The sequence below is a fragment of the Microbacterium sp. MMO-113 genome (assembly GCF_037148555.1).
Taxonomy (GTDB): Bacteria; Actinomycetota; Actinomycetes; order Actinomycetales; family Microbacteriaceae; genus Microbacterium.
Window position 1 is genome coordinate 393458 of the sequence record NZ_JBBCTD010000002.1, and the last position, 227915, is coordinate 621372.

Genomic DNA, 227915 nt, shown 5'->3' on the forward strand with positions numbered 1-227915 from the left:
GGACTACTGGCGGAACTACACCGTGATCGGCACCGAGGGGCGCATCGAGAACTTCGGCGACGTGGCCGGCAGCGAGGTGAAACTGTGGAACCGTCGGCATGCCGGGGCGGCCGACGCGGATGAGGTGTTCGTCGTGCCCGAGGTGCCGGATGCGGGGCACGACGGTGCCGATGCGCTGCTCGTGGCCGAGTTCCTCCGGTTCGTGCGGCACGGCGGTCTCACGGCGACCTCGCCCGTCGCGGCGCGGGAGGCCGTGGCCGCCGGGATCCTCGCGACCGCGTCCCTCCGAGGCGATGGCTCCGCGATCTCCGTCCCCCCGCTCGACCCCGATCTCGTCGCCTACTTCGAGCGAGGCCAGACCCCCTCCCCCTCCCCCGTCCCCTGACCCCCCCCGTCCCCCGGCAGGGTGAGTGCAAAATGGCACCCGAACCGCGGCTCCCAGGCACGTTTCTGATCCCGCAGCGAGGGGGGAGGGGGAGAGGGGCGGGGCTCTCAGGGAGTTCACACCGGAGCGAATGTACAAACGTACATGTACGGATGTCCAGGGGGTGAGCGATGGCGGAGAGCCCGCGTCGGCGGCGTGACCCCGAAGCGCGCCGCCGGGAGATCGTCACGGCTGCCGCCGAGCTGATCGTCGAGGTCGGGGCCGACGCCATCACGCACCGCATGGTCGCCGCCCGCGCCGGAGTGCCGCTCGGGGCGACCACCCAGTACTTCGACACCCTCGACGACCTGCGCGGCGCCGCCTTCCGGGCCCTCGCGGACGAGATCGAGTGCCGGCTCGACGGGGTGCGGCAGACCCTCGCCGAACGCGGGGCCGGGGCCGACGTCATCGCCGCGCTCGTCCACGACAGCATCCACGACGGACACGCGGTGCAGGCGGATCGAGCGGTGGTCACGGCGGCCGTCCACGATCCGCGTCTGCGCGAGCTCGCGCGCCACCTGTCCGACCGCCTCGTCGACCTCCTAAAGCCGACCTATGGCGCCGACCGAGCCCGAGCGGCGATGATCTTCATCGACGGCGTCATGTGGAGCACGCAGATCCGCGACGTCGATCTCGAACAGTCCTTCCTCGAATCCGCACTGACGCGGATCCTCGGAGAACCTCTCTCCCTCCCATCCGCAGCGACCGCCATCCCCTGACACCGAGGACCCCGCCTTGTCGAAACTCGCCATCCTCAGCCTGAAGAACCGCGCCCTCATCGCGCTCGTGACGATCGTCGCCGCGGTGTTCGGCGGGCTCGCGCTGACCAACCTCAAGCAGGAGCTCATCCCGTCGCTCGAGCTGCCGGCGCTCGTGGTCATGACCACGTACCCCGGCGCCTCGCCCGAGGTGGTCGAGAACGACGTCTCGACGCCGATCGAGTCGGCCATCCAGGGGGTTCCCGATCTGGAGTCGACCACCGCGACGAGCACGACCAATGCGTCCATCGTGCAGGCGATGTTCTCGTACGGCACGAACCTCGCGACCGCGGAGCAGAAGATCCAGCAGGCGATCAACCGGATCTCCTCGCAGCTGCCGGAGGACGTCACGCCGCAGGTGCTCTCGGTCTCGATCGACGACTTCCCGGTGATCCAGGTGGCGGTCACCGGCTTCGACGACGCGGACAACGCCCAGGCGCAGCTCGAGAGCGTCGCGATCCCCGATCTGGAGGACGTCGACGGGGTGAACGCGGCCGAGATCGTCGGCGGCGTCGGACAGCGCATCACCATCACCCCCGACCTCGCGAAGCTCGCCGCCGCAGGGCAGAGCAGCGAGGCGATCAGCACGGCGCTGCAGCAGAACGGCACCCTCTTCCCCGGTGGCGAGATCACCGAGGACGGCGAGACCCTCACGGTGCAGACCGGAGCGAAGATCACCTCGGTCGACGAGATCGCCGCCCTGCCGCTCGTCGGCACCGCGGTCACCATCGGCGACGTCGCGACGGTGGCGCAGGTGTCCGACCCGGTGACCTCCATCTCCCGCGTCGACGGCGAGGACGCCCTGTCGATCTCCATCACGAAGCTCCCCGCCGCCAACACGGTCGAGGTGTCGCAGGGGGTCATCGCGGCCCTCGACGAGATCGGGGAGGCGCTTCCGGACGCGGAGTTCACGGTCGTGTTCGACCAGGCGCCGTTCATCGTGCAGTCCATCGACACCCTCGCCACGGAGGGTCTGCTCGGCCTCGTGATGGCCGTGCTCGTGATCCTCGTGTTCCTCATGTCGGTGCGCTCGACCCTGGTCACCGCGATCTCGATCCCGACCTCGGTCCTCATCACCTTCATCGGGTTGCAGGCGTTCGGCTACTCCCTCAACGTGCTGACCCTCGGGGCGCTCACGATCGCGATCGGCCGCGTGGTCGACGACTCCATCGTGGTGATCGAGAACATCAAGCGCCACTACGTGGGAGATGCGGACAAGGGCGACGCGATCCGTCTCGCCGTGCGCGAGGTCGCCGCCGCCATCACCGCGTCGACCATCACGACCGTGGCGGTGTTCCTGCCGATCGTGTTCGTGGGTGACATGGTGGGCGAGCTGTTCCGCCCGTTCGCGATGACGGTCACCATCGCCATGGTCGCGTCGCTCTTCGTGGCGCTGACGATCGTGCCGGTGCTGGCCTACTGGTTCCTCAAGCCCGGCAAGCCGCTCCTCGACGACCAGGGGAACGCGATCGACCCGGAGGACCCGGCGGCCCCGCCGACGCGGCTGCAGCGCAGCTACCGCCCCATCCTCGGCTGGACGCTGAAGCACTCGGGCATCACGGTCGCGCTCGCGGTGGTGGTCCTCGCCGGGACCCTCGCCGCCGCCCCGCTGATGAAGGTGAACTTCCTCAGCGACTCCGGACAGAACACCATGACCGTGACGCAGGACCTCGGGCCGACGGCGAGCCTGCAGGCGAAGTCCGACGCCGCCGTCCCCGTCGAGGAGGCCCTCCTCGACATCGACGGCATCGAGCACGTGCAGGCCTCTATCGGGTCGAGCGGCTCCGCGCTGCGCGACGCGTTCTCCGGCGGTGCGGGCATCACCTACTCCGTGCTCACCGACGGCGACGCCGACCAGGAGAAGCTGCGCGCCGAGGTGCAGGACGCCATCGACGGTCTCGGCGACGAGGTCGGCGAGGTCACCGTCGCGGCGTCCGCCGGCTTCGGCTCCAGCGACATCGAGATCACCGTGTCGGCCGCGAGCGGCGACGACCTCGCCACCGCCACCTCCGCCGTGGTGGACGAGCTCGACGGCCGCGAGGGCATCGGTCAGGTGACTGACAACCTCGCCGAGGCGCTGCCGTACATCGCCGTGGTCGTGGACCGCGAGGCCGCCGCCCAGGTCGGGCTGTCCGAGGTCGCCGTCGGGTCGATCGTGTCGAACACGATGCGTCCCCAGCAGATCGGCTCGGTCGAGATCGACGACACCGCGCTCACCGTGTACCTCGTCAACCCCGAGCCGCCCACGACCGTCGCCGCCCTCCAGCAGCTCGCGATCCCCACCGCGGCCGGTATCGTGCCGCTGGAGGACATCGCGACCGTCGAGCAGCGCAACGGTCCCACCTCGATCACCACCGAGCAGGGACGCCGCACCGCGACCGTCACCGTGCCGCCCGCATCGGACAACCTCGCGGTCGCCACCCAGTCGGTCACCGAGGCGCTCGCCGCGGCTGACCTTCCGGACGGCGCCTCGGCCGAGGTCGGCGGCGTCGCCTCGCAGCAGGCCGACTCGTTCGCGCAGCTCGGCCTGGCCATGCTCGCCGCGATCCTCATCGTGTACGTGGTGATGGTGGCGACGTTCAAGTCGCTGCGTCAGCCGCTGCTGCTGCTGATCTCGGTGCCGTTCGCGGCGACCGGCGCCATCCTGCTGCAGATCATCACGGGCGTACCGCTCGGCGTGGCATCGCTGATCGGCGTGCTGATGCTCATCGGCATCGTGGTGACGAACGCGATCGTGCTCGTCGACCTCGTGAACCAGTACCGGGAGAAGGGACTGTCGACCGCGGAGGCGGTGATGGCGGGAGGGGAGAAGCGTCTGCGTCCGATCCTCATGACCGCGCTCGCCACCATCCTCGCCCTCACCCCGATGGCGCTCGGGATCACCGGGCACGGCGGCTTCATCTCGCAGCCGCTGGCCATCGTGGTGATCGGCGGACTCGTCTCCTCCACCGTGCTGACGCTCATCGTGCTGCCGACCCTGTACAACCTCGTCGAGGGGGCGCGGGAGCGCCGCCGGGCGCGGAAGGGCGAGCCGCACGACGATGGCGCCTCGGTCCCCGTGCACACGGACGGCACGCCGGTCAGCCGGCGCGAGCTGCGCGAGAACCACGGCGAGTAGCCGCGCGTTCACAACTCAGGAGAAAGGCCCCGGTCCCGTCCGTAGGACGAGGATCGGGGCCTTTCGGCGTCGGTTCTCCGGAGTTGTGAACCGCGGTCAGGCGAAGGTGAGGCCCCACTCCAGGGTCCAGGTCTCGCCGGGAGCGAGACGGCGCAGGCCCCGGCCGCTGTTGAACGCGTCGGCCGGCGCGGTCATCGGCTCGATCGCGACCGCGAGCGGGGTATCGGGGTAGTTCGTAGCCGTGTACACCTGCACGAAGTCGAAGCCCTCGCCCTGCCAGAGCGTGACGGTCCGGCCGTCGGGCGCGGTGAGGGTGTGCCGCACCCGGCCGTCCGCGTCGCGCTCCAGGTCCGTGAACCCGGTGTCGAGCGAGACGTCGCCGACGCGGATGCCGTCGCGCAGTTCGGGATCGGCGGGACGGGTGCCGATCGGGAGCATGCGGTCGTCCGTCTGGAAGGCGGTGCGGGCGGGCACACGGAGGACGAGGTCGTGCGGGTCGACGTCGCCGATCGTCGGGAACGGATGCGTGCCGACCGCGACGGGTGCGGGGGAGTCGGACCAGTTGGTGAGCGTGTGCGTGACCGTGATGCCGTCGGCGGTGAGGACATACGCGACGGACGTCTCGATCAGGTACGGATAGCCGGTCTGCGGGAAGACGGTCGCCCGCAGCGTCGCGGCCCCTTCCGTCTGCTCGATCGCATACGCCGTGAAGCGCAGCAGGCCGTGACTGGCGTTGTCCGTCTTGGGCTCGGTGATCGCGAGCTGGCGCACGGTGCCCTCGTCGTCCCAGCGGCCGTCGCGCACCCGGTTGGGCCAGGGCGTCAGCACGACACCCGAGCACGACGGCGTCGGGATGTCGAGCGGATACGGGGAGATGAGATCGACCTCGCCGATCCGGAGGGCACGGAGAGAGGCGCCGACTTGGGCGATCTGCGCGGTCACGTCGCCGAGGCGGAGGTGGACCTGGGTGCCGGTGGGAGAGACGGAGTTCACCTCGACATCGTAGTGCCGCGGGCCGCCGGAGTGCGGGGGTCTCCCAGGGATGCCGGGTAGACTGAGACGGTCGGCTTCGGACACCCGCGCAGGGCGCGGACGTTTTTCAGTGTGTGAAGTGTGAGTCCAGGGGCCGATGGTGCGCGTCGATCGACGCGAATCAACCATCACAGGAATGGCCCCGGCCGCAGATCGTCCGGACTCCGCTGGATCGGAGTGCTCGCGCGTGCGCGCAGCGCTGTTCTCGTGCGAGAACGCAAGAAGGACACCCGAATGCCCAAGAACCACAAGCCCCGCGGCGGTCGCGCCGCCGCGAACTTCGAGCCGCGCTACGGCGCCAAGAAGACCTCGTTTCACGACCGCCACCGTCCGGCCGGCGGTCGGGACACGGCTCGCGACGAGCGTCCCGCACGCGACGACCGCGAGGATCGCGCGACCGGCGGGTACGACCGTCGCCCCGGGAGCCGCAGCCCCGGGCACCGCGGCTACCGCCCGGAGGAGACCGAGTCCGGTGCTCCGAAGCGCCGCTGGAGCTCCCAGGAGCGCGCCGGTCGCGACGAGGCCCGCAGCATCCGCAACCGTGCGGAGTCCGGGCGTCGCGAGGCCCCGCACCGCCGCGACGACCGCGCCGGTGGCGGCCGGTTCGACGACCGCGCCGAGCGTCCGCGGTACAACGACCGGTCCGGCGCTGGACGGTTCGACGACCGCCCGCGGCGCGACGACCGCCCGCGGCGCGACGACCGCGGCGGCTCGCAGCGACAGGGGTTCCGCGGCGGCGACCGCACCCGCGGCAACGACCAGGGGACCGAGCGCTCGTACGACGCCGCCCGTGCGCGCCGTGCCTTCGACCGTGACCGCACGCAGCGCTCCTTCGAGGGCGGGCGCGAGCGTCCGTCGACCGGAGGGGCCTACCGCACCGAGCGTCCGCGTCGGGACGAGCGTCCCCGTCGCGACGAGCGTCCGACCCGCAGCGACTGGAACGCGAAGCCGAAGGCGGCGTTCGAGCAGACCGACGACGTCGTCCACGAGCGCCTCGAGGCACAGGCCGTGCAGGCCGTCGAGGTCGAGGGCGTCACGTTCGCCGACCTCGGCCTGGGCTCTAACATCACCGAGACCCTGAACAACATGGGCGCCGCGACGCCGTTCCCGATCCAGGCGGCGAGCATCCCGGCCGTCCTCGAAGGGCGCGACGTGCTCGCCCGAGGACGCACGGGTTCCGGCAAGACCATCGCCTTCGGGGCACCGCTCGTCGAGCGGGTGCTGCAGTCGCAGGCGGGCAAGCGTCGCGAGTTCGGCCGTGCGCCGCGTGCGATCATCCTCGCTCCGACGCGCGAGCTCGCGCTGCAGATCGACCGGACCATCCAGCCGATCGCCCGCAGCGTCGGCCTCTTCACGACGCAGATCTACGGCGGTGTGCCCCAGGGGCGCCAGGTGGGCGCGCTGAAGAAGGGCGTCGACATCGTCATCGGCACCCCCGGCCGTATCGAGGACCTGATGAACCAGGGCAAGCTCGACCTGTCCGACTGCCGCATCGCGGTGCTCGACGAGGCCGACCACATGTGCGAGCTCGGATTCGTCGAGCCCGTGCAGCGCATCCTCCGCCGCACGGCCGAGGGGAGCCAGAAGCTCCTGTTCTCCGCGACGCTCGACCGCGAGGTCGCGGCGCTGGTGGACGAGTTCCTCGTCGAGCCCGCCGTGTTCGAGGTCGCGGGCGAAGACCAGGGCTCCAGCACCATCGAGCACCGGGTCCTCGTCATCGAGCACCGCGACAAGGCGGACATCCTCACGTCGCTCGTCGACCGCGAGGGCAAGACGCTCGTCTTCGCTCGCACGCGCGCCTACGCCGAGATGCTGGCCGACCAGTTCGACGACGCCGGGATCCCGGCCCTCTCGCTGCACGGCGACCTCAACCAGGCCAAGCGCACGCGCAACCTGGAGAAGCTGACCTCGGGTCGGGTGAACGTGCTCGTGGCCACCGACGTCGCCGCGCGCGGCATCCACGTCGACGACATCGACCTCGTGGTCCAGGCCGACGCGCCGGACGAGTACAAGACCTACCTGCACCGCTCCGGTCGCACGGGTCGCGCCGGGCGCTCGGGCCGGGTCGTCACGCTCATCACGCGGCAGCGTCAGCGCCGGATGACTGAGCTGCTCGGTCGCGCCGAGATCGAGGCCCCGTTCGAGCAGGCCCGCCTGGACGACGACGTGATCGAGGAGATCGCCGGGCGCGTGCCGTCCGCCGCCGAGCTCACGTCCTGACCCGTTCGGGATCAGAAAGGCCCCGGAGGCTTCGGTCCCCGGGGCCTTTTCGCACTCTGCACCGGGCGGGTCAGGGGAGGGTGTGCTCGTGGAGGGACGTCGTGAGGGCGGTGCCGTTGAGGTCGAGGTAGAGGACGCGCTCGGTGACCGTGAGGGTCAGGGTGTTCCGGCGGGCGAGGTGAGGCGTGGCGGTGTCGACGAAGCCGGGATCGAAGCTGTAGACCCGGATGTCCTCGGCCCGGTGGATGCGCTTGTCGGCCCACGGCGCCATGACCTTGGCGGGATCGCGGTGCGTGTAGACCACGGTCCGGTCCGCGAGGCGGGAGGCGTGATGCAGCCGCGCGGCATCGGGAGCGCCCACCTCGATCCAGACCGTGACCCGGCCCGTGAGGTCGCGCACGAGCACGGCGGGCTCCTCCGTGTCGGAGACGCTGCCGCCGAACGCGATGCCCTCCGCGAACTCGAGTCCATACGCGAGCACCCGGGTGAGCATGTACGCGTCGGTCTCGGAGGGATGCCGGGCGGCGCGGAGCGACACGTCTTCGTAGACCCCGCGATCGGTGTCGGCGAGCTGCATCTCGAACGTGTGGACTGTCGAACCGATCGCCATGATCCTCGAGCCTACGCGGAGCTGCGCCCTCCGGCCGACCGGGTCAGAACAGCATCGGCTGCGGCGGGGTGGCGGCTGCGGCGCGACCGCTCGGCGTGAACATCACCGGCCCGGCCGCCGGGGTCTCCGTCTGCACGTGACCCTGTCCGGGGCGGAAGCCGCGCCGCGGATAGTCGTCTTCGTGCCGCCCGTCGAGCCCGTGCATCCGGATGAGCGGACGAGCGCGCTTGGCGAGCCACTGCCGATACGGCTTCGGCGCCTCGACCGACGCTCCGGGATAGAGGCCCCGATACGACGACACGAGGTCGGGACGGTTCTCGCCGAGCCACTGGAAGAACCACGGTTTGACGCCGGGGCGCAGGTGCAGGGCTCCGTAGATCACGCTCCGCGCTCCGGCGGCCTTGATGCGGCGGAGAGCGTCGTCGATCGCGGCGAGGGAGTCGGTGAGGTGCGGCATGATCGGCATGAGGAACACCGTGACGGGGAAGCCGGCGTCGGCGAGCGCGCGCACCGTGTCGAGGCGGGCCTGCGTGGTCGGGGCGCCCGGCTCGATCGCCTTCTGCAGCGCGTCGTCGTACATCGCGATCGACATCTGCACGTCGACCGGCACGCGCTGCGCCGCCTTCTTCAGCAGCGGGATGTCGCGGCGGATCAGCGTGCCCTTCGTGAGGATCGACATCGGGGTGCCCGACGCCGCGAGCGCCTCGATGATGCCGGGCATGAGGGCGTAGCGCCCCTCGGCCCGCTGGTACGGGTCGGTGTTCGTGCCGAGGGCGACCGTCTCGTGCTGCCAGCTCCCGCGGCGCAGCTCCCGTTCGAGCACCTCGACGACGTTGACCTTGACGACGATCTGGGTGTCGAAGTCGGCGCCGCCGTCGAGGTCGAGGTACTCGTGCGTGCCCCGTGCGAAGCAGTAGGTGCAGGCGTGGGAGCAGCCGCGGTAGGGGTTGATCGTCCAGGCGAAGGGCATGCGCGACGCCCCGGGGACGTGGTTGAGGGCGGACTTCGACAGCACCTCGTGGAACGTCATCCCGGCGAACTCCGGCGTGGTCACGGTGCGGATGACGCTGGACCGGTTCTCGAGACCGGGCAGCGCCGCCTCGTCGCTGTCCGCGAGCTTCTGTCCCTGCCACCGCATCGTTCTATTCGAACAAAGAATCGAATCCAAGTCAAGCGAGTATGGCATCGATGTTCGAATGGAAGAATGGGCGCATGCCCACCTCGCCGTACGCTCAGCATGCGGCGCCGCGCTCCCCGATCCTCGGCCCCGCCCTGCCGGTCGGGCTGGCGGTGACCGCGCTGGGGGTGGTGCTGTCCCTCACCGGCGCGGCCGCGACCCCCGTGGCGTCGGAACCGCTCCCGCGCCCTGTCGCGGTGATGCAGGTGCCCTCGGTGCAGAACGCGGCGACACCCGCGGCCGATCCCTGCGCCGACACCGCGGTGCAGGAGGCGATCGCCGCGGGCGACGACGCCACCACGGTGGCCGCCTTCGGCGGCGGGGTGCCCTTCCGCGAAGCCGTGGTCGCCGGGAACGCGCCCTGTGTCTCGCTCAGCGATCCCGCCCGGATCTGGGTGGTGGTGAACAAGGGGCGCCCGCTCGATCCGGCCGCCTACGAGCCCGCGGAACTGGGCCAGGTGCCGCTGCAGATGACGACGCCGTCGGGCCGCGTGCGCGCGGAGGTCGCCGACGCGGTCGGGCGCATGGCGGATGCTGCCGCCGCCGCGGGGGTCGGGCGCATCGGCGCGAACAACGGCTACCGTTCCTACGGGCTCCAGGTCGCGACCTATGGCGCCCACGTGCGGGACCAGGGGCAGGCCGACGCGGACGCCGGCTCGGCACGCCCGGGGCACAGCGAGCATCAGACCGGTCTCGCCCTGGACGTCGTGGCCTGCGATGCCGGGTGCGGCGGCCTCGACGGCTTCGGGGCGACGCGGCAGAGCGAGTGGGTGGCCGCGCACGCCTGGGAGTACGGGTTCATCGTGCGCTATGAGCAGGTCGGCACCCCCGTCACCGGGTACGCTCCGGAGCCCTGGCACCTGCGCTACGTCGGCACGGAGCTCGCGGAGGCGTACCACGAGGGGGGTTTCCACACCCTCGAGGAGTTCTTCGGCCTGCCCGCCGCCCCCGACTACGCGCACTGATCGGCGCGTCCGCGACGTCGCGCGGCGTGCTCTGAGGCATCCCACAAACGCGGTACCCAGTCCCACTCGGGATGGGATGCATTCTCACAATCGCCTGTCCTGCCCCGTGTTCCCGCCGTAGACTCGCCGGAGCAACGACGCACGACACGTTCGGGAGGACGGCATGGAACGCGACATCTACGAAGAGGATCACGAGGCCTTCCGCGACCTCGTCAAGGACTTCGTCAAGCGCCACGTCACGCACGAGGCCATCGAGAAGTGGGATGCCGCCGGCGAGGTGGACCGCGCCACGATGCGCGCCGCCGGTGAGGCCGGCATCATCGGGCTCTCCGTGCCCGAGGAGTTCGGCGGCGCCGGGATGCTGCAGGACTACCGCTTCCGCGCGATCGTGAACGAAGAGGTCATCGCGGCCGGGGCGGGCTCGCTCGCCGGGGCCTTCGGCATCCAGGACGACCTGGCGGTGCCGTACCTCGTGCACATGGGCACGCAGGAGCAGAAGGAGAAGTGGCTGCCCCGCATGGCCACCGGCGAGGTGGTCGGTGCGCTCGCCATGACCGAGCCCGGCGCGGGCTCCGACCTCCGCGGCATCAAGACCACGGCGAAGAAGGTCGACGGCGGCTACCTCGTCAACGGCGCCAAGACGTTCATCTCGTCGGGCGCGACCGCCGACCTCGTCGTGACCTTCGTCAAGACGGGCGAGGGCAACCGGCCCGACGCGTTCAGCCTCGTCCTCATCGAGAAGGGCATGGAAGGGTTCGACAACGGCAAGAAGCTCTCGAAGATGGGCTTCCACGGTCACGACACCGCCGAGCTGTCGTTCAGCGACGTGTTCGTGCCCGAGGAGAACCTCATCGGCGGCGTCGAGGGCAAGGGCTTCATCCAGCTCATGATGAACCTCCCGCTCGAGCGCCTCTCGATCGGCGTGGCCGGAGCCGCCGCCGCGCAGGCCGCGCTCGACTGGACCGTGGCCTACACCAAGGACCGCGAGGCCTTCGGGGAGCGCATCATCGACTTCCAGAACAGCCGCTTCACCATCGCCGACATGTCCGCCACGGTCGACGCGCTGTGGGCCTTCATCGACCGCGCGCTGCTGGCCTACAAGGACGGCAAGCTCTCGGCCGAAGAGGCCGCGAAGGTCAAGTTCTGGGCGACCGAGCGGGAGTGGGAGGTGCTCGACGCCGGCGTGCAGCTCCACGGCGGCTACGGTTACATCACGGAGTACCCCATCGCCCGCGCCTTCCTCGACGCCCGCGTGCACCGCATCTACGGCGGCACGAACGAGATCATGCGCGAGATCGTCGGGCGTCAGATCGCCGGCAAGCGCTGAGGTCCCCGGGCACAGCTTCGGAGATTCCCCTCGGCACGCCGGGGCGGCCTCGTCCGCCCCGGCGTGCCGTGCTGTGACTCCGAAGTCGTGCCCGGTCAGGGGATGAGCATGAGCCGGAGGGTGTCGAACCCGTCGAGCGTGACGGCGCCACCGAGCAGGGCGAGATTCTGCTCGCGGACCGCCTCGAAGCGATCCCTGGTCATCGAGTAGTTGTGGTGCGGGGTCGCCGCGTTCTCGCGGACCACCATCGTCGTGCCGTGGGGACGGTAGCCGACCCTCCGGGAGATTGCGTTCGAGGCGGCGTTGTCTGCGAAGGCGCCCGAGGTCACCTCTCGTGCCCCCAAGCCGTCGAACAGTGCGAAAAGCATCAAAGCTCTCATCCGTGTGCCGATGCCGCGGCCCTGATACTCGATACCGAGCCAGGAGCCCGTCTCCGCTCGGTGCCGCATGCCCCAATCGTCGGCGCTCACGCCCTGGACACCGACGAGGATGCCGTCCACCAGCACCCCGAGTTCGAGCATGAACCGTTCGGGAGCGATCTGGGAGCGGGCGTGCCACTGGTACGACAGGAGTCGGCGTACAACGGTGTCCGTGTCACCGCGAGTCCAGGGGACGGCGAAGGGCATCCGGCCCGGATCGTGCACGCCGCGTGCGGCGAGGTCGCCCAGGGTGACCAGCAGATCGTCATCCAGCCACCGCAGTTCGAGGTCTCCGGCACGCGCTCGCACCCCCGCGGCGGGCCAGCGGCGAACCAGGTCGGCGGCTGTCATCGCCACAGTATGGCATCGCTCCACACGCCGGTCTCCGGGCACAACTTCGGAGATTCCGGACGACATGCCGGGGCAGCCTCTTCCGCCCCGGCGTGTCGTGCCCTGTCTCCGAAGTCGTGCCCGGCCTCAGGCGAGGGGCTCGGCGGCGGCTTCGCGTGCGGCCTTCGAGGCGGGGGAGGCGGCGCCGATCTTCCAGTAGCCGCAGAAGCTGACGGCGTTCTTGTCGACGCTGCGCTCGCCGACGAGCTGCTTGCGGACGCCGGAGGCCAGGGCCTGCTCGCCGGCCGCGTACGCGTGGAACGGAGCATCGGGCAGAGCGGTGCGAGCGAGGGCGTCCAGGGCGAGAACCCCGGGCGGGATCTCGTGCGGCCGCACGATCCACACCACGTCGAGCCCCGACGGATGCGCGAACTCCAGGGCGTCCTCCGCGGACGGGACCTCGATGATCGCCGTGCCCGCGGCGTTGGCCGGCAGGGAGGCGCTGATCGACGCGATCGCAGGGAGGGCGGTCTCGTCGCCCACGAGCACCACCCGGTCGGTGCCCCGCTCGGGGTTGAACGTCAGGCCCTCGTCGATGATGAGGACGTGCTCGCCGGGGGCGCAGGTCTCCGCCCATCGGGAGGCCGGACCGGCGGTGCCGTCGGCCGCCGAGCCGTGCAGCACGAAGTCGACGTCGAGCTCGGCGCCGGTCTCGGGCGTGGCCGGGCGGTACGCGCGCACGGTGTAGTTGCGCATCACGGGGCGCTCGCCGTCGGGGATGCGGAGGAACTTCAGATACCCGAGCATCCGGTTCGCCTTGGCGGGCACCCGCTCGAGCCCGGCCTCCCCGCCGATCGGCAGGAACAGCCGGAACCACTGGTCGTAGCCCATCGGACGGAAGCGGTCGATCTCGCCGCCGCCCAGGGTCACCCGCACCCAGTGCGGCGCGAGCCGTTCGGTGCGGAGCACGGTGAGGTGCAGGAGCTCGGCCGTCTCCGGCTTGACCATCTTGCTGAATGCCATGCGGGCACCTTTCAGGGGAGCTGCCAGGGGAAGAAGACGACGAAGATCGCGGCCGACACGGCGAGCATGACCACGGTGAAGACGGTGTCCCTCGCGCGGAACGGCACGAGGTGCCGCTCCGTCCGGGTCGGATGCGCGCCGAACGCCCGGGAGTCCATCGCGAGGGCGACGCGCTCCGCGTGCCGGATGGCGCCCGCGAGCAGCGGGACGATGTAGCCCCACCCGCGCGCGATCCGGGCGAACGGGCCGCGGCCGCCGTGCGAGCCGCGCACCCGGTGCGCGGCGCGGATGACGGCGAGCTCATGGCCGAAGCGGGGCACGAAGCGGAAGGCGGCCAGGGCCGTGTAGCCGATGCGGTACGGCACGCGCAGCTGCTGCACGCTCGCACGCACGAGGTCGGAACCGCTGGTGGTGAGGCCGCCGACGAGCGCGAGCGCGACGATCGAGCCGAGTCGGAGCGCCGTGGCGGACCCGATGAGGAGGGCGCCGCCGTAGAGGGTCCAGTCGCCGATCGTCACGACGGGGGTGGTGTCGGCGACCAGGGCCGCGTCGACCCACAGCGAGAAGCCGACGCCGATCGCGACCATGCCCACGGGCAGGCCGAGCAGGAGCAGCGCGAGGAGGCGCCCCGTCACCCGCGCCCCGACGAGGATGAGGGCGTAGGCGAGCACGAGGAAGGCGGCGGGGGTGGCCAGGTCCCGCACGAAGACGAGGAGCAGCATCGCGGGGGCGAACCCGGCGACCTTCGCCAGCGGGTTGAGGCCGTAGAGGAACTGCCGCCGCGAGGTGGCCGTGAGCGGCGCATACGGATCGAGCGTGGTCATCGTCATGGCGACACCTCCCACCCGGCCGCGGTGAGCACACGCTGCAACGCGGGGACGCGCAGGCCGGCGGAGGGGAGGATCGCGGGATCGGCGAACAGTGCCGCCGTCGGACCGGCGGCCCGGACCTGCCCGTCGGCGAGGACGACCGTGTCGGTGGCGTGCTCGGCGACGAGCTGCAGGTCGTGGGTGACGATGACCACGGTCGTGCCGTCCGCCCGCAGGCTCTCCAGCAGCGCCAGGAGCTCGGCCGCCCTGGCGCGGTCCTGCCCGAAGGTGGGCTCGTCGAGGGCGAGGACACGGGGGCGGCTGATGAGGGCGGTGCCGACCGAGAGCCGTCGCTTCTCACCGCCGGAGAGGAGGAACGGGTGCACCCCGGCCTTGTGCGACAGCCCGAACCGCTCCAGCATCTCCGCCACCCGCGTGCGGACCTCGTCGTCCGGCACGTGGCGCAGGCGGAGACCGTGGGCGAGCTCGTCGAACACGGTGGCGGCGATGAACTGGTGCTCCGGGTTCTGGAACACGAAGCCGATGCGCGCCGCGAGTTCCCGAGGCGAGGCCGTCCCGGGGTCGATGCCGTCGACGGAGACCCGACCCCTCGGCGGCGGCACGACCCCGGCGAGAGCCTGGATCAGCGTCGTCTTGCCCGCCCCGTTCGCCCCGACGATCGCGGTGAGGCTCCCGGCGGCGATGTCGAGGTCGACCCCGTGCAGGATCTCGGTGCGGCGCCGTGCGACGGTGAGGCCGCGGGCCCGGATGATCGGCTCCCGGTCGGGGAGGCGAGGGGCGCCGACCGGCACCGAGGACGCGGTGCCGGGGCCCGGAGGAAGCGCGGCGGCCAGCGCCTGGGGCGTCAGCGGCAGCGGATCGAGCGCGACCCCGCGGTCGCGGAGGCGGAGGGCGGCGAGCGTCGCGGCGGGCAGCCAGACCCCCATTGCCAGGAGCTCGTCGGCATGCGCGCGGATGGTCTCGGCCGCCGGACCGTCGAGGACCACCCGGCCCTCGCGGTCGAGAACGATGGTGCGCGTGACGAAGCGCATCGCGGCATCGAGGTTGTGCTCGACGAGGAGGATGGCCCGGTCTGCGGCGGCCACGACCTCGGTCAGCGCCGCGTACACGTCGTCGATCCCCTGCGGGTCGAGATTCGCGGTCGGCTCGTCCAGCACGATGAGCGGAGAGCCCATCGCGAGGGCGCAGGCGATGGCGAGACGCTGCCGCCCCCCGCCGGACAGGTGGTCGGGGTTATCGTCGCGGCGCTCCCACAGGCCGACGCGCCGCAACGCCTCCTCCACGCGGGCGCGCACGGTCTCCACCGGGAGAAGAAGGTTCTCCGGACCGAAGGCCACCTCGTCGTACACCGTCCCCGTGACGATCTGCGCGTCCGGATCCTGGAAGACCATGGCGACGTGCGTGCTGAGCGTCGCGGTGTGCGCGGTGGTGGTGTCGATGCCGCCGGCCTCGACGGTGCCGGTCATGGTCGCGGGGAGCGCATGCGGGATGAGGCCGTTGAGAGCGAGCGTGAGCGTCGACTTCCCGGAACCGGACGGGCCGAGCAGCAGCACGACCTCGCCGGGATCGATGTCGAAGGTCACATCGCGGGGCGACGGGTGCACGGCGTCCGCGTGGGTGAGGGTCAGCTCGCGCACGCGGAGGAGGGGTGCGGATGGGCGCACGGCACGTCCCTGGTTCGACGGAGGGTGTGCCTCTAACTTAGCTGAGCCTTACCTGTGCTGCCAGCGGGCCCGGTGCGTGATCAGCGGCGCGCGACGCCGGCGGTGCGCAGCGCCGAACCGATGGCGAGGCCGATCGCCGTCCAGGCCACCGGGCCGAGCACGGAGATCGTCAGGTACAGCAGCTGGGCCCAGAGCGGCATGACCGCGAGGTTCGCTGCGAAGAACACCGCCACCGCCACGACGACGCCGATCACGACCGCCGAGACGAAGAACCGCCAGGCGCCCCAGGAGCGATAGCGGGTGAGGGCGGCGACACCCTCCTGGATGAGACCGAAGAGCAGCGCCGTGCCGATGAACCGCAGCGACCACGCCGGGTTGAAGGCGCTCGCGATGAGGGCGGCGAACACGTGCGTGATGAGCGCCACGAACGGCAGCCGCAGCACCTCCTGCGCGATGATGCCCGGCAGCACGTGCGAGCCCAGCACGAGGCCGTAGAGGAACAGCAGCGGGCTGGCCAGGAGGAGGGGAGTGACCCATCCGGCGATGCCGCCGAGGATGCCCGTGGCGACGCCGATCGCCGCGCAGATCAGCAGCACTCTGGTCGACAGGACGGAGGTTCGGGCCACGTCTCCAGCCTACTGGCGACATTCGGAGAGTCGGCCGCCGTCCATCCTGACCGATCGGCACGATCGGGGGCGACCATCGTTCAGTTCTCGATCCGGCGCCGAACGGCGGGGCTATCGTGAGCCGCGGTGCGGCGACGACGCGGCATCGGGATCATCGGATCATCAGGAGCGAGATATGGGTCGAACACCCCTTCGGATCGCAGCAGCCACCACCCTGGCGACGCTGTTCATCGCATCGACGGCAACCGCGGGCCACGCAGCGACCGGGGAGGTGACGCACCCCGTTCCGGTCGCGGGGACCCCCGGGCACTACATCGTGATCATGAAGGCCGATCCCCTCGCCAGCTACGAAGGCGACGTCAAGGGCCTGAAGGCGACGAAGCCTGACGAGGGCGAGCAGCTCGAGACGCAGTCGCAGGACGCGCGGCGCTACGTCAAGCACCTCGAGTCCGAGCAGAAGAGCCTCATCAACGACGTCGGCGTCACCCCGGACACGACCTACCAGGTGGTGCTCAACGGTTTCAGCGCCGACCTCTCGGGTGAGCAGGTGGACCAGCTCCGCGCCTCGAAGGACGTCCTCGGGGTGTATCCGGACGAGATCCGTCATCCTGATGCGCAGACCTCGACCGACTACCTCGGTCTCGGCGACGACCGCAAGGGCCGCGGCGGGGTGTGGCAGCAGACCGGAGGCGTGAAGAAGGCCGGCGAGGGCGTCGTGGTGGGTGTGATCGACACGGGCATCGCTCCCGAGCACCCCTCGTTCGAGGGCAAGAAGCTCAAGCAGCAGAAGAAGCAGAACAGCCGGCACAAGGGCACGGACCCGTACACCGACGGCACCTACGTCTACTTCGACAAGTCCGACGGCGGACAGTTCCGCGGCGCGATGGTCGATGGTCAGGACTGGGACGAGCGCGACTACTCGACGAAGCTCATCGGCGGGCAGTACTTCTTCGCGGGAGCCCAGGCGGCCGGGTTCGACTTCCAGTACGACTACCTCTCCCCGCGCGACGGCGACGGTCACGGCTCGCACACGGCGAGCACCGCCGCAGGCAACTTCGGAGTGGACGCCGCGATCGAGGGCGTCGACTTCGGAACGGTCTCCGGCGTCGCCCCCGGGGCGAAGGTCGCGGCCTACAAGGCCTGCTACGTCGGCCCGGACACGACCGTGACCACGGATGACATCTGCGCGCTGAGCGACCTCGTGGCCGCGATCGATCAGGCGGTGGCGGACGGTGTCGACGTGATCAACTACTCGATCGGCGGCGGCGCCGCGAGCACCGTGATGGCTCCCGAGGACCTCGCGTTCCTCAACGCCGCGGCCGCCGGTGTCTTCGTCGCGACCAGCGCCGGCAACGACGGCCCCGATCCGGTCACCGCCGACCACGCCTCGCCGTGGTACACCACGGTCGCCGCCTCCACCATCCCCACGTGGGAGGGCACCGTGCAGTTCGACGGCTTCGAGCAGGCCGGCGCCTCGGTGACCGTCCCGTTCGGTGAGAGCGTCTCCGGACCCTCCATCGCCGCCGTGGATGCCGCGGCGTCCGGTGCGGCGGATGCGCAGCTGTGCCTGCCGGGCACCCTCGACCCGGCGAAGGTCGCCGGACACATCGTCGTCTGCGACCGCGGCGGCAACGCCCGCGCGGAGAAGTCCCAGGTCGTGAAGGCCGCCGGGGGCATCGGGATGGTCCTGGTGAACGTGCCCGGCGGTGCGGACTCCCTCGACAACGACTTCCACGCCGTGCCCACCGTGCACCTGAACGCCGTGCACCGCGCGGCCGTGCTCGCCTACGTGCAGGGCGGTGTCGATCGGCCGATCACCCTCGTCGGCGAGAACACCACCGGTGTGACCACGCCGACCCCGCAGATCGCGGGCTTCTCGAGCCGCGGACCGATGCTCGCCGACGGCACCGACGTCCTCAAGCCGGACATCGCCGCTCCGGGAGTGGCGATCCTCGCCGCCACGCACAACGCCCCGGGTGAGGACCCGACCTTCGGCATCCTCTCCGGGACGTCGATGGCCTCCCCGCACATCGCCGGCCTCGGCGCGCTGTACCTCGGGGAGCACCCGCGGGCGACCCCGGGCGAGATCCGTTCGGCCCTGATGACGACCGCGACCGACACCGTGCTGCCCGACGGCTCGAAGAACACCAATCCGTTCGAGCAGGGAGCAGGGCAGGTCGACGCGACGCGGTTCCTGAACCCGGGTCTGCTCTACCTCAACGGCTTCAAGGACTGGGCGGCCTTCCTCGACGGGAAGGGGCTGTCGGACTTCCCCGGCATCGACCCCATCGACGGCAGCGACCTGAACCAGGCATCGATCTCGATCGGGTCCCTGGCCAGCGCGCAGACCGTCACCCGCTCGGTCACGTCGACCGAGAAGGGCGTGTTCACGGCGAAGGCCTCCGTCCCCGGCGTGAACGTCACCGTCACGCCGTCCCAGCTCGCCTTCGACAAGCCCGGGCAGACGAAGACCTTCACGGTCACGTTCGACAGCACCACCGCGCCGGTCGAGCAGTGGGCCACGGGTTCGCTCACCTGGACGAGCAAGAAGAACACGGTGCGCTCGCCGATCGCGGTGTTCCCGGTCACGGCGGATGCCCCGGCCGAGGTCACCGGCAGTGGCGTCGACGGCAGCACGACCGTCGACATCACCCCCGGCCTCGACGGAGACCTGGCGCTGGATGTCTCGGGTCTCACGCCGTTCCAGCTCCTCAGCGACCCGGACAACCCCGTCGAGGGGCACTCCGGGAACGAGAACTCGGGCGACGCGAACAAGGACGTGTCCTGGATCGTGGACGTGCCGGAGGGGGCCACCCTCTCGCGGTTCGACCTCGACTCGTCCGACGACGAGGGCAGTGACCTCGACCTCACCGTCTACCGGGTCGTGAGCCCCGACGACCTGCGCTACTACGAGCGCTGGCAGTCGGCGACGGGCTCGGCCGACGAGCAGGTGACGATCCCCGCACCGACCGCGGGCACCTACCTCGTCGTGGCGAACGTGTACTCCACGACCGGGCCGATGACGTGGGACATGACCCACGCGTCCGTGCTGCCGGACGGAGAGGGCTCGTTCACCGCGACGCCGAACCCGATCGCCGCGGTCCGCGGCGAGAAGACGAGCTATGAGCTGAGCTGGACCGGTCTGACCGCCGGGACCCGCTACCTCGGACTCGTCCAGTACGGCGACTCGGCCGTGCGCACCGTGGTGACGGTCACGACGCCCGGGGACGCCGCGCCGACGCCGACTCCCGCGCCGAAGCCGTCGCCGACTCCCGAGCCGACGCCGACGCCGGAGCCGACGCCGACCCCGGATCCGACTCCGACGCCGGGGCCGACTCCCGAGCCGACCGCGCCTCCGGAGACCGACGCCCCCGGGTGATCCGGGAACGGTTGCACGACCCGGTCACGGCCGCACGAGGTGATCCCTCGTGCGGCCGTGCCGTCGTATCCAGGTCGTGCAGACGTGCCGGGGCGAGGACGTCCGGGCATCCGTTCGTCGCACGACCCCCGCCGCTCGTCGCAGCGTCCCCGGATCCGGAAGCGACAGCGGCACGCACTCTCTACCGTGGGGAGACGCAATGATGCGCCCCCAGAGGAGAACCCCATGACCGCACCTTCGTCGCGCCGCCGCGACGGCGCCGGGCTCGTCGACGACGACCCCGTCATCGAGACCGACCCGAACCTCCCACCCGTCGCCCTCTCCGCGGAGCACGAGGCCAGGAGCCGCCGCTGGACCCTGCCGAAGATCCTGCTGTGGACGGCCATCGCCCTCCTCGGCGGCGTCGCCTGGGTGATGCTCGCCATCGTGCGCGGCGAGACCGTGAACGCGATCTGGTTCGTGTTCGCCGCCGTCTGCACCTACCTGATCGGCTACCGCTTCTACTCCAAGGTCATCGAGCGGTACATCACCCGCCCCGACGACCGCCGCGCCACGCCCGCCGAGGTGAAGCAGGACGGCAAGGACTACGTCCCCACCGACCGCCGGGTGCTCTACGGTCACCACTTCGCCGCCATCGCCGGCGCCGGACCCCTCGTCGGCCCCGTGCTCGCGGCGCAGATGGGCTACCTCCCCGGCACCATCTGGATCATCGTGGGCGTCGTGCTCGCGGGAGCCGTGCAGGACTACACGGTGCTCTTCTTCTCGATGCGGCGCGGCGGTCGGACCATCGGACAGATGGCGCGGCAGGAGCTCGGCAAGATCGGCGGCACCGCGGCGATCATCGCCTCGCTGCTCATCATGCTCATCATCGTCGCGATCCTCGCGCTCGTCGTCGTGAACGCTCTCGGCGAGAGCCCGTGGGGCGTCTTCTCCGTCGCGATGACCATCCCGATCGCCCTCTTCATGGGCGTGTACCTGCGCTACCTGCGCCCGGGCAAGGTGACCGAGGTCTCGATCATCGGCTTCGTGCTGCTCATGGCCGCGATCATCGGCGGTGGCTGGGTCGCCGGCACCGAGTGGGGTCAGGCGATCTTCCACCTCGACCGCACCACGATCGCGTGGGGCATCATCATCTACGGCTTCATCGCCGCGGTGCTGCCGGTGTGGCTGCTGCTCGCGCCGCGTGACTACCTCTCCACGTTCATGAAGATCGGCGTCATCGTGATGCTCGCCGGCGCGATCGTCCTCGTGCGTCCGGAGATCTCGGTCCCCGCGGTCAGCATCTTCGGCGAGAACGGCATGGGTCCGGTGTTCGCCGGGCCGCTCTTCCCCTTCCTGTTCGTGACGATCGCGTGCGGCGCGTTGTCCGGATTCCATGCGCTGATCGCGTCGGGCACCACACCGAAGCTCGTCGAGAAGGAGCGGCAGACCCGGTTCATCGGCTACGGCGGCATGCTCATGGAGTCGTTCGTCGCGATCATGGCCCTCGTCGCCGCGATCTCGATCGACCAGGGCATCTACTTCGCCATGAACGCCCCGGCCGCCGCGACCGGGGGCACCGTGGAGGGAGCGGTCGCCTTCGTGAACTCGCTCGGGCTGACCGGGGTGAACCTCACCCCCGACATGCTCACGGGCACGGCGGCCGCGGTCGGCGAGGAGTCGATCGTCTCGCGCACCGGAGGGGCTCCGACGCTGGCGCTCGGCCTCGCGCACATCATGCAGCAGGCCCTCGGCGGACAGGCGCTGATGGCGTTCTGGTACCACTTCGCGATCATGTTCGAGGCCCTGTTCATCCTCACGGCGGTGGACGCCGGAACCCGGGTCGCCCGCTTCATGCTGCAGGACTCGATCGGCGCCTGGTTCCCGAAGTTCCGCGACGTCTCCTGGCGCCCAGGGGTGTGGATCTGCACCGCGATCATGGTGGCCGGCTGGGGAGCGATCCTCATCCTCGGCGTCACCGACCCGCTCGGCGGCATCAACACCTTCTTCCCGCTGTTCGGCATCGCGAACCAGCTGCTCGCGGCGATCGCGCTCGCCGTGGTGCTGGCCATCGTCGCCAAGCGTGGTCGCAGCTACTTCCGGTGGCTGTGGATCATCGCGCTGCCGCTCGCCTTCACCGCGGTCGTCACCATCACGGCCTCGCTCTACAAGATCTTCTCGCCGGTGCCGGCGATCGGATACTGGGCGAATCACTTCCGATACCTGGAGGCGCTGAACTCCGGTGACACCACGCTCGGCGCGCCGGAGGTGCTGCAGGCCGTCATCCGCAACACCGCGGTGCAGGGCACGCTGTCGATCATCTTCGTGGTGCTCGCGATCATCGTCATCGTCATGGCGGTCATCGCGACCGTGAAGGCGATCCGCAACGGCGGCGGCGAGAACACCGAGGACCCGCCCGTCCCGTCGCGCCGCTTCGCCCCGGCCGGGTTCCTCCCCGACGCGGAGGAGCGCGAGCTGGAGAAGCAGTGGGAGCCGATTCTCGCCGAAGAGCGCGCGGCGGCACGGCACTGAGATGACCCACGCGATGGATCGGACGGATGCCGCGACCTCCCCGCTGCGGGCGCTGTGGAGCGCCCTCGGCCGGGTCGGCCGCGGCATCCGCTGGTACATGACGACGCTGATGGGCGACACCGCGTACGCCACGTACGTCGCCCATCACCGGCGGCATCATCCGGACGAGGAGCCGCTGACGGAGCGGCAGTTCTGGCGTCAGCGGATGGACGACCAGGACCGCAATCCCGGTGCCCGCTGCTGCTGAGCCCGCCGGCGCGTCCCTAGGCTGAGCGCATGAACGACGTCGTCCTCGCCGCGATCCTCGGCGCGCTCGGCGGCATCGCCCTCACGGCGCTGCTGCTGCTCGCCCGGCGGTTCGCCCGCGGGTCTGCCGACCTCGGCAGCGAGGCGGAGCAGGGAGCGCTGCGGGCGCTGCATCAGGCGAGCCTCGCCGCCCCGCACCTCCGCGGCGGACTGACCGGGCCGGATGCCGTCAAGGCCGCCCGGCACCTGCGCGCCCTGCTGGGCAGCGCCGCGGTCGCCATCGTCGGCGAGGACGACACGGTCACCCTCGACGGTGCCGCGGACGGGCTCGAATCCGCCGCCGTGCGCATCGCCGCCCAGGTGCGCGCGTCCGGGCGGAGGCAGGTGTTCCCCTCGCCCGCCCGGACGGACGACCTGGAGGCGGTCGGCGCGCCCATCCTCGTCGACGGGGTGACGGTCGGGGTGGTCGTCGCCTTCGCGTCCCCGGTGCGGGCCGCGCTCGTACGGGCGGCGGAGGAGGTCGCCGACTGGTGTGCGGCGCAGGTCGAGCTCGGCGGACTCGAGGCCTCCCGCACCCAGCTCGCCGAGGCGGAGCTCCGGGCTCTGCGCGCCCAGATCTCCCCGCACTTCATCTACAACGCCCTCACCGCGATCGCCTCGTTCATCACGACCGACCCGGACCGGGCCCGGGACCTCGTGCTCGAGTTCGCCGACTTCACCCGCTACTCCTTCCGCCGGCAGGGAGAGTTCACCACGCTCGCGGAAGAGCTGGGCAGCATCCACTCGTACCTCGAACTGGAGCGGGCGCGGTTCGGCGACCGCCTGCGGGTGACGCTGCAGATCGCGCCGGAGACCCTCGCGACGGTCATCCCCTTCCTCTCCGTGCAGCCGCTCGTGGAGAACGCGGTGCGGCACGGCCTGGAGCCGGGGGAGGGCGGCGGCGAGATCCGCATCACCTCCCGCGACGACGGCACGCACACCGAGATCCTCGTCGAGGACGACGGCGTGGGAATGGACCCGGACGGCCTGCGCGCGCTGCTCACGGCGCGCGAGGAGGGCGGTCACGTGGGCCTGCGGAACGTCGACACCCGGCTCCGCCAGGTCTACGGCAGCGGGGGCGGTCTGGTCGTGGAGACCAACGCCGGCGCGGGTACCCTGGTGCGCATGCGAGTCCCGAAATCGCAGCCCCTCCACGACCCGGACGACGACTGAGGAGCGGCATGATCGACGTCCTCGTCGCCGACGACGAGCAGCCGGCCCTCGACGAGCTCGTGCACCTGCTGCGCGCCGACCCGCGCATCGGCGAGATCCTCACCGCGGGCAACGGCGCCGACGCGCTGCGTCAGCTCTCCGCGCGTGCGGTGCGGATCGCCTTCCTCGACATCCACATGCCCGGCCTTCTCGGCACCGAGCTCGCCCGCGCGCTCCTCGGTCTCGCGGAACCGCCCGCGGTCGTGTTCGTCACCGCCGACGAGGCCCGCGCGGTCGAGGCGTTCGAGCTGCGCGCGGCGGACTACCTCCTCAAGCCGGTCCGGCGGGAACGGCTGCGGAGCGCGGTGGACAGAGTGGTCGCGCAGGAGGCCGCGCCGCGCGGCGAGGACGAGGTGCTGCCGGTGACCGTGGGCGCATCCGTGCGGTTCGTGCGGCGCAGCGACGTGCGCTGGGTGCAGGCGCAGGGCGACTACGCGCGGCTGCACACCGAGGACGACGGTCCCGGCCACCTCGTGCGCATCCCGCTCTCCGAGCTCGAGACGCGGTGGGCGCCGGCCGGATTCCTCCGCATCCACCGTTCCACCCTCGTCCGGATGGTCGCGGTGACCGAGGCGCGGCTGTCGGGCGGGGATCCCGTCGTGGTCGTCGGCACGACCGTGCTGCCGGTGAGCAGGAGGCTCGTCGCGGCGGTGCGGGAGGCTCTCGTGCGCGGAGAGGGGTCCGGATGACCGAGGTGCCGAAGCGGGTGCGGGTCACCGCGGACACTCCGCCCCGTCGCTCCTCCGCCGCCACCCGGGGGATCGCGCTGCCCGGAGCCCCGGTCGCGGAGGCCGACGCCGTCTACGCCCGTGCCCTGATGCGCAGTCAGCTCCGGCTCGCCCTCGGCACCGTCGCGGGCTTCGTGGTGGTCGTCGTCGCCCTGGCGCTCGGGATCGCGCTCATCCCCGAGATCGACGCCGTCGTCCTCGGCGGGCTGCCGCTGTCGTGGCTCCTCCAGGCCTTCGCGTTCTACCCGGTGATCCTCGTATTCGCGGTGCTGTACGTGCGCACGGCGGTCCGCAACGAGCGGCGGTACCGGGCCCTGCGGGACCGCGAGTGAACGCCGTGCTCGACCTCGTCGGGGTCGCGCTGGTCGTGATCGCCACCCTCCTCATCGGCGTGTACGGGCTGCGGGTGTCGCGCACGACGAGCGACTTCTTCGTGGCGTCGCGGACGGTGCGTCCGGTCTGGAACGCCTCGGCCATCAGCGGCGAGTACCTGTCGGCCGGCACCTTCCTCGGACTCTCCGGGCTGGTGCTGCTGGACGGCGCCCGCGGCTTCTGGTTCCCCATCGGGTACGCCGCGGGGTACCTGCTCGTGCTCGTCTTCGTGGCCGCGCCCCTGCGCCGGAGCGGGGCGTACACGATCCCCGATTTCGTCGAGGCCCGGCTCGACTCGACCGCCGCGCGCCGTGTCACCAGCCTCGCGGTCCTCATCATCGGCTGGCTCTACATCGTGCCGCAGCTGCACGGCGCGGGCATCACGCTCGTCGTGGTCGCCGGGCTGCCGGAGTGGGTCGGCGCCGTGACGATCGCGGTGCTCGTGGCGGCGGCGGTCGCGGCGGGCGGCATGCGTGCGATCACCTTCGTGCAGGCGTTCCAGTACTGGCTCAAGCTCACGGCACTCCTCGTGCCGGTGGTGTGCATCGCGTTCGCCCTGAGCGGCGGCCCGCACGACGTCGATCCCGCCCTCGTCTTCCCCGCCGAGGCCGGGCCGTCCGGCTTCGACGCCTACGAGACCGCGTCGCTGCTGCTCGCGCTGCTCCTCGGCACGATGGGCCTGCCGCACGTCCTGGTGCGGTTCTACACCAGCCCGACCGGAGCCTCCGCGCGGCGGACCACCGTGATCGTCATCGCCATGGTGAGCGCGTTCTACGCCGTGTCGAGCGCGATGGGGCTCCTGGCGCGGATCGCCGCGCCGGACCTCGCGCAGCCGGGGATCGCCGACACCGTGGTGCTGCAGCTCCCGTCGCGGGTGTTCCCCGGGCTCGCGGGTGAGCTGCTGACGGCGCTCATCGTCGCCGGGGCCTTCGCCGCGTTCCTGGCGACCTCGGCCGGACTCGTGGTCTCGCTCGCGGGGGTCATCAGCCAGGACGTCTTCTCCGGCTCCGTGCGCTCCTTCCGGCTGTCCGCGGTGCTGTGTGCGCTCGTGCCGCTGGGGGTCGCGCTGCTCACGGTGCCCGCGGGACTTGTGTCGAGCGTGGGGGTGGTGTTCGTCGTGGCGGCGTCGACGCTCTCGCCCGTGGTGCTGCTGGGCGTGTGGTGGCGGGGTCTCACCGCGCGCGGGGCGGTCGCGGGCATGGTGTCCGGCGGTGTCGCGACCGGGCTCGCCCTGCTCGTGCACGCCGCGGTGGACGGGGTCGGCGTCGCGGCACCGTACCTCGCGCAGCCCGCCGCCTGGACGATCCCGCTGGCGACCGGAGTCACGGTGGCCGTGTCGTTGCTCGACCCTCGAGGGCCCTCGCCCCGCACGGACCGCTTCCTCGCCCGCGTGCACACCCCCGACCGCGCCTGAGTCTGCTTCTGCTTCCTGTCCTGCTTCCTGCCCCTGCTTCCGGGAACAGGCGATCACGCGGGTTCAGGCAGGTGAAAGCCAATCGAGCCTGAGCCAGCGTGAGTGCCTGAAGAGCGGGGTCGGTGTGGTCGGGTTTGGGGGCTTCAGCGCGACGGCAGGCACTGGCGCGAGCACAGGCAGGGAGGACCAGGAGTGCTTGAACTGGCGTGGGTGCTTGAACTCGCGTGGATGCCTGTTCAGGCGCGTCAGCGGGGTTGCGCGCGAGGGCAGGCAGTGGAGTGAGAACAGGCAGGGAGAGTCATGAGTGCCTGAATCAGCGGGAGTGCCTGAATCAGCGGGAGTGCCTGAATCAGCGGGAGCGCCTGAATCAGGAGGAGTGCCTGTGCGGGAGTGGGGTCAGAGGGTGCGGCTGCGCGGCATCAGGCGCACCGGGGGGAGCGGCGGCGCGGGGATGCGCTGGTCGTGCCCCTCGACGACGCCGAACCGGGGGGATGCGGCCTCCCAGTCCTCGCGGGCGGCGGCGATCTCGTCGTGGGAGCGCCCGGCGAAGTTCCACCACATGACGATCTCGTCCTCGAACGGCTCACCCCCGAGGAGGAACAGCAGCCCGCCTTCGCTGCTGGTCACCTCGACGCCGTCGCGGGAATCGCCGAGGTAGAGCATGTCGTTGCGGGTCATCGCGTGCTCGGGGACGGCGGCGTCGCCCTCGACGAGGAGCAGCGCGTGCTCCCACTCCGGCCGCAGCGGCAGGCGCACCGTGGTTCCGGCCGGCACGACGATCTCCGCCCCGACGATCGGCGTGTGCACGGTCGCCGGCGAGTGCACGCCCGCGAACTCGCCGAGCACGACCGTGGCCGTGGCGTCCGATCCGGTCGCGGCCGGGAGGGTCGTCGTCGGCAGGTCGGTGTGCCGCTCGAAGCCGCCGTCCCCGTGGCGCGCGGACTCCGGGAGCACGACCCAGAACTGCAGCGCATCGAGCGGAACGGGGCCGTCGCCCACGGAATACTCCGAGTGCGAGATGCCGTCGCCCGCGGTCATGAGGTTGAGCTGACCGCGCCGGAGGTCGGCATCGCTGCCCAGCGAATCGCGGTGCCGGATCTCGCCGACCAGCGGCCAGGTCACCGTCTGCAGACCGATGTGCGGATGCGGCTCGACGCGCATCCGGGTCTCGGCCGGGCCGAACCGGTCGAGGAAGCACCAGGCGCCGATGGTGGGGAGGTTGCGATGCGGCAGCACCCGCAGCACCTCCATGCCGCGCACACCGCCGAGCGGCACCGCCCGGGGTTCGAGGACGAGGCGGCGCTGCCCGATCATTCCGCCCTGCCCGTGGGGTCCTCGTCCGCGCCGGCCGACTCCTTCTGCACCGGGCCGTCCGCCGTCGAGCCCGGGCGCTGCGGCCAGCGGATCTCGGCGCCGGGCACCTCGTGCGTCTGAAGGTACTTCGCGATGTACGGGCAGAGCGGCACGATCGCGTCGCCCGTCGACGCCACGTCGGTCAGCGCCGCCGCGGCGAGCTTCCCGGCCAGGCCCTGGCCCTGGAAAGCGGGGTCGATCTCGGTGTGCAGGAAGCGGATCGCGCCGGGGCGGGTGTCGAACTCGGCGAACCCGGCCAGCACGTCATCGGAACGGATCTCGTAGCGGGAGGCCTCGTCGTTGCGGGTCACGGTGATGTCGGTCATCGGATGCTCCTTCCGGCGTCTGGAACCAACCTACGCCCGGGATCGACAGTGCGGGCCTGTGGACGTCGCCGTGCCGCTGTCCGTCGGGGTGATTACGCTGGAGGGATGCCGCAGACTCCCCGAGATCCGTACGACGGATGGATCCCCGAGCCGGACGCGGCATCCGACCAGCCCTGGGACGACGGGTGGGAGCCGACCGAGCCGCCGGAGCCGATGGACTGGGAGCCGCAGGAGGCTGGCTTCGAGCCGCCCCTCGACTGGGGGCCGGGTCCGACGACTGCGGTGACCACCGCGCCGGCCGTCCGCCGCGCCGCGCCCAGCCGGTATGCGACGGCCCGCGAGGCACTGCACACCGTGTTCGGCTACGACGACTTCCGCGGCGACCAGGCGGCCATCGTCGAGCAGGTCATCGGCGGCGGCGACGCCGTCGTCCTGATGCCCACCGGCGGCGGCAAGAGCATCACGTATCAGGTGCCCGCGCTCGTGCGCGAAGGCACCGGACTGGTCATCAGCCCGCTCATCGCGCTCATGCACGACCAGGTCGATGCGCTGCGCGCCAACGGCGTGAAGGCCGCGTACCTCAACTCCACCCAGTCGATCGAGGAGCGCCGCGAGGTCGAGCGCGCCTATGTCGCCGGAGAGCTCGACCTCCTCTACGTCGCCCCGGAGCGGCTGTCGAGCTCGCAGACCACCTCCCTCCTGCAGCGCGGCACGCTCAGTGTCATCGCCATCGACGAGGCCCACTGCGTGTCGCAGTGGGGTCACGACTTCCGACCGGACTACCTCGCCCTCGGCGACCTGGGTGAGCGATTCCCCGGCGTCCCGCGCATGGCTCTGACCGCCACCGCGACGCGGGCCACGCACAAGGAACTCACCGAGCGCCTGCACCTCGATGCGGCGCAGCACTTCGTGGCGAGCTTCGACCGCCCGAACATCCAGTACCGCATCGTCCCGAAGGTCGATCCCCGCAAGCAGCTCGTGCAGTTCATCCGGTCGCAGCCGGAGGGGGCGGCGGGCATCGTCTATGCGCTCAGCCGCAAGTCCGTCGAGCAGACGGCGACCTATCTCGCCGCGCAGGGTCTCGACGCGCTGCCGTACCACGCCGGTCTCCCTGCCGAGGTGCGGGCGGCGAACCAGTCACGCTTCCTCCGTGAAGACGGCGTCGTGATGGTGGCGACCATCGCGTTCGGCATGGGCATCGACAAGCCCGACGTGCGCTTCGTCGCCCACATCGATCTGCCGAAGTCGGTCGAGGGGTACTACCAGGAGACCGGGCGTGCCGGCCGCGACGGCGAGCCGTCCGTGGCGTGGATGGCGTACGGGCTCGGCGACGTGGTGCAGCAGCGCCGTCTGATCGATCAGAGTCCCGGCGACCGCACCTTCAAGATGCGGATGGGGCAGCACCTCGACGCGATGCTCGCGCTGTGCGAGACCGTGGCGTGCCGTCGGCAGAACCTCCTCGGGTACTTCGGCCAGGACTCGCAGCCGTGCGGCAACTGCGACACGTGCCTCGACGACACGGCGACCTTCGACGGGCTCGTCCCCGCGCAGAAGCTGCTGTCCACGATCGTGCGGCTCAAGCGGGAGCGGAATCAGGCGTTCGGCGCGGGCCACCTCATCGACATCCTCCGCGGGGCCTCGACCGAGCGCATCCGCCAACAGCGGCATGACGCCCTCGCGACCTACGGCATCGGCGCCGACCTCTCCGACCAGGACTGGCGGAGCGTGGTACGCCAGCTCCTCGCCCGTGGCATCCTCGTCGCGCAGGGCGACTACGGCACGCTCGCCCCCGGAGAGGCCGCGGCGGGGGTGCTGCGCGGCGAGACCGCGGTTCCGCTCCGGAAAGACACGATCGGGCGCCCGTCGTCGCCGTCTCGCGCCCGGAAGGCGAGTGCCGCCGACGCCCTCGACGCCGGAGACCGGGAGCTGTTCGAGGCGCTGCGGGCCTGGCGGACTGAGATCGCCAGGGAACAGGGCGTCCCCGCGTACATCGTCTTCGGCGATGCCACGCTCCGTGCTCTCGCGGAGCATCGGCCCACGTCGCACGCCGACCTCGACGGCATCACCGGCATCGGTGCGAAGAAGCGCGAGGCCTACGGCGACGGCGTCCTCGCCGTGATCGCCGCCTCCTGACCCCGACCCACCCCCTTCCGCGCGAGCCACCCCTTTGCGGACGCTCGCAGGGGGCCGGGACGCACGGAAGAGGGTGGGTCGACGGAGCTACGCGGCGGAACCTGTCGCGAGCCGACAACGACGGGCGCGGACGGGGCGGCCGATGGTTGGAGGATGCGGACAGGGGACTTCGTGCCGTTTTGTCGCACACCTACCATGAGAGGCATCCACTTTCGTCTCTCCGAGAGGAACGCTCATGGTCGACGCCGCCGTCCGCCCTTCGACGACACCTGACCCGCGCGAGAGCGCGACCGCCCCGCGGATCGATGTCGCCCGCCTGAACGACGCCCTCATGGGCACCTGGGGCGACGTGCGCCGCCAGGCCCGCGAGATGATCAAGGACTCCGCGTTCTGGCGGAAGGACGAGCTCGGCAAGGACGACCACCGCGAGCGCGTGCTCAGCCAGCTCCACCTCCTCGTCGACAACAAGGCCGTGCACCGGGCGTTCCCGAAGCGCTTCGGCGGCGAGGAGAACAACGGCGGCAACATCGCCGGTTTCGAGGAGCTCGTCGCCGCCGACCCGAGCCTGCAGATCAAGTCGGGCGTGCAGTGGGGGCTCTTCGGCTCCGCGATCCTGCAGCTCGGCACGAAGGAGCACCACGACAGGTGGCTCCCCGGTGTCATGGATCTGTCGATCCCCGGCGCGTTCGCGATGACCGAGATCGGGCACGGCTCCGACGTCGCCGCAGTCGGCACCACCGCAACCTACGACCCGGAGACGGAGGAGTTCGTCATCCACACGCCGTTCCGGGGAGCTGTGAAGGAGTACCTCGGCAACGCGGCGCTGCACGGCATCGCGGCGACGGTCTTCGCCCAGCTCATCACCAACGGGGTCAACCACGGCGTGCACTGCTTCTACGTGCCCCTGCGCGGCGAGGACGGCGTGGATCTGCCGGGCATCGGGCGCGAGGACGACGGCCTCAAGGGTGGACTGAACGGCATCGACAACGGCCGGCTCTCCTTCGACCAGGTGCGCATCCCGCGCACGAACCTGTTGAACCGCTACGGCGACGTCGCCGCGGACGGCACCTACTCGAGCGCGATCGACAGCCCCGGCCGCCGCTTCTTCACGATGCTCGGCACCCTCGTGCAGGGACGCGTCTCGCTCGACGGCGCCGCCTCCTGGGCCTCCGCGCTCGGCCTGCACATCGCGATCACCTACGCCACGCAGCGTCGCCAGTTCGACGGTGCGGACGGGCAGGAGGTCGTGCTGATGGACTACGGCAAGCACCAGCGCCGTCTGCTCCCGCGCCTGGCCACGACGTATGCGCAGATCTTCGCGCACGACGAGTTCCTGCAGAAGTTCGACGGCGTCTTCTCCGGTCGCACCGACACCCCGGACGACCGGGAGGACCTGGAGACGCTCGCGGCGGCGCTCAAGCCGCTGTCGACCTGGCACGCGCTCGACACCCTGCAGGAAGCCCGCGAGGCGTGCGGCGGTGCCGGCTTCATGTTCGAGAACCGGCTCGTCGGACTCCGTGCCGACCTCGACATCTACGTCACGTTCGAGGGCGACAACAACGTCCTGCTCCAGCTCGTGGGCAAGCGGCTGCTGACCGACTACGCGAAGCAGTTCCAGGGCAAGGACGCGGCGGCGCTCGCGCGCTACGCCGTGGGGATGACCGCCGGCAAGGTGTTCCACGGCGCCGGCCTCCGTCAGCTCGGTCAGGCGGTGACCGACTTCGGTCAGGTCGCCCGGTCGGTGGAGCGCGGACTGCGCGAGGAGCAGCAGCACGACCTCCTCGCGGGCCGCGTGCAGCAGATGGTCGCCGACATCGCGACCCGGCTGCGTGCCGCCGGCAAGGACAAGGCGCTCGGGGCGCGGCTGTTCAACGAGAACCAGGCCGAGCTCATCGAGGCGGCCAGGGCGCACGGCGAGCTGCTGCAGTGGGAGGCCTTCACCGACGCCGTCCACGCGATGGACGACGCCGAGACGAAGAAGGTCATGACCTGGCTACGTGACCTCTTCGGTCTGCAGCTCATCGAGAAGCACCTCGCCTGGCACCTCATCCACGGACGGCTCTCCACCCAGCGGGCGGCGGCGGTGTCGAGCTACATCGATCGACTGTGCGCGCGGCTGCGTCCGTACGCCCTCGACCTCGTGGACGCGTTCGGCTACGAGCCCGAGCACGTGCGGGCCCCCATCGCGAGCGGCGCGGAGAAGCAGCGGCAGGACGAGGCCCGTGCGTACTACGCCGACCTCGAGGCCAGCGGTCAGGCTCCCGTCCTGGAGAAGACCCTCAAGCGGCAGAAGCGCTGAGCGGTCGGCCCGGGCTGTCCCCACGGCCCGGGCCCTCCGGACAGCGGATTCATCGGCGCGGGCGGATAGTCTCGGCGAGTACCGACCCGAGGAGCATCATGTCGACCGTCACCGCCTACGCCGCCCCCGCCGAAGCCGCCCCGCTCGAGAAGACCGTCATCGAGCGCCGGGAGCTGGGCCCGCACGACATCCTCATCGACATCGCCTTCGCCGGCATCTGCCACTCCGACATCCACACCGTGCGCGGAGACTGGGGTCCGCAGCAGTACCCGCTGGCCCCGGGACACGAGATCACCGGAACGGTCGCCGCGGTGGGGTCCGAGGTCACGAAGCATGCCCTCGGCGACCGCGTCGGTGTCGGCTGCCTGGTGAACTCGTGCCGGGAATGCGTGTACTGCCTCCGCGGCGACGAGCAGTTCTGCACGCAGGGCGCCGTCGGCACCTACGGGGCGGTCGACCGCGACGGCACGATCACCCAGGGCGGCTACTCGCAGCAGGTCGTCGTCACCGAGGACTTCGTGCTGCGGATCCCGGACGCCCTGCCCCTCGACGCGGCGGCTCCGCTGCTGTGCGCGGGCATCACCACGTACTCGCCGCTCCGGCACTGGAAGGTCGGCCCCGGCACGCGCGTGGCGGTGGTCGGACTCGGCGGCCTCGGTCACATGGGCGTGCAGATCGCGCACGCCCTCGGCGCGGAGGTGACCGTGCTGTCGCAGACCCTCGCGAAGCAGGACGACGGCCTCCGCCTCGGCGCCGACCGCTACTTCGCGACGGGCGACCGCGACACCTTCCGCGACCTGCGGGGCTCCTTCGACGTGATCCTCAACACCGTGAGCGCCGTCATCGACCTCCGCTCGTACCTCGGGCTGCTCGACGTGGACGGCACCATCGTGTGCGTCGGTGCTCCCGCGGAGGCCCTCGCCCTGAACGCGGGGTCATTGATCGCCGGACGACGCTCCATCGCCGGCTCGAACATCGGCGGCATCCGGGAGACCCAGGAGATGCTCGACTTCTGCGCGGAGCACGGCATCACCGCGCAGATCGAGGTCATCCCCGCCTCGGCCATCAACGACGCGTACGAGCGCGTCCTCGCGTCCGACGTCCGCTACCGCTTCGTCATCGACGCCGCCACCTTCGCCGACTGACCCCGCCCCCGTCCTCTCTGGTACCGGATCAAAAACGCACCTCTGGTGCTCCCCTGAGGAGCGTTTTCCGTCCCGCATCCGGTCCCCGCCGCGTCCGATCCGACGCGGGATCAAGAGCGCACCTCCGGTGCCTCGCTGGGGAGAGATATCCGTCCCGCGACCGTCAAGTCCCTGGGCCGGGACGGAAAAGTCTCCGGATGAGGGCCGCGCAGGTACGGTTCTGATTCCGCGCCGCTCCCGGCAGGGCGCCCCGCGGAGGACGAGGTGCGGCAGCGAAACCGGACGCACCAGGTCACGGCACTCCGATGCGAGAGGGTAAGGGGTCGGAAGCGCGGGTGCGGGACGGGGATGGTGCCGCTGGGGCGTTTCGGGGGATCCTTTTGATCCTGCGTCGGAGGTGTGTGTCGTGGCGGGATGGAGAACGGCCCTGGGGAGGCGAGGGGAGGGGCGGAAGTGAACTCGCACCTAAGACGAGGGGACGCGGGATGGGGGACGGGGACGCGGGGGCGGGAGCGGGGGCGTCGGTGGGGGCGGATACGGTGAGGGGATGACCTCCCTCCTCCTGGGGCCCGACTCCCGTGCGCGCTGCGCGTGGGTCGGCGACGACGCAGAATACCGGCGGTACCACGACGAAGAGTGGGGGACGCCGCTCCACGGGGACCGCGCGCTGTTCGAGAAGATGGCCCTGGAGGGGTTCCAGGCGGGACTGTCCTGGATCACGATCCTGCGCAAGCGCCCGCGGTTCCGCGAGGTGTTCGCGGGGTTCGTGCCCGAGGCGGTGGCGGCATTCGACGACGCAGACGTGGAACGCCTCCTGAGCGACACCGGCATCATCCGCAACCGCGCCAAGATCCTCGCGACGATCGGCAACGCGCGGATCGTGGAGTCGATGGCCGACGGGGAGCTGGACGCGCTGATGTGGTCGTTCGCCCCGCCGGCGACCGGAGCACGGCCACGGGAGTTCGCCGACGTCCCCGCCGTGACTGCCGAGTCGACCGCGCTGAGCAAGGAACTGCGGCGCCGCGGTTTCCGCTTCGTCGGGCCGACGACGATGTACGCCCTCATGCAGTCGGCGGGCATGGTGGACGACCACATCGAGGGCTGCTGGAAGGCCTGACCTCGCGTCGGAGAAGAACACGGGGCCATAGTCCCCCGCCCGATATACTCGGCACATCGGGGGATCCCCCGGCGCACGACGCCGGGTGGCTGCAGGCGCGCGGTCTCCCATCAGACCGTGAGGAGCAGGTGTGGCAACGCGCATGGCAGCGACACCGCCGACGCTGGCGGGGTACAGCTATGTGCGTCCGCTCGGGTCCGGTGGATTCGCCGATGTGTTCCTCTACGAGCAGGACATGCCGCGCCGCGTCGTCGCCGTCAAGGTCCTGCTCGCGGATGCCGTGAACCCCGAGGTCCTGCAGACCTTCAACGTGGAAGCCGACATCTCCGCGCGGCTGAGCGCCCACCCGTCGATCGTCACGATCTACCAGGCCTCCATCTCGGCGGACGGGCGGCCGTACTTCGCGATGGAGTACTGCCCGGACACGATGAGCGCGCGGTACAAGAAGGCTCCGCTCCCGCTCGCGGAGGTGCTCGACATCGGCGTGCGCATGGCCGGGGCTCTGGAGACCGTGCACCGGGCCGGGCTGCTGCACCGCGACATCAAGCCGTCGAACGTGCTCATCAACTCGCTCGGCGCGCCCGTGCTGGCCGACTTCGGCATCGCCGCTGCCGTCATCGAGGAGGGTGAGGGCGAGACCATCGCGATGTCCGTGCCCTGGAGCTCCCCCGAGGTGCTGCAGGAGCGCGTGTCCGGATCCATCCCCAGCGAGGTGTGGAGCCTCGGCGCGACGCTCTACACGCTGCTCGCCGGCCGCAGTCCGTTCGAGCGTGCCGACCGCGGCTCGAACTCGCGCGACCAGCTCACGGACCGCATCATCAAGGCGCGGTACACGGCGGTTCCGGTCCCCGGCATCCCGCCGATCATCGACGACATCTTCGCGAGCGCCATGCACCGCGACCCGGCGAAGCGGCCGGCGAGCATGGCGGAGTTCGCGGAGAAGCTGCGCTGGGCGCAGTACGAGCTCGGCATCTCGCCGACGGCCTTCGAGGCGGCGTCGGCGGAGTGGGCCGCGGCGGCGCCGGTGAACTTCTCCGACACGAGCGTCCGCGGGCCGGTCATCACGACGGTCGCGCCCGACTCGCGGAGAGCGGCGCGCGCCGCCCGTCCGCAGGCCGCACCCCGTGAGCGGGACGACGTCCCCGCGAGCACCCGTGGCCGAAGCCGGTCCCCCCTCGTCGTCGGCATCATCGGCGCCGTGATCGGCGCCGCCGTCATCGCGGGGCTCGGAACCGCGGTCCTGTTCCTCACGGGGATCCTCTGATGGCGGCACGCAACCGCACCGGCGCCGAGACGGCGACCCCGCCCAGGGGCAAGCTGATCGCGCTGATCTCCGGGATCATCGCGCTCGTGGTCGTCGTGGCGCTCGCGGTGACGGCACAGGGGTATCAGTCGCAGGAGGTGCCGCGTCTCGAGCCCTCGGTCTGGGTCATGCGCGACAGCGGGCAGTACGCCCGCGTCAACACCGAACTCGCCGAGATCGACACGGTCCGCGACGTCGACGACCCCGAGGCGGTCTGGCAGAGCGGCTCCAGCACCGTGCTGTTCGCGCAGGGGAACCGGCAGCGGTGGGACGTCGATCCGGCGAGCCCCGCCGATCTGCTCTCCGACAGCTCGGAGGAGGGGACGCCGCTCGCCTCGCAGCCCACGCCCGCCGGGACCCGCGACGTCCTCTCCGCCGGGGTCTACGTGGCCTACCGCACCGACACCGGACAGGTCTCGGTGTCCACCCTGGCACCGGGGGCGGGGACGGCCCTCGTCGATCCCTTCGCCGAGGTCGAGGTCGAGGAGGGGGAGGACCCGCCGACCTACACCGCCGATGCGATCGGGCTCTCGCCGGACGGCCTGCTCGTCCTCTACTCCGCGGACGAAGGGGCGGTCCGCCGGTTCGACATCGACGAGCACCGGTTCCTGGGGGATGAGTCACCCGTGGCCGATGCGCCGGAAGCCGGGGAGGGCCTGGCGATCGCGGTCGTCGGGGAGCGCTGGGCGATGCTGCAGTCGACCTCCGGCGAGCTGTGGCTCTCCGGACGCGATGCGGCGGTCACGCTCGACGTCGCCGAGGACGCACGCCTGCAGCGCGGAGCCGCCGAGGGCGACGCCGTGCTCGTCGCCGACTCGGACGGCCTCGTCTCCGTCGACCTCGCGTCCGGAGAGGCCGACCGGGTGGCGGAGGCCTCCGGCGTCCCCGCCGCACCGGTCACGGTCCGCGGGGACACCTACGCGGCGTGGCTCGACAGCGGCGGCGGAACCCTGTGGAGCGCGGGAGAGACCACCCCGCTGCAGGTCCCGGACGAGACGCTGGATGCGGCCGCCATCGACCCCGTCTTCCAGGGGAACGGCGACCGCGCGGTGCTCGTCGAGACCGGGACGGGCCTCATCTGGACGGCGCCGGACGGCGTGCTGATCCCGCTCGAGCAGTGGAAGATCGAGGACGACACGGAGCAGCAGGAGGGCACGATCGTCGTCGAGGACGTGGCGGAGCAGCTTCCGCCGGTGGCCGTCGACGATGCGTTCGGCGTGCGTGCGGGGGAGCAGGTCCTCCTGCCGGTCCTCCTGAACGATCACGACCCGAACAAGAAGGACGTCCTCACGATCGACCCCGAGTCCGTCGCGGCCGGGCTGAGCGATCCCGCATTCGGGGAACTGGCGCTCGTGGCGGACGGGCAGTCGCTGGTCGTCGATGTGAAGGCGGGCTCCGGTCAAGCGAGCTTCACGTACGCCGTGACGGACGGTGCGGCCGTCTCGCCGCCGGCGACCGTGACGCTGACGGTCGTCGATCCCGGAGTCAACTCCGCCCCGGTCTGGTGCGGCGTCGACGCCTGCAAGCAGGAGTGGCCGACGCCGCAGATCCTCGCCGGCGGCAGCACGATCGTCTCCGCGCTCTCCGGCTGGGTCGACCCCGAGGGCGATGCCTTCATCCTGAGCGACGCCTACGAGACGGATCCCTCGGCACCGGTGATGGTGGCGCCGACGGACGACGGCCGCGTCGCCATCCGGCACACCGACCCGAACGCCGCGGATGCCGTGATCCCGGTCACGGTGGTGGTGCAGGACGTGCACGGTGCGACCGCGGAGAAGACCCTCGAGGTCCAGGTCAGCGGCAGCCCCGCCCTCCAGGCATCGGCCGTCGCGGTGACCGCGCGCGTCGGTGAGCGGCAGTCCCTCCGCATCTCCGATCATCTGTCCGGGGGCTCCGGGTCGTATCGCCTCGTCGACGCCGTCCAGACCGCCGCGACCGCGCAGGGCTTCGAGGTCACGCCCAACGCGGCGGCCGGCACGGTGGAGCTGACCGCGGCAGAGCCCGGCCAGTACGTGGTCACGTACACCGCGCAGGACGCCACGACCCAGGCCGAGCAGTCCGCGGTTATCCGCGTCACGGCGGTCGACGGGTCCGCTGCGCTCGCGATGGCGCCGTTGACGGCGTTCGTGCGCGAGGGCGAGGACACGACCGTCGATGTGCTCCGTGCGGTGCAGAACACCAGCGGACGGGTGCTGCTGCTGTCCGACGCCGTGAGCTCGACGCCCCAGCTCAACGTGCGCGTGGTCGGGAACGAGAGCCTGCGGGTGAACGGGACGACGGAGGACGGCGAGCCCGGCCTGATCGGGAAGGCCACCGTCACGGTCGCGGATGGCGCGGGCGGGGCCGTCCAGGGCACGGTGAGCGTGTTCCTCGCCCCGCCGTCCACCGTCACCCGCCCGATCGTCTTCCCGGACGCGGTGACGGTGCGGGCGGGCTCGCTCACGCGCATCGAGGTCGCCGCCAACGACATCGCCCCCCGCGGGGAGCCGCTCCTCGTGCTCCCGGAGGTGACGGGGTCGGGCGAACCGGACGAACTCGTCTTCGCCGACCGCAACGCTCTGCGCTACCTGGCACCGAAGACGCCAGGCACCTATCGGCTGACGTACTCGGTCTCGCTCGAACGGAACCCTTCCCTGTCCGACGACGGCGTCGTGACGGTCACCGTCGTCCCGCCGGGGACGAACCGCGCTCCCACGCCGATCCCTCTCACCGGTCGCGTCCTCAGCGGGCAGACCGTGACGATTCCGGTACCGACGACCGGGATGGACGGAGACGGGGACCGCGTGGTGCTGTCCGGCGTCGACCAGCCGAAGAAGGGCGGGGGCACCGCGACCATCTCGGCCAGCGGCGAGGCGATCGTCTACCGGGCCCCGGCCGGGGGCGTGGACGGCGGACAGGTGTCGTTCCGGTACACCGTGCGCGACCCGCAGGGTGAGGAAGGCAGCGGTGCCGTCCGCATCGGCGTCCTGGACGCGGATGTCGAGGACGCCGCTCCGGTGACGTTCAGCGACTACGTCCGGGTCGAGGCGGGATCCCGCACCCCGGTCGTGCTGGACCCCCGGTCGAACGACCTCGACCCGGCGCAGAGCGAGCTGGAGATCACCGCGCTCGTCCCGAACGCGCCTCCCGTCAAGGGGAACCCGCTGTACGAGCGGCTGAATGCACTGATCGATTCCGACACCTCCCTGGAAGACGGCCGCGTCGTGCTGCGCGCCGGGGAGACGGCGGGGACGAACTCCTACTTCTACACCGTGAAGTCGACGCGGACCGGGAGCACGGCACAGGGGCTCATCGTGCTGACCGTGACCGAGGGCACGGTCGCCGATCAGCCGGTCGTGACGGACACGGTGCTCACGGCGCGCGACCGGGACGACCTCGTGGACGGTGGCCTCGACGTCGTCACGGACCGGGTGCGCTGGCCGTCCGGCGACGTCTCGTCGCTCCGTCTGAGCCTGTGGGGCGAACAGGCCGGGTACACGGTGAAGGGGAACCGGATCATCGGCCCCGCGCCGAAGGAGGGCGCACTGGTGCCCTTCCAGCTCACCGGAACCGCTGCCGGCGGACGGGACGTGACCGCCTACGGCTTCCTGCGGATCCCGGCGTTCGACGACATGCAGGTCCAGCTCGTCCCCGGCGCGACGCCGGTCGTCGTCGACGAGGACGCGGCCGTCAGCTTCGCGGTGCCGGACTACCTCGATCTGCCGTCGTCGGATGCCGTGGAGATCGGCTCCGGAGCGTTCACCGCGCAGCGGGCTGCGGCCTCGTGCGCGGCCGACGGCCCCCGCACGGCGGAGTACCGTGCCGGGCGTGAGGCGCCGTGGTCGGACACCTGTCTGATCCCGGTGCGTCTGGACGGACAGAAGCGCTGGTCCTACATCGACGTCCCGGTCAGCATCCGTCCGTCCGAACCGCAGCTGCTGCTCTCCTCGATCTCGCACACGATCGCGCCGGGAGCCACGGAGAGCGTCGACCTCTACGCCAACATGGCCGCGTGGGAAGGCGGGCGCGAGGGCAACGCAGGCTCCCTCGAGTACCGGATCGTCTACTCGGGTTCGGCGTTCGTGGTCACGCAGAGCGGGGCGAAGCTGACGATCGAGGCGCGTGCCGACGCGCGACCGGGCAACACCGAGAACGTCAGCGTGACGGTGCCGCAGTATGGGCAGCCCTCAGCCTCCGTGCGTCTGGTCGTGGGCGCGGCCCCACCGGACGCTCCGCGGGGAGCGACCTTCACGAAGCAGTGCGTCGTCACCAGCGCCCGCTGCTCGATCGACGTCGTCGATGTGGCGGGCGAGTACGATCCCTTCGCCGGCAAGCCGGGATCCGGGCTGCGACTGATGTCGCTCGGGGCGGGATCGCGCTGCGACGTCGCCTCGCTCTCGACGGCGGGTGCCAAGACGATCACCGCGAGCTGGCCCGGTGGCGGGCAAGCGCCGGGCGGGCAGTGCGTGGTCTCGTTCGTCGTGGCCGACGCGCAGGGGCGGACCGGCACGGGCACCCTCACGCTCGACCTGCAGGGATTCCCGCAGGCGCCCGCGAGCGTGACCACCGTGGGCTTCACCCGCTCGACCGTCGTGCTGGAGGTGCCGCTCGGCGAGGCGCGCCGCGCCCACCCCGCGGTGTCGGGCGTGACCATCCTCCAGGACGGGGCAGCGGCCAATGCCTCCTGCAGTCCGGCCGGTGCCGTGTACCGCTGCACGGTGAACGGGCTGACCAACGGTGCGCCGCACACCTTCACGGCGGCAGCGGTCAACGCCGTCGGCACATCGGCCGCCACCTCCCCGCACACGAGCTGGGCCTATGCCGCCCCGGTCGTGGCGAACGCGACGGCCACGCCGGAGTATCGACCGGGAGTCTCCGACCGCGGGCGCGGGGCGGTGCGGCTATCGATCGACGCCGCCGACGACGCCGTCTCGTTCCGGATCGAGGAGACGGGCGAGGTCATCAACCGCACGGGGGCGACCACCACCGCAGACATCGCGCTGTCGCCGGGAGCGCAGACCCTCACGATCGTCCCGATCAGCCAGTTCCAGCCGCCGACGGGCGGCGGGAACGAAGGCGGCGGGTTCCGCACGTCCGTGACCGTCGCCGGCTCCGTGTACTTCGACCCGGCGACGACGCAGGCGTCGGCCGTCTCGAACACGGCGGTGAATGTCTCCGGCATCGCGGCACAGGCGAACGGCAGCACCAGGGGCGTCCAGGTCACCTATGTCGCGTGGCGATCGGGCAACGTCAGCTGCACGGCGAACGGAGATGGCACGCTGTCGGTCTCCGGCGGCGAGATCCGGTCCGAGTCCCCCTCTCTGCAGGGGCTGCGGCCGTATCAGCTGTACTACGTCAAGGCGTGCGCGTCGAACGGCTACGGCGTGGCCGAGTCGTCCACCACGACGGTCTTCACGTTCACGTTCGTCGACGGCCCCGGCGGCGACACCACCTACACGGTCGCGAAGGACCCCCGGCGCGACGGGAACCGCTACGACTACGGCCTGGCCTCGGCACCGCGCATCGATGTCGAGAACGGCTTCGTCCCGCAGTACTACATGTACGGACAGTGGGTCGGCGACTTCGCGCTCACCCCGGACTCGTCCCCGGGGCAGGTCCGGGCCCGCGCCTGCCATGCCACCCAGAGCAATTCCTGCTCCGGCGAGGTGAACATCACCGCGACGACTGCGCCGACCGTCGTCAACGCGGTGTTCCAGCCCTGCATGCCCGTCGTCGAGGGCGATGTCGTGACGGTGTCCGCCGCGGCACGCGGCTCGTACATCCTCGAGGTGACGCCCCTGGTCGACACCCCCGGGACCTTCGACGCGAAGATCACGTGGACCGGAGCCTTCGCCACCCTGACCCCGATCACGCATCGCATCACGGGCCTGTGCCCCTGACCGCCGAGCACACCGACACGAATACTCTTTCCCTATGCCAGCCACCGCAGCAGCCCCCGTCACCATCGCTCCCGAGCAGGCCTCCTGGTTCGCCGAGACGTTCTCGATCCTGACCGGCAACATCGAGCAGGCGATCCTCGGCAAGCGCCACGTGGTCGAGCTCGTGCTCGCCACCGCCGTCAGCGGAGGCCACGTCCTCCTGGAGGACTACCCGGGAACCGGCAAGACGGCGCTCGCCCGCGCCGTCGCCCAGACGGTCAACGGGACCAGCAGCCGTATCCAGTTCACGCCCGACCTCCTTCCGGGAGATGTGACCGGCATCACGGTCTACGACCAGAAGGAGGGCACGTTCGAGTTCCACGCGGGGCCCGTCTTCGCGAACATCGTGCTCGCCGACGAGATCAACCGGGCGAGCCCGAAGACGCAGTCCGCGCTGCTGGAGGTCATGGAGGAGGGCACGGTCACGGTCGACGGCGTCACCCGGTCCGTCGGCTCGCCGTTCCTCGTGATGGCGACGCAGAACCCCATCGAGCAGGGCGGCACCTACCGGCTCCCGGAGGCGCAGCTCGACCGCTTCATGATCAAGACCTCGATCGGCTACCCCGACGAGGCCGCGACGATGCGCATCCTGCAGGGCGCCGGCCGGCCGAAGACGGTGCTCGACGGCATCGTCGACACCGACACGATCCTGACGATGGCGGAGATGTCGCGCGGGGTCTACGTGAACCCGCTGGTGTCGGACTACATCATGCGCATCGTCGACGCCACGCGACGGGCGTCCGAGGTCCGTCTCGGGGCCAGTGTGCGCGGTGCCCTGGCGCTGTCGCGCCTGGTGATGACGTGGGCAGCGAAGAACGGACGCACGTTCGTGACGCCCGACGACGTGCGCGAGCTCGCCGTCGTCGCCCTCGCGCACCGCCTCGTGCTCGAACCGGAGGCCGAGTTCGACGGGGTGACGGCGGTGGCCGTGGTCGGACAGATCCTCCTCGACGTCGAACCGCCGCGCGAGAACGGCACTGCGTGACCTTCAGCACCGAATCCCGCCTGACGCGGACGACCGCCGGCACGAGCACGTCGACGCGGACGTCCACCGTCACGCGCTACGACCGCACGCGTCGCGGTCCCGTGCGCGGCGCCGTCTTCGGTGCGCGTCGGGCGGTCCGCGCCGTGGGGCGGGCGACCAGCGCCACGGTCGGCTGGGTCCGTGAGACGGTCACCACGGCGGGCATGCTCGTCGCCGTGGCCGTGGTGCTCGGCGTGCTCGCCGGGCTGCTGTTCGGCTGGGTGGAGGCCTGGGCGGTCGCCACGATCGCGCTCGTGCTGCTGGTGGCCTGCGTGCCGTTCATCCTCGGCGCCCATGACTACCGGATCGATCTCGTGCTCGATCGCGACCGCGTCGTCGCGGGAGCCGAGATCGGTGCGACGCTCGACGTCCGCAACAACGGCGAACGCCTCTCGCTCCCCGGCGTGGTGGACGTGCCGGTGGGCGAGGGACTCGTCGAGGCGCACGTGCCGCTGCTGCGGCCGGGCGCTCACCACCGCGAAGAGCTGACGATCGCCGCGCATCGCCGCGGCGTCATCGACGTCGGCCCCATGACCATCACCCGCGGCGACCCGATCGGGATCCTCCGCCGAGAACTGCGCTGGCCGGACGTGCAGCGCATCCATGTGCACCCGGTGACCGTGCGGCTCCCCAGCACCAGCGCGGGGCTGATCCGCGATCTGGAGGGCACGCCGAGCACCACCCTGGTGGACGCCGACCTCTCCTTCCATGCCGTGCGGGAATATGTCGTCGGCGACTCGCCGCGCCACATCCACTGGAAGTCGACGGCGAAGACGGGCACCCTCATGGTGCGGCAGTACGAGGAGTCCCGGCACGCGCGCATCGCCGTCATCCTCGACCTCGACCCCGAGTCCTATGCGAGCGACGACGAGTTCGAGAACACGGTCAGCGCCGCCGCCTCGCTGGCGCTGCAGGGCGTACGGGACGGCAGGGACGTGCTGTTCTCCGTGAGCAACGAGATCCCGGAGCACGGCCGTGCGGAGGTGCTGTCTATCCGCACGCTGCCGACGGTGACTCCCAAGGCGCTCCTCGACGCGACCTCCACGATCGATCAGACGGCGCGGGTGATGAGGCTCGAGGCCGTCACCGCTCTCACGGCGCAGTCGTACCCCGACCTCTCCATCGGATTCCTGCTCACCGGCTCCCTCCTGCCGATCGAGCGTCTGCGCCACGCGGCGGTGAAGCTCCCGGCAGCCGTGGAGGCCGTCGCGGTGCGCAGCGAGCTCGGCGCGCAGCCGACGATGCGGACGGCCAGGGAGCTCGCGGTGATGACCCTCGGTGCGCTCGGCGACCTCCCCCAGATGCTCGCCCGCGGAGCGCTGCGATGAGCGCGGCCGGGCCGAAGCGCGGACGCGCTGGATCACGACGGGGCTCCCCGCCCTCGGCCCTCACCCTCTGGTCGCTGGGGTACGTCCTGGTCGGCGTCCTCCTCGCCACGGCAGCCGCCTGGCCGGTGTACGAGTCGTCCCGAGCCCTCGCGGTGGGGATCATCGGCGGCCTCCTCGGCATGGCCGTCGCCGTCGTCACGCGTGTCCTGCGCTGGGACACTCTGCTCGGGGCGCTCGCCGCCGTAGGGGTGTACCTGGTGGTCGCGGTGCCGCTCGCCATCCCGTCCGCTCTCACCTCTGTTCCCGCGTTCCTCGGCGGCGTGCGGGATGCGGTGCTCGGGGTCGTGCTGGGCTGGAAGCAGATGCTCACGCTGAACCCGCCGCTGGGGGAGTACCAGGCGGTGCTCATCCCCTTCCTCGTCGTGATGCTGTTCGGGGCGTTCCTCGCCACGCTCTTCGTCTGGAGCGGAGGCAAGTGGGCGGTGGCCGCGGTCCCCGTGGTCGTGGCCATGAGCGTCTTCGGCGTCGCCTTCGGTGTGAGCGGCACGTCCTCCCCGGTCTCCGTGGCCGGCGTCGAGCTTCCCGCACCGCGGGAATGGCTGGTCGGGGTGGCGGTCTTCGTGGTGTCCCTGGTGTGGCTCGTCGGCCGTACGCGCCTCCAGCGCGCCGCCGCGCTGCGGACCGTGGCCGCGGCCAACATCTCCCGGCGGGCGACCCCCGTCTGGCTCACCGCTCGCCGGCACCTGCTCGCCGGGGCGCTGGCGGTCGTCGCCCTGGGGGCCGGCTTCGCGATCGCCCCGGCGGCGGCCGGCTGGTCCGACCGCTCGGTGCTGCGCGACGAGATCGAACCGCAGGTCGTGGTGCAGGAGCAGCCGAGTCCGCTCAGCTCCTACCGCTCCTGGTTCTCCGGCGACACGCTGGACACTCCGGTGGTCGAGCTGGAGGGCGACCCCGGCCCCGTGGACCGCCTGCGCCTCGTGACCCTCGACGCGTACGACGGCGAGGACTTCCACATCGACCCCGACGACCGCTTCAGCCGCCTGCCGCGCTCCGCGCTCCCTGGCTCCGGCCGGGTGACGCTGGAGATCACGATCGGCGAGGCCTACCGGGGTATCTGGGTTCCGTCGCCCGCCGGTCTCGCGGAGGCACCTGCGTTCTCCGGCGGGCGTGCGGACGCGCTCGCCGACGGGTTCCATGTGGACGACGACGGTGACACCGCCATCACGATCGCGGAGGCGCCCGGCGGCGGGGAGGGCCTCGTGCCCGGTGATCGCTACTCGGTGCTGGTCGATGCGCCCGGTGAACCGGACCAGCTGACCGCTGTCCAGGGCGGTCGGTCGACCCTCGATGCCGATCGATACCCCGCGCTGGTCGAGTGGGCGGAGATGCAGGAGCAGCCGCGCACCGGTGCCGGCTACCTCGAAGTGGTGGACCGTCTCCGATCCCGGGGCTACCTGAGCCACGCGCTGCTCGAGGACGCCGCTGCCGCGGGGTGGATCGCGGCTCTCCAGGAGTCCGAGGGGTACGCGTTCGCTCCCAGCTATGCCGGTCACTCCGCCGCCCGCATCGAGGAGCTGTTCACCGAGCTCACCGAGCAGGAACGTCGGGCGGGTCCCGACGCCGACCCCGAGCTGCTGGTGGCGGCGGTCGGCGACGACGAGCAGTTCTCCGTGGCCGCGGCCCTCCTCGCGCAGCAGTGGGGCCTGGAATCCCGCGTGGTGATGGGGGCGCGACTCGCGGCGGCCGAGGAGGTCCCGGGGATCCCGGCGTGCACCGACGTGTGCACCGGCGCGAACATGAGCGCCTGGGTCGAGGTGCGCGCCTCGGGGGGCGAGTGGATCCCCGTCGACGCGACGCCGCAGTATGCCATGCTGCCGAGCGCCATCACCGAAGGTGAGCAGCTCCCGGAGCACCCCACGGTTCCGGAGCAGCCGCGGTCCGAGGCTCTGGATCCCCCGCAGGCGCAGAGCGACGCGAACAACGATGCGCCCCCGCTGGAGGAGCCCGCCTCGGAGGTCCTCGCCTTCCTGCTGCCGATCCTCCGCGGAGTGGGTCTCGGGCTCCTCGCGCTGCTCCTGCTCGTCCTGCCGTTCCTCGTGCTCGTGGGCGCGAAGAGCCGGCGCGCGCATGCACGGCGCACGGCCGCGGACCCCGAGGTGCGCCTGGCCGGAGCCTGGGAGGAGCTCGCCGACGTGTACGCCGACCATGACGTGCCCATGGACGCGCAGGGCACGAGGATGCAGCGCGCGCAGACGAGCGGTCGCGAGGCAGCACAGCGGCTGGCTGCTCTGGTCGACCGCGCTGTCTTCGCCGAGCACCCGCCCACCTCCGACGACGCGACGGCCGCCTGGGCGATCGTGGATGCAGAGCGGGCGGATCTGGCGAAGACGGGGACCAGATGGCAGCGTCTTCGGACCCGGGTGCGGCCGACGTCTTTCGTCGCCAGGACGCGCTCCCTGCGCCTCCCCGGCTTCGGTGCGAGACCCGCGCTCGGTACGCTCGGATGGACCGGTTCACTGGATGACCGGAAGAAGGGGGACTCATGACCGCGCCCGCGGACTCCGGTCTGGCCACGATGCTCGTCATCATCGTCGGACTCGGGCTGCTCGTCGGACTGGCCGTCTACGTCTGGTACGCCCTCGCGCTGTCGCGCCTGTTCCCCCGCATCGACGGGGAGGGCTGGAAGGGCTGGGTGCCCGTTCTCAACGAGGCCGAGATCCTCGCGCGAGGGGGCGTGCCCGCCTGGTCGGTGGTGTTCTACTTCATCCCGCTCGTGCAGCTCTACGGCATCTACCTCAAGGTCGTCGCCACCCATCGCATCAACCGGCGCTTCGGGCGGGGCGCCGGCATGACCGTGCTCGCCATCCTCCTGCCGCCGGTGTGGGCGACCGTGCTCGCATGGGGTCCGGCGCCCTATCCCGAGGGGGATCGTCTCGCGGCCCTCCAACCGGGTCCGCGGCGCAGCACCCCGCCGTCCGCGGCTCCCGCGCGCGACGCGTCGGGATACACGATCCCCTCCCTCGCCCCCGCGGGCAACGGATCGCCGGAGGCGCCGTCGCTGATCTTCCCGGACTACGCCGCGCCGCCCGCGGTCGCTCCTGCCGCGAGTGCCCCGCCGACCGCGAGTGCCCCGCCGACCGCGGGTGCGCCGCAGGGCGAGCCCGCGGCACCGAGGTCGTTCGCTCCACCGGCCTTCGCTCCGCCTGCCGCGCCGCCGGCTCCGTCGTCCTCGACGCCGTCTCCGTCGTTCGCACCACCGGCGCCGCCCGCGCCGTCTCCGGCGGCTGCTCCCGTTCCGCCGGCTGTCTCGATTCCACCTGCTGCCCCGGTTCTGCCCGCAGCGCCTGTGCCTCCGCCCGCGGCCGCTCCGGCGCCGCCGTCCCCGACCGCGCAGCCGACGCCCTCGACTCCCGCGCACCCGACGACCGGCATCATGGCCGCGATGGGCGACGTACCGCCGGCCGCCCCGCAGCCCGCGCCGGCCCCCGCTCCCTCCGTGGTCTCTTCACCGAGCGAGGAGCCCGCTGCCCCCGCGCCGGCTCCGGAGGCGAATCGTGTCGTCCGACCCGTGCCGCCCTCGTTCCGTGACGGCGGTCAGCCCGAGGCCCCGCCGATGCCCATGATCCGCCCTGTCCCGTCCGCGACGGATGTCCCCGCGTCGGGGCAGAGCGCGCCGGTACCTGCCCCCGCCGTGCCCGAAGGCCTGGTCGCCGATGTCGACAAGACCGTGGTGACGCCGCGCCCGACCGACGACGACCTCGACGCCACGGTGGTCGTCGCCCGCAAGCGCGGCGTGCGGCGGGTCCTCGTGCTGGACGACGGCCGCCGGTTCTCGCTGTCCGGCGCGAGTGTCGTGATCGGCCGGAACCCCACCGGGGAGCCGGGCGAGCAGCGGCTGGCCATCCCGGACACCACCCGTACGCTGTCGAAGACCCACGCCCGTCTGGTGGTCCAGGAGGACGAGTGGCGTCTGACCGACCTGCACGCCACCAACGGTGTCGTGGTGGTCGGGGATGACGGCTCGGAGACGCTCCTGGACTCCGGGGAGAGCGTGGTCGGCACCGGCCGGTTCATCCTGGGGGAAGTGGGCATGCACGTCGTCGCGGAGCGCGATTCGTGACCGTGGACTCCGTCGTCCTCCGGGTCGCGGCGCTGACCGACACCGGGCTCACGCGGACGGCCAACGAGGACGCGGTCCTCGACGCGCGCCCGGTGTTCCTCGTCGCCGACGGCATGGGTGGGCACGACGCCGGTGACCGCGCCAGCGCGGCTGTCGTCGCCGCCTTCGAGCCGCTGCGCGGACTGCCGGTCGATGTCGGCGACATCAGCGACGCCCTGAGCCGGGCCGCGGCCGTGGTCGAGGACATCGCCGCCGCGCACACCCGCGGGGCGGGCAGCACCGTGACGGGTGTCGCGCTCGTGGAGCACGAGGGGGCGCCGCACTGGCTCGTCTTCAACGTCGGGGACTCCCGGGTATATCGGCACCACGGCACCGAGCTGGTGCAGCTCACGATCGACCACTCCCTGGGACAGGAGCTCGTCGATGCCGGTGAGCTCCGCCCTGAAGACCTGGCCTCGTTCTCGCGCCGCAACGTCATCACGCGCGCGGTCGGGGCCCCGGACAGCACGGCGGACAGCTGGCTGCTCCCCGTCGTCGACGGCGAGCGGCTCCTGCTGTGCTCCGACGGGCTGACCGGCGAGGTGAGCGATGAGGCCATCCGCGCGACGCTGACCATGAACGGCCGCCCGGAGACCGCGGCGGCGGCCCTCGTCCGCCGCGCGCTGCAGGGCGGAGGACGAGACAACGTGTCCGTCCTGGTGATCGACGTCGTCTCCGGCGGCGCACGCACGCGTCCCGACGACGCGACGGGTGGACGGGCCGCCGTGTCCGCCGTCACCGATTCGATGCTCGAGGGCACGACGGTCCCGGTACGCGCGCGATGAGCGACGACGAGGTCGAGGAGACCGTCATCCTGACGCGGCGGGACCGCCGGCGTGCGGGAGCGGCGTCCGATGCGGCGCCTCCGGTCGCGGAGGTCGCGTCCGACGACGCGGAGGAGGCCATAGTCGACGCCACGGTGGTCGTCGATCGCTCCGCCCCTCCGGCGGCCGACGCCCCCGAGGACGCCACCGTGGCGGTCGCGCGTCCGGCTCGACGCCTGCGGCGGAAGAAGGATGCTGCCGCAGACGGCACCGCACCCCAGGCCACCGGACCGCGGCTCCGCGTCGACTCCTTCGCCGCCCCGGACGGCGCACCGGCTCCCGCGATCTACAAGCCGCGTCCGGCTCCGCGCACTCCCGTCGCTCCGCCGGTCGTCGTCGGGGCGGCCGCGCCCACACGGGTGGTGGAGCCCGGGCTGCCGTCCGTCGCCAAGCAGGCGCAGCGGTGGAGCGTCGTCACCCTCGCCGCGACCGTCGGGGCGGGCGTCGTGTCGGTCGTCGGTCTCGTCGCGCTCGGCTTCGTCGTCTTCGGCTGAGGAGGCAGGCCCCGTGCGGTCCTCGCTAGGGTGGGACACCGGGAGAGGGGACGGACGGATGGATCAGGGTGCGAAGCGGTCGGCGACGACGAGCACCACGTCGCGCAGGCCGCGTGTCGCCGGTGTGTTCGCCCTCGTGTTCGGTGCTCTGACGACGATCGTCGCGATTCCCTCGCTCGTCGCGGCGTGGACCGATCCGGCATTCCTCTTCGCGGGTCTGGTGGCTCTGGCCGTCGCAGCGGTGTCGTTCCTCTTCGCCGGCTTCGCCTTCCGGTTCGTCCGGGAGCCGTCGACGAGGCTCACCGCGATGACCCCGCTGCTCTGGCTCGTCGCGGCGGCGCTCTTCGTCGGTGTGCTGGGCAGCATGGGGGCGTTCGTCTACGGTCAGGTCGTTCAGAACCCGCAGAGCGCGGCCGTCGGGCTGCTCCTGCTGCCGTTGGCGGGAGGTGCCATGGTCACCGGTGCCGCGCTCGTGGGCGCGGTCGTCAGGGCGCGACAGGCGGCAGCCGCCGGCCGCTGAGTCGGTCCGACTCTCACGCCTCGGGCTCCGGGCGGTCGAGGAGGCCGCCCTGTCGTTCCACCTCGGCCGCCGCGTCGGAGGGTATCTCCCGGCGTCGCCGGAGCACGATGAGGATGCCGAGGACTCCGAGCAGGCTCGCGCCGGCGATCGCGGCGATCAACGCCACCTCGCGGGTGAGGACCAACGGCGGCACCCCGTGGTCGGGCTCGACGCTCACGACCGGGGGCCGCACCGCGCTCTCCGCGGTGTCGAAGAAGGGGCTGACGGGTCCGCGGGTGGTGGGGTCGGGGAGGAGCTGGATGGCGGCGGACGGCTGGATGAAGCCCCAGCCGTTGACATCGTCGCGGTTGTCGGCGTCCGCGCGGAGCGCCGTGGCCGTCAGCCGATACGCCCATCCCGCCGGAGGATCGTCCGGATGCGCCTGGGCGACCAGCGCCGCCGCCGCGCTCACATAACCGGTCGCGAAGCTCGAAGCCGGGGCGTCGGAGGCGAACAGGCAGTCGCCGCCGCCCGTCGCCGCGGTGAGCACGTTCGCGCCGGGGGCCGTGACCCCGACCTGCGGACCGTGGATCGAGCTGTCGGTCGCGAGCCCCGTCGCATCGGCCGCGCTGACGCCGAGCGCCTGCTCGTAGGCCGCGGGATACCGGGCTCCGTCTTCGGCCTCGGGGTCGGAGGTCCGGTTGCCGCCACTGGCGACGACGAGCGCTCCGACGGCAGCCGCGTGCTCCACCGCGCCCCGCAGTTCCGGGGAGTCCGTCGCCTGCGACGAGGAGACGTTGATGATGTCGGCTCCGTTGTCGGCCGCCCAGTTGATGCCTTCGGCGAGACGCTGGGCGCTCGGGCCCCACCCCTTGTCGACGTCCTGCGGCGAATCGCTGCGGAACGCGCGCACCGACAGCAGGCGCGCGTCGGGGGCGAGCCCCACCACGCCGGAGCCGGAGACGGGCTGCGCCGCGATCTGCCCGGCGATGGCCGTGCCGTGCCCGGTCAGGTCGCTCAGGCCATCAGCGCGTTCCCCGTCGCCGACGAGGTTCACACCGCCGACGACGACGCCGGCGAGGTGCGGGTTGCCGGCGTCGATCCCTGAGTCGACGACCGCCACGACGACGCCCTTCCCGGTGGCGAGACGGTTCGCATCCTCCGCCCCGAGGGTCGCGAGTGCCGACGGGACCTCCGGAGCGAACACCACGGTGCCGGGCTCACAGGCGCCGGTCGCCATCGACACGATCGTCGTGGGAGCGGTCGGCGCGGCCACCGCGGCGGCCGGCGTCCCGCACACGGCAGCACCCACCACGAGGGTGGCGAGAGCGGCGCGGCGGCGCATCACTCGTCCCCGGAGCCGGGCGACTCTCTCGCGGCCTCGGTGGTCAGCGCCGGCCCGGCGGCGAAGAAGTCGATCCACGCGCTCGGCACCCGCCCGACGTCGCCGGGGGTGTAACCGAGCTGGGCGAGCGGTCCGCTGGCGGCGTCCTCCGCCGATTCGTCCGGCACGGCGCCCGGGATGGCGTACGCGGTACCGGACTCGTCGACGAGCACGGCCATGCCCACCGCCTCGTCCGACGGGCCGCTCGTCTGCACGAGGGCCCCACCGCCGACCGTGACGGCGACACGGTCGCGGTCCTCCGGCAGCTCGGTGCTCGTGGACCCGAGGACGGTGCGGGCGTCGTCACCCAGGACCGCGCACGGGGTCTCGCCGGAGGCGAGCGGCGTCAGCGGAAGCGTGGGCCAATCGTCGCCACCGGCGTTCGGCACGGTGGGAACGTCGGCCACCTCCGCCGGGGACACCTCTTCCTCGTCCGCGCCGGCCTCCTGCGCGCTGCCGAGCAGGTAGAGCTGGTACGCCAACGGGCTGAGGCGCGCGAGCTCTCCGGTCGCGAGGGCCACGTAGCGCTCGTCCGCGGGGCTGCCCTGCACGTGCACGATCGTGCCCGCCGTCAGGTCGGTCCCCGGCACACCGGCGCCGACGGCGTTCAGACGGATCGGCTCGAGGTCGGCGCCGCTCTCGAAGAGGTTGAGCCAGCGTCCGTCGACCTCGATGACGTCGCTGGTGCCGAGGCCGACCGCGCGCAGAACCGCGTTGGCGTCGTCGGCGGGGACGGCGTAGCGGAGGCCGTCGGCGATCACGAAGAGCTCGTCGCCGCGCTGCACCACGGCGCCGGTGCCCGTCGACGGCTCCGCGATGGGCTTGCCCGACAGCGAGACAGCGGTCCCGGTGGAATCGTCGACGCACGCGGTCCATGCGGTGTTGATGAGGGCGCTCGGGGTGGGCAGGTCGTCAGGGGCGCCGAGGATGCCGATCGAACCGCCGACCGGGATGCCGTCGAGGGCTGCCTGATCCGTGCGCACGACCTTGAACTCGCCGGCGGGAATGAGCAGGCGGGCGCTGGCGGTGTTGATGACGGGGTACAGCGTCCCCTCGACCGAGACGTAGCGGGCGCCCGTGTCGGTGGCGACGATGAGGCGGTTGTTCTGCCAGTCGCCGGGGAGTCCCGGCTGCATGATGCCCCAGAACACGCCGACGAGGATCACGCCGACGGTGAGGGCGATGCCCGCGATGACGGCGCGCAGCGGCTTGGCCGGTTCGAGCTCCTTGCCGCCGGGGGCGCCGCCGGTGAAGGCGGAGAGGAGCCGTCGTCGGCTGAAGCCCTGGGCCTCGATCAGGTCCTTCTTGGTCGCCATCGGTCAGACGAGCCCCGCCGTGATGACCCCGAGCGGGAGCAGGAGGGCGAGCGCGACGACCTCGACCGTGTCGCCGAGCCGCGTGAGGCGGAGGCGGGCCTTCGGCGTGAGCAGCGTGAGCCCGATGAGCACCACGGTGGCGACCACGAGGATGAGCAGCATCCAGGTGCGCACGTCGGGGAGGGCGAGCGCGACGGTCACACCGGTCGCGGCGAGGCCGATCGCCCCGATCGCCATCAGCACGAGCACCCCGAGGCGGGCGTGCATCTGCCGCGACTGGAACATCATGCCGACGAAGGCGAGCACGCACAGCACGGCGCCCGTGACGCCGCTGGCGGCGACGAGCGGGGTCGCGATGAGGGCGGCGAGGCCGAGCGCGGCACGGAGCGCGATGAGCGTGCGGGTGCCGGCGGCGGCGCGACGCTTCACCTCCTCGGCGTCGATGGGCTGCGGCGCGGAGAACATGTCCGCGTCGCTCTGCGGCGAGATCACCCGGATGCGGGTCGAGCTCAGAGCCAGCCAGGGGATGCCGTTCGCGAGCAGCGCCGTGGTCGCGAGCATCAGCGCGTACGAGGCGAGCGGGTCGCCGAAGACCGCGGCCGCCGTGGCCGTGATCCCGATCGAGGCGCCGAGGGCGATGGGCACGAGGTGGATCTCGGGCTTGTCCTGGGTGACGGCCAGGCTGAGGCCCCCGACGACGACGAGTCCGAGCCCGAGAGCCGCGAGCGGCCAGCCCCAGATGCTCTGCGCGGGGACCGCGAGGTAGCCCGCGAGCCCGCCGTACGCCGCGGCGGTGAGTCCGAGCGCATGACCGGCCTCGGGCTGCCGCAGCCGCATCAGCACCGCGGCGGCGACGCTGAGCACGACCGCGCCCGACCCCGCGATGATCGCCGGGAGCAGAGACGTCGGCGGCGTCGCGACGAGGAGCACGGCGCAGAGGGCGAGGAAGGTGAGGCTGACGAAGAGAGCGGTGCGGGAGCTGTCCGCGGGGGTCCAGGAGTTGTGCTGCTCCGCGGTCGCGTCGATCACGGCTTCCACGACGTCGTCGTAGATGCGCGGCTCGCGCATGAGCCCGCCGCGTACCAGGGTCAGCAGCTCGCCGTCGTGCACGCCCTGGGCCGCAGCGCCGCGAGCGGGGTCGAGGGGCGTGCCGTCCGCCCGCTGCAGCGCGTATCCGCCGTGCGTGAGGGTCGGGTCGAGCACGCCGAGACTGCGGGCGAAGCCGGGGATGATCTCGACCAGGGGGACCTGCGATGGCACCCCCACGTCGAGCCTGCGGTCGTCGCTGACCACGGAGATCCGCAGCACGGTTCCTGCCACGGTGCCGCTCTGGCTCATATCGGTGGTGTCCCCCCACGTGTGCGATGCTCTCCCGCCGCAGGCGTTGCGGGGGTCCGGCCCGGACTCACTCTAGTTGACAGGCCAGATCCTATCTGTTGCCGTTCCGGGGGCTTCGCCCCAGCTGATGGCTTCTCGGCGGCGGAAGTCACGGTGCCATGACCGAGAGGTCCTGTCTGAAGCGGCTCTCTTGTGGATTATCGTCGCGAACTGCTCTACGCTCCCAGATATTGCCGTGAGCCTTCGGGGGGAGCTTGCATGTCAGAGCGGATCATGGTCACTCAGGCCGGGATGGATGAGTTGATCGACCGGTTGCGCGACGCCGTCCGGCAGTACGCGAATCTTCTCGATGCTCTCGATCAGGAGGTCTCGACGCTGCGCGACAAGTGGACGGGTGAGGCTTCCGACGCCTACGACCGAGCGCAGCGCGAGTGGAGCGCCAAGCTGGTGGCGCTCAATGAGCTTCTGGCCGAGCACCGGAACACGAGTGTGAAAGCGCAAGAGATCTTCCAGGACACGCGACGGAAGAACGAGTCCCTCTGGGCATAAGCCCGTCCTACCGTTCCATCACGATCATCGGGAGTCCTCCATGTCTTGGAACCCTTACGGCACGGCGTCAGAGCAGGAAGAAGCGATCGTCGGCCACGCCGGGCACGATGACACCGAATCGGTGTCGGTCTTCTTGCTCGACGACGGCGACCTTCATGATCTGACCATCGCCGACGACTGGCGGTCGAGGATCGATCCCGAATCTCTCGCTCCTGCGGTGTTCATCGCCTACAGTCGCGCGGAGCGAACCCGTCTCGACGTCACGCGGGAGCGTGCGCGGCTCGAGACGGCGAACACGCGTCACGGTGCAGTCGACGCTCGCGAGGGGGCATCTGTCCCCGACATCCCCGCCGAGCTGCTGATCGAGGTGAGTCGCGAACAGCCGGACTACGTCGCCACGTTCGAGGAGAAGCTGAGCGCCCGGCAGCCGCTGACCAGTGCGGACGGGAACGTCACCGTCACGGCGGTGGGTGGCTCGCTCGGAAACGTGACATTCGACTCGACCTGGCTGCGCTTCGCCGCAGGCCGAGACATCGCCGACACCGCGCGCCCGCTTGTGGCGCAGGCCATCCGCACCGGCGCTGAGGTGGCGCAGTTCATGCGCGACCGCTACCCGGCCGTGACCGAGTTCAAGCGCCTCCGCGCGCTCAAGGACGCCGCGCGTCGAGGACGAAGCTCGTGAGAGATCTCACTGTCGAACGAAGGGGAACCCATGACCGACCTGGACACTGATGCCGTTGTCGGCGACCTCCGCCTGGATGCGACGCGCTGGGACAGCGTATCGGGAGAGTTCAGCAAGGCGGTGACCTTGATGTCCGAGGGGGCGACGCTCCCCTTCGGAGCGTTCGACGGCATCACGCATGGACTCGGAGCCACGCGCGCATACGCGGACGTTCTGGAACGCCTGCGGACTCTCCTCGATGGAGGCGTGGCCGAGACTGCTCGGATTGCGGAGGCTCTGCGCGGGACCGCGACGAACATCGAGTCCGCTGATCGGGAGGCCAGCGGTGGTTGATATGCGCGCACTCGCCAGGGCAGGGCGAGGCAGGGGCCGTCTTCTGCGTTCTACGGAGGGTATGTAACTGTGGGTGTTCCAACCAGCCAGGCAGACTTCGACGCTGGCGTCGAGAAGATCACACCCGAGATCCGCAAGGTCGAGGAGAAGATCGCGGAGTGCAAGACGGATGTAGAAGAAGTTGACTGGCCCTCAGGGTGGGAGCGTGTGGGCCAGGGGCTGCTCACGGTCCTGTTCCCGATCTCCGGCTTCTACTTTGCGTGGAAGGACATCGAGCGGCTGATCGCCGACCAGCCCGCAGTGCTGGCGAAGCTCGACGAGGCCGCCCGGGGTGCCGAGGCCATCGCCGCCGAGGTCGCGCAGCTGTTGAGCCCGGGCAACCCTTTCGCGCTGAAGGCGATGGCCAACGAATGGGACGCGATCAATGTCGTGCTCACCGGCGTCGTGGGGAGTCTCGGTGACGACAAGTTCTACGCGACATCGAGCTGGCAGGACGGCATGGGTCGTTACTATGCGAACGTGCCAGCCGGCCAGCGGGCTGCCCTCGAAGGACTGATTCCACACATCGACAACATGCGTACCTACCTCCGCACGCATTCGGACAACATCATCCAGCTGTGGTGGAACCTCTACGAAGAGGTCGTCGCGTTCGCTATCGATGCGATCCCGCTCGGAGCACAGTTCATTCAGGCGAACCCGATCAAGTGGCTGGAGATGGCGGAGCCGATCGCGGAGTGCATCGCGAGGGTGCTGGAGGCTGTACAGGCCGTGGTCGCGCTGATCTTCGAATTCGGGATGCAATCCAACAGTGACCTCGAGGGCTTCCGCGCGAGTGCATCGAACACCGTCGGCACCGACTTCGGGCGGTGGCCGGTAGCTCGCCTGTCATGACGTCGGTGTCTGCGCGGTGGGGTGCGGGCCTCGCGGTGGCTGTGCTCACGCTGTCGGTAGCGGGGTGCTCGTTCGGCAACGTGGCGAAGACGGGCGCGGAGCAGGTGGTGTCGACCTTCTTCCAGCGTCTCATCGAAGGGGACGCCCAGGGCGCGGGCGCATTGCTCAGTGATCCGTCCGTGGTGAGCCCCGTCGCGCTCGATGACGACGTATACGCCGACGCTGTGCGCCCTGTGGATGCTCGGGTGACGTCGGTCACGGGGTCGGATTCGGCGGCGTCGGTGACCGTCGAGTACCGCCTCGACGGCGACGACGAGCCTCGCACCCTGACCGTCAGTACGACGACGGTCGGGGGCGAGGCACGGGTAGAGCAGTGGGCGGATCTGGGACTCTACTTCGACGGGCAGGGTATCCCCGGGGACATCGCGATCGAGGAGTCGGGCGTCTTCGATCTCGCGACGACGGAGGCCTTGCGGCTTCTGCCGGGAGTCTATGAGCTCGACTACCCCGGAGAGCAGGGTCTCACCACGATCGATCCCGACGGGGGCGAGGGCGAGCCGTTCGCCGTGGAGTACCCCGTGGACCCGGAGACGATCCAGCCGCCGCCGGGAGCCGAGATGCTCTCGAAGATCCTGATCCTTCATCCGGTGCTCCGCGCCGATGCGGCGGTCGATATCGAGGCCGGCATCGACGACCTGCTGGCCTCGTGCACCGCCTCTGGGCTCGTCGGCGACGACTGCCCGTCGATCGTGGCAGATGGCGTCGCGAACGAAGGCTACAGGGGGACGGTCGACGGGGGATCTGTCGTCTGGAACCGGCAGGAGCCGCTCGCCCTGGCCGCCGGCCAGGAAGTGCGCGTGTCCGCTCCGTATGCGGTCAGCTTCCGCCGGCCGAGTGGTCCGCAGGAGGAGACGGTTGACGTCGAGGGCACCGTGCGGCGGGACGCCTCCGGTGCGATCGTCGTCGACCTCGACTGAGGCACCACGCACACCCGTGGTTGCGAAACTCATTTATCGATACACCGTGGAAATTTCGATACGGATCCGTCCAGGCCGTTGGAAATGGGCACCGACCTGCCTTAGCCTATGTGCGGAAACAGATTGTCGGGGGTTGTTCCGAAGTCGTCCCGTATCGGGAAGGCGCTCCCCCGCGTGTGTCCTCATGGGGACCGGAGGGAGTGAGAAATGACTGATGTCATCTCCGCAGAAGAGGGGGCTCTGCGTCGCGGAGCCCAGGCCGTGCGGGAGACGAAGTCCGGGATCGATCAGCAGACCAAGAAGGTCCGCGGTGAGATCGAGCAGCTGCGCGGGTTCTGGACGGGTGCGGCTGCCGCATCCTTCACCACGCTGATGTCGCGGTGGGACGAGCAGGCTCGTCAGCTCAACGAGGTCCTCGTGACGCTCGAGGATGCCCTCGCGGGCACCGAGCGCGACCAGGCCGCGACCGAAGAATCCCACCAGCAGACCATCGCGGGCCTCGGCTCGATGATGGGCGCCTGAGCGCAGACCGCAGAGATTTCAAGGAGAACATGATGCAGTCGATGTCCGTTCGCCCGGAGCAGGTCAACGCTCTCGCGGCGCAGATCCGCAGCGGGTCGCAGGGTATTCGTTCCGAGCTGGACCGCCTCGAGTCCGAGGTCAGCAAGCTGCGTGCGGCGTGGGATGGTGCCGCGCAGCAGGCCTACGACCAGGCGCAGGCCAAGTGGAACCGTTCGCTGAGCGAGATGCAGCAGCTGCTCACGCAGATCGCCGGGAAGACCGAGGAGATCTCGGGTCAGTACGTGCAGACCGACAAGTCGGCTGCGGGGCGCTTCGGCGCGTGAACCCGGGGCGCGGGTCTGGCGCAGCGATGCGTCGGGCCCGCGCCGTCTGCTGTGCTTTTCGGTGAGACGCCGGACGGTACAGCAGGCGTGACGGGATCGCCGGAGGAAGGAAGAGGGGGCGTCGATGAGCATCGCAGTCGACTTCGATGGAGTGTTCGCCGAGCTGAAGCGGCTTCTGCGCGAACTGCAGGAGTTTCCGAGCCCTGCAGAGGTGGCTGTCGCCGAAGGCGATGTGTCGAACACGACGCGTGAATTCCATCAGGCCGTCTCGGACGCCGCTAGAGAGATGGGAGCTGCGACCGAGCGGGCCCTTGAGAACCTGCAGAGTACGCATGACGCCATCCGGGCTGCTGTCCTCCAATTGGCCGAGCAGGATGCCGCCCTCGCGGATGAGACGAAGCTCATCGTGTCCCTCCTGGACTCCGCGGTCGAGCAGGCGGCGTCGTCGTCTCCGGTCGACGGCGGGTTGAGCGACGGCGTGAAGGTCGATGCTAGCGATTCCTCCACCGAGCCCCAGGACGCCGACTACTGATGCGGCGCGTGTACCGCGGGTTCGCCGCGACTGTCGGTATCACTGGGCTTGCGTTGGCTGTCCTGGCGCCGTCGGTTGCTGCCGCCGGAACGGCGGAATCCGGTTTGTGGTGGTTTGATCGGGGCAACATCCAGGCGGCTCACGATGCGGGTTTCGACGGATCCGGGGTGAAGGTGGCCGTGATCGACAGTCAGATCAACCCCGACGTGATCGGTCTTCGCGGCGCCGACGTGACAGTGCGAGAGCCGTCGTACTGTCTGGATCCCTCAGGAGCGCCGTATCCGGCGATCTCGACCGATTACGTCGCCGCGTCGCATGCGACGAGAGTGGCGTCGATGATCGTGGGAACGGGGGAGGCGCCGCCCGGGGGTGCCCCGGTGAAGGGCGTCGCGCCCGGGGTGGAGTTGCTGTTCTACACCGCGCCAGTCCTTGACGGCGTGGCGAACGAACGCGGCGAAGATGCCGAGTGTCTCCAGGAGGACGGCACCAGTTTCGACGAGGACGGTTGGGAAGGGCTGGATCACGCGATCTCGGATGCGGTGGCGGATGGGGCGGACATCATCTCCATTTCCTCGTTCGGTACCGACGCTTCGAAGGGCATCGCGGAGGCGTACGCCAACGACGTGGTGGTTGTCGCCGGCATGGGCAACGACGATGGCATCGACGTGTTGCCGGCCGCGTTGAACGGTGTGGTCGCTGTGCAGGCGTTCGGCGAGGACGGCAAGATCCAGAACGGGCAGTACGGGAAGCCCAATGTCAGCGACTACGTCGTCACGGCAGGACCGGGTATCGGTCTGTTGTTGCAGGGCGCGTCGGATTCGTGGGAGGCGCAGTCGCTCGGGTCCGGGACGTCGTACGCGACGCCGATCGTCGCGGGAATGCTGGCAGTCGTGAAGCAGAAGTACCCCGAAGCGTCGGCGGGACAGCTCATACAGAGCCTGATTCACAACACGGGCACGAAGGGCGAACACGACCCCGAGTGGAACTCCGGCACGGGATACGGCGCTGCGTCTCTCACCGGGATGCTGGCGGTGGATCCGACGAAGTATCCGGATGAGAATCCGATCTTCGATACTGATGATCCGAACGCCTCCCCGTCACTCGCGATGGTGAACGAGGTCAAGGCGGCACAGGATCGGGAGAATGCGACAGCGAGTCCACGACCCTCTTCCGCGCCCGGCGGGGCTGAGCAACCATCGGATGTGTCGGCGATGCCGTGGGTGATCGGCGGTGTCATCGTTGCCGTGCTGGTCGTGGGCGGCATCACTCTCGCGATCGTCTTGACACGATCATCACGTCGACGGACAACGGAACAAGGGGGCAACCATGGCCGGTAAGCAGAGCGGCGGGTACGAGGCGGAGCTGAATCGCATTCGAGCCCTGTCGGATTCGATCATCCCGAAGACGTCGGCGCTGATCCACGCGCTGGAGTCGCTGGACGGTGCGCTCGCGAAGGCCCGAAAGTCGGAATTCTGGACGGGGAGCTCGGCGGAAGCCGCTACGGCCGCTGTCGACGAGATCCGGGAGAAGTTCACCCGAATCCGGAACATCGTGACCGTGATCGATTCGGCCGTCGGCGAGGGCAACGAAGCACGGCGCACGGCGGCCTCAGCGGAACTTCCCTCAGCCGCAGTCGATCCGTTCTGGGCCAACGCAGCGAAGGGCGCTTCCTTCGTGGTCCACCCCGTGCTGGGACCGCTCGCCGCCGACAAGGCCTTGGACGTGATCGGAGACTTCCTCGGGAACCAGCGCGAGGAGGCGGCACGGAAGATCGTCGAGGCCGTCGAAAGGTCCCTGGTCCGCCCCACGAGGGATTTGAGCGCCGCGTCCAAAGAGCTCTCGGGCGTCGGCTTCGTTGAGTCCTCCGACGAGAGGATCGACGACGGGCCCACGGGTGGCCCAGAGATCGATGCCCCAAGGATCGGTTCCCCGGGAATCGGCGGCGTGCCGTCCGGCTCCGCCCCCGGTGTCGGCGGTACTCCGCCGCCCAGCGGCGGCATCGGCACCTATCAGCCGCCCGTTCCGACCCCTCCCGTGCACCCCACCTTCCCCACTCCGCCGACGAATCCGAGCGGACCGGGGATCGGATGGGACCCGGTCGTGCCGGGTGGCGAGGGCCCCGGGCTTCCCGGCGGGAAGGATCCTTCGATCGACTCTCCCGGCGGTGGTCTGCTTCCCGGCGGCCCTGGCGGCACGGGCGGCGGCGGCGGATACCCGACCAGTCCCGGGGGCTATGTCCCCGGCGGTGCGGGCGGCGGCGGCCTCGGCGGCATCGTGGGCGGTGGCGCCGGTGCGGCGGCGATCGCGGCGAGCTCGAAGATCGCCGGCTTCGGCAGCATGGGCGGACTCGGCGGTGCCGGCTTGGGGCCGGGCGCAGGCGCTGGGCTCAAGGCCGGTGGCGGTCTGCTCGGAAACTCCGCGGTCGGCGGCGTCGGCGGCGTCGGTGGAGCAGGAGGCCCTGGCGGTATGGCCGGTGCCGGCGGCGTCGGCGGGGCGGGTGCCTCGGGCACCGGGTCCTCCGGCGCGGCAGGTGCCGGTGGCCGACCCGGCATGGGCATGATGGGCGGCGCCGGTGGCGCCGACGAGGAGGAGAAGGCGAAGCGTTCGGGCCTCGGTGGTCCTATCGCGCCGAAGCTGGAGGACGACGAGGAAGCTGGCCCCCGCGCCAAGGGCGCTCGCGCCGGATCCCGCGACGAACCCACCGACTGAATGACGCCGCTCCGGTTCGAGAAGGCGCGGTACGAGGGTCGACGCGGGGGCATCGTGAACCCCGGGAACGCCGGAGGCGGTGCCCCGCAGCGAGAGTCGTGCGCAGTGGATAGGGTGCAGGTGTGTCAGTCGAGATCGTAGAGCGGCGTCGGATCGTCCTCCAGAGCGAAGACCGCCGCATCGACCTCTCCCTGCCGCTCGACGAGACGCTGGAGGACGCGCTCACTCTGAGCGGGATCCCCGACGCGGACCGGTTCGTCACGATCGGCCCCGGGGGATACGAGATCCCCGGCGACACCGAGTGCGAAGACCTCGTCGACGGCGGCCTCTACGCGCTCATCGACCGCACGGCTCTGGCTCCGCAGGCGCGCCCGGTGGAGAAGGCGACGGGCCCGACGCGCGTCGACCACGGCGCACGGTGGTGGCTGCTGGCCGTGAGCGGGATGCTGCTCGTGGCGGTCTTCGCCCAGGGCGCCGTCGACCCCCTGATCCGGCTGCTCGTCGCCCTCCTCGTCGCCGCGGGCGCGGTCGGTGGCGCCGTCGCGTGGGCGCGACGCGACTCCGCGGCGGGAGTGCGCGGCATCCTCGGGGTGCTCGCGCCCGTGCTGCTGTCGTTCGCTGCCGGCGCGCTCCTCATCCCGGCCGGGCTGGAGGACGCGTCGCACCTGTCGACTGCCACCGGGTTCCTCGCGGCCGGCATCACCACCGCGATCATCGCCGTCACGGCCAGGGCTCGGCCGATGCGCGCCGCGGCGGGGACGGCGACGGTGCTGCTCGTGGGCCTCGCCGCCGTCTGGGGCCTCGCCCTGCTGCTGCGGTGGGGGGAGGCGGAGGCCGCCGCCCTCTCGCTCGGCCTCGTGCCACTGGGCCTGCGTGCCCTCCCGAGCAGCCTCGTCAACCTGCCCGAGGGCTACTTCATCGACTACAAGCACTTCATGACCAGCCGGTGGACCGTGCGCGGGGCCATCCCCGACTCGGTCGGGCTGCTGCGTCCGGAGCGCATCACCGCGGTCGTCGACGAATCCTCCGCACGGCTCATCGCGGGCACCGCCGTGCTGAGCATCGTGGCCGCGGTGATGGCTCCGGTCGCGTTCCTGCGGCCCTGGCCCGACGACGCGTTCGTGGTCTCCGGCGGGATCGCCCTGCTCTGCTGCCTCGCGCTCGCCCTGCTGCTCACGCCGCGGCACACCACCTCGCGCCTCCTCCGGTGGTTCCCCCGTGCCGCGGCCGCGGTGGTCTGCCTCGTCGCCGGCATCCAGATCGCGGCGGCCCTCGGGAGCGGCTTCCATCTGCTGGGAGCGGCCATGCTGTTCCTCGTCGGGTTGGCGGCGGTCGCCGTCGTCATCCCGGTGTCCAAGGGCGCGAAGTCGCTGGTGTGGTCGCGGGTCGGAGACGCGTTCGAATGGCTCGCCGTCGCGCTCGCCCTGCCGTCGGCCCTGCTGTACGCGAATGCGCTCTCCCTGGTTCGTGGAATGATGGCCGGATGAGCGGGAACGGCCCATCACAGTCCTGGCCGAGCGGGGGTCCGATCCCGCCGATGGCGCCCGGCGGAGACCGTCCAGGGGAGATCCCCGCGCTGCCGCCCGCCCTGATCGCGGCGCCCCCGGGCGTCGACGGCACGCCGCTGCGCCAGACGCCCGCGCCGCCCACGCCGATCGCCTCGTCGCGACGTACACTCCCTCGCCCTGCCGAGGGACTCGGCCCCGCCTTCCGCGGAGCCCCCGCCGGCACCATCCAGCGGATCGCGGCCTTCACGCTCGACGCGGCCGCCGTGTTCCTCGCCTCCGCCCTCGTCCTCGTGTTGACGCAGAGCGTGCTGCTCGCCGGCCTCACCGTCTTCGAGCTCGCCCTGTTCCTCTGGGTGCTGGAAGCCCGGACCGGCCTCACTCTCGGCAACGCGGTGCTGCGCCTGCGCAGCGCCCGCGCCGACCGGCCGTGGTCGCCGGGGATCGGGCGCCAGTTCGTCCGCGGCATCATCACCGGCGCCGGCTTCCTCGTGGCCGTCGGCAGCTGGGTGGTCGTCGCCTCCAGCGCCTGGGATCGCGGCGGCAGACGGCAGTCCTGGGCCGACCGCGTCGCCGGCACCGTCGTGGTCGCCGTGCCCGCCAAGGCGGCCGTCGAGGCTCCGCCGACTCCCGCCGCGGTGGAGGCCGCTCCGCTCGCTCCGCCGCAGGTCGTGCCGCTGGTGGCGTCGCCGTCCGTCGTGGACGAGGACTCCCAGCCCACCGACGCCCGCGCGGCCTCCCGCCGCACCGAGACCCCGGAACCGGCGACACCCGGATCGGATCGGCCGCTCTTCACCGTCGCCCCCGCCCCGGCGCCGCAGACGGGTGCCGAGGCTCCCGCGCCGGAGACCGGGGCGCTGCTGCTCATCTTCGACACCGGCCAGCGGGTGCAGCTCGCCCTCCCCGTGGCCGCGAACCTCGGGCGCGGCCCCGTCGCCAGCGCCCACGACGACCGTCTCATCATCGTCACCGACCCCGACGCGTCGGTCTCGAAGACCCATCTGCGCATCGAGCACTCCCGCGGCCGCACCTGGGTGACCGACTTCGGTTCCACGAACGGCTCCGACGTCCGCAGCGACGACGGCCAGACGACCGAGCTGGTCGCCGGCGAGCGCGTGCTGCTCGACGACGCCGACCGTGTCCGCATGGGCAACCGCAGCTTCACCATCAGCCTCCTGCTAGGTACAGACAGCAGCGCCGGAGAGAGAGCATGACAGGACCCCGTCTCGCCCCGCCCCGCGTCCCCTCCGGGAGGCTCCCGGTCCAGGCCCCGCCGGAGCTGCAGCCGAACGACGGCGGCATCGGGATCCTCGGGTCGCTGCTGCCGATGCTCGGCAGCGTCGGCGCGATCGTCATGGTCACCATGTCGAACCAGTCCGTCACGGGTCTGCTCACAGGCGGCATGTTCCTGCTGTCCTCGCTCGGCTTCGTCGCCGTCAACGGCTGGCGGCAACGCTCCCAGCGGCAGGCGGCCACGCTCGGTGCCCGCCGCGAGTACCTGGCGTACCTCACCGAGCTGCGGCAGACCGTCCGCGTCGCCGCCCGCCAGCAGCGCCGCTCCGCGAACTGGCACCTGCCGGCGCCGTCGACCCTGCCGTACCTCGCGGAGGAGCGCACCCGCGTCTGGGAGCGCGGCGTGAACGACCCCGACTTCCTGTCGGTCCGGGTGGGCGTCACCGATCAGCCGCTGTGCGTCACGCTCGAAGCCCCAGAGCTCCCGCCGCTGGCGCAGCTCGACCCGGTCGCCGCCTCGGCCGCGCACCGCTTCATGCTGACGCACGAGGTCCAGAAGAACCTCCCGCTCGGGGTCACCCTCCGCGACTACGCCCGGATCGAGATCACCGGTGATGAGGACGAGACCAGGGCGCTGGCCAGGGCCATGCTGCTGCACGCGGCCACCATGCACGACCCGGACGTGCTGCAGATCGTCATCGCCGCGGACGCCGGCGTGCTCCCGCAGTGGGAGTGGGCGAAGTGGCTGCCGCACACGCACTCGCGCACCGTCCGCGACGGCCTCGGTGCCGCCCGCATGATCGGTTCGCAGCTGTCCGAGCTCGAGGACATGCTGCCGCCCGAGGTGCGCGAGCGCTCGCGCTTCGCCCGCGACGGCTCCGGACCGAAGACGCCGCACATCGTCATCGTCACGGACGGCGCCACGACGTCGTTCAACGACGCGCTCGTCACCGGCGACGGCGTCCAGGGTGTGACCGTGATCGACCTGCCCGCTCGGTGGGGCGATCTCGACGACCCGAACGCCCTGCGCATCGCGTTCGAGACCGGTGGTGCCGGCACGCGCGCCGAGCTCGTCAGCCTGCAGGTGCCCGCACGGCCGTTCGAGGCCGATGCGATCACCATCGTCGAGGCGGAGGCGACCGCCCGTCGGCTCATCGCCCTGTACTCGGGCGGCACCGCGATCGCGAGCAAGAAGAGCGCGACCGGCCAGGCCGAGCTCGTCGAGCTCCTCGGTCTTCCCGATGTGCGCGACCTCGACCTCGACGCCGCGTGGGCACCGCGACTGGAGCGCGACCGGCTCCGCGTGCCGATCGGCCAGACCGAGGACGGCAGCCCGCTCATCCTCGACATCAAGGAATCGGCGCAGCAGGGTATGGGCCCGCACGGCCTCATCATCGGTGCCACCGGCTCGGGGAAGTCGGAGGTGCTCCGCACACTCGTGCTCGCGCTCGCGATGACCCACTCGCCGGAGCAGCTCAACTTCGTGCTCGTCGACTTCAAGGGTGGCGCGACGTTCGCCGGCATGGCCGACATGCCGCACGTCTCGGCCATCATCACGAACCTCGGCGAGGAGATCTCCCTCGTCGACCGCATGCAGGACGCGCTCCAGGGCGAGATGGTGCGCCGACAGGAGCTGCTGCGGGCCACCGGTCCGTTCGCGAACGTGGCCGACTACGAGAAGGCGCGTCGCGGCGGACGCACCGACCTGGCGCCGCTGCCCGCCCTGCTCATCGTCGCCGACGAGTTCTCCGAGCTCCTTTCGGCCAAGCCGGAGTTCGTCGACACGTTCGTCAACATCGGCCGGCTCGGCCGCTCGCTGCAGGTGCACCTGCTGCTGTCCTCCCAGCGGCTGGAGGAGGGCAAGCTGCGCGGCCTCGACACGCACCTCTCCTACCGCATCGGTCTTCGGACGTTCTCGGCGGCCGAGTCCCGCACGGTCCTCGGCGTGCCGGACGCCTATCACCTGCCCACGCAGCCGGGCGCCGGCATCCTGAAGTCCGACACCGAGACGATGACCCAGTTCCGCGCCGCGTACGTGTCCGGACCACCGCCGCGTCGTCGTCGTCGGGCCTCGTCCGGCTCCGGCCAGAGCACGGGTTCGACCGCGGTCGAGCTGTTCACCGCCGCGCCGGTGTGGCGGGCGGAGGCGCCGGTGGACGAGCCGGAGGTCGTGGTCGACGCCGAGCCGGAGGAGAAGCGCAACACCTTCGAGATCGCGGTCGAGTCCATGAAGGGACGCGGCCCCGCGGCGCATCAGGTGTGGCTGCCGCCGCTGGTGACACCGGCCACCCTCGACCAGCTCTTCGGCGACCTCGTCGAGGACCCGTCGCTCGGTCTAGTCTCCCCGCGCTGGCGGAAGGCGGGAGCGCTCACGGTCCCGCTCGGCATCGTCGACGTGCCGCTGGAGCAGCGCCGCGAGAACCTCGCGGTCTCCCTCGGCGGCGCGGCCGGCCACATGGCGATCGTCGGAGCGCCGCTGAGCGGCAAGAGCACGCTCGCGCGGACGACGGTGGCCGCCCTGGCTCTCACGCACACGCCCCAGGAGGTGCAGTTCTTCGTCATCGACTTCGGCGGCGGCAGTTTCACCGGCCTGCAGGACTTCACGCACATCAGCGGCGTCGCGACCCGCTCCGAGCCGGACGTGGTCCGCCGCACGGTGGCCGAGGTCACCAGCCTGCTGAACGCCCGCGAGGTGTACTTCCGGCAGCACGGCATCGACTCGATCGACGCGTATCGCCAGCGCCGCGCGCAGGGCCTCACCGACGACGGCTACGGCGACATCTTCCTCATCGTCGACGGCTGGGGCACGCTGCGCGCCGAGTTCGAGATGCTCGAGCCGCAGATCCAGGCGATCGCCGCGCGCGGTCTCACCTACGGCGTCCACGTGGTCATCACCGCGGCGCGGTGGATGGAGATCCGGGCGAACATCAAAGACCTCATCGGCACCCGCATCGAGCTGCGCCTGGGCGACCCGACCGACTCCGAGGTCAACCGCAAAGCCGCGGAGAACGTCACGGCTATCCCTGGCCGCGGCCTCAACGACCGCGGCTTGCAGATGCTCACGGCGCTGCCCCGCGTCGATGGGGTGGACGACGCGTCGAGCCTCGCCGACGGGATCGACGACCTCGTGGCTCGCGTCGCGGCGGCGTGGCACGGACCGGCAGGGCCCAAGCTGCGGCTGCTGCCCTCGCGCATCAGCCATGCCGACCTGCGCGCCGTGGCGGCCGCGCAGTCGCCGGACGGCACGGAGCCCCGCGAACTGCTGCTGGGCATCGACGAGGCGAACCTCGCCCCGTTCTCGATCGATCCGGTCGCCGAACCGCTGCTGTACCTGTACGGCGACGCGGACTCCGGCAAGTCGTCCATGCTCCGCGGCGTCGTGCACGAGATCACGCGCCTGTACGGGCCGACCGAGGCCAAGATCTTCGTCGTCGACTACCGTCGTGCCCTGCTGGGCGAGATCCCGCAGGAGTACCTCGGCGCGTACCTCACCTCGCACGAGATGACCGAGGGCGGGATGAGCGAGCTCGCGCAGTTCTTCCGGAGCCGCATCCCCGGACCGGACGTCACGCCCGACCAGCTCCGCAGCCGGTCGTGGTGGAAGGGCGCGGAAGGGTTCGTCCTCATCGACGACTACGACCTCGTGGCGACCTCGCAGGGCAACCCGGTCGCGGTCCTCGCGCCGCTGCTCGCGCAGGCGGCCGATCTCGGTCTCCACGTGATCCTCACCCGCCGCACCGGCGGGGCGAGCCGCGCCGCGTACGATCCGATCATCCAGCGCATGACCGACCTGGGCGCGACCGGCATCCTGCTCTCGGGCAGCCCCGAGGAGGGCCAGCTCATCGGCAAGGTGAAGGCCGTTCCCGCGATCCCCGGCCGTGCGCAGATCGTCAGCCGCGATCGGGGCCTCGTCTCCGCGCAGCTGCTGTGGGTGCCGCCGAGCTACGAGTGACAATCGAGGAGAGACCGAGATGACCTTCGAACCGATGCCGGCCGCAGCGCCGATGGTCCCACCCGTGCTGTACCTGCCCCTGAGCGTGACGTCGACGCCGGAGGAGCAGCTCGTCGAGATCCGGGAGCTGAAGGACGGGCGGCGCGCACTGCTCGCCTATACCGCCCTCGACCGGCTCCTGGACCTCGCCGGCGAGAGGCAGCCCTGGGTCCTGGTGCGCACCGAGGACCTCGGTCAGATCAAGGAGGCGCAGCCCTACGACGTCGTGATCTTCGACCTCGACGTGCCCGCGTCCTACCGCCGGAACGGAGCCATCGCATGAGCCGCATCGCGATGGACCCGGAGGTGATGGCCGTCCATGCGGACATGCACGAGGAGGCGGTCGAGCTCATCGAGACGAAGCTCTCCGGCATTCCGACGGCCGTCGACGGCGGACTCGCCTCCGACACGGTCGCCGCCATCATGCAGCGGGTGGGGGAGGGCGTCGATGCCCTCTACCGGATCAACGGCACCCTGGGGGAGATCGTCCGCGCCATCGCCGACGACGCGGAGACGAACGAGCAGGACGTGATCGACCAGCTCGACCCGGTCGCGGCCATCGTCGAGGACCTCTGATGACGATCGACACGACCACGTACGGCGACGCCGACCAGGTGCAGGCGGCCGCGGACTGGCTCGACCCCGACCTGAAGGACGCCGCAGACGTCTCCTCCAACGTCACGACCTTCATCCCCACCGGCGTGCGCGGGCACTGGTACGGCGAGTCGGCAGACGACTACGTCACGATCCTCTCGCGCACGACCGACGCCGCGAAGGAGATCAAGGACCTCGCCCGTGACGCCGCCGAGAAGCTCCGGTCGTATGCCGGGCAGCTGCGGCGCATGAAGGAGGACTTCGCGACGCACCGCGACAATGCGCGGGCGGCGGGGCTCCCGGTCAACGGCATGATCATCGGCCGGCCGGTGTCCCTGATCCCGGTGTGCCCCACCTCGCGGGACGATCCCTACTGGGACGAATGGCAGGAACACCTCGACCGGATCGAGCTGTACAACGAGATCGCCGCCGACGTCGGCTCCTGGTGGGGCGAGCTCGAGGTCTGGATCAGCGAGAACCTCGACGGCTTCCTCGGGACCATGCCGAGCCAGTCCACGGCGGACAAGATCCTGTCCGGTCTGCGGGAGGCGAGCGGCGAGGTCCCGAAGATCTACCTCGAGGGCCAGGGCCTGGCGTGGGCGGAGACGGCGGCCGAGCTCACCTCCCACGCGGAGGATCTGCGTCTCGGAGCATCGGACTTCGTTCGCGAGCTGCGCTCCGGCAACCCTGCCGTCAAGGCCGCTGCCGAGGCCGCCAACCCCACCGGCATGCGGTGGGCGGCGGACGAGGCCGAGGATCTGGCCCGCGGACTCTCACGCGCGAGTCGGGCGGTGCCGTTCATCGGCTGGGGCGTCGACGCCTGGAATCTGGGCTCGGCGATGTCGTCGGGCGACGACCCCTCGTCCACCGCGGTGGAGATCATCGGCGGTGCGGCGGGTGGCGCGGCTGCGGCCGCCGGGGTCGCCGCGCTCGCGGCGGCCGGTGTCGTCACGCTCCCCGTCTGGGGTACGGCGGTGGTCGTCGGCGGGGCCGCGGTGGCGGTCGGTGCCGGTGCGGTGTGGGCGTACGAGAACTGGGTCCCGCAGGACGTCCGGGAGTCGATCGACGCCGGCATGGCAGATGCATGGGACGCCACGACGGACTTCGCGGAGGACGCCTGGGAGAACACGACCGACTTCGTGGGCGACGCCGGGCACAACATCGGCAAGGCGTGGAAGGGACTGTTCGGGTGACAGGTCAGCAGCAGTCGACGTCTCCGGAGACGATCTGGGTACCGGGTCATCCGGGGTGGCAGGGGCAGCAGCGCGCGACCACGGCGCTCACTGTGTTCGGCGTCGTGTTCGCCATCGTGGTCCTGCTGTTCAGCCTGATCCTGTTCGCCGATCCGGCTCCGGCGATGAAGGCCCTGGCGATCGGCGTGCTCGCGGCCGTCGCCGTGGGCGTCTGGCTGCTGGTGGCGCACGCCCGTGTCTCCCGGGTCCGAGTCGTCCGGCCGGTCGTCGACGGTCCGGCGATCGCGTTCGGCGCCGCCGCGGGGATCGTCTGGCCGTTGCGCGCCCTCGCGCCCGTGGGAGCCCTGCTTCTCGCGGCGTGGGCATGGAGCATCTTCACAGTGCCCGCAGATCGACTGCCGCTCCTCACCCTGCTCCTCCTTCCCGTGGTCGCGCTGATCATGACGGTCGCCGGCATCAGGTCGTGGTTCCGGGCTCCCTCCGCCCATCGCCTGACGCTGCGCCCGGACGGGTTGCAGCTCCGGATCCCGCGCAACAACGCGGCCGTGGAATGGGACGAGGTCGTCGGGGCCGCTCTGGAGAGCAACCGCGTGGTGCTGCGGACGGCGACCGCGCCGCCGTCCTCGTGGGCGGCGGCCGACCTTGCCAGCGACCCAGTGCTCCTGGCCGAGCTCGTCACCTTCTACGCGAACCATCCCGACGCCCGTGCCGAGATCGGCGCGGGCACGCTCGCCCGTCTGCGGTCCGGGGAGTTCTAGGAAGACCTTTCCGTACACGCGAGGGTTCGACGGTGTGATCCCCGGGGGTCGTCGCCAGAGCGTCAATCCGTAAGGCGGAACTCGATGCTCGCGGTCTGTTCCGGGTCCTCGAACCGGATCGTGCCGGAGGTGAAGTTCGGACGACGTGCGCTGGGTTCGACAACGAATCCAGCGTTTGTTGCTTCGAGGAAGCGCAAGATGACCTCTTCACCGTCGCTGGAGAGGCGCCAGGCACCGGAGCCGCGGAAGTCGCTTTGCGTGTCTCGGTACTGGAGGGGGTTGAAGGAGGCATCGGTCATCGTGAATGTGCCGTCGCGGTTGATCGTGAGCGTGCCGTTGTCGTCGCCGACCGCTTCCCAGAGGCCGATGGGAGAGGTGATGTGTGGGGCGTGGGTGCAGCCGGTGAGGCCGAGCATCACGAAGAGGGCGAGTACGGCTGATGGTGCGGCGAACGCGGTTGAGCCTCGACGTTGAGTCATAAGGTGTCAATCCGTGAGGCGGAACTCGATGCTCGCGGTCTGTTCCGGGTCCTCGAACCGAATTGTTCCGGAGGTGAAATCGACTTGTAGGTCTGCGGGGTCGACGGGGAAGCCGTCGTTCGTGGCCTCGTCGAACCGTAGGACAAGCGGGGGGTCGTCCGAGAAGGTTTCCCAGACACCGGAGCCGCGGAAGTCGTCTTGCGTGTCTCGGTGCTGGAGGGGGTTGAACGAGGTGTCGGTCATGGTGAATGTGCCGTCGCGGTTGATCGTGAGGGTGCCGTTGTCGTCGCCGACCGCTTCCCAGAGGCCGATGGGAGAGGTGACGGCGGGGGCAGGAGCGCAACTGACGAGGGTGAGTATCGTGGCAAGGACAAGAGCAACCGCCGCGATTGCTGAGCGGGCGCGGAGGATGAATGTCATGGGTACACCGTTTCGGTCCAGACGATGGTCTGATACTGGGGGGCGAACTCTCCGTTGCTAGCGTAGGCCGACGTCATGGCAGCCTCCACGAGGGGCACGTGGGCGCCACCTGTGCCGGGGATGCGCGTTGCGGAGTCGATGGTCGTGTCGTTGTTGATGATGTAAGTCACTGCCACGCCTCCGTCTGGCTGGGACTCTCCGGCGTGCACCTCCAGCTCATATGAGCCGAGAAAGGACTCGGGCAGGTTTTGGCCTCCGAGTAGGGAGCTGGGAATCCCGCTCGTGATGACGTTGAAACCGTCCTGAACGAAAACCGAGGGGTTGTCGCTGATGACCCGGTCGTAGAAGAGGGGGTTCCCGCCCTCGACTAATCTCGCACCGCGGAGCGCATCGAGTACGCGCACGCGAGCACCGTTGATGTGGTTGCTGTGCATCAGGGCGGTGACGAAGGGATCGTCGGGTCCGAGGACGACCCCGCGTGCACCGTCACGGCCACTGAAGAAGTCGTCGAGCAGTTCGCTTACCCTCCTGTTAGCGAGTTCCCGTGGGCTCCTGTCGGATGGGGTGGCAGTGCAGCCGAGGCCTCCCCAGGCTTCCGCCGCGGTTCGGGCGAGCAGGCCCGCAAGTATCCGGTCAGCTTCCCTCCGCTCATCGGCGAGGCGGGCGAGCTCGTCGGCTGCGTCCTGTGCGTCGATCGTCGCCTGCTGTTCGGCATCGAACCGCCGCGCGAGTCCCTCGGGGTCTGTGCCGAAGAGGGCCTCGCTGTGGACACCGTTGAGGATGAGCTCGGCAGCTTCGAGGCGGTGCTTCAAAGGTGCGGCTCGGCGGGCGATCTCGGCCACCGCATCAGCGTAGGCGAGGATCCCTTTACCGGCGATCCGCATCGCCTCCTCGGAGGCCTCCAGACGGTCGTGGAACTCGAGGATGCGGGCGCGGAACGAGTCGGCGCTCTCCCCGGTCCAGATGTCGTCGAGGTCGCGGAGAATGGCGGACACGGCCGATCTCGCGTCCGCGAGGTCCGACGCCTGCGAGTCCGTCCACTGCTTCGCTCTGTCGCACGTGTCGTCCACTCCGCTCGCCAGGCTTCGACCGGTGAGCGTGAGAACGCCATGCGCTTCGAACCACGTAGACACGAACATCTCCGCACCGGAAGAGACCAGGTCGCTGAGCGCTTCCGTGAGGTCGAACCCGCCATCGAGACGGGCTTTGCCGTGCGAGATGTCATGGAGCGAGCGCGCCACTCCGCGCATGCCACTGACGTCGATGTGAAGACCGTTGCGCACTGTTCCCCCGGAGACCCCCGCCCCGGATCCAGGCTAACGAGGAGGAGGACGACGGTGAAGAGAACCGCGACGCTGTATACCGGTGGCTCAGCGGGCGCCGGCGGCGTCGGCGAGATGACGCGCCTCGTGGCCGAGCACCTTCACGATGATCCCGTGGCGCCGGAGCTCGGCGACCGTGCGCGCCCCCTCTTCGGCGTCGAGCCCCAGGGCCCGGATGTTCGCCACGACGACCACGTCTCCGGTCCGGAGCGTCGAGATGAGCCGCGCGAGGCGGTCGTTCCAGCTCTCCAGGATGTCCGGCGCCGGGTGCCGGAAGCCCCCGATGGGCACACCGAAACGGGTGAGGTCGGCGCGCTGCTCGACGACCGACGGCATGCCCTCACGAGCGACGACGAGGCCGACCAGGCGGGAGCCCGCGGGGCGCGCGGTCCAGAAGTTGCGGTTCTGCTGCAGCTCCGTGAAGCACTTCGGGCACGTCGCCGCGTCGTGCGGGAGATGGAGCGGGCTCGTCAGCGCATCGTCGAGAGACGGCGTCGTGCCCGCCGGGTCCATCGTGTCGCTCATCCCGCACCTCCGCCCTCTATTCTGCCCTGCCGAGGCGCCCCGCGGCGACCGGATCAGAGCAGTTCGAGGGCGCGGACCGCCTCCCGCTCCTCCAAGAGCTCCGCGACCGAGGTGTCGATGCGCTCGCGGGCCCAGTCGTCGATCTCGAGGCCCTCCACGATGCGCCACTCGCCGTCGACGGACTGCACGGGGAACGAGGAGACGAGGCCCTCCGGAACGCCGTATTCTCCGCGCGAGACGACGGCCGCGGAGGTCCAGTCGTCGGTCCCGCGGACCCAGTCGCGCACATGGTCGATCGTCGCGCTCGCCGCGGAGGCGACGGAGGACGACCCGCGGACCTCGATGATCTCGGCCCCGCGCTTGGCGACCCGGGGGATGAACGTCTGCTCCAGCCACGCCGGGACGTCGCCGACGATCTGTTCCAGGGCCTCCTGCACGGGCTTCCCGCCGACGGTCGCATGCGACACGTCGGGGAACTGCGTGGCCGAGTGGTTGCCCCAGATGGGCACCCGTCGCACCGTGTGCACGGGGGCGCCGAGCGTCTGGGCGAGCTGGGCCCGTGCCCGGTTCTCGTCCAACCGCGTGAGGGCGGTGAAACGGTCGGCGGGGACGCCGTCGGCGGCCGCCGAGGCGATCAGGGCGTTCGTGTTGGCGGGGTTGCCCACCACGGTCACGCGGACGCCGGGGGCGGCGTTCGCGGCGATGGCGGCGCCCTGCGGCCCGAAGATGCCGCCGTTCGCTGCGAGCAGGTCGCCGCGCTCCATGCCGGGACCGCGGGGGCGCGCGCCCACGAGCAGGGCGAGGTCGCAGCCGTCGAAGCCAACCGCGGCGTCGTCGGTCACCTCCACGTGCTCGAGCAGGTCGAAAGCGCCGTCCTGCAGTTCGAGCGCCGCACCTTCCGCCGCGCCGAGCCCCTGCGGGATCTCCAGCAGCCGCAGCCGTACCTTCTCATCCGGACCGAGCATGTCGCCGGCGGCGATGCGGAAGAGGAGCGCGTAGCCGATCTGTCCGCCCGCGCCGGTGATGGTGATCGTGGTGGCCATGTCACGAGCCTACGTCCGTCGCGGTGTCGGCGCGCGGAGTACCCTCGACGCATGACGTTCAATCCCGACGCCGACCTCTCCCGCAACACCACGCGCCGCCGCGGACGCACGGCGGCGATCGCGGGCGGCTCCGGCGTCGGCGTGCTCGCCCTCCTCGCCCTCATCGCCGGCCCCCTGCTGGGCATCGACCTGAGCGGACTCGTCGGGGGCGCGCCCGGGGGCGGGAGCGAGCCCGCCGGCGGTTCGGCCATCCAGAACTGCGACAGCGGCGCGGACGCGAACGCGAACGTCGACTGCCGCATGGCGGGGGCGCAGGTCGCGCTCGACGCCTTCTGGGAGGACAACGTGGAGGGCTACCAGGCTCCGCAGCTCATCGTCGTCGATGGAGCGACCTCCACGCAGTGCGGCACCGCCTCCAACGCGGTCGGCCCGTTCTACTGCCCGCCGGAGGAGACCGTCTACATCGACCCCACGTTCTTCCAGCTCATGCAGGAGCAGTTCGGGGCCTCGGCGGGGAACCTCGCGCAGCTCTACATCGTCGGGCACGAGTGGGGTCACCACATCCAGAACCTCCTCGGGACCATGGAGAAGTACCCGAACAACGGGACGGGTCCCGGCAGCAACGGCGTGCGCATGGAGCTGCAGGCCGACTGCTATGCCGGCGGCTGGCTCGGCCGCGCGACCGAGCAGACCGACGCCGACGGCGACCCGTACCTCGAGAAGCCGACGGAGGAGCAGATCCGCGACGCCCTGAACGCGGCGTCGACCGTCGGCGACGATCACATCCAGGAGCAGTCCGGACAGGTGAACCCGGAGACCTGGACCCACGGCTCCAGCGAGCAGCGTCAGCGCTGGTTCGCGGAGGGCTACCAGAACGGGCTCGATGCGTGCGGGCAGGTGTTCACCCTCCCCGCCGATCAGCTCGACCCGTAGACCCGGCGCTCTCGCCGTTGTCAGATAACGTGGACTCGGCAGGACCGCACGACCGGTTGGGGGACCGAACATGACGAACACCGAGGGGCTGTATCCGCCCATCGAGCCGCACGAGACCGGAGTGCTGCTCGTCGGCGACGGGCACCGCGTGGCCTGGGAGATCAGCGGCAACCCCGACGGCAAGCCCGTCGTGTTCCTCCATGGCGGCCCCGGCAGCGGCACCTCGCCGTGGCAGCGGCAGTTCTTCGACCCCGATGCCTACCGGATCATCCTTCTCGATCAGCGCGGATGCGGTCGGAGCACGCCGTCCGCCGCGGAGCCGGAGGCCGATCTCCGGCACATCACCACCGCGCACCTCATCGCCGACCTCGAGCTGCTGCGCAAGAATCTCGGCATCGAGACGTGGCAGGTGTTCGGCGGGTCCTGGGGCAGCGCCCTCGCGCTCGCCTACGCCCAGGCCCACCCCGACGTGGTCTCCGAGCTGATCCTGCGCGGGATCTTCACGCTCCGTCGCGCCGAGCTCGAGTGGTTCTACGAGGGCGGGGCGGCGGCGCTCTTCCCGGACCTGTGGGAGGACTTCATCGCGCCGATCCCGGTCCTGGAGCGCTCCCGGATGATTGAGGCGTACCACCGGCGGCTGTTCGACCCGGACCCGGCGGTCCATGAACCGGCGGCCCTCGCGTGGGCGGCGTGGGAGGCGGCGACCATCACGCTGCGCCCCGACCCGGAGCAGATCGCGGCGATGGCCGATCCCCGCCGGGCCGTCGCTTTCGCACGCATCGAGAACCACTTCTTCGTGCACCGCGGCTGGTGGGCCGAAGGGCAGTTGCTCGCGGGGATCGACGCCATCCGGCACATCCCGGCCGTGATCGTGCAGGGCCGCCATGACGTGGTCACCCCGATGATGACGGCGTGGGACCTGCACCGTGCCTGGCCGGAAGCCGACTTCCAGGTGGTCGACGACGCGGGGCATTCCGCCGCCGAACCCGGTATCCGCGCGGCTCTCCGCGCCGCGACCGATCGGTTCCGCCCCGAGGACTGACGCGTTCCCCCTCCCCCCTCAGGCGCGGAGCGCGCGCATCAGGGTCTTCACGAGGCCGAGGGCGCCGCCGTCCGCACGATGCCGGGTGAGACCCTCGCTCACGGCGGCACCGGTGCGGGAGGAGGCGAACCACGGCGGTTTCGGGAGGATGGTCATCCGCCCTCCGCCGTTCGCGACGGGAAGCGAGCGCGGGAACGGCCGGAAGGGGCCACGCAGCACGGAGCGCTCCACCTGGTCCAGGAGCAGGGCGTTGTGGACGATGCCGATGCCGCTGCCGACGTCGTCGATCGTGCCCCCGGGGAACGCGCCCCAGGTGAGCGTCGGTGTGATGAATCCGAAGGCGGTCCAGCCGTTGATCGCGATCGAGCCGTAGTGCAGGGCGGTGAGTGCGCGCTCGAACCCGCTGCCGAGCGCCTTCTCGGTCGCCGGGTCGATGAGCAGGTTCGCGCCGAGCGTGCCCTGCAGCTTCTCGTTCGCGTGGGCGACCGCGGCATCGAGGAACTCCTGGCCCGTCCCTGGCAGGGTCACCACGCCGAGGACCGGGGCGAAGTACTCCGTGTTCTCCAGGGCTGAGGGGTCGTCGTCGGCACCGATCTCGACGAGGAGCCGGTCGCCGAGCACGAGGGCGTCCGGGTAGTCGTCCGCAGCGGTCTGCATGCGGGAGGGGGCACCGGGGTACCAGATGGGGCGCTCCGGAGCGGTGGCGTAGGCGCGGCGCAGCGCGGCGCGGAAGTCGTCGGCCTGGTCCCAGTCGGCGGAGAGGATGACGACCTGCCCCGCGATGCAGTTGTGACCGCTGTTCTGCAGGCGCATGGTCGCGATGTGCTCGGCCTGATACGTGAGGTCGGCGGCCGTCCACTTCCCCGGCACGACGATGATGGGGGAGACCCCGCCGAGCTCCGCCGTGATGGGCTTCTTCAGCAGCGGGCGGTTCTCGCGACGGCGACGCTTCGTCGCGGCTGCCCCCTCGCCGGTCGACGGTCCCCAGACGATGGTGTCGAAGGTCGCCGCCGAGCCGGTGATGTGCACGTGGGCGATGCCGGGGTGCTGGGTGAGGTAGGCGCCGGCGGCGGGGCCCCCGCGCACGATCCGCAGCAGTCCCGGCTCGATGAGCGGGGCGAGCGCGCGCTTGTAGACGGGGACCAGGGCATCCTGCGTGGGGTTCACCTTCAGCAGGGCGGTGCGGTTGTGGGCGAGGAGTTCGTACAGCACGTCCAGCACGGGGATGGAGGTCACGTTCCCGGCGCCGAGCACGAGTCCGACGCCTCCGGACACCGTCGGCGTGCGCTGCGCCAGACCGGCCTTCGCGCGGGCGGTGTTCGGAGTGGTCCCCGGTTCGAGCCAGACCTCGCCGGTGAAGCCGGACAGCAGGAACCGGTCGAGGCCGGTGAGGGGGAAGGCATGCACGCGCGCGCGGCCGCCGGGTGCGCGGTCGACCCGGATGCCGTCGAGCGGATTCGCACCGTTCGCGATCCGGGTGAGCGTGGCGATCGAGGCGTCCAGTGCTCCGAGGATGCTGTACGGACCGCTCAGCCACTCCTCGCCGCGGAGCGGATGCCGCGCGTCCAGGCCCTTGGAGGCGGCGGCGATCGTCGCCCAGTCCTCGGCTGTTGCGGCGACGCTCGTGCGCACCTGCCGGAGCAATGTCGCGCGCTGCGCCACGGTGAGCGCGGTCCACACCGCCGTCCCCGTCTGCAGGTCGGCGACGGCGGCGTCGAGACGTTCCGCCTCGCCCTCGCCGAGGGCGGGGGTGGCAGGCGCTGTCGTGGGCGCAGAAGTCATCGGCGTCTCCTTCGAACGGGCTTTCAGCTTAGGCGTCCGCGCGGAGATCCGCCGAGTGCGAGGACGATCAGATGAGCGAGAGCTCGCGCAGCTTCGACTCCACGTCGGCGTTCGACGGCTCGACGTGGTGCGAGGCGTCGGGGTAGACGACCACGGGGATGTTCGTGCGGCCGGAGATGTCCTTCGCGATGTCCGCGGCATCGGGGTCGGCGACCAGGTCGACGTAGGTGTACGCGACGCCGAGCTCGTCGAGCTGCTTCTTCGTGCGGATGCAGTCGCGGCACCAGTCGGCGCCGAACATCGTGATGGTGTCGGAGGCGGGGTTGGTCATGCGTCCAGCCTACGTCCGCGAGGGGCGGGTGGCTCCGAAGAAACCTGTGAGAGCGGCGGCGAGGGCCTCCGGCGCCTCCTCCGCCATGTGGTGCCCGCTGTCGACGCCGTGGCCGCGCACATCGTCGGCCCAGTCCCGCCAGATGCGGAGGGGGTCGCCGTACAGCTCTCCGAGATCGTCACGTTCGGACCACAGCACGAGCGTCGGCATCCGGAGCCGACGCCCGGCGGTGCGATCGGCCTCCTCGTGCGCGCGGTCGATCGTGAGGCCGGCGCGGTAGTCCTCGAGCATCGCCCGGACGACCGACGGCTGGCGCACCGCGCGCAGGAACTCGGCATGGTTGGCCGCGCCCATCGTCGCGGGATCGGCCTTGGGGGCGTACCAGGCCTCCGGGTCCGCGCCGATGACGCGCTCCGGGACGTCCGGCTGGGCGAAGAAGAACCAGTGCCACCAGTGCGCGGCGAAGATCGCGTCGCAGCGTCGGAGGTGCTCCGAGATCGGCAGACAGTCCAGCAGGGCGACCTGTTCGACGACCTCCGGGTGATCGAGGGCGAGTCGGAGCGCGACGTAGCTGCCGCGGTCGTGCCCGACCAGGCGGAAGCGCTCATGGCCGAGTCGCTCGGCGACGGTGCGGATGTCTCGGGCGACGGCGCGTTTGGAATGGGCGGAATGTCCGCCTCCGCAGTCGGGATCCGCGTGGTCGTGAAGCCGGGGAACAGTGCCTCGTCGGAGCTGCTCATCGACCGGGGTCCGCTTCTTCCGGCAGCTTCTCGACCGGGACGATCACCACGTCCTGCACCTTCCAGTCCAGGTCGGCGATCCCCTCGGACGCGGCGGTCAGATCCGCCGTGCGGACGCCACGGTGATGCGGCACGACGAACGCCTCGATGTGGAACACCTGGCCCTGATCCCGCATGCGCACGGCAGCCTGATCCACCCAGGGGCGGCTGCGCAGGTAAGAGACGACATCGCGGGCCAGCGGATGCGGCTCCGCGCTGTCGAAGGTTCGGGCCCGCTGGTCCATGAGGTCGACGATCGCGGTCTTCGTGTTGCGGAAGCCGTCCCCGACGATGCCGAGCGAGATGAAGAGCGCCGCGGCACCGTCGAGCCACCAGACGCCGGCGCCCACGCCCAGCACGCCGACGATGGAGGCGACCGTCGTCTGCCAGTCCGCCTTCGCCATGTCGGCGTCGGCGTAGAGCAGCTTGTTGTGCAGGACGGGGGCGAGCTTGGCCTTTGCGGGACCGTAGAAGAACACCGGCCCGACGATCACGACGGCCATGACGGCGACCATCAGCCAGCCGAGCCAGATCGTCTGGCCGAACACCTGCACCGTGCCGATGGTCGGATGCTCCCCGCGGATGAGGCCGGCGATGGCCTCGACAGCGAGGTTCAGGCCGACCGCGAGGAGCGCGACACCGGCGACGAGGTGGCCGACGCCCATCGCGCGGTGGAGGCCGTAGGGGTGCTTCCGGGTGGGGCGCCGCCGAACGAACAGGAGCGCGAGGAGGAACGCGAACTGCGGGATGAGCGACAGCATGTCCTCGATCCACGCCGTGCGCATGGCCTGGGACTCGCCCACGACCAGAGCGATCACGGTGATCGTGATCGAGGTGTAGACGATCGTGATGATCTCCCAGCGCACGGCCTTGCGCGTGGCCTGCTGCTGTTCCTCGGGGAGCTCGGTGCGCCCGAACTGCTTCGTCCCGGTCATCGATCGACCTCCTCGTCGAGAGAGGTCTCGAGGGTCGAGAGGAAGGCGTTCTCGCCGAGGGGCACGAGCATGACGAGCTCCCGATCGCCCGCGCCCTCGATGCCGGGATAGCCACGGGTCACGCCCACCTTGTCGATCCACGGGGTGTCCGACGTCAGTCCGCCGGCCGCGAGGTCGAGGTCGCCCGCCTCCAGCATGCCCACCAGGCTCTCCTCGGTCCCGACCGTCCACGTGACATCCGCGTCGATGCTCGCGGCGAAGGCGTCGACGAGATCCACGACCGGCCCGCGCGGCTCGCCGCCGTCGAACTCGACGAGGCCGGGCTCGGGCGAGGTGCCGACCCGCAGCTCCCCACCCGTGACCCGGTCCAGGGTGCCATTCGGGTCCGCGGGGACCGTCATCCCGCATCCGCCGAGGGCTGTGGCCACGACGAGGCCGGCCAGGGCGCCGATCAGGCGTCGTCCGGCGGAGATCCGTCGAATCCTGTTGCTGCTCACGGCGCAAGGGTGGCCCGCGGCGTCGTCACCGGGCAACGGCGTTGACGAGCGCCGCCGGGGAAGGCTAGTCACCCTGGAAGGTAAGGGTAGCCTTACCTATAGTGGAGGCATGAGCAGCGCGTGCGAGCACCTGGAGGATCCGGACTGGGAAGCGATGGAAGGAGCGGTGCTGATCGCCGGCGATGCGGCCGATGTCGGAGCCATCGCGCGCGTCGCGTCGCGGCTCCCGTGGGATGCGCACGGCGTCATCCTCATCGAGGCGGCGGCCCGGATCCCGTTCCGGCACATCGATGTCCCCGCGGGGGTGTCGGTCCGCTGGCTCGTGCGGGCCGAGGGGGCGCGCGCCCACGCGCGTGGCGAGCGACTCGCGAACGCCGTCTACGCGTGGTGCCTGGAGTGGACGTGCAGCGAGCCCCCGGAGCACTGGACGGTGTGGCTCGGCCCGCACACGCCGCCCCACGTGGCGCGGATGGCGCGCAGCCTCCTCGGCGTCGCGAGCTGAGCCCGTCTCAGCGGGTCGCGCCGACCGCGGATGCCGTGGCGCCCGCGGTGATCGCGTCGAGCGCGCGGCGGAGCGCCGAGCTCGACGTGTGCGCGGTGTACGGGAAGTAGACGACCTCGACACCCACCTCCGCGAACTCGCTCTCCAGCCGCAGGCCCTTCTCGGTGCCGCGCCAGTCGTCGCCCTTGAAGAAGTGCGTGAAGCGCACGTCGCGCCAGGAGTCCATCTTCGACGGCGTCGTCTCGACGTAGACGTCGTCGACGAAGGAGATGTGCCGGACGATCTCGGCACGCTCGGCGGTCGGGATGACCGGCTCGATCCCCTTGACCTGACGCAGCATCTCGTCGCTCACGACACCGGCGATCAGGATGTCGCAGTGTTTTTTGGCGTGCCTCAGCAGATTGAGGTGCCCGACGTGAAACAGGTCGAAAGCTCCGACGGCATAGCCGATACGCGTCCCCATGATCTCCCCAGATCGATCATTCCCCAGTCGAACGGATCCCCACCCGTTCGGCGCGACTCCCACAGCCGCAGACGACACTCTAGCAGGAACATGTCCTGCGGCCCATAGGAACCCATGGAACGATGGATGCCGGAGCCGATGGGGCTGCGGAACGAAGGGGACCACGTTGGGGGCAGGGGTCACGGTCATCGTGCCGACGTACAACGAGCGCGACAACGTCGCCGAACTCGTGGAGCGGACAGCTGCGGCGTTGGCGGGGCGGGACGCCGAGATCCTCTTCGTCGACGACAGCACCGACGACACCACGGCCGAGGTGGAGCGCGTCGCGGTCGATGCCCCGATCCCGGTGCGGGTGATCCACCGCGCGGACAACGTCGGTGGCCTCGGCGGGGCGGTCGTGGTCGGCCTGGGAGCCGCGGACGCCGATGTCTGCATCGTGATGGACGGCGACCTCCAGCATCCGCCCGAGCTCCTGCCGGCTCTGCTCGACCGCTATGCGGCGGGGGACGCGGACGTGGTCGCGGCCTCCCGCTACATCGGCGGCGGCGACACCAGCGGCCTCGGCACGGCCGTGCGGTTCGGGGTGTCCCGCGCGGCCACCTGGCTGACCCGCGCGATGTTCCCCCGACGGCTCGCCCGCAGCACCGATCCGATGACCGGTTTCTTCCTCGTCGACCGGCGCCGGCTCGACCTGGCCACCCTGCGGCCGCAGGGGTTCAAGATCCTCCTGGAGATCCTCGCCCGGACCGATCTGCGGATCGCGGAGGTCCCGATGGAGTTCGCCGAGCGTCGGCACGGCACCTCGAAGGCGAGCCTCCGGCAAGGGGCCACGTTCATCGCGCACCTGGCCCGGCTGCGCTTCGGCAAGATGTCCCTCTTCGCGGCGATCGGCGTCCTCGGGGCCATCGCGAACCTCGCGATCATGTGGGCGCTGACCGCCGCGGGCGTGCCCTACGTGTGGGCGGCGATCATCGGCGCCGAGGTCACGATCATCGGCAACTTCCTGCTGCAGGAGCGTTTCGTCTTCGCCGACATGCGCACCGATGCTCGCAGCGCCGCCGTGCGCTTCGCGGCCTCGTTCACGTTCAACAACGTCGAGGCGGCGCTGCGCATCCCGGTGATGGCGCTCATGGTCGAGACGTGGCACATCTCCAGCGTGCTCGCGACGGCCCTGTCTCTCGTCGTGGCGTTCTTCGCCCGGTTCCTGTTCCACTCGCTCGTCGTGTACGCGCCCCGTCGGCGTCGGGAGGAGCGGCGGGCCGCGGGCGAGCCGGAGCCGGACACCGCGACCCTGCGCATCATCCGCGCCATTGACGCGGAGGCGATGAAGCCGGGCGAGCTCTAGGCGTCCGCGGACAGGTAGTCGGCGAGGGCGGCATCCGCGTCCCGCGGCGTCCAGCCGGTGGCCGTGATCCGGGCGAGGTCCAGGACGCTGTTGCGCGGACGCGGCGCGATCGGTCCGGCCTGGTCGGCGAAGTACTCCTCCGTCGTCACCGAGGTGACCGCGGCGGGGTCGTGCCCGGTCAGCCGGTAGACCGCGCGCGCGATGTCGGCCCAGGAGTGCGGTTCGCCGCCCCCGGTCACGTTGTAGAGCCCGAACGGCGCCGAGGCGTCGAGCAGATGCCGGATGGCCTCCGCGAGGTCTGCCGTGAACGTGAGTCGTCCGACCTGGTCGCCCACCACACGCGGGGCGACGCCCCGCCCGGCCAGCGAGGCCATCGTGCGCACGAAGTTGTGACCGTCGCCGATCACCCAGGAGGTGCGCAGGATGTAGTGGCGGGGCACGGTCGCGACGATCGCGTCTCCGGCGGCCTTCGTCTGGCCGTACACACCCAGCGGGCGGACCCCGTCCGTCTCGGTGTACGGCTCGTCTTTCGTGCCGTCGAACACGTAGTCGCTGGACACGTGCACGAGCGTGAGGCCGTTCTCGGTCGCGACCCGGGCGAGCGCGGACACCCCGGTGACGTTCGCCGCCCAGGCTTCTGCCCGGCCCTCCGCCGTCTCGGCACGGTCGACGGCCGTGTACGCGGCCGCGTTGATGATCGCTCCGTAGTCGCGCCAGCGCCGTGCGCGGGTCAGCCCGGGGTCGCGGAGATCCAGCGTCTCGCGGGTCGTGTACTCGACGTGCTCCGCGTCGCCGAAGGCCCTGCGCAGCGCCAGGCCGAGCTGACCGGATGCCCCGACGACGAGGATCTTCCGCCGGCCGATCGGGGTCACCTCGGCCAGTCGAGGATGCGCCCGATCCTTCGGGGAGATCTCGACCTGGTCGAGGGGGATCGGCCACGCGATCGCCGCCGTCTCGTCGGCGAGGTTCAGGAACGAGTAGGCCGCGTCGGGGGACCAATGGTCGTTCACCAGGTACGTGTAGGCGGTGTCCGCTTCGAGCGTCTGGTACGAGTTGCCGACGCCGCGCGGGACGAGGATCGCGCGCGACGGATCGATCTCCGCCGTGAAGACGCGGCCGAAGCTCTCTCCTTCACGAAGGTCGACCCAGGCGCCGAAGATGCGGCCGGTGGCGACGGAGACCCATTTGTCCCAGGGTTCCGCGTGGATGCCGCGGGTCGTGCCGACGGCGTCGTTGAACGAGATGTTGTTCTGCACGGGGCCGAAGTCCGGAAGACCGGCGGCGACCATCTTCTCGCGCTGCCAGTTCTCCTTGAACCAGCCGCGGGTATCGCCGTGCACGGGGAGGTCGACGAGGAGCAGGCCGGGGATCGGCGTCTCCGTGATCGTGAGCGCCTTGCCGAACGCGGTCATCACTGCCCCCTGGCGGCGTAGAACGACTCCGTAGCGTCCTTGGCCGGCGCCCACCAGTCCTCGTTCTCGCGGTACCACTCGATGGTCGAGGCCAGGCCCGATTCGAAGTCGGAGAACCGCGGTGCCCAACCGAGCTCGGTGCGCAGCTTCGTGGAGTCGATCGCGTAGCGCAGGTCGTGACCGGCGCGGTCGGTGACATGGTCGTAGGCGTCGGCCGGCTGCCCCATCTGCGTGAGGATCAGCTCGACGACGGACTTGTTGTCCTTCTCGCCGTCGGCGCCGATCAGGTACGTCTGGCCGATCTCGCCCTTCTCCAGGATCGTGAGGACGGCCGAGGAGTGGTCGTCGGCGTGGATCCAGTCGCGCACGTTCTGTCCGGCGCCGTACAGCTTGGGCCGGATCCCGCGCAGCACGTTCGTGATCTGGCGCGGGATGAACTTCTCCACGTGCTGGTACGGGCCGTAGTTGTTCGAGCAGTTCGAGATCGTCGCCTGCACACCGAACGAGCGCACCCAGGCGCGAACGAGCAGGTCGCTGCCGGCCTTCGTGGACGAGTACGGCGACGAGGGGTTGTACGGCGTCTGCTCCGTGAATCGTGCCGGGTCGTCCAGCTCCAGATCTCCGTAGACCTCGTCGGTGGAGATGTGGTGGAACCGGCGATCGTGCCGACGGGCGGCCTCGAGCAGTGTGTAGGTACCGATGATGTTCGTGTCGAGGAACGGACGCGGGTCGTGCAGCGAGTTGTCGTTGTGGGACTCGGCGGCGTAGTGGACGACGGCGTCGGTCCGGGCGAACAGGCTGTCGACGAGCGCGGCGTCGGCGATGTCCCCCTCCACGAGCTCGACCCGGTCGGCGGGCAGGCCCGCGAGCGAGGCGCGGTTGCCGGCATAGGTGAGCTTGTCCAGCACCGTCACCTGCGCGTCCGTGTGCGCGACGACGTGGTGGACGAAGTTCGATCCGATGAAGCCGGCACCGCCGGTCACGAGCAGGCGGGTCATCGAGCGCCCCTTTCGAGCAGTCCGAGCAGGTAGGTTCCGTAGCCCGACTTGACGAGGGCTTCCGCGCGCGTGCGCAGGGCCTCGTCGTCGAGGAAGCCCTGACGCCAGGCGACCTCCTCCGGCACACCGATCTTCATTCCCGTGCGGCGCTCCATCGTGCGCACATAGTCGGCGGCGTCGGTCATCTGGTCGAATGTCCCGGTGTCCAGCCACGCGGTCCCGCGCGGAAGGACCTCGACCTGGAGCTTGCCGCGCTCGAGGTAGGCCCGGTTCACGTCCGTGATCTCGTACTCCCCACGGGCACTCGGCGCCAGGTTGCGGGCGATCTCGATGACATCGTTGTCGTAGAAGTACAGGCCGGGTACGGCGTAGTTGCTCTGCGGCGCGGCGGGCTTCTCCTCCAGGGAGATGGCTTGGCCACCGGCGTCGAACGCCACGACCCCATAGGCCTCCGGCTCCGCCACCCAGTAGGCGAAGACCGCGCCGCCGTCGATGTCGGCGAAGCGCTTGAGCTGCGTGCCCAGGCCCGGCCCATAGAGCAGGTTGTCCCCGAGGACCAGGGCGACACTGTCGTCCCCGATGAAGTCCGCGCCGATCGTGAAGGCCTGTGCGAGACCGTCCGGCGATTCCTGCTGAGCGAACGAGAGGGAGACGCCGAACTGCGAGCCGTCTCCGAGCAGACGCTCGAAGTGCGCGGCGTCGTGCGGCGTCGTGATGACCAGGATCTCGCGGATCCCGGCGAGCATCAGCGTCGACAGCGGGTAGTACACCATCGGCTTGTCGTAGACCGGGATCAGCTGCTTCGAGACCCCCAGCGTGATGGGGTGCAGCCGCGTCCCCGAGCCGCCCGCCAGAATGATGCCCTTCATGTATCCCCCTTGTGAAACATCGATGCTCGTGGCGGCGTCACTGAGAGGACGGCCATCCCCTGCCGTCCGACGACCCCCACAGTCGTACGCTCGACTCTAGCGGAGAAGTCGCCCTTTACACCCCCCGGACCGAGGGCCATAGTGGGCCTCGTGGGATCCCAGGACAGCCCGGCGCTGTCCGTCACCTGGGCGCATCGTGCCGAGCAGTCGGCCTCCGTCTGGGCGCGCGCACACGCCAGGGGAGAGGTTCCGAGCGTGTGGCCGTACGGGCTGGACGCTCTCCGCGACCATGCCGTGGTGGAGGTGGACGAGCTGCCCGATCCCGGTCGGATCGCACGGCTCCGCGCACGTGCCGGCCTCGGCCCCCGACCCCGCGCGGGGCTCGCCATCGCCTGGGACGAGAACACCGCCTACCGCCTCCAGATCCTGCGGCCGCGGACGCGATACGCCGCGGGGGTCATCTGGCTCACCGACATGGCGGCGGCCGGTGCCGCGCCCGGTCGCTTGGTGACGATGCTGCGGGCGGCCACGGCGCTCTGGGTGCTGAGCGAGGCACAGGTCGTGCCCCTGCAGCGGCTCCTCGGGACCGGCGGGCCCCGCATCTTCGTCGTGCCGTTCGGGATCGACCACGAGTTCTTCGGCGCGCAGCCGCCCGCTGCCCGACCCCGGATCGTCAGCGCGGGCAACGACAGGGACCGGGATCCCGCGACGCTGTACGCCGCGCTCGCCCTGGTCCTCGCCGCACGCCCGGGCGTCGACGTCGTCGTGCAGTCGCCCTCCGCGTTGCCGCCTCCGGAGGGCGTCCGGCTCGTGCGCCGACTGCCGCACACCGAGCTCCGCGATCTCTATGCGACAGCGAGTGTCGTGGTGACCGCGACCCGCCCGAACCTGCACGCATCCGGGATGACGGTCGCCCTCGAGGCACTGTCCACCGCCCGCCCCGTCGTCGTCTCGGACACCCCGGGCATGCGTGACTACGTCAGCACCCGCACCGGTGACCTCGTCCCACCGCGGGACCCGGAGGCTCTGGCGGAGGCGCTGATCGGGATGCTCGACGATCCCGACCGCGCGGCCGCGCTCGGGCGGCAGGGGCGGATCGAGGTCGAGCGGCGGTTCACGACGAGGACGATGGTCGACGCGCTCGTCCGCGGTCTCATAGCTGACGGCTGAGGGGGCGGATCAGTCCCGTCCCCGGCGCTTGACGCGCACGGCGGCTCGGAAGGCGTCGCGGTGCGCGCGACCCGCATCCGCCCACTCGCGACGGGAGAGGTCGGGGGTCCCCGCGAGGGCGGACGCCGCCCGCCAGGACGAGACGAGCGTCTCGGCGTCGAGGTCGTCCCCGTCGTACATGTGCACCCACTCGGTGCCCACCTCGCGGGCGAGGGCCTCGTTCGCCTGGTTCCGCGGCACCAGCACCGGGCGGCCCATCGACAGGGCGGCCAGGACGCTGCCCGAGTTGTGCATGAAGCGGTACGCGAGCACGATCAGCTCGGACGACGTCGCGAGCTCCACGAGCTCTGCGTCACTGAGGAAGTCGAGGTGGAGGTCGACTCCGGGGAGCGCGGCGGTGCGTGCGCGGAGGTCGTCGGCGAGTTCCGGAGTGGACGGACGCCCGCCGATGCGCAGGCTCAGCGCCGGCTCGATCGCGACGGCCTCGCCGTAGGCGTCGATGAACCCGTCGAGGCCCTTGTACCTCCGGATCCCGCCGAACGACCCCAGCCGTCCGTGCACGCGCTCCGCGGACGGGTAGACCGCGTACCAGTCGCGGTAGTGCCCGTGCAGGATGAGACTGTGCGGGGTCCCGGCCGGCAGGGGTGTGGTCTCGTTGATGACGATCCGGTAGTCGGTGTGGCGATCGATGAACCGCAGCAGCCAGAGCCGCGGTGCGTTGTCGTCGGGGAGCTCCAGGTTGTGCACCGTGCGCACCACGGCGATCCGCCGCGACAACCGGTGCCGGAAGGCGAGCGCGGTCGTGAGCGCGAACTTCCCCGCGGACTTCCACCAGGTGGATCCGTGGAGCTTCGCCTCCGGCCAGTGCCAGTGGAAGGCGTCGTAACGGCCGAAGAGCGCGGTCTTCCAGGAAAACCGGAGGTGTTCCAGGCCTTCCGTCGTCCCCAGAGCCTCGTCGAGCATCTTGTTGTACGGATTCGTCGTGGGGCGCGGCGCGCCCAGGGACTGCATCACGCGGATGCTCGACGCGGATTCGGTCATCGTGTTGTCCTCCGAAGGGCGACGGTACTCGTCGTAGCGGCGGCCGAAGGCGGCCGCGATGGTGCCGCGACCGCGATGGATCAGGCGGGTGCCGCGGGCGTGATGGGTGATGTTCGAGGTGACGGCGCCGAGGGCCCGGCGCGCCGCACCGACGACGATCCGGGCGATGCCGCCGAGGACGGCGCGCACGCGGAGCACCCCGCGGCGCATCCTCCCGTGCGTGAGCTTCACCGCGATGCGGGTGCCGGCGTTCGCCGAGCTGAACGCCCGCTGGGCCGCCCACGCTCGGGTGAGTCGGGCGGCGACGACGAGGTCTTCCGTCTCGGACTCGTTGCACCAGACGATGCGGCCGCCGCGATCGACGAGTTCGCGGGTGAAGAGCGTGTCCTCGCCGCCGCCGAGCCCGAGAGACGGGTCGAATCGCACTCCGAAGCGACGCACCGCGCGGAGATCGAGAAGGAGGTTCCCCGCGGCGGCGACCGGGAGCACGGTGCCGGTCGGACGCGGTGGACGGCGGAACGTTCCCGAGGCGAGCAGCCACGGATCGACGTCGTCGTCGAACACGGAGATGACGCGGCCCATGACGGCGTCGGCGTCGAAGGCGCGCCACGTCGCGATCAGCTCCGCGAGCCAGCCGGGGCGCGGAACCTCGTCGTCATCGATGAAAGCCAGCAGATCGCGGTCGGCGCACTCGTCGAGCAGCCGGTTCCGGGCCGCGACGATGCCCGGCGTCGGCTCGACGACGTAGCGGACGGGCAGGGCGGCGCTCGCGGCCACCTCGCGCGCGGAGCCGGCGGCGTCGTTGTCGACGACCAGCACCTCCACGTCCACGTCCACGCCGAGATGCGTGCACTCCGCGATCCGGTCGGGGAGTGCACGCAGCAGCGCCGCCAGCAGCTCCGGCCGTCGGTAGGTGGGCACGCCGATCGTCACGGCGATCGCGTCGCCCGTCCCCGGTCCCCTCGTCATCCGCCTCATCCCCATGGCAGTCGTGCGCCTGTGTCCCCGCGCCGGCTCATCGTACCGTGAACGGCGGGTGCGCCGAGCCGCCTCTGGCGTATAGTCGGTGTCCTGGGAGTCGACGCCGGTCGCGACTCTGGGGAATTCGACCGGCGACCCGAGCGGACCGTGAGGGCGGATCCGGGGGGAGGATCGCGTGTCAATCGTGCACGGACGGCTGGCCGTCGTCGTCGTGAACTACGCCTCGGCGCGGCTGCTCGAGCGCAATCTGGTGCTCGTGGAGCGCGAGGCCCGAGCCGTCGACGAGGAGACGCTGATCGTCGTCGTCGACAACTGGGCGGGTACCGCGGAGCGCGAGGCCGCCGTCGCCGTCGCACAGGCGCATGGATGGACCCTCCTCACCCCCGAGACGAACAGCGGATTCGGCGGCGGCGTCAACATCGGGGTCGCCCGAGCGCTCGCCGACGGTGCGACCGACGTCCTCGTGATCAACCCGGACGCCCATATCGACCGTGCATCGCTCGCGCGCCTGGCCGCGGTCACCGCGGCCTCGCGCACGACCCTCGCCTCGCCGGTGATCACCGACTCCGACGGACGCACGTGGTTCGCCGGCATCGACCTCCTGCTCGAGGACGGCACGATGCGCGCGCGCCGCAAACGCCGGGCGGACGACGTGCGCCCGTATGAGGCGTGGCTGAGCGGCGCCTGCCTGTGGATCACCCGCGAGGTGTGGGCGCTCTCGGGAGGCTTCGACGACGAGTACTTCCTCTACTGGGAGGACGTCGACTTCTCCCGCCGCGTGGTCTCGGCCGGAGGCACGCTCCTCCTCGTCGAGGACGCGACGGCCGTGCACGACGAAGGCGGCACGCAACGCGCTGAGCCCCAGCTCGCGAGGGCGAAGTCGGAGGGCTACTACTTCTACAACATCCGCAACCGGATGCTGTACGCGGTCCGGCACCTCGACGACGAGACCGTGCATCGCTGGCGCCGGTCGATACCCCGTACCGCCCGCGAGGTGATCCTCCGCGGCGGCCGCCGACAGCTGCTGCACTCCGCCGCTCCGCTCCGCGCCTACGTCCGCGGGGTGCGCGAGGCCCGGCGGATCTCGCGACTCTCCGGCACGGACTCGAAGGGAACGACATGGTCGTAGACGCCTACCGACAGCTCGCACGGGCGCAGAAGGGGCACGCGCGTGGTGCACCGGCCTACTCGGTCTACGTGAACCGCCGGCTCGGACGCGTACTCGCCGCGGTGGCGTTCCGGCTCGGTCTCACGCCGAACCAGGTGTCGATCATCAGCGCCGTCCATTCGTTTGCGGCGATCGGTCTCATCGCCTTCGCCCCGGTCACCGTGCCGTTCGGGCTGCTCATCGCGCTCCTCCTCGTCCTCGGCTACGCGTGGGACTCCGCGGACGGTCAGGTCGCCCGGCTCCGCGGCGGGGGGAGCCCGCAGGGCGAGTGGCTGGACCACTTCATCGACACGCTCAAGATCGCGTCGCTGCATCTGGCGGTGCTGATCGGCCTGTACCGGGTCCTCCCGGAGACGCCGTCGCTGCTGCTGATCCCCATCGTGTTCAGCATCGTCGCCACGACCACGTTCTCGGGCATGCTTCTGAACGACCTCCTCAAGGGCAAGCACGCCGTCGCGTCCACGCACGAGCGCGGCGGAGGCACCCTCCGGCGCTCGCTCGTGCTGCTGCCGACCGACTTCGGGCTGGTCTGCCTCGTCTTCGTGCTCTGGGGCTGGACGCCGGTGTTCCTCGTCGCCTACACCGCGCTCTGTGCCGCTGCGGTCCTGTTCCTCGCGCTCGCCGCGGTGAAGTGGTTCCGCGAGATCGGAAGGCTCGGTGACGCGGCATGACCGGCGGCTCGATCCTCATCGTGTGCGCGGCCAACGTCTGCCGCTCCCCCTTGGCCGAGCTGGCGCTGCGGCGCGGGCTGGGGGAGGGGTCCGCGTTCTCGGTGCGCAGCGCCGGCGTGCGCGCCCACGACGGCGACCCGATCTGCGCCGATGTCGCCGCGCGGCACACCGACGAGGGCTGGCAGGCGCAGTCGCGGGCGCATCGAGCCCAGGAGGTCACGCCGGAGATGCTCGCCGAGGCGGACCTCGTGCTGACCGCCTCGCGCGATGTCCGGGGGGAGCTGGTGCGAGCGGCGCCCGAGCACCGCGACCGGATGTTCACGCTGCGCGAGGCGGCGCACCTCGGGGTCGGCTTCCCATCCGGGGGGTCCGACGTGGTCGCCGACTACCTCGCGTACCTCGATCGGGCGCGGACACGCGCCGTGCCGCTCGGCGGCCCGCCGCGTCGCGGCGGTGCGCTCCGTCGTCTCCTCGACCGGCGCTCCGCCCAGGACCCGGCGTCCATCGCCGATCGGCATGGGAGTCGGGGCCACTCCGACACCATCACCGAGGTCGAGCAGGCCGTCGATGCGATCGCCGGGCAGCTCGGCGGGCACCGCCGACATTCCTCCTGAGCGGAGGGTTGTGGTTTTCCACGGACCGCACTAGCATTAGCCGACGCCGTGTTCTGCACGGCTGGGGGGAAACCGGAGCCGAGGGGGCTCTGGCTGGGGAATCTGGGTTCTGGGGAGCTGCAGTGTTCACTGTTTCAGCATGCCGTTCTGGGGACGGCTCATCTCGCGCACGACGTGCGCTGTTCATCGCGCCCGTCGTGGCGCTCGCGCTCGCCTTCGCCGGGTGCACGGCGGCACCGGACACCGCGGCGTCGCCGGAGCCCGAGGGCACGAGCACGACCGACTGGACGCCGCCGGCCGATCCCGAGGCGCAAGGGCCCACCGAGGCCCCTGCGCTGACCGAGGAGAGCGGCGCGCTGGACGCGGAGATCGCCCTGTCCACCGACATGGTCGTGACCGTCGACGACATCTCGACCACCGAGATCACGCCCGAGACGCCGGGCGAGTATGCCGGCTCCGCCGTGGTGGTGACCGTGAAGGTCGCGAACGAGTCGAAGCGGGCGCAGAGCATCGACTCCGCCGTCGTCAGCCTCGTCACCGACGACGGCGACGTGGGGGTGGCCACCACCGCGGGTCCGAACGAGCCGCTCCACGGGGAACTGGCCGCCGGCGACGACGCCACGGGAACCTACGTCTTCATGCTCGACCCCACGAAGGGCCGCGCCGTGAAGATCAGTGTGAACTATGCCGCCGGTGAGCCGGTGGCGACCTTCGCGGGCGAGCTCTCCTGAGCTGTGGACGCGACGACTTCCGCCGCGTCTCGTGCGTGACACTTTCAAAGAAGAAATCTGGGGCTGGGGAGCAACATGGGTAAGACATCCACTTCGAGGCGGGCGCTGAGCGCACTCGCGTCGGTCGTGACGGCGGCGCTGCTGATCACGGGCATGACCACGCTGGGGGCGACCGGGGCGGCAGCGGCCGATGCACCGTCGACGCCACCGCCGCTTCTGCAGCGGAACGACGACGTGGTGACGTCGGACCCGATCCCGACCGTGCAGATCGACAACGGGTATGTGTGGGCGCAGACGACGATCGGCTCGACCGTCTACGCGGTGGGCAAGTTCGACAACGCCCGGGCACCGCTCGCCGCACCGGGGACGAGCCTGACCGCCCGTTCCAACGTCCTCGCGTATGACATCAACACGGGTCAGCTGCTCTCCTTCGCACCGCAGGTGAACGGCGTGATCAAGGCCGTGGCCGCTTCGCCGGACGGCAGCCGCATCTACATCGGCGGCTCCTTCAACGCCGTCAACGGACAGACGCGCTGGAACTTCGCCGCGCTGGACGCCGTGACCGGACAGCTCGTGCCCGGCTTCTCGCCCTCGATCGGCGGCAGCGGCGTGTACGCCCTCGCCACCTCGGGCTCGAGCGTCTACGTCGGCGGTCTCTTCACACAGGGCAACGCGACCCCGCGCAAGAACCTCGCGGCCTTCTCCTCGACGAACGGCGCGCTGCTCAGCTGGGCGCCGCAGACGGACCTTCAGGTCGACGCCATGGTGATGGACCCGGCGGGTCAGAACGTCATCGCCGCCGGTCGTTTCTCTCAAGTCAACGGCGACCTGACGATGCGCGGCACCGTCGCGCTCGACAAGACGACCGGTGCGGTGGACAGCGGATGGGCGCTGCCGCAGACGGTGAAGAACGGCTCGAACACCGGGGCGACCTCGGGCAAGGCGGGGATCTTCGGACTCGCGGCCGACGCCGGCGCCGTCTACGGCACCGGGTGGGTGTATGCGGACGCGGCCACGGGCAACCTCGAGGGCACCTTCGCGGCAGAGGCCGGAAGCGGCAAGGTCCGCTGGATCGCGGACTGCCTCGGCGACCACTACGGCGTCTACTCGACCGGCAAGACGGTCTACACGACCAGCCACACCCATGCCTGCAGCACGATGGGCATGCACCCGGAGCAGAACCCGCGTACGCACCGCTACTCGGAGGCGTACACCGCGGACGCCCGCGGTCTGCTCGGCAACCAGCCGGCGGCCGGCGGCACGTACAAGAACTGGGCCGGTACTCCGGCGCCCTCGGCCTACGCCTGGACACCGGACTGGGCTGTCGGCGTGACCACGGGAATGGGGCAGGCCGGTCTCTCCATCACCGGTGCCGGGAACATGATCTCGATCGGCGGTGAGTTCCGCTCCGTGAACAACGGTCGATTCGAGGGGCTCGTGCGCTTCTCCACCAACCCGCCCGGCGGCGCGAAGGACGGCCCTCGGCTGTCGGGTGCCAACTGGACCGGCACGGCGCAGTCGTTCATCCCCGGGCGTGCGCGGATCTCGATCCCAGCGAACTGGGATCGTGACGACCTCACCCTGACCTACGAGCTGCGCCGGACGGGGACCACCGCACCGGTGGCCACCGCCACCGCCCGCGGCACCTGGTGGGACCGCCCCTCGGTGAACCTCGAGGACAAGACCGCAGCTCCCGGGTCGACGCAGGAGTACACCGTCGTCGCGAAGGACAGTGCGGGCAACTCCGTCTCCAGCCAGGCGATGAGCGTGACCATCGCGGCCGGTGCGGTGTCGAACTACGTCAACGCCGTCACGGCGGACGGCCCGCAGCTCTACTACCCGCTCGGCACCGTCGCGCAGGACTGGGCCGGATCCAACACCCCCGTGTTCGGCACGGGAGTGACCGCATCGACGTCCGGTGTGGAGAACACCGCGACCGGCGCCTCGACCTTCACCGGGACGAACACGGGCCGTGTGGCCTCCGGAAGCAAGATCGCCGCGCCTTCCGAGTTCTCGACCGAACTGTGGTTCAAGACCAACACCACCAGCGGTGGCAAGTTGCTGGGCTACGGCGCCGCGGCGTCGGGTGAGTCGACCAGCTACGACCGTCACATCTACATGACCAACAACGGCCGCCTCGTCTTCGGTACCTACAACGGCAGCACGCAGACGGTGCAGAACGGCGCGGCGCTCAACGACAACCAGTGGCACCATGCCGTCGCGACGCAGAGTGCGGACGGGATGAAGCTCTACGTCGACGGCCAGCTCGTTTCGTCGCTCGCCGGGGCCACGACCGCGGAGAACTACACGGGATATTGGCGTATCGGCGGGGACAACCTCGCCGGATGGCCGTCCGAGCCCAGTTCCAAGTACTTCAAAGGATCCCTGGACGAGGTCGCGGTCTACCCGTTCGCGCTCACCCCGACGCAGGTGAAGACGCACTACGGCATCGGCAAGGGCTTCCAGGCACCCACCGCGGCCTTCTCCGCCACCCCGACCGACCTCGCCGTCGCGTTCGACGCGGAGGCCTCGGCGCCCGCGGGGTCGGCGACGATCGCCGGCTACAAGTGGGACTTCGGCGACGACTCGGCCACGGCGACCGGCAAGACGACGAGCCACACGTACGAGAAGTCCGGCACCTACACGGTGACGCTGACGGTGACGGACAGCAACGGGCTCGCCAGCACGGCGGAGAAGCAGGTCGTGGTGCAGGCGCCGAACGTCCTCCCGACGGCTGCCTTCGAGACGACCGCGAACGGCCTGACGGTCTCGGCCGACGCGTCCGCCTCGGCGGACTCGGACGGCTCTCTCGCCTCCTATGCCTGGAACTGGGGGGACGGCACGACGTCGACCGGGCAGGTGGCCACCCACGTGTACGCCACGGCCGGCACCCGCACGGTGACTCTGACCGTCACCGATGATCGCGGCGGCAGCGCCTCCACCACTCGACAGGTGACGACCACGCATGCCGACCCGGTGGCTGCCTTCACGGCGACAGCCTCGGGGCTGAACGTCGACGTCTCCGCCGCGGGTTCGAGCGCGTCCGACGGCGCGACTCTGACCTACTCGTGGAACTGGGGCGACGGATCCCCCGCGGGCTCCGGAGCCTCCGCCGGCCACACCTACGCGAGCGCCGGGGCGCGCGAGATCACCCTGACGGTGACCGACAGCCTCGGGTCGACGGCGACGGCCACCAAGACGGTGACGCTGACCGCTCAGGTGTTCGCGGCATCCGATGCCTTCGGCCGTGTCGTCTCGAGCGGCTGGGGTGCTGCCGACAAGGGTGGCACCTGGGCGCCGGTGAGCGGCTCCGCCGCGGTGCTCTCCGTCGGCGACGGCGTGGGCAAGGTGAACCTGACGCCGGGTGAGACGAGGGAGATGCTGCTGCAGGGCACGTCGGTCCTCGACTCCTCCGCGCGCATCAGCTACACCCTCGCCTCCGGTCCCTCCACCGGGGTGGCGTACGAAGGACTGGGCGCTCGCCGTTCCGGGTCCTCCGGCTACCGGGCCCTCGCCTGGCACCGGGCCGACGGCACGACCTGGCTCGTGATCCACCGCAACGGCACCGCGATCGCCAGCACCGCCGTCTCCGGGCTCACCTGGAGCGCGGGCAGCTCGTTCACGCTTCTCATGGAGACGACCGGGTCGTCCACGACGACCATCCGCGCCAAGCTGTGGGCGTCGGGGTCGGCAGAGCCCGCGAACTGGCAGCTCACCACGACGGATGCGACTCCGGCCCTCCAGGTCGCCGGCGCCCCGACCGTGTTCTCTTACCGCGCGGGCAGCGCCACGGGCACCAACCTCGCCAGCTTCGACGACTTCACGCTGAAGAACCTCGGCACGCCGGCCCCGGAGCCCGAGCCGCAGCCCGAACCGGAGCCCGCGAACGTCGCTCCGGTGGCTGCCTTCACCGCGACCGCGACGAACCTCACGGTCGCCGTGGACGGCAGCGCCTCGACCGACTCCGACGGCACCATCGCCTCGTACGCATGGAACTTCGGCGACGGGACGACCGGGACGGGTGCGACGAGCAGCCGCACCTACACCGCGGCGGGGACCTACACCGTCACCCTCACGGTGAAGGACGACAAGGGGGCCACGCACACCACCAGCAAGCCGGTGACCGTGACGGCGCCTCCCGTCGAGCCCGAGCCCGAGCCGCAGCCCGAGCCGCAGCCGGCTCCGGTGGCCGACGACGGCTTCGACCGTACTGCGGGACCCGGCTGGGGCACCGCCACGGTCGGCGGGGCGTGGACGATCGCGGGCGGTTCGCAGGCGGCGGCGACGGTGGCCGACGGTCAGGCGAAGCTTAACCTCATCGCCGGGGACACCCGCCACGCGACGCTCAACACGACGTCGGCCGCCGACACGGTGCTCGAGACACAGTTCCGGGTCGACCAGGCCCCTGCGGCGGGCGGCGCCTACATCGGCGTGATCGCGCGGCAGTCGGCGGCCGGAAAGTACTTCGTCCGCGCCTGGCTGCGTCCCGACGGCACGGTCTGGCTCGTCGTGCACCGCGAAGGGACCGTCCTGCGCACGCAGGCTGTACCCGGGCTGGTCTGGGCGGCGAACACCTCGTACAACCTCGAGGTGTCCGTGACCGGGACGACGTCGGCGACGCTGTCCGCCAAGTTCTGGCCGACGGACACCACGAAGCCGGCAGCCTGGCAGATCACCACGACCGACGCGGCGCCCCTGGGTGCCGGCGCGGTGGGTCTGAGCGGCAACCGCTCCGGCAGCGCGACCGCGCCGCTGGGCGTGTCGTTCGATTCGTTCCGCGTCACCGCACCGCAGTAAGATCCTGACGCATGGCCACTGCTGTCCCGATCGCGCTCCTCGCCTTCGGCGGAATCGCGGCAGTGGCCATCGTCGTGTTCGCCCTCCGGCTGCTTCCGCGCGTCGCCTTCGCGGTGTGGGCCGTCGTGCTGTTCTTCGTACCGCTCTGGGTGGGTGTCAACCTCGGGTTCTACTGGGCGGGGATCACCCTGCTCACCGTCCTGCTGATCATCGTGAACTGGTCGGTCGTGCCGCTGCGCGCCGCCGACGCCTGGGTCGCGGCGTTCGTCCTCGTCGTGGTCGGCCTGTACGGGTTCGGCACTGTCGACCTCGCCTCCCTCGTCGCATCGCTCCTGGAGTGGGTGATCCCGTACATCTGGGGGCGCGTGGTGCTTGCGCGCGTGACGACCGACTGGATCACGTCGACGATCGCGGTCGTGGCCATCGTGGCAGCGGCGCTTGCGGTGGTGGAGTTCCTCACGTCCTTCAACCCCTTCGTCCTCATCCCCGGGTCGGGTGTGGTGTACGAGACGTGGAGTCCGCTCCAGGAGCGCGGTGGGGTGCTGCGTGCGGAAGGGGCGTGGGGGCATTCGATCGCGCTCGGCGCGGCATTGGCGATGTCCTCCGCGTTCGTCGTGGCGACCAGGTGGCGGCTGTTCCCGAAGATCACCGGCATCGTGCTCATCGCCACCGCCACGGTCTTCACCTTCAGTCGTGCCGGCCTGCTCACCCTGGTGCTCACCCTGGTCCTGTCCACCTTCCTCATCGTCGGCGTCTCGACACGCTTCCGGGTGACGGTGGCGGTGGCCGGAGTGATCGGCGCCGCGATCGTCATCCCCGTCATCGATTCCGTGTTCGGTGCGGCGGGGGAGGAAGCCGGGGGCAGCGCCGACTACCGCACCGACCTCCTGGTCCTCCTGGAGCAGGTGCAGCTGTTCGGCAACCCCGGCGACTGGCATTCCCTCGTCTCCGGCGACTACTACCTGGGGTACTTCGCGCGCTCGGTGGACAACGCCCTCGTGCTCACGCTGCTCCGGTACGGCTACGTGCCGACGCTGCTCATCATGGCGGCCGTCGTCTGCGCGGCGCTCCTGGCCGTGCGGCGGTCGACGCGGAGTCCTGCCGCCCTCGCTGTCGTCGGACAGCTTCCGAGCCTGGTCGTCGTCGCCCTCATCACGCAGTACAGCATGTTCCTGTGGTTCTGTGTGGGGCTCGCGGTGACCTGGGCGCGAGACGCAGGGACACGATCCACCGCGGCCGATACGGCATTCCTGCGCGATCTGGACACGTCGGCACCGCCGCCGACCCCAGCCGCTCCACAGGTGCGGCAAACGTGAGGGAGACGTGCAGATGGCTCCTCTAGAATCGAGACCTCAGGGGGAATGGGGAGTCATGGCCGAGAGCCGGGTCAGCCTGCGTGTCATCGCGGGCTCACTGCGTAAGTTCTGGTGGTTGATCGTGCTGTGCGGCGTCGTGGGCGCCGCAGGGTCATACGGATACGCGTCGCTGCAGACGCCGTTGTTCCAGGCGACCACCTCGCTCTACTTCGCGCTCAACCAGGGCACGAGCGCCTCGGATCTCAACCAGGGGTCCGTGTACACCCAGAGCCAGATGCTCTCCTTCGCCCAGCTGGCGACGAGCTCGCGGGTGCTCGACCCGGTGATCGAGGAGCTCGGTCTCGACACGACACCCCGCGCGCTCGCCAGAGACATCGAGGTCACCATCCCGCAGAGCACGGTCACCCTGCGCGTCACCGGCATCACCGACGACCCGAAATCCGCCGCCGATCTCGCGAACGCGGTCGCCGAACAGCTCATCACGGTCGTCAAAGACGTCGCCCCGAAGGACCCGCAGGGCGAGTCCACGATCACGGCCGAGGTCATCGACGACGCCGTGGTCCCGGAGTTCCAGTTCACCCCGAGCAAGCCGAGGGATGCAGCGCTCGGCGGGTTCCTCGGTGGCGTGCTGGGCCTCGCGGCCGCTGTGCTCATCGGAGTGCTGGACACGCGGGTCCGCAACGAGGAGGCGCTGACGCAGGCCGGGGGAGATCCCGTGCTCGGCGTCGTCTCCAAGTCGCCGTTGCTGGAGGCGCGGGGAATCGCCGTCTCCCAGGAGCCGCTCGGCCACACGTCCGAGGAGTTCCGGCGCATCCGGTCGGCGCTCGCGTATGCGAACGTCTCGTCCCGGGTGAAGGTGCTGCTGGTGACCTCCGGCATGCCTGCCGAGGGCAAGTCGACCGTGTCGGTGAACCTCGCGATGACCCTTGCGGCGCTCCGCAACTCCGTCCTCCTGATCGACGCGGACATGCGGCGTCCGCGCGCCCACGAGCACGCCGGTATCGACGGTTCGGTCGGACTCACCAGCGTGCTGCTCGACGAGGTCGAGTTCGAGGTGGCGAAGCATCGTGTCGCGGACACCACGCTCGACATCCTTCCGGCCGGTACCATCCCGCCGAACCCTGCCGAGCTGCTCACGTCGGCTCGCATGGCGCAGCTTCTCGACTTCGCGGCCGCGGACTACGACTACGTCGTGATCGACTCGCCCCCGACGCTCAGCGTCGCGGACGCCAATCTCCTGGCCACCCAGACGGACGGCGTGATCCTCGTCGTCGACGCCACGAAGACGAGGCGCGCAGCGTTGGAGAAGAGCATCAAGTCGCTGGAATCGGGCGGCGCACGCATCCTCGGCACCGTCCTCAACCGCGCACGTCCTGATCGTCACCGCAGCGAGTACTACAGCGAGTGACCGACCCGCGGTCCGCTGTGCGCGGGCACGCAGCATATCGGTGGAGGGGCTCGAAACGTTTGCCATCGCCTGGAGAGGCGGTTATTCTTCATGGGTTGCGAGGGGGGCTCGCTCTTTGTCGCCGGGGTTGAAACTGCGGCGAAGCGTGGGTTGATCGTGCAGTCTGCCCCAGAAACGGTGACATCGTGTCCTTTCCGTTCCCTGTTCGTCTCTCGTCTGACGCCGCGCCGCGGCGTCGCCATCGCCTGCTCGCTGGCGTCCTCGGCGTCGCCGTCGCGCTCTCCGGAGCGCTGGTCGCCGCACCGGCGTCCGCGGCGGTCGCCGCCTCACCGTCCGTCCGGCCGGCAGCCACGTCTGCGGCGCCTCTGCTCTCGGACGACATGAACCGCACCGTAGCCTCCGGCTGGGGCGCGGCCCCCGTCGGCGCGTGGCGCGTGGTCGAGGGCACGTCGAGCGTCACGAACGGGCGGGGGATGCTCGCCAGCCGGAAGCCCGGGATCACGGCGCGGGCGACCGTGGCTGGGGTGACTGCGGCGGACGTGTCCAGCCGCTACACGGTGACCGTCCCGGCCCTCCCCGTCGGTGGCCCTCTGTACCTCGCCCAAGCCGTCCGCATCGTGGGCAAGGACTCGTACGGCGTGCGGCTCCGGGTGCACCCCGACGGCTCCGCCTACGTCTCCGTCGTCCGGATGACCGATCTCACGACGGTGCAGAATCTGAGTGAGCGGCGACTCCCGTTCGCCGTGACGAAGGGCATGTCGCTGCGCGTCGCCCTCGATGTGACCGGGACCAGCCCGGTGACGCTCGCGGCCAAGGCGTGGGTGGCAGGGGGCGCCGAGCCCTCCGCGTGGCAGGTGACGCACGCCGATTCCTCGGCGGCCCGGATCACCACCGCGGGGGGTTACGGCTTCGCGCTGTACACCTCGTCCGGGGCGAGGGCAGCCGCTCCGCTGGCGCTCGACGACCTCCTGGTCACCGCGCCGACTCCGACTCCTGCGCCGACGCCGACTCCGACTCCTGCGCCGACTCCGACTCCTGCGCCGACGCCGACCCCTGCGCCCGCACCGAACCCGGCTCCGCCGGCGAACCCGACGAACCCGGTCACGCCCGCCCCGCCGGCGACTCCGGCCGGCGTCCGCGGAAAGCCAGGTGCTGCTGCCCCCGGCGCGCTGTCGTACCCGGCTCCCGCGACCGCGATCTACGCGGCGCCGGGCGGATCCGACGCCGCCGCCGGTACGCAGAAGGCGCCGGTGCGCACGATCGCCGCAGCGCTGCGGCTCGTGCCGAACGGAGGCACCATCGTGCTCCGGGGCGGGACCTACCACGAAGAGGTCATCGTGCCGCCGCAGAAGCGGGTCACGATCCAGCCGGCTCCGAACGAGGCGGTCTGGATGGATGGGGCGAAGGCCGTCACCGGCTGGAAGGCCACAGGGAACACCTGGACGGTGGACGGGTGGGGGACGGCGCTCGACTCGAGCCCCACGTACACGAAGGGCGCGCCGGACAATGCCCAGGCGGAGTGGCGCTTCGTCGATCCCGCGTACCCCATGGCCGCGCATCCGGACCAGGTGTGGGTCGCGGGCGTGCAGCTGCGGGAGGTCGGTTCCGCCGCACAGGTGGTCGCCGGGACGTTCTTCGTCGACGACAAGGCGAAGCGGCTCGTGATCGGCACGGATCCCACCGGCAAGTCCGTGGAGGCGAGCGTCCTCACGCAGGCCCTCTCGATCCGCTCCGCCGGATCCGAGGTGCGTGGCATCGGCGTGCGGCGATATGCCACCAGCGTGCCCCAGATGGGGACGGTCATCGCCGCGGCGAGCGACATCACACTGGCCGACGTGACCATCCGGGACAACTCGACGACCGGCTTCTACTCCTGGGCGCCCCGGACGACGCTGACGCGGGTCTCGTTGATCGGCAACGGGCTTCTCGGCGGTGGGGCCAGCCAGGCCGACGGCTTGAAGGTGAAGCAGATGCTCTCCGTCGGCAACAACGCCGAGCGCTTCAACCACTCCCCGGTATCCGGGGCGTTCAAGGTCACCCGGACGCGGGGTGTGACCGTCTCCGACAGCGCCTTCACCGGGAACGCCGGGCGTGGTCCCTGGTTCGACGAGTCGGTGATCGACATCGTCTTCACGGGCAACGACGTGATCGGCAACACCGGCCACGGCGTCATGGTCGAACTCTCCGAGCGGGCGGTCGTCGCGGACAACATCATCGCGCGCAACGGCGATTTCGGACTGTTCGTCCTGAACTCCGGAAACGTGAAGATCTGGAACAACACCTTCGTGGGCAATGCCAACCGGAACATCAGCATCGGTCAGGACGCTCGTCGAGCCTCCGACCCGAACGCGGCCGGCCATGATCCACGCACGCGGTACGCGCCGCTGGCGCCGTGGATCGTGCGCAACACCGTGATGTCGAACAACGTCATGGCGGAGAGCGCCGGCAACTGCCTGGTCTGCGTGCAGGACTACTCGACCACCTTCACGGGTGCGCAGATGATGTCGAGCGTGAACGGCAACCTCTACCACCGCACCGCCCCGGGCACACCCCGATGGTTCTCGGCGTGGTCGAAGGGATCCGTCTCGCGGGATCCGGCGGTGGCCGACACCCTCGCGGCCTTCACGGCGGCGACGGGCCAGGACCGCCGCTCGCAGTTCGTACAGGGAGCCTCCGTGGTGTCCGCGACATACGCACTGGTCCCCGCACAGGCGCAGCGGCAGGCCGCAGTGGCAGTGCCGGTTCCGGCGGATATCGCCTCGGTATCGCGACTCCCCGGCAACAGCGCGACGCTGGGAGCCCTGCCGCGGTGACGATCTAGGTATGGGTTCTCTTCTCGCTGTCGGCGCCCGCGCGCTGACGATGGTCATCGCGCTGGTCTGCGGCGTTCTCACGACACGGATGATTATCGGGGACGCGGGCGTCGGCAGCTTCGCCCTCTACACGCTGCTCACCACGATCCCGTCGCTGCTGACCTTCACCGACCTGGGCAGCGGCGCCGTGCTCGTGAACGCCGTGGCCACGAGCGACGACGTCCGGACGGACGAGAGGCTGCGCTACCAGCTGACCTCCGTCGGTCGGGTGCTGCTGCTGTTCGCCGCCTCCGCGATGGCGATCAACACCGTGCTCCTCGCCACCGGAGCCTGGGAGCTCATCTTCGGCGACGCCGGGCAGCAGCCGGGGGCGTCGCTCGCGGCGTTCTTCTGCGTGACCATCTTCTGCCTCGGGATCCCGCTCGGGATCTGGGCGCGGATCATGCTCGGGCAGCGGAAGAACCACATCGTGATCCTGCTGCAGGGCCTCATCTCGCCACTCACCCTCGCCGGCGTCTGGCTGCTCCTCACGTTCGGCGGCGACGACCTCCACTCCTATGCGGCGATGGCGTCCTTCGCGGCGTCTCTCATCGTCTCGATCCTGGGCGTGCTCATCACCGCACGCACCACCTCTCCGCTGATCCCCGAGGCCGCACGCATGGTGCTGCGGCCGCGACGGTTCCCGGGCGTCCGGGTCATGGACGTCGGCTGGCCGATGCTGGCGCAGATGGTGACCTACCCCATCGCGGTGGGGTCGCAGCGCTATGTGATCGCCCAGCTCGGCGGCCCGACCGACGTCGCGGAGTACGGGGTGGCGGGCCAGGTGTTCTTCGCGCTCAACGGCCTCGTGATGGCCGGCGGACTCGCCCTCTGGCCGCACTTCGCGCGGATGCGGCACCAGGGCGACCTGCGCCGCGGGCCATTCCTGCTGTCCGCGCTGTTCGCCACGGCGGTCGCCCTCGCGACCGTCGTGGTGTGGCTCGTCGGTCCGTGGCTGTTCGGATTCATCACCCAGGGGGAGCTGGAGGTGCGGCCGACCACGATCTTCGCGTTCGGGCTCATGATCATGCTCACCGCGGCCGTGTACCCGCTGGGGATGTTCATCATGGACAAGCCCGGGATCCGTTTCCAAGTGATCCCGACGCTCAGCATGGCCGCGGTCGGCATCATCCTCGCGTTCGTGCTCACGCCGATCCTCGGCATCGTCGGACCGCTGATCGGGGTCGCGTTCGCGCTGCTGGTCTGCCAGCTGATCCCGTTCTCGATCTACATCGTGCGCAACCGGGCGCGGCTGACCGCCGACACCCCCGCATCGGTGTGATCCGCGGGGGTCAGTCCAGGACGCCGGCGGTGACGCCGGCGCGGTAGACCGCGGGAGCGTGCCGACGCAGGGCTTCGTCGCGACTCGCCGCGACGCCGGCCACGTGGTCGTCCCAGCGCTCGCGGACCTCCTCGAGCGCGGTCGCGATCGCGTCGGCATCGTCCGGAGCGACCAGGTGCGCCGTCGCGTATCCGCCCGCGGCCTCTCGCAGGCCGCTGCTGTCGCTCGCGATGACCGGGCGGAGACCGAGCACGCCCTCGACGGCCGTGTTGCCGAACGGCTCGTCCACCCGGGACGGCACGACCAGGACGTCGGCGTCGGCGAGGAAGGGCCAGATGTCGGGGTGGAAGCCGGCGAAGGTGACGGGGACGCCGGTCGCGGCGGCGCGTGCGCGCAGATCGCGCTCGAACCACTCGTACCCCTCGAAGACCGCGCCGAGCAGCGTGACCTCGACCGGACGGCCCGCCGCCTGAAGCGCGGCGGCGGCGTCGATGACGAGGTCGGGACCCTTCCGCGGCGACAGCCGGCCCACGTAGAGCACCCGGAGGGGACCATCGAGGCGGGGACGCGGCCGAGCAGGGTGCTCGGGTGATGCGACGCCGTTGGCCACCACGCGGGTCCGGTCGGCGAGAGTCGGCAGCGCGCGCCGGATCGTGTCCAGGCTGAAGCGGCTGTTCACCAGGGTCCGGGCGGAGGCGAGATGCGGCGCATAGAGAAGCCGGTTCACCAGCGGGTTGCCGGACGCTTCGGCCTCGTGCACATGGCTGACCGCGCGCGTGCCCCGGAGGCGGGCGACAAGAGGCCACTGCGGAATGATGATGGTCGACACATAGACCGCGTCGGGGCGGAGGCGTCCGATCAGCCGCCACGCGGAGCCGAGACCGCGGAACGTGTCGCGGAAGAGGCGCGGCAGTCCCCGCGGGGTGAGCAGGACCTTGCGCAGCACGAGCATCGGCAGGATGACGACCTCCGCGCCGGCCTCTCGCAGCGGCGCGACGAGGAGACCCGTGCTCGGCAGGGCGACCACGACGCGGGCTCCCGCCTCGACGAGGCCGGTCGCGCTCTCGAGGAGCATGCGGTCGGACCCGAACATCTCCGCGCCCGGATGCACCAGGAGGACGGTCTTGGGCTTCTCTCCCGCGGTCATCGGGCCGCGTCCGCGGGGGTGGGGACCCAGTCCGTGCTCCGTCGACGTGCCCGCCGGGCGGAGGAATGGATGCTGGAGCCCTCGGCGAGGCGGCGAGCGAGGTCTTCGTACTCGTCGGCCACGTCGTCCCACCGGAATCGGGTCCGGGCGATCTCCTGCACGGCTGCGGCATGCGCGTCGCGCGTGGCCACATCAGCCTCGGCGGCGGTCACATGCGCGGCGACGTCGTCCGCATCGGTGAAGAACCACCCGTTGCCGTCGAGCACCTCGCGGTTGAAGGGCACCTCGTAGCCGATCACCGCCGTGCCCGCTCCCATGGCACGGAGGAGCGACGGGTTGGTGCCGCCGACGGAGTGACCGTGCAGGTAGGTGGCGGCGTGGGCGTAGAGCGCGTCGAGGAGCTCCTGGTCGTAGACGCCGCCGACCAGGTGGATCCGCTCGTCGCCCTCGGCGGCGTTCCGGATCTCCTGGATGTACCCGGCCGCGTACGGCGCGGACCCGACGACCACGAGCGGCAGGCGCGCGGCGCTGGCCCGGTAGCCGCGGACGATCTCGAGCACGTGGTTCTCCGGCTCGAACCGCGCGACGACGAGGTGGTAGCCGCCGGGAGCGAGGTCCGTCTCGGCCAGACGATGCGTCGGCGGCTCCTCGAGGATCGGCGCGCCGTAGCGGATCAGCTCCGTCGGCACGTCGAACTGGTGACGGTAGTAGTCGGAGATGCCGGGGGCATCGGCGATGAGCGCGTCGGCGGTGCGGACGCCGAACTGCTCGGCCCAGCGGTAGTAGGCCTTGCCGCGCGGACCCCACTTCGAACGACGCCACTCGAGACCGTCCATGTGCAGGGCGACGGGCGCCCGGCGCAGCCGGAGCAGGGGCAGGAACGGCGAGTTCGCGGCATTGAAGACGAAGGTCGCATCGGGGCGGCGGTGGACGAGCAGGTGCAGGGCCGAGAGCCCGGTGTGGCTGAGCGTCTCGACCTGCTTCACGGGGACGGCGGGGAGGTGCACCACCCGCATGCCGAGGTACTCCTTTTCCCGGTGCTCGGAACCGCGGGTGTACACGACGACGTCGTGCCCACGGTCGGCCAGGCGGCGGCCGACCTCCTCGATGGCCGTCTCGAACCCGCCGTAGGCGGCAGGCACGCCTCGGGTCCCCACCATCGCGATCGTGAGGGGTGTCGTAGTGCTCATCCGCTCAGTATGCCCCGCTCGGCTGCGCCATGACCTTCGCCGTGCGCCACATGATCTGAAGGTCGTTCATGACGGACCAGTTCTCCACATAGCGCAGGTCGAGCCGCACGCTCTCGTCCCACGAGAGGTCGCTGCGTCCGGAGACCTGCCACAGGCCGGTGATACCGGGCTTGATGTAAAGACGGCGGAACACAGTGCCGTCGTAGGCGGTGACCTCGCTCGGCAGCGGCGGACGCGGGCCGACGACGCTCATGTCCCCGACCAGCACGTTCCAGAACTGCGGAAGCTCATCCAGCGACAGCTTGCGCAGCACCTTCCCGACGCGGGTCACGCGCGGGTCGTCCTTCATCTTGAAGAGCAGGCCGGCGCCCTCGTTGTGGTCCTTGAGCGCCGCGAGCTGCTTCTCCGCGTCGGTGCGCATCGACCGGAACTTGACCATCTTGAACCGGCGGCCGTCCCGTCCCACGCGCTCCTGGAAGAAGAACACCGGGCCGGGCGAGTCGAGCTTGATGAGCGCGCTGAGCACCGGGGTGAGCAGCGCGATCGGGATCAGTGCGATCGTGGCGACGACGACATCGAGGGCGCGCTTGAGCAGGTGGACGCCGCCCTCGTAGGTCGGGATCTTCACCTGGATCAGCGGCAGACCGTCGACCTGGCGCAGAGAGATGCGAGGGCCTGCGACATCCGTCAGACGGCTCGAGAGGATGAGCTCGGCGGCGGTGCCCTCGAGCTGCCAGCTGAGCTGCTTGACGAAGTCGGGGGACCCCTCGGGGCGGCTCGCCACGATGATGGTGTCCGCCCCGAGCTGTGCCGCCGCGGCGGCGACGGTGTCGAGATCGCCCACGACCGGGTAGATGCTCTCCCCGATCCTGAGCGCGCCGGCATTGCGATCCAGCAGCGTCGTCCCCACGACGTGATAGCCGTTCTCCCCGCCCTTCTGCAGGGAGTCGATCACATACTCGACGTCCTCGGTGGCGCCGACCACCATCGTCCTCGACGCGAACCGCCCGGACAGGCGCTGCCGCTGCAGCCAGCGACGCCAGGTCCAGCGGGCGAAGAGGAGACCGAGCATGCCCACGGGGAGCGCGATGAAGAACAGCGGCTGCAGCCCTTCCCACTCCAGGAGCACGCCCGCGATGGCGGTGATGCCGAAGGCGAGCCCGGCCGCGTGTGCGACGCGGCGGTACTCGGTGGCCCCTGACCCGAAGATGGCGGCGGCTCGGCTGTTGAGCGCCGACAGCATCAGGTACCAGGCGAGACCCAGCAATGCGGCGTTGCGCACGGTCTCGATCACCGCGACCCCGTTGATCAGCTGGACTGCTGCCGTCAGCGCGACGGCGATCAGGATGACAGCCGCATCCGTGATCCGCAGCCGCATCCGATAGCGACGCTCCCACTGACGGCGTCGTTCGAGCGTCGCCGAGACACGCGGCGTGCTCGCCGCATGCGTCACCGACGCGGTCGCCCGCGGAGCCGTGATCGGCGTGAAACCCGTACGAGCGATGCTCAGAGCATCCTCGACGGAAGTCATGCCGAGGCCCCTTGAGCCGTGAATGTACGCAAATAACCCCAGTGCGCCATCGTTTCCCCAGTTTTCCCCAGACCGTGAACCCCACGTTCACGGACATGTCTGCGTCCCGACCCCTCGGGTCCTGCTGGTGCTTCCCGATCCCACATCGAGAAGGTGTCCTCGTCGTCCCAAACCGACGAGGCGTGCAGCAGGCACTGCAGACGGTGATCACTGTAGCGGATTCGGCCGCCGGATGGAAGCGCATGCCGCGCAGGAGGGGGATCCGTTCCGGCATACCGCCCGGGGAGAAGAAGCCGGGAGCTAGTCTGTCGCGGTGACTGCGCATCCGACTTCGACTCCTCGCTTCCGTCTGCAGCCCATGCGGCCGCGCGACCCCGGTCAGCCGCACCGCGCCGCGAGTCCGCTGGAGCTCTTCTTCGATCTCGTCTTCGTGGTAGCGGTGAGCATCGCGTCGGCGCAACTGCATCACGCCCTGAGTCACGGCGACTTCCTCCACGGGATCACCTCGTACGCGATGCTCTTCTTCGCGATCTGGTGGGCGTGGATGAACTTCACCTGGTTCGCCACGTCCTTCGACACCGACGACTGGCCGTACCGGATCGCCACCTTCGTCCAGATGGCGGGCGTCCTTGTCCTGGCCGCAGGGATCCCCGGGGCCTTCAACGAGGGAGACTTCACCCTCCCGGTGATCGGCTACGTCGTGATGCGCATCGCCGTGGTCGCGCAGTGGCTGCGTGCGTCCCGGACCGCGGGGCCGCTCCGTTCCGTCGCGCTGCGATACGCCGGCGGCATCGCCGCCGTGCAGGTGCTGTGGATCCTGTTCCTGCTCATCCCCTCAGGGCCCGTCCAGCTCGCGGCCTTCGTCGTCTTCGCCCTCATCGAGATCGCCGTCCCCGTGATCGCCGAGCGCCGCGACCAGACGCCGTGGCATCCGCACCACATCACCGAGCGCTACGGTCTGTTCACCCTCATCGTGCTCGGTGAGAGCCTTCTCGCCTCTGCCAACGCGATCATCGATGCGGTGGATGAGGTCGAGGCCCTTGGGTCGCTCCTGGCGATCTCGGCCCTCGCATTCGTCGTGACGGCGGCCCTGTGGTGGATCTACTTCTGGCCGCCCCACCACCGGTCCATCACCACCCTCGGCCGTTCCCTGCGCTACGGCTACACCCACTTCTTCGTGTTCGCGGCGGCTGCCGCCTTCTCCGCCGGCATCGAGGTGGAGCTGGATGTGCTGACGGGGGAGAGCCACCTCGCCCCGATGGCCGCCACGTTCACAGTGTCCGTGCCGATCGCCGTGTTCCTCATCGGCATCTGGTGGGTCGCCATCCGGGACAACGCCGACAGGGTCGTCAACACCGTCATCCCGGTGGGGGCGCTGCTCGTCCTGCTCGACCCGTTCGTGCCCGTGCCGGTGGCGCTGACGGCAGCGGTGATGGTCGCGATCGTGATCGTGCTGGTCATCCGGCCGCCCGTTGCTCGGGGAACCGTCGTCACGGATGAGTGATCCGCGGCGTCACACACTGGCGGCAAAGAGTTCCCGGCACTCGCGGCGCAGGCGCGCGATCGCCTCGCCGTCGCCGCGCAGGTGCCGGATGAGGGCGTGCTGGAGCATGCCGTCCGTGAGCGCGTACGCGAAGAGGGGCGTGAAGCGACAGGGGCGCCCGCAGAGCTCGGAGTAGCGCTCGACCACGCGCCAGATGGCATCCTGCAGGTCGGCCTCGACTTCGGCGATCGTGTCGCCGAAGCCCGACTCGAACAGGGACTGGTTGCGGAGGTCGTACCAGAGCCGGTGCAGGCGGGCGTCGTCGTGCACGCTCCTGGCGAGCTCCTCGGCGGCCCCGGCCGCCAGTTCCTCCGCGGTCTCGGCCCTCTCCAGCACGGCGAGGTAGCGGTCGCCGAGCCCTCCCTTGGATATCCGCACGGCCTCTGCGATGAGGTCGTTCTTGTCGGTGAAGTAATAGTGCAGCGACCCGTGGGAGAGCTCTGAGTGCTGCGCGATCTCCCGAAGGCCCGTCCGCGCGAATCCCCGCTCGGCGATCGCCTCCAAAGCCGCTTCGGCCAGCGCCCGTCGGCGCAGCGCGAACTTGTCCACCCCTGCGCGTTCCGCGCGCTTGTCCGCTGTCGTCATGCTGTCCCCTGGTCTCGTCCCCTTCGGAATCGGTGCGGGTAATGCTATGGCATCTCGCGCGCTCTGGACAGCTGTCCGGGAAAAACTTGACAGGTGCCAAGCGGCGTGTTCCACTGGATGGGCTACGGCCGTGCATGTCCCCTGCATGATGGCCGTCTTCGTGGCCGCGCGCGCGATTCCCCCATCGCCCCGGCCCTGCGTTGTCCGCCGAGTTCTTCGAGCGCCAGCGCCGCAGAGCGGAGCGATGTCCCCGCATCCTCCGCTCTGCTCCTGACTCCACAGGAGCCGCAGGGATCACGCATAGCTTCTTGATTGCTCACCCGTCGAGCATGGGGCAACGCCGCCGACGCTCGAGAGGAGCACATCATGAGCCGCATCCCCGAACCGACCCCCACCCCGCAGGGCCCCATGTACGAAGGACGGCTGCTGGACCGCGCGGACGAAGAGGTCGTCGACCAGGGCGTCGCCTTCGACCTCCGGACGTTGATGAGCCGTCGCGGGCTGCTGATCGGCGGCGGGCTCGGCCTCGGTGCCGTCGTGCTCGCCGCCTGCGCGCCTGCCGCCACCGGGTCGTCATCGAGCACGGCCGCTCCCACCCCCAGCACCACCGCGACCGCGACGGACGCCGCGGTCGCCGAGATCCCGGACGAGACCGCCGGTCCCTACCCGGGCGACGGCTCGAACGGCCCTGACATCCTCGACGAAGCCGGAATCATCCGCCAGGACATCCGCTCGTCCATCGACGGCGGCGCCACAGCCGACGGCGTGCCGCTCTCCTTCGAACTGCAGATCCTCGACCTCGCGAACGGAGGGGTGCCGTTCGCCGGCGTCGCGGTCTACGCGTGGCACTGCAACGCGCAGGGGGAGTACTCGCTGTACTCATCGGGACTGGAGGACGTCTCCTACCTCCGCGGTGTCCAGGTCGCGGACGACGACGGGAAGGTGTCCTTCACCTCCGTCTTCCCCGGGTGCTACTCGGGTCGGTGGCCTCACATCCACTTCGAGGTGTATCCGGACGTTGCCTCGATCACCGACGCGTCGAACGCGATCGCCACGTCCCAGCTCGCGCTACCAGAGGACGCGTGCAGCGCGGTGTATGCGGAGACTGCCTACTCCGGATCGGCGGACAACCTGGCGCGGATCTCCCTCACCTCCGACAACGTCTTCGGAGACGACGGTGGCGTGTCGCAGCTCGCCACGACGACGGGGAGCGTCACCGGCGGATACACCGCGACCCTCGTGGTCGGTGTCGACACGACGACCACGCCGAGCGCCGGCGCCGCGCCCACGGGTGGCAGTGGTCGTCCCCCCGGAAGCTGAGGTTCTCGGCGCGTGGTTCGTGGATCTGCTAAGCTGATCGTGCAACGTGTGCGTTTCGCCCCCTCTCGGCCGCCTCGTCGCCACTGATCAGGGCCATCCACGGACCACGCACATCGACGCGCGCGGAATCCGCCCTCGGTCTCTTCACGTGCGGAGCGCGAGCGCGCCCGCCCCACAGCAATGAGCATGAGCATGAGTACCACCACCGTCCCTTCCTCCATCCCTCTCACCTGGAAACAGGCCGACGTCGACGTGCACGTCGCCACCCGCAACGGCGAGTTCGCCGGATTCGTCGAGTTCGACGGATCCGCGCACCGGCTGCGCGACGAGCGCGGCGCCGACCTCGGGTCGTTCCCGTCCCTCGACGAGGCCTTCCGCGCGCTCGACGCCGCGCAGCAGCCCGCCCGGCCGGCGGCATCGCCGGCCCTCCCTCGCACGCGCGGTCGGCGACCGCGTCGAGCACGGGCCTGAGTCGTATGCCGCCTCGCGTATGCGAGCGCGGTTAGTGTGGCCACAGCGATCGGCAACCGCCCTTGGCTTCTTCAGCTCAAGGGCTCCCGATCGACAGGAGAGCATCATCTCCCGCACATCCTCCCCGACCGTCACCGCCACCCTCGGGCCGGTTCGTCAGACGTACGCCGGGAACGCCGAGTTCCCCCCGCTCACGCGGGCCTACCGCGATGTGCAGCAGGTCGTGAAGGAGACCGGGCTCCTGCAGCGCACCCCCGTGTTCTACACACTGGTCGGCGCGGCCCTCGTCGTCGCCTTCGCCGGCTGCGTCGCGGGCTTCCTCCTCCTCGGCGACAGCTGGTTCCAGCTCCTCATCGCCGCGGCCCTCGGTGTCGTCTTCACGCAGATCGCCTTCCTCGCCCACGAGGCGGCGCACCGTCAGATCCTGTCCACCGGGCCGGCGAACTTCCGCCTGGCCCGCGTGCTCGCCGGCATCATCGGCATGAGCTACCACTGGTGGGATTCCAAGCACACCCGTCACCACGGCAACCCGAACCAGGTCGGCAAGGACCCAGACATCCAGGTCGATACCATCTCCTTCCTGGAGGAGGACGCGGCGCAGTCGCGCGGCATCGTCCGGCTCATCACGCGCAAGCAGGGGTGGCTCTTCTTCCCCCTCCTGACGCTCGAGGGGCTCAACCTGCACTACCTCGGCCTGAAGCACCTGACGACGCGGAAGAACGTGAAGGGCCGCTGGATCGAGCTCGGACTCATCGTGCTCCGGTTCGCCGTCCTTCTCGTGCCGCTGTTCCTCCTGCTCCCCGTCGGCATGGCCTTCGCGTTCCTGGGCGTGCAGCTCGCGGTCTTCGGCGTGTACATGGGCGCGTCCTTCGCCCCCAACCACAAGGGCATGCCGGTCATCGCTCCCGACGCCAAGCTCGACTTCTTCTCGAAGCAGGTGCGCACGTCGCGCAACATCCGCGGCGGATGGTGGGTGACGGGGCTGATGGGCGGCCTTAACCACCAAGTGGAGCACCACCTGTTCCCGAACATGTCGCGGCTGCACCTGTCGAAGGCACGCGGCATCGTGCGCGACTACTGCGCCGCCAACGGCATCCCGTACACGGAGACGTCCCTCGGGCAGTCGTACGCGATCGTCATCGCCTACCTCAACCGCGTCGGCCTGGCGGCGCGCGACCCGTTCGACTGCCCGGCGGCGGCACAGCTCCGCCGCGCCTGAGGCCGGTGGATACGGCGCCGCCATGCGAGCGTCCGGAGCCAGCTTTTCGCCGAGCCCTGACAGCCACCAATGAGTCGCAAGGTGGGCAAGGTTCAGCGGAAGGACAGTCCGTCGCAACTCACGGCATCGGCGAACCCTCCGGCGGCAATCGCGGTCTTCACACTCTTCACGTACGCGTCTCTGGGGATCACGGCTACCTCCGTCGTTGACGCCTCATCGACGACGGCATCGTTCGCGCAGCTTGACACGACCACCCAAGCAGACCGATCGCTTACTCCATCGACGAACGAGGATTCGAGGTCGACCCGCGGGGAGACGTCCTGGATAAGGATCGTGGCCTCTTCCCTCACATGGTCATACACAATTCCCAACGAGACCCCGACCGTCTCATCGATCTGAAGGCCCGATGGGGCACACCGGCTCAGGCAGACGACCACGCCGAGCGCCGTATACGCACATAACCTCGCTACAGCCCGCATGAGATCCCTGAGGAATACGGGTTGTAAGCCGTGAGAACGGAACTCGTTCCTACCGTCTTCCAATAGGTGGGGCCGATGCGCGGCCTGTACGACTCCTGTTTCTGAACCCTGTACGAGTGTCTGGTGCCGAGCGCCCGTGCCTTCCATACTTGGCCTGCTCTGAGGGCAGGGGGACTGCAGCCAACGGTCGTTGTCACCGAGCTCGCCGAACTGATGCTTAGCCCCGCGGCGACATCCGCGCGGCTGGCGCCGAGGCTCACCTGCACAGTTCGTGTCACGCTCTTACCCTTCGAGATGCTGCAGAGGCCACCAGTCGTGGTGATCTTGCAGCTCGCGAAGACGGCACCAGTCACATTCGCTGTCGAGGACTTGTTGATGATGTTGTACCGGTAAACGGCTGCGTTGGCCGCTTGAGCGTGTGCAAGGGAGAGCGCTCCGGCGCACACGATCGCGATTGCCGTGAGCGCGAGCTTGTGACGCGTTGATGAGCGTTGGCGGGATCGGGTAGCGGAAGCCATGTCGCGAAGATAGCTCAGCGGTCCGCCAGGCCGTCATGCCTGCAATTGCTTCATACCGGTGAAACCGGCATGCTGTCCGGAGACGACGAAGGGGCGAGCAGACACCTGCTCGCCCCTTCGTCGTCTCCGAGGGTGGATCAGCGCTTCGAGTCGTCCGTCTCGACGACGTCGATCGTGATCTTCTCCAGCGGACGGTCGTCGTCGAGCTCGTCGTCGAGGACCTCGTCTCCACGGAAGCTCTCGACGGACGCCTCGACGACGTCGTCCTCGTTCTCGTCGTCGTCCTCGTCGATCGTGGCCTCCGTCAGCGCGATCTCCGTGGGGAGGTTATCGTCGCTGAAGATGCCGTCGGGGCGGATGAGCTCGCGCACCTCGGCCATGAAGCTGGTGAGCTGCTGCTGCTGCCACCGCAGCTGACGGGCGCGGTCCTCGGCGTCGCGGAGGACGGTGGAGGTGTGGCCGGTCACCGCGTCGACGATCTTCTGAGACTTCACGCGGGCGCGCTCGAGGATGTCCCGTGCACGGACCTGCGCGTCGGCCTCGATCGCCTGTGCCTGCGAGCGCATGAGCTTCTCGTAGCCGTCGGCCTTCGCGGAGATGCGCTGGGCATGCTCCAGCGAGGCGGTGACCTGCTCGTTCGCGTCGGTCGTGATGCGCTCGGCGTGTGCGACGGCCTGGTTGTGCAGCACGAGGAACTCCTGCTGCGCGTCGTCCTGACGACGGGTGAGGGTCTCCTCGAACTCCAGCACGCGGGCGTTCATCTCGCGCACCTCGCGCTCGGCGTCCGCCCGCAGCTGCGTGGTCTCACGCGTGACGAGGGAGCGCAGTGCGGCAGCGCCCTTCTCGGCCTCGGTGCGGATGGCCGTGGCCTCCTGCGACGCCTGGCTGACCTTCTCCGCGGCGTGGGCTGCCTCGCGCTCGATGCGCGCCTCGTGGGCCGTGTACTCGGTCTCCATCTTCAGGCGCACCTGATCGGCGTCGCGCTGAGCCTGGGAGATGATGCGCTCGGCATCCGCCTCGGCTTCAGCGCGCTGCGCGGCGACTTCCTCGCGGGCCGAGGTCATCAGGCGGTCGGCCTGCACGGCGGCGTTCTGGATGAGAACGTTCGCCTGCTCCTCGGCCACCCGGAGGATCGCCTCGAACTGCTGGCGGGAGGGCGCCTCTTCGCCGTCGGCCTGCGGCATGTCGACGAGCTCGGAGGTGAGCGTCGCCACCTGCTGCTCGGCATCCGCGGCCTTGGCGTTCGCGGCGGCGAGCTCGGCTTCCAGGGCCTCGCGTGCCGCTCGCTCTTCGGCTTTGAGAGCCTCGACCGACTCGGCCTCGCGGGCCTTCGCCTCGGCGACCTCATCGGCGGCCTGCTGGAGCTGGGCGCGCATCGATGCGAGCGCGGCGTCGACCTCGCCCTTGTCGTAGCCGCGGAATCCGATGGTGAACGCCGACGTGGACGTGGACGACGTGTCGCGCGGAGCCGTCTCGATCAGCTGATCGAAGAAGTCCGGCGACCGCTCGTCGTCGCGGGGTGTGCCCGAGGATTCGCTCATGGGTTCAAGCCTTTCTGGCGTGTCCGCGACACGAAGCGGACTTCGTTTCCGTGGACAGGATCGCAAGCTCGGGGGAGGAGGCCCCCGGCATGCGCCACGACCGGGTCGTCATCCGTCCCTGCGGGGCGCGGCGCGCGTCTAGCCTAATTGCGTCACCTGAGAATCGTGACCCTTTATTCCTGGGCCGGCGAGCGAGGATCAGGCCCGGCGGAACCAGCGCGCGTTGCGGTCGTCGAGCTCCGGGCCGCGCTCGAACACGGAGACGGGGCCGTCGCCCACCTCGATCCCGCGGGTCGCAGCCTCAGCGGCCGCGAGGGCGCGCAGCTCCCGCCAGAGGGGCGCGGTCTGCGGGAAGCCGAGGTACTCGCGGAAGGTCTCGACGCGCAGGAGAGTCCCCGCGCTGACGGGAACCAATCGCGCGACGGTGTCATCCGGTTCGACGAAGCGGACGCCCAGCGCGCCGTCCGGGAGCAGCGAGAAGCTCCGGCCTCGCGCCCCGACGACCACGCGCAGCAGCTCCGCCGTGGCCGTCGGGGAGGCGTGGACGAGGAGAGTGGCTCCGAGGTCGGCGAGGATCTCCTCCATCCGCGCGGCGGTGTACCGGGCTCCGGCGCGCTCGCCGGCCGACGATGCGCTGCGCCGTACCCAGCCGCGCAGGAAGGCTGCTCCCACGATGAGGCCGAGGATGACCAGGATGAGGACGAGGATCAGAGCGGTGTCCAGGGCAGCGACCTTCCGTGCTGAACGTCGGTGCGCGTCAGCGCGGGCCGGAGAGATGGTCCAGCTGGAGATCGCCGGAGGCGTTGAGCGCCTGCATGATCTCCTGGATGCGGTGCGGGTCCACGGCCGGCGGCTCCGCCTCGTCGAAGCCGAACTGCAGGGGGATGGCGGGATGGATCCAGACGCTCGCTCGCCGGTCGATGCCGCCCTCGGGAGGCTGCCAGGTCATCATGAAGCTCTCCTGACGACGCAGCTTGGTGGCGATGACGATCTTCAGATGCGCGAGCGTCTCGTCCTCGATGAGGATCGGATCCGAGTGCCCGTCGTACCGGAGTCTTCCCATGGTGCTGACGGTACACCCCCGTGGGGTCTCACGATCACCGGCAGGTGGCGGGCGGAACGGGGCGAAGGGGGTGGCGTTCGCGTGGCGGGGCGTCTGCCCTTGGTACGGTGACCGCGGAGGACACCACGTCCCCTGGGGCCGCCGAGCAAGAGAGAACTTCGAGATGAAGCGCACGTCCCGCTTGCGTCTTGGTCGCATCGGGATCGTCGCCGTGCTCGCGATCGCGCTGGGATCGTTGACACCGGCCCTCACCACGACCGGCTCCGCGACCGCGGCGTCCGACGGCTACATGGTCTATCCGGCTTCGGGCAACATCCAGTCCAAGGTCGGCGACGGATGCCTCGGCAACTATCGTGCGCACGACGGCATCGACATCTCCCGGAACGGCGGGACGCCGATCCTGGCGGCGTATGACGGCGTGATCAAGAGCCGCACGTCGAACGGCGGTTACGGCAACTACGTCGACGTGCAGCACCCGGGCGGCTACGTCACCCGGTACGCCCACATGGCGGCGCCTGGCTGGTACGCGCCGGGGACCAAGGTCTTGCGTGGACAGCAGATCGGCGTCGTCGGGAACACCGGCAACTCCGCCGCGTATCACCTGCATTTCGAGGTGTGGCTGAACGGCAAGGTCTACTCCCAGATCAACCAGGGCTTCACCTGCCTGTCGAACGTCACGCGGGGCGGGACGATTCCGTTGTTCTTCCCGGGTCTCGGGAGCGGCGACCCTGCGAATGTCGGTGCGGGCGACTTCACCGGGGACGACAAAGCCGACCTGCTCGTCGTCGCCGGCAATGGCGACCTGAGGATGCGTAACGGGAACGGGCGAGGATCCTTCTCCGCCCCCACCAGCCTTTTCGGCGCGGGATGGGCTGACTCCCGTCGGCACATCACGCACACGGACTTCAACGGAGACGGCAACGCCGACATCCTCGTAGCCCGCTCCGACGGTGTTCTCGAGTTCTGGGCGGGGACCGGGGCAGGGCAATTCCGGCCAGCGACGACGCCCGGGTCCGGGTGGTACGGGATGAGGCACGTCGCCTCCGGGGCGGACTTCACCGGCGACGGGCGGCAGGACGTTCTCGGAGTGTCCGAAGCCGGAACCCTGATCGTCTATCGGGGGAATGGCGCCGGCGGTTTCAGCCCACCCCACACCACGATCGGTGGGGGCTGGGAGGGCTTCCACTATCTCATCGCCGGAGACTTCGACGGCGATGGTCGAGGAGACATCGTCGCTATCGCGGGAGATGGCGTGCTGCGGCTGTACACGGGTGCATCCGGGCTGCGCGGACCGCGTCAGGTCGGAGTCGGTTGGCAGGAGTTCACGGAAGTCACCGGTGGCGTGGACTACAACGGGGACGGCCGGGCCGACCTGCTCGCTCGAACGGCTGCCGGGCAGCTTTACCTTTACCCCGGTAACGGGACGGGGGGATTCAGCGCCCGGGTTCTCGTCGCCTCGGACGCCGCCGACTACCTCGCGATCGAGTAGCCGCTCGCCGACCGCGCGTATCGTGGGCGCATGACCGCTCCGACCCTCGATGACATCGCGGCGGCGCTGTACGCCGGGCCGCCCGAGGAGTTCACGACCGCCCGGAACGCACGGGCGAAAGGCCTCGACGACCGCGCGCTCGCCGCGGAGGTGAAGGCGCTGCGCAAGCCCGCGGTCGCCGCTTGGGTCGTCAACGTCTTCGCGCAGGAGCGCGCCGCCCAGCTCGGGGAGGCCCTGGCGCTCGCGGCGGAGCTGCGCGAGGCGCAGGAGGATTTGGATGCTGCGGCGCTGGCGAAGCTCGGCCGGGAACGGCGCGCGCTGACCCGGCGCCTTGCCGAGACCGCTGCCGACCTTGTGGGGTCCCGGGGTGAACGCGTCACGGCGGCGACGCGGGATGCGGTGGAGCAGACGATCTCCGCGGCGTTCTTCGACCCGGATGCGGCTGCCGCTGTCGCGTCGGGGCGTCTCGTGCGGGCGTTGGAGCCTTCGGGTAACGCGGACGACCTCCGGGAGGCGGTCGCCGGCACTTTCCCGACGCTGCGGCCGCAGGCCCCGCGTCCTCCGGACGAACTGCAGGAGCGTCGGAAGCGCCGGGATGCCGAGCGTCAGGTGGCGGCTGCGGAGAAGGATCTCGCGGCGGCGGAGCGGGCCCTCGCGAAGGAGGACGAGATGGTGCAGGTGCTGAGTGATCGCGCCGAGGAGCTGGCCGACGGCATCGCCGAGCTGGAGGCGCAGATCGAGACGCTGCATCGGGAAGCCGACCGCGTCGAGCGCGACCGTCCCGCCGCGGAGGAGCGGCGCACCGCGGCCGTGGCGAAGAAGGATGCCGCCGCCGAGGCCGTGCAGGCGGCGCGCGCAGCTCTCGCCGACCTCTGAGCGGGCCTCAGCCCCGGGCGGCGGCCCTCTCTTCGTCGGAGTTCGGTGTCCACCCGAACCAGCCGTCGTCGGACGGGATGACGCTCCAGTCTCCGCAGACGAAGACGGTCTTCGCCTCGTACGCGGCGGGCCCGTCGTCGAACATCAAGGTCGGCGCAGAGGTCCGCTCCGCCTTCACGCAGTCGTCCGGCAGTGTGGCCGAGCTCGTCAGCAGGAGGACGGCGTCGTCGGCGTCTTCGATGGTCGACGTCCGGAGCGTGAGCGCGGTCGCGTCGTCCGGGACCCAGTCCGCGTCGACCGGCGAGTCCGCGCGGAAGGCGCCGGCGTCGTCGAAGGTCCGGGTCGACTGCTTGTGCAGGAGATCGTCGACGGCGGCGCATCCACCGAGCAGCAGGGTGCCGCCGAGGAGCAGGGCGGCAGCGGGGAGGAGGTGTCGTCGTGTCATATCTCCACTCTGCTGGCGCGGCTCGCGGGCGGCGTCCGTCGGCGGAGGTATCCCGCGTCACCCGGGGGAGTGATCTCTGCCGAAGGCCTCTCCGATAGCCTCGGGGGATGCGGGAGGAAGTCCTCAAGGGCGGCAATGCGAGCGGACCCGTCGTGCGGGTCGGGGACACCGTCCGCAAGGCATGGACGGCCGCGACCCCGCACGTCATCGCCTATGTGCAGGCGATGCGAGGCGGCGGAGTCGAGGCGCCGGAGCCGCTCGGCAGAGACGCGCTGGGGCGGCAGATCATCGAGTTCGTCCCCGGCACCCTGGCGATGGACTCCGCACCGCTCTCCGCCGCCGAGCTCTGTCGCGTGGGCGAGATGGTCCGCCGCATCCATGACGTCTCGGCGCGGTACGTCCCTGCTGCCGACGCGATCTGGGAACCGCCCCTCTCGGCGCCTGCGCAGGAGCTCATCTGCCACAACGACCTGGCGCCGTGGAATCTGATGCTCGGCGACCGCTGGGTGTTCATCGACTGGGACGGCGCCTCCCCGAGCACCCGCTCGTGGGACCTCGCCTTCTCCGCGCAGACGTTCGCGCTTCCGGATCCGACCCGAGACCCGCAACGCTCCGCCGAAGACCTCGCGGCTTTCGTCGACGGATACGGTGCCGACGAGGAGCTGCGCGCGGTGCTCCCGGACATGATGCGCCGACGCACGCAGGCGATGCTCGACCTGCTGTGCTCGTCCGCGGAGGTGGGACGCGAGCCGTGGGGGACCATGTACCGCACGGGTCACGGGGCGCACTGTGCCGGCTCCCGAACCCGGAGTCAATCGACAGGACGGCGTACGTCGACCTCGGCGGTGTCTCCCAGTTCGTCTCGATCCGCGGTCGCAGCACACGGAACCCCGTGCTCGTCGTCTGTCACGGTGGCCCCGCCCTGCCGTCGCTGCCCTCGTCGTGGGTCTGGCAACGCGGCGTGGAGGACTACTTCACGGTCGTCAACTACGACCAGCGCGCAAGCGGCAAGTCCGCGGGCTCCGTGTCCGAGGACATGGACCTCAGCGTCGACCGGTACGTCGACGATCTCGTGGAGCTGATCGCGTGGCTCCAGCGGGAGCTCGGCGTGCGGAAGGTCGGGGTGCTCGGGCACAGCTGGGGGACGGTCCTCGGGCTCACCCTCGCCCGGCGGCGTCCCGACCTGCTGTGGGCGTACATCGGCGTCGGCCAGGTCATCTCCGGTCCCGAGAACGAGGTGGAGAGCCTCCGCCACGCGATGCGGAGTGCCGTCGCGGATCGGAACGATCAGGCGATCTCCGAGCTGCAGGCGCTCGGGGAGTACCCCGGTGAGGAGCCGCTGACCGTCGAACGCATCGTGACCTGCCGGAGATGGGCGCAGTACTACGGCGGCCTCTCGGCGTATCGCTCCGACTTCGCGTACTTCACCGAGTCGCAGGAGCTGTCCCCGTATTACACGGACGCCGACCTGGGTCTCATCGGTGTCGGGCAGCGGGCGACCATGCCGGCCGTGCTGCCGGCCCTGCTCGGCTTCGACGCCCGCGACCAGACGGCGTTCGAGGTGCCGATGCTCCAGTTTCTCGGACGGCACGACTGGACGACCCCCGCCGGACCGGTCGCCCGCTGGCTGGAGACCGTGACGGCGCTCGCGACGGACGTGGTGTGGTTCGAGAACTCCGCACACCTGTGCATGTTCGAGGAGCCCGGGAAGTTCCTGGTGAGTCTCGTGACCCACGCGCTGCCGCACGCGGTCGCCGCGGGGCAAAGCAAAACCCCCGCCATGTAGAAGCTAGGCGAGGGTTTCTGGGCTGATTGTAATGATCAGCCTTGTGGCTCCGACCGGCATCGATCCGGTGACCTTTCGATTTTCAGTCGAACGCTCTACCAACTGAGCTACAGAGCCGCGCGGCGATGATGCTGCCGCGTCCTAGACGAAGAGCCCTCTCCGAAGAAAGAGCTCGTCGCACGGAGCGACCCTGACGGGACTTGAACCCGCGACCTCCGCCGTGACAGGGCGGCACGCTAACCAACTGCGCTACAGGGCCATACTGGTGTTTTCAATTGTATCGGATGGAGTGACCCCAACGGGATTCGAACCCGTGCTACCGCCGTGAAAGGGCGGCGTCCTAGGCCGCTAAACGATGGGGCCGAGTCAGTCCCGGGGGACTTCCTTGCCGACGCTCAAGCATAAAGGATCATCCGGGCAAATCGCGAATCGAGCCCGGAACCCGCTTCCCCCGGGCGTGTTCGAGCGAGACCATGGAGGGTGCGGAGGTGCCATTTCCGGCGCTCCGGGAGTCTGGTGCTGGTGTGAAAGTTGTTGTTACTGTGGCATCTGTGAAACCGGCGGAAGGGGCCGTGTGAACGACAAGACCACGCAGGATGCGGCACTCGCGGCATCCGCGGACTGCGGGTGTGCGCCCACCCCGACGGAGCGACGTACCCTCTTCGGCGACGGCATCAGCCGCCGCGGCGCTCTCGGACTCGGCGCGCTCAGCGTCGTCGCCCTCAGCGCGTTCGGCATCTCGTCCGGAGTCACGGCCGCCCACGCGGCGTCGTACCCGAGCTGGGACGACGTGCAGAAGGCCAAGCAGAACGAGGCCTCCAAGGCCGCAGAGGTGAAGCGCATCGAGGGGCTGATCCAGTCGCTCACGCAGAAGGTCTCCGAGACGCAGGCCGCCGCCGAGGTCGCCTCGACCGAGTTCTACAACGCGCAGCAGGCCTACTTCGCCGCGATCGCCGAGGCCGATTCGCTGCAGGAGAAGGCGGACGCGCAAGCCGCCGTCGCCGACGAGTCCGCCCGCAAGGCCGGTCAGGTCGCCGCGCAGCTCTACCGCAACGGCGGTGACGACACCTCGCTGGAGCTGTTCTTCGCGGGCTCCGCAGCCAACGCCGACGAGCTCCTCGCCCGCCTCGGGTCGATGGACAAGCTCCTCGAGTACAACCAGACCGTCTACAACGACGCGGTCGCCGCGCGGAACTCCGCCCAGTCGCTCAGCGACCAGGCGGTCGTCGCCCGGGACGAGCGCGACCGGCTCCAGAAGATCGCCGAGGAGAAGATGGTCGCGGCGCAACAGGCCGCAGACGCCGCGCAGGCCGCGCTCGACGAGCAGTCCTCCAACCTCGCCACGATGCAGGCGCAGCTCGCCGCGCTGAAGGACACCACCGCGACCACCGTCGCCGGCTACCAGAAGGGCGTCGAGGAGCGCGAAAAGGAGCGTAAGCGCCGCGAAGCCGCCGAGGCCGCCGCGAACGCCGGGGGGAACAGCGGCGGCGGCGGGACCCCGGGAAGCGGCGGCTGGGTGCGTCCGCACGGCGGCTACCGCAGCTCCGGTTACGGCCCCCGCTCGCAGCAGTGCAACGCCAACGGCTGCTCGTCGAGCTGGCACTACGGCGTCGACCTCGCGAACGGCTGCGGCGCGGCGATCTACGCCGCCCACTCGGGCACTGTCGACGCCGCGTTCTACAACGGCGGGTACGGCAACTACGTCCGGATCCAGCACGGGGGCGGTATCGCCACCGGCTACGCGCACATCAAGCCCGGCGGCTTCGCGGTCCGGAACGGCCAGTGGGTGCGCGCCGGCCAGGTCATCGCGTATGCGGGCAACACCGGCGGCTCCTTCGGCTGCCACCTGCACTTCGAGGTCTACATCAACGGCCGGTACACGAACCCCATCGACTTCATGGCGAGCAAGGGCATCTCCGTCTGACGGACGGCTGGACAGCAGAAGACCCCCGGACGTCTGGCGTCCGGGGGTCTTCGCTTCGACAGGCTCAGCGACCCAGAGAAGGTCAGCGACGCCGGTGGGGTCAGTGGCCCTGCTCGCCGAAGCGGACGATGGCCTCGTCGAGGATGCGCTGCGCCTCGGCGGCGTTGCCCCACTCGTCGACCTTGACCCACTTGTTGGGCTCGAGGTCCTTGTAGTGCTCGAAGAAGTGCGCGATCTCCTTCTTCGTGTACTCGGCGATGTCGTCGATGTCCTGGATGTGGGCCCAGCGCGGGTCCTTGGAGAGCACGGCGACGAGCTTGTCGTCCCCACCGGCCTCGTCGCTCATCTTCAGCACGGCGACCGGGCGGACCTCGACGACGACGCCGGGGTAGATCTGGTGGTCGAGGAGCACCAGCACGTCGAGCGGGTCGCCGTCCTCGCCGAGCGTGTTGTCGAAGTAGCCGTAGTCGGCCGGGTAGCCGAAGGTCGTGTAGAGCACGCGGTCGAGGTGCACTCGCCCGGTCTCGTGGTCGACCTCGTACTTCACGCGGCTGCCGCGCGGGATCTCGATGACGGCGTCGTGTGCGCCCATGCGTGTGCTCCTCAGGAAGATCGGTTGGATGCCGCCGACCAGCCTACTCGGGGGTCGCGGATCCGACCGTGACGGACGAGACGGTGCCCTAGCGTGGAGGGATGCCTTCCCTCGACCCCGCCGTCGCCGAGATCCGCCTCGCCGTGCGCACCGCGCTCGCCGATCTGCCGGAGGGCTCGACCGTCGTCGTCGCGGTGTCCGGCGGTGCCGACTCGCTCGCACTGGCGGCGGCCACCGCGTTCGAGGCCGCGAAACGCGGGGTGCGTGCGACCGCGGTGACGGTCGATCACGGCCTGCAGGACGGGTCGGCCGAGGTCGCCGCCGAGACGGCACGCGTCGCCGGACGGCTCGGGCTCGAGGCGCTCGTCGTCCGCGTCGAGGTCGACGGCGACGGCGGGCCGGAGGCGGCCGCGCGGGATGCGCGGTACCGCGCGCTCCAGGAGGCGGCGGGCGACATCGGCGCGCGGGCAGTCCTGCTCGGACACACCCTCGACGACCAGGCGGAGACCGTCCTGCTCGGGCTCGCGCGCGGCTCCGGGGCGACGAGCCTGCAGGGCATGGCGCCGGAGCGGGAGGACGAGGACGGCCTCCGGTGGCTGCGCCCGCTGCTCGGCGTGCGCCGCGAGACCACCTGTGCGTTCTGCGCCGCGGCGGAGCTGCAGCCCTGGGACGACCCGCACAACACCGACGACCGCTACACGCGGGTGCGGGTGCGTCGCCACGTGCTCCCGGTGCTGGAGGCGCAGCTCGGCCCAGGCATCGCCGAGGCACTGGCCCGCACCGCCGAGCAGCTCCGGGAGGATGCGGATGCGTTCGACGAGATGATCCACGAGACGATCGAGGACATCGTCGAGCACGCCGAGGCCGGCATCTCGGTGAGCGTCGCCGCGCTCGCCGCCAACCCCGCGGCGCTGCGCAACCGCATCATCCGGCTCGTGGTCGACAGCGAGTTCGGGGCGAGCCTGAGCCGCACGCAGACGATCGAGGTCGCCCGCCTCGTGACCGACTGGTCGGGTCAAGGGCCGATCGACCTGCCGGGGTGCGCCGCCGTGCGCCAGGGCGGCCGGATCGTGTTCACCGCCGCGACCCGCTGAATCGCGGACCGCGGCGGCGTCACGTCCTACTTCTTGCCGCCGAAGAGGCCGCCGAGGATGCCGCCGAGGTCGATGCCGCCGCCGGAGCCGCTCTTGCCGCCGCCGAGGAGGCCACCCAGCACGTCACTCAGCCCGCCGCCGGAGCCGGAGTCGCCGCCGCCGAGGATGCCGCCGATGACGTCGCCGATCCCGCCGGAGCCCTCCGTGCCCGCGTCCGCCTTCGCCGTCTTGTCCTTCGTCGCGTTGGCGATGAGACCCATCACGATCGGCGCGAGGATGGGGAGGAGCTTTCCGAAGTCGATGCCCGGGGTCGCCTTCGACTCCGTCAGCTCCTTCGTGACCTCCTTCTCCTTCCCTCCGAGGATGTGGGAGACGATCTTCTCGCCGTCCTCCTGATCGATGTCGTCGACCGTCGCCGGGCTCGACGCACCGCGGTGCTTGCCGAGAGCCTTCTCGATGGCCGCCGACCCCTCGGAGCTCTCCGCGTTCCTGGCCAGCCCGCCGAGCAGCACGGCGCCGCCCTGCTCGACCGCGACCTTGGCCTCGTCGCGCGACACTCCGAGCTTCTGCGCGATGTCGTCGAGGGGGACCTGGCTGAGGATGTCGTGAGTCGCCATGGGGATCTCCTTCCGTCGGGGCGTCCGCCCGCGTCACCGTCAGAGTAGTGCGGTGCCGCCCGCGCAGGGGAGGCCCGCGCGCGAACGGAGCACACGGCCGCATCGCCTAAAATCGATCCATGCGCGCCGCGGAGATCCAGGACGACCTTGCACAGATCCTCGTCACCGAGGAGGAGATCCACGCCAAGCTCGACGAGCTCGCGGCGCAGGTCGCGAAGGATTACGAGGGCAAGGACCTCATCCTCGTCGGCGTGCTGAAGGGCGCGGTCATGGTCATGGCGGACTTCGCGCGCGCGCTGCCGTTCCACGCGCCGATGGACTGGATGGCGGTGTCGAGCTACGGCGCCAGCACGAAGTCGAGCGGTGTCGTGCAGATCCGGAAGGACCTCGACACCGACCTGCACGGCAAGCACGTGCTCATCGTCGAGGACATCATCGACTCCGGCCTCACGCTGAGCTGGCTCCTGGAGAACTTCGGGTCCCGTGGCGCGGAGTCGATCGAGGTCCTGGCTCTGCTGCGCAAGCCGGAGGCCGCGAAGGTCGAGATCGACTGCAAGTACGTCGGCTTCGACATCCCCGTGGAATTCGTCGTCGGCTACGGGCTCGACTACGCCGAGCGCTACCGCAACCTCCGCGACGTCGCCGTGCTGGCGCCCCACGTCTACAGCTGACGCTTCGACAGGTTCAGCGACCCAGCCTCGGGGCGTTGCGCCGTGGGTGAACGCACAGCGGCCCCCTAGCACGGAGGCGATACGCTGATCCGACCATGGATGTGAAGAAGCTCACCCGCAATCCGCTGATCTACGTCGCTCTGATCGGCGTGCTGCTCTTCGGCGGATTCCTGCTGATCTCGAACCTCGGCGCGCCGAAGCAGATCACGACGCAGGAGGGGCTCGAGCTCCTCTCCGGCAAGACCGTGACCGAGGTCACCACCACCGACGGCGATCAGCGCGTGGACATGACGCTGTCGAAGCCGTACGAGGGCTCCGAGAACGTCCAGTTCTACTACGTCGAGGCCCGCGCCGACGAGGTGGTCGCCGCGATCGATGCGGCCGCTCCGAAGGACGGTTTCAACGACGCCGTGCCGCGCGCGACCTGGTTCGACGGCTTCCTCTCCCTGCTGCTTCCCCTCGTGCTGCTCGGTCTGCTGTTCTGGTGGCTCCTGTCGTCCATGCAGGGCGGCGGCGGCAAGGTCATGCAGTTCGGCAAGTCCAAGGCCAAGCTCGTCAACAAGGAGACCCCGACGGTCACCTTCGCCGACGTCGCCGGTGCCGACGAGGCCATCGAGGAGCTCCACGAGATCAAGGAGTTCCTGCAGGACCCGGCGAAGTTCCAGGCCATCGGCGCCCGCATCCCGAAGGGCGTGCTGCTGTACGGCCCTCCTGGAACAGGAAAGACCCTCCTCGCCCGTGCCGTCGCCGGCGAGGCCGGAGCCCCGTTCTACTCGATCTCCGGTTCCGACTTCGTCGAGATGTTCGTCGGCGTCGGCGCCTCCCGCGTGCGCGACCTGTTCAGCCAGGCCAAGGAGAACGCTCCGGCCATCATCTTCATCGACGAGATCGACGCCGTCGGCCGTCACCGCGGCGCCGGCATGGGCGGCGGCAACGACGAGCGCGAGCAGACGCTGAACCAGATGCTCGTCGAGATGGACGGCTTCGACCCGAACGCGAACGTCATCGTGATCGCGGCCACCAACCGTCCCGACATCCTCGACCCCGCACTGCTGCGCCCCGGCCGCTTCGACCGCCAGATCGGTGTCGACGCCCCCGACCTCAAGGGCCGCCAGAAGATCCTCGAGGTGCACAGCAAGGGCAAGCCGCTGTCGAAGAACGTCGACCTCGAGGTCGTCGCCCGCAAGACCCCCGGCTTCACCGGTGCCGACCTGGCGAACGTGCTCAACGAGGCCGCGCTGCTCACGGCCCGCTCGAACGCGCAGCTCATCGACAACCGCGCCCTCGACGAGGCCATCGACCGCGTGATCGCCGGCCCGCAGCGTCGCACTCGCGTGATGAAGGACAAGGAGAAGCTCATCACGGCGTACCACGAGGGCGGACACGCGCTCGCGGCGGCGGCGATGAACTACACCGACCCCGTGACGAAGATCACGATCCTGCCGCGCGGCAAGGCGCTCGGCTACACGATGGTGCTGCCGCTGGACGACAAGTACTCCGTGACCCGCAACGAGCTGCAGGACCAGCTCACCTACGCCATGGGCGGTCGCGTCGCCGAGGAGCTCGTCTTCCACGACCCCACCACCGGTGCGTCGAACGACATCGAGAAGGCGACCTCGATCGCCCGCAAGATGGTCATCGAGTACGGCATGACGACGCAGGTCGGTCCGGTCAAGCTCGGCACAGAGGGCGGCGACATGTTCGTCGCGCGCGACATGGGCCGTGGCCGCGAATACTCCGAGAAGGTCGCGGAGCGCGTCGATGCCGAGGTGCGCGCGCTCATCGAGCAGGCGCACAACGAGGCGTACGCGGTGCTCAGCGAGAACCGGGACATCCTCGACCGTCTCGCCCTCGCGCTCCTTGAAGAGGAGACCCTCGACCACAACCGCATCGCGGAGATCTTCACCGAGGTGAAGAAGCTCCCCGAGCGTCCGCTGTGGCTGTCCAGCGAGGACCGCCCGGTCTCGGAGCGGCCGCCGATCGAGGTCCCGAAGAAGGACGTCTCGCTCGCCGCCTCCGTCGAGGCGCCGACGGCCCCGCCGCGTCCGCAGCAGGGCTCCGCCGGAGCGGGCAACCCTCGTCCCGCGACGGCGTGACGTGACCGTCGACAAGGGACGCGTCGAGCGGCTCACCAGGGAACTCCTGGAGGCGATCGGCGAGGACCCCGATCGTCCGGGGATCAAGCAGACGCCCACCCGGATGGCCGAGCTCTACGCGGAGTTCTTCGCCGGGGTGGGCGAGGATCCCGCCGAGCCGCTCGCCCACACCATCAGCGTGACCCGCGGGCCGGCGCCGGACACCCTGCCGTCCGGCGCGGTGCTGCTGCGCGACATCCGCTTCCGCTCGGTGTGCGAGCATCACCTCCTGCCCTTCGCAGGGCACGCGCACATCGCCTACCTTCCGGGCGAGCAGGTCGTCGGTCTCGGTGCGCTCGTGCGCGTCGTGGAGATCCTCGCCGCGCGGCCGCAGGTGCAGGAGCGGCTGGGGGAGCAGATCGCCGACACGATCGCCGAGAACCTCGACGCGCGCGGCGTGCTCGTCGTGCTCGATGCCAGCCACGGCTGCGTGACGATGCGGGGCGGACGGCAGACCGAGGCGTCGACGCTGACCATCGCAGCGCGCGGGGTCTACACGGATCCCGCGGCACGCGCGGAGCTGGTGACCCTGATCGGCATGACCGTTCCGGGGGTCGGGATGTCGCGCGCATGACCGGTATCTGGGGCATCGTCAACGTCACCCCCGACTCGTTCAGCGACGGCGGGCGGTATCTCGACGCGGACCGCGCGGTCGCCCACGGCCTTCGCCTGCGTGCGGAAGGGGCCTCCGTCCTCGACGTCGGGGGCGAGTCGACCCGGCCGGGCGCAGAACGCGTCGGGGCGGACGAGGAACAGCGCCGCGTTCTCCCGGTCGTCGAACAGCTCGCGGCGGCCGGCGCCGTCGTCAGCATCGACACGCTCAACGCGTCGACCGCCGCAGCAGCCGTGCGCGCGGGAGCGCGCATCGTCAACGACGTCTCCGGCGGACTGGCCGACCCCGACATGCGCGCCGCCGTGGCGGAGTCGGGCGCCGATTTCGCGATCGGGCACTGGCGGGGCTTCTCCGCCGACATGTACGCGAACGCCGATTACCGCCGCGTCGCCCGAGAGGTGGCCGGCGAACTGCGCGAGCGCATCGGCGAGGCGGCGGCCGCCGGGATCGCACCCTCCCGCCTGATCGTCGACCCCGGTATCGGGTTCGCCAAGGCCGGTGCCCAGAACTGGGACGTGCTGCGGGGCCTCGACGAGATCGTGGGTCTCGGCTTCCGCGTGCTGGTCGGGACGTCGCGCAAGCGCTTCCTCGCCGACGTGCTGCAGGAGGCGGCGCCGGGCGGTGACGGTGTCTCCGAGGAGCGCCGGGATCTGGCCACCGCGGTGACGAGTGCGCTCGCGATGCGCGCCGGCGCCTGGGCGGTGCGCGTGCACGACGTCGCGGCCACCCGCGACGCCCTCGCGATCACCCGCGCCTGGGAAGGCTGAGTGCGAGGTCGGAGCGTCACCGTACCCTAGAGGCATGGACTTCCTCGACGAGATCGTGCTGACAGGGCTGACCGTGTTCGGCCACCACGGCGTCTACCCGCACGAGCGGGAGAACGGACAGGAGTTCACGGTCGACCTCCGGTTGCGGCTCTCCCTCGAACAGGCCGCCGCGTCCGACGATGTGGCCGACACCGTGCACTACGGCGAGCTCGCAGAGCGGGTGGCCGCCGTCGTCGCGGGGGAGCCGGTGAACCTCATCGAGACCCTGGCCGAGCGGATCGCGGACGTCGCCCTCGGCGACCGCCGCGTGCAGCAGGTGACCGTCACGGTGCACAAGCCGCAGGCGCCGATCGCCCTGACGTTCGGCGACGTGGCCGTGACGGTGCATCGGACGCGGGCTCCGGAGTCGCTGGAGGACATCACCACATGAGCCGTAACCTCACCCAGCCCCCGCAGGTGCCCGGACCCCGGCCTCCGCGCCCCGAGACGGTGGCGGTCGTCGCGCTCGGCGCCAATCTCGGAGACCGCGAGGAGACGATCCGCGCCGCGGTCGCGCGCATCGCTCGGCTGCCGCTCGTCTCGGACGTGCGCCTGTCGCGCCTGTTCGAGACGGTGGCGCTCCGCGTGGACGGCCCCGATCCGGACGCCCCCGGGTATGTGAACGCCGTGGCCCTGGTGACCACCCGGCTCGCTCCCGAGATCCTCCTCGGCATGCTGCACGCCATCGAGGACGAGAACGGCCGCGTGCGCGGCGAGCGGTGGGGCGATCGCACCCTCGACCTCGACCTCATCGCCTACGGCGACGTCGTCTCGGACGACCCCCGTATCCAGCTGCCGCATCCGCGGGCGGCGGAGCGGCTGTTCGTCCTGGAGCCGTGGCTCGACGTCGACTCCGACGCCGAGCTCGTGGGGCGCGGCCGGGTCGCCGATCTGGCGGCGGACCTTCGCGCGCGAGGCGAGGGATGAAGCGCACCTCCGCCGGACTTCTCGCCGTCCTCGCGCTCGTCGGCGCCGGAGCCGGCTTCCTCCTCGACCAGATGCTCACGGCGACGGGGCGGGCCACGTTCACGCCGTCCCTCTTCCTCCCGGTGCTGCTCGTCCTCATCGCCGGCGCGTCGCTCGGGGTGGCCTGGCCGGTGCGGCGCAGCGTCCGCTCCGGGGTGCGCATCGACCCGTTCCGTGCCCTCCGGGCCGCGACCCTCGCGCGGGCGTCCAGTCTGCTGGGGGCGATCCTGGCGGGCTTCGGCGCCGGACTGCTGGCCTTCCTCCTCACGCGCCCCATCGATCCCCCGATAGGGTCGACTGTGGCCATGGTGGCGCTGATCGCGAGTGCGGTCGTGCTCGCCATCGCCGCTCTCGTCGCCGAACAGTTCTGCACCCTGCCGAAGGATCCTGATGACTCAGAACCCAGAGACCGCGCCCCTGAACCCGGCGGAGGGCACTGACCTCGGCGCCCTCGACCAGGGCACCTACACGGGCCTGCGCACGGCGCGCAACGAGGCCCGCCTCGAGCTCGACGGCACCTGGCACCAGATCTCGCCGCGCTACGTGGTGTCGCAGATCGTGCAGAACGTCATCGTGCTGGCGCTCGTCGTGGCGGCGGCCGTCGTGCTGAACATCGTGCTCGAACAGGACTGGGTGTGGATCCCGGCGGGGGTCATCATCCTCATCACCCTCGTGACGCTGGCCATCCTCCCGCGTCAGGCGCGGGCGATCGGCTACATGCTGCGGGCGGACGACATCGTGTTCCGCAAGGGCATCCTCTGGCAGCGCATGATCGCGGTTCCGTACGGTCGCATGCAGCTCGTCGACATCACCCAGGGGCCTCTCGACCGGGCGTTCGGCATCTCCCAGCTCAAGATGGTCACCGCGGCGGCGACCACCGGCGTGCAGATCCCGGGCCTCACCCAGGCGGCGGCCGAGGCGCTGCGCGACACGCTCATCCAGGTCGCCGAGACCCGCCGGACCGGCCTGTGAGCGAGCCGCAGCTCCCCACGGCCGCGCCCGGGCAGACCTCCGCGGGCACGCCGTCGACGCACCTCGCGGACGGTGAATGGCACCGGATGCATCCGCTCACGCCGCTCTTCAAGGGCGGCCTGGCGCTCATCATCGTCGGCGGCATCGTGATCGCGAACATGCGTGACCGCGTCATCGCCTGGCTCGTCGGGCAGTTCGCGCCCGAGGAGGCGCACTACGACGACTACACCGGCGGCGACCCGGTGGACTGGGTGCTCGCGAACAACTTCGCCCTGATCGCGCTGCTGGGTGTCCTGGCGCTCGTCGTGGTGCTCGTGGCGATCTTCTGGTTCGTCTGGCGCTTCCAGCAGTTCCGCATCACCGGCGACCATGTCGAGGTGCGCAAGGGCATCATCTTCCGTTCCCATCGCCGTGCGCCCCTCGACCGCGTGCAGGGTGTGAACCTCACGCGGCCGTTCCCGGCACGCATCATCGGCCTCGCGAAGCTCGAGGTCGTCGGCGCGGGCACGGATGCGAACGTCGCGCTCGAGTACCTGGCGACGCCGCGCGCCGAAGGGGTGCGCGCCGAGATTCTGCGCCTTGCCTCCGGGGCGCGGGCCGCTCGGCAGGCGGCGTCGAACCCGGAGGGCGCAGCGACGCCGGGCGGGACCGCTCCGGCTTCGGCCCGGGCACAGCTCGTCGGCTCGATGAACGAGGGCGTCAACGGCCTGCTCGCCGGTGTGGACCTGCAGGATGTCGTCCCCGAGAGCGTCGTCAAGATCCCGGCCGGCCGGCTGATCGGCTCGCAGCTGATCTCCGGGCTGCTGTGGCTGGTGTTCTTCGGCGTGATCTTCGCGATCGCGATCGGCAGCACCCTCATCGGCATCCTCGTCGACGGCGATCCCGACGGCGGGATCGTCCTCCTCGGCATCGGTCTCGGCATGGGCGTTCCCATGGTCATCGCCGTGGTAGGTATCACGTGGGCGCAGATCTCCAAGTCGCTGCGCTACTCCATCGCGCCCACCCCCGACGGCGTGCGCATCACCTACGGCCTGCTCACCACCGTCACCGAGACCCTTCCGCCGGGCCGCATCTTCGCGGTCGAGGTGTCGCAGTCCCTGCTCTGGCGGCCGTTCGGCTGGTGGACCATCAAGATCAACCGGATGAGCGGCAAGAGCGCCGCGCAGCAGTCGTCGAGCAGCGGCCAGCAGTTCAACGTCGTGCTCCCGGTCGGCAAGCGCGCGGACGTGGAGCGGGTGCTGTCGCTCGTGCTCCCCGACGTGCCGGCCGAGAGCATCCCCGCGCTGTGGGACCAGGGCGTCGTCGGTCCGACCGACGCCGACCCCTACCGGACGATGCCGCGCCGGGCCTGGTGGCGGCGACCGTTCTCCTGGAAGCGTCACGGATACACCGTGACGACGGACGGCCTGCTGCTGCGCCGCGGCATCGTGTGGCGGAAGCTCGCGGTCTTCCCGCTCGCGCGTCTCCAGGGCGTGTCGCTGAGCCAGGGCCCCATCGACCGGGCGCAGGGAGTCTCCGGCGCGCAGGTGCACACCGTGCCGGGGCCGATCACCGGCCTCCTCTCCGGGCTCGAGCGGGCCGATGCGCTCGCGCTGCTCAACGAGGTCAGCGTCGCCGCAGCCGAGGCGGCATCCCGGGATCACACCCATCGCTGGAGCGAGCACGCCGCGACCGGAGACCCGGTGACGCCGCCCGCTCCGCCGGTGTTCGGTGGTCCTGCGACGCCGGCGTCTCCCGCGTTCGGAGGGGCGGCATCCGCTCCGCCTGCTCCGCCCGCTCCGCCGGCTCCGTTCGCGCCGCCTGCTCCGCCGACCGGTGTTCCGGGTTCGGCGACTCCGCCGCTCCCGCCCGTCCGGACTCCTCCGGTGACGCCGCCGCCGGTCCCACCGGTCACGGCGCCTCCGGTCGCTCCGCCGCCCGCTCCGCCCGTCGCGCCGCCACCGCCGCAGACGGCTGCCCCCTCGACCTCTCCGGCGCCGACCGGTCCGACCCCTCCACCCACCCCGCCGGCGCGACCGGACACGTCGCGCGAGGAGTGAGAGTGGTGCGCGACGGGCGCCTCGGCGTCGGCATCGTCGGGGCCGGGCGCGTCGGTCCGGTGATCGGCGCGGCATTGGCCGGAGCCGGGCACGCGATCGTCGGGATCACGAGCGGATCGGACGACGAGCGCGCATCCGCGGTGCTCCCCGGCGTGCCGGTGCTGGACACCCAGGAGGTCGTGCGGCGTGCCGAACTGGTGATCCTCGCGGTCCCCTCCGCCGAGCTGCCGGCCCTCGTCTCGGGCATCGCGGAGCTGGGCGGGTGGCAGATCGGCCAGCTCGTCCTGCACACCGATCCGGCACAGGGCATCGAGGTCCTGCGTCCGGCGGCGGAGCGCGGTGCCATCCCGCTGGCGGTGCATCCCGCGATCACCTTCACCGGGACCTCGATCGATCTCCGACAGTTGCAGGCGGGATTCGCGGCGGTCACCGCTCCTGCCGCCGTGCTCCCGATCGCCCAGGCGCTGGCCGTGGAGATGGGGTGCGAACCGGTCGTCATCGCCGAGGCCGACCGCCCCGCCTATGCCGATGCGATCGCCACGGCCACGGAGTTCTCCCGCTCGATCATCGGCCAGTCGACCTCGCGGCTCCGTGAGATCGGGGTCGAGAACCCGGGTGGCTTCCTGTCGGCTCTGGTGCAGTCGACGGTCGAGCGGGCGCTGCGCGACGCCTCGGAACCGCCGCCGCTCGTCTGATCGCCTTCCCGGCGCGGCGTCTCGGACTCAGCGACCGCCGGAGAAGCCGCCTCCGCCCCCGCCCCCGGAGAACCCGCCGCCGAACGAGCCACCGGTAGCGGACGAGGTGCCGGTGGACGGGGCCGAGTAGGTCGCGGCCGCCGTGGAGGAGCTCATGAACGCCACGAGCGACGTGCGGAGAGCGAAGGACGTGGGGTCGCCGATCCAGGTCGGGCCGTGCGCCTCCCGGCTGTAGGCACTCTCCAGCACCCGGCCCCACTCGTCCTCCATGCCGAACAGCATCGCGAAGGGGAGGAGGCGCTCGTACACATGGATGACGTCCGCCCCCTCCTCGGTGCGCCGTTCCGCGCCGGTGTAGGACTGCAGCATCCGCAACCGATCCTCCTCCGCGACCCGGATGAACTCGCGCACCCCCTGCAGATGCTCGTACGCCTGCGCACCTTCCGGCGTCAGGACCGTGTGCCGCGAGAAGGTGAAGAAGCTCGAGGCCGCGACGAGCAGTGTCCCGACGGAGATCGCCAGAAGCGCGGGGCCGGCGGACAGTCGTCCGGATGCCACGGCGATGATGGCGACGACGAGACCCGCCACGGCGAGGGCGATCGCCACGGACTGCAGGATGACGGCCGCGCGGCTGCGCACCCTGGTCGTCAGACCCTGGCGGGCGGCCTCTTCGTGACCCTTCGTCGTCAGCGCGGTCATCCGTGTCGCGAAGGCCTCGCTCTCGGTCGGCAGGTCCACGACGCCGTCCGCACCCGCGTGGAGGAAGAGCGCGTCGAGCGCAGCCTGATCGAGGGGACTCGGCGCGCTGGCGTGGGGCTGTCGTCGCAGCCGGGGCGCATCGGCTGACGCGCCTTCCTCGATGCGCAGGGCGCCGCGGACGGCGAGGTGCACGATCTGGGCGGGCACCACGTTCTTGGCGCCAGGGAGGAGCGCGGCCGCGAGAAGGGGAGGCTGGTCGTCGGGGACGTCGTACTGCGCCACGATGATCCCGGTGGCGCGACGCCGACGTCGGGCGGCGCCCACGGCGACTGCCCATCCGATCGCGGACAGGCCCACGGCACCGGCAGCAGCGAGCACCGGCCCGAGGTCGGCGACGGGATCAGGCAGGCGGGCGGCCGGCTGAGTCACTGTGCCGGGATCGAAGCCGACGGCCACCGTCACCCCGTCCGCGGCGGGTAGAGGCCCGGCTTCGACGTGGAAGGAAGCGGCTTCTCCGTCCGTGATCGGTCCCTCCAGGTCGCAGGGCTCGGTGGATCCGGAGGGGCCGATGTAGCACTTCGTCCCGCCGGTGAGATGGGCGGTCAGCACGGCATCGAACCGGATGTCGGCCCGGAACGTCTCGATCGGTTGCGTGCTGTCGAGCGGGAGGAGATCCCAGTAGAACTCGTCTGCGGCGCGAGAACCGGACGGGTCGGGTGCGCTCCCGACGATGATGTCGCGCATCTCGTACTCGATGACGTAGGTGGTGAGACCGTGGACGAAGTCGTCGTCGCCGGTGAGGATGAAGAGGGTCCCGTCATCCTCGTCGGTCTCATACGGGACGGCGGCTCCGTCTCCATCGGTGACCGCGAGCACCCGGGTGTCGATGTCAGCGTTCTTGTATGCCGTCGCCAGGCCGCGCACGATGCCGCGGTTCTGGTCGGCGTCGGGGAATCGCGCGGCGAGCGTCTCCGTGACCCGCATGTGCGCCCGGCCGTCCTCGTCGAGCCCGACGTCGTATACCGCGTCCCACGAGGCGTAGGAGAACTCATCCACGTCGGCGGCGGCGACGATGGTCGTCGCGGTCGCCGGGGCCACCGCGACGGCGACTTCCGGCGCGAGGACAGGGACGGTGGCGAGAGCGACGACGGCGCTCGCACGGAGGATCCGAGTGGGGGCCATGCTTCGAGGCTACCCAGCGCACCGCGCGGCGAGGACGTCCCGCGCCATCTCGGTAAACTGGGGAGGACTTCCAAGGAGCCCCGCACATGACTGACGCGCCCGCCGCGCCCGAATCGGCCTCGGCCGCCCCTTCCACCGAAGAGGACATCCACGAGCAGAAGGCCGTCCGCCTCGCCAAGCGCGAGCGTCTGATCGAGAAGCGCTCGGACGCCGGCGGCGGAGCCTTCCCTGTCGCGGTACCGGTGACACACAGCATCCCCGTGCTGCGTGCGGAGTACGGCGACCTCGAGCCCGGCGCCGAGACCGGCGTGGTCGTCGGCGTCGCGGGGCGCGTGGTGTTCAGCCGCAACACCGGCAAGCTCTGCTTCGCCACGCTCCAGGCCGGCGACGGCACCCGCATCCAGGCGATGATCTCTCTCGCCAATGTCGGCGAGGAGTCGCTCGCGGACTGGAAGGAGTACGTCGACCTCGGCGACCACGTCTTCGTGCATGGTGAGGTGATCTCCAGCCGCCGCGGTGAGCTGTCGATCATGGCGGACGACTGGGCCATCGCGTCGAAGGCGATCCTCCCGCTGCCCAACGCCTACGCCGAGCTCAGCGAAGAGGGGCGTGTGCGCAGCCGCTACCTCGACCTGATCGTGCGGGAGCAGGCGCGGACGACCGTGCGTGCGCGCGCGGCGGTGAACGCGAGTCTGCGGGCGACGTTCGCCGCCCACGGGTACCTCGAAGTGGAGACGCCGATGCTGCAGGTGCAGCACGGCGGTGCGTCCGCCCGCCCCTTCGTCACTCACTCCAATGCGTTCGACACCGAGCTCTACCTCCGCATCGCGCCGGAGCTGTACCTGAAGCGCGCGGTCGTCGGCGGTATCGAGCGGGTGTTCGAGATCAACCGGAACTTCCGCAACGAGGGTGCCGACTCGACGCACAGCCCGGAGTTCGCGATGCTCGAGGCCTACCAGGCCTACGGCGACTACAACCAGATGGCGGCCCTGACGCAGGAACTGGTCCAGCAGGCTGCGGTTGCCGTCGCCGGGTCGACCACGGTCACCTGGGCGGACGGCACCGAGTACGACCTGGGCGGTGAGTGGGACCGCATCTCGATGTACGAGTCCCTCTCGGCCGCCTCCGGTCGGACGGTCACGCCCGCGGACTCCGTCGACGACCTGATCGCCTTCGCTGAGGCGAACGGGGTCGATGTGCCGCCTCAGGCCACGCACGGGAAGCTCGTCGAGGAGCTCTGGGAGCACTTCGTGAAGGGTGACCTCGTGCGGCCGACGTTCGTCATGGACTTCCCCGTCGACACGTCGCCTCTCGTGCGCGAACACCGGTCCGTCGAGGGCGTCGTGGAGAAGTGGGACCTCTACATCCGGGGCTTCGAGCTGGCGACCGGCTACTCGGAGCTCGTGGATCCCGTCATCCAGCGCGAACGCTTCGTCGAGCAGGCGAAGCTCGCCGCGCGAGGCGATGTCGAGGCCATGCCGATCGACGAGGAGTTCCTGCGGGCTCTCGAGCACGGCATGCCGCCGTCCGGGGGCATGGGGATGGGCATCGATCGACTCCTGATGGCGATCACCGGCCTCGGGATCCGCGAGACCATCCTCTTCCCGCTGGTCAAGTAGAAGCGAGGCGCTCACGCTCCGCCCCGCCCGCGGAACGCCCACTCCGGCAGAACGGCGCCGCACATCATGGTGTCCAGCAGCAGCGCGAGGCTGTACCCCGGATCGATCTCTCTCGCCATGTCGAGGTAGCGACCCGCGTGCGTGGCACGGCCGAGCGCCCAGGAGAGCCAGGCCGCGACCGTGAGCGGGCCGGGGCGTGCTGCCCGGGGGGCCAGGGCGGTCGCATGTCGGACGGCGTGCAGCGCTGCACGGAGGCGCTCCCCGTCCGGCGCGGGGCCGCGGCCGAGGAACACCCGTCCGATGTCGTCGGGCACCCTGGTGCCGGAGGCGGCGAAAGCCAGCTGCGCCTCCATGGTGCGAATGCCCTGACGGTGATCGGTGGCCCACTGGGCGATCGCCGCGTCGCGCACCGGCGGACGTCCGAGGCACCACACGAGCGCTGCGGCGTCGAACGGCCGCAGAGTGTCGTGGTGATGGACGACGGACTCGAGGAAGGCGGGGATGTCGTCGAGGAGCGCGCACGCCGCGATCACCTCCGGCTCTGCGGAACCGGAGGTGTCGGCCTGCCCTGGCGCGAGGGCGGCGTCGAGGCCGCGCAGGATGCGTGCCACCTGGTCCTCCTCCGGGGCCTGGACAGCCGGGAGCCCCGCGCCGGAGAACTGATCGCCGGAGACGTCGCCGAGGGAGGAACCACCCGGCGGCGTAACGATGTCCGACAGGGGATACAGCGTCGGATCCTCGTCGTCGTAGCGGGCCCATCCCTCGGGCGTCACACACAGGGCCTCGACGGTACGCAACCCCGCTTCCTCGGCGCATCCGAGAAGGGTGTCCACCGTCACAGCTTGGGGGAGGACGAGGCCATCGGGCGTCGTCTGGGGTGGTTCATCGGTGTATACGACCACAGCCAGCGCATCGGTACCGGGGACGCGGCCGAGCAACTCGACGGCCGCTGCGGCGTAGTGCAGGAGAGGAACGGCAGCATCGGGTAGATCGAGGCGCATCGCCCCGTCGCTGCGGCTGCCGTGGAACGGGAGCAGGGCGATGCTCTCGTGCGGCGTGAACCCTGCGAGGGCGGGCACGATGCCGAGGAACTGGGCGGAGTCGGAGGCGCGGAGCACGGTTGTCATGAGGAGAGGTTCGCGTGCCCCCGTCTCCGTCGGAGCGGGGGCGGAGCGATGTGGATGAGAATCCTGAGAAGCGCCGTCTGTGCATGAGTAGTCGCTCGCGTACGATGGAGGTATGGACAACTTCTGGCTCGCCGCGGCATGGTCGCTCCTGCCGACGGTCGGCGTCAGCATCGTCTTCTTCGTCGTGCTCCGCGGGATCCTCCGGTTCGACCGCACGGAGCGGAAGGTCCACGCGCAGATCGAGGCCGAGGAACGCGCCGCGCGCGGACTGCCTCCGCGGGCCTGAGTCCGCCCCATCCGCTACTGTGAAGCGAGCGTGCCGGCTCCGGTGCGCCTCGGGGTGACGATCCCCGGCGTGGGTGAGGGGGCGTGATGACCGCGGAGTCCTGGGGCTGGTGGATTGCCGCCTTCGTGCTGGTGCTCGACATCATCATCCGCGTCACCGCGATCATCGTCATCCCGCGCAACCGCCGTCCCACCGCGGCGATGGCCTGGCTCCTTGCCGTTTTCTTCATCCCGGTGGTCGGCGTCTTCCTGTTCCTGCTGATCGGGAACCCCCGTCTGCCGCGCGCACGGCGCCGCAAGCAGGAGCAGATCAACGAGTACATCGCCGAGACCAGCGAGCACCTGCACTTCGGGACGCTGCGGCCCAACGCCCCCGCCTGGTTCGGGCCCATCGTGCAGATGAATCAGCGCCTCGGCGCTCTGCCGCTCTCCGGCGACAACGGCGCGCACCTCATCTCCGACTACCAGGAATCGCTGGACGAGATGGCGGAGGCCATCCGCACGGCGCAGGACTACGTGCACGTCGAGTTCTACATCCTGCAGTCCGATGACTCGACGGACAACTTCTTCCGCGCCCTCGAAGAGGTCGCGGCGCGGGGCGTCGCCGTCCGCGTGCTCCTGGACCACTGGGCGAACCGCGGCAAGCCCCGCTACCGCCAGACCATCGCCCGTCTCAACGAGATGGGCGCCGAGTGGCATCTGATGCTTCCGGTGCAGCCACTCAAGGGCAAGATGCAGCGCCCTGATCTGCGCAACCACCGCAAGCTGCTCGTCGTGGACGGCAACATCGCCTTCCTGGGATCGCAGAACATCACCGACTCCACCTACAACCTGCCGAAGAACATCCGGCGCGGTCTGCACTGGGTCGATCTGATGGTGAGGCTCGACGGACCGGTGGTGTTGAGCGTCAACGCGATCTTCCTCAGCGACTGGTACAGCGAGACCGATGTCGTGCTGGAGGAGATCGACATCTCTCACGCCAACATCGGATCGGGGGACCTGGACTGCCAGGTGGTGCCGTCCGGTCCCGGCTTCGAGGTCGAGAACAACCTGCGTCTGTTCCTCGCGCTCCTCTACGCGGCGAAGAAGCAGATCATGATCGTCAGTCCCTACTTCGTCCCGGACGAGGCCCTGCTGCTCGCGGTCACCGCGGCCGTCGACCGCGGTGTCGAGGTGCAGCTGTTCGTCTCCGAGGAGGGCGACCAGGCGATGGTCTACCACGCCCAGCGGAGCTACTACGAAGCGCTGCTGCGCGCGGGGGTGCGGATCTGGATGTACCGGAAGCCCTACATCCTCCACACGAAGAGCCTCACCATCGACGATGAGGTGGCCGTCATCGGGTCGAGCAACATGGACATGCGCTCGTTCGGCCTGAACCTCGAGGTCTCGATGCTCGTCCGCGGCGAGGAGTTCGTCGCCGAGATGCGCGAGGTCGAGGACAAGTACCGGTCGTTGAGCAGGGAGCTGACCCTCGAGGAATGGATGCAGCAGCCCCTGCGCTCCACCGTGCTCGACAACCTGGCACGGCTCACCTCCGCGCTGCAGTGACCCTGCATTCCGTCAAGCCCCGTTTCGCGCGGAGGGACGCGCCGATAGCCTGAGGGCATGACTCCCCGCAGGCTTGTGATCGCCGTGTCCTCCGCGCTCGCCGCGGCTCTCCTCCTCGCCGGCTGCACGGTCGGTCCCGGCGGAGCGGCACCGCACTCGACGTCCGACCCGTCCAGCGGTCCCGGGAGCGCGGGGAGCAGCGACGACCAGGACGACATGGATGCGACACTCCTCGACGACGGACGGATGTTCGCCATCGTGAGCTGGGGATCCTCGACGTGCCTGCCCCAGGTCGACGACATCACCGCCGAGGGACAGCGGGTCTCGGTCACCCTCGTCGAGCCGGACGCCGATGGCGCGACGGAGCAGGCCTGCACGGCGGACCTCGCACCGCGCGCGAGCCTGGGCGCGCTGCCCGAGGGCGTCGACCCGACGAAGGACATCACTCTCGTCGTGACCTCCGGCGACCTGCTCGATGAGATCGACGTCGATGCCGATCCCGATGCCACGGCGACACCGGGATCGTCGACCGAGTATCAGCCTTCGGCCGGCTGGTTCGACGACGGTGGGCTCGTCCTCCTGACCTGGGGCTCCTCCAGTTGCGCTCCAGTCGTCGAGACCGTCGAGGGCGACGGGTCCACGGGGACCGTCACGTTCGTCACCGACGAGAACCAGGTGTGCACCATGGACATGGCGCCGCGGGGCACGGTGATCGAGTTCCCCGAAGACGAGGTCGACGATGATGGTCCGTTCCAGCTGACCCTGGTCGGCGGCGGTCTGGAGGGCACGGTCGACGTGCGCTGAGGAGGCGGCTCTCAGAGGACGTGCACCGGGTGCCCGGTGGGTAGAGCCAGCAGAAGTGCGCCGGGATCGGCGCGGCAGGTGACGCGCACAGCCTCGCCGAACTCGTCGCCGTCGAGCTCGATGGGCGTGGGGGCGGGCGCCGCAGCTTCGGCGCGGGCGCCGCGGAAGTAGTGGACCGAGGCATCCGTGCCCCGGCGTTCGAGCACGAACCGTCCGGCACGGAACCGGCGCAGCACGGAGTTGTCCCACCAGATCTTGCGCCAGACGCCGAGCCAGCCGAGCACGCCGGTCGGCTGGATGACCGCGACGTCGAGGGTCGCGTCGGTGATGGACGCGTCCGGGATGAGGGAGATGCCGGCCGGGAGGGTGCCGCAGTTCGCGAACAGGATGCTGTGCACCTTCGTGGAGTGCAGCCGCCCCGTGCCGATCTGATAGACCGCGCGGAAGGGCTTCGCGCGGGGAAGTGACCGGGCGGCGCCGTCGACGTAGGCGATCCAGCCGACCGACTTCTTCAGATCGGCACGGGTGTTCGCGATCATGTCGGCGTCCAGGCCGATGCCGGCGAGCACGACGAACGCATGCTCCTCCTCGCCGCCGTCCTCCCTGGTCATCCGGGCCCAGCCGATGTCGATGGGGTGGTGGAAGTCGCCGAGGGCGGCGCGGATCATCTCCGTAGGGTCGGCCAGCGGGAGACCAAGGTTGCGCGCGAGAAGGTTCCCGGTGCCGCTCGGGAGGATCGCGAGCGGCACGCCCGTATTGGCGATGGCTTCGGCGACCGCCCGCACCGTGCCGTCGCCGCCCGCCACGAGCACGACGTCCACTCCGCGCGCGAGCGCTTCCGCCGTCGCCCCCTGCCCCGCGTCCTCCACGGTCGTGGGGTAGAAGGCGGGATGGTCCCATCCGGCTTCGCGGGACAGGTCGCGGACCTGCGCGCGCAGACGCTTCCCGTCGACCTTCACCGGGTTGTACACGAGCGCCGCCTGCTTCCGAACGGGAGGACTCGTGGTCATGGCGCTACTCTAGACCGGCATCGTCCGAGGAGAGCGGCGCCGATGGAGGGACACCCAGCCGCCCGGTCCCCGGGCCCACACCTCGTAGACTTGCGGCATGATCGACCTCGCACTCCTCCGCGACAACCCGGAGATCGTCCGCCGTTCGCAGGCTGCCCGTGGCAATGACCAGAGCACCGTCGACGTCGCACTCGAGGCCGACCGATCGCGCCGCGCCGCGCTCGCCGCGTTCGAGGAGCTGCGCGCCGAGCAGAATGCCTTCGGCAAGCTGGTCGCGAAGGCGCCCAAGGAGGAGAAGGCCGCCCTGGTCGCGCAGGCCAAGGACCTCGCCGATCGGGTCAAGCAGGCCCAGCACGCGGCGAACGAAGCGGCCGAGGCCGCTGCGACGGCACTCGCGCGGATCGAGAACGTCGTGATCGACGGCGTCCCGGCCGGCGGCGAAGAGGACTTCGCCGAGCTGCGTCGCGTGGGCGAGGTGCCGGCCTTCGACTTCGAGCCGCGGGATCACCTCGAACTCGGGGAGATGCTCGGCGCGATCGACATGGAGCGCGGCGCCAAGGTCTCCGGCGCGCGCTTCTACTTCCTGCGCGGGATCGGTGCCCGCCTCGAGATCGCACTCATGAACCTCGCCCTCGACAAGGCGCTGCAGAACGGCTTCGTGCCGCTGATCACACCCACGCTCGTGCGCCCCGAGATCATGCAGGGCACGGGGTTCCTGGGCGAGCATGCCGACGAGGTGTACCACCTCGACAAGGACGACGACCTCTACCTCGTCGGCACCAGCGAGGTCGCTCTCGCCGGGTACCACAAGGACGAGATCGTCGACCTCGCGCCCGGCGCCCTCCGCTACGCCGGATGGTCGACCTGCTACCGCCGGGAAGCCGGCTCGCACGGCAAGGACACCCGGGGCATCATCCGCGTGCATCAGTTCAACAAGCTGGAGATGTTCGTCTACACGACCGCCGAGGATGCCGAGGCGGAGCACCTGCGCCTCGTCGCTCTGCAGGAGGAGATGCTGACCTCGCTCGGCCTCGCCTACCGGGTGATCGACGTCGCCGCGGGAGACCTCGGGTCGAGCGCGGCGCGGAAGTACGACATCGAGGCCTGGGTGCCCACGCAGGGCGCGTTCCGCGAGCTGACCTCCACCTCGAACTGTACGACCTTCCAGGCGCGGCGTCTCGACGTGCGATACCGCCCCGCGGCGGAGGAGGGCGGTACGGCGCCGAAGACCCAGCACGTCGCGACCCTCAACGGCACGCTCGCGACCACGCGCTGGATCGTCGCCCTGCTCGAGACGCACCAGCAGGCGGACGGCTCGGTGCGGGTTCCCGAGGTCCTGCGCCCCTACCTCGGCGGACTCGAGGTGATCCGCCCGCTCGCCGACGAGCCGAGCACGCGGTGACGGCCCCCTGGCTGGTCGGCCTCGACGTCGACGGGACCATCCTCCTGCAGGACGAGACGATGAGCCCCGGTGTCCCCGAGGCCATCGCCCGCGTCCGCGAAGCGGGGCACGTGGTGACCATCGCGACCGGTCGCAGCTGGATGGCGACCCGTCGCTACGTGGAGGAGCTCGGCCTCACCGCCGAGTACGTGGTGTGCTCCAACGGCGCCGTCACGATGCGCCGTGACGGCGACGAGTGGGAGCGCTGGCACGTCGAGACCTTCGACCCGACGCCGGTGCTCGCCCTGCTCCAGGAGCGCCTTCCGGACGCGCGCTACATGGTCGAGCTCGGGTCGGGGCAGCGGCTGTTCACCGAGCAGCTCGACGACTGGACGCTCGACGGCGGCCGCCAGGTCGACTTCGAGGAGCTCGGGGCCCTCCCCGTCTCCCGCATCGTCGTCGTCTCGCCCGGACACGACGAGGACGACTTCCACCGACTCGTCGCCGACGCCGGACTCAACGAGGTCTCGTACGCGATCGGCTGGACGGCCTGGCTGGACATCGCACCGCAGGGAGTGGACAAGGGCACGGCCCTGGAACGCGTGCGCGACGAGCTCGGTCTGGACGCCGCGCGCGTGCTCGTCGCCGGAGACGGACGCAACGACATCGGCATGTTCGGCTGGGCACGCAGCGGCGGTGGGCGTGCGGTGGCCATGGGACAGGCGCCGGTCGAGGTGAAGGACGCCGCGGGGGAGATCACCGCGGACGTCGAGCAGGGAGGGCTCGCCAGCGCCCTGGACACGCTTCCAGCACCCGCCCAGGTCGACGCAGGAGAATAGAACTCGGCTAGACTCGCGCCTGGTCGGCAGATGTTTCTGTCGGGAGGGTTGTCCGAGCGGCCGATGGAGCTGGTCTTGAAAACCAGTGGGCAGAGATGTCTCGTGGGTTCGAATCCCACACCCTCCGCTTCCTGAGCGCGGTACCCCCGCCGTCGCTGAATTCGAAAGGGCCCGAGTGAGCGAGAACACCCGCCGCCGCCGCACCGTCGCGCGACATGGTCAGCTGCGCTCGCCCGGCGCCGTCAGCCAGCTCCTCCGGCTTCTCGCGATCAGCATGGCGGTGGTGCTCGTCAGCGGTATCGGCGTCGCGGCCTACTTCTACCTCGATTTCTCCAACACCGTCTCGGCGAACGCCGTCGACCTCGACGGCCAGGAAGACCTGCCGCCGGACATCGGGGAGTACAAGGGCGGCTTCAACCTCGTCCTCACCGGCGTCGACACCTGCGAGGACGATTACAAGCAGTACTTCGGCGATCGGTGCACCGGCGGGGATGCGGAGGGCACCCTCAACGACGTGAATCTGCTCGTGCACGTCTCGGAGGAGCCGCGGCGGATCACGGTCGTCAGCTTCCCGCGCGACCTGATGATCCCCATCCCGTCCTGTGAGGACGAGGACGGCAACGCCACCGCCGCGATGAGCAAGCAGCCCCTGAACGTCGCCTACACCGACGGCGGACTGAACTGCGTCGTCCGCACGATCTCGGCCCTCACGGACCAGGAGGTGCAGTTCGCCGCCTCCGTGACGTTCGGCGGGGTCATCGAGATCACCAACGCGATCGGCGGTGTCGACGTCTGCCTCGCCAACCCGATCCGCGACCGCTACACGGGTCTCGACATGTCTGCCGGCACGCACACCGTCCAGGGGCTCGAGGCTCTACAGTTCCTCCGCACCCGTCACGGCGTCGGCGACGGCAGCGACCTGGGCCGCATCGGCAACCAGCAGCAGTACATGTCGAGCCTCGCCCGCAAGCTCATCAGCGGCGAGGTGCTGGGCAACGTGCCGGTGATGCTGAAGCTCGCCAACACGGGCATCCAGAACCTCGAGACGAGCACGTCGCTCGCCGACCCGATGATGATCGTGCAGATCGCTCTCGCCGTGAAGTCGGTGCCGTTCGAGGACATCGTGTTCGTGCAGTACCCGACCCTGGAGGACTGGGACGACCCGAACAAGGTCGTGCCGAACGACGAGGCCGCCGCGGCGCTCTGGGACGCGATCGAGGCCAACGCCCAGCTGCAGATCACGCACGAGAACACCAGCAACGACGGCGTTGTCGTGCAGGAGCCGACGACACCCACCGCGCCCGCCGAGCCCACCACCCCGACGCAGGAGGCGACTCCGACCCCGACGACCGCTCCGGACGTCGTGGCGCTGCCCGATTCGATCAAGGGCAACTCCGCCGCGCAGCAGACCTGCTCGAACGGCAACGTGCGCTGATCGGCGCTCAGGCGCTCCGCGGGCGGTAGACCGTCGGCGGGTGCGTCGTCGCCACGAGAGCACGAAGCTCCGAGAGCTCGGCGGGCGCCGCCCCGAGCGCTCGCGCCTGCACGAGGACGTTACCGAGGGCGGTCGCCTCGACGGGGCCGGCCAGGACGGGAAGCCCGGTGCGGTCCGCCGTCGCCTGGCACAGGAGCCGGTTGAGGGACCCGCCCCCGACGAGGTGGACGACGTCGAGGGAGTGCCCGGCGAGACCGCCCGCCGTCCGGACGGCGTCGGCGAACGCGGTGGCGATGCTCTCCACGACGAGCCGGACGAACGCCGGACGCGAGGCGGGGACGGCGGTGCCGCGGGAACGCAGGAGATCGCTGATACGCACAGGCATGTCGCCGGGGGGCGAGAGCGCGGGGTCGTTCGCATCGAACACCGCCGACGGCGGCGCCGCGGCAGCAGCCTCGGCGAGCAGCCACGACAGGTCGATGGGCGCTCCGTCCTCGGCTTCCCAGGCCCGCACGGTCTCGCTGAGGAGCCAGAGTCCGGTCACGTTGTGGAGGACGCGGAAGCGGTCGTCCACGCCGCGTTCATTGGTGAAGTTGGCGTCCCTCGCCGCCGCCGTGAGGATCGGCTCGACCCGCTCGACCCCGACCAGTCCCCAGGTACCGCAGGAGATGTACGCGGCGCGGGGCGAGGTCATCGGGACCGCGACCACCGCCGACGCGGTGTCGTGCGAACCCACCGCGATCACCGGCAGATCCACGCCGATGCGCTCCGCGATCTCCGGGCGCAGCCGACCGATGACCGTGCCGGGGTCGACGAGGTCCGGCAGGAGAGAGGCGTCGATGCCGAGGCGGGTCGCGAGCGCCAGGTCCCAGGTGCCGGACTCCACGTCCAGCAGTCCCGTCGTCGAAGCGTTGGTGCGTTCGGCGACGCGGGCGCCGGTGAGCAGGAAGGCGAGGAGGTCCGGGACGAGGAGCGCGGTGTCGGCGTCGTGCCGGAGCTCGTCCGCCCGGAGCTGGTAGAGCGTGTTGAACGGGAGGAACTGCAGGCCGTTGCGCGCGTGGAGGTCGTCGAACGGGACGAGGGCGTGCACCTCGTCCACCCCGCGGGCGGTGCGGTCGTCGCGGTAGTGGAACGGCTCCGCGAGCAGCTCGCCGGCGCGGAGGAGACCGTAGTCGACCGCCCACGAGTCGATCCCGATCGACTCGATGCCCGGTTCCCGGCGGACCGCTTCGGCCAGGCCGTCGAGGACATGGGCGACGAGGGCGTCGAAGTCCCAGTGCAGACCGTCGGCGCGGGCGACCGGGCCGTTCGGGAAGCGGGAGACCGGCTCGAGCTCCAGGACGCCCGGCCCCACGCGGCCGATCATCACGCGGCCGCTCGTGGCGCCGAGATCCACCGCTGCGACCGCACGGACGTGCCGTGCGGTCGCAGGCGAGCGGTCGTCGGTCATCGCAGGAACGCCGCGGCGACGCCGGAATCGACGGGGATGTGCAGCCCGGTAGTCCGGCTCAGCTCCGGACCGGTCAGCACGAAGACGGCGTCCGCGACGTTCTCCGGCACGACCTCGCGCTTGAGGATGGTGCGGTTGGCGTAGAACTGGCCGAGGTCCTCTTCCTTGACGCCGTACGTGGCCGCCCGGTTCGCTCCCCACCCGGAGGCGAAGATGCCGGAACCGCGGACCACGCCGTCGGGGTTGATGCCGTTGACCCGAATCCCGTGCTCGCCGAGTTCCACCGCGAGCAGTCGCACCTGGTGCGCCTGGTCGGCCTTCGTCGCCGAGTAGGCGATGTTGTTCGGACCCGCGAAGACGGAGTTCTTGGAAGAGATGTAGATGATGTCGCCGCCGAGCCCCTGATCGATGAGCACCCGAGCTGCCGCCTTCGAGACCAGGAACGAGCCCTTCGCCATCACGTCGTGCTGGAGATCCCAGTCCTTCTCGGTCGTCTCCAGCAGCGGCTTCGACAGCGAGAGGCCGGCATTGTTCACGACGAGGTCGAGGCCGCCGAACGCGAGCACCGCCTCGTCGATCGCGGCCTGCACCGCATCGGCGTCGGCGACGTTGGCGGCCACGCCGATCGCGACGTCCTCGTTCCCGAGCTCGGCAGCCGCGGCCCTGGCCTTGTCGAGGTCGAGGTCGGCGACGACGACGCAGGCGCCCTCCGCGGCCAGGCGGGTGGCGATGGCCTTGCCGATGCCGCTCGCGGCGCCGGTGACGAGCGCGATGCGGCCCTGGTGGGACTTCGGCTTCGGCATCCGCTGCAGCTTCGCCTCCTCCAGCGCCCAGTACTCGATGCGGAACTTCTCGGCGTCGGAGATGGGGGAGTAGCTCGACAGCGCCTCGGCGCCGCGCATCACGTTGATCGCATTCACGTAGAACTCGCCGGCGACCCGCGCGGTCTGGGTGTTCGCCCCGTACGAGAACATGCCGACGCCGGGCACGAGGACGATGAGCGGATCCGCCCCTCGGATCGCGGGCGATTCGGCGGTCGCGTGCGCGTCGTAGTAGGCCTGGTAGTCGGCGCGGTAGGCGGCGTGGAGCTCCCGCAGGCGTTCCGTCTGCTCCTCCACGGTTGCCGTGGCGGGCAGGTCGAGGAGGAGCGGCTTGACCTTGGTGCGCAGGAAGTGGTCGGGGCAGCTCGTGCCGAGGGCGGCGAGGGCCGGAGCCTTCTCGGAGGCCAGGAAGTCGAGGACCACGTCGCTGTCGGTGAAGTGGCCGACCATCGGCTTGTCCGTCGACGCGAGACCGCGGATGGTCCCGGCGAGGGCGGCCGCCCTGGCGCGGCGCTCCGGCTCCGGCAGGGCCTCGAAGCCCGATCGGGTGCTGCCGAACGGTGCGGGAGACCCGTGCTCCGCGATGTACGCGGCGGCGGTGTCGATGATCCACAGGGAGTTCGCCTCCGCCTCCTCCGAGGTGTCGCCCCACGCCGTGATGCCGTGGCCGCCGAGGATCGTGCCGATGGCCTGCGGGTTCGCGGCCTTGATCTGCGCGATGTCCAGTCCGAGCTGGAAGCCGGGGCGGCGCCACGGTACCCAGACCACGCGGTCGCCGAAGATCGTCGTCGTGAGTTCCTCGCCTTCGGCGGCGGTGGCGATCGCGATGCCCGAGTCGGGGTGGAGGTGGTCCACGTGCGGGGCGTCGACCAGGCCGTGCATGGCGGTGTCGATGGAGGGGGCGGCGCCGCCCTTGCCGTGCAGGCAGTAGTCGAACGCGGCGACCATCTCGTCCTCGCGCTCGACGCCCGGATAGACGTCGACGAGCGCGCGCATGCGGTCGAGACGGAGGACGGCCAGGCCGGCCTCGGTCAGGGTGCCGAGGTCGCCCCCGGATCCCTTCACCCAGAGCAGCTCGACCGGCTGCCCGGTCACCGGGTCGATCTCGGTGCCCTTGGCGGAGGTGTTGCCGCCTGCGTAGTTCGTGTTCTTCGGGTCGGCGCCCAGGCGGTTGCTCCGCGCGATCAGTGCGGCGGCGGTGGGGTTCGTCATGCGAGTCCTCGGTTCGTGAGTGAAAAAGCCCGGTCGACGCCGGGGAGTCAGGGGAGCTGCAGGATCCGCGCCGCGAATCGGTCGATCGTCGCGGCGAAGGCGGCTTCCTCGGGGCGGTTGAGGTGCCCGTGGGTGGTACTCGGCTCGACGACGGCTGCGACCTCGACGCCGGCGGCGGCGAGGGAGCGGGCGAACGCCTCGCCGGACACACGGAGTTCGTCGGTCTCGTCGTTGACCATGATGGTGGGCGGGAAAGAGGCGAGTGCCGTCGGCTCTGCGGTGCCGGGGACGGCATAGACGTCCGCCGTGTCGGGGTCGCTCCCGAGGTAGTTCTCGTACATGCGGCGCACGAAATCGGGGGTGAACACGTCAGCGGAGGGGTCTCCGTCGAGCAGGGCACGCAGCTCGGGGTCGGGAGCGGCCTGCACCGCCTGCAGCGTCGGGTAGGCGAGGACGGCGAGTGCGGGTACGACGCCGCCCTCGTGTGCGAGGCGGAGCGCCGCGCCGGTGGCGAGGTTGCCGCCTGCGCTGGCTCCGCCGATCGCCCACGGTCCGGAGGCGATCTCTGACGACGCGGCCCAGAGGAAGGCCGCCACCAGCTCGTCGTGGGGGACGGGGTAGTGCACCCCGACCCGCTCGTCCGCACCGAGGCGTGCGGCCCACGCCGTCGTCACCGGGGCGAGGGCGTAGTCCACGCTCACCACGGCGATCCCGTCGTCGACGAACGCCCGCGCGACGGCGTCGCCCTCCGGCATGTCGATGTCGCCGCCCGCGAATCCGCCGCCGTGCGCCCAGACCAGGCCGTGGCCGCTCGGCGACTTCGGGGAGTAGACGCGTACGCGCAGCGGACCGTGCGGTCCGTCGAGGTCGTGGTCGCGGATGTCGTGGGCGGTCATCGGATCAGGCCCCCCAGCCTGCCTGCACGCCACCTACGCGCTCCTGCGCGATCCGCTGCCCGTACCCGGAGGCCGCGTACGCCGCCATCGGGTCGGCGGGCAGACCCCGTGCCTCGCGCCAGTCGGCGAGGGCCGGGCGGACGTCGGTGGAGAAGGCGTCCATGAAGACGGCGTTCGCCGTCAGCACGTCGCCGCTGCGCTGGGCGGTCGCCAGCGCCTCGCGGTCGACGAGCAGCGCCCGCGCGGTCATCTCCTGCACGTTCAGGACGGAGCGGATCTGTCCGGGGATCTTGTCCTCGATGTTGTGGCACTGGTCCAGCATGAAGGCGACGTCGGGGTTGTTCAGCCCGCCGCCCCGGATCACCTCGAACAGGATCCGGAACAGCTGGAACGGGTCGGCGGCACCCACGATGAGGTCGTCGTCCGCATAGAAGCGGGAGTTGAAGTCGAACGAGCCGAGCTTGCCGAGGCGCAGCAGCTGCATCACGATGAACTCGATGTTGGTGCCCGGCGCGTGGTGACCGGTGTCGAGGCAGACCATCGCCTTGTCGCCGAGGGCGGTCACCTGCACGTAGGACGTCCCCCAGTCCGGGACGTCGGTGTGGTAGAACGCCGGCTCGAAGAACTTGTACTCGAGCACGAGGCGCTGGTGGTCGTCGAGGCGCGCGTAGATCTGCTGCAACGAGTCGTGCAGACGATCCTGCCGCCCGCGCAGGTCGGCCTGCCCGGGGTAGTTCGACCCCTCCGCGAGCCAGATCTTCAGGTCGCGGCTGCCGGTGGCATCCATGACGTCGATGCAGGCCAGGTGGTGGTCGATGGCCTTGCGGCGCACGGCCGCATCTTCGTGGGTGAGAGCGCCGAACTTGTAGTCGTCGTCCTGGAAGGTGTTGGAGTTCACCGTGCCGAGGGAGACGCCGTGGTCCTCGGCATGACGGCGCAGGTCGTCGAAGGAGTCGACGATATCCCACGGGATGTGCAGCGCCACGGTGGGCGCGAGCCCGGTGTGGGCGTGGACCTGCGCGGCGTCCGCGATCTTCTCGTACGGGTCGCGGGGCGTGCCGGGAGTGCTGAACACCTTGAACCGGGTCCCGGAGTTGCCGAACGCCCAGCTGGGCAACTCGATGCTCTGCTTCTCGAGCGCGGCGAGGATGTCAGGGGTGAGGATGCTCACGATGCACGGCCTTCGTTGTCGGTGGCGGGTGTGGCGCTCTCGCCGGCGGCGGCGAGCTGGTCTTCGAGGTGGAACACCTCGGTGAGAGAGGTGGCGGCCTGGTCGGGACGGCCGTCGAGGTCGAGGAAGAAGGGGGCCATCTCGGCCTCCCAGCGCGTGGCGACGGGGGAGGCGGCGAGGTACGCCTGCGCGGCCGCATCGTCATCGGTCTCGTAGTAGCCGAAGAGCACGCCGCCGCTTCCGAGGAAGAGGCTGTAGTCGCGCCGTCCGGCGGCCGCGATCTCGCGGAGCATCTCCGGCCGCACCGGGGTGTGACGGGCGAGGTACTCGGACAGCAGCTCGGGCTTCACCTGGAGCTGGAAGGCGACGCGGGTCATGCGATTCCTCTCGGGGCCCGGCCGGCGCTCGCGGGGAGCGCCGGCCGGACGGGCGACTCAGAAGTCGAAGTCGCCGATGTTGTCGGCGTCGAACACGAACGGGTCGCCCAGCAGGACGACGCCGTCGGCGCCGACGGTGTACTCGCCGAGGTCACCGGCCTCGAAGGTGTCGCCCTCTTCGCCGGCGATGTCACCTGCGATCAGGGCCTGCGCGGCGTAGGCGGCCAGGTAGCCGAGGTCGGCCGGGTTCCACAGCGCGAACGCGGTCACGGTGCCGTCCTCCACGTACTCCCGCATCTGGTTGGGCGTACCGAGGCCGGTGAGCGCGACCGTGCCCTTGAAGTCGGACGTCGACAGGTAGCGCGCCGCGGCTGCGATGCCGACCGTGGTGGGCGAGACGATGCCCTTGAGGTCCGGGTGCGTCTGCAGCAGCGCGGCCGTCTTGTCGAACGACGTCTGGTCGTCGTCGTCGCCGTAGACCGTCTCGACGATCGTGATGTCGGGGTACTCGCTGGCGACGTACTCCTCCATCAGCTCGATCCAGGCGTTCTGGTTGGTGGCGTTGGCCGAGGCGGAGAGGATGGCGATCTCCCCGGCACCGCCGATCTGGTCGGCGATGAGGTCGATCTGCACCTTCGCGATGCCCTCGGAGTCGGCCTGGTTGATGAACAGGTCGCGGCAGTCGGTGTTGGTGTCGGAGTCGAAGGTGACGACCTTGACGCCGGCGTCCCTGGCCTCGTTCAGCGCGTCGCAGATGGCCTGCGGGTCGTTGGCTGAGACGACGAGGGCGCCGACCCCCTGCTGCGTGGCCGTGTTGATGTAGCTGACCTGGGCGTCGGGCGTGGCCTCGGCAGGGCCCACCTCGGAGAACGTGCCGCCGAACTCCTCGACGGCCTTCTTGCCGCCCTCGCTGGATGTGTCGAAGTACGGGTTGCCGAGGTTCTTGGGCAGGAAGGTGATCGAGGCGTCCGCCCCGTCGCCGCCGCCGTCTCCCCCGCCGTCGGTGGAGCCGGCGCAGCCGGTCAGTGCGACCGCCGCCGCCACCGCGAGGGCGGCGAAGGCGGTGACACGCTTGCGTGCAAACGTCATTGTTCGTTCCTTTCGTCGGGAGATGCCGCGGATGCGGCGTCCATCGGTGCCTTCGTCGCTGTGGCGGCACCGGCGGGGGGTCTGCCCGGTCGGCGGCGTGCCTTCTGCAGCCAGGCCAGGAAGCTTGCGGCCACCACCGAGATCACGAGGAGCGTGCCGGTGATGATGTTGATGACGTCGGAGGTGACGTTCACCAGGCGGAGCGCACTCGCGAGCGCCCCGATGAGGAAGGCGGCAGCGATGACGCCGTAGATCTTGCCGCGGCCGCCGAAAACCGACACGCCGCCGAGCACGACGGCCGCGATGACCTGGAGCTCGAGGCCGGTGGCATTGTCGCCGCGGGCGCTGCCGTAGCGGAGCGTGTAGAAGATGCCGGCGAACGCCGCGACGGCCCCGGACAGCACGAACAGGATGAGCTTCGTGCGCTCGACGTGCACACCGGAGAAGTGCGCCGCGTCCTTCGACAGACCGATCGCGTACACCCCGCGGCCGAACGGCGTGAAGTGCAGCAGGACCGCGAAGACCGCGACGAGCAGGAGGAACGGGAGCGTGATGACGGGGATCGGTGTGCCCGCGATCTTCGCCTTGGCGAGAGCCGTCCAGAACTCCGGGAAGTCGGTGACGGCGGCCGTGCCCAGCAGCCCGACGGCGAGGCCGCGGAAGAGGGCGAGCGTGCCGATCGTGACGGCGAGCGAGGGCAGCCCGACGACCGTCACGAGGAAGCCGTTGAACGCGCCACCGATCACGCCCACGACGAGGGCGGCGAGCGCGGCGAGCTCGAACGGGAGCCCCGCCTGCACCAGAGCGCCGGTGACGACGCTGGACAGTCCGACCATGCTGCCCACCGAGAGGTCGATCTCGCCGGTGATCATGATGAGGGTCATCGGCAGGGCGATCAGCAGGATCGGCGCGATGTCGAGCAGCAGGTAGGTCAGCGTGATGGGCTGCCCGAACCCGCGGATGCTGGAGGCCGAGACGATCGCGACCAGCAGGAGCAGGCCGACGATCGCGGCCTCGCGCGTGAGCAGCAGTCGGCGCCACAGGGGCTTGTCGTAGTCGCGGATGACGCGAGTGGTCACGGTGGCGGTCGCGGTCGTCATGATTCGTCCCTCGCCTCGATGAGCCGCCGTCTCTGCCGCACCGCGAGCACGCGGTCGAGCACGATGGCGCCGATGATGAGCAGGCCGACGACGGCACGCTGCCAGAAGTCGGGGATCCCGAGGATCGGCAGCGCCCGGTTGATGGTCAGCAGCAGGACGGCGCCGATCGCCGCACCCCAGACCGAGCCGATGCCGCCGGTGATCGCGACGCCGCCGATGACGGCCGCGCCCACCGCGTCCAGCTCCCATCCCGCTCCGGCCTGGGAGTTGATGGTGCCGTAGCGGGCCGCGTAGAAGACGCCGGCGAGTCCGGCGAGAGCCCCGGAGAGGACGAACGCGGTGAGCACGCGACGGGTGACCTGCAGGCCGTAGAGTTCGGCCGCCGCCGGGTCGGAGCCGATCGCGTAGAACTCGCGGCCGCCGCGGGTGTTCTTCATGTACCAGGCGGCGACGGCGAGCACGAGGACCGCGACGATCGCGAGGACCGGGATGCCGAGGAGCTGCCCCGTGCCGAGGGCGAGGAAGTCGCGCGGCATGTCGGAGGCGTTCACCCGGTCGCTGCCCGTCCACAGCACGTTGATGCCGCGATAGGCGTAGAGGGTGCCGAGCGTGATCACCATCGCCGGCACCTTGGCGTACGCGACGAGGGCGCCGTTGATGAGACCGAGGAGGGCGCCGAGCACCACCGCGGCGACCACGACCAGGACGATCGGGATGCCGGGGATGTCGATGAAGAGCCGACCGGTCAGGTACGCGGTCAGGCCCATCACGGAACCCACGGACAGGTCGACGTTCCGGGTGATGAGGACGATGGCCTGTCCCACGGCGACGAGCACGAGGATCGAGGGCGTCAGCAGCAGGTCGCGCCAGCCGTCGGCGCTGAACAGGAACTTGGGGTTGTTGAGGGTCGCGGCGGTCACCACGAGCACGAGGGCCAGGAGGATGCCGAACTCGCGGGCTCTGCCGAGACCGGAAATGCGCTTGGTAAGCGCGGAGACGGGGATGGCGGTGGTCACGAGCTGAGCTCCGATGCGTGCGTCGCGGCGAACATGACGTTCTCGGAGGTGGCCTCCGAGCGGGGGATCTCGGCCGTGATGCGACCCTCGCGCATCACGAGCACCCGGTCGGCCATGCCGAGCACCTCGGGCAGCTCGGACGAGATCATGAGGATGCCCATGCCCTGACCGGCGAGCTGGGACAGCAGGCGGTGCACCTCGGACTTGGTGCCGACGTCGATGCCGCGGGTGGGTTCGTCGATGAGCAGCACCTGCGGCTGCGTGGCGAGCCACTTCGCGAGGACGACCTTCTGCTGGTTGCCGCCGGAGAGCGTCGCGGCCATGGTGTCCAGGGCGTGGGTCTTCACCTCGAGCCGCGAGGCCCACTCCCGAGCGGCGCGGTTCTCCATCGCGGTGGTGAGCAGGCCGAGGCGGGCGAGACGCCGACGGATCGCGAGGGTGATGTTGCCGCCGACGCCGGCTTCGATGACGAGGCCCTGCTTCCGGCGGTCCTCGGGGACGAGGGCGAGACCGGCGCGCATCGCGTCCACCGGGCGGCGGCCGCGGATCCGGCGGCCCTTCATGCGCACGCTGCCCTCGCGGTACCCGTCCACGCCGAAGACCGCGCGGGCGACCTCGCTGCGCCCGGCGCCGACGAGGCCAGCGAGCCCGACGATCTCGCCCGCACGCACGGAGAACGAGATGTCGTGGAAGAGGCCGGGGCTCGTCAGCCCCTCGACCTCGAGCAGCGGCTCGCCGATCGTCGCCTCCTGCTTCGGGAACAGCTCGGACACCTCGCGGCCGACCATCTGGTGCACGAGTTCGTCGACCGTGGTGTCCGCGATCGCGGAGGTCGCGATGTACGCGCCGTCCCGCATGACCGTGACGGTGTCGCAGAGCGCGAACACCTCGTCGAACCGGTGCGAGATGAAGATGAGGCCGCGGCCCTCGTTGCGCAGGCTCCGGGCGATCGCGAACAGCCGCTCCACCTCCACGCCGGAGAGCGCCGCGGTGGGCTCGTCCATGATGAGCAGTGTGGCGTCGAGGGAGACGGCCTTGGCGATCTCGATCACCTGCTGGTCGGCGATCGACAGGCCCTCGGCGGGGCGGTCGGGGTCGATGGTGACGCCGAGGCGGGTGAAGAGCCGCTCGACCTCGTGGCGCATGGCCTTGCGGTCGATCCGCCCGAACCGCCCGGTCGGCTGGCGGCCCATGAAGATGTTCTCGGTGACGGAGAGATCGGGGAAGAGCGTCGGCTCCTGGTAGATGACGGCGACGCCGGCGGCCTTGGACTGTGCGGTCGAGGTGAAGTCGACCTGCTCGCCGCGGAGACGGAAGACTCCGCCGTCGCGCTGGTAGAGACCGGCGACGATCTTCACGAGGGTGGACTTGCCGGCACCGTTCTCGCCGACGAGCGCGTGGATGGAGCCGGGGTGGACGGCGATGGTGCCGGAGCGCAGGGCGATCACCGACCCGAAGGCCTTCTGGACGTCGGCGAGCTCGAGCACGGGCGCCGTCGTGGGTGAGGACATCATTTCTCTCTCCATTGAGGGAATGAATCGTTTCAAACCCTGATGGACTTGAGACTAGGGGCTGTGTTGACGCGTGTCAATACGGCATGAGAGTCTGAGGCGATCCCCGCGGATGAGTCGTTTCAGCAGCGGGAGCCGGAGGGAGGGCGCGATGGCCGTCAGTGTGCGGGAGGTCGCCGAGGACGCGGGTGTCTCCGTCGGGACCGTGTCGAACGTGCTCAACCGGCCTGAGAAGGTGGCCGCGGAGACCGTGACTCGTGTGCAGGCGTCCATCGACCGCCTCGGGTTCGTGCGCAACGACGCGGCGCGGCAGCTCCGTGCGGGGCGCAGTCGGACCATCGGGCTGGTCGTGCTCGACATCCGCAACCCGTTCTTCGCCGAGGTGATCCGCGGAGCAGAGGAGCGCGCCGACCAGCACGGACTCTCTGTCCTCGTCGCCAACAGCGACGAGAAGCAGGAGCGGGAGGCGATGCATCTCGATCTCTTCGAGGAGCAGCGGGTGACCGGCGTGCTCGTCACACCCGTGGCCGAATCCCTGCCGCGGCTGGTGCGGATGCACGAGCGCGGGACGCACGCCGTGCTCGTCGACCGGGAATCGCAGGATGAGCGGTTCGCCTCTGTCGCCGTCGACGACGTCGAGGGCGGGCGCATCGCGACCGAGCATCTGTTGGCGGTCGGTCGTCGCCGGATCGCCTTCGTCGGCGGCCCGGTCGCGCTGCGCCAGGTCGCCGACCGTCTGAGCGGAGCGCAGGCGGCGGTGGCCGCGGCGGGGATCGGGCTGGAGTTCATTCCGACGTCCGCGCTCACCGTCGAGGAGGGGCGCCGGGCCGGTGCGCAGATCCTCGACCGCGCCCCCGGGGATCGCCCGGACGCGGTCTTCGCGGCGAACGACCTCCTGGCCCTGGGCCTCCTGCAGAGCCTGGTGATGACCGGCGATGCCCGTGTCCCCGAGGACATAGCGCTCGTGGGCTACGACGACATCGACTTCGCCGCGGCCGCCGTGATCCCGCTCAGCTCGGTGCGGCAGCCGGCCGCGCTCATCGGCTCGACCGCCGTCGACCTGCTGCTGCGAGGCCAGGACGAGGTGGCGCCGGCGCCGGAGCACGTGCTGTTCCGGCCGGAGCTCGTCGCCCGCCGCTCGACGACCGGGGAGTGACCGCGATCAGGCCGACGTCGGTGTGGAGCGTTGGGCGCTCGCACCGCGCATGATGCGGGCGACGGCGGTGATGAGGAAGAGCTGCCCGGTGATCCCCTCGGCGACGGCCACCGCCTGCACGCCCGGTCCGACGGGGACGAGATTCCCATAGCCCGTCGTGGTCAGTGCCGTGAACGAGAAGAAGAGCTGATCGCCGAGCGAGTCGTTGGCGGCATCGCCGAACAGCGGTGTCGGCAGCAGCAGCGACAGCAGGTTGTAGACGAAGGCGAAGAACATGCCGACGAGGATGTACGCGGTCACCGCGGCCAGGAGCGCCTCGACGTCGAGACCTCGGCGGGTGACCTGGTGCGCGATGATGGCCCACGGCGCCACGAGCAGCGCGATCATGGACGCGGCGGAGAGCGCCACGGCGAGCGCGGGGCTGTCCGTGGCGAAGAACGCCGCGAGGAGGGCGGCCAGGCCGGCGGCCGAGAGCACGACCCACGACACCCGCTGCACGAGGGCATGCGCCCTGGTCACGCGGAACACGATCGCGACCGTGACCAGCATCGCGAGGAACGCCCAGGGGCTGGGGACCGTGCCGGGCTGGGCCGCGCACAGTCCGTACGACACGATGAGGAGGGCGAGCACCGCGGCATAGCCCAGGGCGCCGCGCCTCGGGTCGGCCGGGGCGGCGAACCCCGCGCGGACGTGCGCTCCCGATGGCTCGGACATGGCGTCTCCTCTCGCGTCCGCGGGGGCCGGACCCTCGCAACGTGCGGCCAGTATCGCAGGGCATGCGGCCGGCTCCGGGGATCATCCGAGCCCGGCGGTTCGTGACCACGCGCCGGACCCGTTATGATGGTGGGGTGCATCCGTGCTCTCGAGCCGGATGCCTGGAGACGTCGCATAGTCCGGCCTAGTGCACCACCCTGCTAAGGTGGAGTCCCCTTACGGGGACCAGGGGTTCAAATCCCCTCGTCTCCGCACTGAGAAGCCCCGACGAGTCCGCTCGCCGGGGCTTTCGTGTTCTCGCCTGCGGGTGGGTCCTCCTCACCCCTGCGCCCCCGGCGCCCAGGTCGGGTCGGGGGAGAGCGCGGCGGAGATCTTCCGGCTCGCCGCGCCGAGCTGCCGGGCCTGCGCCGGGGTCAGGGTGTCGAAGACGACGCGGCGGATGAGGGCCTGGTGCGCGGGAGTCGACTCCTTGACCTTCCGGTGGCCGGCGTCGGTGAGGATGCCGAGGGTGAAGCGCCCGTCCTCCGCATCGACCTCGCGCCGGATCCAGCCTTTCGCCTCCAGGCGGGTGACCGCACGGGAGAGTCGGGACAGCGTGCTGTTCGCGTAGCCCGCGAGGACACTGAGGCGGAGCGTGCGCTCCGGTGCCGCATCGAGGGCGTAGAGGATGCCGTGCTCGAAGTGGGTCAGTCCGCTGTCGCGCTGCAGCTGCGCGTCGAGGGCCGCCGGGAGCCGTTCGAGGAGCGTCGCGAGCGCCGACCAGACGTCCATCTCTTCGGCGTTCAAGGGGGCGGGGGAGGATGACGACATTCCTCCACCGTAGCGGTCGAGCCGTGCTCTTCGCTTGCTCAGGAAAGTGAGACGTGATTAGTATGACTTGCTCAGGCAAGTGATGCGGGACGCCCGCGGAAGTGAGAGGGAGACGGATGGAACTGGGGCTGCGCGGCAAGAGGGCGTTCATCAGCGGATCGAGCCAGGGGATCGGATACGCGGTCGCGTCCGCTCTCGCCGCCGAGGGGGTCGATGTCGTGATCAACGGTCGTGACGAGGGACGGGTCGACGCAGCGGTCGGCGTGCTGGCCCTCGCGCACCCGGAGGTGACCGTGTCCGGGATCGCCGCGGACTTCACCGACCCGTCGCAGGTGGCGCGGCTGACGGAGCGGCTCGGTGACGTCGATATCCTCGTCAACAACGTCGGTCTCTTCGGTCTCGCCGACTTCGCGGACGTCGCCGATGCGGACTGGGCGCGCTACTTCGAGGTGAACGTGATGAGCGGCGTGCGTCTCTCCCGCTCTCTCCTGCCGGGGATGGGGGAACGGGGCTGGGGGCGCATCGTCTTCGTCAGCAGCGAGTCCGGCGTCAACGTCCCGGCCGACATGGTGCACTACGGCGTGACGAAGGCCGCGATGATCGCGCTCGGGAACGGGTTGGCCAAACTCACCCGCGGCACCGGCGTGACGGTGAACACCGTCCTGGGTGGCCCGACCTACTCCGAAGGTGTCGCGGCGAGCGTCGCCGCGGTCGCCGAGGCCCAGTCCGTCTCCGAGGAGGCGATGAAGGAGGCGATCATCGGACAGAACACGACCAGCCTGCTGGGGCGCTTCCTCGATCCGGCCGAGGTCGCCGACCTCGTCGTCTACCTCGCCAGCGCCCGCGCCTCGGCGACGAACGGCGCCGCGCTGCGGGCGGACGGCGGGGTGCTGGCCGCGATGCTGTGAGCGCGGGGCGGGTCGCCGGGGTGTCCCGGTTCGGGTATCCTCGCGGGCATGCCTGAACCGACCCAGACCCCGCAGCGCGAGGCTTTCGGCTCGCGGAACGTGTTCATCCTCTCGGCGATCGGCTCGGCCGTGGGTCTCGGGAACATCTGGCGCTTCCCCTACGTCGCCTATGAAGGCGGCGGCGGTGCGTTCCTCATTCCGTACCTGTGCGCGCTGCTGACCGCCGGCATCCCGCTGCTGTTCCTCGACTACGCGATCGGCCACCGGTTCCGGGGCTCCGCGCCCCTCGCGTTCCGACGCCTGCACCGGGCCGCCGAACCGCTGGGCTGGTGGCAGGTGCTGATCTGCGTCGTCATCGCGGTGTACTACGCCGTGATCGTCGCGTGGGCGGGCATGTACACCTGGTTCTCCGCGCAGCTCACCTGGGGTGCGGGCAACGAGAACGACTTCTTCTTCGTCGACTTCCTGAAGTCCGCCGACGTCGCGAAGGTCGGCCTGTCCGCGGAGTTCGTGCCGCAGGTGGGGCTGCCGCTGATCGCGGTGTGGCTGATCGTCATCATCATCATGGCGCTCGGCGTCAAGCGCGGCATCGGGCGCGCCAACATGATCCTGATGCCGCTGCTCACCCTCATGTTCGCGGTGCTCGTGGTGCAGGCGCTCTTCCTCCCCGGCGCTCTGGACGGCCTCAACGCGTTCTTCACGCCGAACTGGGAGGCGCTCGCCGACCCGGCCGTGTGGGCCTCCGCCTACGGCCACATCTTCTTCTCGCTGTCCGTCGCGTTCGGGATCATGGTGACGTACGCGTCCTACCTCAAGCGCAAGACCGATCTCACCGGCTCCGGTCTCGTGGTCGCGTTCGCCAACTCCGGTTTCGAGATCCTCGCCGGCATCGGCGTGTTCGCCGCCCTCGGGTTCATGGCCCAGGCGCAGGGCACGGATGTCTCCGGCGTCGCGACCTCGGGCATCGGTCTCGCGTTCGTCGCCTTCCCCACGATCGTGTCGCAGGCGACCGGCGGGTCGATCATCGGCGTGCTGTTCTTCGGTGCCCTCGTCTTCGCGGGGGTGACCTCGCTCATCTCGATCCTCGAGGTGATCGTGGCCGCCCTGCAGGACAAGCTCGGGTGGGGACGGGTGCGCACCACCCTCATCGTCTCCATCCCGCTCGCCGTCATCTCGATGGCCCTCTTCTCCACCACCACCGCGCTGTCGGTGCTCGACACCACCGACGCCTTCGTCAACGCCTTCGGCATCATGGCAGTCGCCCTCGTCGCGGTGATCGTCGTGGCCTGGGTGCTGCACCGGCTGCCGCAGCTGCAGGAGCACCTGAACCGGCGATCCAGCTTCCGGGTCGGGCTGCTCTGGCGCCTGCTGGTGGGCGTGCTGGCCCCGCTCGTGCTCGGCTACCTGCTGATCACGGAACTCCTGACGAAGATCGCCGAGCCGTACAGCGGCTACCCCGGCTGGTTCCTCGGCGTGTTCGGCTGGGGCATGGTCATCACCCTGGTGATCGGGGGAGTGCTGCTGTCGCTGGTGCCGTGGAGCAGGCGCTCGCGCGCCAAGGACGACGTCGGCTACGACGACTTCCTGGACCAGGAGGAGTACGCCGCCGACCCCGAGACGACGAGCATCGCCGTCCCGGCGGCGCAGACGAAGGGAGCGGGCGCATGACCACCACCGCGATCGTCATGATGATCATCGCCATGGTCACGGTGTGGGGCGGCCTCCTTGCGGCCGTGGTGAACCTCGCCCGTCACCCGGAGGTGGAGGACACGGAGCCCGCGGTCCCGGTCGAGCTCTGATCCCCGACCCGATCGCATCGGGCCGGAACGGTCGGGTGCGCGGAGAGGCGGCGGCGAGACGATGAGGGGGAAAGGAGGACCCCTGTGATCGGCACGCTCAACGCCCTGGTCGACCTCGTCGAGGCGGACCACGGTCAGGAGATCGACGTCGCCGCGTTCGCCCGTGCGCACGGCACCACCGAGTACCACCTGCGCCGGATGTTCTCGGCGCTCGCCGGGATGCCGTTGACCGAGTACGTGCGGCGTCGTCGGATGACGCGCGCCGGCGCGGAGCTCGCCGCCGGTGCACCGAGTCTGCTCGCCGTCGCCGTTCGGCACGGCTACGGGTCGACCGAGGCGTTCGCCCGGGCGTTCCGCGCCGTGCACGGCATCGGGCCGGCAGACGCGCGTCGGCACGGGGGCCCTCTCCGCACACAACCCACGCTCCGGTTCCGCCTGAGCGTCGAAGGGAGCACCCCGATGGATGTCACCATCACCCACCGCCCTGCGTTCGTCCTCGTCGGCCATGCCGCGGAGGTCCCGCTCGTCCACGTCGGCGTCAATCCGCACATCCAGGCGCACATCGCCGCCATCCCGCCGGAGGAGCACGCCCGCCTCAAAGCCCTCGGCGACGAGGAGCCCGCGGGCATCCTCGCCGTGACCGCCGACATCGATCCGGATGCCCTGGAGGGAACGCCGCTGACGTACCTGCACGGGGTAGCCGTGCGCGACGACACCGCGGTTCCCGACGACCTCGACGCCCTGCGCGTGGCGGAGGGCACCTGGGCCGTGTTCGGCGCGAGCGGACCGTTCCCGGAGACTTTGCAGAATCTGTGGGCGGCGACGGCGACCGAGTGGTTCCCGTCCAACCCGTGGCGGCTGCGGCCCGGGCCGTCGGTCGTCCGCTATCGCGAGTTCACCGGCGACACGGCCTCCTGCGAGCTCTGGCTCCCCGTCGAGCAGAGTTGACCGCGCATCGGGTCGGGCCCGAGGGCTCGACCCGATGTCCGTGGCCGGTGGCACACTGACCGCACGACGTACCGAGAGGCGGGCCATGACGGCGATCGATCCCAAGAAGACGCTCGACGCGTATCAGGCGAAGCGGGGTGCCTTCCGTGTCCTCGAGGTGCCGCCGCTGACCTATCTGATGGTCGACGGCGCCGGCGATCCGAACACCGCTCCGGCCTTCTTTGATGCGGTCGCGGCGCTCTACCCCCTGGCGTACACCCTCAAGTTCGCCAGCCGGGCCGAGCTCGGCATCGATCAGGTCGTGATGCCCCTGGAAGGCCTGTGGCACGCGCCCGACATGGCGTCATTCACCACCCGACGCGACAAGTCCACGTGGCTCTGGACGCTCATGATCATGGTGGGCGACCACGTCACTCCCGCCCTGTTCGACCACGCGGTCGAGACGGTCGCGGCGAAGAGCGCGAAGAAGGGGGACGAGCTCCCGGCACTGGCCGCCGTCCGGCGGGAGGTCCTCGACGAGGGCCTCTGCGTGCAGACGTTGCACATCGGGCCGTTCGACGACGAGGGCCCCGTGCTGGAGGAGCTGCACGAGCGATTCGTCCCGGAGAACGGGTTGCGGCTGCGCGGGCGTCACCATGAGATCTATCTCAGTGACCGTCGTCGCACCGCCCCGGAGAAGCTGCGCACCATCCTGCGGCAGCCGGTGGAACGGATCACCTGAGCGCGTTCCGCACCGGGCGCTCGGAAAGCAACCCCCTGATTCCGGCGGTCTGCGGCGGATACTCTTCGAGGATGAGCACCGTCAAGCATGCGGCACGCGTGGCGAAGGACTCCACCGCGTTCCGGCGGACCGCCCGCGCGGGATTCGTGGTCCTCGGCATCATCCACATCATCATCGGCGCGATCGCCATCACGATCGCGGCCGGCGGGTCGGGGGACGCCGACCAGGACGGCGCGATGGAGCAGGTGCGCAACAACCCCATCGGCGGACTGCTGCTGCTCGCGATCGCCGTCGGTCTCTTCGCGCTCGCCGTATGGCAGGTCGCGAGCGGGTTCCTCGCCGCCGACCCCGCCGAGACGAAGAAGTGGGGCAAGCGCCTCAAGCTCTTCGGCATCTCCGGCACCTACCTGGTGATCGCCGGCCTCGCGCTCGTCTACGCGCTGGGCGGCCGCGCGGAGTCCTCCGACGCCTCGAAGACCCTGAGCCAGGTGGTCCTCGCCGCACCCGGCGGGGTGGCGCTGCTCGTGGTGATCGGTCTCAGCGTCATCGGTGTCGGCATCGGCTTCATCATCGGCGGGATCATGCGCTCCTTCCGCAAGCTCATCGACGTGCCGACCGGAGCTGCCCGCGCCGGCGTGATGGCGCTCGGCATCGTGGGCTACATCGGCAAGGGCATCGCGGTGGGGGTCACCGGGGTGCTGTTTGTGGTGGCGGCCGTGACGCAGGACCCGGAACGCGCTGCGGGTCTCGACGCCGCTCTGCACAGCCTCCTCAGTCTGCCGTTCGGCCGGCTCATCCTCGGCGCCGTCGGCGTCGGCTTCGCTCTGTACGGCGCCTTCTGCATTGTGCGTGCCCGCCTCGCCCGCATGTCCTAGTCCCGCGCTTCCGCTGGACCCCGGTCGGCCGGAAGATGGGAGACTGGAACGATGAGCGCTTCTCCCGGAGTCGACGTGATCACCCCGCTGACCGAGACCGAGGTGCAGCGGATCCGCGAGGACTTCCCGATCCTGCACACCCGCGTCCACGGCCACCCGCTGGCGTACCTCGACTCGGGGGCGACGTCGCAGCGTCCGGAGTCCGTGCTCGACGCCGAACGCCGCTTCGCCACCACCATGAACGCGGCCGTCCACCGCGGCGCCCACACGCTGGCCGCCGAGGCGACCGAGCTCTTCGAAGACGCCCGCAGCACCCTCGCCCGGTTCGTGGGCGCCGATGACGACGAGATCGTCTGGACCTCGAACGCCACCGAAGCGGTCAACCTCGTCGCCTACTCCCTCTCCAACGCCTCCCTCGGCCGGGGTGGTGCCGCGGCCGAGCCTCTCCGGCTCCGCGAAGGGGACGAGATCGTCACCACCGAGATGGAGCACCACGCCAACCTCATCCCCTGGCAGGAGCTCGCTGCGCGCACCGGGGCCACGCTCCGGGTCATCCCGCTCGACGACGACGGGGCCCTGCGGCTGGATGCGGCCGCGGAAATCATCTCGGAGCGCACGAAGCTCGTGGCCTTCACCCACGTGTCGAACGTGCTGGGCGTGATCAACCCCGTCGAGACTCTCGTCGCGCTGGCCAAGGCGGTCGGCGCCCTCACCCTGCTCGACGCCTGCCAGTCGGCTCCGCACCTCCCGCTGGACCTGCACGCGCTCGGCGTCGACTTCGCGGTCCTCTCCGGCCACAAGATGCTCGGCCCCACCGGAATCGGCGCGCTCTACGGCCGTCGCGAGGTCCTCACCGCGATGCCCCCGTTCCTCACGGGCGGCTCCATGATCACGACGGTGACCACGACCGCGGCCGAGTACCTGCCGCCGCCGCAGCGCTTCGAAGCGGGCACGCAGCGGGTGTCCCAGGCGATCGCGCTCGCCGCCGCGGTCGACTACCTCTCCGCGGTCGGGATGGAGCGCATCGCCGCGCACGAGGCCGCGTTCGGGCAGCGTCTCGTCGAAGGGCTCGAGGCGATCGACGGCGTGCGGGTCCTGGGCGCGGGCATCGAGCTGCCGCGCGTGGGGCTCGCGAGCTTCGACGTGGCGGGGATCCACTCGCACGACGTCGGGCAGTTCCTCGACGACCAGGGCATCGCGGTGCGCGTCGGTCACCACTGCGCCCAGCCGTTGCACCGTCGGCTGGGTGTGACCTCATCGACGAGGGCGAGCACCTACCTGTACACCACCGCGTCCGAGGTGGACGCCGTCATCGAGGCGGTCGCCGGGGCGATCGCGTTCTTCGGGAGGGGCGCATGAGCGACCTGCAGAGCCTGTATCAGGAGCTGATCCTCGACCACTCGCGCACGCCGCACGGGTTCGGCCTCCGCGAGGAGATCCCCGCGCAGTCGCATCAGCTCAACCCGACCTGCGGCGACGAGATCACCCTGCAGGTGCATCGCAGCGCCGACGGCGGGGTGGAGGCGATCGCGTGGGAGGGACACGGGTGCGCCATCTCCCAGGCGTCCGCGTCCCTGCTCGCCGAGCTCGCCGAGGGCCTCACTGTGGACGAGCTCGAGGTGCGCATCGCCGCCTTCCGCGAGGCGATGCGCTCCCGTGGCACGATCGAGCCGGACGAGGAGCTGCTCGGCGACGCCGCGGCGCTCGGGGGAGTGTCGCGGTACGTGGCGCGCGTGAAGTGCGCGATGCTCGCCTGGGTCGCGGCGGAGGACGCGCTCACGCGCCTCTGACCGCGTTCGCCTGCCGTTCTCGACGGGAATAGCATCGGCCGGCAGGCGTTGGCCAGAGCATGACAACTCTCGGAATCATCGGAGCAGGCAACATCGGCAGCCAGGTCGCCCGTGTGGCGGTGGCCAACGGCTATGACGTCGTGATCGCGAACTCGAGAGGGCCGGAGACCCTGGCCGATCTCGTCGCAGAGCTCGGGCCGCGCGCGAAGGCGGCGACGGCGGAGGAGGCGGCCACCGCGGCGGACGTGGCCGTGGTGACGGTGCCGCTGCACGCGATCGATCAGCTTCCCGCCGCGCAGCTCGCCGGCAAGATCGTGCTCGACACGAACAACTACTACTTCGAGCGCGACGGGCACATCGAGGCCCTCGACAAGGGCGAGACCACCACGTCCGAGCTCGTGCAGGCGCAGCTCCCGGACTCGAAGATCGCCAAGGCGTTCAACCACATCTACGCCGCCGAGATCACCACAGACGGGAGCCCGGCCGGTACGCCGAACCGTCGCGCGCTGGCCACGGCCGGGGACGACGCGGAGGCCGTGGCCTTCGTCACCCGCTTCTACGACGAGGCCGGTTTCGACACGGTCAACGTCGGCCCGCTCAGCGAGTCGTGGCGCGTCGAGCGTGACCGTCCGGCGTATGTCATCCGGCAGAACGCGGAAGAGCTGGCGGAGAACGTCGCGCGGGCGAACCGTCTTCCCTGACGCGGCGCGCGCCCCGGTCTGGGATACCAAACTTGGCCAATCCCGGGCCGGGGTGCGACAATGCCCGGATGGCGGGGGCTGTGGGGGTAGGCGGGGAACTCGAGTCGGTCAGGGTCACGAGGATCCTCCGAGACGACATCGTGCTGGGTCGGCGCGCGCCCGGTTCCCGGCTGGTGGAGCGGGATATCGCCGCCGAGCTGAATGTGTCCCGACTCCCGGTGCGGGAAGCCATCCGCACGCTGGTCGCGGAGGGCGTGGTCGTCGCACGGCCCCGGACGTGGGCCGTGGTACGGGAATTCACCCATGACGACATCCGCAACTTCGCGGAGGTGCGCGAGGCGATCGAGACCCTCATCTTCGTGTTCGCGGCCGAACGCCACGATGCGAAAGGGCTCGCCCGACTGAGCGAGGCGTACGAGCGCGAGGTCGCCGCGGCCCGGGCCGGCGACGCGGAGACCGCCCGGACGGCGGCCGCGGCGTTCCATGAGGTCGCCGTCGACCTGGCGGGCAACGAGATGCTCGGCGAGCTCATCGCCGTGTTCCTGACGCGCTTGCGCTGGCTGTTCGGACAGCACGACGACCTGGAGGCGATGGCGGAGGAGCACCGCGTCATCCTCGAAGCCGTCCGTGCACGCGATGTCGAGGCGCTGCGACGGATCGTCCCCGCGCACCTGGCGAGCGGGCATTCCGCGGCCGAACGCCGGCTGACGCGTACGGTTTCCGGCTGACGCGCCACCCTCCACGAAGACGCACCCCACCGCGCGGAGACCCGGTTGTATCCTTGTCCGGTCGGAGTCGGTCCGGTCTGTTCGCGCTGTCCTGGGGAGCGAGATGCGAAGTCTTGCTGTCGTCGTCGGGGGGATCCTCCTGCTCGGAGGTGCTGCGCTCCTGGTGGTGGCCGATCAGGAGCGCGCCGCCGGTGTCGCCGCCGTGAAGGCGGAGATCGCGCGGATCGAGCAGGTGCTCGCGGAGTCGCAGGCCGAGAACCTCGAACTGGCGGAACGTCTCACCGCTCTGCGGTCGCGCATCGCGGAGCAGGACGCCGAGCTGAACGACACGACGGGCTTCCTGCCGTGAGGCGGCGGGTGCTCGCAGTGACGGTGTCGGCGGCCGTGCTCGTCGCGGCGGCCGCCGTCGCGCGATCCGACGCGCTGGACCAGGAGCGCGCGGAGGCGGTGGCCGAGCTCTCCGTGCTGGCCAACCGGTCCTACGACGCCGCGCAGCGCACCGACCACCTGTCCGGCGCCGTGGCGCGGGCCGAGCAGGACGCCGAGGATCGGGCTGCCGTGCTGGCGGTGCGGCCGGCATTCCTGGAGGAGCTCTCGACGTTGGCCGCCGTCCTCCAGGGCGCGGACGGCAAGGTCGACACAGCGGCGCAGCTCGCGTCCGCCCGGTCCGCCCAGGAGACTGTGCGCGCCGAGCGCCATGACCCGGACACCGTGGTCGCGGCGACCGCGACGGTGGAGGCGCTCACGCAGAAGGTCGGCACCGAGGTGGCCGGGTGGCAGGCGTCGCAGAGCGCCGGTCTCGGCGGACCCGCCTGGGCGTCGAGCGGGCCGGACGGCTACGCGCGGGTGCGCGCCGCCCTCGACAGGGTCGGCGGCGGGGGCGTCGGACTGTACGAGTCGTCGGCCTGTGCGGGTGGCACCGCGCCCGCCTGCGCCAACAGCAACGGCTACATCAAGTACCGCGCCGACATCACCGGCTGGAGCGAGGGGCGCCTGAACTGGGCGATGGCGCATGAGCTGGCTCACATCTATCAGTTCCGGGTCTGGGGCACCCTCACCTCCTCGGACGCGTACGGGGCGATGTTCGGCGGCGATCCGGAGTTCCTCGCCAACTGCATGGCTGTCGTCCGCGGCTTCCCGGGGGCGGTCGGGTGCTCCGGTGAGCAGCAGGCCTGGGCCTCGGGTATCTGGGTCGGCGTCGTCGGCTGAGCCTCGGCCCGATGCCGCCTGCCGATGTCGGACGTCTGCGGCATGCTGATCCGGAGCGATTCCGGCCGAGACTGCGCGGCATCCATACCGGTACGCTCGAGAGGAGGAGGTGCCGGTGGGACGGACTGCGGATGCCATCGCCGAAGGCGTCGCGATCGCGACGGCCGCTGCGCGCCTCGCCGTGAAGAACCACATCCTCATCGGCACCATCGCCGAGGACGGCGTCTTCGACCTCGACAAGTACGTCGAAGATGCGAGGGCTGCGCTCGGGGCGATGGCTGCGGAGTCGGAGGAGGCCGCCGCCACGGTCACGGCTCTGCGCAAGCGCGCCCGCGGTCGGCATTCCGATCCGGTGGGCACCCACGACTACCGTGACCGCGACGTGCGCAATCTCCGGCGGCGGGCGAAGCAGTCGCTCGGCGTCGCACAGCGTCTGCGAGAGATGATGGACGACCGTGCCCAACTGGAGAGCATCGTCGAGGAGGCACGCGCGGCGGCCTGGGCCGATGTGCGGCACAACCTCGACCGTCGACTGCGCGTCGAGGGCATGCGACCTGACCAGGATCCCGACTACGCACGTATGCGCGAAGCGCGGATGCAGGCGCTGCGACTGGTCGATCTCCAGGCGCTCTCGTCGCAGCAGCGGGCCAGGGAGAAGCGGCGGAAGAAGCAGGAGAAGGCGGCCGCGAAGGGCGACTGAGCCCTCGTTTCGCTTTCCGGTCTCGTCTGTTGTAGGCTGGTCGTCGGCCCGCTGAGCGGTAAAGCACCGCGGGTCCTGCGCCTCTAGCTCAATGGATAGAGCATCTGACTACGGATCAGAAGGTTGGGGGTTCGAGTCCCTCGAGGCGCACACTGTGTTGAGACAGTACGAAACCCCCGTCGCGGAAGCGGCGGGGGTTTTCGCTGTCCTGGGCACATGCGCTCCGGTCAGAGCAGGCTGGTGATCGCCGGGTCGCGCTCGGCGAGGTCGGCCGCCGTGGCCATGATGGCCGTGCGCATCGCGGCCACCGCGACCGCGGGGGTGACGTCGGAGCGATGGGCGAGACTGATCGTCCGGGACATCGCCGGGTGGTCGAGGCGCGCCGACCGCAGCGCGGGGCGTTCGTACAGCACCATCGCCGGGACCACCGCGACCCCGACGCCTCGTTCGACGAAGCGCAGCACCGCATCCATCTCCGCACCCTCCAGCGCGAGCGTCGGAGTGAGGTCCGCGGCACGGAAGGCGGCGTCCATCGCGGCGCGCAGCTCGTAGCTCTCATCGAACTGGATGAGCGGGAGGGTCGCGAGGTGCGCCAGGCTCACGGACGGGCCGTGGGTGACCGGCGGTGCGGCCGCCGACGAGATGACCACGAGCTCCTCCGCGAGCAGCGGGATGTGCGTGAGGCTGACTCCCGCGGGTACCGGCCCCTCGGACTGGGTGACGAGGGCGATGTCGACGGCACCGACGGCGAGCTGCTCGACGAGCAGCCGGGAGCCTCCTTCGGTGAGGTGCAGGTCGATGCCGGGGTGTGCGGCATGGAACGCGCTGAGGGCTTCCGCGACGAGGCTGATGCAGAGGGTGGGCGGAGCGCCGAGGCGCACGCGGCCGCGACGGAGTCCCGCGAGCTCGGCCACCTCGTCGCGGATGGCGTCGGCTTCGGCGAGCATGCGTTGCGCGCGGGGAAGGACCGTCTCGCCGGCGGCCGTCAAGGCGATGTGGCCGCGGGCGCGATGGAACAGCTCGGCGCCGAGCTCCCGCTCGAGGGTCGAGATCTGACGGCTCAGCGAGGGCTGCGCGAGATGGAGGTGCTCGGAGGCGCGGGTGAAGTGGCCGAGGCGGGCGACTTCGACGAACCCGCGGAGCTGCTCGAGGTTCATATCCATAGCGTACCCGCATGGTTTCCAGACGAACTATGCATTGGAGTTATTAGGATCGCCTAACTAGCGTCGAAAGCATGAATGCACCCGAACGACAGATCTCCACCACGGTCCTCGTGATCGGCACCGGAGGCTCCGGGCTCCGCGCCGCGATCGAGGTGGCCGAACACGGCGTCGACGTGCTCGCCGTCGGCAAACGTCCGCGGCAGGACGCCCACACGTCGCTCGCGGCGGGCGGTATCAACGCGGCGCTCGGCACGATGGACGCCGAGGACAGCTGGCAGCAGCACGCGGCGGACACGATCAAGGAGAGCTACCTCCTCGCCAACCCCCACACCGTCCAGATCGTCACCCAGGGCGCCGAACGCGGCATCCGCGACCTCGAGCGCTGGGGCATGGACTTCGCCCGCGAAGGCGACGGCCGCATCTCTCAGCGCTTCTTCGGCGCGCACACGTACCGGCGCACGGCCTTCGCCGGCGATTACACGGGCCTCGAGATCCAGCGGACGCTGGTCGCCCGTGCCGAGCAGCTCGACGTGCCCATCCTCGACAACGTCTACATCACCCGCCTCCTCGTGCGCGACAACGTCGTCTTCGGCGCCTACGGGTTCGACCAGGCGGACGGCACGCGCTACCTCATCCATGCGGACGCCGTGATCCTCGCCGCCGGTGGGCACAACCGCATCTGGCGTCGCACGTCGTCGCGGCGCGACGAGAACACCGGCGACTCCTTCCGACTCGCGGTCGAGGCGGGGGCGCGACTCCGCGATCCGGAGCTCGTGCAGTTCCATCCGTCCGGCATCATCGAGCCCGAGAACGCCGCAGGCACCCTCATCTCGGAGGCGGCGCGCGGCGAAGGCGGCATCCTCCGCAATGCGCTCGGGGAGCGCTTCATGGCGAAGTACGACCCCGAGCGGATGGAGCTGTCGACGCGGGATCGGGTCGCGCTCGCCGCCTACACCGAGATCCAGGAGGGGCGCGGCACCGTGAACGGCGGCGTCTGGCTCGACGTGTCGCACCTGCCCCGCGAGACCATCATGACCCGGCTTCCGCGCGTCTATCAGACGATGATGGAGCTGCAGATGCTCGACATCACGGCGGATCCGATCGAGATCGCGCCGACCGCGCACTACTCGATGGGCGGTGTGTGGGTGCGGCCGGACGACCACCAGACCGACGTCGGGGGGCTGTACGCGATCGGGGAGGCATCGAGCGGACTCCACGGCGCGAACCGTCTCGGCGGGAACTCCCTCATCGAGCTGCTCGTCTACGGTCGGATCGTCGGTCAGGCCGCGATGGCCCACGCCGCGGGGCTCGACGCCCAGCGCCGGTCCGCTGATGCGGTCGCCGCCGCCCGCGCCGAGATCGACGACCTCCTCGCCGCGGAGGGGCGCGAGAACGTGCGGGCTCTGCAGCGCGCGATCCGCAACCTCATGACGGAGTACGCGGGCGTGGTGCGGTCGGAAGAAGGCCTGAAGGCTGGACTCGCGGACCTCGACATGATCGAGGGGCGGATGGAGGACATCGGCATCCACCCGGACATCGCCGGGTTCCAGGACCTCGCCCACGCTTTCGACCTCAAGGCCTCCGCGCTCGCGGCCCGAGCCACGCTGGAGGCGGCGCGGGAGCGTCGGGAGACACGGGGATGCCACAATCGCAGCGACTTCCCGGACACCGATCCCACGTTGCAGGTGAACCTCGTGTGGTCGCCGACCGCTGGCGTGACGCGCGAGGAGATCCCCGCGATCCCCGACGATATCGCCGAGCTCATGCGCGACGTCGACACGACCGGCAAGCTCGTCGAGTAGTCCGCCGAGACCCCGCCTTCGCGTCGAGACCCCGCCCTGCACGCATCAGCAGGGCGGGGTCTCGGCGATAGTGCGGGGTCTCGGGGAGGGTTAGTCGACGCCGAGGCCGACGGCCTCGTGGTCAGGCTCCGGGTCGTCGCGCTTCGGGGCCTTCGGCTCCTCGCCGGGGGACTTCTCGGTGCTGGGCTCCTCCAGCTCCTCGGTGCTCGGCACCTCGGCCGGGTCCGCGTCCTCGGGGGAGTCCGCCTGCTCCGGCGTCGTCGCCTCGCCCTCCGCGGTGTCGGAGGCCGGGGTCGGGGTGGGGGTCTGCGCCTCGGGCGAGAGGTCGTCGTTCGCGGTCGGTTCGGGAGTGCTGTCGGTCATGATCGTCCCTTTCTGCGATGTCGTCCCCATAGCCTGCCTCGGACTCTCCGGGAGATGAAGGGCCTTGACGCGGACCTTCCGGCCGCGCGGTTAATCGCGGTGAACCGGAATCCCGAACTCGGCGTAGCCTGGAGGGGTGACTGCGTACGTCTCGGCCTTCGACCTCTTCTCCATCGGCGTCGGCCCGTCCAGCTCGCACACCGTCGGACCCATGCGCGCGGCCCTCGACTTCGCGCGGCAGCTCACCGCCTCCGGCGAGCTCGACCGTGTCAGCCGCGTCGAGTGCACGCTGTACGGCTCGCTTGGCGCCACCGGCATCGGCCACGGCACCCCGGACGCGGTGGTCGCGGGGCTTCGTGGTCTCGCACCGGAGACGTGCGACCCGGCGGCGGTCCGCGCGGCGTGGTCGGCGTACCCGGAGGGGGAGCCGCTGCAGATCGACGGCGCCCGAGCGGTGCCGTTCCGGAAGGACGACATCGTGTTCGCTCCTCGGACCCGACTCCCCGGCCACCCGAACGCCATGACGCTCATCGCCTGTGATGCCGACGGGACCACCCTGTTCGAGCAGACGTACTACTCGATCGGCGGCGGGTTCATCCGGCGCGAGGGGGAGGAGGCGCACCTCTCGACCGGTGCCTTCCCGCATCCCTATGCCGATGCCGCCTCGCTCCTCGCGGTGTGCGACGACCTCGGACTGTCCATCGCCGAGGTCGCCCGCCGCAACGAGACCGCGCTGCGGAGCGAGGAGGAGGTCGCCGCCGGCCTCGATGCGATCTGGGATGCCATGGCGGGCTGCGTGGACGCCGGTCTGCACAACGACGGCATCCTTCCGGGCATGCTGCAGGTGAAGCGCCGTGCCGGCACGATCCGCGCGCAGCTCGAGGCGGTCGAAGCCGATGGGCACCGAGAGCTGCCCGGCGAGTGGCTCGGCGCGTTCGCGCTCGCCGTGAACGAGGAGAACGCGGCGGGCGGCCGCGTCGTGACGGCCCCGACCAACGGCGCGGCGGGCATCCTCCCGGCGGTGGCGATGTACTGGTGGCGCTTCCTCGCCGACTCGGGACTCGGCGCCGGGAACGCGGTGACGCCGTACGGCGAGCTCGTCGGCAGCGCGCTGCTCGGCTTCGACGGAACTCCGCCGTCGCCTCCCGCACTCGACGGGGCGGATGAGGAGATCGCCGAGGCGAACCGCCGCCGGGGCATCCGCAGGTTCCTGTTGACGGCCACCGCGCTCGGTTCACTGTTCAAAGCCAACGCCTCGATCTCCGGCGCCGAAGGCGGGTGTCAGGCCGAGGTCGGCTCCGCGTGCGCGATGGCCGCGGGCGGACTCACCGCGGTGATGGGCGGCACGAACCGGCAGATCGAGAACGCCGCGGAGATCGCGATGGAGCACCACCTCGGCCTCACGTGCGACCCGATCGGCGGACTCGTGCAGATCCCGTGCATCGAGCGCAACGCGATCGCCGCGTCGACCGCCGTCACCGCCGCCCGCCTGGCGCTCCGGGGCGACGGCAGCCATTACGTCTCGCTGGATGCCGTCGTCGAGACGATGCGCCAGACGGGTCTCGACATGTCGACGAAGTACAAGGAGACCAGCGAGGGCGGTCTGGCGGTGAACGTCATCGAGTGCTGATCTCGCCGACCCACCCCCTTTCGCGCGCCCCGGCCCGTTGCGTGCGCACGGAGAGGGGTGGCAGGCACGCAGAGGGGTGGCTCGACGGAGGAGGGAGAGGTGCGTTCGCGCAGGTGCTGTGCGAGGGACTGAAACGGGGACCGGGAGCGGCGACGACGCATCTGCTCGGTGGGCGAGGATCCGCGGGGCCGTAGGCTGACGGGCATGACCGAGCAGAAGGCGCCGAGACGACGCGGGCGCCCGCGCGGCGGCACCGACTCCCGCGAGCGCATCGTGTCCGCGGCCGTCGACGAGTTCGGGGCGCAGGGGTACGACGGCGCGACGGTGCGGTCGATCGCCGCCCGGGCTGGGGTCGACTCCGCGCTCGTCCACCACTACTTCGGCACCAAGGCCGACCTGTTCGCCGAGGCCGCCGGAATACCGCTGCGCCCCGACCTCGACGTCCCGGAGATCCTCGCGGGGCCGAAGGCCCAGGCGGGGGCGCGGCTCGTGCGCTATGTGCTCGACGCCTTCGAGAAGCCCGACGTGCGCCGCCGCGGGGTGCTGCTCCTGCGCACGGCGATCGGGAGCAGGCTGACGACCCCCCTGCTCGCCGGCTTCCTCTCCCGCGAACTGCTCTCCCGCGTGGCGCGCCGCCTCGATGTGCAGGACGCCGACCTCCGCGCCGCACTCGTCGCCTCGCAGATCGCCGGCATGCTCATCGGCCGCTACGTCCTGCAGCTTCCCGCGCTCGCCGGCGCCTCCGTCGACGAGCTCGTCGGCCGCGTCGGCCCCACCGTCCAGCGCTACCTCTTCGACTGACCCTCGCCGCGGCGGGCACACCTTCGGAGATCTCGGCCGCCGCACCGGACGGCACGGGCCGCCGGCGGCGTGTCGATCCGGCGCTCCGAAGCCGTGCCCGCCCGAGAATCGTTGACGCCCGACGAGGGGAGGCGCATAATTCATCGCATGATGAATAATGCGGCCGTCGAGATCACGCAGCTCCGCGTGCGGCGTGGGGCCGTGTCCGTGTTCGACGGCATCGATCTCGCCGTGCCCCGCGGCCAGATCACGGGTCTCCTCGGCCCCTCCGGGTGCGGCAAGACCACGCTCCTGCGGTCGATCGTCGGTGTGCAGCGGATCGCGTCCGGTGACGTGACCGTTCTCGGCGAGCCGGGCGGGTCTCGCCGGCTCCGGCACCGTGTCGCGTACGGCACGCAGGGCGCCTCGGTCTACGGCGATCTCAGCGTGCGGCAGAATCTCGCTTACTTCGCCTCGCTCCTGAAGGCGCCGAAGGGCGACGTCGACCGGGTCATCCAGGAGGTCGGTCTCGGCGCGCAGGCGGGGCAGCTCGTCGACGCGCTGAGCGGCGGCCAGGCGACGCGGGTATCGCTCGCGGTCGCGTTGATCGGCGCCCCCGAGCTCATCGTGCTGGATGAGCCGACCGTCGGCCTCGACCCCGTGCTGCGCGCGGAGCTCTGGACCCTGTTCCGCCGGCTGGCCGACCGGGGCGTCACGCTCATCGTCTCGAGCCATGTGATGGACGAGGCGGTGCGCTGCGACCGACTGCTGCTGATGCGGGAGGGGAGGATCATCGCCGACACCACGCCGTCGTCCCTGCTCGCCGACACCGGCACGACCGACGCCGAAGCCGCGTTCCTGGCGCTGATCGAACGCGACAGAGCCGCCGACACCGCGACCACCAGGCGCGCACGCCGAGAAGCCCAGGAACGCCAGGAGGAGGACGGGACATGAACGGCCGACGGTTGTTCGCGACCGCCGGCCGAGTGCTCACGCAGCTCCGACACGACCCGCGGTCCATCGCCCTGATGCTCATCGCCCCGAGCCTGCTCGTCGGTCTCTTCGCCTGGCTGTTCAGCGAGCAGGACGGCGTGTTCGACCAATTCGGTGGTGCCATCCTGGCGTTGTTCCCGTTCATCGTGATGTTCCTCATCACGTCGATCACCACCTTGCGCGAACGCCGTTCCGGCACGCTCGAACGGCTGATGACCACGCCGCTCGAGAAGGCCGACTTCATCCTCGGGTACGCGCTCGCGTTCGGGCTGATGGCTCTGCTGCAGGCGGTGATCACGGTCTCGTTCGCAGTCGGGGTGTGCGGGCTCGACGTGGACGGGCCGCTGTGGCAGCTGGGTCTCGTCGCGGTGGTCGATGCCCTGCTCGGCACGGCGCTGGGGCTCCTGGCGAGCGCGTTCGCCCAGACCGAGTTCCAGGCGGTGCAGTTCATGCCGTTGCTGGTGTTCCCGCAGATCATCCTCGGCGGTCTGTTCATGCCGCGGGACCAGATGCCCGACGTGCTGTATGCCATCTCCGACTGGCTGCCGCTGAGCTACGCGATCGACACGATCAACGCGGTCGCGGCGGGCGACGAGGGCTGGGACGTGTTCGGCCCGCTGCTCGTCGTCGTGGCCTTCGCCGTCGGCGCCCTGGTGCTCGCCGCGCTCACGCTGCGGCGGCGCACAGGCTGAGCAGCGATCGCGCGGGTCAGCGGGCGGCGCGGTTCTTGGTGTGCTTCGTCGGCACGGCGGCCCACGGGTCTTCGGGCCAGGGGTGCCGGGGGTAGCGGCCGCGCATCTCGGCGCGTACCTGGGCATAGGGACCCGACCAGAACGAGGCGAGGTCGTCTGTGACGGCGAGCGGCCGCCCCGCCGGGGACAGCAGGTGGAAGAGAACGGGGACGCGGCCGTCCACCAACCGGGGAGTCTCCGCCCACCCGAAGCACTCCTGCAGCTTCACCGCGACGACCGGGCGTGCGGTCGGATCCCCGTCGGGTTCCGGATAGGTGATGCGTACGCGGGAGCCGCTGGGCACCTCGAGCCGCTCCGGGACGAGGGCATCGAGGTGCACGGCCTCGGGCCAGGGCAGCAGACGACGAAGGGCGGACATGAGGTCCAGCCGGCCGACGGGGGTGCCGGTCGCCAGAGCGTCGAGCTCCGGTGCCAGCCACGCGTCGAGGGATTCGAGCAGACCCGCGTCCGACACCTCGGGCCAGGGCTCGCCGAGCTCGCGTCGCAGCAGTGCGAGTCGACGCCGCAGGGCGTCCGCCCCATCGGACCACGTGAACATGCCGAGGCCGTCGCGTCGTAGTGCTCGGCCCACGGCATCCCGGCCTTCCGCGGCCGCGGCGCGCACCGGCACCGACGACCGCAGGATCGCACCGATCCGGCGTTCGCGGCGGGCCTGTACCCGACCTCCGACGAACTCGGCCTCGACACGATCGGTCATCAGAGGGCCCGATGCACGCTCCATCTGCTCCTCGGTGAGTACGGCTGCGGAGCGGATGACCGCACCGGAGCCGGCTGCCGCCCGGGACGAGGCTCGGGCGACGTCGGCCACGGCGAGCCATTCCGACGCGGCGAGGGGACCGCTCACTCCGGCCCGGGTGCCGGACGCCAGCAGGTAGGTCGCGCCCGATCCGGTGCGTTCGACACGGTGAGCGACACGCTCGGGGAAGGCCAGCGCGATGAGGAGACCGACGCCGTCGAGACCGGCGCGGGTGTCCGGCGCCGGAGCGACCAGGCGTTCCAGACGGCGCGCCTCCTCGCGCCAGCGGCGGGCTTCGGCCGTGCCCCCTCCGCGCAACGCGACGAGAGCGTGGGCGATGTCGGCATCCGGGACGCGATGGTCCCCGCCGAGAAGAGCCACGACCTCGGCCGCGAGCCGGCTCCCCGCCACGGGACGGCCGTCCCGCAGCGCTCTGGCCAGCCGCGGATCCGTGGGGATCCGTGCCAGCGCACGGCCTTCCGCCGTCGCTCGACCGTCGTCGTCGATCGCCCCGAGACCACGGAGCACGGCGACAGCCTCGGCGAGACTGTCGGGTCGCAGCGGTTCGATCATGCGCAGGACGGCACCGCCCGGCGCGCCCCAGCACGCGAGGAGGAGGGCGGCATCGGTGAGGTCTGCCGTGGCGATCTCCGGCGACGGCCGCGCAGGAGCGGCAGCATAGGTGCGCTCGTCCACACAGCGGATGACGGTGCCGGGGCCCTGTCGAGTGGCGCGTCCGGCTCGCTGCACGCACGAGGAACGGGAGGCGGCGGTGGTGACCAGACCGGTCATCCCGCGGGCGGCGTCGCGCTGCGGCTGCCGGGCCAGACAGCTGTCCACGACCAGCCGCACCCCTGGCACCGTGAGAGACGACTCGGCGAGGGAGGTGGTGACGATGATGCGGGGAGGCTCTTGCGGCGCGCGACCGCGGATCACGGCGTCCTGCTCCGCGGGGGAGATCTGGCCATGCAGCTCCCGCACGTCGAAGGTGCCGTTCAGCGAGCGGACGCGTCGGGCGATCTCCGACACCTCGCGGGCGCCGGGGGCGAAGACCAGCACGTCGGCTTCGGGGTCCGCATGGACCAGCTCGGCGGCTGCGGATGCGGTGACGCCGGCGACGTGGTCGAGAAATCCCCGGGTGACGCCCCGCTCGTCGAGGCGGGGCAGGGGACTCGGTGCCCAACGCTCGGTGAGGGGGAACGCCGGGACATCGTGGTCGACGATCGGCGCGGGAGCCTCCTCGGTGCCGATGACGGCGGCGATCCGCTCGGCGTCGAGGGTGGCGGACATCGCGATGACGACGAGGTCATCACGCAGTTCGCGCACCTCCGAGAGCAGGCCGATGAGGAGATCCGTCTCGAGAGCCCGTTCGTGCACCTCGTCGATGATGACCGCACTGACGCCATCGAGTCCGGGGTCGTCGAGCATCCGTCTCAGCAGGACTCCGGCTGTGACGAACTCGACCCTGGTGTCGGGCCCGGCGGTGCGCTCGCCGCGGACGGTGAAGCCCACCCGGGAGCCGAGCGGGGAGCCGTCGAGGTACGCCAGGCGGCGCGCGGCGGCGCGTGCGGCGACGCGGCGCGGCTGGGTGACGATCACGCGACCGGTGCTTCGTGAGGCGAGAAGCGGTGGCACGAGAGTCGTCTTGCCCGTGCCCGGCGGCGCGGTCACGACCACGGATCCGCTCGCGTCGAGGGCTGTGGAGAGCTCGTCGAGGGCGCCCGCGAAAGACAGACCGGCGCCGATGGTAGCGAGGTCGAAGGCGGCGCGCGTCATCCGTCCAGTCTGCCCGGTCGGGAGACGACGGATGCCGCGACCGTGTCGGTCGCGGCATCCGCAGTGAGGTGTCGACTACTCCGCGGCGGGAGCCGCGGGAGCGGGCGGTGGAGGGGTGGTCGGCGTCGAGACGCGGGGCGTGGGCGGGGGAGTCGAGGCTTCGGCGACTCCCGCTCCGAAACCGCGGCCGACGGCCTGTCCCTGGATGATGCCGGCGAGGTCGAGGCCGGTCGCGGAGTGCACGCTGTCGAAGACCGAACGCAGGGCCTTCGCGCTGTCGGCACCGACGACGTTGGACGCGCCGTCCTCGCCGGATCCGCCGACGATCGAGACGCTGCCGATCGCGGCGTAGCCCTTCGCGAACTCGGACATGATCGAGGGCAGCACCTCCAGCACGCGCTGCGAGAGGAACGCGTCCTGGTTGGAGGCGATGGCTTTGGCCTCAGCCTCGACGGCGGCGGCACGGGCCTCACCCTCGGCGCGGATCGCCTCGGCCTCGGCGTTGGCGCGCAGGCGACGGGCTTCGGCTTCCGCCTCCGCCTGGGCGCGCAGCGCGTCGGCGTCACCGGTGGCCTTCGCGATCGCGGCCGCCGCCTCACCGTCGGCGCGCGCCTTGTCGGCCTGCGCCTGCTGCTCGGCGATGCGGGTGCGCGCCTCGGCCTGCTTGACCTGCTCGATCGCCGCCGCCTCGGCCGCGCGCTCACGCGTGTAGAGCTCGGCCTGCGCGCGGGTCTCCGCCTCGTACCGCTGCGCGTCCGCGACGCGCTTGACGTCGGCGTCGAGCTGCGCCTGCTTGTTCTCGGCCTGCTGCTGGAGCACGGCCTGCTCGGCCTGGGCGCGGGCGAGCTGCTCGGCCTGCTCCGCCTCGGCGCGGGCGCGGCCGATTCCGGCGTTGGCGTTGGCCGTGTTCGTGTCGAGCGCGGTCTGCTCGACGAGGTTCGCCTCCTGGTTCGCGATGTTCTTCTGGTTGATCGCGCGGTCGGCGTTGGTCTGCGAGATCTCCGCGGCCTGGCGCTTCGCCTGGATCTCCGGGGCACCGAGGGACTGGATGTAGCCGACCTTGTCGGTGATGCCCTTGATCTGGAAGGAGTCGAGGATGAGGCCCTGCTCGGCGAGCTCCTGGGAGACGTCGGCGGCGATCTGGTCGGAGAACTTCTTGCGCTCCCGCATGAGCTCCACGACGGAGAGCGTCGCGACGATGCCGCGCAGGGCGCCTTCGAGCTGCTCGGTGGTGAACTGCTCGATGGCCTTGTCCTGGGAGGCGAAGCGCTCGGCGGCGCGGCGCACCAGCAGCGGATCGGAGCCGATCTTGACGATCGCGACGCCGTCGACGTTGAGGGTCACGTTGTCGAGCGACTGTGCTTCCGCGTTGAGCGACACCTGCCGCGACCGGAGGGAGATGATCTCGTGGCGCTGAGTGATCGGGTTGACGAGCGACTTGCCGTTCACGATGACCGTGACGGGCGATTCCGACATCTCGGAGCTGCTCGTGCCGTCGGCGCCGATGACGGCACGCTGCACCTTCTGCTTGCGTCCGGAGATGACGAGCGCTTCGTCGGCGCGAGCGACCTTGATCCAGCTGCGTGCGAACAGCAGCAGGATCAGCAGGACGACGATCACGGCGACGACCGCGACCCCGACGATGGTGAGGATGCCGATGATTCCGGCGATCTCCATGGATGACCTCCCTGGTTCCCCCCGAGGGGGCGGTCCGATATGCCCACGGTCGATGTGGGCGTGCGCAACCCACCCTGCCAGAAAAGCGACGCCCGCCACCGTCGCGGCCGTCATGATCCCGTCGTCGGTGGAGACGCCACCGACCGCGGCGACTGTGGAGGGAGGGAGCCGTCAGCGGGTGCGGAGCTTCTCCGCGAGGTCGCGCAGCAGACGCAGCTCCTCGTCGTCGAGGCGTGACATCCGGTCGGCGATCGACCGGCCGTGCACTGTGGCGAGCGCACGGAACGCCCGGGCGCCCTCGTCCGTCGCGCGGATCAGGGCGCCGCGGCCGTCGTCGGGGTCGGCGCACTTCGCGACCAGCCCTCGAGTCACCATCCGGTCGACGAGACGGGAGACGCTCGGCTGGCTGATGAGCATGTTGGCGGTGATGTCGCGCAGGCGGGCGGTCATCTCCGGCGAGCGCGTCACCGTGAGCAACACGTCGTACTCGGCCTGCGTGATGTCGCCGGTGTCGAAGTCCGCCGCCATCTCGGTGAACAGTTCGTGCTGCGCGCGGAAGAGGCTTTCCCAGGCCTCCAGCGCGAGCTTCCGATCGGTCATCCTCACAGAGTACCGGGCGCAGTAAAGGGCCGGTCGGAGAGGCTCCCGACCGGCCCTTGTCCCTTGCACCAAGAGTGTCCTGCAATCACATGCGGTGGATGCCACAGCAAACATTCACCGTGCGATCACTGTATAACGGCGAGGTAACGAATGCAACGGTTTCATCACGATGATTCGGGCGGATACTTGTCCGATCTCACGAAAAGTGTCGGAGTCTCACGAGAACTGTCGGAGCGTCTCACGAAGGTGTCGGAATCTCACGACACGTGTCGGAAGCACGGCGTGTCGCCGAACCCCGCGGGGCACCGGACGTACTCTGCACGTGAGCCGATCTCGCTCACATCGCGGGGATCGTTCGTCAGGGCTCAGGACATAGGTCGGAACCGCTCCTCAGGAGAGAGGCTGGCTGCCGAATAGGACGTATCCGTCGATGTCGATTGGATCCCTATGGACCTGACCCAGCAGTGGCTTGCCCCGTCCGCCCGCGAAGTGGGTGTGACGCGAGCGCGCGTCGAGTACAGCCTTGATGGCGTGCAACTTGAACTTGATGCCGTCGATTGTGACGACGTGCCGTTCGAGCGAGGTGATCCTGTTCGGAGCTTCCCCAACTGGCGACTCAAGCGGCACTATGACGGGTACCACTGGATGGGGCTGCTAGGCAGGTCCATCGGTTTCGAGTCGCTGACCGAGCGGGGCTGCCTCATCGAACTGGACCGAACGCCCGGCGTCGTCGCTGTTGCGAGCCAGCCGATGTGGATTCGCTGGACCACACCTGACGGTTCGCGCGAGCACTACCCGGACTACTTCGTGCGTCTCGCCGACGGGCGGGCCGTGCTGATTGATGTCAAACCCGCGCACCGGATCGACGATGACGCCCGGGAACAGTTCGACATGACGGCCGTGTTTGCAGCGCAGCGCGGATGGCGCTACGTCATCTATGACGCGGAGTCGCAAGTCCGCGAGGCCAACTTGCGATTCCTTGCGCCATTCCGAGGCAGCGCAAGCACCGGATGGGTGCCGAAGCTCCCCAATGACGGGTTGCCGCTTGCCGAGGTGGCCGCGCTGTACGGCGTCGGAGCCGAAGGGTACGCGCATTGCTACGCGCACCTTTGGTCAGGTGTGCTCGAGTCAGATTTCGATCAACCGCTCAGCGTCAAGACGATCGTGCGGGAAAGGAGCGCGTGATGCGCGTAGCAGTTGGCGGGAAGCTGATGTGGCGTCAACGCCAGTACATGGTTCTACTCATCGGGAAGGACTCAGCGACGCTCCGAGACGACGACGGGGCCGAAGTCGAGATCGCCGTTGACGAACTTGGACGCGATGCGACACCTATGCCTTCGGACACTTCCGGTCTTCGGCACCTGTCGCCACAGGTGGAGGACATCGAGCCAGGCATGGATCCCTGGCTGCAGGCGTGCATCAGGATCGAAGGTTCCCGCGACGAGGTCGGTGTCGGAAAGGCGGTCGAAAGCGAGCGCGAGTGGTTGGAGCTTCGCCTCGGCACGCCCATCTCCACACGCGCCGTCGAGCGTCGGCTCAAAGCGTTCCGGGAGCAGGGGACGACCACCGCAGGTAAACGCTCACCGCGGAAGAGCAGGTGGGACCCGCGCCTCATCGAGGCTATGAACCACGTCTTGGCAGGGAAGAGCCGCACATCGACCGTGAGCCGGACGACGGCGATCGAGCAGATCACGCGACGCGTCGAAAGGCTCTACGGCGATTCGGTGAAGGTGCCTAGTCGATCGACGTTCTTCCGGCTTCTGGACGCGGAAGATCGAGGGCAGTTCACGTTCGGATCGGCAAAAACTCGCGAGTCAGTGGCGCTTCAACCCGACGGCACGTTCGGCACCCGCACGGCGCTGCGCCCGGGCGAACTTGTCGAGATGGACTCCACGCGCATCGATATCATGTTGCGCATCGATGAGGAGACGGTCGGGCGGCCCGAGCTCACGATTCTCATTGATGTGGCGACGCGTTCTATCCTCGCCGCGATGTTGCGGCCCGAGGGCACGAAGAGTGTTGATCTGGTAGCAGTTCTTGCGCGCGCACTGGTGCCGTACGGTCGGCGCATGGAAGGAGCGCGTGAGACTAGGCAACTGATCTCGAGTGCATGGGCTGACGACCAGCTGATCGATCAAGATCGGTTCGAGCGACAGCGTCGCGCCCAGCCGTACGTGTTCCCCGACACGATCACGACGGATCGCGGCCGCAACTACTTGTCTCGGCACTTTCGCGCTGCGTGCGAGACTCTGAAGATCTCGCTGATCACTTCGGCGCCGCACACCCCGACGGACAAGCCGCACGTCGAACGCGCATTTGGCTCGATCAACTCGATGTTGCTGCAGCACGCCAAAGGGTACGTTGGGCGCAGCGTCGAGCATCGGGGCCGGGACGTGGATGCTGACTCTGCCGAACTCTTGACGATCGCTCAGGCCCAGGAGTTGATCGAGGACTGGATTGCGGTGGAGTGGCAGAACCGTCCGCACGACGGCCTACGAGACCCGCTGCATCCTCGCATCAAGTTGTCGCCGAACGAGATGTGCCGAGCGTTCCGCGCATACGTGCTGGAGCTTCACGTGCCGCTGACGCGGGACGACTACATCGCACTGTTGCCCGTCCAGTATCGAGTGCTCAATCGCTACGGCGTGCGCATCGACCATCGCATCTACAATTCAGAACGACTCAAGGGTTTGTGGCGGCGCAAGTCTGACGACAAGGCGAGAAACGGACGATGGCCAATCCGCATGGACCCCTACAACCTGCATGTCGTATGGCTCGAATTGGATGGCGAGTTCATTCCGCTTCGATGGTCGAATCAAGTCCATGAGCTACCGATGCTCGGTGATGTATGGCGATATGCCCGTGCACAGCACAGCACGCGTGACGCAGCGATTGACGCCGAGAGGAGAGAGCTTGCGGACGCGATCAAGACGTTCGCCGCCCAAGGCAATCCGGTGCCTCGCAGTGCCAATCAGGCGAAAGTCGCGAGGCAACGCGCTCGGGCGAAAGCCGTGGCAGACGATCCGATGAACTTCACGAGCGTGAAGAGCGTTGAATCGGCGGAGTCCTCCGACCGAGTGCAGGCGGATGCGACTGAAGTCGAGGATCTCGAGGAATGGCCCAACACCGGCGGTTTCCCGTTCATCGGTGACTCACTGGAGGAGACACGGCGAAGGATCTCCGAATGACCGAGATCAGCACGAAAGAAGGTTGGCGGGAGCACGTCGATACGGTTTACGAGCGTCCGGCGCCAGTCACAGTGGACGAGCTTCGAGAGATGAGCTTTGGGGACCGTGCGTTGTACAACCAGGGCCGCGCCCAGTTCTCGCAGGCGGGCGCGTTCGTGCGAACCCCGCATTTCCAGGACTTCCAGGCTGCTGTACGCGACCGGGTCATGCTCAATGCCTACCGGCGGGTGGGGAAGCTGGGGCTGATCCTGTCGGGTGAGCCGGGGCAGGGCAAGAGCACGTCTCTCGTCGAGGTGGGCAAGGCTCATGAACGGCGTCGGCGAGAGACGAAGCATCCGTCCGCAGGTCGCGGCAAGATCCCTGTCGTGTACGTGGCAGTGCCGGCGCAATGCTCCGCGAAAGCCTTGATGCACGAGTTCGCTAGATTCCTTGGGCTACCGGTGCTCAACCGCATGACATATGGGGATCTGCTCGACATGGTCGCGAATGCATTGCGGCGGTGCTCCACTGAGCTGGTCTTGATAGATGACGTGCATCACCTGGACTTGAAGTACCGGCAGAACATTGAAGCGTCGGACATGCTCAAACAGCTCTCGGAACGATGCGGTGGCACGTTTGTGTATGCCGGAATCGCCGTAGAGACTACGGGCCTCTTGGACGGTGAGCGTGGCGGTCAGATCGGGAAGCGCTTCGAAATCCACGTCGCGGTCCCCTTCCCCTTGAACAACATCGAGGAGAAAGCCCGTTGGGGAGATCTGCTGCTCGCGTTGGAGAACTCGCTCTGTCTTGCCGAACAGCCCGCGGGGTCCATTCTTCCTGCTGCGGCCACACTCCACGCGTTGACCGGTGGGGAGATTGGTCTGCTCAAGGACCTCCTCCAATTCGCGGCGCTCAGGGCCATGGAGGATGGAACGGAGAAGCTCGATCTCACCTCGTTCGAACGCGGCCTCCGGCGACGCCAAGAACTAGCCAAAGTACTGGATCCCAAACCGCGACGACCGCGCGCTCGCGCGAAAACGACATGACCACGCTCTCGTCACTCCCGGTCCGTGTCAGTCTCTATTCCGGTGAGACGCCGGCCAGCTACTGGTCTCGACTCTGCGTGGCTAACGCGATCACCGAGAAGGATCTCTGGCTCTCATTGCGCAAGCGAGACCACGCGCTTCCCATCCGAGTGACTCCGCGAAGTGCACTTGCGCAGATAGAGGTTCTCGGTGGTCTTACGACTGGGGCCCTGCTCCGCGATACCGGTGGCCTTAAGTGCGGCCATGGCGGTGCGACTCGGCAGGTAGAGTGCCCAACCTGTAGGTTGATCCCTCCTGCTGTCGTATTGTGCACGCGTTGCGCTGCCGGCCACCGAATCGTCGTGTCGCGGATGCACGGGCCCGTCTGCCTGCGCCATCGGCGCTGGTGCGGTAGCCCTGACGACAAAGACACCATCGCGCGACCAGACCATTTGGCTGCGCAACGAGTTCTCAACGGTCCGCTCGCCCTACGCGGCGTGCACTATCGATCCCCGGAGGTGGGTGCGGCGGCGGAACTGCTCACCCTGCACAGTCCAGGCGACGATGTTGAGTACGTTCGGGAGGAAGAGGTTCGTTCTTTCTCTCAGCGCGTCAATCTAACGGTTCTGCTGACGGATTCCCGTCTCGTCGACATCTTGATGGTTCCGACAGTCGGCGGATATGCACTGGCAATGATCTTGGACCGGATCGTGACCGCGCACGCAATGGGGCGTCGAACCGCTGAGAGTGTGCTCGACGGGTTGCAGGTCCACGGGCGCGAACTCCGGATCGGGACGTGCGTAGTGCCCTCGCAGGGCGGCCGGGTACTCACACCATCCGCCCAGCGGATGCTCGGTCGAGCCAAGACAATCCGGGCGCACCTGCTTCACCATCGCGTGGAGACAGTCGCGAGATAGCGATGCGAAGCCTTCCGTGCCGTGTAGACCCAATCCCTGGTGAGACGCCGGCGGGCTTTCTCAACCGGCTCGCGGAATCCAATGCGCTGGAGATCGACACCTTCACGCGCCATGTCTGGCGCGAACTCAATGTAAGGATGATGGCTACTGCGGATCGTCGCTTCATAGCGGCCGTCGAATTTCTCGGTGGTCTGCGGTCTGGGTTCTTTGACCGCGAACGAGCGAAGTTTCGCCTCTATCGCAGATGTCACCATACGGGGTGGGCCCTGCGGCGTTGCGCCACTTGTGATGTCGTTGACCGTGCGCGCACTGCATGCCTGGTGTGCAGCGAGGGCAACCCCACTGAGGTGTTCAGCAGAGGAGGGCGATTTTGCGTCCGTCACCGTCGGTGGCATTACGGCAGTGAAGATGAAGTCGTGGCCGATTCCGACGGCTGCCTTCGCGCCGAGCAAGCGCTCTCGGGACTGCTCTGGAGTCGCGGGGTGACGTTGCACACCGGTGAGTTCGACCTCGCCACGCGGCTCATCCTTGATAGCTGGCAGGAGCAACCAGCTGCAGACCAGCACGTTGCCCGGCGCACATACGGCCCCGTCGTGGAGCTTCTCGTGACGCTCACCTATCCGGACGTCGCCCTCACTATGGCAGCGCTTGCCGAAAGCCACCGTCGCCAGGTTGAGGGGCTGATCGGACTCGTCGTCGGTGCCGGGAACGGGAGCAGGACGCCAGAACTGGAAGACACAGCAAACCGTGTGATCAGGGTGCATCGCGCCGCGATGTATGAAGCGCTTCGGATGCCCAGTTCGAACGGGGCGACGATCACGACAGCACCTTTCGAGAAGGGGATTGCGGAAGCGTCGTACCGCGCCAAAGCAGTGTTACTCCGACACATCACGCGATCTGGGCGGCGAGATGAGTTCGGAGAGCGGGTGGTGAGCGCGGCACCCGCTTCCCGTGTCGTCTCTCGCCGTCTCGTTCCGGGCTGGGCTGACGACGCTCCATGGAACGCAGCGTCCGGCGGTGGTGTGTCAACGGCTACGCAGATCGGGCGGGGCGCCAGGGATCACGTCCACCAAGCCGACGCCGAGCACTTGGGTGAGTGCCAGGAGCGTGCGCAACGTGGGGTTAGCAGGATGCCCGGGGCGTGACTCGCCCTTCTCATACTTCTGATAGGTGTACCGAGTCAGGCCGGCACGATAGGCCACGTCTTCTTGACTAAGGCCAGCGCGATGGCGAGCGGTGCGCAGTGAAGTCGCGAAGCGCTGAGCAAAGGAGGCCCATTCGGCCTCGAGGTCATCGTCTCGCTGGCGCACCTAACAAGCGTCGAGACGTTCGTGTCAGCGTATGGCCTAATCCGTATGGCATATTTCGAAAGGCCATACGAGACGGAGGTCCAGGCGTAAGCCGAGTCTTTGATCACGCCCGGGTATTCGGCGAGCACTCAATCACCGCTCCCTCCTTCGTCAGCCTCGAACGCGCGCCAGAAGCTGCGTTCGAGATCGCTCATCGGTTCAGTGGGAAGGTCGGCGGCTTCCTCGCGCAGCCGTGCGAGCTCGGCTTCGATCAGGTCTCGATTCTGATCTCGCCACTCCCGAACGCTGGGGTCACGGAGCAGGCCTGTCTCGGCACTCCCTGCGTACTCGAGGAGCAACTCACAGTCGATGGCAGACGCCATGACTCGAGCGTTCACGGCGTTGTTGGGGCTGAGCTCGGAGAGATGGGTGGCGGCATCTGACTCCGACATCTCTATTCGATACCGCTGGATGTCGCCGTACTCGCTTGGCTGAGTGCTAACGTGCGTCACCGTGATCGTGCGACCGTTGATTGTGAGCTCGTTCATCTGCCCTCCTTGAGTCGAACAGGGCAGACTATCAGTGCTCATCCCCAGTCTGAGAGGGAAGACAGCCCGGTCGAATGACGTCGTCGTGACCGGGAATGAACGTAATCGCTCCGAGTCTCGACCAGTAGCTCACGAGCCAGCGCTGGAGCAGTTCGCGCTGCTCGAGTCGCTGAACGAGCGAGCGCCCGGGGTCGTCGATGATGCGTTCCCAATCAGGGCTGGAGTAGATCTCATCGAAGAGCTCGGCGGGGGAGGGTCCGGTGCCGTGGCGATCCCACCACGAAAGTGTCAGCTGGCCTGCGAGCTCGGCGGTTGAGCTGCCTTGGGGCTCTTCGATCGTGCCGATCAACGCACTGAGGTACGGATCGTCCACCGCCAAGGCGAACGGTTCATGCTCGATCGCCATCACTTCCATAGAGTGAAGGATGCCATACGGATTAGGCATGACGCCTCAGGTGAAGGCCATTGGTCGGAGGCTCCGTATTCGAGAGCAGGGTCTGTATCGGCGAACGGGCGAAGCCGATCGAGAACTTCGCCTTCAATCACGTCGGACAAGGCGCCGGATAGGAATGAAGCCAGGCCGATACCTACCGACTCGACCGGTCCCCACCCGATAAGGTCGGACTAGACCCAACGTCGCTGGGCGAGCTCCGGAGAGGCAGACATGACTGAGGCATGGCTTTCGGTCGAGGACATCGCCCAGCATCTCGGCGTGTCGAAGGACACCGTCTACACCTGGGTCGCGAACAAGGGGATGCCCGCCCACAAGGTTGGCCGTCTCTGGAAGTTCCAGCCGAGCGAAATTGATGACTGGGTCCGCAGTGGTGGCGCGGCAACACAGGAGAACGAAGGCTGATGTCACGACTCACAGATCTTCTGCGGCAGCTCCGCCGCGCCGACGCGCAACTTGCTGCTGACCTCGAGAAGGAGATCGCCGCACTGACCAAGCGACGCAGCTTCGGTCTCGTCTTCGAGCGACACCAGCCGGAGGCGGTCGACCTTCCCGGCCAGCCCGTTCGACGCGCCTCGAAAGTGCGCGTGCTGCCGCAGCGTGGAGACACGACCAAAGGCGATAAGCGCCTGTGGCGAGTCGAGTCGCTAGACGTCGAGGACGGCGTGCGCGTCGCGCGCCTGCTCGAGGCAAACAGCGATACTCCGGAGAGTGCGACCGCTGCCGTCGATGATCTCGTCGTCGTCGCGGAATTCGAAGACAGAATCTATCCCGGCCTGGTCGAGACCGGTCGCGTTGAGAACGGCGGCGACAAGCCGTTCCACACCGTGATCAACGCGGAGAACTTCCACGCGCTCGAGATGCTGACGTACACGCACCGGGGCAAGATCGACGCGATCTACATCGACCCGCCGTACAACACGGGTGCGCGCGACTGGAAGTACAACAACGACTACGTCGAGGGCGACGACGACTACCGCCACTCGAAGTGGCTTGCCTTCATGGAAAGGCGTCTACTTGTCGCGCGAGAGCTTCTGAACCCGGATGATTCGGTACTCATCGTAACCATCGATGAGAAGGAGTATCTCAGATTGGGCCTGCTGCTCGAGCAGACATTTCCCAGCGCACGAATCCAGATGGTCGCGGCGCAGATCGCACCCCAAGGGAATCCGCGCAATCAACAGTTCTATCGGACGGATGAGTACGTCTTCTTCCTCGGGTTTGGAGCTGCTAGCCCGGCACCGATGGCACTAGCCGACGAATGGCGAAGTGGAACCGGCGAGGCTCCCACCAAGAACATTAACTGGGCGTCGCTGTTGCGCACTGGAAGTGAACGTCGACGCGAAGATCGGCCTTCCATGTTCTATCCGATCTTCGTCGAGAACACCGACCGGGGCGCCAGAGTCCACAGCTTTGGTGCCCCGTACTACGGGGACAAATTCACAGATGTGGTGCCTCCAGCGGGTACGGCCGCTGTTTGGCCGATCGGCCGTGACGGAGAGATCAGGCGTTGGCAGGTCTCAGCCGAGAGCGCGGAAAAGCTGAGGACAGATGGCTTCCTCAAAGCCGGTCGCTGGAACGCTGAGCGCACGGCCGTTCAATACCTGGCGCGTTCAAATCAGCAGGGGATTCTGAGTGGCGCAATCGCCACCAACGGGAAGAGCTGGGATGGCTCCTACCTCGTCTCTGATGACCACACGCCGACTTTCGTGCCCGGGACTCTCTGGAAGGTCCCTTCACACGACGCAACTCGGTACGGCACACAGCTGATACCGAAGTTGCTACCAACACGGAAATTTCCGTTCCCGAAATCCCTTTACGCGGTCGAGGACGCTCTCCGCTTTTACCTGAAAGGTCGTAGGGATGCAGTCGTCCTCGACTTCTTCTCGGGCTCGGGGACGACGGCGCACGCAGTGATGCGACTAAATCGGCAGGACAACGGCCGAAGGCAGTGCATCTCGATCACCAACAACGAGGTGGGCGCAGATGAGCAGAACAGGCTGCGCAGCGCAGGACTCCGCCCTGGCGACCTTGAGTGGGAGCGTTGGGGCATCTGTGACTACATCACCAAGCCGCGCATCCGCGCGGCGATCACAGGCAGGACGCCGGAGGGTGACCCTGTCAAGGGAGATTACACGTTCACCGATGAGTTCCCCATGGCCGATGGTTTCGAAGAGAACGCCGCGTTCTTCACGTTGACGTACGAGACGCCGCTCTCGATCCGGCACAACCGTGCGTTCGAACGAATCGCACCGATGCTGTGGCTCAGGGCAGGCTCGATCGGCAGGATCATCAACGATCTCGGCGACCGAGGGTGGGACGTATCTGACGTTTACGCCGTCCTCGAGAACATCGACTCCTCCGATGCCTTCATCGAGGCCGTGCGCGGCACGGATTCGGTGCGAACAGTGTTCGTCGTGACGGACAACGACGCAGCATTCCAGATGGTATGCCGCGAGTTGCCGAGCGAGCTCCATGTTGTCCAGCTCTACGAGTCCTACTTGCAGAACTTCGAACTCAACCAGGGCCGGGGGTTCTGATGCGCTACACCCTCAAGGACTACCAGGCTGATGCCGTCGGGGCCGTGCTGCGCAACCTCGAGCAGGCCAAGGACATGTACCACCGGTACGGTTCACGGTCGCAGTTCTCGCTCTCCGCGGTCACTGGCGCGGGCAAGACGGTCATGGCGGCCGCTGTCATCGAGGCGCTCATCTTCGGTTCAGACGAGTTCGACTTCCCTGCAGATCCCGGAGCCGTCGTGCTGTGGTTCTCGGACGACCCATCGTTGAACGAGCAGTCGCTTGCCCGCATCCAAGCCGCAGCGAGCGAACTCGATTGGCGGTTGAAGCTCATCGGCAACAAGTTCCAAGAGCCTGCCTTCCGACCAGGGAATGTCTACTTCCTCAACACGCAGAAGCTGAGCAAGAGCTCGAACCTCGTGAAGGGCGCTGGGTCACGTCTTAACCCCAGCAGCATGCTTTCCAGCATGGAGCCGTCGCCTGACGAGATGCAGTCGAACATCTACGACACGATCATCAACACGATCGAGAACAAGGACCTGACGCTGTACCTCGTGCTCGATGAGGCGCACCGTGGCATGAAGCCGCAGCGCGATCGGGCAACGATTGTGCAAAGACTCATCAACGGCCAGGGCCTCGTGCCGGCCATTCCGGTGGTGTTCGGGATCTCTGCGACGGTCGAGCGGTTCGAGACCGCGATGAAGTCGGTCACGGGCCGCACCGCCTTGCCCAGCGTGCAGGTCGATAGCGCGCTGGTGCAGGCATCCGGACTTCTCAAGGACGACATCGTGCTGTCGATTCCTGCTGAGGCCGGCGCGTTCGATACGGCCCTTCTGCGGCGGGCAGTTGAGAAGACCAAAGCGGCAACCGTCGAATGGAACGCCTACACGCGTGAACAAGGCGAAGCCGACCCGGTCGTTCCGTTGCTCGTCGTTCAGATGGCCGACAAGCCGAGCGACGAAGTGCTCGTTCGCACCCTGGATACGATCTTCGAAGCATGGCCTGAGCTCGGCGGCGAAGGCATCGCCAACGTCTTCGGGGAGCATCAGGACCTGCAGATCAGCGGCTACGCCGTTCCGTACATCGAGCCCCAGCGGGTGCAGGACTCAACGCACGTGCGCGTGCTGCTCGCAAAGTCCGCGATCTCCACAGGATGGGACTGCCCGCGTGCTGAAGTGCTCGTCTCATTCAGGCCTGGAACTGACCCGACCCACATCACGCAGCTGCTCGGGCGAATGATCCGCACACCTCTTGCGCGGCGCATCCCCGGCAACGAACTGCTGAACTCGGTCGACTGCATGCTGCCGTACTTCGACCGCGAGACAGCAAAGCGTGTCGCCGAAATGCTGATGCAAGGCGCCACATCCAAGGATGACGAGGGCGAGAGCGGAGGTGGCGAAGGCCGGCGCGTGCTCTTCGATCCGGTTCCACTGCTTCCAAACGCAGCACTCCCGTCGGAGGTGTGGGAGAAGTTCGAGTCGCTGCCTACTGTGACGATCCCCAAGCAGCGCTCGAAGCCGATCAAGCGGTTCACGGCGCTGGCGGCAGCGCTGACGAAGGACAAGATCGTCGACCAGGCTGTGAAGCGTGCGAACGATGATATCTGCCGCGTCGTAGAGTCGCGTGCGACACAGTACAAGGAGCAGGTCGACGCGGCCCGTCAGGACGTGCTGACGCTGTCAGGAGAGGAGCTTCGCACGCGCCTCGGCGGCGGCCAGTTCGTCAGCTCGTCATTCGAACTCACAGCCGACACCCGCGCAATCATCGAAGCGTACAAGCTGGCCAGCCGGCACTTGAGCCCTGCGCTGTGCTCTGCCTACGTGGACTACATCGTTCCGGATGACGCCATCGAAGACGACCTTCTCGAGGCGTACATCGAGGTGGCTGCGATCGGTCTGGTTCCTGAAGTCGTCCAGAGCGTCGAGGCTGAGGCGGATCGGCTCGCGCAGAAGTGGCTGACCGACACCCGCGTTGATCGGAAGAACCTCTCGGACGAGCAACAGGCGGAGTACGACCGCCTCGAGGGGATGTCAACCGAGCCGGAGCGTGTGAGCCTGGTCAGTCCGAAGACCAGTCAGGCCGAGACAAAGCTGCGCGAGGCTGACGGGACTGAGACGCTGCTTCCGGTGGATACCGCTCACCTGATGGTTGCCGAAGATGGCACCTTCCCTCTCGACCTCAACAAGTGGGAGACCGATGTCCTGAACGCCGAGTCCAAACGTAACGGCTTCGTTGCGTGGTGGCGTAACCCCGACCGGGCGGTGAAGGAGTCGCTGGCGATCGCCTACACGGACGCATCCCAGAAGTGGAAGGCCTTGCGCCCTGACTTCGTGTTCTTCGCTCAAGGGCAGAACGGTATCGTCGTAGACCTCGTCGACCCGCACGGGCACCACCTGGCCGACGCGATGCCGAAGCTTCGCGGGCTCGCTCGGTTCACTGAGTCCTTCGGAGCTGAGTTCCGTCGCATCGAATCGGTCGCCGAGACGAATGGGACGTACCGGGTGCTCGATCTCAAGCGTAACCAGGTACGTGAAGCGATCAAGACGGCGCATGACGCGAGGGCGCTGTACGAGTCCGATCTCGCGAGCGACTACCTGTAAGCGTCATCATGGCGACCCCGCTCAGCGCGCACCAGGCGAAGTTCTATGCACACCAGCTCGAGCGCTCCTACGCGTCCGATCACGTCGGCAAGCTTGCCGGCCTGCTCTTCGATGCACAGGTCGAGCCGAAACCGCACCAGATCGACGCCGCGCTGTTCGCGCTCCAAGCTTCGACGTCGAGGGGCGTAGTCCTCGCGGACGAGGTCGGTCTCGGCAAGACCATCGAGGCCGGGATCGTTCTGTGCCAGTACTGGGCAGAGCGGAAGCGCCGGATCTTGATCATCGCGCCGTCATCTCTGCGTCAGCAGTGGCAACAGGAGCTCGACGAGAAGTTCGCGATTCCATCCAGGCTGCTCGATGCGAAGACGAAGGATGGGCTCCTCGCACCGCGCCCGGGCCTCTCGGCGCAGGTTCTCATCTGCTCCTACGAGTTCGCCCAGCGCAACACCGAGGATCTGTATCGGCACTGGGATCTCATCGTCGCTGACGAGGCACATCGCCTGCGCTCCTACTGGAAGGGCAACGCGAAGATCGCTGAGGCCGTTGCCACCGTCATGAGTTCGGCGACCAAGTCTCTGTTGCTCACCGCAACGCCACTGCAGAACCGCCTCGAGGAGCTGTTCGGCCTCGTGTCGGTGTTCGAACCAGACTTCTTCCACTCGATCGAAGGGTTCAAGGAGCGGTACGTCGACCGCCCTGACGACTACGGCAACGACGACCTGGCAATGCGTATGTCGCACATCGCGAAACGCACCCTGCGGCGCGACGCGCAGAAGTACATCCGATTCACCGAGCGCATGCCGATGACGTTCGGCTTCATGCCGTCGCCCGATGAACAGGCGTTGTACAGCATGGTGAACGCGTACCTCCAGCGACCGGAGTTGTACGCCTTCGCGAGTTCGCAACGCCATCTGTCAGCTCTCATCCTTCGCAAGAGGCTCGGTTCATCGACGTATGCGGTCGCCTCAACGCTCGAGAGAATCGCGTACCGGCTCGAGGCAGAACTGCGCTCAGGGTACCGTCGTGACAACAGCGGCACCCTCATCGATGAGGACATGACTGATGAGGAGATCGAGGCAACCGACGCCTTGCCGATCGGCGTCCCCGACTCGATTGCAGTCGAGGAGCGACGTCAGGAAGCGCTGGCTGAGGTCCAGGAACTCCGCGACTATGCAGAACTGGCGCGGTCGATCACGGTCAATCAGAAGGCCGTCAAGCTCCTCGACGCGCTCGACCAAGGATTCGCGAAGCTCGCAGAGATTGGGGCGCCGCAGAAGGCCATCATCTTCACGGACTCGACAAAGACGCAGGAGTATCTCGCCACCGCACTTCGCGAGGCTGGCCGCGGCGATGGACTCATTCTGTTCAACGGCAGCAACAATTCGGCGGAATCGACGCAGATCTACCGAGACTGGCTGAAGAAGAACCAGGGGTCAGACCTTGTGACGGGCATCCCGTCTGCCGATCGCCGGAAGTCTCTGGTCGACGAGTTCCGCGAACGTGGCACCATCATGATCGCGACCGAGGCCGCAGCTGAGGGCATCAACCTTCAGTTCTGTTCAATGCTGGTGAACTACGACCTGCCGTGGAACCCGCAACGCGTGGAACAGCGCATCGGCCGGGTGCACCGCTACGGGCAAGAGCACAACGTTATCGTGGTCAACTTCTCCAACCAAGGCAACCTTGCCGAGGAACGCATCCTCGAGCTGCTCACCGAAAAGTTCAACCTCTTCACGTCCGTGTTCGGCGCGTCTGACGAGGTTCTCGGAACCATTGAGGACGGACTCGACTTCGAGAAGTCAATCGCCGGTATCCTCGAGCGGTGTAAGACCGCAACCGAGATCAACGCTGCATTCGACGAGCTCGAAAGTCAGTACGCAGCTGAGATCAACGACGAGATGCAGAGGGCGCGAGCGCGCGTCTTCGACAACCTCGACCCCAACGTCCAAGACAAGCTCAAGAACTACGACACTCAGACAGATGTCATTCTCAACGCCTTCGAACGGCTCTTGATCAAGGTTACCCGGCATGAACTCGACACATTCGCCGAGTTCGACGACGACGGACGCACGTTCACGCTGCTGCACGCTCCGGACTCCGGCATCCAGACGGGGCGCTACTTCTTCAAGTCCGCCCCGGTCCCGGGCGCCCACCAGTATCGCTACAACAGCGAACTCGGTCAGTTCGTGATCAGGGCGGCGCTCGGTGAGCACACGCCGGTGCGTGAGTTGAAGTTCTCCATCGACGGCTCAGAGCGCGCGACGGCAGATGCACGTGCTCTCTCAGGCAGCAGCGGCATCCTGACCGTCGACCTCCTCACCTTCGAGATTCGCGCGGGCAACGACACCATCGTCGAGTCCTATCTGCTCGCAGCAGGGCTGATGGATGATGGTACAGCGCTCGATGCAGAGCAAATCGAGCATCTCCTCGATCTCGCGTGCGTCGAGAACAACGAGGCAACGATGCCCGATACAGCGGTGCTGAAGTCCGCGCTTGATGAGCAAGCGGCGGCGTTTGCAGGTGAAGTACAGACCCGAACCGCGCGCTTCAGCATTGAGCAGGGCGACCTCGTCGAGTCTCGGCTCAAGGACCACAAGGCCAAGTACGACGCCGAAGCCCGCAAGCTCGAACGCGCGCGAGAAGAGCTCAACGCGCGCGAACGCCGGGTAGATGACCTCACGGAGCGACTCAAGTTGCGGAAGGAAGCGCAGCGGCTCTCGCGCCGAGCCGATGATCTCTATAGCGACTATCGCGAGGAGAGGGACCGTCTGCGCGACAAGGCCGACGAGTACCTCGGCATGCTCGAGGATGCCCTCGGAGGCACGGAGCGCCGCGAACATGTCTTCACGATTCGGTGGGCCGTTGTCGGCTGACAATTGTGCTGGCAAGAACGCCGAGAGTGGATTCGTGCGTTGAGAGGAGACACTACGACGATGAGCGACGACGCGTCGACCACCCGACACCCCGGGGCTTCCGCTGTCATACTTCCTAGAATCCTGACTCCAGGTCAGGACATCGTCGTTCAGCTGGAGGGGTGGGCTGAGTTTGCGGGTTATGACGTCGATGTTCACATCGGGCTGACATCGCCAGCGGGATACCTGTCGTTTCGCCCGCTACGTACCCAGCTCGACGCTTCAGGTGCCGGATCAGTACGTATACCGCGAGGGATCGACGTCGAAAGGCTCTGGGGCCTTCATGTGGATCGTCTCACGTGTGCGGGGCGGGACTTGATCCCTGCTAGTAACCCCGCCTCGCTCGTCAATTGGGACGGTCCGGCGCTGACGGAGGAAGAGACTCAGCTGATATATGACGGACTCAGAGCTGAGTGCGATGCGCTCTTCGCCTCGCCGATTGGGGACTCCAGTGATCCAGCGAACCGGCTGCATCGCGTGGTGTCGATATTGACCGGAGTCCTAACGACCCAACATTGCGTCTACCCGGGGCTCATCACCCTCCCACTTGATGAGCGTCCGGTCGATAGTGAGCATCTCGACCTCGTGAACAGGTTTCTGGGGTCGCTCAAGCTGCCAGTCGTGGTGGATCCGGAGAAGTGGTCGTCATCGAAGTCGGATCGCCATCCAAGTACGGCGGTATTGCTCCCTCAAGTGTGGGCGCCCGATTTCGAGAGCGCGCACCGGCTGGCAGTCGAGCGGATTGAAAGACTTCAGTTGGTGCTGTCGGTCAATCGACTCGCGAAGGCTATGCCGATTGCGCTGATCGTCGAGCAACGGCAGATTGACGGCGCCAGCCGATCACGCGTCTACCCGCTCGGTACGCACTACGGCGGAAACTTGATGGGCGGCGTCATCGCTGGCGAGTCGCCCGAACTGCTCACGGCGGAGTTCGAGGGATTGGAGAGCGATCCAGTCGCCCGGCTTGGGGCTAGCCTCTTCGCTGAGGCGCTTGCCGAAACCGACGAGGACTTCCGTTTCTTCAAACACTGGTCGGCGCTTGAGGTGCTGTCAGAGCGCTACGGTGACGGTGGGGATATCACGCTCACCTCTGGCGAGCCATGGCCCGAAACAGTGGGACCGTTGGATCCCGGACCCAAGGTGTACTCGATGGTGGTCAAGGTGCTGTCCGCCATCAATGTGGCAGAGCGTGATTTCAGTACTCCGGCCGCTGACCTCTATGAACTTATACAAGTACTCAAGGCGAGACGGAACGCGACGGCGCACTATGGACGGTTCGATCCGGTCAATCCCGTTCAGCAGGGGCGGCGTTGGTACGCGGAAGCATTGAAGTCGTCAGGGTCGGAACAGGAATGGCTGCACGCTGCGCGGAACCTCAACGTGACGGTGCTCCATTTTGTCCTCGGGCGCGGCTCGTCGGGGTCGTGACATCGATGGCGACGTGACGGCACAACGAGGGGTCTGCGACTGTGCTGCCGGTCGCCTCAGAGACCGCTCCTCCCTCATCATGCACCACCGTTGCCACGCTCACCGTGCCCGGTGGCTGTCTCCTCTGATCTGACCGCTTGCGACTGGGATCGACGTGAACCGCCATCCGCTCCGCCACGCCGCCGGGATAGTGGCGTCCCGCATGCCACTTTCGATTTTCATAATTTTCGCTGCTACGATTCATGCATGGCTGGGACAATGGGAGCGCGGATTCGTGCTGCGCGGGAAGCGTCGGGAATGCTCGCGGCGGACCTTGCGGAGCGCGTCGGGTTGTCGGCGTCGGCGTATTCGTTGATCGAGAACGACAAGCGCAACGTCAAAGCGAACGAAGCGACCCGCATTGCGCGAGCGCTCGGGATTTCGGTGTTGTCGCTCCTTGAAGACGGCGCATCGACGTCTCTTGCGGCGGCCGCACGCTCGGTCACGACGATGCACGCGGCTGACAGTGCCCTGTTGGCGCGGGTCAATCAGATTCAGGACTTACGCCTGGCGCTTCCGGCGGACACACGGTACCGGCACGCCGTGTGGGAGGACGTCCCTCTGGTCGATGCACGCAATGAAGTGGCCGCAGCGCGTGTGCTTGCGGACTGGGTGCGATCGCGCATCGATGACCATGAGACGGGAGCCGGCCGATTCGTGGGGCTCGCGGAGGAGTTGGGTGTGCACTTCGGGATCGACACGATCGTGGAGTCGTTTCCGGGAGACGTTATCGGGGCGGCGCTGCTGAACCGGTCGTATCCGACGATCGTGGTCAATGCGACTCAACAGCGGCAACGGTCATTGTTCACGTTGGCACACGAACTCGGCCACCTTCTCGCGGGTGAGGACGGCGGAATCACCGTCGACGGGAGGGTGTCCTCGTCCAGCCCGGAGGAGCGGCGCGCGAACATGTTCGCTGCGGAGTTCCTCCTGCACCGCGACGATGTCGCTCGGATCGTTCAGGAATCGGAGAAGCGGATTGCGCCTGCGTTGGCGCGAATGATGGACGAGCTGGATGGGTCGTACAGGTCCTGCGTGTACCGGTTGCACAACCTCGGATACATCAACGCGGCCGGGCGAGACGCGCTGATCGACTTACGGCGCATGCGGTTCGTTGAGTCGTTGGAGGACGAGGGGCTCAAGGTGGTCCTGCAGTCTCGCAGCGATGAACTTTCGGAGCGGTGCGTGCTGCCCACGCAACTGTTGGGCACGTTGAAGCGGGCGTATCGGGACGGTCTGGTGAGTGCGGCGCCCATCGCGGGGCTGGTTGGTATGTCCGTCGATGACGTGATCATGATGCTCACCCAGACGGATCCGGTGCCGGACGTGCCGATCGAGTTCGGCGAGTTCGATCCCGTCGACGTGGAGGACGACGCGTTCTCCACGGGTTTCCCTGGCTGACTCGGCGCCTGCGATGTCGCTGATCCTGTTTGACACGGTCACGCTTGAGCATTTCGCTGCGACCGGACGGTTGGACGTGCTGGAGAAGACGTACGCGGACTTTGACGAGCCTCGGTGGGTGGAACAGGTACGCGAAGAAGTGTTAGTCGGTGCCGGGATGTCGAAAAGCCAGGCGTGGTGTCAGCCGGTGCTGGATCTGGAGTGGTTGGGCGACCCGGTCGAGGGTCCGCTGAAGGAAACCTTGCAACTGAAGATCCTCCTAGGTGGCACGGACGAGGATGATGAGCACCTCGGCGAAGCGGAGTCGATCGCGGTGGCAGCGCAGATCGGGGCCGTGTTCGTCACCGACGACACTGCCGCGTTCGACTTCGCCCGGCGTCAGGGGAGGCTCGGCCCTGCGAACGTGAAAGACGCCTGCTCGGTGCTGTGGGAGGCCTGCTCCGCCGGGCACGTCACGGACGACGAGATCACGCAGTTCCACCTGGACGTGTTCGACGCGCAGCGCACCATGCGTTGCCGGTGCTCACGGTGGCCTGGGGCGGACACGCTCGACGACCGCATTCGCCGTCTCAGACGCGGACAGTCATTCTGACCCACGCCGCCCTGGCTGACACAGCTCGCCATGCGGGACCGGCACCCTGTCGATGTCTCGGGAACTGCCAGGATGCCCTGTCGCCGACATCGTCCACGGTCGGAATCGATGAGAGCGATGTGCGCGGCCACGGCGGCTCGCCGACTGAGGGATCTTGGGGTGCTTGGTGACATCGTGGGAGCCGGCGGCGCCCTCCGCGGACCATCTTCTCGACGGTGTGCTCGCGTTGCACTAAGCGAACCGGTCCACGCTGGGTCCCTGAAGCGCCCTGAGTTTGTTGGAGGCTCCTGACCTTGGAAACGAGGATGGGGTTATGCCGAAAGAGCAGACATCAGGGAAGCCGACGACGCGTCGGTATTCGCCCGAGGAGAAAACCGCAGCGGTCCGTATGGTGCGGACCCTCCGGGCGGAACTCGGGACCGAGCATGGGACGGTGCATCGGGTCGCTGCGCAGCTCGGCTATGGCGTCGAGTCCGTCAGGATGTGGGTCAAGCAGGCCGACATCGACGACGGTCACGTCGCCGGGGTGAGCACCGCGGAAGCGCGTCGAGTGCGGGAGCTTGAGCAGGAGGTCCGGGAGTTGCGGCGGGCGAACGAGATCTTGAAGCGGGCCGCGTCTTTCTTCGGGGCGGAGCTCGACCGCCAACACCGGAAGTAGTCGCGTTCATCGACGCGAACAAGGACGACATCGTCGAGGGTCGCCCGCTCGGGGTCGAGCCCATCTGCAGCCTGTTGCAGGTGGCTCCGAGCACCTACTACGCCGCGAAAAGCCGCGCCCCGTCTAGGCGCGCGGTCAGCGACGCGGCCCTCATCCCGGAGCTGGTGACGCTCTGGAACGCGAACTACTGCGTCTACGGCGTCCGCAAGCTCTGGAAGACCGCCCGCCGTGCCGGGATCGACATCGGCCGGGACCAGACCGGTCGGCTCATGCGAGCCGCCGGCATCGAGGGCGCGACGCGTGCGAAGCGGGTCAAGACGACCAGGCCAGATCCAGCCGCGGCGCGGCATCCGGACCTGGTGAAGCGGGAGTTCACCGCGACCGCCCCGAACCGGCTCTGGGTCACCGATCTGACCTTCGTGCCGACCTGGGCCGGCGTCGCTTATGTCTGCTTCATCATCGACGTGTTCAGCCGGATGATCGTCGGGTGGCGGTGCGCGTCACATATGCGCACCGAGATGGTCCTCGACGCGATCGAGATGGCCCGCTGGGGCCGCGGCACCCGCCACGAGAACCTCCGCTGCCACAGCGACGCCGGCAGCCAAGGCGGATTCAACTGGTCGTCGCAACACCGCCTGTTTGCAGCAAGTGTAGGTGCTCGTCGAGTGCCTCAGCGGGGGTGCGCCAGCCGAGCCGCTTTCGGGGTCGCGTGTTGAGGGCGTGGGCGACGGCGGCGAGGTCGTCCGGGGTCCAGCGTGAGAGGTCGGTGCCCTTCGGGAAGTACTGCCGGAGTAGCCCGTTCGTGTTTTCGTTTGTGCCGCGCTGCCAGGGACTGTGGGGGTCGGCGAAGTAGACCGTCAGGCCGGTGTCGATCGCGAACTGAGCATGCGCGGACATCTCCTTCCCGCGGTCCCAGGTCAGGGAGCGCTTGAGCTCCGCGGGTATCGTGTTCATCGCTACTGCCAGCGCCCTGTTCATCGACAGCGCCCCGTAGCCGGACAGCGCCGGCCCGTTCTTGACGATCGGCTGTTCCCGCCATCCGTCCTCGCGGGGCAGGTGAACAAGCGTGGTGAACCCCGTCGTGCGTTCGACGACGGTGCCGATCGCGGACCGGTTGATGCCGATGATGAGGTCGCCCTCGTGGTGACCAGGGATCGCGCGATCCTCCGCCTCCGGGGGCCGCTCACTGATCAGGACGTCCGCGGTGACGTGAGCCCATGGAACCCGTTTGGACCTGGCTCGCGGCATGCGCAGCGCTCGCCCGGTGCGCAGACACAGGATGAGCTCCCGTTTCAGAGCGCCACGGCTCTCGATGAACAGCGCCTGGTAAATGGCCTCGTGGCTGATGCGCATGCTGTCATCATCGGGGAAGTCGAGCTTGATCCGATTCGCGATCTGCTCCGGACTCCACCCCGACACCCACCGGCGATCCTTCCGGTGAGGCTTGTTCCTCCCGATCCACTGCGGCGACACCGGCCCCCCGACAACGCTCCCGTCCGGTCGTCGGATCTGACCGGAAAGCCGCTCCTGAACATACGCACGCAGCTGAGGGTTCGCGGCGAGCTTGGCGACTTTCGGTCTTCGGGCGAACAGCTCGGCCTTCCACTGCGCGACCGAGGCGCGGTAGTCCAGCTTCCCGCCCCGCGTCGCGGCGTTGCGGCGCAGCTCCCTGGAGATGGTCGACGGGTTGCGTCCCAGTGCTCTGGCGATCGCGCGGACCCCGGCGCCTGTTGCCTTCAGGATCGCGATCTCTTCGCGTTCAGCCAACGACAGATACCGGCCCGACGGCGCCGGCCATGAATACGGTGACATACCGCCTGATTGTCGGAACCACCGCGACCCGACGACCGGCGCCACGCCGATCGCGACACCCGCCTCCGTTGGGAGCAGGCCGGTGCTGATCTGCGCCCAGAACTCACGCTCCCGCGCACGCGGATGCCCCGGGTGCCCAGGAGAGCGCATCGGCGCTCTTCCGGTCACTTCTCTCATCCATTCCGATGGTCGTCCCACAACACCCTCCGATCAGGTGTTGCTTCCACCGGTTGAGCCCAGTCAATTCACGTCGATCCGCTACGGCGAACGCCTCGCCGAGATCGGCGCGACGCCCTCGATCGGGACCGTCGGCGACAGCTACGACAACGCCCTGGCCGAGACCGTGAATGGCTACTACAAGACAGAACTCGTCCGCGGCCCTGCCCGTCCGGGCCCGTGGAAGACGGTCGAGGACCTCGAGCTCGCGACCCTCGGATGGGTGCATTGGCACAACACCCAGCGCCTCCACGGCTACCTCGGCGACATCCCACCCGCCGAGTTCGAGCAGAAGTTCTATGCTGACCAAACCGACCGCACTCAACTGGTCGGAATCAAATAGCGCGAGTCTCCATCAGACCCAGGGCGTTTCAGTACGCCGCTGAGACGCCGGAGCCGATACCGAATGCAGCGAATGCAGCGACGCCGAGGGCGCCGAGTCCGAAAGCGCCACGTCGAGTCACACTCAGCTTCCAGAATGAGTCGCGTTCGGCGGGCGTGGGTGCACACCCGCATTCTTCAGCCGCCTCCGTAGCAGCCGCGGAGACGCGTCGTTCGTTCACTGTGCCCTCTCCTCGAGTTCGGCTTCGTGGATTCTGCTGCCATGGGCGCGCCGATTGGCCATGCTCGCGTTGCCCGCTGTCTGGTCTATCGTCCGTTCGTGGGGGCCGAAGTCGCGCCGACTCGCCCGTGATCTCTGATCTGTGGCCCATATTTGACGCATCGAACTTGAGTTCGACTGTCCTGGCACGAGGCTCACTCTTTCGGGTCCGTGTGGACGTCGGCGCTCGACCGGTTGTGTTTTTTCTTCTTCACTTGCCGTACGACAACGGTGGCGGTGATCACCGCGGCACCGATGACAGCAACGGCGATGATGAGCGGGATCGCGATTGAAGCCACCTCGTTCTCGCCTGCAGATACCACCGGGGCAGGGGTGTCCGCTGCTGGCGGTTCGGTGGTTGGCGCGGTGGAGGGCGACGCCTTTGCCGGTTGGATCCGTGATTGTTCGTTCCCGCATGCTGGTTTGTCCCATCCCAGCCCTGGCTCGCTGCTGGTGGGAGCGTACGTGAACGTGAAGCTCTCGGAGATGGGGTGACCGTCGCTGGAGACGGCGTTCCACAGCACGGTGTAGACGCCCGGTTCTCCGAGTGCGACCGGGGTGGTGAGGATGTTGCGGTCGATGGTGGAGCAGCTGGATTCGTAGAAGAGGCCGTCGGGTCCTTGCACTTGGGCGAAGCTGGCCTGGCTGAAGTCAATGAGTTCCCCGCTGAACGTGAGAGCGACGTCGTCAAGTTGGGTGACGGTTTCGTCTGCCCCGGGCACGGTGTCCAGGAGGTTGTCGTGCGCGAGAGCTGCGGGGGCCGGTGCGGCCACGATTCCCAGTGTGATGAGAGCTAGAAGTGTGCTGGCGAGCCAGCGGGTGCGGTGGGTGGAGGTCACAGGTGCGGGTCCTTTCGTACGGCGGGCACGGGGGTGCTGTCGGTAGGTCGGTTGTTGCGTTTCGTGTGGAGGACGGAGAAGCCGGTGAGGATTGCGAGCATTCCCGCGATCACCAAGGTGGCGGCTCCGGCGAGGGCCTGGTCCTGGAGGGGGGTGGGTCCCCATGTCCGCCCCATGGCGCCAAACCATTCCGCGACGATGAGGTCGGAGCGAGTGATCGTGGCGATGCCGAAGAACGCTGCCACGCCTGTGAGCGCAGTGAGTGAGGCCACACGCCACCGCCCCTCGGGGGTTGTGGACGCGTTCAGGGAAAGCGATCGTATGAAAAGGCACCCGGTGACGAGGAGCTGGCTGATCATCCATTCCGCTCCGAGCTGGTCGTAGAGCGACCAGCGGAACAGGTCGGAGTAGTGGAACAACCACAGCGACGTGGCGAAAAGAGCCGCGGCGACGACGGGGCGCAGAGTAAATCTGGCCAGCGGGCTGTGGGCGGCCCAGAGAAGCCATTCCCGCGGTCCTCGGCTTCCATCGTCCCGTGGATGGATGACCAAGGCTGCGAGGGTGATCGGCGCCGCGAAGACAAGGAGCAAGGGGATCGCGAGGCTGAGGAGAGCGAAGGAGAGGAATCGCATACTGATGAGCGAGTCGTCGTAGGCGGCGAGCGGGCCACTGGTTGTCCACAGAAGCGCACCCATCCCCGCAATCCAGCTGACCGTCCGCCTGGCTGGCCACGGATACCCGCGGCGCCGTGCGCGTTGGACGCCGACGAGGTAGAAGACGATTCCGAAACCCGCGACGAGCACCCAGAGGAGGTCGGGGCTCCACGCCGTGAACCATCTCTGCAGGGTGAGTGCGATCGGGACGGGTGCGTCGGTGAGGATCTCCGCGGCGGTGTTCTGCGGCAGTGTGATCGTATCGGCGGGGGCGGCGGTGCGGGCGAGGGCGGCGGCCGCACCGCTCGCGATACCCATGAAACCGAGTTCGACGCTCACGATCATCCAGAAGGCGCCACGGCCCTCGCTGGCATTTGCGAGGAGTCGACGGCGGTAGGCGGCACCCAGGACGCCCATGACCAGAAGAGCGCCGATCTTTGTGAGAAGGATGAGGCCGTACGGTGAGGCCAAATCCTCCCACCGGCCGAGGGCAGTGAGCGCCCGCGCGTATCCCGAGACGGCGACACCGATGAACGCGATGAGCGCCACCGTCGAGTACCGGCGAAGCACGTTGTCGAGTTCGTGCGGAGAGCTGATCGGTCGCACGACGACGAGCAGGATGAGACCTCCGAGCCATATCGCTGCTGAAATGACGTGCAGGACGAGGGACATGACCGCGGGATCGTGGTTGGCGAGCTCACCCGAATGACCTTGGGTGGCCATGGGTATCAGGCTGATGATCGCAAGCATGGTTGTGATCAGCACCGCACCATAGCTGCGCACAGCGAATGCGAGGACTGTCACGACCGAGGCGAGGATCGCGGTGATAAGCCATGATCGTCCCAGTTCGGTGTCGAGGAGGAAGCGGCCCAGCTGCGCGCCGAACTCAGCGCTCAGGTTCACTTGCGGATTGAATGAGGACAGGAAGGTGAGGTAAGCCACCACCCCGCTTGTGATGGTGAGGGTCGCGGCGCCGGCGGAGGCTATATCGAGCGCGACGGTGAAGGGCTTCCCTGCCGAGGGGAGAGCGAACACCGCCAGTACCAGGGGCCCGAGCATCGCCGCACCGGAGAGATTGACGAACAGTTTCGCGGCCGGGAGTCCCCATCGCACGAGCGCTCCAGGGTCACTGGTGAGTCTTGGTGCAGCTCCTCCACCGATCGCGAGCCCGACGACCACAGCGATGAGTGCGGCGGCAACGAGGAGCGTCGGTCCAGCGATCCGGAGAACAACGGCATTCATGGAGTGGTATCCCCTGTCTCAGTGCCAGGAGCGTCCGGGTCTTCTGTCACAGGCGCCGTGCATTCACCGGTCTTGGTGAGCTGCTGGATCGCCCCGGCAAGAGATTCGAGAACCGCGTCCGCCGACAGGGTGGTGGTGTCCACGTACACCTGGGCAGCTGGCTCTCGGCCGTAGGTTGTGAGCCGCAGATTCGGGGTCTCCTCCTCGTCGACGATCCAATCGACGCCACCCAAGCTGACACATTGCAGGGTGGTGGGGGCCGGGGGCTCCAACCCGCAGGTGAGGAGCACGCTGCTGGGGGTACCCCATGCTGCGGTGGCCTGAGCGTCCGTCCAGACGCGAGCCTGGTCGCCAATTGAGTCCGGTAGTCGTACGGTGACCTCTGCGCACAGCGGGTCGTTCGCGTTTGCTGCGGGCTCGAGGTGGATGGTGGGTGCGCAGCTGGTGAGCACAAGCAGTGCGCACAGCGCCGCGACAGAGGTCAGAATCTTGAGCTTCACAACGTCATCCATCCGTCTTCCTGGGAGTCAGCACGAGTCCGTCGCGGTCGGATCGACATGACGAGCAGCGCTAGTACCGTTCCGATACTGAGCATCCAGTCGAGCCACGGCATCAGCACGACAGCGAGAGTCGTGCCGGTGCGGAGGGGGACCTCGGTGATCTTCGCCGCGGTCGTGTCCACCGCAACCTGCGCCAGCACCTTTCCATCGCGGCCGATGACTTGACTGGTCCCGGTGGTGGAGACGTTCACCGCAGTTCTCCCTGTTTCGAGCGCGCGCATGCGGGCGATGGCCAGCTGTTGGAGGTTCTCGTCGGTGCCTCTGAAGTCCGCGTTGTTGGTTTGAAACACGAACATTTGCGCGCCAGAGGCAGCGCTTTGGTGGATGACGTCGTCGTAGATGACGTCGAAACAGATCGCCAGACCGATGGGCACATCGTCAACGTTCATGAGGGGTGTGTTGGAGCCGGGCGTGTACTCGCGTTGTATCAATCCGATGAGGTCGGGGGCGATGGCTTCGTAGAACCAACGGTCCGGGACGTATTCGCCGAAAGGGACGGGGTTGACCTTGTCGTGGAGCTGCTGCGGCCCGGCGCTGGTCCACAGCATGGAGGTGTTGAACGTGTCGGCTCCGCGGGTGGTTGCCGCATTCACCAGTGCCGGAGTGCCGGCACTCTGCACGAGTCGATCAAGGCGGTCTGCGACGGCGGCATCGCGCAGGGGATCGGCGTCGACGGCCCCTTCTGGCCAGACGAGAAGGTCCATTTCACGCCCCAGGAGAGGAGATGTCGCTTCTTCCTGTGCGCGCAGGATGTCGCCTGGTGTCCTGGTGTCGAAGTAGCCGCTGGGTCCGTTGCCCTGTACCCATCCGACGCGCATCATTCCCGCTTGCTCGGTGGGGAACAGAGGGATGGCTATCGCGGCAACGACGATGACCACGGCCGTTGCTGCTGGCTCCCATCGGCGGAGGATGAGGGCTTCCACGACGCTCGCGCAGACGAGAACGGTCAGGAAGGACAGCCCCGTGGTTCCCACCCATGAAGCGGCTTCCGCGAGCGGGCTCTCGGCGAGGCTGAAACCGACGCGCGCCCATGGGAACCCGGTGTACGGCGTACTCCCCATCAGTGTTTCTCGCAGCATCCATACCCCGGCGACGAGCATGGGAGTGATCGCACGATACGCGTATCCCGCGCGGGTGGTGGTGACCCGATAGGCGAGTGCGATCAGCGCACCGCCGGCACCGAACAGCAGGGATTCCAAGCCAGCCAGCGCGACCCATGGGATGGGTCCCAGAAACCGGGTCACCCATACCAGGTGGGTGAAGTAGAAGGTCGCGCCGTAGACGAGGGAGATCAGGAACGCCCCGGGTAGAGAGCGTCCGCGGAGCGTCCACAGCCCGATGGTTACGCTCACGAACGTTGCGGGCCACCACCCGTTTGCGGGGTAGGCGAGATCCAGCATGCCTCCTGCGATGGCGGACGCGACGATCGCTACGGGAAACGGCACCCCAGCTGGTAGGCGCGCATCGTGCGCTCGGGGGTTCCCGCGCCGTGGTCGAACGGAGAGGGCGTGTCTCACCAATGGGTCAGCGGTCACGGTCATGAGAGCTCAGTTTTTTGAGGTAGGCGTTGTACATGTCGAGGTCGGTGTTCCCGTGCACGTCGGCGTACCGGTCGGCCGCGGCAGCCCGGGCGGTGTCGCTGCGGAACCAGCGATGCATCACGTAGATCAACATCAGCACGGTCGGGGCTTCACCGTAGGACCATGCCAGAGCGCCGGCTAGCTGCTGATCGGCGAGGGGATCGATGCCCAGTGCTTTGGTGGGGGCGACGAATGAGCCGACCAGGATCGTGCTGGCCATCATGAGGAACACCCCGAAGAACGCGTGGAGCGCGGCTTCAGCAAACACGTCCAGTGCACGGGCACCATGACCCAACCTGACCGGCAGCGGATCGGAGGACAGGATGGGGATGGTGAAGAGCATGCCGGCGAGGAGGAATCCGACCTCGAGTGCGACGTGGCCCCCGGGGAGAGCGAGGATGGCATCGGCAGCACCCGCAAGGTAGATGCCGTAGAACGCGAACAGGTACAGCGGGACAGTGGCCCACGGGCTGAGTATCCATTTCGCGGCCGGGCTTCGAAGAGCACTGTGGGCCGCTGTGAGGACTACCCGTCCCGCCCCATGGTGCGGTGTTGATCGCAGAAGAAGGGTTCCGGGTGAGCCGAGGACCAGTAGCGGCGGCACCATCATCATCAGAGTGAGCTGCTGGAACATGAAAACGGACACCAGCGCCTGGCCGTAGGTTTCAACACCCAGACCGGTGACCGCCGCGAGGAGAACGCACCCGAGCAGGAAGCTGACCGTGCGCCACACGGGCCAACGACGCCCGTGCGTCCACAACCGGATCGCGCCGACGAGATACAGCGCAGCGAGGATCCCCGCAACGATCGGTAGCACTGGAAGCGGAATGTCGGCCGGTGCGAGGAACGCCTGCAGAGATGGGGGGCTGTCGGGGATCTCGCCGCTCATACGCATGGTCGTGACAAGAAGATCGCGCAGTTCACTTCCGGATCACCTTGATCGTCGCCCCCGCTGCCAGGAACACCACGGCCGCGATGGGTTGTGCTGTGGTCCACACGACACCGGAGAAGGGGAAGGGCATCACCGGATTCCAGAGCACGGCAATGGCGAGGAAGACCGGGATCCACCACCAGTGGCGTGCCTGGAGCGCAAACCACGCGACGATCAGCCCGAAAATTGAGGCAATGAAGAGGACGAGCGGCGCCCAATTCGCCTGGAAGAGCGCCGGGGCCAGAAACAGGATCGCGGCGGCGACGAGGCTGGGGGCCAGGGCGTTCCGCTGGTAAGTGGAGGGGACGCGTTCTTTGGGACTCATGGGTGAACCGTTTCTTCGGCGGGTACAGGGTCGTCGGGGCGGGACGTGGGGTCTGGCCGGCGACGGCTCGTGCGCAGACCCGCGACGATGAGGAACACGGCACCGATGCCGAGAGCGATATCGGCGAGGTTGCCGATGAACAGGTTCCCGTAGGCGAGGAAATCGGTGACGTGCCCGATCCCGAACGCGGGCGGCGAGAATAAGCGATCGATGAGGTTCCCGATCGCACCGCCCACGATGAAACCGAAACCAACCGCCGACCACACGTTCCGGGCTCGGGTGGCGGCAACGATGAGGACCGCGGTGACAGCGACCCCGATGACGGTGATGACCCATGTGGAGCCTTCCCCGAGCGAGAAGATCGCCCCGGGGTTGAAGGCCAGTTGAAGACCGAGCCAGTCACCGATCAGCGGTATACGCGCATCCTGCCGCAACGTGTTCAGAGCAAGAGTCTTGGTGCCTTGATCGATCAGGATGACGATGGCGGCGACGATGAGCATCACGGCCGACCGGCGGACTCGATCACGCATCGGCGTCTTTCTCCTTAGCTGCAGCATCCTTGGCGGCCTGTGCGCGGTCGCGCTGGTGACGCTGGCGCCCGGCCATAACCACTCCCACAACGCCGATCCCCAGAATCAGTGCCAGACCCGAGAGGAAGAACAGGGGGAGCAGTTCGAAAGCACCGCCACCGGATGCCGTGCCACCGTATGTTTGCGCGGGTCGGGCCGGTTCCGGCTCCTCCGTTGGGGAGGTTTCAGGGGTGGGGCTTGTGGTCGGAGTGCTGGGTTCCGTGTCCGTCGCGGGCGTGACGGTGTACACATACTCCCCGTTGATCGGGTGTCCGTCGGCGGAGACGGTCTTCCAGCGGACGGTGAAGATGCCGGTTGCGGCGTCGGGGGAGAGGTGTTGAGTGATCGAGTCACCGCTCACCGTTGGCGGGTCGACGGCGACGTTTGCTCCGCTTTCATCGATAACCTCGACGACCGTTGCATCGTCACCACCGGTGAGGGCCCCGGTGAACATCAAAGAGATCTCGTCGGGGGAGCCGTTGATGGTCGAGTCGGCGGTGGGGTACGACGAAACGAAGTCGTCGTGAGCGGCCGCCGGAGATGCAGTCCCAAGGACGACGGATGCCGACAACAACAGGGTGGTGAGGACGGCAGCGGTGCGTGCCGAGAGGCGTTTATGCATGGGTGTCGTGCTCTCCGGGGTGGGATTCGGGTTCGATCTGAAAGGTGGAGTGTTCGATGCTCACGGCGAAATGTTCGCTGACGCATTGCTGAAGTGATGTCAGCAGTGCGGCGGAAGCTTCCATCGTGACGGTGTCATCGACCACGACATGGGCGGTGAGCGTGGGGAGGTCGGTCGAGACCTGGGTCGCGTGGAGGTCGTGCACAGCGACCACGTGCGGCAGGGCAAGGATGTGGCGGCGGACATCCTCGAGATCGAGGCCGGCAGGTGTGGACTCCATCAATACCCGGCCGGATGCTCGCAACAGGATGAGGGTGCGGGGGATGATGAGGAGCGCGATCAAGACGCCCGCGACGGCGTCCGCCTGATACCAACCGAAAACGGCGATGAGGATGGCGCTGGCGATGACGCCGACGGAACCGAGGGCATCGTTGACGACCTCGAGGAACGCGGCGCGCATGTTGAGGTTGCGTCCGCGGCCGCTGAACAATACGAGCATGGAGGCGATGTTGGCGACGAGACCGACGATGCCGAAGAACAGCAGACTTCCCGATGCGATCTCAGGGGGCTCGAACAGCCGCCGTACGCCTTCCACGAGCGCGAAGATACCCACCCCGAGCAGCAGAGCTGCTTGAGCGAGCGCACCGAGCACCTCCGTGCGTTGAAGACCGAAGGTGTACCTGGGAGTCGGGGGACGATTCATCAGATGCGCGGCGGTGACGGCCATCGCCAACCCGACGACATCGGTGAGCATGTGCGCCGCATCAACGAGCAGTGCGAGGCTGCCTGTGATAATCGCCCCGATCACTTCGACGATGAAGACCGAAGAGGTGATCGCGAACGCGATGACCAGGCGATTGCGAGGAGTGGCGTCACCAATACCGTGACTGTGCCCTGCTTCTGTCATGGTGCTCCTTACGGCCGTCCAACGATGAGTCGGGCGACGGTCGCCGCATCACGACCCGCCCCAACGAGGGTGTCCGCATCCGCCCGGGAGTAACGGGGCATGCCAACAGTGAACAGTCCCGGGATGCGTGCACTGACGTGCAAAGGCTGACCGGGCGGCTCCGAATCGGGCAGCCATGCGTCTGCCGGCCTGTACCCGGTCGCAAGGATCACGGAATGCGGCTTCACGGACGCCCCATCGGCGAACATCACGGTGTCTCCGTGAACCTCCGTCACGGCGACGGCATGAGTGACGTCTGTCGAAGCTACGCGGGGGCGTGCCTCGGAGAGCGCACCCTTACGTCGCAGCCTCGACCAGATAGGCCGCTCCGACACCCCTGAGGGTTCCGCTCGAGTGGAGAGGGTGACGTCGTGGGAGGACGCGAGCTCCTCAGCAATCTCCACTCCGCTGAATCCGCCGCCAACGATCAACACGTGGCCGGGAGGTATCTGGGCGGGGTAGAGGTACTGGCTGGAATGCAGCACAACACCGGGTACGGCCAATCCCGGGCGCCAGCCCAGTATGCGCGGCACCGCGGCAGCTCCCGTTGCACAGACCACATTTCGGGTTTGCACTTCCCCGGCGGAGGTCGACAGATGCAGCGTGGATCCGTCGCCCAACCGGTTGATTCCAAGAGCACGAGTGCCCCACACGGTCTTCACACCGAGGGCTTTCTCCACCGAAGACAGGTAATCGGACATCTCATCCACACTCGGATGACGGTCTCCATCGCCCGGGAAAGGGAACCCGCGGACGACACTGTGGCGTGCCGCGCTGCGCAGTTTCATCGACTGCCACCGTGTGGCCCAGCTTCGTCGACCGGGGGGTGCAGAATCGATGATCACGAAGTCTTTCTGTGGCTCAAGCCCAGAGGACCTGAGCGCGGCGGCTGTCGCCAATCCGGAGTGCCCGGCACCGACGATGATGACTCGACGGTGCGATAGCGAACGCGCCATCATTCAGCACCGTTCACGGCGGCTTCAATGCTGTCCTCCAGATCGGTCCACGTTTCCAGCACGACAGGCTCCCCATCGATGAAGAACGAGGGGGTACTGCTGACACCGAGCTGCTCACCCTCGTCGAGATCGAATTGAACCCGTTCCGCTGTCGCCGGATCAGCGACCGCATCATCGAACGCGGCCATGTCCAATCCGAGTTCCTCCGCAAACCCCCGGAACAGGTCCGCACGAGACTCTTGAGCCTCACCCCATTGAGACTGCGTCTCGAACAGGCGGTGATACATGTCTTCGAGCCGTCCCTGCTGCGCTGCGGCTTCGGCAGCGATTGCGGCGTTCTTTGAGTTGAGGTGACCAGGCAGCGGGAAGTAGCGGATCACGTAGGTGATCTCGCCATCGAACTTGCCGCGGAGATCCTCGACGAGGGGATAGAAAGCACCGCAGGCCTCGCACTCGAAATCGAGGAACTCGACCACCGTCACCGCCCCTTCTCCTCCGTCATCGAGGACGTGCGAGTTCTCACGGACGACTTGTGGACCGTCAGCGGTCCCCGTCTCGGGTGCGGCAGCTTGATTCTGATTAATCAGGACGAAGACCAGTGCGACGACCAGCAACACCACGGCGAGAGACACGGTGACAAGTACCGCTTTCACGGAAGATTTCATAACACTCCAGACACACACAACGAACGGGGACGACCAGTGGAGCGCCATCGAAGAGATGGCGCCGCCGGAGTCAGGTCCGCGACAGAGAAAGCTGTGTGAGAGAAGGAGGCAATGCGAACAGGCGCCCCGTCATAGCTGCCAGTGATGGTGCGCGCGGCAAACGTTCGCGAATGTGAGAAGAGGGGACGTGACGGCGGAAGTTCCGCGTGACGATGAGCACCAAGAAGCAGCAGATGATACCCAAGAGGCACCCGGCAACGCCGATCACGATGTCGTTCGCGCTATCCCCGGCCAGGAATTGTTCCGCGGTCGCGCCGACAACGCTTTCACCCGAACCCGCCGAAAAATGACCAGCAGAAGGCGTCCCTAGTGACGACGAGGATGTGGTGCTCAGATACGGAGTCGCATCTGTCGCATCACGATGGCCGCCCGGCCACGCTCCAACAACGAGAAGAAGCGCCAGCCCGAGGGCTGTAATGATCTTCGTTATCAGGAACTCGTCGGCTCGGCTAACGCATTTGTGAGCGCGACCGTGGACGACCATGACCTCAGGATGGTACCAGCCCGACCAATCAAGTCTTCTTGCGAGCCCCAGAGCCACGCACCCGCTCTACCGGCGAAGCGAGGAAGACTTGGGACGTCCGCTGAGCCAGCCCATCACCCATTCAACTGGGCCAGTTCCAACGAACCGCCACCACAACCAACCCACCACGATCATGCCCGGAACGATCACCAGCCAGCCCAAGTAGAAGTTCTCGGCAGGGCGGCCATACGCGTTACTCCAAAATGCGATGAGACTGCCGTGCAGCAAGTACAGAGACAACGCCACCTGACCGCAGGCGCACAAGGGAACAAAGACAGCACCCCAAAAACGTTCTGCGTGCTCCCGCCGCACCGTAGCCCCCAGCACAACGCAGACGTAGACGGCGAACACCAAGCCAATATCCCTCAGAGAGTCCAGGTAGTCCCCCGATAACACCGTGCCGAAGCGCTGCCCGAAACCCCAGGCAAGATACGCCAACAGCGCCACAGCCGCCATGATCCACAACAAGCGATCGCGTTTCAAGCCGTGACGGATCAACAGGGCACCGATGAGGAACACCGGCAACAGGTTGACCACCCGATACTGAGGGCCCAGGAACATCCAGGTCGTGACCTCACGCACGGGCGGCGGCGCGGTGTAGACCCAAATCCAGGTGCGTGCGACGCTCAGCAATGGCTGACTGGCCAGGACAAGGACCGCTGTCGCGGCAATCACGACCGAGCTGCGCAGGAGTAGAAGGGGCGCGCCGATGATGATCAGCAGCCCGAGATAGCTCAGGATGACCGCCAGCCAGGAGCCCCACGTGGCCATCCAAACACCCAGGACGATGAGGAACAGGCCACGCAGAGTCTGTTGCAGCAACGTCACCCCCACAGCGCCGCCGCGTCTCCACACAAGCTCCGCCGACATGCCCATGACAAGAGCGAAGAGCGGCGACGCGACACTACTGAAGTTCGCCGTGACGAATTGCACCGCCCACGGTGCGTTCGGCACGAAAGGAGCCGCGTGCGCGATGAGCATCGCGACAATCGCGAACCCGCGGAGCGCGTCCGGAACCAGAAGACGGCTCATGTCAGAGACGCGTCGAGCTCGCCTGTGCATTCTGGGCGGCAGCGTTCTTTCGGGCTCGAAGACCATGCCCTGAGGGCATTGGCTTGACCGCATAGGAAATAGGTCAGCGGAGACTGTATAGTTCAGCTTATGCTGACCATTGCTTCTCGTCTCGACGTCATGAACCGGCTCGGCCGCGCCATGGCTGATCCTACGCGTTCTCGGATTCTCATGACTCTGCTCGGTGGCCCGAGCTACCCCGCAGTCCTGTCCCGTGAGCTAGAGCTGACGCGCTCCAACGTGTCGAACCATCTCACCTGCCTGCGTGACTGCGGGATCGTTGTCGCCGAGCCTGAGGGCCGCCAAACCCGCTACGAGATCGCCGACCCGCATCTTGCGGCTGCGCTCGTCGCGCTCGTGGACGTGACACTGGCGGTCGATGAGCACGCGCCCTGCGTGGACTCAGCGTGCATGGTGGCTGGCTGCTGTGGGACGGGGGCTGACGCGTGAGCGAGGCGTGTGGCTGCGAGCACGAGCCTGCCGCGACGGCAGGCGAAGAGATCGAAGAGGCCGAGCGGCCCTGGTGGAGAGACCGCGGGGTCATGGTGCCGGTGTTCTCCGGCGTTGCGTTCCTGGCCGGTCTGATCTTCGAGTGGTCCGGGCTCGAGATCCCGGCACTGGTGCTGTTCTGGGTCGGACTGCTGCTGGGCGCATCGACGTTCACGCCCGGCGCGATCCGGAAACTGTTCAAGGGCAAGCTCGGCATCGGGCTGCTGATGACGATCAGCGCGATCGGTGCCGTCATCCTCGGGTACGTGGAGGAGGCTGCAGCTCTGGCGTTCTTGTACTCGATCGCGGAGGCGCTTGAGGACAAGGCGATGGACCGCGCCCGCGGCGGACTGAGGGCACTACTGAAGCTCGTGCCGGAAACAGCGACCGTGCTTCAGAGCGGTGTCTCCGCGCAGGTGCCGGCGAAAGAGTTGACGGTCGGCCAGGTCATGGTGGTCCGCCCGGGTGAGCGGATCGCGACTGATGGGGTCGTGCGTTCTGGTCGCTCCAGCCTGGATACCTCGGCGATCACCGGGGAGTCGATCCCGGTCGAAGTTGAGCCCGGGAATGCGGTGTCGGCCGGTGCGATCAACAGCGCCGGTGTCCTGGAAGTCGAGGCGACCGCTGCGGGCACCGATAACTCGCTCACGACGATCGTGGAGCTGGTAGAGAAAGCGCAGACCGAGAAGGGCGAGCGTGCCCGTCTGGCGGACAGGATCGCCCGCCCGCTCGTACCCGGAGTACTGATCCTCGCTGCGCTCGTCGCGATCATCGGGTCGCTGCTGGGCGACCCGGAGGTGTGGATCACTCGCGCACTCGTCGTGCTGGTCGCCGCTTCTCCGTGTGCGCTGGCAATCTCGGTTCCGCTGACGGTCGTCGCGGCGATCGGTGCGGCGAGCAAGTTCGGCGTGATCATCAAGTCCGGCGCCGTTTTCGAGCGCTTCGGCACGGTCCGCCACGTTGCCGTCGACAAGACCGGCACCCTCACCCGCAACGAACCGGCGGTCACCGCCGTGCTCACCACAGATGGCGTTACGGAGGCTCAGGCGCTGGCGTGGGCGGCCGCGTTGGAGCAGCACAGCACCCATCCTCTCGCCTCAGCGATCACTGCCGCAGCCCCGGGGACACCGGGAGCTGCAGATGTGACCGAGCAGGCCGGGCACGGCATCGACGGCACCGTCGACGGATCGAGAATCACCGTCGGCAGTCCCCGCTGGCTGAACGCCGGCGACCTCGCGGAGCGGGTCGGCGAGTTGGAAGAGCAGGGCATGACCGTCGTGATCGTCCACCGCGACGGGTCACCGGTCGCCGCGATCGGCGTCCGCGACGAGCTGCGCCCGGAAGTCCCCGAGGTCGTCCGGACACTCACCGGCCAGGGCGTCGGGGTGACGATGCTCACCGGGGACAACGCCCGGACCGCTCGTGCACTGGCGGCACAGGCAGGGATCAGCGACGTGCGCGCGGAGCTGCGCCCGGAGGACAAGGCGACCGCGATCGGGGAACTGTCGACGGCGGGACCGGTCGCGATGATCGGCGACGGCATTAACGATGCCCCGGCCCTCGCTGGCGCGGACATCGGTATCGCGATGGGCGCGACCGGCTCCGACGCAGCGATCGAATCCGCCGACGTGGCCTTCACCGGCCATGATCTGCGCCTCATCCCGCGGGCGTTCGACCACGCCCGGCGCGGTCGACGGATCATCAACCAGAACATCGTCCTGTCGCTGCTGATTATCACCGCACTGCTCCCGCTCGCGCTCTTTGGCGTGCTGGGGCTCGCCGCGGTCGTCCTGGTCCACGAGGTTGCGGAGGTCATCGTGATCCTCAATGGTCTGCGTGCCGCCCGCACCCGCACGCCACGGTTGGGAAGCTGATGCTCGCCACCATCGGTTCAGCGATCGGCCTGTTCGCGGCGACCAACATCGACGACATCGTCGTGCTTACCGTGCTGTTCCTCGCTTCCAGTCGAGGGAAGCCCCGGCCGTGGCAGATCGTCGCGGGCCAGTATCTCGGGTTCATCACCCTCGTCGTGATCAGCGTGATCGCCGCTCTCGGTCTCACCATCGTTCCGGACGAATGGGTCGGTTTCCTGGGTCTGATCCCGCTCGGCATCGGCATCTGGACGCTCGTTCGCGGCCTGCGCCGTAACGGCGATGACGATGATGACGACTCCAAGATCACCGCGGTCGGACTATGGGGTGTCGCGGGTATCACGATCGCCAACGGGGCCGACAACATCTCCCTCTACACGCCGATCTTCCGCACCAGCGCCCCCAGCGACGTCGCGATCATGATCGTCGTGTTCCTGGTCCTCGTCGCGGTCTGGTGCGCGGCCGGCCGGCTGATCGGCACCAACAAGGCTGTCACCGAGGGGCTGGAGCGCGTCGAGCACTGGCTCGTACCGGCCGTGTTCATCGGCCTGGGCCTGTTCATCCTGATCGAATCTGGGGTCATCGTCCGTCTGATCGAGGTGCTCGCATGACCTCCTCCCAGGCAGAGGCTCATCCGCCCGCTGCGAGCAAGCTGTCGTCGACCCGGCGGCGGCAGCTCACTGGTGGAGCGCTCTTGATCGCCGTGGTCGTCGTGCTGATCGATCAGGGAACCAAGGTGTGGGCCGAAGCGACCCTCACCGAGCGTGAGCGCATCCCGCTGATCGGCGACCTGCTGGGTTTGCAGCTCGCCTATAACCCCGGAGCGGCATTCTCCTTCGGGGAAGGCTTCACCTGGGTGTTCGCACTGCTCGCCGTCGCGGCCACCATCACAGCGATCGTGTTCGCGTTCCGAGTGCAACGCGTGGGATGGGCGATCGTCATCGGCGCGCTCGGCGGCGCTGCCGCCTCACACGCAGGCGACCGCCTCTTCCGCGACCCCGGATTCGCCCGGGGGCACGTCGTCGACTTCCTCGCCTACGGCAACTGGTTCATCGGGAACCTCGCCGACATCGTGATCGTCACCGCAGCGATCACCGGAGCAGTTTTCATGATCCGCACAGGCGATGAGACCACCGAGTGAGATCCGTTGTGCGGTGGTGGGATATCCGTCAACTGGCTCTCTACATCGGCCGTCTCGCTATCGCTCAGCTTCGTTGTGATGTACTTCCTCACGTTTGCGATGATCAACGTCCTGGACGATCTCTTCCTCAACATCAGCAACCTCTACATGGCACTGATGATGGTCTTCCCCATGGGCATCATCATGGTCATCGTCATGTGGAAGATGTTCCCGAACAAGGCCGCGAACATCAGCTTGCTCGTAGGTTTCGCCGCGCTTTTCCTTGTCGCCTTCTTCATGGGACGCTCGGAAGCGTTCGTCGGTAACGACCAGTTCCTCCGTTCCATGATCCCGCATCACTCTCGAGCGATTCTGGTGTGTGAGCAATCAGACATCAGCGACCCGGAGATCCAAGATCTCTGTGAGCAGATCATCTCGTCACAGCAGGAAGAGATCGACCAGATGAATGAGATTCTCGACCGTCTCGACGATTAGTGGGGCGTCGGCACCACCCTTGCGACAAGTGGACCGGCTACCGCGCTCATGACGAGCGGACCGGATCACCGCCGTCGACAGGGTCCGGGTCGACCAGGCAACCTTACGCCTCAGCCTTACGCGAGAGCTGCCGAAAACGATCGTTTCCGGCAGCCCCCTCCCAGGCCGCCGGCCGACCACACGACACGCCGGCCGTGCGCCGACCGAAACCCCCTGCCGGAACCTGCCGCGCCGAAACCGTCCGCTCGACGTTTTAGGCAGGACGGGTTGAGACGCGATTACCGACAAGTTTCGTGAGACAACGGGCGCTTTCGGCGCCGCATCAGCCACCCGTCTTTCCGGGGCTGCTCTGTCTCACCAGCCGACAACTTTCGTGAGATCGGACAATACTGGAGGGGACGGTTTCGAGAGCCCCCGCCTCCGCACCGCGCGGCAGACCTCTCGACGCCAGGAAGAAGATGCTCATGAAAGCTCTCCGCTACGTCGAGATCGGCAAGCCCCCCGTGGTGGTCGACATCCCGATTCCGAAGCCCGGCCCTGGACAGGTCCTGCTCAAGATCACCGCGGGTGGTGTCTGCCACTCCGACGACTACGTCATGGGGCTCCCCGAGAAGGACTACCACGAGCAGGGTTATCCACTGCCGTTGACGCTCGGGCACGAAGGTGCCGGCATCGTGCATGAGATCGGCGAGGGCGTCGACTCGACACTGAAGGTCGGGGATGCCGTGGCCGTCTACGGGCCGTGGGGCTGCGGCCGCTGCCACAACTGCTCGATGGGCAAGGAGAACTACTGCACGAACGCCGCCGCCGAGGGCATCCGTCCTCCGGGCCTGGGCAGCCAGGGGTCGATGGCGGAGTACATGATCGTCGACGACGCGCGCCACCTCGTGCCGCTCGGGGATCTCGACCCCGTGCAGAACGTCTCGCTGACCGACGCGGGCCTCACCCCGTACCACGCGATCAAGAACTCGCTTCCGAAGCTCGGCGCCGGCACGGTCGCGGTCGTGATCGGCACCGGTGGGCTCGGCCACGTCGGCATCCAGATCCTCAAGGCCATCTCGGGTGCCACGGTCATCGCGCTGGACGTGAACGACGAGAAGCTGAAGCTCGCCACCGAGGTCGGCGCGGATCACGTGCTGATCAGCGACGCGTCGGCGGCCGAGAAGATCCGCGAGCTCACCGGCGGTCTCGGCGCGAACGCCGTGTTCGACTTCGTCGGCGCGAACCCGACGATCGCACTGGCGCAGAGCGTGGCCGCGCTCGAGGCCGACATCACGATCGTGGGCATCGGCGGAGGCAGCATGACGCTCGGCTTCGGCTCGATCGCCTATGACGCAGCCGTGCGCATTCCCTACTGGGGCTCGCGCGCCGAGCTGATCGAGGTGCTGGACCTCGCCCGCGCCGGCAAGATCCACGTCCAGACCGAGAGCTACACGCTCGACGACGGCCCGAAGGCCTATGAAGACCTCGCGTCGAACAGCATCCGCGGACGCGCCGTCATCGTCCCCTGACGTCGGCCTCGAACGCCCGGGAGGATCTCCTCCCGGGCGTTCTCTGTTTTCGGGCGGCGCTCAGTCGCGGCGTCGCCGGTCGGCGAGGAGGGCGAGCGCCGCATCGATCGCGCTCGCCGCCGCGTCGGGGGCCACGCGCACGAGGGCGAAGGCGGAGACCACGAGCCCCGTACAGGCGTCCGCCAGGGTGTCGACCTCCGTTCCCGCGAGCTCGGGGAGAGCGGCTACGATGCCGCGGGCGAACGCCTCACGGAGCTCCGCGCGATAGGAAGCCACGACCCGGGCGACCGCGTCGTCGGTGCCGATGGGAGCGGCAGCGGTGTTGACCAGCAGGCAGCCGCTCGTTGCCGGAAGGCTGCCTGTCGTCAGCAGGGCCGCACGCAGTCCGCCGAGATAGGTCCTCAGGGCCTCCGGTGCCACGACCTCGCCCGTCAGCGGGGCGAGGCGCGGGCGGATGACCTCGTCCAGATAGCTCTCGACGGCGGCGTCGAAGAGTCCTCGCTTGGAACCGAAAGCGTGATAGATGCTGGAGCGGCTGAGGCCCGTCGCGCGCTCGAGCTCCGGCAAGGGCGCGCTCTCGAAGCCGCGCGCCCAGAACACGCCGCGTGCCGCGCGGACCGCCTCTGCGGTGTCGAAGGTCTGTGTGCGCCCCATCCGCCCTGCTCCTGCTCTTTTGTGAATCGCTTGATCCAGTATATATTGTAACGACCGATACAGAATGCGCGGCCGCGCCGCGTCGAAGGGGGACCGCCATGGTCATCGCAGGACTTGTGCTCACCGGCGTCGCGGCGCTCGTGCACGTCTACATCTTCTGGCTGGAGTCGTTCGCCTGGACCAGCGCGCGCGCTCGCCGCACCTTCGGCACCGGCACGGCGGAGGAGGCCGCACGACAGAGGGAGCTCGCCTTCAACCAGGGCTTCTACAACCTGTTCCTCGCGATCGCCGTGCTCCTCGGCATCGTCGTCTTCGCCACGGGAGCGACGGCCGTCGGCGCGACCCTCGTCTTCACCGGCGCCGGATCGATGGTCGCCGCGAGCCTCGTGCTGCTGCTGTCGAGCCCCGACAAGGCGTCCGCCGCCCTGAAGCAGGGAGTCATCCCGGCGCTCGGCGTCATCGCGCTCGCCATCGGCCTCCTCGTCTGAGTCAGGCAGCACCCCCCAGATCCTCACGAAGGAGAGAAATGTCCCACGCCATCAGCACCCAGATCCAGCTCGCCCGCCGCCCCGAGGGGTGGCCGACCCACGACGACTTCCGCACCGTGGAGGTCGAGTTGAGCGATCCGGCGCCGGGGGAGGTGCGCGTGGCGAACGAGTTCGTCTCCGTCGACCCCTACATGCGCGGGCGGATGAACGACGTCCGCAGCTACGTCGCCCCCTACGCCCTCGACGAGGTCATCGCGGGTGGCGCCATCGGCCGGGTCGTCGCTTCTGCGGCGGACGACCTCCCCGTCGGCACCGTCGTGCTGCACCAGCACGGCTGGAGCGATGTCGTGCAGGCGGACGCGTCGACCTTCCGGGCCGTGCCGGAGGTGTCGGGTATGCCGCTGTCGCTGCGCCTGCACATCCTCGGCATGACCGGCCTCACCGCCTACGTCGGTCTCACCGCGATCGCCGGACTCGCCCCGGGCGACACCGTCTTCGTCTCCGGCGCCGCCGGTGCCGTCGGCACGGCTGTCGGTCAGATCGCCAAGCTCCTCGGCGCGGGCCGCGTCATCGGCTCGGCGGGCTCGCCTGAGAAGGTCGCCCTGCTGACCGAGAAGTACGGCTACGACGCGGCGTTCAACTACAAGGACGGCCCGGTGCGCGAGCAGCTCGCCGCCCTCGCGCCCGAGGGCGTGGACGTGTTCTTCGACAACGTCGGCGGCGACCACCTCGAAGCCGCGCTCGACGTGATGAACGACGGTGGCCGGATCGCGCTGTGCGGCGCCATCACGAGCTACAACACCACCGAGCGCGTGCCCGGGCCCGACAACATGGCGAACATCATCACGCGCGGGCTCCGGCTCCAGGGCTTCACGCTGGCCTCGTACCTGCACCTGTCGCCGGAGTTCAGCGAGAAGATGACCCGCTGGTTCGCGGAAGGGCGGATCGCCTACGACGAGACCATCGTCGACGGTATCGAGAACACGGTCGACGCGTTCCTCGACATGATGCGCGGAGCCAACACGGGGAAGATGCTCGTGCGCGTCACGCCCTCCGCCTGACGTCCGGAGCGGGCCGCCAGCGCTTTTGGGATATATTGCTTGAGACGTAGAACTTCACTCTCCATGACCCCCACTGGAGGCAGTGTGACACTCTCTGGCGGCCCCCTCGAACGCCGGTCGATGAGCGACGAGGCTTTCGTGCGCCTGCAGGATGCGATCATCAGCGGCGAACTCCAGCCCGGCGAGCGCCTGCGCGACTACGAGCTCGCCGAACGCCTCGGCACCTCGAAGACGCCGATCCGTCATGCCCTCGACCGCCTGGCCGACAACGGCCTCGTCGAGATGCAGCGCAATCGCTACACCCGCGTGGCTCCGATCGATCTGGAGCGGGTGCGCAACGCCGTCGACCTGTTCGGCGACATCTGGATCGGCTCGGTCCGTCACGTCATGCCGGTGATCCAGGACGACGATGTGGCCTACCTCGTCGAGCTGGCCGACGACATGGCGGCGTCGGTGCAGGCGCGGGACATCATCGCGTTCGGCGCGGCGCTCCGCAGTGCGGCGACGGGTTTCGCCCGGATCGAGGGCAACGCCACGCGCGCCAACTCCATCGAGCGTCTCGGCCCGCAGATCCGTCGGTTCACCCAGCACGCGAAGGACGCCGTGGACTGGTCCGCCGTCGAGGAGTTCGTCGGTGCGATCCGCGAGGCGACGTCGGAGCGCGACGCGGTCAAGACCCGTGCCGTGCTGGTGAGCTTCTTCGATGAGACGCTCCCGGCGATCATCGATCGGGCCGAGCAGTCGGGACTGGCCGAGATCTCGGAGTGATCGACGGCTGACGAACGAGGGCGACCGCACACCGCGGTCGCCCTCGTCGCGTCCGGGCTACGGCGTGAGGCGATGGACGTCGCGGGGGAACAGCGTCACCTCGCGGACATTGGCCGCCTCGACCAGGCGGCCCACCCAGCGCTCCAGTCCGATGGCGAAGCCGCCGTGCGGAGGCATCCCGTGCGCGAACGCCTCCAGGTAGCCCGCGTACGCCGAGGGCGATTCTCCTCGCGCCTCGATCGCGGCGACGACCTCGCTGTGCCGATGCAGCCGCTGTCCGCCGGTCACGAGCTCCAGACCGCGGAACAGGAGGTCGAAGCTGTTGCTCCCCTCCGCGTCGTCGGGCTGCGGATGCGTGTAGAACGGGCGTTTGCGCAGCGGGTAGCCCTCGACGGCCAGCACGTCGCTGCCGAACTCCTCCTTCGCCCACGCCCCGAGCGCGCGCTCGTGCGCCGGGGAGAGGTCCGGCTCGTCGGCCGGAGCACCGACCCGGCGCAGCGCGTCGCGGAAGTGCACGACGGGGATGTCCTCGGGGATGTCGGGGAGCGTCACGTCGAGCAGTGCGAGCTCGTCCGCCGCGTCGGTGCGTATGCCGCCGAGCATGCCGCGCAGCACGTCGCCGAGAAGGCTCAGGACGTCGCGGTGGTCGCGGATGAACCCGAGCTCGACGTCCAGCGACACGTACTCCGACAGATGCCGCACGGTGTCGTGCGGCTCGGCGCGGAAGACGGGCCCCACCTCGTAGACGCGTTCGAACACGCCGACCAGCTGCTGCTTGTAGAACTGCGGGCTCTGCGCGAGGTACCCGGTCCTGCCGAAGTAGTCGACGGGGAACACGTTCGCGCCCGACTCGGTCACGGTGTCGACGATCTTCGGGGTCTGCACCTCGGTGAAGTCCGCGGTGTCGAGGACCCGGCGGAACGCGCGCACGCTCGCCGCGGCGATCTGCCAGGTCGCGCGGCGTGCGGGGTGGCGCCAGGTCACCGCCGCGTGGTCGAGCAGTGTCGGCAGGCTCGTCTCGAGCGTCGGGCGCCACAGCTCCACGACCGGCGGTGCGGCCGGCTCCGACAGGCTCTCGATCTGCGGGTCGACGATCTCGACGCCGCCGGGGGCCTGCGGGTTCGCGGCGATGGTCCCCGTCACGCGGACCACGGTCTCCTCCGGAGGGAGGCCGTCCGCTGGATGCTCGGCGGGACGGACCACGACCTGCGCGAGTCCGGAGCGGTCGCGGACGATCAGGAACGCGACGGTGGCGAGCTCCCTCCGCCGATGGACGTGGCCGAGCAGCGTGACGCGGCGGCCGGAGACGATGTGCACGAGCTCCGCGGCGAGAGTGCGGGCGGGGTCGGGTGATCTCATTTCTCCTCCAGGTTGTGGGAGCCCTGGAGGTGTGGGCGGGGGCCAGATCGCGGTGCCACCACACCTTCGCCGGTGAGAAGCCGGCCTCTCGTCGGTACGCCGGACGCGCGGGGACCGCCTGCCCGGAGGCCGGGGGTCGTCACGCCCCGGCGGTCGCCGCGTCCAGTCTAGGGGCGTTCTCGGCAGATCCACAGAATCGCTTGGGTGCCGTCTCGTACCCTGGATTATCCAAGGGGAGTACTCCGACACGGTCGGGTCGTCATTACGGATGCGTCTGCATCCCGGCCTACCGGTCCCGCTCGGGATGGGGAAGACTTTGGCGCTGTTCCGTCACGCCCGAGTCTGGAGTACCCGTTGGAAATCACCCCCTTGATCTGGGTCATCACGATCGCGGTCACCATCGCGTTCTTCGTGTACGAGTTCTTCGCGCACGTCCGCAAGCCGCACGAGCCGAGCATCGGCGAGTCCGCGCGCTGGTCGATCTTCTACATCAGCCTCGCGCTGCTCTTCGGCGTGGGCATCGGCATGGTGTCCGGCTGGACCTACGGCGGCGAGTACTTCGCCGGCTACCTCACCGAGAAGGCGCTGTCGATCGACAACCTCTTCGTGTTCCTCATCGTGATGACGGGCTTCGCGGTGCCGAAGATCTATCAGCAGAAGGTGCTGATGATCGGCATCGTGATCGCGCTGATCCTCCGCGGCATCTTCATCGCCGTCGGTGCGACCCTCATCGAGAACTTCTCCTGGATCTTCTACGTCTTCGGCGCGCTGCTGCTCTTCCTCGCGTACCGGCAGGCCTTCAGCAATCATGAGAGCAACCCCGCGAACGGCCGCTTCATGACCTTCGTCCGTCGGCACCTCCCCGTCAGCGAGGAGTACAACGGCGACAAGCTCACGGTCGTCCAGAAGGGCAAGCGCTACGTCACGCCGATGCTGCTGACGATCATCGCGATCGGCTTCATCGACCTCGTCTTCGCGGTCGACTCGATCCCCGCCATCTACGGCCTCACCGACCAGGCGTACATCGTGTTCACCGCGAACGCGTTTGCCCTGATGGGGCTGCGTCAGCTGTACTTCCTCATCGGCGGACTGCTCGAGCGCCTGGTCTACCTGGCTCAGGGCCTCGCCGTCATCCTCGCGTTCATCGGTGTGAAGCTCGTCCTGCACGCCCTGCACGTCAACGAGGTGCCGTTCATCAACGGCGGCGAGCCGATGCTGTGGGCGCCCGAGATCCCGATCTGGTTCTCGCTGCTCTTCATCGCCGCGAC

The 227915-nt window shown here is 69.3% G+C and carries 199 protein-coding genes, 6 tRNA genes, 3 pseudogenes and 1 other annotated feature (2 of these 209 running past the window's edge); of the genes and pseudogenes, 128 read left to right on the forward strand and 80 right to left on the reverse strand.

Annotated elements, in window-relative coordinates:
- From WFJ36_RS08735 to WFJ36_RS08745, 3 genes are all read left to right on the forward strand, one after another.
- Positions 1-385, forward strand: partial view of a Gfo/Idh/MocA family protein gene (locus WFJ36_RS08735; RefSeq protein ID WP_336643136.1) — the 3' end only. Its footprint begins 803 nt before the window's first position; 385 of the gene's 1188 nt are visible here — the last part of the coding sequence; its start codon lies beyond the left edge, outside the window; its stop codon occupies positions 383-385.
- 170 nt (positions 386-555) lie between these two features.
- A complete protein-coding gene (locus WFJ36_RS08740) occupies positions 556-1143 on the forward strand; it encodes a TetR/AcrR family transcriptional regulator (RefSeq protein ID WP_336643137.1) in 588 nt (195 codons plus the stop codon).
- Positions 1144-1159: 16 nt separating this feature from the next.
- Entirely contained in the window at positions 1160-4300 is a 3141-nt protein-coding gene (locus WFJ36_RS08745; protein WP_336643138.1) for an efflux RND transporter permease subunit, read from the forward strand.
- A gap of 96 nt (positions 4301-4396) precedes the next feature.
- Here the strand turns inward: WFJ36_RS08745 and WFJ36_RS08750 are convergent, their stop codons facing one another.
- Entirely contained in the window at positions 4397-5293 is an 897-nt protein-coding gene (locus tag WFJ36_RS08750; protein WP_336643139.1) for an aldose 1-epimerase family protein, read from the reverse strand.
- A gap of 273 nt (positions 5294-5566) precedes the next feature.
- Between WFJ36_RS08750 and WFJ36_RS08755 the strand changes: the two genes are divergently transcribed.
- A complete protein-coding gene (locus WFJ36_RS08755) occupies positions 5567-7552 on the forward strand; it encodes a DEAD/DEAH box helicase (protein WP_336643140.1) in 1986 nt (661 codons plus the stop codon).
- Positions 7553-7622: 70 nt separating this feature from the next.
- Here the strand turns inward: WFJ36_RS08755 and WFJ36_RS08760 are convergent, their stop codons facing one another.
- Positions 7623-8162, reverse strand: coding sequence for a YaeQ family protein (locus WFJ36_RS08760; RefSeq protein WP_071327764.1), 540 nt, complete (start codon positions 8160-8162; stop codon positions 7623-7625).
- 43 nt (positions 8163-8205) lie between these two features.
- On the reverse strand, positions 8206-9300 hold the full coding sequence (locus WFJ36_RS08765; RefSeq protein WP_336643141.1) for an Rv2578c family radical SAM protein: 1095 nt from the start codon (positions 9298-9300) through the stop codon (positions 8206-8208).
- Positions 9301-9374: 74 nt separating this feature from the next.
- Here WFJ36_RS08765 and WFJ36_RS08770 point away from each other — a divergent pair, with 74 nt between their 5' ends.
- On the forward strand, positions 9375-10304 hold the full coding sequence (locus WFJ36_RS08770; RefSeq protein WP_336643142.1) for a M15 family metallopeptidase: 930 nt from the start codon (positions 9375-9377) through the stop codon (positions 10302-10304).
- A 163-nt stretch (positions 10305-10467) separates the two neighbouring features.
- Complete coding sequence (locus WFJ36_RS08775) at positions 10468-11631, forward strand: acyl-CoA dehydrogenase family protein (protein ID WP_062637336.1); 1164 nt, start codon at positions 10468-10470, stop codon at positions 11629-11631.
- A 95-nt stretch (positions 11632-11726) separates the two neighbouring features.
- Here the strand turns inward: WFJ36_RS08775 and WFJ36_RS08780 are convergent, their stop codons facing one another.
- The 5 genes from WFJ36_RS08780 to WFJ36_RS08800 all read right to left on the reverse strand — a co-directional run bounded on the left by WFJ36_RS08780 (position 11727) and on the right by WFJ36_RS08800 (position 16523).
- Positions 11727-12401, reverse strand: a complete 675-nt coding sequence (locus WFJ36_RS08780) for a GNAT family N-acetyltransferase (RefSeq protein WP_071327762.1) — start codon at positions 12399-12401, stop codon at positions 11727-11729.
- A gap of 126 nt (positions 12402-12527) precedes the next feature.
- A complete protein-coding gene (locus WFJ36_RS08785; RefSeq protein ID WP_071327761.1) occupies positions 12528-13403 on the reverse strand; it encodes a siderophore-interacting protein in 876 nt (291 codons plus the stop codon).
- 11 nt (positions 13404-13414) lie between these two features.
- On the reverse strand, positions 13415-14233 hold the full coding sequence (locus WFJ36_RS08790; protein WP_071327760.1) for an energy-coupling factor transporter transmembrane component T: 819 nt from the start codon (positions 14231-14233) through the stop codon (positions 13415-13417).
- Positions 14230-15897, reverse strand: coding sequence for an ABC transporter ATP-binding protein (locus WFJ36_RS08795; protein WP_336643143.1), 1668 nt, complete (start codon positions 15895-15897; stop codon positions 14230-14232). The genes WFJ36_RS08790 and WFJ36_RS08795 overlap by 4 nt, the downstream gene beginning before the upstream one ends.
- A gap of 80 nt (positions 15898-15977) precedes the next feature.
- On the reverse strand, positions 15978-16523 hold the full coding sequence (locus WFJ36_RS08800) for an ECF transporter S component (RefSeq protein ID WP_060923064.1): 546 nt from the start codon (positions 16521-16523) through the stop codon (positions 15978-15980).
- A 175-nt stretch (positions 16524-16698) separates the two neighbouring features.
- On the opposite strand from WFJ36_RS08800, the gene WFJ36_RS08805 reads away from it, so the two are divergent.
- From WFJ36_RS08805 to WFJ36_RS08835, 7 genes are all read left to right on the forward strand, one after another.
- Positions 16699-19902 (forward strand): S8 family peptidase, encoded by a 3204-nt coding sequence (locus tag WFJ36_RS08805; protein WP_336643144.1) that lies wholly within the window; start codon positions 16699-16701, stop codon positions 19900-19902.
- Between the two features lie 225 nt (positions 19903-20127).
- A complete protein-coding gene (locus WFJ36_RS08810; protein WP_336643145.1) occupies positions 20128-22413 on the forward strand; it encodes a carbon starvation CstA family protein in 2286 nt (761 codons plus the stop codon).
- Between the two features lies 1 nt (position 22414).
- Positions 22415-22660: a YbdD/YjiX family protein gene (locus WFJ36_RS08815; protein WP_083391627.1), complete on the forward strand. Its 246-nt coding sequence runs from the start codon at positions 22415-22417 to the stop codon at positions 22658-22660.
- A gap of 29 nt (positions 22661-22689) precedes the next feature.
- Complete coding sequence (locus WFJ36_RS08820) at positions 22690-23871, forward strand: sensor histidine kinase (protein ID WP_071327757.1); 1182 nt, start codon at positions 22690-22692, stop codon at positions 23869-23871.
- Between the two features lie 8 nt (positions 23872-23879).
- On the forward strand, positions 23880-24599 hold the full coding sequence (locus tag WFJ36_RS08825) for a LytR/AlgR family response regulator transcription factor (protein ID WP_071327756.1): 720 nt from the start codon (positions 23880-23882) through the stop codon (positions 24597-24599).
- Entirely contained in the window at positions 24596-24970 is a 375-nt protein-coding gene (locus WFJ36_RS08830; RefSeq protein ID WP_292787824.1) for a heavy metal transporter, read from the forward strand. The genes WFJ36_RS08825 and WFJ36_RS08830 overlap by 4 nt, the downstream gene beginning before the upstream one ends.
- Positions 24967-26424 carry a sodium/solute symporter gene (locus WFJ36_RS08835; protein WP_071327754.1) on the forward strand — a complete coding sequence of 486 codons (1458 nt, stop codon included), beginning with the start codon at positions 24967-24969 and terminating at the stop codon, positions 26422-26424. The genes WFJ36_RS08830 and WFJ36_RS08835 overlap by 4 nt, the downstream gene beginning before the upstream one ends.
- A gap of 396 nt (positions 26425-26820) precedes the next feature.
- Here the strand turns inward: WFJ36_RS08835 and WFJ36_RS08840 are convergent, their stop codons facing one another.
- Together WFJ36_RS08840 and WFJ36_RS08845 are read right to left on the reverse strand one after the other, a co-directional pair.
- Complete coding sequence (locus WFJ36_RS08840) at positions 26821-27738, reverse strand: pirin family protein (RefSeq protein WP_336643146.1); 918 nt, start codon at positions 27736-27738, stop codon at positions 26821-26823.
- Positions 27735-28103 (reverse strand): GNAT family N-acetyltransferase, encoded by a 369-nt coding sequence (locus WFJ36_RS08845; protein WP_071327752.1) that lies wholly within the window; start codon positions 28101-28103, stop codon positions 27735-27737. Before WFJ36_RS08845 ends, WFJ36_RS08840 begins: the two co-directional genes overlap by 4 nt.
- Positions 28104-28208: 105 nt before the next feature.
- Here WFJ36_RS08845 and recQ point away from each other — a divergent pair, with 105 nt between their 5' ends.
- The 13 genes from recQ to WFJ36_RS08910 all read left to right on the forward strand — a co-directional run bounded on the left by recQ (position 28209) and on the right by WFJ36_RS08910 (position 50367).
- Entirely contained in the window at positions 28209-30236 is a 2028-nt protein-coding gene (gene recQ / locus WFJ36_RS08850; protein WP_336643147.1) for a DNA helicase RecQ, read from the forward strand.
- A 235-nt stretch (positions 30237-30471) separates the two neighbouring features.
- The gene (locus WFJ36_RS08855) at positions 30472-32535 is read left to right on the forward strand and encodes an acyl-CoA dehydrogenase family protein (RefSeq protein ID WP_071327750.1); all 2064 of its coding nucleotides are present in this window, start codon (positions 30472-30474) and stop codon (positions 32533-32535) included.
- A gap of 98 nt (positions 32536-32633) precedes the next feature.
- Positions 32634-33680 (forward strand): NAD(P)-dependent alcohol dehydrogenase, encoded by a 1047-nt coding sequence (locus tag WFJ36_RS08860; protein WP_292787816.1) that lies wholly within the window; start codon positions 32634-32636, stop codon positions 33678-33680.
- 547 nt (positions 33681-34227) lie between these two features.
- The gene (locus tag WFJ36_RS08865) at positions 34228-34797 is read left to right on the forward strand and encodes a DNA-3-methyladenine glycosylase I (protein WP_071327748.1); all 570 of its coding nucleotides are present in this window, start codon (positions 34228-34230) and stop codon (positions 34795-34797) included.
- A gap of 130 nt (positions 34798-34927) precedes the next feature.
- The gene (locus tag WFJ36_RS08870; RefSeq protein WP_313391173.1) at positions 34928-36061 is read left to right on the forward strand and encodes a serine/threonine-protein kinase; all 1134 of its coding nucleotides are present in this window, start codon (positions 34928-34930) and stop codon (positions 36059-36061) included.
- Entirely contained in the window at positions 36061-41979 is a 5919-nt protein-coding gene (locus tag WFJ36_RS08875) for an Ig-like domain-containing protein (RefSeq protein WP_336643148.1), read from the forward strand. The genes WFJ36_RS08870 and WFJ36_RS08875 overlap by 1 nt, the downstream gene beginning before the upstream one ends.
- A 34-nt stretch (positions 41980-42013) precedes the next feature.
- Complete coding sequence (locus WFJ36_RS08880) at positions 42014-43003, forward strand: AAA family ATPase (RefSeq protein ID WP_060922371.1); 990 nt, start codon at positions 42014-42016, stop codon at positions 43001-43003.
- Positions 43000-44370 carry a DUF58 domain-containing protein gene (locus WFJ36_RS08885; RefSeq protein WP_071327745.1) on the forward strand — a complete coding sequence of 457 codons (1371 nt, stop codon included), beginning with the start codon at positions 43000-43002 and terminating at the stop codon, positions 44368-44370. The genes WFJ36_RS08880 and WFJ36_RS08885 overlap by 4 nt, the downstream gene beginning before the upstream one ends.
- Positions 44367-46916 carry a transglutaminase domain-containing protein gene (locus WFJ36_RS08890; protein ID WP_336643149.1) on the forward strand — a complete coding sequence of 850 codons (2550 nt, stop codon included), beginning with the start codon at positions 44367-44369 and terminating at the stop codon, positions 46914-46916. Before WFJ36_RS08885 ends, WFJ36_RS08890 begins: the two co-directional genes overlap by 4 nt.
- Complete coding sequence (locus tag WFJ36_RS08895; RefSeq protein WP_336643150.1) at positions 46913-48490, forward strand: DUF5684 domain-containing protein; 1578 nt, start codon at positions 46913-46915, stop codon at positions 48488-48490. Before WFJ36_RS08890 ends, WFJ36_RS08895 begins: the two co-directional genes overlap by 4 nt.
- Positions 48487-49314 (forward strand): PP2C family protein-serine/threonine phosphatase, encoded by an 828-nt coding sequence (locus tag WFJ36_RS08900; RefSeq protein ID WP_292787586.1) that lies wholly within the window; start codon positions 48487-48489, stop codon positions 49312-49314. Before WFJ36_RS08895 ends, WFJ36_RS08900 begins: the two co-directional genes overlap by 4 nt.
- A complete protein-coding gene (locus WFJ36_RS08905) occupies positions 49311-49847 on the forward strand; it encodes a hypothetical protein (RefSeq protein WP_336643151.1) in 537 nt (178 codons plus the stop codon). Before WFJ36_RS08900 ends, WFJ36_RS08905 begins: the two co-directional genes overlap by 4 nt.
- A gap of 58 nt (positions 49848-49905) precedes the next feature.
- Positions 49906-50367, forward strand: coding sequence for a hypothetical protein (locus tag WFJ36_RS08910; RefSeq protein ID WP_071327740.1), 462 nt, complete (start codon positions 49906-49908; stop codon positions 50365-50367).
- A gap of 13 nt (positions 50368-50380) precedes the next feature.
- Here WFJ36_RS08910 and WFJ36_RS08915 read toward each other — a convergent pair whose 3' ends face one another.
- Genes WFJ36_RS08915 through eccD form a run of 3 tightly spaced genes read right to left on the reverse strand, consistent with a single transcriptional unit; the run spans position 50381 to position 54384 of the window.
- Positions 50381-51691: a S8 family serine peptidase gene (locus tag WFJ36_RS08915; RefSeq protein ID WP_336643152.1), complete on the reverse strand. Its 1311-nt coding sequence runs from the start codon at positions 51689-51691 to the stop codon at positions 50381-50383.
- The gene (gene eccB, locus WFJ36_RS08920) at positions 51691-53046 is read right to left on the reverse strand and encodes a type VII secretion protein EccB (protein WP_336643153.1); all 1356 of its coding nucleotides are present in this window, start codon (positions 53044-53046) and stop codon (positions 51691-51693) included. Before eccB ends, WFJ36_RS08915 begins: the two co-directional genes overlap by 1 nt.
- Before the next feature lie 3 nt (positions 53047-53049).
- Positions 53050-54384, reverse strand: coding sequence for a type VII secretion integral membrane protein EccD (gene eccD, locus WFJ36_RS08925; protein ID WP_060923226.1), 1335 nt, complete (start codon positions 54382-54384; stop codon positions 53050-53052).
- Between the two features lie 258 nt (positions 54385-54642).
- Between eccD and WFJ36_RS08930 the strand changes: the two genes are divergently transcribed.
- The 17 genes from WFJ36_RS08930 (at position 54643) to WFJ36_RS09010 (ending at position 71176) form a co-directional block, all read left to right on the forward strand.
- Positions 54643-54933 (forward strand): WXG100 family type VII secretion target, encoded by a 291-nt coding sequence (locus WFJ36_RS08930; RefSeq protein ID WP_071327737.1) that lies wholly within the window; start codon positions 54643-54645, stop codon positions 54931-54933.
- A 40-nt stretch (positions 54934-54973) separates the two neighbouring features.
- Entirely contained in the window at positions 54974-55615 is a 642-nt protein-coding gene (locus WFJ36_RS08935; protein WP_292787576.1) for a hypothetical protein, read from the forward strand.
- A gap of 30 nt (positions 55616-55645) precedes the next feature.
- Complete coding sequence (locus WFJ36_RS08940) at positions 55646-55948, forward strand: hypothetical protein (RefSeq protein WP_071327735.1); 303 nt, start codon at positions 55646-55648, stop codon at positions 55946-55948.
- 69 nt (positions 55949-56017) lie between these two features.
- The gene (locus tag WFJ36_RS08945) at positions 56018-56839 is read left to right on the forward strand and encodes a hypothetical protein (RefSeq protein WP_071327734.1); all 822 of its coding nucleotides are present in this window, start codon (positions 56018-56020) and stop codon (positions 56837-56839) included.
- Entirely contained in the window at positions 56836-57816 is a 981-nt protein-coding gene (locus WFJ36_RS08950) for a hypothetical protein (RefSeq protein ID WP_071327733.1), read from the forward strand. The genes WFJ36_RS08945 and WFJ36_RS08950 overlap by 4 nt, the downstream gene beginning before the upstream one ends.
- Positions 57817-58023: 207 nt before the next feature.
- On the forward strand, positions 58024-58338 hold the full coding sequence (locus tag WFJ36_RS08955; RefSeq protein WP_071327732.1) for a WXG100 family type VII secretion target: 315 nt from the start codon (positions 58024-58026) through the stop codon (positions 58336-58338).
- A gap of 41 nt (positions 58339-58379) precedes the next feature.
- Positions 58380-58661 carry a WXG100 family type VII secretion target gene (locus WFJ36_RS08960; protein WP_081811619.1) on the forward strand — a complete coding sequence of 94 codons (282 nt, stop codon included), beginning with the start codon at positions 58380-58382 and terminating at the stop codon, positions 58659-58661.
- A 124-nt stretch (positions 58662-58785) separates the two neighbouring features.
- The gene (locus tag WFJ36_RS08965) at positions 58786-59193 is read left to right on the forward strand and encodes a hypothetical protein (protein ID WP_336643154.1); all 408 of its coding nucleotides are present in this window, start codon (positions 58786-58788) and stop codon (positions 59191-59193) included.
- The gene (locus tag WFJ36_RS08970) at positions 59193-60530 is read left to right on the forward strand and encodes a S8 family peptidase (protein WP_083391626.1); all 1338 of its coding nucleotides are present in this window, start codon (positions 59193-59195) and stop codon (positions 60528-60530) included. The genes WFJ36_RS08965 and WFJ36_RS08970 overlap by 1 nt, the downstream gene beginning before the upstream one ends.
- A complete protein-coding gene (locus WFJ36_RS08975) occupies positions 60520-61902 on the forward strand; it encodes a hypothetical protein (protein WP_071327729.1) in 1383 nt (460 codons plus the stop codon). The genes WFJ36_RS08970 and WFJ36_RS08975 overlap by 11 nt, the downstream gene beginning before the upstream one ends.
- Positions 61903-62024: 122 nt before the next feature.
- Entirely contained in the window at positions 62025-63389 is a 1365-nt protein-coding gene (locus tag WFJ36_RS08980) for a hypothetical protein (RefSeq protein ID WP_071327728.1), read from the forward strand.
- 50 nt (positions 63390-63439) lie between these two features.
- Positions 63440-64621: an FHA domain-containing protein gene (locus WFJ36_RS08985; RefSeq protein ID WP_071327727.1), complete on the forward strand. Its 1182-nt coding sequence runs from the start codon at positions 63440-63442 to the stop codon at positions 64619-64621.
- Positions 64618-68592, forward strand: a complete 3975-nt coding sequence (gene eccCa / locus WFJ36_RS08990) for a type VII secretion protein EccCa (protein ID WP_071327726.1) — start codon at positions 64618-64620, stop codon at positions 68590-68592. The genes WFJ36_RS08985 and eccCa overlap by 4 nt, the downstream gene beginning before the upstream one ends.
- Before the next feature lie 19 nt (positions 68593-68611).
- On the forward strand, positions 68612-68914 hold the full coding sequence (locus WFJ36_RS08995; RefSeq protein ID WP_071327725.1) for an SAV_915 family protein: 303 nt from the start codon (positions 68612-68614) through the stop codon (positions 68912-68914).
- Positions 68911-69207, forward strand: a complete 297-nt coding sequence (locus WFJ36_RS09000) for a hypothetical protein (RefSeq protein WP_062635420.1) — start codon at positions 68911-68913, stop codon at positions 69205-69207. Before WFJ36_RS08995 ends, WFJ36_RS09000 begins: the two co-directional genes overlap by 4 nt.
- Positions 69207-70418, forward strand: a complete 1212-nt coding sequence (locus tag WFJ36_RS09005) for a hypothetical protein (protein WP_025104634.1) — start codon at positions 69207-69209, stop codon at positions 70416-70418. The genes WFJ36_RS09000 and WFJ36_RS09005 overlap by 1 nt, the downstream gene beginning before the upstream one ends.
- Positions 70415-71176, forward strand: coding sequence for a hypothetical protein (locus tag WFJ36_RS09010; protein WP_336643155.1), 762 nt, complete (start codon positions 70415-70417; stop codon positions 71174-71176). Before WFJ36_RS09005 ends, WFJ36_RS09010 begins: the two co-directional genes overlap by 4 nt.
- Positions 71177-71238: 62 nt before the next feature.
- Here WFJ36_RS09010 and WFJ36_RS09015 read toward each other — a convergent pair whose 3' ends face one another.
- The 5 genes from WFJ36_RS09015 to WFJ36_RS09035 form a co-directional block, all read right to left on the reverse strand.
- A complete protein-coding gene (locus WFJ36_RS09015; RefSeq protein WP_292787561.1) occupies positions 71239-71592 on the reverse strand; it encodes a hypothetical protein in 354 nt (117 codons plus the stop codon).
- A 69-nt stretch (positions 71593-71661) separates the two neighbouring features.
- The gene (locus tag WFJ36_RS09020; protein ID WP_071327721.1) at positions 71662-72075 is read right to left on the reverse strand and encodes a hypothetical protein; all 414 of its coding nucleotides are present in this window, start codon (positions 72073-72075) and stop codon (positions 71662-71664) included.
- Entirely contained in the window at positions 72072-73316 is a 1245-nt protein-coding gene (locus WFJ36_RS09025; RefSeq protein WP_336643156.1) for a WXG100 family type VII secretion target, read from the reverse strand. Before WFJ36_RS09025 ends, WFJ36_RS09020 begins: the two co-directional genes overlap by 4 nt.
- A 129-nt stretch (positions 73317-73445) precedes the next feature.
- Positions 73446-73922, reverse strand: coding sequence for a dehydrogenase (locus tag WFJ36_RS09030; protein WP_336643157.1), 477 nt, complete (start codon positions 73920-73922; stop codon positions 73446-73448).
- 53 nt (positions 73923-73975) lie between these two features.
- The gene (locus WFJ36_RS09035; protein WP_292787554.1) at positions 73976-74965 is read right to left on the reverse strand and encodes a malate dehydrogenase; all 990 of its coding nucleotides are present in this window, start codon (positions 74963-74965) and stop codon (positions 73976-73978) included.
- A gap of 51 nt (positions 74966-75016) precedes the next feature.
- On the opposite strand from WFJ36_RS09035, the gene ypfJ reads away from it, so the two are divergent.
- Positions 75017-75898, forward strand: coding sequence for a KPN_02809 family neutral zinc metallopeptidase (ypfJ, locus tag WFJ36_RS09040; RefSeq protein WP_071327717.1), 882 nt, complete (start codon positions 75017-75019; stop codon positions 75896-75898).
- A 70-nt stretch (positions 75899-75968) separates the two neighbouring features.
- Positions 75969-76940 (forward strand): prolyl aminopeptidase, encoded by a 972-nt coding sequence (pip, locus tag WFJ36_RS09045; protein WP_292787550.1) that lies wholly within the window; start codon positions 75969-75971, stop codon positions 76938-76940.
- 18 nt (positions 76941-76958) lie between these two features.
- On the opposite strand, the gene WFJ36_RS09050 is transcribed toward pip, so the two are convergent.
- From WFJ36_RS09050 to WFJ36_RS09070, 5 genes are all read right to left on the reverse strand, one after another.
- Positions 76959-78722, reverse strand: a complete 1764-nt coding sequence (locus WFJ36_RS09050; protein ID WP_336643158.1) for an aldehyde dehydrogenase family protein — start codon at positions 78720-78722, stop codon at positions 76959-76961.
- A gap of 67 nt (positions 78723-78789) precedes the next feature.
- Positions 78790-79053, reverse strand: coding sequence for a glutaredoxin family protein (locus tag WFJ36_RS09055; protein WP_071327714.1), 264 nt, complete (start codon positions 79051-79053; stop codon positions 78790-78792).
- A gap of 9 nt (positions 79054-79062) precedes the next feature.
- A complete protein-coding gene (locus WFJ36_RS09060) occupies positions 79063-79689 on the reverse strand; it encodes an alpha/beta fold hydrolase (RefSeq protein WP_442927849.1) in 627 nt (208 codons plus the stop codon).
- Between the two features lie 100 nt (positions 79690-79789).
- Complete coding sequence (locus WFJ36_RS09065) at positions 79790-80767, reverse strand: cation transporter (protein ID WP_336643159.1); 978 nt, start codon at positions 80765-80767, stop codon at positions 79790-79792.
- Positions 80764-81264 carry a hypothetical protein gene (locus WFJ36_RS09070; protein ID WP_256209350.1) on the reverse strand — a complete coding sequence of 167 codons (501 nt, stop codon included), beginning with the start codon at positions 81262-81264 and terminating at the stop codon, positions 80764-80766. Before WFJ36_RS09070 ends, WFJ36_RS09065 begins: the two co-directional genes overlap by 4 nt.
- Positions 81265-81373: 109 nt before the next feature.
- Here WFJ36_RS09070 and WFJ36_RS09075 point away from each other — a divergent pair, with 109 nt between their 5' ends.
- Positions 81374-81766, forward strand: a complete 393-nt coding sequence (locus tag WFJ36_RS09075) for an SIP domain-containing protein (protein ID WP_292787544.1) — start codon at positions 81374-81376, stop codon at positions 81764-81766.
- A gap of 7 nt (positions 81767-81773) precedes the next feature.
- Here WFJ36_RS09075 and WFJ36_RS09080 read toward each other — a convergent pair whose 3' ends face one another.
- On the reverse strand, positions 81774-82229 hold the full coding sequence (locus WFJ36_RS09080; protein ID WP_336643160.1) for an adenylyltransferase/cytidyltransferase family protein: 456 nt from the start codon (positions 82227-82229) through the stop codon (positions 81774-81776).
- Between the two features lie 166 nt (positions 82230-82395).
- Here WFJ36_RS09080 and WFJ36_RS09085 point away from each other — a divergent pair, with 166 nt between their 5' ends.
- The gene (locus tag WFJ36_RS09085; protein ID WP_256209349.1) at positions 82396-83574 is read left to right on the forward strand and encodes a glycosyltransferase; all 1179 of its coding nucleotides are present in this window, start codon (positions 82396-82398) and stop codon (positions 83572-83574) included.
- On the opposite strand, the gene WFJ36_RS09090 is transcribed toward WFJ36_RS09085, so the two are convergent.
- Genes WFJ36_RS09090 through rfbA form a run of 3 tightly spaced genes read right to left on the reverse strand, consistent with a single transcriptional unit; the run spans position 83571 to position 86853 of the window.
- Positions 83571-84986, reverse strand: coding sequence for a bifunctional dTDP-4-dehydrorhamnose 3,5-epimerase family protein/NAD(P)-dependent oxidoreductase (locus tag WFJ36_RS09090; RefSeq protein ID WP_336643161.1), 1416 nt, complete (start codon positions 84984-84986; stop codon positions 83571-83573). The genes WFJ36_RS09085 and WFJ36_RS09090 overlap by 4 nt on opposite strands.
- Positions 84986-85984, reverse strand: a complete 999-nt coding sequence (gene rfbB / locus WFJ36_RS09095) for a dTDP-glucose 4,6-dehydratase (RefSeq protein ID WP_060922256.1) — start codon at positions 85982-85984, stop codon at positions 84986-84988. The genes WFJ36_RS09090 and rfbB overlap by 1 nt, the downstream gene beginning before the upstream one ends.
- Entirely contained in the window at positions 85981-86853 is an 873-nt protein-coding gene (gene rfbA, locus WFJ36_RS09100) for a glucose-1-phosphate thymidylyltransferase RfbA (RefSeq protein WP_071327709.1), read from the reverse strand. The genes rfbB and rfbA overlap by 4 nt, the downstream gene beginning before the upstream one ends.
- 150 nt (positions 86854-87003) lie before the next feature.
- Between rfbA and WFJ36_RS09105 the strand changes: the two genes are divergently transcribed.
- Complete coding sequence (locus WFJ36_RS09105) at positions 87004-88023, forward strand: glycosyltransferase family 4 protein (protein WP_071328063.1); 1020 nt, start codon at positions 87004-87006, stop codon at positions 88021-88023.
- Between the two features lie 9 nt (positions 88024-88032).
- Here the strand turns inward: WFJ36_RS09105 and WFJ36_RS09110 are convergent, their stop codons facing one another.
- A complete protein-coding gene (locus WFJ36_RS09110) occupies positions 88033-90033 on the reverse strand; it encodes a glycosyltransferase (protein WP_292787537.1) in 2001 nt (666 codons plus the stop codon).
- Between the two features lie 187 nt (positions 90034-90220).
- Here WFJ36_RS09110 and WFJ36_RS09115 point away from each other — a divergent pair, with 187 nt between their 5' ends.
- From WFJ36_RS09115 to WFJ36_RS09155, 9 genes are all read left to right on the forward strand, one after another.
- A complete protein-coding gene (locus tag WFJ36_RS09115) occupies positions 90221-91174 on the forward strand; it encodes a glycosyltransferase family 2 protein (RefSeq protein WP_292787535.1) in 954 nt (317 codons plus the stop codon).
- On the forward strand, positions 91165-91884 hold the full coding sequence (locus WFJ36_RS09120; RefSeq protein WP_071327708.1) for a CDP-alcohol phosphatidyltransferase family protein: 720 nt from the start codon (positions 91165-91167) through the stop codon (positions 91882-91884). The genes WFJ36_RS09115 and WFJ36_RS09120 overlap by 10 nt, the downstream gene beginning before the upstream one ends.
- Positions 91881-92498, forward strand: coding sequence for an arsenate reductase/protein-tyrosine-phosphatase family protein (locus tag WFJ36_RS09125; protein ID WP_071327707.1), 618 nt, complete (start codon positions 91881-91883; stop codon positions 92496-92498). Before WFJ36_RS09120 ends, WFJ36_RS09125 begins: the two co-directional genes overlap by 4 nt.
- 197 nt (positions 92499-92695) lie before the next feature.
- Entirely contained in the window at positions 92696-93229 is a 534-nt protein-coding gene (locus tag WFJ36_RS09130; protein ID WP_071327706.1) for a DUF4352 domain-containing protein, read from the forward strand.
- A 75-nt stretch (positions 93230-93304) separates the two neighbouring features.
- On the forward strand, positions 93305-98026 hold the full coding sequence (locus WFJ36_RS09135) for a PKD domain-containing protein (protein WP_336643162.1): 4722 nt from the start codon (positions 93305-93307) through the stop codon (positions 98024-98026).
- 11 nt (positions 98027-98037) lie between these two features.
- Positions 98038-99342 (forward strand): hypothetical protein, encoded by a 1305-nt coding sequence (locus WFJ36_RS09140; protein ID WP_292787529.1) that lies wholly within the window; start codon positions 98038-98040, stop codon positions 99340-99342.
- Between the two features lie 55 nt (positions 99343-99397).
- Complete coding sequence (locus WFJ36_RS09145; RefSeq protein ID WP_336643163.1) at positions 99398-100750, forward strand: polysaccharide biosynthesis tyrosine autokinase; 1353 nt, start codon at positions 99398-99400, stop codon at positions 100748-100750.
- 185 nt (positions 100751-100935) lie between these two features.
- Positions 100936-103563 carry a right-handed parallel beta-helix repeat-containing protein gene (locus tag WFJ36_RS09150; RefSeq protein WP_292787525.1) on the forward strand — a complete coding sequence of 876 codons (2628 nt, stop codon included), beginning with the start codon at positions 100936-100938 and terminating at the stop codon, positions 103561-103563.
- A 10-nt stretch (positions 103564-103573) separates the two neighbouring features.
- Positions 103574-104884 (forward strand): hypothetical protein, encoded by a 1311-nt coding sequence (locus tag WFJ36_RS09155; protein WP_292787523.1) that lies wholly within the window; start codon positions 103574-103576, stop codon positions 104882-104884.
- 10 nt (positions 104885-104894) lie between these two features.
- Here WFJ36_RS09155 and WFJ36_RS09160 read toward each other — a convergent pair whose 3' ends face one another.
- From WFJ36_RS09160 to WFJ36_RS09170, 3 genes are read right to left on the reverse strand one after another with little or no spacing between them, the layout of a single operon-like run.
- Positions 104895-106031 (reverse strand): glycosyltransferase, encoded by a 1137-nt coding sequence (locus tag WFJ36_RS09160; RefSeq protein ID WP_336643164.1) that lies wholly within the window; start codon positions 106029-106031, stop codon positions 104895-104897.
- On the reverse strand, positions 106028-107221 hold the full coding sequence (locus tag WFJ36_RS09165) for a DUF1972 domain-containing protein (protein ID WP_336643165.1): 1194 nt from the start codon (positions 107219-107221) through the stop codon (positions 106028-106030). The genes WFJ36_RS09160 and WFJ36_RS09165 overlap by 4 nt, the downstream gene beginning before the upstream one ends.
- Before the next feature lie 4 nt (positions 107222-107225).
- Entirely contained in the window at positions 107226-108752 is a 1527-nt protein-coding gene (locus WFJ36_RS09170) for a sugar transferase (protein WP_071327698.1), read from the reverse strand.
- Between the two features lie 358 nt (positions 108753-109110).
- On the opposite strand from WFJ36_RS09170, the gene WFJ36_RS09175 reads away from it, so the two are divergent.
- Positions 109111-110256: a low temperature requirement protein A gene (locus WFJ36_RS09175; protein WP_336643254.1), complete on the forward strand. Its 1146-nt coding sequence runs from the start codon at positions 109111-109113 to the stop codon at positions 110254-110256.
- A gap of 9 nt (positions 110257-110265) precedes the next feature.
- Here WFJ36_RS09175 and WFJ36_RS09180 read toward each other — a convergent pair whose 3' ends face one another.
- The gene (locus tag WFJ36_RS09180) at positions 110266-110880 is read right to left on the reverse strand and encodes a TetR/AcrR family transcriptional regulator (RefSeq protein ID WP_025104606.1); all 615 of its coding nucleotides are present in this window, start codon (positions 110878-110880) and stop codon (positions 110266-110268) included.
- Positions 110881-111246: 366 nt separating this feature from the next.
- Here WFJ36_RS09180 and WFJ36_RS09185 point away from each other — a divergent pair, with 366 nt between their 5' ends.
- The 3 genes from WFJ36_RS09185 to WFJ36_RS09195 all read left to right on the forward strand — a co-directional run bounded on the left by WFJ36_RS09185 (position 111247) and on the right by WFJ36_RS09195 (position 113890).
- Positions 111247-112200, forward strand: a complete 954-nt coding sequence (locus WFJ36_RS09185) for an intradiol ring-cleavage dioxygenase (protein WP_336643166.1) — start codon at positions 111247-111249, stop codon at positions 112198-112200.
- Between the two features lie 192 nt (positions 112201-112392).
- A complete protein-coding gene (locus WFJ36_RS09190) occupies positions 112393-112671 on the forward strand; it encodes a hypothetical protein (protein ID WP_071327695.1) in 279 nt (92 codons plus the stop codon).
- A 106-nt stretch (positions 112672-112777) separates the two neighbouring features.
- The gene (locus WFJ36_RS09195) at positions 112778-113890 is read left to right on the forward strand and encodes a fatty acid desaturase family protein (RefSeq protein ID WP_442927850.1); all 1113 of its coding nucleotides are present in this window, start codon (positions 112778-112780) and stop codon (positions 113888-113890) included.
- Between the two features lie 1134 nt (positions 113891-115024).
- On the opposite strand, the gene WFJ36_RS09200 is transcribed toward WFJ36_RS09195, so the two are convergent.
- The 3 genes from WFJ36_RS09200 to WFJ36_RS09210 form a co-directional block, all read right to left on the reverse strand.
- Positions 115025-116428 carry a cell division initiation protein gene (locus tag WFJ36_RS09200; protein ID WP_292787514.1) on the reverse strand — a complete coding sequence of 468 codons (1404 nt, stop codon included), beginning with the start codon at positions 116426-116428 and terminating at the stop codon, positions 115025-115027.
- A gap of 198 nt (positions 116429-116626) precedes the next feature.
- Positions 116627-117100, reverse strand: a complete 474-nt coding sequence (locus tag WFJ36_RS09205) for a hypothetical protein (protein ID WP_143049229.1) — start codon at positions 117098-117100, stop codon at positions 116627-116629.
- An 85-nt stretch (positions 117101-117185) separates the two neighbouring features.
- Complete coding sequence (locus tag WFJ36_RS09210) at positions 117186-117491, reverse strand: DUF7882 family protein (protein WP_071327690.1); 306 nt, start codon at positions 117489-117491, stop codon at positions 117186-117188.
- A gap of 163 nt (positions 117492-117654) precedes the next feature.
- Here WFJ36_RS09210 and WFJ36_RS09215 point away from each other — a divergent pair, with 163 nt between their 5' ends.
- The gene (locus WFJ36_RS09215) at positions 117655-118980 is read left to right on the forward strand and encodes a VCBS repeat domain-containing M23 family metallopeptidase (RefSeq protein ID WP_071327689.1); all 1326 of its coding nucleotides are present in this window, start codon (positions 117655-117657) and stop codon (positions 118978-118980) included.
- A gap of 30 nt (positions 118981-119010) precedes the next feature.
- Positions 119011-119856, forward strand: coding sequence for a transposase (locus tag WFJ36_RS09220; RefSeq protein ID WP_336643167.1), 846 nt, complete (start codon positions 119011-119013; stop codon positions 119854-119856).
- A gap of 7 nt (positions 119857-119863) precedes the next feature.
- On the opposite strand, the gene WFJ36_RS09225 is transcribed toward WFJ36_RS09220, so the two are convergent.
- On the reverse strand, positions 119864-120301 hold the full coding sequence (locus tag WFJ36_RS09225; RefSeq protein WP_071327687.1) for a hypothetical protein: 438 nt from the start codon (positions 120299-120301) through the stop codon (positions 119864-119866).
- 362 nt (positions 120302-120663) lie between these two features.
- Here WFJ36_RS09225 and WFJ36_RS09230 point away from each other — a divergent pair.
- Positions 120664-120939: pseudogene (locus WFJ36_RS09230) on the forward strand (phosphotransferase); the annotation flags it as partial.
- 113 nt (positions 120940-121052) lie between these two features.
- Entirely contained in the window at positions 121053-122087 is a 1035-nt protein-coding gene (locus WFJ36_RS09235; protein ID WP_336643168.1) for an alpha/beta fold hydrolase, read from the forward strand.
- Between the two features lie 44 nt (positions 122088-122131).
- Here the strand turns inward: WFJ36_RS09235 and WFJ36_RS09240 are convergent.
- The 3 genes from WFJ36_RS09240 to WFJ36_RS09250 all read right to left on the reverse strand — a co-directional run bounded on the left by WFJ36_RS09240 (position 122132) and on the right by WFJ36_RS09250 (position 122450).
- Positions 122132-122204, reverse strand: a tRNA-Phe gene (locus WFJ36_RS09240).
- A 68-nt stretch (positions 122205-122272) separates the two neighbouring features.
- Positions 122273-122346: transfer RNA gene (locus WFJ36_RS09245), tRNA-Asp, on the reverse strand.
- A gap of 31 nt (positions 122347-122377) precedes the next feature.
- Positions 122378-122450: transfer RNA gene (locus WFJ36_RS09250), tRNA-Glu, on the reverse strand.
- Between the two features lie 211 nt (positions 122451-122661).
- On the opposite strand from WFJ36_RS09250, the gene WFJ36_RS09255 reads away from it, so the two are divergent.
- Positions 122662-124011, forward strand: a complete 1350-nt coding sequence (locus WFJ36_RS09255; RefSeq protein WP_071327681.1) for a M23 family metallopeptidase — start codon at positions 122662-122664, stop codon at positions 124009-124011.
- A gap of 100 nt (positions 124012-124111) precedes the next feature.
- On the opposite strand, the gene WFJ36_RS09260 is transcribed toward WFJ36_RS09255, so the two are convergent.
- On the reverse strand, positions 124112-124603 hold the full coding sequence (locus WFJ36_RS09260; RefSeq protein ID WP_071327680.1) for an inorganic diphosphatase: 492 nt from the start codon (positions 124601-124603) through the stop codon (positions 124112-124114).
- Between the two features lie 101 nt (positions 124604-124704).
- On the opposite strand from WFJ36_RS09260, the gene tilS reads away from it, so the two are divergent.
- A complete protein-coding gene (tilS, locus tag WFJ36_RS09265) occupies positions 124705-125697 on the forward strand; it encodes a tRNA lysidine(34) synthetase TilS (RefSeq protein WP_336643169.1) in 993 nt (330 codons plus the stop codon).
- A gap of 26 nt (positions 125698-125723) precedes the next feature.
- On the opposite strand, the gene WFJ36_RS09270 is transcribed toward tilS, so the two are convergent.
- Positions 125724-126314, reverse strand: a complete 591-nt coding sequence (locus WFJ36_RS09270; protein ID WP_071327678.1) for a DUF937 domain-containing protein — start codon at positions 126312-126314, stop codon at positions 125724-125726.
- A gap of 119 nt (positions 126315-126433) precedes the next feature.
- Between WFJ36_RS09270 and hpt the strand changes: the two genes are divergently transcribed.
- The 10 genes from hpt to WFJ36_RS09320 all read left to right on the forward strand — a co-directional run bounded on the left by hpt (position 126434) and on the right by WFJ36_RS09320 (position 135211).
- On the forward strand, positions 126434-126985 hold the full coding sequence (gene hpt / locus WFJ36_RS09275) for a hypoxanthine phosphoribosyltransferase (protein ID WP_071327677.1): 552 nt from the start codon (positions 126434-126436) through the stop codon (positions 126983-126985).
- A gap of 95 nt (positions 126986-127080) precedes the next feature.
- Complete coding sequence (gene ftsH, locus WFJ36_RS09280; RefSeq protein WP_313391357.1) at positions 127081-129081, forward strand: ATP-dependent zinc metalloprotease FtsH; 2001 nt, start codon at positions 127081-127083, stop codon at positions 129079-129081.
- A gap of 1 nt (position 129082) precedes the next feature.
- Complete coding sequence (gene folE, locus WFJ36_RS09285; protein ID WP_336643170.1) at positions 129083-129694, forward strand: GTP cyclohydrolase I; 612 nt, start codon at positions 129083-129085, stop codon at positions 129692-129694.
- Positions 129691-130500 carry a dihydropteroate synthase gene (folP, locus tag WFJ36_RS09290; protein ID WP_071327674.1) on the forward strand — a complete coding sequence of 270 codons (810 nt, stop codon included), beginning with the start codon at positions 129691-129693 and terminating at the stop codon, positions 130498-130500. Before folE ends, folP begins: the two co-directional genes overlap by 4 nt.
- A 34-nt stretch (positions 130501-130534) precedes the next feature.
- Positions 130535-130930 carry a dihydroneopterin aldolase gene (folB, locus tag WFJ36_RS09295; protein ID WP_085604020.1) on the forward strand — a complete coding sequence of 132 codons (396 nt, stop codon included), beginning with the start codon at positions 130535-130537 and terminating at the stop codon, positions 130928-130930.
- Entirely contained in the window at positions 130927-131466 is a 540-nt protein-coding gene (folK, locus tag WFJ36_RS09300) for a 2-amino-4-hydroxy-6-hydroxymethyldihydropteridine diphosphokinase (protein ID WP_292788159.1), read from the forward strand. Before folB ends, folK begins: the two co-directional genes overlap by 4 nt.
- Complete coding sequence (locus WFJ36_RS09305) at positions 131463-131945, forward strand: DUF3180 domain-containing protein (RefSeq protein WP_071327671.1); 483 nt, start codon at positions 131463-131465, stop codon at positions 131943-131945. Before folK ends, WFJ36_RS09305 begins: the two co-directional genes overlap by 4 nt.
- A complete protein-coding gene (locus WFJ36_RS09310) occupies positions 131896-132477 on the forward strand; it encodes a PH domain-containing protein (RefSeq protein WP_336643171.1) in 582 nt (193 codons plus the stop codon). Before WFJ36_RS09305 ends, WFJ36_RS09310 begins: the two co-directional genes overlap by 50 nt.
- Positions 132474-134516, forward strand: coding sequence for a PH domain-containing protein (locus tag WFJ36_RS09315; protein WP_336643172.1), 2043 nt, complete (start codon positions 132474-132476; stop codon positions 134514-134516). The genes WFJ36_RS09310 and WFJ36_RS09315 overlap by 4 nt, the downstream gene beginning before the upstream one ends.
- Positions 134517-134518: 2 nt before the next feature.
- Positions 134519-135211, forward strand: a complete 693-nt coding sequence (locus WFJ36_RS09320) for a DUF2520 domain-containing protein (protein ID WP_292788165.1) — start codon at positions 134519-134521, stop codon at positions 135209-135211.
- 27 nt (positions 135212-135238) lie between these two features.
- Here the strand turns inward: WFJ36_RS09320 and WFJ36_RS09325 are convergent, their stop codons facing one another.
- Positions 135239-137092 (reverse strand): DUF2207 domain-containing protein, encoded by a 1854-nt coding sequence (locus WFJ36_RS09325; RefSeq protein ID WP_336643173.1) that lies wholly within the window; start codon positions 137090-137092, stop codon positions 135239-135241.
- A gap of 86 nt (positions 137093-137178) precedes the next feature.
- Here WFJ36_RS09325 and lysS point away from each other — a divergent pair, with 86 nt between their 5' ends.
- A complete protein-coding gene (gene lysS, locus WFJ36_RS09330) occupies positions 137179-138711 on the forward strand; it encodes a lysine--tRNA ligase (RefSeq protein ID WP_336643174.1) in 1533 nt (510 codons plus the stop codon).
- Between the two features lie 11 nt (positions 138712-138722).
- Here the strand turns inward: lysS and WFJ36_RS09335 are convergent, their stop codons facing one another.
- Positions 138723-139838, reverse strand: a complete 1116-nt coding sequence (locus WFJ36_RS09335; protein ID WP_292788171.1) for a DUF4192 family protein — start codon at positions 139836-139838, stop codon at positions 138723-138725.
- Positions 139839-139950: 112 nt separating this feature from the next.
- Here WFJ36_RS09335 and WFJ36_RS09340 point away from each other — a divergent pair, with 112 nt between their 5' ends.
- The 3 genes from WFJ36_RS09340 to WFJ36_RS09350 all read left to right on the forward strand — a co-directional run bounded on the left by WFJ36_RS09340 (position 139951) and on the right by WFJ36_RS09350 (position 142475).
- Positions 139951-140124, forward strand: a complete 174-nt coding sequence (locus tag WFJ36_RS09340; protein WP_167627854.1) for a hypothetical protein — start codon at positions 139951-139953, stop codon at positions 140122-140124.
- An 86-nt stretch (positions 140125-140210) separates the two neighbouring features.
- A complete protein-coding gene (gene cls, locus WFJ36_RS09345; protein WP_071327664.1) occupies positions 140211-141671 on the forward strand; it encodes a cardiolipin synthase in 1461 nt (486 codons plus the stop codon).
- A 57-nt stretch (positions 141672-141728) separates the two neighbouring features.
- The gene (locus WFJ36_RS09350) at positions 141729-142475 is read left to right on the forward strand and encodes a hypothetical protein (RefSeq protein ID WP_292788175.1); all 747 of its coding nucleotides are present in this window, start codon (positions 141729-141731) and stop codon (positions 142473-142475) included.
- Between the two features lie 11 nt (positions 142476-142486).
- Here the strand turns inward: WFJ36_RS09350 and WFJ36_RS09355 are convergent, their stop codons facing one another.
- Positions 142487-143485: a diacylglycerol/lipid kinase family protein gene (locus WFJ36_RS09355; protein WP_071327662.1), complete on the reverse strand. Its 999-nt coding sequence runs from the start codon at positions 143483-143485 to the stop codon at positions 142487-142489.
- Positions 143486-143582: 97 nt separating this feature from the next.
- On the opposite strand from WFJ36_RS09355, the gene serS reads away from it, so the two are divergent.
- The 4 genes from serS to WFJ36_RS09375 all read left to right on the forward strand — a co-directional run bounded on the left by serS (position 143583) and on the right by WFJ36_RS09375 (position 147140).
- Positions 143583-144887 carry a serine--tRNA ligase gene (gene serS, locus WFJ36_RS09360; RefSeq protein WP_336643175.1) on the forward strand — a complete coding sequence of 435 codons (1305 nt, stop codon included), beginning with the start codon at positions 143583-143585 and terminating at the stop codon, positions 144885-144887.
- The gene (locus tag WFJ36_RS09365) at positions 144884-145705 is read left to right on the forward strand and encodes an HAD family hydrolase (RefSeq protein WP_071327660.1); all 822 of its coding nucleotides are present in this window, start codon (positions 144884-144886) and stop codon (positions 145703-145705) included. Before serS ends, WFJ36_RS09365 begins: the two co-directional genes overlap by 4 nt.
- 42 nt (positions 145706-145747) lie before the next feature.
- Positions 145748-145832 (forward strand) — tRNA-Ser (locus WFJ36_RS09370).
- A gap of 48 nt (positions 145833-145880) precedes the next feature.
- Positions 145881-147140 carry an LCP family protein gene (locus tag WFJ36_RS09375; protein WP_336643176.1) on the forward strand — a complete coding sequence of 420 codons (1260 nt, stop codon included), beginning with the start codon at positions 145881-145883 and terminating at the stop codon, positions 147138-147140.
- Between the two features lie 7 nt (positions 147141-147147).
- Here the strand turns inward: WFJ36_RS09375 and WFJ36_RS09380 are convergent, their stop codons facing one another.
- The 9 genes from WFJ36_RS09380 to WFJ36_RS09420 are packed head-to-tail and all read right to left on the reverse strand — an operon-like array spanning position 147148 to position 157786.
- On the reverse strand, positions 147148-148590 hold the full coding sequence (locus tag WFJ36_RS09380; RefSeq protein WP_336643177.1) for a rhamnulokinase: 1443 nt from the start codon (positions 148588-148590) through the stop codon (positions 147148-147150).
- Positions 148587-150623, reverse strand: a complete 2037-nt coding sequence (locus WFJ36_RS09385; RefSeq protein WP_336643178.1) for a bifunctional aldolase/short-chain dehydrogenase — start codon at positions 150621-150623, stop codon at positions 148587-148589. Before WFJ36_RS09385 ends, WFJ36_RS09380 begins: the two co-directional genes overlap by 4 nt.
- 47 nt (positions 150624-150670) lie before the next feature.
- A complete protein-coding gene (locus WFJ36_RS09390; RefSeq protein WP_336643179.1) occupies positions 150671-151519 on the reverse strand; it encodes an alpha/beta hydrolase fold domain-containing protein in 849 nt (282 codons plus the stop codon).
- Positions 151520-151523: 4 nt separating this feature from the next.
- A complete protein-coding gene (gene rhaI / locus WFJ36_RS09395) occupies positions 151524-152690 on the reverse strand; it encodes an L-rhamnose isomerase (protein WP_336643180.1) in 1167 nt (388 codons plus the stop codon).
- Positions 152687-153067 carry an L-rhamnose mutarotase gene (locus WFJ36_RS09400; protein WP_336643181.1) on the reverse strand — a complete coding sequence of 127 codons (381 nt, stop codon included), beginning with the start codon at positions 153065-153067 and terminating at the stop codon, positions 152687-152689. The genes rhaI and WFJ36_RS09400 overlap by 4 nt, the downstream gene beginning before the upstream one ends.
- A 57-nt stretch (positions 153068-153124) precedes the next feature.
- Complete coding sequence (rhaS, locus tag WFJ36_RS09405; RefSeq protein ID WP_336643182.1) at positions 153125-154156, reverse strand: rhamnose ABC transporter substrate-binding protein; 1032 nt, start codon at positions 154154-154156, stop codon at positions 153125-153127.
- On the reverse strand, positions 154153-155256 hold the full coding sequence (locus WFJ36_RS09410; protein ID WP_336643183.1) for an ABC transporter permease: 1104 nt from the start codon (positions 155254-155256) through the stop codon (positions 154153-154155). The genes rhaS and WFJ36_RS09410 overlap by 4 nt, the downstream gene beginning before the upstream one ends.
- A complete protein-coding gene (locus WFJ36_RS09415) occupies positions 155253-156272 on the reverse strand; it encodes an ABC transporter permease (RefSeq protein WP_292788193.1) in 1020 nt (339 codons plus the stop codon). Before WFJ36_RS09415 ends, WFJ36_RS09410 begins: the two co-directional genes overlap by 4 nt.
- Positions 156269-157786 (reverse strand): sugar ABC transporter ATP-binding protein, encoded by a 1518-nt coding sequence (locus WFJ36_RS09420; protein WP_292788195.1) that lies wholly within the window; start codon positions 157784-157786, stop codon positions 156269-156271. The genes WFJ36_RS09415 and WFJ36_RS09420 overlap by 4 nt, the downstream gene beginning before the upstream one ends.
- Positions 157787-157934: 148 nt before the next feature.
- On the opposite strand from WFJ36_RS09420, the gene WFJ36_RS09425 reads away from it, so the two are divergent.
- Positions 157935-158939, forward strand: a complete 1005-nt coding sequence (locus WFJ36_RS09425) for a LacI family DNA-binding transcriptional regulator (RefSeq protein WP_336643184.1) — start codon at positions 157935-157937, stop codon at positions 158937-158939.
- A 6-nt stretch (positions 158940-158945) separates the two neighbouring features.
- Here the strand turns inward: WFJ36_RS09425 and WFJ36_RS09430 are convergent, their stop codons facing one another.
- Positions 158946-159653 (reverse strand): potassium channel family protein, encoded by a 708-nt coding sequence (locus WFJ36_RS09430; RefSeq protein WP_083391615.1) that lies wholly within the window; start codon positions 159651-159653, stop codon positions 158946-158948.
- 163 nt (positions 159654-159816) lie between these two features.
- On the opposite strand from WFJ36_RS09430, the gene WFJ36_RS09435 reads away from it, so the two are divergent.
- Positions 159817-159905 (forward strand) — tRNA-Ser (locus tag WFJ36_RS09435).
- Between the two features lie 66 nt (positions 159906-159971).
- Here WFJ36_RS09435 and WFJ36_RS09440 read toward each other — a convergent pair.
- Positions 159972-160463: a MarR family winged helix-turn-helix transcriptional regulator gene (locus WFJ36_RS09440; protein ID WP_336643185.1), complete on the reverse strand. Its 492-nt coding sequence runs from the start codon at positions 160461-160463 to the stop codon at positions 159972-159974.
- 116 nt (positions 160464-160579) lie between these two features.
- On the opposite strand from WFJ36_RS09440, the gene WFJ36_RS09445 reads away from it, so the two are divergent.
- The 14 genes from WFJ36_RS09445 to WFJ36_RS09510 all read left to right on the forward strand — a co-directional run bounded on the left by WFJ36_RS09445 (position 160580) and on the right by WFJ36_RS09510 (position 170992).
- Entirely contained in the window at positions 160580-161371 is a 792-nt protein-coding gene (locus WFJ36_RS09445) for an SDR family NAD(P)-dependent oxidoreductase (RefSeq protein ID WP_336643186.1), read from the forward strand.
- 48 nt (positions 161372-161419) lie between these two features.
- Entirely contained in the window at positions 161420-163039 is a 1620-nt protein-coding gene (locus WFJ36_RS09450) for a sodium-dependent transporter (RefSeq protein ID WP_292788207.1), read from the forward strand.
- The gene (locus WFJ36_RS09455; protein WP_083391612.1) at positions 163036-163170 is read left to right on the forward strand and encodes a methionine/alanine import family NSS transporter small subunit; all 135 of its coding nucleotides are present in this window, start codon (positions 163036-163038) and stop codon (positions 163168-163170) included. Before WFJ36_RS09450 ends, WFJ36_RS09455 begins: the two co-directional genes overlap by 4 nt.
- Before the next feature lie 84 nt (positions 163171-163254).
- The gene (locus WFJ36_RS09460; protein ID WP_292788210.1) at positions 163255-164118 is read left to right on the forward strand and encodes an AraC family transcriptional regulator; all 864 of its coding nucleotides are present in this window, start codon (positions 163255-163257) and stop codon (positions 164116-164118) included.
- Positions 164119-164203: 85 nt separating this feature from the next.
- Complete coding sequence (locus tag WFJ36_RS09465; protein WP_336643187.1) at positions 164204-164839, forward strand: GyrI-like domain-containing protein; 636 nt, start codon at positions 164204-164206, stop codon at positions 164837-164839.
- Positions 164840-164910: 71 nt separating this feature from the next.
- Complete coding sequence (locus WFJ36_RS09470) at positions 164911-165714, forward strand: DUF1206 domain-containing protein (protein WP_071327641.1); 804 nt, start codon at positions 164911-164913, stop codon at positions 165712-165714.
- 51 nt (positions 165715-165765) lie between these two features.
- Positions 165766-167073, forward strand: coding sequence for an aminotransferase class V-fold PLP-dependent enzyme (locus WFJ36_RS09475; RefSeq protein WP_336643188.1), 1308 nt, complete (start codon positions 165766-165768; stop codon positions 167071-167073).
- Positions 167070-167504, forward strand: a complete 435-nt coding sequence (gene sufU, locus WFJ36_RS09480; protein ID WP_025104553.1) for a Fe-S cluster assembly sulfur transfer protein SufU — start codon at positions 167070-167072, stop codon at positions 167502-167504. Before WFJ36_RS09475 ends, sufU begins: the two co-directional genes overlap by 4 nt.
- 59 nt (positions 167505-167563) lie before the next feature.
- Entirely contained in the window at positions 167564-168205 is a 642-nt protein-coding gene (locus WFJ36_RS09485) for an NADPH-dependent F420 reductase (RefSeq protein WP_071327639.1), read from the forward strand.
- Between the two features lie 68 nt (positions 168206-168273).
- Complete coding sequence (locus WFJ36_RS09490; protein ID WP_071327638.1) at positions 168274-168933, forward strand: GntR family transcriptional regulator; 660 nt, start codon at positions 168274-168276, stop codon at positions 168931-168933.
- A 103-nt stretch (positions 168934-169036) separates the two neighbouring features.
- Positions 169037-169282, forward strand: a complete 246-nt coding sequence (locus tag WFJ36_RS09495; protein WP_025104550.1) for a hypothetical protein — start codon at positions 169037-169039, stop codon at positions 169280-169282.
- An 8-nt stretch (positions 169283-169290) separates the two neighbouring features.
- Entirely contained in the window at positions 169291-170142 is an 852-nt protein-coding gene (locus tag WFJ36_RS09500; RefSeq protein ID WP_256209342.1) for a hypothetical protein, read from the forward strand.
- Between the two features lie 115 nt (positions 170143-170257).
- The gene (locus WFJ36_RS09505; RefSeq protein ID WP_083391611.1) at positions 170258-170842 is read left to right on the forward strand and encodes an asparagine synthase; all 585 of its coding nucleotides are present in this window, start codon (positions 170258-170260) and stop codon (positions 170840-170842) included.
- A 77-nt stretch (positions 170843-170919) separates the two neighbouring features.
- Positions 170920-170992 (forward strand) — tRNA-Arg (locus tag WFJ36_RS09510).
- A 77-nt stretch (positions 170993-171069) separates the two neighbouring features.
- On the opposite strand, the gene WFJ36_RS09515 is transcribed toward WFJ36_RS09510, so the two are convergent.
- Complete coding sequence (locus WFJ36_RS09515) at positions 171070-172005, reverse strand: LysR family transcriptional regulator (protein ID WP_177173779.1); 936 nt, start codon at positions 172003-172005, stop codon at positions 171070-171072.
- A 71-nt stretch (positions 172006-172076) separates the two neighbouring features.
- On the opposite strand from WFJ36_RS09515, the gene WFJ36_RS09520 reads away from it, so the two are divergent.
- Positions 172077-173807 carry an L-aspartate oxidase gene (locus WFJ36_RS09520; RefSeq protein ID WP_071327634.1) on the forward strand — a complete coding sequence of 577 codons (1731 nt, stop codon included), beginning with the start codon at positions 172077-172079 and terminating at the stop codon, positions 173805-173807.
- A 90-nt stretch (positions 173808-173897) separates the two neighbouring features.
- On the opposite strand, the gene WFJ36_RS09525 is transcribed toward WFJ36_RS09520, so the two are convergent.
- Positions 173898-174170, reverse strand: coding sequence for a hypothetical protein (locus WFJ36_RS09525; protein WP_292788224.1), 273 nt, complete (start codon positions 174168-174170; stop codon positions 173898-173900).
- A gap of 136 nt (positions 174171-174306) precedes the next feature.
- On the opposite strand from WFJ36_RS09525, the gene WFJ36_RS09530 reads away from it, so the two are divergent.
- The 4 genes from WFJ36_RS09530 to WFJ36_RS09545 all read left to right on the forward strand — a co-directional run bounded on the left by WFJ36_RS09530 (position 174307) and on the right by WFJ36_RS09545 (position 178265).
- Positions 174307-175800, forward strand: coding sequence for an L-serine ammonia-lyase, iron-sulfur-dependent, subunit alpha (locus WFJ36_RS09530; protein ID WP_336643189.1), 1494 nt, complete (start codon positions 174307-174309; stop codon positions 175798-175800).
- A 204-nt stretch (positions 175801-176004) separates the two neighbouring features.
- Entirely contained in the window at positions 176005-176601 is a 597-nt protein-coding gene (locus WFJ36_RS09535; RefSeq protein WP_071327631.1) for a TetR/AcrR family transcriptional regulator, read from the forward strand.
- Between the two features lie 147 nt (positions 176602-176748).
- Complete coding sequence (locus tag WFJ36_RS09540; RefSeq protein ID WP_143049223.1) at positions 176749-177534, forward strand: ABC transporter ATP-binding protein; 786 nt, start codon at positions 176749-176751, stop codon at positions 177532-177534.
- On the forward strand, positions 177531-178265 hold the full coding sequence (locus WFJ36_RS09545; protein ID WP_292788229.1) for an ABC transporter permease: 735 nt from the start codon (positions 177531-177533) through the stop codon (positions 178263-178265). Before WFJ36_RS09540 ends, WFJ36_RS09545 begins: the two co-directional genes overlap by 4 nt.
- A gap of 16 nt (positions 178266-178281) precedes the next feature.
- On the opposite strand, the gene hrpB is transcribed toward WFJ36_RS09545, so the two are convergent.
- The 3 genes from hrpB to WFJ36_RS09560 all read right to left on the reverse strand — a co-directional run bounded on the left by hrpB (position 178282) and on the right by WFJ36_RS09560 (position 183114).
- Positions 178282-180837, reverse strand: coding sequence for an ATP-dependent helicase HrpB (hrpB, locus tag WFJ36_RS09550; protein ID WP_336643190.1), 2556 nt, complete (start codon positions 180835-180837; stop codon positions 178282-178284).
- Positions 180838-180912: 75 nt separating this feature from the next.
- Positions 180913-182514 (reverse strand): SPFH domain-containing protein, encoded by a 1602-nt coding sequence (locus WFJ36_RS09555; RefSeq protein ID WP_071327628.1) that lies wholly within the window; start codon positions 182512-182514, stop codon positions 180913-180915.
- Positions 182515-182685: 171 nt separating this feature from the next.
- A complete protein-coding gene (locus WFJ36_RS09560) occupies positions 182686-183114 on the reverse strand; it encodes a MarR family winged helix-turn-helix transcriptional regulator (protein ID WP_025104537.1) in 429 nt (142 codons plus the stop codon).
- A 447-nt stretch (positions 183115-183561) separates the two neighbouring features.
- Here WFJ36_RS09560 and WFJ36_RS09565 point away from each other — a divergent pair, with 447 nt between their 5' ends.
- From WFJ36_RS09565 to WFJ36_RS09575, 3 genes are read left to right on the forward strand one after another with little or no spacing between them, the layout of a single operon-like run.
- Positions 183562-184299, forward strand: coding sequence for a TnsA-like heteromeric transposase endonuclease subunit (locus tag WFJ36_RS09565; RefSeq protein WP_268777603.1), 738 nt, complete (start codon positions 183562-183564; stop codon positions 184297-184299).
- On the forward strand, positions 184299-186302 hold the full coding sequence (locus WFJ36_RS09570; RefSeq protein ID WP_268777602.1) for a Mu transposase C-terminal domain-containing protein: 2004 nt from the start codon (positions 184299-184301) through the stop codon (positions 186300-186302). The genes WFJ36_RS09565 and WFJ36_RS09570 overlap by 1 nt, the downstream gene beginning before the upstream one ends.
- A complete protein-coding gene (locus tag WFJ36_RS09575) occupies positions 186299-187327 on the forward strand; it encodes an ATP-binding protein (RefSeq protein WP_268777601.1) in 1029 nt (342 codons plus the stop codon). Before WFJ36_RS09570 ends, WFJ36_RS09575 begins: the two co-directional genes overlap by 4 nt.
- Before the next feature lie 865 nt (positions 187328-188192).
- On the opposite strand, the gene WFJ36_RS09580 is transcribed toward WFJ36_RS09575, so the two are convergent.
- From WFJ36_RS09580 to WFJ36_RS09595, 4 genes are all read right to left on the reverse strand, one after another.
- Complete coding sequence (locus WFJ36_RS09580; protein ID WP_336643191.1) at positions 188193-188987, reverse strand: hypothetical protein; 795 nt, start codon at positions 188985-188987, stop codon at positions 188193-188195.
- 261 nt (positions 188988-189248) lie between these two features.
- The gene (locus WFJ36_RS09585; RefSeq protein WP_336643192.1) at positions 189249-189533 is read right to left on the reverse strand and encodes a helix-turn-helix domain-containing protein; all 285 of its coding nucleotides are present in this window, start codon (positions 189531-189533) and stop codon (positions 189249-189251) included.
- 128 nt (positions 189534-189661) lie between these two features.
- Positions 189662-190060, reverse strand: coding sequence for a hypothetical protein (locus WFJ36_RS09590; protein WP_336643193.1), 399 nt, complete (start codon positions 190058-190060; stop codon positions 189662-189664).
- A 31-nt stretch (positions 190061-190091) separates the two neighbouring features.
- Positions 190092-190475 carry a hypothetical protein gene (locus WFJ36_RS09595; RefSeq protein WP_336643194.1) on the reverse strand — a complete coding sequence of 128 codons (384 nt, stop codon included), beginning with the start codon at positions 190473-190475 and terminating at the stop codon, positions 190092-190094.
- Positions 190476-190724: 249 nt separating this feature from the next.
- On the opposite strand from WFJ36_RS09595, the gene WFJ36_RS09600 reads away from it, so the two are divergent.
- The 8 genes and pseudogenes from WFJ36_RS09600 to WFJ36_RS09635 form a co-directional block, all read left to right on the forward strand.
- The gene (locus WFJ36_RS09600; RefSeq protein ID WP_336643195.1) at positions 190725-190916 is read left to right on the forward strand and encodes a helix-turn-helix domain-containing protein; all 192 of its coding nucleotides are present in this window, start codon (positions 190725-190727) and stop codon (positions 190914-190916) included.
- On the forward strand, positions 190916-193051 hold the full coding sequence (locus WFJ36_RS09605; protein ID WP_336643196.1) for a site-specific DNA-methyltransferase: 2136 nt from the start codon (positions 190916-190918) through the stop codon (positions 193049-193051). The genes WFJ36_RS09600 and WFJ36_RS09605 overlap by 1 nt, the downstream gene beginning before the upstream one ends.
- The gene (locus WFJ36_RS09610) at positions 193051-195630 is read left to right on the forward strand and encodes a DEAD/DEAH box helicase (RefSeq protein ID WP_336643197.1); all 2580 of its coding nucleotides are present in this window, start codon (positions 193051-193053) and stop codon (positions 195628-195630) included. Before WFJ36_RS09605 ends, WFJ36_RS09610 begins: the two co-directional genes overlap by 1 nt.
- Positions 195631-195638: 8 nt before the next feature.
- Entirely contained in the window at positions 195639-198503 is a 2865-nt protein-coding gene (locus WFJ36_RS09615; protein ID WP_336643198.1) for an SNF2-related protein, read from the forward strand.
- A 60-nt stretch (positions 198504-198563) separates the two neighbouring features.
- Positions 198564-199970 carry a hypothetical protein gene (locus WFJ36_RS09620; protein WP_336643199.1) on the forward strand — a complete coding sequence of 469 codons (1407 nt, stop codon included), beginning with the start codon at positions 198564-198566 and terminating at the stop codon, positions 199968-199970.
- 246 nt (positions 199971-200216) lie between these two features.
- Complete coding sequence (locus WFJ36_RS09625) at positions 200217-201410, forward strand: XRE family transcriptional regulator (RefSeq protein WP_336643200.1); 1194 nt, start codon at positions 200217-200219, stop codon at positions 201408-201410.
- A gap of 13 nt (positions 201411-201423) precedes the next feature.
- A complete protein-coding gene (locus tag WFJ36_RS09630; protein WP_336643201.1) occupies positions 201424-202002 on the forward strand; it encodes a hypothetical protein in 579 nt (192 codons plus the stop codon).
- 313 nt (positions 202003-202315) lie between these two features.
- Positions 202316-203265: pseudogene (locus WFJ36_RS09635) on the forward strand (IS3 family transposase); the annotation flags it as partial.
- Positions 202615-202749: a sequence feature (AL1L pseudoknot), on the forward strand. Its footprint overlaps the pseudogene before it by 135 nt.
- A 7-nt stretch (positions 203266-203272) precedes the next feature.
- On the opposite strand, the gene WFJ36_RS09640 reads toward WFJ36_RS09635, so the two are convergent.
- Positions 203273-204649, reverse strand: a complete 1377-nt coding sequence (locus tag WFJ36_RS09640; RefSeq protein WP_442927844.1) for an IS30 family transposase — start codon at positions 204647-204649, stop codon at positions 203273-203275.
- A 61-nt stretch (positions 204650-204710) separates the two neighbouring features.
- On the opposite strand from WFJ36_RS09640, the pseudogene WFJ36_RS09645 reads away from it, so the two are divergent.
- Positions 204711-205031 (forward strand): annotated as a pseudogene (locus tag WFJ36_RS09645) (integrase core domain-containing protein); the annotation flags it as partial.
- A 413-nt stretch (positions 205032-205444) separates the two neighbouring features.
- Here WFJ36_RS09645 and WFJ36_RS09650 read toward each other — a convergent pair.
- From WFJ36_RS09650 to WFJ36_RS09710, 13 genes are all read right to left on the reverse strand, one after another.
- Positions 205445-206128: a copper resistance CopC family protein gene (locus WFJ36_RS09650; RefSeq protein WP_168429240.1), complete on the reverse strand. Its 684-nt coding sequence runs from the start codon at positions 206126-206128 to the stop codon at positions 205445-205447.
- Positions 206125-208023 (reverse strand): cytochrome c oxidase assembly protein, encoded by a 1899-nt coding sequence (locus tag WFJ36_RS09655; protein WP_058631459.1) that lies wholly within the window; start codon positions 208021-208023, stop codon positions 206125-206127. The genes WFJ36_RS09650 and WFJ36_RS09655 overlap by 4 nt, the downstream gene beginning before the upstream one ends.
- Entirely contained in the window at positions 208020-208535 is a 516-nt protein-coding gene (locus tag WFJ36_RS09660; RefSeq protein ID WP_058631458.1) for a DUF3515 family protein, read from the reverse strand. Before WFJ36_RS09660 ends, WFJ36_RS09655 begins: the two co-directional genes overlap by 4 nt.
- Positions 208520-209983: an apolipoprotein N-acyltransferase gene (gene lnt / locus WFJ36_RS09665; RefSeq protein WP_232762584.1), complete on the reverse strand. Its 1464-nt coding sequence runs from the start codon at positions 209981-209983 to the stop codon at positions 208520-208522. Before lnt ends, WFJ36_RS09660 begins: the two co-directional genes overlap by 16 nt.
- 124 nt (positions 209984-210107) lie before the next feature.
- Positions 210108-211058: a cytochrome c oxidase assembly protein gene (locus WFJ36_RS09670; protein WP_058631457.1), complete on the reverse strand. Its 951-nt coding sequence runs from the start codon at positions 211056-211058 to the stop codon at positions 210108-210110.
- Positions 211059-211083: 25 nt separating this feature from the next.
- Positions 211084-211419: a DUF6804 family protein gene (locus tag WFJ36_RS09675; protein ID WP_045278974.1), complete on the reverse strand. Its 336-nt coding sequence runs from the start codon at positions 211417-211419 to the stop codon at positions 211084-211086.
- Positions 211416-211919 (reverse strand): signal peptidase II, encoded by a 504-nt coding sequence (lspA, locus tag WFJ36_RS09680; RefSeq protein ID WP_240747075.1) that lies wholly within the window; start codon positions 211917-211919, stop codon positions 211416-211418. Before lspA ends, WFJ36_RS09675 begins: the two co-directional genes overlap by 4 nt.
- Before the next feature lie 22 nt (positions 211920-211941).
- The gene (locus WFJ36_RS09685; protein WP_058631455.1) at positions 211942-212610 is read right to left on the reverse strand and encodes a copper resistance CopC family protein; all 669 of its coding nucleotides are present in this window, start codon (positions 212608-212610) and stop codon (positions 211942-211944) included.
- A complete protein-coding gene (locus tag WFJ36_RS09690) occupies positions 212603-213517 on the reverse strand; it encodes a cation diffusion facilitator family transporter (RefSeq protein WP_058631454.1) in 915 nt (304 codons plus the stop codon). The genes WFJ36_RS09685 and WFJ36_RS09690 overlap by 8 nt, the downstream gene beginning before the upstream one ends.
- Before the next feature lie 8 nt (positions 213518-213525).
- A complete protein-coding gene (locus WFJ36_RS09695; RefSeq protein WP_336643203.1) occupies positions 213526-214515 on the reverse strand; it encodes an NAD(P)-binding domain-containing protein in 990 nt (329 codons plus the stop codon).
- Positions 214512-215177 (reverse strand): DsbA family protein, encoded by a 666-nt coding sequence (locus tag WFJ36_RS09700; protein ID WP_058631453.1) that lies wholly within the window; start codon positions 215175-215177, stop codon positions 214512-214514. The genes WFJ36_RS09695 and WFJ36_RS09700 overlap by 4 nt, the downstream gene beginning before the upstream one ends.
- Positions 215178-215247: 70 nt before the next feature.
- A complete protein-coding gene (locus WFJ36_RS09705; RefSeq protein WP_136054586.1) occupies positions 215248-215778 on the reverse strand; it encodes a hypothetical protein in 531 nt (176 codons plus the stop codon).
- Positions 215779-215787: 9 nt separating this feature from the next.
- The gene (locus tag WFJ36_RS09710) at positions 215788-216792 is read right to left on the reverse strand and encodes an acyltransferase family protein (RefSeq protein WP_058631452.1); all 1005 of its coding nucleotides are present in this window, start codon (positions 216790-216792) and stop codon (positions 215788-215790) included.
- A 129-nt stretch (positions 216793-216921) separates the two neighbouring features.
- On the opposite strand from WFJ36_RS09710, the gene cmtR reads away from it, so the two are divergent.
- The 6 genes from cmtR (at position 216922) to WFJ36_RS09740 (ending at position 222317) form a co-directional block, all read left to right on the forward strand.
- Positions 216922-217281 carry a Cd(II)/Pb(II)-sensing metalloregulatory transcriptional regulator CmtR gene (cmtR, locus tag WFJ36_RS09715; protein WP_058631451.1) on the forward strand — a complete coding sequence of 120 codons (360 nt, stop codon included), beginning with the start codon at positions 216922-216924 and terminating at the stop codon, positions 217279-217281.
- Entirely contained in the window at positions 217278-219194 is a 1917-nt protein-coding gene (locus WFJ36_RS09720; protein ID WP_058631450.1) for a heavy metal translocating P-type ATPase, read from the forward strand. The genes cmtR and WFJ36_RS09720 overlap by 4 nt, the downstream gene beginning before the upstream one ends.
- On the forward strand, positions 219194-219802 hold the full coding sequence (locus WFJ36_RS09725; protein WP_336643204.1) for a cadmium resistance transporter: 609 nt from the start codon (positions 219194-219196) through the stop codon (positions 219800-219802). The genes WFJ36_RS09720 and WFJ36_RS09725 overlap by 1 nt, the downstream gene beginning before the upstream one ends.
- On the forward strand, positions 219799-220332 hold the full coding sequence (locus tag WFJ36_RS09730; protein ID WP_336643205.1) for a signal peptidase II: 534 nt from the start codon (positions 219799-219801) through the stop codon (positions 220330-220332). The genes WFJ36_RS09725 and WFJ36_RS09730 overlap by 4 nt, the downstream gene beginning before the upstream one ends.
- Before the next feature lie 78 nt (positions 220333-220410).
- Positions 220411-220806 carry a DUF305 domain-containing protein gene (locus WFJ36_RS09735; RefSeq protein WP_268777274.1) on the forward strand — a complete coding sequence of 132 codons (396 nt, stop codon included), beginning with the start codon at positions 220411-220413 and terminating at the stop codon, positions 220804-220806.
- Positions 220807-221270: 464 nt separating this feature from the next.
- Complete coding sequence (locus WFJ36_RS09740; protein WP_071328057.1) at positions 221271-222317, forward strand: NAD(P)-dependent alcohol dehydrogenase; 1047 nt, start codon at positions 221271-221273, stop codon at positions 222315-222317.
- A gap of 60 nt (positions 222318-222377) precedes the next feature.
- On the opposite strand, the gene WFJ36_RS09745 is transcribed toward WFJ36_RS09740, so the two are convergent.
- Positions 222378-222971 carry a TetR/AcrR family transcriptional regulator gene (locus tag WFJ36_RS09745; protein ID WP_336643206.1) on the reverse strand — a complete coding sequence of 198 codons (594 nt, stop codon included), beginning with the start codon at positions 222969-222971 and terminating at the stop codon, positions 222378-222380.
- A 98-nt stretch (positions 222972-223069) separates the two neighbouring features.
- Between WFJ36_RS09745 and WFJ36_RS09750 the strand changes: the two genes are divergently transcribed.
- From WFJ36_RS09750 to WFJ36_RS09760, 3 genes are all read left to right on the forward strand, one after another.
- On the forward strand, positions 223070-223459 hold the full coding sequence (locus WFJ36_RS09750) for a DUF1304 domain-containing protein (RefSeq protein ID WP_071327626.1): 390 nt from the start codon (positions 223070-223072) through the stop codon (positions 223457-223459).
- Between the two features lie 38 nt (positions 223460-223497).
- Positions 223498-224520 (forward strand): NADP-dependent oxidoreductase, encoded by a 1023-nt coding sequence (locus WFJ36_RS09755; protein WP_336643207.1) that lies wholly within the window; start codon positions 223498-223500, stop codon positions 224518-224520.
- 120 nt (positions 224521-224640) lie between these two features.
- Positions 224641-225288, forward strand: coding sequence for a GntR family transcriptional regulator (locus WFJ36_RS09760; RefSeq protein WP_071327624.1), 648 nt, complete (start codon positions 224641-224643; stop codon positions 225286-225288).
- A gap of 57 nt (positions 225289-225345) precedes the next feature.
- Here WFJ36_RS09760 and aspS read toward each other — a convergent pair whose 3' ends face one another.
- Complete coding sequence (gene aspS, locus WFJ36_RS09765) at positions 225346-226647, reverse strand: aspartate--tRNA(Asn) ligase (protein WP_336643208.1); 1302 nt, start codon at positions 226645-226647, stop codon at positions 225346-225348.
- Between the two features lie 354 nt (positions 226648-227001).
- Between aspS and WFJ36_RS09770 the strand changes: the two genes are divergently transcribed.
- On the forward strand, positions 227002-227915 hold the 5' portion of the coding sequence (locus WFJ36_RS09770) for a TerC family protein (protein WP_071327622.1). The gene runs 106 nt beyond the window's last position; only the first 914 of its 1020 coding nucleotides appear in the window; its start codon is at positions 227002-227004; its stop codon lies off the right edge, out of view.

What these genes read in the sequence shown, in the direction of transcription:
- WFJ36_RS09555 (WP_071327628.1), bottom strand. Translation starts at nt 182,514, where the DNA reads ATGGAGATCGCCGGAATCATCGGCATCCTCACCATCGTCGGGGTCGCG.
- WFJ36_RS09430 (WP_083391615.1), bottom strand. Translation starts at nt 159,653, where the DNA reads ATGTCCGAGCCATCGGGAGCGCACGTCCGCGCGGGGTTCGCCGCCCCG.
- eccD (WP_060923226.1), bottom strand. Translation starts at nt 54,384, where the DNA reads ATGAGCCAGAGCGGCACCGTGGCAGGAACCGTGCTGCGGATCTCCGTG.
- WFJ36_RS09125 (WP_071327707.1), top strand. Translation starts at nt 91,881, where the DNA reads ATGACCGGCGGCTCGATCCTCATCGTGTGCGCGGCCAACGTCTGCCGC.
- WFJ36_RS09090 (WP_336643161.1), bottom strand. Translation starts at nt 84,986, where the DNA reads ATGACCGCGTTCGGCAAGGCGCTCACGATCACGGAGACGCCGATCCCC.
- folB (WP_085604020.1), top strand. Translation starts at nt 130,535, where the DNA reads ATGGACTTCCTCGACGAGATCGTGCTGACAGGGCTGACCGTGTTCGGC.
- WFJ36_RS09675 (WP_045278974.1), bottom strand. Translation starts at nt 211,419, where the DNA reads ATGAGTCCCAAAGAACGCGTCCCCTCCACTTACCAGCGGAACGCCCTG.
- lysS (WP_336643174.1), top strand. Translation starts at nt 137,179, where the DNA reads ATGACTGACGCGCCCGCCGCGCCCGAATCGGCCTCGGCCGCCCCTTCC.
- WFJ36_RS09440 (WP_336643185.1), bottom strand. Translation starts at nt 160,463, where the DNA reads ATGTCGTCATCCTCCCCCGCCCCCTTGAACGCCGAAGAGATGGACGTC.
- WFJ36_RS09400 (WP_336643181.1), bottom strand. Translation starts at nt 153,067, where the DNA reads ATGACCCGCGTCGCCTTCCAGCTCCAGGTGAAGCCCGAGCTGCTGTCC.
- WFJ36_RS09735 (WP_268777274.1), top strand. Translation starts at nt 220,411, where the DNA reads ATGTACTTCCTCACGTTTGCGATGATCAACGTCCTGGACGATCTCTTC.
- ftsH (WP_313391357.1), top strand. Translation starts at nt 127,081, where the DNA reads ATGGATGTGAAGAAGCTCACCCGCAATCCGCTGATCTACGTCGCTCTG.
- WFJ36_RS09190 (WP_071327695.1), top strand. Translation starts at nt 112,393, where the DNA reads ATGAGTACCACCACCGTCCCTTCCTCCATCCCTCTCACCTGGAAACAG.
- WFJ36_RS09590 (WP_336643193.1), bottom strand. Translation starts at nt 190,060, where the DNA reads ATGAACGAGCTCACAATCAACGGTCGCACGATCACGGTGACGCACGTT.
- folP (WP_071327674.1), top strand. Translation starts at nt 129,691, where the DNA reads ATGACCGGTATCTGGGGCATCGTCAACGTCACCCCCGACTCGTTCAGC.
- WFJ36_RS08995 (WP_071327725.1), top strand. Translation starts at nt 68,612, where the DNA reads ATGACCTTCGAACCGATGCCGGCCGCAGCGCCGATGGTCCCACCCGTG.
- WFJ36_RS09450 (WP_292788207.1), top strand. Translation starts at nt 161,420, where the DNA reads ATGCCTGAACCGACCCAGACCCCGCAGCGCGAGGCTTTCGGCTCGCGG.
- WFJ36_RS09160 (WP_336643164.1), bottom strand. Translation starts at nt 106,031, where the DNA reads ATGACCGCGGGAGAGAAGCCCAAGACCGTCCTCCTGGTGCATCCGGGC.
- WFJ36_RS09455 (WP_083391612.1), top strand. Translation starts at nt 163,036, where the DNA reads ATGACCACCACCGCGATCGTCATGATGATCATCGCCATGGTCACGGTG.
- WFJ36_RS09015 (WP_292787561.1), bottom strand. Translation starts at nt 71,592, where the DNA reads ATGCTCGGCCTCACCGGCTGCACCCACGCCCCACACATCACCTCTCCC.
- WFJ36_RS09055 (WP_071327714.1), bottom strand. Translation starts at nt 79,053, where the DNA reads ATGACCAACCCCGCCTCCGACACCATCACGATGTTCGGCGCCGACTGG.
- WFJ36_RS09145 (WP_336643163.1), top strand. Translation starts at nt 99,398, where the DNA reads ATGGCCGAGAGCCGGGTCAGCCTGCGTGTCATCGCGGGCTCACTGCGT.
- rfbA (WP_071327709.1), bottom strand. Translation starts at nt 86,853, where the DNA reads ATGAAGGGCATCATTCTGGCGGGCGGCTCGGGGACGCGGCTGCACCCC.
- WFJ36_RS08895 (WP_336643150.1), top strand. Translation starts at nt 46,913, where the DNA reads ATGACCGCGCCCGCGGACTCCGGTCTGGCCACGATGCTCGTCATCATC.
- WFJ36_RS09200 (WP_292787514.1), bottom strand. Translation starts at nt 116,428, where the DNA reads ATGAGCGAATCCTCGGGCACACCCCGCGACGACGAGCGGTCGCCGGAC.
- WFJ36_RS09580 (WP_336643191.1), bottom strand. Translation starts at nt 188,987, where the DNA reads ATGCACCCTGATCACACGGTTTGCTGTGTCTTCCAGTTCTGGCGTCCT.
- WFJ36_RS09385 (WP_336643178.1), bottom strand. Translation starts at nt 150,623, where the DNA reads ATGACGAACCCCACCGCCGCCGCACTGATCGCGCGGAGCAACCGCCTG.
- WFJ36_RS09310 (WP_336643171.1), top strand. Translation starts at nt 131,896, where the DNA reads ATGACTCAGAACCCAGAGACCGCGCCCCTGAACCCGGCGGAGGGCACT.
- WFJ36_RS09135 (WP_336643162.1), top strand. Translation starts at nt 93,305, where the DNA reads ATGGGTAAGACATCCACTTCGAGGCGGGCGCTGAGCGCACTCGCGTCG.
- cls (WP_071327664.1), top strand. Translation starts at nt 140,211, where the DNA reads ATGACCGCGGAGTCCTGGGGCTGGTGGATTGCCGCCTTCGTGCTGGTG.
- WFJ36_RS09165 (WP_336643165.1), bottom strand. Translation starts at nt 107,221, where the DNA reads ATGAGCACTACGACACCCCTCACGATCGCGATGGTGGGGACCCGAGGC.
- WFJ36_RS09755 (WP_336643207.1), top strand. Translation starts at nt 223,498, where the DNA reads ATGTCCCACGCCATCAGCACCCAGATCCAGCTCGCCCGCCGCCCCGAG.
- WFJ36_RS09640 (WP_442927844.1), bottom strand. Translation starts at nt 204,649, where the DNA reads ATGAGAGAAGTGACCGGAAGAGCGCCGATGCGCTCTCCTGGGCACCCG.
- hrpB (WP_336643190.1), bottom strand. Translation starts at nt 180,837, where the DNA reads ATGACGCGCGCCGCCTTCGACCTCGCTACCATCGGCGCCGGTCTGTCT.
- WFJ36_RS09080 (WP_336643160.1), bottom strand. Translation starts at nt 82,229, where the DNA reads ATGGGGACGCGTATCGGCTATGCCGTCGGAGCTTTCGACCTGTTTCAC.
- WFJ36_RS09120 (WP_071327708.1), top strand. Translation starts at nt 91,165, where the DNA reads ATGGTCGTAGACGCCTACCGACAGCTCGCACGGGCGCAGAAGGGGCAC.
- WFJ36_RS09420 (WP_292788195.1), bottom strand. Translation starts at nt 157,786, where the DNA reads ATGATGTCCTCACCCACGACGGCGCCCGTGCTCGAGCTCGCCGACGTC.
- WFJ36_RS09620 (WP_336643199.1), top strand. Translation starts at nt 198,564, where the DNA reads ATGAGCGACGACGCGTCGACCACCCGACACCCCGGGGCTTCCGCTGTC.
- pip (WP_292787550.1), top strand. Translation starts at nt 75,969, where the DNA reads ATGACGAACACCGAGGGGCTGTATCCGCCCATCGAGCCGCACGAGACC.
- WFJ36_RS08755 (WP_336643140.1), top strand. Translation starts at nt 5,567, where the DNA reads ATGCCCAAGAACCACAAGCCCCGCGGCGGTCGCGCCGCCGCGAACTTC.
- ypfJ (WP_071327717.1), top strand. Translation starts at nt 75,017, where the DNA reads ATGACGTTCAATCCCGACGCCGACCTCTCCCGCAACACCACGCGCCGC.
- WFJ36_RS08805 (WP_336643144.1), top strand. Translation starts at nt 16,699, where the DNA reads ATGGGTCGAACACCCCTTCGGATCGCAGCAGCCACCACCCTGGCGACG.
- WFJ36_RS09225 (WP_071327687.1), bottom strand. Translation starts at nt 120,301, where the DNA reads ATGACACGACGACACCTCCTCCCCGCTGCCGCCCTGCTCCTCGGCGGC.
- WFJ36_RS09425 (WP_336643184.1), top strand. Translation starts at nt 157,935, where the DNA reads ATGGCCGTCAGTGTGCGGGAGGTCGCCGAGGACGCGGGTGTCTCCGTC.
- WFJ36_RS09000 (WP_062635420.1), top strand. Translation starts at nt 68,911, where the DNA reads ATGAGCCGCATCGCGATGGACCCGGAGGTGATGGCCGTCCATGCGGAC.
- WFJ36_RS09155 (WP_292787523.1), top strand. Translation starts at nt 103,574, where the DNA reads ATGGGTTCTCTTCTCGCTGTCGGCGCCCGCGCGCTGACGATGGTCATC.
- rhaS (WP_336643182.1), bottom strand. Translation starts at nt 154,156, where the DNA reads ATGACGTTTGCACGCAAGCGTGTCACCGCCTTCGCCGCCCTCGCGGTG.
- serS (WP_336643175.1), top strand. Translation starts at nt 143,583, where the DNA reads ATGATCGACCTCGCACTCCTCCGCGACAACCCGGAGATCGTCCGCCGT.
- WFJ36_RS09520 (WP_071327634.1), top strand. Translation starts at nt 172,077, where the DNA reads ATGAATGCACCCGAACGACAGATCTCCACCACGGTCCTCGTGATCGGC.
- WFJ36_RS09615 (WP_336643198.1), top strand. Translation starts at nt 195,639, where the DNA reads ATGGCGACCCCGCTCAGCGCGCACCAGGCGAAGTTCTATGCACACCAG.
- WFJ36_RS09540 (WP_143049223.1), top strand. Translation starts at nt 176,749, where the DNA reads ATGATGAATAATGCGGCCGTCGAGATCACGCAGCTCCGCGTGCGGCGT.
- WFJ36_RS08875 (WP_336643148.1), top strand. Translation starts at nt 36,061, where the DNA reads ATGGCGGCACGCAACCGCACCGGCGCCGAGACGGCGACCCCGCCCAGG.
- WFJ36_RS09630 (WP_336643201.1), top strand. Translation starts at nt 201,424, where the DNA reads ATGTCGCTGATCCTGTTTGACACGGTCACGCTTGAGCATTTCGCTGCG.
- WFJ36_RS09695 (WP_336643203.1), bottom strand. Translation starts at nt 214,515, where the DNA reads ATGATGGCGCGTTCGCTATCGCACCGTCGAGTCATCATCGTCGGTGCC.
- WFJ36_RS09445 (WP_336643186.1), top strand. Translation starts at nt 160,580, where the DNA reads ATGGAACTGGGGCTGCGCGGCAAGAGGGCGTTCATCAGCGGATCGAGC.
- WFJ36_RS08840 (WP_336643146.1), bottom strand. Translation starts at nt 27,738, where the DNA reads ATGATCGGGCAGCGCCGCCTCGTCCTCGAACCCCGGGCGGTGCCGCTC.
- WFJ36_RS09515 (WP_177173779.1), bottom strand. Translation starts at nt 172,005, where the DNA reads ATGGATATGAACCTCGAGCAGCTCCGCGGGTTCGTCGAAGTCGCCCGC.
- WFJ36_RS09170 (WP_071327698.1), bottom strand. Translation starts at nt 108,752, where the DNA reads ATGACTTCCGTCGAGGATGCTCTGAGCATCGCTCGTACGGGTTTCACG.
- WFJ36_RS09185 (WP_336643166.1), top strand. Translation starts at nt 111,247, where the DNA reads ATGAGCCGCATCCCCGAACCGACCCCCACCCCGCAGGGCCCCATGTAC.
- WFJ36_RS08780 (WP_071327762.1), bottom strand. Translation starts at nt 12,401, where the DNA reads ATGACAGCCGCCGACCTGGTTCGCCGCTGGCCCGCCGCGGGGGTGCGA.
- WFJ36_RS09050 (WP_336643158.1), bottom strand. Translation starts at nt 78,722, where the DNA reads ATGACTTCTGCGCCCACGACAGCGCCTGCCACCCCCGCCCTCGGCGAG.
- WFJ36_RS09690 (WP_058631454.1), bottom strand. Translation starts at nt 213,517, where the DNA reads ATGACAGAAGCAGGGCACAGTCACGGTATTGGTGACGCCACTCCTCGC.
- WFJ36_RS08860 (WP_292787816.1), top strand. Translation starts at nt 32,634, where the DNA reads ATGTCGACCGTCACCGCCTACGCCGCCCCCGCCGAAGCCGCCCCGCTC.
- WFJ36_RS08985 (WP_071327727.1), top strand. Translation starts at nt 63,440, where the DNA reads ATGGCGCCCGGCGGAGACCGTCCAGGGGAGATCCCCGCGCTGCCGCCC.
- WFJ36_RS08830 (WP_292787824.1), top strand. Translation starts at nt 24,596, where the DNA reads ATGACCGAGGTGCCGAAGCGGGTGCGGGTCACCGCGGACACTCCGCCC.
- eccB (WP_336643153.1), bottom strand. Translation starts at nt 53,046, where the DNA reads ATGGCGACCAAGAAGGACCTGATCGAGGCCCAGGGCTTCAGCCGACGA.
- WFJ36_RS09335 (WP_292788171.1), bottom strand. Translation starts at nt 139,838, where the DNA reads ATGACAACCGTGCTCCGCGCCTCCGACTCCGCCCAGTTCCTCGGCATC.
- WFJ36_RS09035 (WP_292787554.1), bottom strand. Translation starts at nt 74,965, where the DNA reads ATGGCCACCACGATCACCATCACCGGCGCGGGCGGACAGATCGGCTAC.
- tilS (WP_336643169.1), top strand. Translation starts at nt 124,705, where the DNA reads ATGCCTTCCCTCGACCCCGCCGTCGCCGAGATCCGCCTCGCCGTGCGC.
- WFJ36_RS09605 (WP_336643196.1), top strand. Translation starts at nt 190,916, where the DNA reads ATGTCACGACTCACAGATCTTCTGCGGCAGCTCCGCCGCGCCGACGCG.
- WFJ36_RS09340 (WP_167627854.1), top strand. Translation starts at nt 139,951, where the DNA reads ATGGACAACTTCTGGCTCGCCGCGGCATGGTCGCTCCTGCCGACGGTC.
- WFJ36_RS09745 (WP_336643206.1), bottom strand. Translation starts at nt 222,971, where the DNA reads ATGGGGCGCACACAGACCTTCGACACCGCAGAGGCGGTCCGCGCGGCA.
- WFJ36_RS08950 (WP_071327733.1), top strand. Translation starts at nt 56,836, where the DNA reads ATGACGTCGGTGTCTGCGCGGTGGGGTGCGGGCCTCGCGGTGGCTGTG.
- lnt (WP_232762584.1), bottom strand. Translation starts at nt 209,983, where the DNA reads ATGCTGGATCTCGCCTACCCCGCAAACGGGTGGTGGCCCGCAACGTTC.
- WFJ36_RS08825 (WP_071327756.1), top strand. Translation starts at nt 23,880, where the DNA reads ATGATCGACGTCCTCGTCGCCGACGACGAGCAGCCGGCCCTCGACGAG.
- WFJ36_RS09565 (WP_268777603.1), top strand. Translation starts at nt 183,562, where the DNA reads ATGGACCTGACCCAGCAGTGGCTTGCCCCGTCCGCCCGCGAAGTGGGT.
- cmtR (WP_058631451.1), top strand. Translation starts at nt 216,922, where the DNA reads ATGCTGACCATTGCTTCTCGTCTCGACGTCATGAACCGGCTCGGCCGC.
- WFJ36_RS09140 (WP_292787529.1), top strand. Translation starts at nt 98,038, where the DNA reads ATGGCCACTGCTGTCCCGATCGCGCTCCTCGCCTTCGGCGGAATCGCG.
- WFJ36_RS09725 (WP_336643204.1), top strand. Translation starts at nt 219,194, where the DNA reads ATGCTCGCCACCATCGGTTCAGCGATCGGCCTGTTCGCGGCGACCAAC.
- WFJ36_RS08915 (WP_336643152.1), bottom strand. Translation starts at nt 51,691, where the DNA reads ATGCGCCGCCGCGCCGCTCTCGCCACCCTCGTGGTGGGTGCTGCCGTG.
- WFJ36_RS09110 (WP_292787537.1), bottom strand. Translation starts at nt 90,033, where the DNA reads ATGACGAGGGGACCGGGGACGGGCGACGCGATCGCCGTGACGATCGGC.
- WFJ36_RS08890 (WP_336643149.1), top strand. Translation starts at nt 44,367, where the DNA reads ATGAGCGCGGCCGGGCCGAAGCGCGGACGCGCTGGATCACGACGGGGC.
- WFJ36_RS09410 (WP_336643183.1), bottom strand. Translation starts at nt 155,256, where the DNA reads ATGACGACCGCGACCGCCACCGTGACCACTCGCGTCATCCGCGACTAC.
- WFJ36_RS09020 (WP_071327721.1), bottom strand. Translation starts at nt 72,075, where the DNA reads ATGACATTCATCCTCCGCGCCCGCTCAGCAATCGCGGCGGTTGCTCTT.
- WFJ36_RS09495 (WP_025104550.1), top strand. Translation starts at nt 169,037, where the DNA reads ATGCGAAGTCTTGCTGTCGTCGTCGGGGGGATCCTCCTGCTCGGAGGT.
- WFJ36_RS09655 (WP_058631459.1), bottom strand. Translation starts at nt 208,023, where the DNA reads ATGAATGCCGTTGTTCTCCGGATCGCTGGACCGACGCTCCTCGTTGCC.
- WFJ36_RS09575 (WP_268777601.1), top strand. Translation starts at nt 186,299, where the DNA reads ATGACCGAGATCAGCACGAAAGAAGGTTGGCGGGAGCACGTCGATACG.
- WFJ36_RS09730 (WP_336643205.1), top strand. Translation starts at nt 219,799, where the DNA reads ATGACCTCCTCCCAGGCAGAGGCTCATCCGCCCGCTGCGAGCAAGCTG.
- WFJ36_RS08760 (WP_071327764.1), bottom strand. Translation starts at nt 8,162, where the DNA reads ATGGCGATCGGTTCGACAGTCCACACGTTCGAGATGCAGCTCGCCGAC.
- WFJ36_RS09750 (WP_071327626.1), top strand. Translation starts at nt 223,070, where the DNA reads ATGGTCATCGCAGGACTTGTGCTCACCGGCGTCGCGGCGCTCGTGCAC.
- WFJ36_RS08955 (WP_071327732.1), top strand. Translation starts at nt 58,024, where the DNA reads ATGACTGATGTCATCTCCGCAGAAGAGGGGGCTCTGCGTCGCGGAGCC.
- WFJ36_RS08785 (WP_071327761.1), bottom strand. Translation starts at nt 13,403, where the DNA reads ATGGCATTCAGCAAGATGGTCAAGCCGGAGACGGCCGAGCTCCTGCAC.
- WFJ36_RS09595 (WP_336643194.1), bottom strand. Translation starts at nt 190,475, where the DNA reads ATGGAAGTGATGGCGATCGAGCATGAACCGTTCGCCTTGGCGGTGGAC.
- WFJ36_RS09535 (WP_071327631.1), top strand. Translation starts at nt 176,005, where the DNA reads ATGACCGAGCAGAAGGCGCCGAGACGACGCGGGCGCCCGCGCGGCGGC.
- lspA (WP_240747075.1), bottom strand. Translation starts at nt 211,919, where the DNA reads ATGCTCATCGTCGCCGCCATCGTCATCCTGATCGATCAAGGCACCAAG.
- WFJ36_RS09700 (WP_058631453.1), bottom strand. Translation starts at nt 215,177, where the DNA reads ATGAAATCTTCCGTGAAAGCGGTACTTGTCACCGTGTCTCTCGCCGTG.
- WFJ36_RS09065 (WP_336643159.1), bottom strand. Translation starts at nt 80,767, where the DNA reads ATGACCGGGACGAAGCAGTTCGGGCGCACCGAGCTCCCCGAGGAACAG.
- WFJ36_RS09390 (WP_336643179.1), bottom strand. Translation starts at nt 151,519, where the DNA reads ATGACCGCCCACGACATCCGCGACCACGACCTCGACGGACCGCACGGT.
- WFJ36_RS09490 (WP_071327638.1), top strand. Translation starts at nt 168,274, where the DNA reads ATGGCGGGGGCTGTGGGGGTAGGCGGGGAACTCGAGTCGGTCAGGGTC.
- WFJ36_RS09570 (WP_268777602.1), top strand. Translation starts at nt 184,299, where the DNA reads ATGCGCGTAGCAGTTGGCGGGAAGCTGATGTGGCGTCAACGCCAGTAC.
- WFJ36_RS09305 (WP_071327671.1), top strand. Translation starts at nt 131,463, where the DNA reads ATGAAGCGCACCTCCGCCGGACTTCTCGCCGTCCTCGCGCTCGTCGGC.
- WFJ36_RS09355 (WP_071327662.1), bottom strand. Translation starts at nt 143,485, where the DNA reads ATGACCACGAGTCCTCCCGTTCGGAAGCAGGCGGCGCTCGTGTACAAC.
- WFJ36_RS09625 (WP_336643200.1), top strand. Translation starts at nt 200,217, where the DNA reads ATGGCTGGGACAATGGGAGCGCGGATTCGTGCTGCGCGGGAAGCGTCG.
- WFJ36_RS09485 (WP_071327639.1), top strand. Translation starts at nt 167,564, where the DNA reads ATGACAACTCTCGGAATCATCGGAGCAGGCAACATCGGCAGCCAGGTC.
- WFJ36_RS09325 (WP_336643173.1), bottom strand. Translation starts at nt 137,092, where the DNA reads ATGGCCCCCACTCGGATCCTCCGTGCGAGCGCCGTCGTCGCTCTCGCC.
- sufU (WP_025104553.1), top strand. Translation starts at nt 167,070, where the DNA reads ATGAGCGACCTGCAGAGCCTGTATCAGGAGCTGATCCTCGACCACTCG.
- WFJ36_RS08905 (WP_336643151.1), top strand. Translation starts at nt 49,311, where the DNA reads ATGAGCGACGACGAGGTCGAGGAGACCGTCATCCTGACGCGGCGGGAC.
- WFJ36_RS08815 (WP_083391627.1), top strand. Translation starts at nt 22,415, where the DNA reads ATGACCCACGCGATGGATCGGACGGATGCCGCGACCTCCCCGCTGCGG.
- WFJ36_RS08820 (WP_071327757.1), top strand. Translation starts at nt 22,690, where the DNA reads ATGAACGACGTCGTCCTCGCCGCGATCCTCGGCGCGCTCGGCGGCATC.
- folK (WP_292788159.1), top strand. Translation starts at nt 130,927, where the DNA reads ATGAGCCGTAACCTCACCCAGCCCCCGCAGGTGCCCGGACCCCGGCCT.
- WFJ36_RS09180 (WP_025104606.1), bottom strand. Translation starts at nt 110,880, where the DNA reads ATGACGACAGCGGACAAGCGCGCGGAACGCGCAGGGGTGGACAAGTTC.
- recQ (WP_336643147.1), top strand. Translation starts at nt 28,209, where the DNA reads ATGCCGCAGACTCCCCGAGATCCGTACGACGGATGGATCCCCGAGCCG.
- WFJ36_RS08740 (WP_336643137.1), top strand. Translation starts at nt 556, where the DNA reads ATGGCGGAGAGCCCGCGTCGGCGGCGTGACCCCGAAGCGCGCCGCCGG.
- WFJ36_RS08965 (WP_336643154.1), top strand. Translation starts at nt 58,786, where the DNA reads ATGAGCATCGCAGTCGACTTCGATGGAGTGTTCGCCGAGCTGAAGCGG.
- WFJ36_RS08775 (WP_062637336.1), top strand. Translation starts at nt 10,468, where the DNA reads ATGGAACGCGACATCTACGAAGAGGATCACGAGGCCTTCCGCGACCTC.
- WFJ36_RS09350 (WP_292788175.1), top strand. Translation starts at nt 141,729, where the DNA reads ATGACTCCCCGCAGGCTTGTGATCGCCGTGTCCTCCGCGCTCGCCGCG.
- WFJ36_RS09465 (WP_336643187.1), top strand. Translation starts at nt 164,204, where the DNA reads ATGACGGCGATCGATCCCAAGAAGACGCTCGACGCGTATCAGGCGAAG.
- WFJ36_RS08865 (WP_071327748.1), top strand. Translation starts at nt 34,228, where the DNA reads ATGACCTCCCTCCTCCTGGGGCCCGACTCCCGTGCGCGCTGCGCGTGG.
- WFJ36_RS09075 (WP_292787544.1), top strand. Translation starts at nt 81,374, where the DNA reads ATGAGCAGCGCGTGCGAGCACCTGGAGGATCCGGACTGGGAAGCGATG.
- WFJ36_RS08845 (WP_071327752.1), bottom strand. Translation starts at nt 28,103, where the DNA reads ATGACCGACATCACCGTGACCCGCAACGACGAGGCCTCCCGCTACGAG.
- WFJ36_RS08810 (WP_336643145.1), top strand. Translation starts at nt 20,128, where the DNA reads ATGACCGCACCTTCGTCGCGCCGCCGCGACGGCGCCGGGCTCGTCGAC.
- WFJ36_RS09600 (WP_336643195.1), top strand. Translation starts at nt 190,725, where the DNA reads ATGACTGAGGCATGGCTTTCGGTCGAGGACATCGCCCAGCATCTCGGC.
- WFJ36_RS08910 (WP_071327740.1), top strand. Translation starts at nt 49,906, where the DNA reads ATGGATCAGGGTGCGAAGCGGTCGGCGACGACGAGCACCACGTCGCGC.
- WFJ36_RS09760 (WP_071327624.1), top strand. Translation starts at nt 224,641, where the DNA reads ATGAGCGACGAGGCTTTCGTGCGCCTGCAGGATGCGATCATCAGCGGC.
- WFJ36_RS08940 (WP_071327735.1), top strand. Translation starts at nt 55,646, where the DNA reads ATGACCGACCTGGACACTGATGCCGTTGTCGGCGACCTCCGCCTGGAT.
- WFJ36_RS09670 (WP_058631457.1), bottom strand. Translation starts at nt 211,058, where the DNA reads ATGCGTATGAGCGGCGAGATCCCCGACAGCCCCCCATCTCTGCAGGCG.
- WFJ36_RS08960 (WP_081811619.1), top strand. Translation starts at nt 58,380, where the DNA reads ATGTCCGTTCGCCCGGAGCAGGTCAACGCTCTCGCGGCGCAGATCCGC.
- WFJ36_RS08970 (WP_083391626.1), top strand. Translation starts at nt 59,193, where the DNA reads ATGCGGCGCGTGTACCGCGGGTTCGCCGCGACTGTCGGTATCACTGGG.
- WFJ36_RS09380 (WP_336643177.1), bottom strand. Translation starts at nt 148,590, where the DNA reads ATGACCGACGACCGCTCGCCTGCGACCGCACGGCACGTCCGTGCGGTC.
- rfbB (WP_060922256.1), bottom strand. Translation starts at nt 85,984, where the DNA reads ATGACCCGCCTGCTCGTGACCGGCGGTGCCGGCTTCATCGGATCGAAC.
- WFJ36_RS09210 (WP_071327690.1), bottom strand. Translation starts at nt 117,491, where the DNA reads ATGGGAAGACTCCGGTACGACGGGCACTCGGATCCGATCCTCATCGAG.
- WFJ36_RS09560 (WP_025104537.1), bottom strand. Translation starts at nt 183,114, where the DNA reads ATGACCGATCGGAAGCTCGCGCTGGAGGCCTGGGAAAGCCTCTTCCGC.
- WFJ36_RS09740 (WP_071328057.1), top strand. Translation starts at nt 221,271, where the DNA reads ATGAAAGCTCTCCGCTACGTCGAGATCGGCAAGCCCCCCGTGGTGGTC.
- WFJ36_RS09475 (WP_336643188.1), top strand. Translation starts at nt 165,766, where the DNA reads ATGAGCGCTTCTCCCGGAGTCGACGTGATCACCCCGCTGACCGAGACC.
- WFJ36_RS08855 (WP_071327750.1), top strand. Translation starts at nt 30,472, where the DNA reads ATGGTCGACGCCGCCGTCCGCCCTTCGACGACACCTGACCCGCGCGAG.
- aspS (WP_336643208.1), bottom strand. Translation starts at nt 226,647, where the DNA reads ATGAGATCACCCGACCCCGCCCGCACTCTCGCCGCGGAGCTCGTGCAC.
- WFJ36_RS09470 (WP_071327641.1), top strand. Translation starts at nt 164,911, where the DNA reads ATGAGCACCGTCAAGCATGCGGCACGCGTGGCGAAGGACTCCACCGCG.
- WFJ36_RS08935 (WP_292787576.1), top strand. Translation starts at nt 54,974, where the DNA reads ATGTCTTGGAACCCTTACGGCACGGCGTCAGAGCAGGAAGAAGCGATC.
- WFJ36_RS08930 (WP_071327737.1), top strand. Translation starts at nt 54,643, where the DNA reads ATGTCAGAGCGGATCATGGTCACTCAGGCCGGGATGGATGAGTTGATC.
- WFJ36_RS09610 (WP_336643197.1), top strand. Translation starts at nt 193,051, where the DNA reads ATGCGCTACACCCTCAAGGACTACCAGGCTGATGCCGTCGGGGCCGTG.
- WFJ36_RS09030 (WP_336643157.1), bottom strand. Translation starts at nt 73,922, where the DNA reads ATGAGCGACACGATGGACCCGGCGGGCACGACGCCGTCTCTCGACGAT.
- eccCa (WP_071327726.1), top strand. Translation starts at nt 64,618, where the DNA reads ATGACAGGACCCCGTCTCGCCCCGCCCCGCGTCCCCTCCGGGAGGCTC.
- WFJ36_RS08880 (WP_060922371.1), top strand. Translation starts at nt 42,014, where the DNA reads ATGCCAGCCACCGCAGCAGCCCCCGTCACCATCGCTCCCGAGCAGGCC.
- WFJ36_RS09005 (WP_025104634.1), top strand. Translation starts at nt 69,207, where the DNA reads ATGACGATCGACACGACCACGTACGGCGACGCCGACCAGGTGCAGGCG.
- WFJ36_RS09270 (WP_071327678.1), bottom strand. Translation starts at nt 126,314, where the DNA reads ATGGCGACTCACGACATCCTCAGCCAGGTCCCCCTCGACGACATCGCG.
- hpt (WP_071327677.1), top strand. Translation starts at nt 126,434, where the DNA reads ATGCGCGCCGCGGAGATCCAGGACGACCTTGCACAGATCCTCGTCACC.
- WFJ36_RS09260 (WP_071327680.1), bottom strand. Translation starts at nt 124,603, where the DNA reads ATGGGCGCACACGACGCCGTCATCGAGATCCCGCGCGGCAGCCGCGTG.
- WFJ36_RS09685 (WP_058631455.1), bottom strand. Translation starts at nt 212,610, where the DNA reads ATGCATAAACGCCTCTCGGCACGCACCGCTGCCGTCCTCACCACCCTG.
- WFJ36_RS09525 (WP_292788224.1), bottom strand. Translation starts at nt 174,170, where the DNA reads ATGACCGACAGCACTCCCGAACCGACCGCGAACGACGACCTCTCGCCC.
- WFJ36_RS08790 (WP_071327760.1), bottom strand. Translation starts at nt 14,233, where the DNA reads ATGACGATGACCACGCTCGATCCGTATGCGCCGCTCACGGCCACCTCG.
- WFJ36_RS08975 (WP_071327729.1), top strand. Translation starts at nt 60,520, where the DNA reads ATGGCCGGTAAGCAGAGCGGCGGGTACGAGGCGGAGCTGAATCGCATT.
- WFJ36_RS09545 (WP_292788229.1), top strand. Translation starts at nt 177,531, where the DNA reads ATGAACGGCCGACGGTTGTTCGCGACCGCCGGCCGAGTGCTCACGCAG.
- WFJ36_RS09220 (WP_336643167.1), top strand. Translation starts at nt 119,011, where the DNA reads ATGACCGCTCCGACCCTCGATGACATCGCGGCGGCGCTGTACGCCGGG.
- WFJ36_RS09710 (WP_058631452.1), bottom strand. Translation starts at nt 216,792, where the DNA reads ATGAGCCGTCTTCTGGTTCCGGACGCGCTCCGCGGGTTCGCGATTGTC.
- WFJ36_RS09215 (WP_071327689.1), top strand. Translation starts at nt 117,655, where the DNA reads ATGAAGCGCACGTCCCGCTTGCGTCTTGGTCGCATCGGGATCGTCGCC.
- WFJ36_RS08770 (WP_336643142.1), top strand. Translation starts at nt 9,375, where the DNA reads ATGCCCACCTCGCCGTACGCTCAGCATGCGGCGCCGCGCTCCCCGATC.
- WFJ36_RS09660 (WP_058631458.1), bottom strand. Translation starts at nt 208,535, where the DNA reads ATGGATGACGTTGTGAAGCTCAAGATTCTGACCTCTGTCGCGGCGCTG.
- WFJ36_RS09175 (WP_336643254.1), top strand. Translation starts at nt 109,111, where the DNA reads ATGCGGCCGCGCGACCCCGGTCAGCCGCACCGCGCCGCGAGTCCGCTG.
- WFJ36_RS08765 (WP_336643141.1), bottom strand. Translation starts at nt 9,300, where the DNA reads ATGCGGTGGCAGGGACAGAAGCTCGCGGACAGCGACGAGGCGGCGCTG.